Source organism: Pseudoxanthomonas winnipegensis (assembly GCF_030322905.1).
Lineage (GTDB): Bacteria > Pseudomonadota > Gammaproteobacteria > Xanthomonadales > Xanthomonadaceae > Pseudoxanthomonas_A > Pseudoxanthomonas_A winnipegensis.
The window spans coordinates 2,800,289-3,027,022 of sequence record NZ_CP095475.1 but is presented as its reverse complement, the minus strand read 5'-3'; the positions used below and the strand labels follow the sequence as shown (position 1 = coordinate 3,027,022).

The 226,734-nt window shown below is 69.3% G+C and carries 205 protein-coding genes, 2 tRNA genes and 2 pseudogenes (2 of these 209 only partly in view); 93 read left to right on the top strand and 116 right to left on the bottom strand.

Annotated features, from left to right (window positions below; genetic code table 11):
- Together MWN52_RS13375 and MWN52_RS13370 are read left to right on the top strand one after the other, a co-directional pair.
- Positions 1-660 carry the 3' portion of a polyketide cyclase gene (locus tag MWN52_RS13375; RefSeq protein ID WP_130517512.1) on the top strand. The gene continues 504 nt to the left of window position 1, outside the view, so only the last 660 of its 1,164 coding nucleotides appear in the window; its start codon lies off the left edge, out of view; it ends in the stop codon at positions 658-660.
- A gap of 115 nt (positions 661-775) precedes the next feature.
- Complete coding sequence (locus tag MWN52_RS13370; RefSeq protein ID WP_286574995.1) at positions 776-1,141, top strand: DUF423 domain-containing protein; 366 nt, start codon at positions 776-778, stop codon at positions 1,139-1,141.
- Positions 1,142-1,165: 24 nt separating this feature from the next.
- Here MWN52_RS13370 and MWN52_RS13365 read toward each other — a convergent pair whose 3' ends face one another.
- The 6 genes from MWN52_RS13365 to MWN52_RS13340 form a co-directional block, all read right to left on the bottom strand.
- Positions 1,166-1,978 (bottom strand): M15 family metallopeptidase, encoded by an 813-nt coding sequence (locus MWN52_RS13365; RefSeq protein ID WP_286574994.1) that lies wholly within the window; start codon positions 1,976-1,978, stop codon positions 1,166-1,168.
- 10 nt (positions 1,979-1,988) lie between these two features.
- Positions 1,989-2,591: a hypothetical protein gene (locus MWN52_RS13360; protein WP_286574993.1), complete on the bottom strand. Its 603-nt coding sequence runs from the start codon at positions 2,589-2,591 to the stop codon at positions 1,989-1,991.
- Positions 2,588-3,394, bottom strand: a complete 807-nt coding sequence (locus tag MWN52_RS13355) for a CPBP family intramembrane glutamic endopeptidase (RefSeq protein ID WP_286574992.1) — start codon at positions 3,392-3,394, stop codon at positions 2,588-2,590. The genes MWN52_RS13360 and MWN52_RS13355 overlap by 4 nt, the downstream gene beginning before the upstream one ends.
- On the bottom strand, positions 3,391-3,576 hold the full coding sequence (locus tag MWN52_RS13350) for a DUF4177 domain-containing protein (protein ID WP_130517522.1): 186 nt from the start codon (positions 3,574-3,576) through the stop codon (positions 3,391-3,393). The genes MWN52_RS13355 and MWN52_RS13350 overlap by 4 nt, the downstream gene beginning before the upstream one ends.
- Positions 3,573-3,758 carry a type II toxin-antitoxin system antitoxin gene (locus tag MWN52_RS13345; protein ID WP_130517524.1) on the bottom strand — a complete coding sequence of 62 codons (186 nt, stop codon included), beginning with the start codon at positions 3,756-3,758 and terminating at the stop codon, positions 3,573-3,575. The genes MWN52_RS13350 and MWN52_RS13345 overlap by 4 nt, the downstream gene beginning before the upstream one ends.
- 93 nt (positions 3,759-3,851) lie before the next feature.
- The gene (locus tag MWN52_RS13340; protein ID WP_286574991.1) at positions 3,852-4,736 is read right to left on the bottom strand and encodes an SPFH domain-containing protein; all 885 of its coding nucleotides are present in this window, start codon (positions 4,734-4,736) and stop codon (positions 3,852-3,854) included.
- Positions 4,737-4,884: 148 nt separating this feature from the next.
- Here MWN52_RS13340 and purT point away from each other — a divergent pair, with 148 nt between their 5' ends.
- The gene (purT, locus tag MWN52_RS13335) at positions 4,885-6,081 is read left to right on the top strand and encodes a formate-dependent phosphoribosylglycinamide formyltransferase (RefSeq protein WP_286574990.1); all 1,197 of its coding nucleotides are present in this window, start codon (positions 4,885-4,887) and stop codon (positions 6,079-6,081) included.
- 507 nt (positions 6,082-6,588) lie between these two features.
- Here the strand turns inward: purT and MWN52_RS13330 are convergent.
- Both MWN52_RS13330 and MWN52_RS13325 read right to left on the bottom strand, forming a co-directional pair.
- Positions 6,589-7,764: an endonuclease/exonuclease/phosphatase family protein gene (locus tag MWN52_RS13330; RefSeq protein WP_286577744.1), complete on the bottom strand. Its 1,176-nt coding sequence runs from the start codon at positions 7,762-7,764 to the stop codon at positions 6,589-6,591.
- A 180-nt stretch (positions 7,765-7,944) separates the two neighbouring features.
- On the bottom strand, positions 7,945-8,679 hold the full coding sequence (locus MWN52_RS13325) for an arginyltransferase (RefSeq protein WP_286577743.1): 735 nt from the start codon (positions 8,677-8,679) through the stop codon (positions 7,945-7,947).
- 312 nt (positions 8,680-8,991) lie between these two features.
- On the opposite strand from MWN52_RS13325, the gene MWN52_RS13320 reads away from it, so the two are divergent.
- Complete coding sequence (locus tag MWN52_RS13320) at positions 8,992-9,621, top strand: EF-hand domain-containing protein (protein WP_286574989.1); 630 nt, start codon at positions 8,992-8,994, stop codon at positions 9,619-9,621.
- A 109-nt stretch (positions 9,622-9,730) separates the two neighbouring features.
- Here the strand turns inward: MWN52_RS13320 and MWN52_RS19565 are convergent, their stop codons facing one another.
- The 3 genes from MWN52_RS19565 to MWN52_RS13305 form a co-directional block, all read right to left on the bottom strand.
- Complete coding sequence (locus tag MWN52_RS19565; RefSeq protein ID WP_130532584.1) at positions 9,731-10,879, bottom strand: RNA polymerase sigma factor; 1,149 nt, start codon at positions 10,877-10,879, stop codon at positions 9,731-9,733.
- 61 nt (positions 10,880-10,940) lie between these two features.
- Entirely contained in the window at positions 10,941-11,477 is a 537-nt protein-coding gene (locus MWN52_RS13310; protein WP_286574988.1) for a hypothetical protein, read from the bottom strand.
- 9 nt (positions 11,478-11,486) lie between these two features.
- Complete coding sequence (locus MWN52_RS13305; RefSeq protein ID WP_130517544.1) at positions 11,487-12,395, bottom strand: acyl-CoA thioesterase; 909 nt, start codon at positions 12,393-12,395, stop codon at positions 11,487-11,489.
- A 302-nt stretch (positions 12,396-12,697) separates the two neighbouring features.
- Here MWN52_RS13305 and thrS point away from each other — a divergent pair, with 302 nt between their 5' ends.
- The 20 genes from thrS (at position 12,698) to MWN52_RS13205 (ending at position 34,050) form a co-directional block, all read left to right on the top strand.
- Positions 12,698-14,602: a threonine--tRNA ligase gene (gene thrS, locus MWN52_RS13300; RefSeq protein ID WP_286574987.1), complete on the top strand. Its 1,905-nt coding sequence runs from the start codon at positions 12,698-12,700 to the stop codon at positions 14,600-14,602.
- A 59-nt stretch (positions 14,603-14,661) separates the two neighbouring features.
- Complete coding sequence (gene infC / locus MWN52_RS13295) at positions 14,662-15,189, top strand: translation initiation factor IF-3 (protein WP_224096549.1); 528 nt, start codon at positions 14,662-14,664, stop codon at positions 15,187-15,189.
- A gap of 283 nt (positions 15,190-15,472) precedes the next feature.
- Positions 15,473-15,670: a 50S ribosomal protein L35 gene (gene rpmI, locus MWN52_RS13290; protein ID WP_014160066.1), complete on the top strand. Its 198-nt coding sequence runs from the start codon at positions 15,473-15,475 to the stop codon at positions 15,668-15,670.
- 11 nt (positions 15,671-15,681) lie between these two features.
- A complete protein-coding gene (rplT, locus tag MWN52_RS13285; protein WP_130517550.1) occupies positions 15,682-16,041 on the top strand; it encodes a 50S ribosomal protein L20 in 360 nt (119 codons plus the stop codon).
- A gap of 159 nt (positions 16,042-16,200) precedes the next feature.
- Positions 16,201-17,196: a phenylalanine--tRNA ligase subunit alpha gene (gene pheS / locus MWN52_RS13280; RefSeq protein ID WP_286574986.1), complete on the top strand. Its 996-nt coding sequence runs from the start codon at positions 16,201-16,203 to the stop codon at positions 17,194-17,196.
- 124 nt (positions 17,197-17,320) lie between these two features.
- Complete coding sequence (pheT, locus tag MWN52_RS13275; RefSeq protein ID WP_286574985.1) at positions 17,321-19,696, top strand: phenylalanine--tRNA ligase subunit beta; 2,376 nt, start codon at positions 17,321-17,323, stop codon at positions 19,694-19,696.
- A 19-nt stretch (positions 19,697-19,715) separates the two neighbouring features.
- On the top strand, positions 19,716-20,021 hold the full coding sequence (locus MWN52_RS13270; RefSeq protein ID WP_093136318.1) for an integration host factor subunit alpha: 306 nt from the start codon (positions 19,716-19,718) through the stop codon (positions 20,019-20,021).
- The gene (locus MWN52_RS13265; RefSeq protein WP_093136322.1) at positions 20,014-20,370 is read left to right on the top strand and encodes a MerR family transcriptional regulator; all 357 of its coding nucleotides are present in this window, start codon (positions 20,014-20,016) and stop codon (positions 20,368-20,370) included. The genes MWN52_RS13270 and MWN52_RS13265 overlap by 8 nt, the downstream gene beginning before the upstream one ends.
- A 112-nt stretch (positions 20,371-20,482) precedes the next feature.
- Positions 20,483-20,559, top strand: a tRNA-Pro gene (locus MWN52_RS13260).
- A 500-nt stretch (positions 20,560-21,059) separates the two neighbouring features.
- Complete coding sequence (locus MWN52_RS13255; protein WP_130517554.1) at positions 21,060-21,764, top strand: polysaccharide biosynthesis/export family protein; 705 nt, start codon at positions 21,060-21,062, stop codon at positions 21,762-21,764.
- Complete coding sequence (locus tag MWN52_RS13250) at positions 21,761-23,179, top strand: GumC family protein (RefSeq protein WP_130531832.1); 1,419 nt, start codon at positions 21,761-21,763, stop codon at positions 23,177-23,179. Before MWN52_RS13255 ends, MWN52_RS13250 begins: the two co-directional genes overlap by 4 nt.
- A gap of 291 nt (positions 23,180-23,470) precedes the next feature.
- Entirely contained in the window at positions 23,471-24,937 is a 1,467-nt protein-coding gene (locus MWN52_RS13245) for an undecaprenyl-phosphate glucose phosphotransferase (protein ID WP_130517556.1), read from the top strand.
- Positions 24,938-24,940: 3 nt separating this feature from the next.
- A complete protein-coding gene (locus MWN52_RS13240) occupies positions 24,941-26,263 on the top strand; it encodes a polysaccharide biosynthesis protein GumE (RefSeq protein ID WP_286574984.1) in 1,323 nt (440 codons plus the stop codon).
- Positions 26,260-27,390 (top strand): glycosyltransferase family 4 protein, encoded by a 1,131-nt coding sequence (locus tag MWN52_RS13235; protein WP_286574983.1) that lies wholly within the window; start codon positions 26,260-26,262, stop codon positions 27,388-27,390. Before MWN52_RS13240 ends, MWN52_RS13235 begins: the two co-directional genes overlap by 4 nt.
- Positions 27,390-28,493: a glycosyltransferase family protein gene (locus MWN52_RS13230; protein WP_345783492.1), complete on the top strand. Its 1,104-nt coding sequence runs from the start codon at positions 27,390-27,392 to the stop codon at positions 28,491-28,493. Before MWN52_RS13235 ends, MWN52_RS13230 begins: the two co-directional genes overlap by 1 nt.
- Before the next feature lie 4 nt (positions 28,494-28,497).
- Entirely contained in the window at positions 28,498-29,994 is a 1,497-nt protein-coding gene (locus MWN52_RS13225; protein WP_425608035.1) for a lipopolysaccharide biosynthesis protein, read from the top strand.
- A gap of 263 nt (positions 29,995-30,257) precedes the next feature.
- On the top strand, positions 30,258-31,457 hold the full coding sequence (locus MWN52_RS13220) for a GumK N-terminal domain-containing glycosyltransferase (RefSeq protein WP_286574982.1): 1,200 nt from the start codon (positions 30,258-30,260) through the stop codon (positions 31,455-31,457).
- Between the two features lie 166 nt (positions 31,458-31,623).
- Positions 31,624-32,403 carry a WecB/TagA/CpsF family glycosyltransferase gene (locus MWN52_RS13215; RefSeq protein WP_286574981.1) on the top strand — a complete coding sequence of 260 codons (780 nt, stop codon included), beginning with the start codon at positions 31,624-31,626 and terminating at the stop codon, positions 32,401-32,403.
- A gap of 96 nt (positions 32,404-32,499) precedes the next feature.
- The gene (locus MWN52_RS13210; protein WP_286574980.1) at positions 32,500-32,964 is read left to right on the top strand and encodes a cupin domain-containing protein; all 465 of its coding nucleotides are present in this window, start codon (positions 32,500-32,502) and stop codon (positions 32,962-32,964) included.
- 66 nt (positions 32,965-33,030) lie between these two features.
- Positions 33,031-34,050 (top strand): TraB/GumN family protein, encoded by a 1,020-nt coding sequence (locus tag MWN52_RS13205; protein WP_286574979.1) that lies wholly within the window; start codon positions 33,031-33,033, stop codon positions 34,048-34,050.
- Positions 34,051-34,092: 42 nt separating this feature from the next.
- Here the strand turns inward: MWN52_RS13205 and dxs are convergent, their stop codons facing one another.
- The 8 genes from dxs to MWN52_RS13165 form a co-directional block, all read right to left on the bottom strand.
- Positions 34,093-36,000: a 1-deoxy-D-xylulose-5-phosphate synthase gene (gene dxs, locus MWN52_RS13200; RefSeq protein WP_286574978.1), complete on the bottom strand. Its 1,908-nt coding sequence runs from the start codon at positions 35,998-36,000 to the stop codon at positions 34,093-34,095.
- Positions 36,001-36,127: 127 nt separating this feature from the next.
- On the bottom strand, positions 36,128-36,703 hold the full coding sequence (locus MWN52_RS13195) for an HNH endonuclease (RefSeq protein ID WP_130517689.1): 576 nt from the start codon (positions 36,701-36,703) through the stop codon (positions 36,128-36,130).
- A 213-nt stretch (positions 36,704-36,916) separates the two neighbouring features.
- A complete protein-coding gene (locus tag MWN52_RS13190) occupies positions 36,917-38,707 on the bottom strand; it encodes an acyl-CoA dehydrogenase C-terminal domain-containing protein (protein WP_286574976.1) in 1,791 nt (596 codons plus the stop codon).
- 120 nt (positions 38,708-38,827) lie between these two features.
- Complete coding sequence (locus tag MWN52_RS13185; RefSeq protein WP_130517566.1) at positions 38,828-39,478, bottom strand: response regulator; 651 nt, start codon at positions 39,476-39,478, stop codon at positions 38,828-38,830.
- 102 nt (positions 39,479-39,580) lie between these two features.
- Positions 39,581-40,294: a sensor histidine kinase gene (locus tag MWN52_RS13180; RefSeq protein ID WP_130517568.1), complete on the bottom strand. Its 714-nt coding sequence runs from the start codon at positions 40,292-40,294 to the stop codon at positions 39,581-39,583.
- Positions 40,291-43,518, bottom strand: a complete 3,228-nt coding sequence (locus tag MWN52_RS13175) for a serine/threonine-protein kinase (protein ID WP_286574975.1) — start codon at positions 43,516-43,518, stop codon at positions 40,291-40,293. Before MWN52_RS13175 ends, MWN52_RS13180 begins: the two co-directional genes overlap by 4 nt.
- Positions 43,518-44,345, bottom strand: coding sequence for a GAF domain-containing protein (locus MWN52_RS13170; protein WP_286574974.1), 828 nt, complete (start codon positions 44,343-44,345; stop codon positions 43,518-43,520). The genes MWN52_RS13175 and MWN52_RS13170 overlap by 1 nt, the downstream gene beginning before the upstream one ends.
- Positions 44,346-44,653: 308 nt before the next feature.
- Positions 44,654-45,493 carry a DUF6689 family protein gene (locus MWN52_RS13165; protein ID WP_286574973.1) on the bottom strand — a complete coding sequence of 280 codons (840 nt, stop codon included), beginning with the start codon at positions 45,491-45,493 and terminating at the stop codon, positions 44,654-44,656.
- Between the two features lie 224 nt (positions 45,494-45,717).
- Between MWN52_RS13165 and MWN52_RS13160 the strand changes: the two genes are divergently transcribed.
- Complete coding sequence (locus MWN52_RS13160; RefSeq protein ID WP_286574972.1) at positions 45,718-48,204, top strand: S8 family peptidase; 2,487 nt, start codon at positions 45,718-45,720, stop codon at positions 48,202-48,204.
- Positions 48,205-48,788: 584 nt separating this feature from the next.
- Here MWN52_RS13160 and MWN52_RS13155 read toward each other — a convergent pair.
- Both MWN52_RS13155 and MWN52_RS13150 read right to left on the bottom strand, forming a co-directional pair.
- Complete coding sequence (locus MWN52_RS13155; protein WP_286574971.1) at positions 48,789-49,265, bottom strand: LEA type 2 family protein; 477 nt, start codon at positions 49,263-49,265, stop codon at positions 48,789-48,791.
- Between the two features lie 58 nt (positions 49,266-49,323).
- Positions 49,324-49,875 (bottom strand): lipocalin family protein, encoded by a 552-nt coding sequence (locus MWN52_RS13150; protein WP_286574970.1) that lies wholly within the window; start codon positions 49,873-49,875, stop codon positions 49,324-49,326.
- Positions 49,876-50,037: 162 nt separating this feature from the next.
- Here MWN52_RS13150 and MWN52_RS13145 point away from each other — a divergent pair, with 162 nt between their 5' ends.
- Positions 50,038-50,346, top strand: a complete 309-nt coding sequence (locus tag MWN52_RS13145) for a hypothetical protein (protein ID WP_286574969.1) — start codon at positions 50,038-50,040, stop codon at positions 50,344-50,346.
- A 34-nt stretch (positions 50,347-50,380) separates the two neighbouring features.
- Here MWN52_RS13145 and MWN52_RS13140 read toward each other — a convergent pair whose 3' ends face one another.
- From MWN52_RS13140 to MWN52_RS13115, 6 genes are all read right to left on the bottom strand, one after another.
- Complete coding sequence (locus tag MWN52_RS13140) at positions 50,381-50,608, bottom strand: hypothetical protein (RefSeq protein ID WP_130561582.1); 228 nt, start codon at positions 50,606-50,608, stop codon at positions 50,381-50,383.
- 157 nt (positions 50,609-50,765) lie between these two features.
- Positions 50,766-53,855, bottom strand: coding sequence for an efflux RND transporter permease subunit (locus MWN52_RS13135; protein ID WP_286574968.1), 3,090 nt, complete (start codon positions 53,853-53,855; stop codon positions 50,766-50,768).
- Positions 53,852-54,946, bottom strand: a complete 1,095-nt coding sequence (locus tag MWN52_RS13130; protein WP_286574967.1) for an efflux RND transporter periplasmic adaptor subunit — start codon at positions 54,944-54,946, stop codon at positions 53,852-53,854. The genes MWN52_RS13135 and MWN52_RS13130 overlap by 4 nt, the downstream gene beginning before the upstream one ends.
- Positions 54,947-55,053: 107 nt before the next feature.
- A complete protein-coding gene (locus tag MWN52_RS13125) occupies positions 55,054-55,605 on the bottom strand; it encodes a TetR/AcrR family transcriptional regulator C-terminal domain-containing protein (RefSeq protein WP_286574966.1) in 552 nt (183 codons plus the stop codon).
- Positions 55,606-56,045: 440 nt separating this feature from the next.
- Positions 56,046-56,612, bottom strand: coding sequence for a hypothetical protein (locus MWN52_RS13120; protein ID WP_286574965.1), 567 nt, complete (start codon positions 56,610-56,612; stop codon positions 56,046-56,048).
- An 866-nt stretch (positions 56,613-57,478) separates the two neighbouring features.
- Positions 57,479-57,554, bottom strand: a tRNA-Phe gene (locus MWN52_RS13115).
- 167 nt (positions 57,555-57,721) lie between these two features.
- Here MWN52_RS13115 and MWN52_RS13110 point away from each other — a divergent pair.
- Positions 57,722-58,201 (top strand): DUF6491 family protein, encoded by a 480-nt coding sequence (locus MWN52_RS13110; RefSeq protein ID WP_286574964.1) that lies wholly within the window; start codon positions 57,722-57,724, stop codon positions 58,199-58,201.
- An 80-nt stretch (positions 58,202-58,281) separates the two neighbouring features.
- The gene (locus MWN52_RS13105) at positions 58,282-58,746 is read left to right on the top strand and encodes a DUF6491 family protein (protein ID WP_286574963.1); all 465 of its coding nucleotides are present in this window, start codon (positions 58,282-58,284) and stop codon (positions 58,744-58,746) included.
- A gap of 3 nt (positions 58,747-58,749) precedes the next feature.
- Here MWN52_RS13105 and MWN52_RS13100 read toward each other — a convergent pair whose 3' ends face one another.
- From MWN52_RS13100 to htpG, 4 genes are all read right to left on the bottom strand, one after another.
- Entirely contained in the window at positions 58,750-59,028 is a 279-nt protein-coding gene (locus tag MWN52_RS13100) for an oxidative damage protection protein (protein ID WP_286574962.1), read from the bottom strand.
- Between the two features lies 1 nt (position 59,029).
- A complete protein-coding gene (gene mutY, locus MWN52_RS13095; protein WP_286574961.1) occupies positions 59,030-60,085 on the bottom strand; it encodes an A/G-specific adenine glycosylase in 1,056 nt (351 codons plus the stop codon).
- Positions 60,086-60,185: 100 nt separating this feature from the next.
- Positions 60,186-61,580: a signal recognition particle-docking protein FtsY gene (gene ftsY, locus MWN52_RS13090; protein ID WP_286574960.1), complete on the bottom strand. Its 1,395-nt coding sequence runs from the start codon at positions 61,578-61,580 to the stop codon at positions 60,186-60,188.
- 172 nt (positions 61,581-61,752) lie between these two features.
- The gene (gene htpG / locus MWN52_RS13085; RefSeq protein WP_286574959.1) at positions 61,753-63,675 is read right to left on the bottom strand and encodes a molecular chaperone HtpG; all 1,923 of its coding nucleotides are present in this window, start codon (positions 63,673-63,675) and stop codon (positions 61,753-61,755) included.
- A 393-nt stretch (positions 63,676-64,068) separates the two neighbouring features.
- On the opposite strand from htpG, the gene rsmD reads away from it, so the two are divergent.
- The 6 genes from rsmD (at position 64,069) to MWN52_RS13055 (ending at position 69,514) form a co-directional block, all read left to right on the top strand.
- Positions 64,069-64,656: a 16S rRNA (guanine(966)-N(2))-methyltransferase RsmD gene (rsmD, locus tag MWN52_RS13080; protein ID WP_286574958.1), complete on the top strand. Its 588-nt coding sequence runs from the start codon at positions 64,069-64,071 to the stop codon at positions 64,654-64,656.
- 48 nt (positions 64,657-64,704) lie between these two features.
- Positions 64,705-65,217 (top strand): pantetheine-phosphate adenylyltransferase, encoded by a 513-nt coding sequence (gene coaD, locus MWN52_RS13075; protein WP_130535592.1) that lies wholly within the window; start codon positions 64,705-64,707, stop codon positions 65,215-65,217.
- 28 nt (positions 65,218-65,245) lie between these two features.
- Positions 65,246-65,743 carry a hypothetical protein gene (locus tag MWN52_RS13070; RefSeq protein ID WP_130521157.1) on the top strand — a complete coding sequence of 166 codons (498 nt, stop codon included), beginning with the start codon at positions 65,246-65,248 and terminating at the stop codon, positions 65,741-65,743.
- Between the two features lie 771 nt (positions 65,744-66,514).
- Positions 66,515-66,763: a YfhL family 4Fe-4S dicluster ferredoxin gene (locus MWN52_RS13065; protein ID WP_130521133.1), complete on the top strand. Its 249-nt coding sequence runs from the start codon at positions 66,515-66,517 to the stop codon at positions 66,761-66,763.
- Positions 66,764-66,806: 43 nt separating this feature from the next.
- On the top strand, positions 66,807-68,516 hold the full coding sequence (ggt, locus tag MWN52_RS13060; protein WP_286577740.1) for a gamma-glutamyltransferase: 1,710 nt from the start codon (positions 66,807-66,809) through the stop codon (positions 68,514-68,516).
- Positions 68,517-68,620: 104 nt separating this feature from the next.
- Positions 68,621-69,514, top strand: a complete 894-nt coding sequence (locus MWN52_RS13055) for an MBL fold metallo-hydrolase (protein ID WP_286574957.1) — start codon at positions 68,621-68,623, stop codon at positions 69,512-69,514.
- Between the two features lie 416 nt (positions 69,515-69,930).
- Here MWN52_RS13055 and MWN52_RS13050 read toward each other — a convergent pair whose 3' ends face one another.
- Both MWN52_RS13050 and upp read right to left on the bottom strand, forming a co-directional pair.
- Positions 69,931-70,221 carry a PsiF family protein gene (locus tag MWN52_RS13050; RefSeq protein ID WP_286574956.1) on the bottom strand — a complete coding sequence of 97 codons (291 nt, stop codon included), beginning with the start codon at positions 70,219-70,221 and terminating at the stop codon, positions 69,931-69,933.
- Positions 70,222-70,838: 617 nt separating this feature from the next.
- The gene (gene upp, locus MWN52_RS13045; protein WP_130521125.1) at positions 70,839-71,471 is read right to left on the bottom strand and encodes a uracil phosphoribosyltransferase; all 633 of its coding nucleotides are present in this window, start codon (positions 71,469-71,471) and stop codon (positions 70,839-70,841) included.
- Between the two features lie 197 nt (positions 71,472-71,668).
- Here upp and MWN52_RS13040 point away from each other — a divergent pair, with 197 nt between their 5' ends.
- Together MWN52_RS13040 and MWN52_RS13035 are read left to right on the top strand one after the other, a co-directional pair.
- The gene (locus MWN52_RS13040; protein ID WP_425608034.1) at positions 71,669-74,221 is read left to right on the top strand and encodes a TonB-dependent receptor; all 2,553 of its coding nucleotides are present in this window, start codon (positions 71,669-71,671) and stop codon (positions 74,219-74,221) included.
- Positions 74,221-75,393: a phytase gene (locus MWN52_RS13035; RefSeq protein ID WP_425608033.1), complete on the top strand. Its 1,173-nt coding sequence runs from the start codon at positions 74,221-74,223 to the stop codon at positions 75,391-75,393. The genes MWN52_RS13040 and MWN52_RS13035 overlap by 1 nt, the downstream gene beginning before the upstream one ends.
- A gap of 145 nt (positions 75,394-75,538) precedes the next feature.
- Here MWN52_RS13035 and MWN52_RS13030 read toward each other — a convergent pair whose 3' ends face one another.
- Positions 75,539-77,038, bottom strand: a complete 1,500-nt coding sequence (locus tag MWN52_RS13030; RefSeq protein ID WP_286574954.1) for an aminotransferase class III-fold pyridoxal phosphate-dependent enzyme — start codon at positions 77,036-77,038, stop codon at positions 75,539-75,541.
- A 171-nt stretch (positions 77,039-77,209) separates the two neighbouring features.
- Here MWN52_RS13030 and MWN52_RS13025 point away from each other — a divergent pair, with 171 nt between their 5' ends.
- From MWN52_RS13025 to MWN52_RS12985, 9 genes are all read left to right on the top strand, one after another.
- Complete coding sequence (locus MWN52_RS13025) at positions 77,210-77,641, top strand: Lrp/AsnC family transcriptional regulator (protein WP_286574953.1); 432 nt, start codon at positions 77,210-77,212, stop codon at positions 77,639-77,641.
- Between the two features lie 183 nt (positions 77,642-77,824).
- Positions 77,825-78,499 carry a hypothetical protein gene (locus MWN52_RS13020; RefSeq protein WP_130531802.1) on the top strand — a complete coding sequence of 225 codons (675 nt, stop codon included), beginning with the start codon at positions 77,825-77,827 and terminating at the stop codon, positions 78,497-78,499.
- Positions 78,496-79,905, top strand: a complete 1,410-nt coding sequence (locus tag MWN52_RS13015) for an XVIPCD domain-containing protein (RefSeq protein WP_286574952.1) — start codon at positions 78,496-78,498, stop codon at positions 79,903-79,905. Before MWN52_RS13020 ends, MWN52_RS13015 begins: the two co-directional genes overlap by 4 nt.
- Positions 79,906-80,011: 106 nt before the next feature.
- Positions 80,012-81,055 carry a tRNA preQ1(34) S-adenosylmethionine ribosyltransferase-isomerase QueA gene (gene queA / locus MWN52_RS13010; RefSeq protein WP_286574951.1) on the top strand — a complete coding sequence of 348 codons (1,044 nt, stop codon included), beginning with the start codon at positions 80,012-80,014 and terminating at the stop codon, positions 81,053-81,055.
- Positions 81,052-82,194 carry a tRNA guanosine(34) transglycosylase Tgt gene (tgt, locus tag MWN52_RS13005; RefSeq protein ID WP_286574950.1) on the top strand — a complete coding sequence of 381 codons (1,143 nt, stop codon included), beginning with the start codon at positions 81,052-81,054 and terminating at the stop codon, positions 82,192-82,194. The genes queA and tgt overlap by 4 nt, the downstream gene beginning before the upstream one ends.
- Before the next feature lie 172 nt (positions 82,195-82,366).
- Positions 82,367-82,714, top strand: coding sequence for a preprotein translocase subunit YajC (yajC, locus tag MWN52_RS13000; RefSeq protein ID WP_130521110.1), 348 nt, complete (start codon positions 82,367-82,369; stop codon positions 82,712-82,714).
- Between the two features lie 139 nt (positions 82,715-82,853).
- Positions 82,854-84,740 carry a protein translocase subunit SecD gene (gene secD / locus MWN52_RS12995; protein WP_130535600.1) on the top strand — a complete coding sequence of 629 codons (1,887 nt, stop codon included), beginning with the start codon at positions 82,854-82,856 and terminating at the stop codon, positions 84,738-84,740.
- Between the two features lie 91 nt (positions 84,741-84,831).
- Positions 84,832-85,800 (top strand): protein translocase subunit SecF, encoded by a 969-nt coding sequence (gene secF / locus MWN52_RS12990; protein ID WP_286574949.1) that lies wholly within the window; start codon positions 84,832-84,834, stop codon positions 85,798-85,800.
- 802 nt (positions 85,801-86,602) lie between these two features.
- Positions 86,603-87,406 (top strand): dienelactone hydrolase family protein, encoded by an 804-nt coding sequence (locus tag MWN52_RS12985; RefSeq protein WP_425608032.1) that lies wholly within the window; start codon positions 86,603-86,605, stop codon positions 87,404-87,406.
- A 70-nt stretch (positions 87,407-87,476) separates the two neighbouring features.
- Here MWN52_RS12985 and MWN52_RS12980 read toward each other — a convergent pair whose 3' ends face one another.
- Positions 87,477-88,478, bottom strand: a complete 1,002-nt coding sequence (locus MWN52_RS12980; protein WP_286574948.1) for a polyprenyl synthetase family protein — start codon at positions 88,476-88,478, stop codon at positions 87,477-87,479.
- Between the two features lie 170 nt (positions 88,479-88,648).
- Between MWN52_RS12980 and MWN52_RS12975 the strand changes: the two genes are divergently transcribed.
- Complete coding sequence (locus MWN52_RS12975; RefSeq protein ID WP_286574947.1) at positions 88,649-89,203, top strand: single-stranded DNA-binding protein; 555 nt, start codon at positions 88,649-88,651, stop codon at positions 89,201-89,203.
- A 263-nt stretch (positions 89,204-89,466) separates the two neighbouring features.
- On the opposite strand, the gene MWN52_RS12970 is transcribed toward MWN52_RS12975, so the two are convergent.
- Positions 89,467-91,230: a peptide MFS transporter gene (locus tag MWN52_RS12970; protein WP_286574946.1), complete on the bottom strand. Its 1,764-nt coding sequence runs from the start codon at positions 91,228-91,230 to the stop codon at positions 89,467-89,469.
- 151 nt (positions 91,231-91,381) lie between these two features.
- Between MWN52_RS12970 and MWN52_RS12965 the strand changes: the two genes are divergently transcribed.
- From MWN52_RS12965 to MWN52_RS12950, 4 genes are all read left to right on the top strand, one after another.
- Complete coding sequence (locus MWN52_RS12965) at positions 91,382-93,352, top strand: OPT family oligopeptide transporter (RefSeq protein WP_286574945.1); 1,971 nt, start codon at positions 91,382-91,384, stop codon at positions 93,350-93,352.
- A 267-nt stretch (positions 93,353-93,619) separates the two neighbouring features.
- Positions 93,620-95,686 carry an alpha/beta hydrolase family protein gene (locus tag MWN52_RS12960; protein WP_286574944.1) on the top strand — a complete coding sequence of 689 codons (2,067 nt, stop codon included), beginning with the start codon at positions 93,620-93,622 and terminating at the stop codon, positions 95,684-95,686.
- Between the two features lie 114 nt (positions 95,687-95,800).
- The gene (locus tag MWN52_RS12955; RefSeq protein WP_286574943.1) at positions 95,801-96,769 is read left to right on the top strand and encodes a hypothetical protein; all 969 of its coding nucleotides are present in this window, start codon (positions 95,801-95,803) and stop codon (positions 96,767-96,769) included.
- 200 nt (positions 96,770-96,969) lie between these two features.
- On the top strand, positions 96,970-98,118 hold the full coding sequence (locus MWN52_RS12950) for a serine hydrolase domain-containing protein (protein WP_286574942.1): 1,149 nt from the start codon (positions 96,970-96,972) through the stop codon (positions 98,116-98,118).
- A 105-nt stretch (positions 98,119-98,223) separates the two neighbouring features.
- On the opposite strand, the gene MWN52_RS12945 is transcribed toward MWN52_RS12950, so the two are convergent.
- From MWN52_RS12945 to MWN52_RS12935, 3 genes are all read right to left on the bottom strand, one after another.
- On the bottom strand, positions 98,224-99,408 hold the full coding sequence (locus tag MWN52_RS12945) for a Tle-like phospholipase domain-containing protein (protein WP_286574941.1): 1,185 nt from the start codon (positions 99,406-99,408) through the stop codon (positions 98,224-98,226).
- A 68-nt stretch (positions 99,409-99,476) separates the two neighbouring features.
- Positions 99,477-100,235, bottom strand: a complete 759-nt coding sequence (locus MWN52_RS12940; RefSeq protein WP_286574940.1) for an ankyrin repeat domain-containing protein — start codon at positions 100,233-100,235, stop codon at positions 99,477-99,479.
- Positions 100,236-100,489: 254 nt separating this feature from the next.
- Positions 100,490-101,404, bottom strand: coding sequence for a LysR family transcriptional regulator (locus tag MWN52_RS12935; protein ID WP_286574939.1), 915 nt, complete (start codon positions 101,402-101,404; stop codon positions 100,490-100,492).
- A gap of 112 nt (positions 101,405-101,516) precedes the next feature.
- Here MWN52_RS12935 and MWN52_RS12930 point away from each other — a divergent pair, with 112 nt between their 5' ends.
- Positions 101,517-102,278: an SDR family NAD(P)-dependent oxidoreductase gene (locus MWN52_RS12930; RefSeq protein ID WP_286574938.1), complete on the top strand. Its 762-nt coding sequence runs from the start codon at positions 101,517-101,519 to the stop codon at positions 102,276-102,278.
- A 581-nt stretch (positions 102,279-102,859) separates the two neighbouring features.
- On the opposite strand, the gene MWN52_RS12925 is transcribed toward MWN52_RS12930, so the two are convergent.
- From MWN52_RS12925 to MWN52_RS12915, 3 genes are all read right to left on the bottom strand, one after another.
- On the bottom strand, positions 102,860-103,084 hold the full coding sequence (locus MWN52_RS12925) for a YbdD/YjiX family protein (protein ID WP_286574937.1): 225 nt from the start codon (positions 103,082-103,084) through the stop codon (positions 102,860-102,862).
- Complete coding sequence (locus MWN52_RS12920) at positions 103,084-105,156, bottom strand: carbon starvation CstA family protein (RefSeq protein ID WP_286574936.1); 2,073 nt, start codon at positions 105,154-105,156, stop codon at positions 103,084-103,086. Before MWN52_RS12920 ends, MWN52_RS12925 begins: the two co-directional genes overlap by 1 nt.
- 121 nt (positions 105,157-105,277) lie before the next feature.
- Positions 105,278-106,318, bottom strand: a complete 1,041-nt coding sequence (locus MWN52_RS12915) for a magnesium and cobalt transport protein CorA (protein ID WP_130535834.1) — start codon at positions 106,316-106,318, stop codon at positions 105,278-105,280.
- Between the two features lie 129 nt (positions 106,319-106,447).
- Here MWN52_RS12915 and MWN52_RS12910 point away from each other — a divergent pair, with 129 nt between their 5' ends.
- The 4 genes and pseudogenes from MWN52_RS12910 (at position 106,448) to MWN52_RS12900 (ending at position 108,502) form a co-directional block, all read left to right on the top strand.
- Positions 106,448-106,813, top strand: a complete 366-nt coding sequence (locus MWN52_RS12910; RefSeq protein WP_130521052.1) for a PadR family transcriptional regulator — start codon at positions 106,448-106,450, stop codon at positions 106,811-106,813.
- Positions 106,747-107,634: pseudogene (locus MWN52_RS12905) on the top strand (sensor domain-containing protein); the annotation flags it as partial. The gene MWN52_RS12910 and the pseudogene MWN52_RS12905, both read left to right, overlap by 67 nt.
- Positions 107,611-107,715: pseudogene (locus tag MWN52_RS19655) on the top strand (sensor domain-containing protein); the annotation flags it as partial. The pseudogenes MWN52_RS12905 and MWN52_RS19655, both read left to right, overlap by 24 nt.
- A 151-nt stretch (positions 107,716-107,866) precedes the next feature.
- A complete protein-coding gene (locus MWN52_RS12900) occupies positions 107,867-108,502 on the top strand; it encodes a DUF2306 domain-containing protein (RefSeq protein ID WP_286574934.1) in 636 nt (211 codons plus the stop codon).
- A gap of 48 nt (positions 108,503-108,550) precedes the next feature.
- On the opposite strand, the gene MWN52_RS12895 is transcribed toward MWN52_RS12900, so the two are convergent.
- A complete protein-coding gene (locus tag MWN52_RS12895) occupies positions 108,551-109,792 on the bottom strand; it encodes a polyhydroxyalkanoate depolymerase (protein ID WP_286577737.1) in 1,242 nt (413 codons plus the stop codon).
- 91 nt (positions 109,793-109,883) lie between these two features.
- On the bottom strand, positions 109,884-110,477 hold the full coding sequence (locus MWN52_RS12890) for a class I SAM-dependent DNA methyltransferase (RefSeq protein ID WP_130522993.1): 594 nt from the start codon (positions 110,475-110,477) through the stop codon (positions 109,884-109,886).
- A 72-nt stretch (positions 110,478-110,549) separates the two neighbouring features.
- On the opposite strand from MWN52_RS12890, the gene MWN52_RS12885 reads away from it, so the two are divergent.
- On the top strand, positions 110,550-111,002 hold the full coding sequence (locus MWN52_RS12885) for a HemJ family protein (RefSeq protein ID WP_286574933.1): 453 nt from the start codon (positions 110,550-110,552) through the stop codon (positions 111,000-111,002).
- Positions 111,003-111,105: 103 nt separating this feature from the next.
- Entirely contained in the window at positions 111,106-113,100 is a 1,995-nt protein-coding gene (locus tag MWN52_RS12880; protein WP_286574932.1) for a M1 family metallopeptidase, read from the top strand.
- Positions 113,101-113,159: 59 nt separating this feature from the next.
- On the opposite strand, the gene MWN52_RS12875 is transcribed toward MWN52_RS12880, so the two are convergent.
- The 4 genes from MWN52_RS12875 to MWN52_RS12860 form a co-directional block, all read right to left on the bottom strand.
- Positions 113,160-113,570, bottom strand: coding sequence for a DUF6326 family protein (locus tag MWN52_RS12875; protein WP_286574931.1), 411 nt, complete (start codon positions 113,568-113,570; stop codon positions 113,160-113,162).
- Positions 113,567-114,274 carry a DUF4386 domain-containing protein gene (locus MWN52_RS12870; RefSeq protein WP_286574930.1) on the bottom strand — a complete coding sequence of 236 codons (708 nt, stop codon included), beginning with the start codon at positions 114,272-114,274 and terminating at the stop codon, positions 113,567-113,569. Before MWN52_RS12870 ends, MWN52_RS12875 begins: the two co-directional genes overlap by 4 nt.
- Before the next feature lie 126 nt (positions 114,275-114,400).
- On the bottom strand, positions 114,401-115,036 hold the full coding sequence (locus MWN52_RS12865; protein ID WP_286574929.1) for a hypothetical protein: 636 nt from the start codon (positions 115,034-115,036) through the stop codon (positions 114,401-114,403).
- Positions 115,037-115,516: 480 nt separating this feature from the next.
- Positions 115,517-115,687: a hypothetical protein gene (locus tag MWN52_RS12860; protein WP_165394473.1), complete on the bottom strand. Its 171-nt coding sequence runs from the start codon at positions 115,685-115,687 to the stop codon at positions 115,517-115,519.
- A gap of 269 nt (positions 115,688-115,956) precedes the next feature.
- On the opposite strand from MWN52_RS12860, the gene mqo reads away from it, so the two are divergent.
- Together mqo and MWN52_RS12850 are read left to right on the top strand one after the other, a co-directional pair.
- Positions 115,957-117,666, top strand: a complete 1,710-nt coding sequence (gene mqo / locus MWN52_RS12855; RefSeq protein WP_286574928.1) for a malate dehydrogenase (quinone) — start codon at positions 115,957-115,959, stop codon at positions 117,664-117,666.
- 141 nt (positions 117,667-117,807) lie between these two features.
- On the top strand, positions 117,808-118,404 hold the full coding sequence (locus MWN52_RS12850) for a hypothetical protein (RefSeq protein WP_286574927.1): 597 nt from the start codon (positions 117,808-117,810) through the stop codon (positions 118,402-118,404).
- Between the two features lies 1 nt (position 118,405).
- Here the strand turns inward: MWN52_RS12850 and MWN52_RS12845 are convergent, their stop codons facing one another.
- From MWN52_RS12845 to MWN52_RS12745, 21 genes are all read right to left on the bottom strand, one after another.
- Positions 118,406-118,885: a low molecular weight protein-tyrosine-phosphatase gene (locus tag MWN52_RS12845; RefSeq protein WP_286574926.1), complete on the bottom strand. Its 480-nt coding sequence runs from the start codon at positions 118,883-118,885 to the stop codon at positions 118,406-118,408.
- 105 nt (positions 118,886-118,990) lie between these two features.
- Complete coding sequence (locus MWN52_RS12840) at positions 118,991-119,452, bottom strand: RES family NAD+ phosphorylase (protein ID WP_286574925.1); 462 nt, start codon at positions 119,450-119,452, stop codon at positions 118,991-118,993.
- Complete coding sequence (locus MWN52_RS12835) at positions 119,452-119,886, bottom strand: antitoxin Xre/MbcA/ParS toxin-binding domain-containing protein (protein WP_286574924.1); 435 nt, start codon at positions 119,884-119,886, stop codon at positions 119,452-119,454. The genes MWN52_RS12840 and MWN52_RS12835 overlap by 1 nt, the downstream gene beginning before the upstream one ends.
- Before the next feature lie 162 nt (positions 119,887-120,048).
- On the bottom strand, positions 120,049-123,069 hold the full coding sequence (locus tag MWN52_RS12830) for a ligand-binding sensor domain-containing diguanylate cyclase (protein ID WP_286574923.1): 3,021 nt from the start codon (positions 123,067-123,069) through the stop codon (positions 120,049-120,051).
- Positions 123,070-123,168: 99 nt separating this feature from the next.
- Positions 123,169-123,720, bottom strand: a complete 552-nt coding sequence (locus MWN52_RS12825) for a peroxiredoxin (RefSeq protein WP_205953632.1) — start codon at positions 123,718-123,720, stop codon at positions 123,169-123,171.
- 74 nt (positions 123,721-123,794) lie between these two features.
- Positions 123,795-124,523, bottom strand: a complete 729-nt coding sequence (locus MWN52_RS12820) for a tetratricopeptide repeat protein (RefSeq protein WP_286574922.1) — start codon at positions 124,521-124,523, stop codon at positions 123,795-123,797.
- A gap of 75 nt (positions 124,524-124,598) precedes the next feature.
- Entirely contained in the window at positions 124,599-125,381 is a 783-nt protein-coding gene (locus tag MWN52_RS12815; protein ID WP_286574921.1) for a carboxylesterase family protein, read from the bottom strand.
- A gap of 75 nt (positions 125,382-125,456) precedes the next feature.
- Positions 125,457-126,077, bottom strand: a complete 621-nt coding sequence (locus MWN52_RS12810) for a DUF1294 domain-containing protein (protein ID WP_286574920.1) — start codon at positions 126,075-126,077, stop codon at positions 125,457-125,459.
- Positions 126,078-126,089: 12 nt separating this feature from the next.
- The gene (gene mgtE / locus MWN52_RS12805) at positions 126,090-127,448 is read right to left on the bottom strand and encodes a magnesium transporter (RefSeq protein ID WP_130521010.1); all 1,359 of its coding nucleotides are present in this window, start codon (positions 127,446-127,448) and stop codon (positions 126,090-126,092) included.
- Positions 127,449-127,592: 144 nt separating this feature from the next.
- Entirely contained in the window at positions 127,593-129,323 is a 1,731-nt protein-coding gene (gene ptsP, locus MWN52_RS12800) for a phosphoenolpyruvate--protein phosphotransferase (protein ID WP_286574919.1), read from the bottom strand.
- Positions 129,323-129,592, bottom strand: a complete 270-nt coding sequence (locus MWN52_RS12795) for an HPr family phosphocarrier protein (protein ID WP_130521006.1) — start codon at positions 129,590-129,592, stop codon at positions 129,323-129,325. The genes ptsP and MWN52_RS12795 overlap by 1 nt, the downstream gene beginning before the upstream one ends.
- Complete coding sequence (locus MWN52_RS12790) at positions 129,585-129,977, bottom strand: PTS sugar transporter subunit IIA (RefSeq protein WP_130521004.1); 393 nt, start codon at positions 129,975-129,977, stop codon at positions 129,585-129,587. The genes MWN52_RS12795 and MWN52_RS12790 overlap by 8 nt, the downstream gene beginning before the upstream one ends.
- Before the next feature lie 102 nt (positions 129,978-130,079).
- The gene (gene rapZ / locus MWN52_RS12785) at positions 130,080-130,991 is read right to left on the bottom strand and encodes an RNase adapter RapZ (protein ID WP_286574918.1); all 912 of its coding nucleotides are present in this window, start codon (positions 130,989-130,991) and stop codon (positions 130,080-130,082) included.
- Entirely contained in the window at positions 130,988-131,938 is a 951-nt protein-coding gene (gene hprK / locus MWN52_RS12780) for an HPr(Ser) kinase/phosphatase (RefSeq protein WP_130521000.1), read from the bottom strand. The genes rapZ and hprK overlap by 4 nt, the downstream gene beginning before the upstream one ends.
- Positions 131,939-132,083: 145 nt before the next feature.
- A complete protein-coding gene (gene hpf, locus MWN52_RS12775; RefSeq protein ID WP_130520998.1) occupies positions 132,084-132,398 on the bottom strand; it encodes a ribosome hibernation-promoting factor, HPF/YfiA family in 315 nt (104 codons plus the stop codon).
- A gap of 166 nt (positions 132,399-132,564) precedes the next feature.
- Positions 132,565-134,007, bottom strand: coding sequence for an RNA polymerase factor sigma-54 (locus MWN52_RS12770; RefSeq protein WP_286574917.1), 1,443 nt, complete (start codon positions 134,005-134,007; stop codon positions 132,565-132,567).
- 54 nt (positions 134,008-134,061) lie between these two features.
- On the bottom strand, positions 134,062-134,781 hold the full coding sequence (gene lptB / locus MWN52_RS12765) for an LPS export ABC transporter ATP-binding protein (RefSeq protein WP_130522985.1): 720 nt from the start codon (positions 134,779-134,781) through the stop codon (positions 134,062-134,064).
- Positions 134,781-135,344 (bottom strand): lipopolysaccharide transport periplasmic protein LptA, encoded by a 564-nt coding sequence (gene lptA, locus MWN52_RS12760; RefSeq protein WP_130522984.1) that lies wholly within the window; start codon positions 135,342-135,344, stop codon positions 134,781-134,783. The genes lptB and lptA overlap by 1 nt, the downstream gene beginning before the upstream one ends.
- Positions 135,322-135,882, bottom strand: coding sequence for an LPS export ABC transporter periplasmic protein LptC (gene lptC, locus MWN52_RS12755; RefSeq protein ID WP_130531763.1), 561 nt, complete (start codon positions 135,880-135,882; stop codon positions 135,322-135,324). Before lptC ends, lptA begins: the two co-directional genes overlap by 23 nt.
- Positions 135,879-136,430, bottom strand: coding sequence for a KdsC family phosphatase (locus MWN52_RS12750; protein WP_286574916.1), 552 nt, complete (start codon positions 136,428-136,430; stop codon positions 135,879-135,881). The genes lptC and MWN52_RS12750 overlap by 4 nt, the downstream gene beginning before the upstream one ends.
- A gap of 42 nt (positions 136,431-136,472) precedes the next feature.
- A complete protein-coding gene (locus MWN52_RS12745; RefSeq protein ID WP_286574915.1) occupies positions 136,473-137,480 on the bottom strand; it encodes a KpsF/GutQ family sugar-phosphate isomerase in 1,008 nt (335 codons plus the stop codon).
- Positions 137,481-137,533: 53 nt separating this feature from the next.
- Here MWN52_RS12745 and MWN52_RS12740 point away from each other — a divergent pair, with 53 nt between their 5' ends.
- Genes MWN52_RS12740 through MWN52_RS12730 form a run of 3 tightly spaced genes read left to right on the top strand, consistent with a single transcriptional unit; the run spans position 137,534 to position 139,407 of the window.
- Entirely contained in the window at positions 137,534-137,764 is a 231-nt protein-coding gene (locus tag MWN52_RS12740; protein WP_130520984.1) for a BolA family protein, read from the top strand.
- Between the two features lie 36 nt (positions 137,765-137,800).
- Positions 137,801-139,072, top strand: coding sequence for a UDP-N-acetylglucosamine 1-carboxyvinyltransferase (gene murA / locus MWN52_RS12735; protein ID WP_286574914.1), 1,272 nt, complete (start codon positions 137,801-137,803; stop codon positions 139,070-139,072).
- Positions 139,069-139,407: a hypothetical protein gene (locus MWN52_RS12730; protein WP_130520979.1), complete on the top strand. Its 339-nt coding sequence runs from the start codon at positions 139,069-139,071 to the stop codon at positions 139,405-139,407. Before murA ends, MWN52_RS12730 begins: the two co-directional genes overlap by 4 nt.
- 245 nt (positions 139,408-139,652) lie before the next feature.
- Here MWN52_RS12730 and MWN52_RS12725 read toward each other — a convergent pair whose 3' ends face one another.
- The 4 genes from MWN52_RS12725 to purM are packed head-to-tail and all read right to left on the bottom strand — an operon-like array spanning position 139,653 to position 142,905.
- Positions 139,653-140,345 (bottom strand): DUF3108 domain-containing protein, encoded by a 693-nt coding sequence (locus tag MWN52_RS12725; protein WP_286574913.1) that lies wholly within the window; start codon positions 140,343-140,345, stop codon positions 139,653-139,655.
- Position 140,346: 1 nt separating this feature from the next.
- The gene (locus MWN52_RS12720) at positions 140,347-141,159 is read right to left on the bottom strand and encodes a DUF3108 domain-containing protein (RefSeq protein WP_286574912.1); all 813 of its coding nucleotides are present in this window, start codon (positions 141,157-141,159) and stop codon (positions 140,347-140,349) included.
- Positions 141,156-141,830: a phosphoribosylglycinamide formyltransferase gene (purN, locus tag MWN52_RS12715; protein WP_286574911.1), complete on the bottom strand. Its 675-nt coding sequence runs from the start codon at positions 141,828-141,830 to the stop codon at positions 141,156-141,158. Before purN ends, MWN52_RS12720 begins: the two co-directional genes overlap by 4 nt.
- 40 nt (positions 141,831-141,870) lie before the next feature.
- Positions 141,871-142,905 carry a phosphoribosylformylglycinamidine cyclo-ligase gene (gene purM, locus MWN52_RS12710; protein WP_130531859.1) on the bottom strand — a complete coding sequence of 345 codons (1,035 nt, stop codon included), beginning with the start codon at positions 142,903-142,905 and terminating at the stop codon, positions 141,871-141,873.
- 177 nt (positions 142,906-143,082) lie between these two features.
- Between purM and MWN52_RS12705 the strand changes: the two genes are divergently transcribed.
- From MWN52_RS12705 to hda, 3 genes are read left to right on the top strand one after another with little or no spacing between them, the layout of a single operon-like run.
- On the top strand, positions 143,083-144,156 hold the full coding sequence (locus tag MWN52_RS12705; RefSeq protein ID WP_130520972.1) for a DUF2066 domain-containing protein: 1,074 nt from the start codon (positions 143,083-143,085) through the stop codon (positions 144,154-144,156).
- A 33-nt stretch (positions 144,157-144,189) separates the two neighbouring features.
- A complete protein-coding gene (locus tag MWN52_RS12700; protein WP_425608129.1) occupies positions 144,190-145,350 on the top strand; it encodes an AI-2E family transporter in 1,161 nt (386 codons plus the stop codon).
- Positions 145,347-146,042, top strand: coding sequence for a DnaA regulatory inactivator Hda (gene hda / locus MWN52_RS12695; protein WP_130520968.1), 696 nt, complete (start codon positions 145,347-145,349; stop codon positions 146,040-146,042). Before MWN52_RS12700 ends, hda begins: the two co-directional genes overlap by 4 nt.
- A 212-nt stretch (positions 146,043-146,254) precedes the next feature.
- Here hda and murU read toward each other — a convergent pair whose 3' ends face one another.
- Both murU and MWN52_RS12685 read right to left on the bottom strand, forming a co-directional pair.
- Positions 146,255-147,013: an N-acetylmuramate alpha-1-phosphate uridylyltransferase MurU gene (gene murU / locus MWN52_RS12690; protein ID WP_286574909.1), complete on the bottom strand. Its 759-nt coding sequence runs from the start codon at positions 147,011-147,013 to the stop codon at positions 146,255-146,257.
- Positions 147,010-148,035: an aminoglycoside phosphotransferase family protein gene (locus MWN52_RS12685; RefSeq protein WP_286574908.1), complete on the bottom strand. Its 1,026-nt coding sequence runs from the start codon at positions 148,033-148,035 to the stop codon at positions 147,010-147,012. Before MWN52_RS12685 ends, murU begins: the two co-directional genes overlap by 4 nt.
- A 76-nt stretch (positions 148,036-148,111) precedes the next feature.
- Between MWN52_RS12685 and MWN52_RS12680 the strand changes: the two genes are divergently transcribed.
- Together MWN52_RS12680 and MWN52_RS12675 are read left to right on the top strand one after the other, a co-directional pair.
- Positions 148,112-149,515 carry a mannose-1-phosphate guanylyltransferase/mannose-6-phosphate isomerase gene (locus tag MWN52_RS12680; protein WP_130522973.1) on the top strand — a complete coding sequence of 468 codons (1,404 nt, stop codon included), beginning with the start codon at positions 148,112-148,114 and terminating at the stop codon, positions 149,513-149,515.
- 178 nt (positions 149,516-149,693) lie between these two features.
- Positions 149,694-151,058, top strand: coding sequence for an MFS transporter (locus MWN52_RS12675; RefSeq protein WP_345783491.1), 1,365 nt, complete (start codon positions 149,694-149,696; stop codon positions 151,056-151,058).
- Positions 151,059-151,139: 81 nt separating this feature from the next.
- On the opposite strand, the gene MWN52_RS12670 is transcribed toward MWN52_RS12675, so the two are convergent.
- Both MWN52_RS12670 and MWN52_RS12665 read right to left on the bottom strand, forming a co-directional pair.
- A complete protein-coding gene (locus MWN52_RS12670) occupies positions 151,140-151,406 on the bottom strand; it encodes a GlsB/YeaQ/YmgE family stress response membrane protein (RefSeq protein ID WP_286574907.1) in 267 nt (88 codons plus the stop codon).
- A 109-nt stretch (positions 151,407-151,515) separates the two neighbouring features.
- Positions 151,516-153,006, bottom strand: coding sequence for a M20 family metallopeptidase (locus MWN52_RS12665; RefSeq protein WP_286574906.1), 1,491 nt, complete (start codon positions 153,004-153,006; stop codon positions 151,516-151,518).
- A 229-nt stretch (positions 153,007-153,235) separates the two neighbouring features.
- On the opposite strand from MWN52_RS12665, the gene MWN52_RS12660 reads away from it, so the two are divergent.
- Complete coding sequence (locus tag MWN52_RS12660) at positions 153,236-153,574, top strand: ComEA family DNA-binding protein (protein WP_286574905.1); 339 nt, start codon at positions 153,236-153,238, stop codon at positions 153,572-153,574.
- Positions 153,575-153,860: 286 nt separating this feature from the next.
- Positions 153,861-154,466, top strand: a complete 606-nt coding sequence (locus MWN52_RS12655) for a HutD/Ves family protein (RefSeq protein ID WP_286574904.1) — start codon at positions 153,861-153,863, stop codon at positions 154,464-154,466.
- Here MWN52_RS12655 and MWN52_RS12650 read toward each other — a convergent pair.
- The 8 genes from MWN52_RS12650 to MWN52_RS12615 all read right to left on the bottom strand — a co-directional run bounded on the left by MWN52_RS12650 (position 154,460) and on the right by MWN52_RS12615 (position 163,653).
- On the bottom strand, positions 154,460-156,085 hold the full coding sequence (locus MWN52_RS12650) for a sulfite reductase subunit alpha (RefSeq protein WP_286574903.1): 1,626 nt from the start codon (positions 156,083-156,085) through the stop codon (positions 154,460-154,462). The genes MWN52_RS12655 and MWN52_RS12650 overlap by 7 nt on opposite strands.
- Positions 156,082-157,053: an FAD:protein FMN transferase gene (locus MWN52_RS12645; protein WP_286574902.1), complete on the bottom strand. Its 972-nt coding sequence runs from the start codon at positions 157,051-157,053 to the stop codon at positions 156,082-156,084. Before MWN52_RS12645 ends, MWN52_RS12650 begins: the two co-directional genes overlap by 4 nt.
- Positions 157,054-157,117: 64 nt before the next feature.
- Entirely contained in the window at positions 157,118-157,930 is an 813-nt protein-coding gene (locus MWN52_RS12640; protein ID WP_286574901.1) for a DUF4198 domain-containing protein, read from the bottom strand.
- A 48-nt stretch (positions 157,931-157,978) separates the two neighbouring features.
- The gene (locus MWN52_RS12635) at positions 157,979-158,506 is read right to left on the bottom strand and encodes a DUF2271 domain-containing protein (RefSeq protein ID WP_286574900.1); all 528 of its coding nucleotides are present in this window, start codon (positions 158,504-158,506) and stop codon (positions 157,979-157,981) included.
- A gap of 24 nt (positions 158,507-158,530) precedes the next feature.
- Entirely contained in the window at positions 158,531-159,166 is a 636-nt protein-coding gene (locus MWN52_RS12630) for a PepSY-associated TM helix domain-containing protein (RefSeq protein ID WP_286574899.1), read from the bottom strand.
- Positions 159,167-159,287: 121 nt separating this feature from the next.
- Entirely contained in the window at positions 159,288-159,977 is a 690-nt protein-coding gene (locus MWN52_RS12625) for a Fe2+-dependent dioxygenase (protein ID WP_286574898.1), read from the bottom strand.
- A 107-nt stretch (positions 159,978-160,084) separates the two neighbouring features.
- Positions 160,085-162,475 carry a catecholate siderophore receptor Fiu gene (locus MWN52_RS12620; RefSeq protein ID WP_286574897.1) on the bottom strand — a complete coding sequence of 797 codons (2,391 nt, stop codon included), beginning with the start codon at positions 162,473-162,475 and terminating at the stop codon, positions 160,085-160,087.
- Between the two features lie 269 nt (positions 162,476-162,744).
- A complete protein-coding gene (locus MWN52_RS12615) occupies positions 162,745-163,653 on the bottom strand; it encodes a LysR family transcriptional regulator (RefSeq protein WP_286574896.1) in 909 nt (302 codons plus the stop codon).
- Between the two features lie 118 nt (positions 163,654-163,771).
- On the opposite strand from MWN52_RS12615, the gene MWN52_RS12610 reads away from it, so the two are divergent.
- Positions 163,772-164,956: an MFS transporter gene (locus MWN52_RS12610; RefSeq protein ID WP_286574895.1), complete on the top strand. Its 1,185-nt coding sequence runs from the start codon at positions 163,772-163,774 to the stop codon at positions 164,954-164,956.
- 100 nt (positions 164,957-165,056) lie between these two features.
- Here the strand turns inward: MWN52_RS12610 and MWN52_RS12605 are convergent, their stop codons facing one another.
- From MWN52_RS12605 to MWN52_RS12575, 7 genes are all read right to left on the bottom strand, one after another.
- Positions 165,057-165,392: a non-heme iron oxygenase ferredoxin subunit gene (locus tag MWN52_RS12605; protein WP_130520933.1), complete on the bottom strand. Its 336-nt coding sequence runs from the start codon at positions 165,390-165,392 to the stop codon at positions 165,057-165,059.
- Positions 165,393-165,401: 9 nt separating this feature from the next.
- The gene (locus MWN52_RS12600) at positions 165,402-165,929 is read right to left on the bottom strand and encodes a GNAT family N-acetyltransferase (RefSeq protein ID WP_286574894.1); all 528 of its coding nucleotides are present in this window, start codon (positions 165,927-165,929) and stop codon (positions 165,402-165,404) included.
- 217 nt (positions 165,930-166,146) lie between these two features.
- A complete protein-coding gene (locus MWN52_RS12595) occupies positions 166,147-167,337 on the bottom strand; it encodes a cysteine desulfurase (RefSeq protein ID WP_286577735.1) in 1,191 nt (396 codons plus the stop codon).
- Between the two features lie 83 nt (positions 167,338-167,420).
- A complete protein-coding gene (sufD, locus tag MWN52_RS12590) occupies positions 167,421-168,728 on the bottom strand; it encodes a Fe-S cluster assembly protein SufD (RefSeq protein ID WP_286574893.1) in 1,308 nt (435 codons plus the stop codon).
- Positions 168,725-169,489, bottom strand: a complete 765-nt coding sequence (gene sufC, locus MWN52_RS12585) for a Fe-S cluster assembly ATPase SufC (protein WP_130520927.1) — start codon at positions 169,487-169,489, stop codon at positions 168,725-168,727. The genes sufD and sufC overlap by 4 nt, the downstream gene beginning before the upstream one ends.
- A 117-nt stretch (positions 169,490-169,606) precedes the next feature.
- On the bottom strand, positions 169,607-171,079 hold the full coding sequence (gene sufB / locus MWN52_RS12580; RefSeq protein ID WP_286574892.1) for a Fe-S cluster assembly protein SufB: 1,473 nt from the start codon (positions 171,077-171,079) through the stop codon (positions 169,607-169,609).
- 16 nt (positions 171,080-171,095) lie between these two features.
- Entirely contained in the window at positions 171,096-171,557 is a 462-nt protein-coding gene (locus tag MWN52_RS12575; protein ID WP_286574891.1) for an SUF system Fe-S cluster assembly regulator, read from the bottom strand.
- 631 nt (positions 171,558-172,188) lie between these two features.
- Here MWN52_RS12575 and MWN52_RS12570 point away from each other — a divergent pair.
- The 4 genes from MWN52_RS12570 (at position 172,189) to MWN52_RS12555 (ending at position 176,599) form a co-directional block, all read left to right on the top strand.
- On the top strand, positions 172,189-172,656 hold the full coding sequence (locus MWN52_RS12570) for an SET domain-containing protein (RefSeq protein ID WP_130520923.1): 468 nt from the start codon (positions 172,189-172,191) through the stop codon (positions 172,654-172,656).
- 185 nt (positions 172,657-172,841) lie between these two features.
- Positions 172,842-175,070 (top strand): DUF5916 domain-containing protein, encoded by a 2,229-nt coding sequence (locus tag MWN52_RS12565; RefSeq protein WP_286574890.1) that lies wholly within the window; start codon positions 172,842-172,844, stop codon positions 175,068-175,070.
- A 95-nt stretch (positions 175,071-175,165) separates the two neighbouring features.
- Positions 175,166-175,951 carry a 3-hydroxybutyrate dehydrogenase gene (locus tag MWN52_RS12560; RefSeq protein ID WP_286574889.1) on the top strand — a complete coding sequence of 262 codons (786 nt, stop codon included), beginning with the start codon at positions 175,166-175,168 and terminating at the stop codon, positions 175,949-175,951.
- Positions 175,952-176,059: 108 nt separating this feature from the next.
- Complete coding sequence (locus MWN52_RS12555; protein WP_130520916.1) at positions 176,060-176,599, top strand: type 1 glutamine amidotransferase domain-containing protein; 540 nt, start codon at positions 176,060-176,062, stop codon at positions 176,597-176,599.
- Positions 176,600-176,778: 179 nt separating this feature from the next.
- On the opposite strand, the gene MWN52_RS12550 is transcribed toward MWN52_RS12555, so the two are convergent.
- The 6 genes from MWN52_RS12550 to MWN52_RS12525 all read right to left on the bottom strand — a co-directional run bounded on the left by MWN52_RS12550 (position 176,779) and on the right by MWN52_RS12525 (position 180,142).
- Positions 176,779-177,414 (bottom strand): Cif family virulence factor, encoded by a 636-nt coding sequence (locus MWN52_RS12550; protein ID WP_286574888.1) that lies wholly within the window; start codon positions 177,412-177,414, stop codon positions 176,779-176,781.
- Positions 177,404-178,003, bottom strand: coding sequence for a DUF1439 domain-containing protein (locus tag MWN52_RS12545; RefSeq protein WP_286574887.1), 600 nt, complete (start codon positions 178,001-178,003; stop codon positions 177,404-177,406). The genes MWN52_RS12550 and MWN52_RS12545 overlap by 11 nt, the downstream gene beginning before the upstream one ends.
- 64 nt (positions 178,004-178,067) lie before the next feature.
- Positions 178,068-178,592: a hypothetical protein gene (locus MWN52_RS12540; protein ID WP_286574886.1), complete on the bottom strand. Its 525-nt coding sequence runs from the start codon at positions 178,590-178,592 to the stop codon at positions 178,068-178,070.
- 48 nt (positions 178,593-178,640) lie between these two features.
- Entirely contained in the window at positions 178,641-178,943 is a 303-nt protein-coding gene (locus MWN52_RS12535) for a DUF3861 family protein (RefSeq protein WP_228257949.1), read from the bottom strand.
- 74 nt (positions 178,944-179,017) lie between these two features.
- Entirely contained in the window at positions 179,018-179,596 is a 579-nt protein-coding gene (locus MWN52_RS12530) for a M23 family metallopeptidase (protein ID WP_286574885.1), read from the bottom strand.
- Positions 179,597-179,755: 159 nt separating this feature from the next.
- On the bottom strand, positions 179,756-180,142 hold the full coding sequence (locus MWN52_RS12525) for an HU family DNA-binding protein (protein ID WP_130520907.1): 387 nt from the start codon (positions 180,140-180,142) through the stop codon (positions 179,756-179,758).
- Positions 180,143-180,536: 394 nt separating this feature from the next.
- On the opposite strand from MWN52_RS12525, the gene MWN52_RS12520 reads away from it, so the two are divergent.
- Together MWN52_RS12520 and MWN52_RS12515 are read left to right on the top strand one after the other, a co-directional pair.
- Entirely contained in the window at positions 180,537-180,971 is a 435-nt protein-coding gene (locus MWN52_RS12520) for an OsmC family protein (protein ID WP_130522954.1), read from the top strand.
- 135 nt (positions 180,972-181,106) lie between these two features.
- A complete protein-coding gene (locus tag MWN52_RS12515) occupies positions 181,107-181,736 on the top strand; it encodes a glycine zipper 2TM domain-containing protein (RefSeq protein ID WP_286574884.1) in 630 nt (209 codons plus the stop codon).
- A gap of 753 nt (positions 181,737-182,489) precedes the next feature.
- On the opposite strand, the gene MWN52_RS12510 is transcribed toward MWN52_RS12515, so the two are convergent.
- From MWN52_RS12510 to MWN52_RS12495, 4 genes are all read right to left on the bottom strand, one after another.
- Entirely contained in the window at positions 182,490-184,085 is a 1,596-nt protein-coding gene (locus MWN52_RS12510; RefSeq protein ID WP_286574883.1) for an IclR family transcriptional regulator domain-containing protein, read from the bottom strand.
- Between the two features lie 147 nt (positions 184,086-184,232).
- Complete coding sequence (locus tag MWN52_RS12505) at positions 184,233-185,111, bottom strand: PhzF family phenazine biosynthesis protein (protein ID WP_286574882.1); 879 nt, start codon at positions 185,109-185,111, stop codon at positions 184,233-184,235.
- Positions 185,112-185,163: 52 nt separating this feature from the next.
- On the bottom strand, positions 185,164-186,045 hold the full coding sequence (locus tag MWN52_RS12500; RefSeq protein WP_286574881.1) for a PhzF family phenazine biosynthesis protein: 882 nt from the start codon (positions 186,043-186,045) through the stop codon (positions 185,164-185,166).
- A complete protein-coding gene (locus tag MWN52_RS12495) occupies positions 186,042-186,932 on the bottom strand; it encodes a PhzF family phenazine biosynthesis protein (protein WP_286574880.1) in 891 nt (296 codons plus the stop codon). The genes MWN52_RS12500 and MWN52_RS12495 overlap by 4 nt, the downstream gene beginning before the upstream one ends.
- Positions 186,933-187,040: 108 nt before the next feature.
- Here MWN52_RS12495 and MWN52_RS12490 point away from each other — a divergent pair, with 108 nt between their 5' ends.
- The 3 genes from MWN52_RS12490 to murD are packed head-to-tail and all read left to right on the top strand — an operon-like array spanning position 187,041 to position 192,364.
- Complete coding sequence (locus MWN52_RS12490; RefSeq protein WP_286574879.1) at positions 187,041-189,638, top strand: bifunctional aspartate kinase/diaminopimelate decarboxylase; 2,598 nt, start codon at positions 187,041-187,043, stop codon at positions 189,636-189,638.
- Positions 189,631-190,995, top strand: coding sequence for a UDP-N-acetyl-alpha-D-muramoyl-L-alanyl-L-glutamate epimerase (gene murL, locus MWN52_RS12485; protein ID WP_286574878.1), 1,365 nt, complete (start codon positions 189,631-189,633; stop codon positions 190,993-190,995). Before MWN52_RS12490 ends, murL begins: the two co-directional genes overlap by 8 nt.
- On the top strand, positions 190,976-192,364 hold the full coding sequence (gene murD, locus MWN52_RS12480; protein WP_286574877.1) for a UDP-N-acetylmuramoyl-L-alanine--D-glutamate ligase: 1,389 nt from the start codon (positions 190,976-190,978) through the stop codon (positions 192,362-192,364). Before murL ends, murD begins: the two co-directional genes overlap by 20 nt.
- A 709-nt stretch (positions 192,365-193,073) precedes the next feature.
- On the opposite strand, the gene MWN52_RS12475 is transcribed toward murD, so the two are convergent.
- Positions 193,074-193,901 (bottom strand): inositol monophosphatase family protein, encoded by an 828-nt coding sequence (locus tag MWN52_RS12475; RefSeq protein ID WP_130522947.1) that lies wholly within the window; start codon positions 193,899-193,901, stop codon positions 193,074-193,076.
- Positions 193,902-194,064: 163 nt separating this feature from the next.
- Between MWN52_RS12475 and MWN52_RS12470 the strand changes: the two genes are divergently transcribed.
- From MWN52_RS12470 to MWN52_RS12460, 3 genes are all read left to right on the top strand, one after another.
- Complete coding sequence (locus tag MWN52_RS12470; protein ID WP_286574876.1) at positions 194,065-194,847, top strand: RNA methyltransferase; 783 nt, start codon at positions 194,065-194,067, stop codon at positions 194,845-194,847.
- A 100-nt stretch (positions 194,848-194,947) separates the two neighbouring features.
- Positions 194,948-195,832 carry a phosphate/phosphite/phosphonate ABC transporter substrate-binding protein gene (locus MWN52_RS12465; RefSeq protein ID WP_130531726.1) on the top strand — a complete coding sequence of 295 codons (885 nt, stop codon included), beginning with the start codon at positions 194,948-194,950 and terminating at the stop codon, positions 195,830-195,832.
- Positions 195,833-195,882: 50 nt separating this feature from the next.
- Complete coding sequence (locus MWN52_RS12460) at positions 195,883-197,955, top strand: putative bifunctional diguanylate cyclase/phosphodiesterase (protein WP_286577734.1); 2,073 nt, start codon at positions 195,883-195,885, stop codon at positions 197,953-197,955.
- Between the two features lie 26 nt (positions 197,956-197,981).
- Here MWN52_RS12460 and MWN52_RS12455 read toward each other — a convergent pair whose 3' ends face one another.
- Both MWN52_RS12455 and MWN52_RS12450 read right to left on the bottom strand, forming a co-directional pair.
- Entirely contained in the window at positions 197,982-198,611 is a 630-nt protein-coding gene (locus MWN52_RS12455; RefSeq protein WP_286574875.1) for an exopolysaccharide biosynthesis protein, read from the bottom strand.
- Positions 198,592-199,908: a hemolysin family protein gene (locus MWN52_RS12450; protein ID WP_130522945.1), complete on the bottom strand. Its 1,317-nt coding sequence runs from the start codon at positions 199,906-199,908 to the stop codon at positions 198,592-198,594. Before MWN52_RS12450 ends, MWN52_RS12455 begins: the two co-directional genes overlap by 20 nt.
- A 274-nt stretch (positions 199,909-200,182) precedes the next feature.
- Between MWN52_RS12450 and MWN52_RS12445 the strand changes: the two genes are divergently transcribed.
- The 4 genes from MWN52_RS12445 (at position 200,183) to MWN52_RS12430 (ending at position 204,005) form a co-directional block, all read left to right on the top strand.
- On the top strand, positions 200,183-200,809 hold the full coding sequence (locus MWN52_RS12445; protein WP_130521232.1) for a DUF47 domain-containing protein: 627 nt from the start codon (positions 200,183-200,185) through the stop codon (positions 200,807-200,809).
- A gap of 108 nt (positions 200,810-200,917) precedes the next feature.
- Entirely contained in the window at positions 200,918-202,042 is a 1,125-nt protein-coding gene (locus MWN52_RS12440; protein ID WP_130521234.1) for an inorganic phosphate transporter, read from the top strand.
- A gap of 698 nt (positions 202,043-202,740) precedes the next feature.
- A complete protein-coding gene (locus MWN52_RS12435) occupies positions 202,741-203,088 on the top strand; it encodes an MGMT family protein (RefSeq protein ID WP_130521236.1) in 348 nt (115 codons plus the stop codon).
- 251 nt (positions 203,089-203,339) lie between these two features.
- Positions 203,340-204,005: a rhomboid family intramembrane serine protease gene (locus tag MWN52_RS12430; protein ID WP_286574874.1), complete on the top strand. Its 666-nt coding sequence runs from the start codon at positions 203,340-203,342 to the stop codon at positions 204,003-204,005.
- 72 nt (positions 204,006-204,077) lie between these two features.
- On the opposite strand, the gene MWN52_RS12425 is transcribed toward MWN52_RS12430, so the two are convergent.
- Positions 204,078-206,105, bottom strand: coding sequence for a M13 family metallopeptidase (locus tag MWN52_RS12425; protein WP_286574873.1), 2,028 nt, complete (start codon positions 206,103-206,105; stop codon positions 204,078-204,080).
- 168 nt (positions 206,106-206,273) lie between these two features.
- Here MWN52_RS12425 and MWN52_RS12420 point away from each other — a divergent pair, with 168 nt between their 5' ends.
- Positions 206,274-206,900: an alpha/beta fold hydrolase gene (locus MWN52_RS12420; protein WP_286574872.1), complete on the top strand. Its 627-nt coding sequence runs from the start codon at positions 206,274-206,276 to the stop codon at positions 206,898-206,900.
- A gap of 98 nt (positions 206,901-206,998) precedes the next feature.
- On the opposite strand, the gene MWN52_RS12415 is transcribed toward MWN52_RS12420, so the two are convergent.
- The 3 genes from MWN52_RS12415 to MWN52_RS12405 form a co-directional block, all read right to left on the bottom strand.
- The gene (locus MWN52_RS12415) at positions 206,999-209,125 is read right to left on the bottom strand and encodes a M13 family metallopeptidase (protein ID WP_425608031.1); all 2,127 of its coding nucleotides are present in this window, start codon (positions 209,123-209,125) and stop codon (positions 206,999-207,001) included.
- Positions 209,126-209,197: 72 nt separating this feature from the next.
- Positions 209,198-211,318 (bottom strand): M13 family metallopeptidase, encoded by a 2,121-nt coding sequence (locus tag MWN52_RS12410; RefSeq protein ID WP_425608128.1) that lies wholly within the window; start codon positions 211,316-211,318, stop codon positions 209,198-209,200.
- A gap of 126 nt (positions 211,319-211,444) precedes the next feature.
- Positions 211,445-213,085, bottom strand: coding sequence for a sensor domain-containing diguanylate cyclase (locus MWN52_RS12405; protein ID WP_286574869.1), 1,641 nt, complete (start codon positions 213,083-213,085; stop codon positions 211,445-211,447).
- A gap of 123 nt (positions 213,086-213,208) precedes the next feature.
- On the opposite strand from MWN52_RS12405, the gene MWN52_RS12400 reads away from it, so the two are divergent.
- The 4 genes from MWN52_RS12400 (at position 213,209) to MWN52_RS12385 (ending at position 216,133) form a co-directional block, all read left to right on the top strand.
- On the top strand, positions 213,209-214,804 hold the full coding sequence (locus tag MWN52_RS12400; RefSeq protein WP_425608030.1) for a phytoene desaturase family protein: 1,596 nt from the start codon (positions 213,209-213,211) through the stop codon (positions 214,802-214,804).
- A 107-nt stretch (positions 214,805-214,911) separates the two neighbouring features.
- Positions 214,912-215,364, top strand: coding sequence for a DUF2214 family protein (locus tag MWN52_RS12395; RefSeq protein ID WP_286574867.1), 453 nt, complete (start codon positions 214,912-214,914; stop codon positions 215,362-215,364).
- A 71-nt stretch (positions 215,365-215,435) separates the two neighbouring features.
- Entirely contained in the window at positions 215,436-215,999 is a 564-nt protein-coding gene (locus MWN52_RS12390; protein WP_286574866.1) for a hypothetical protein, read from the top strand.
- Entirely contained in the window at positions 215,999-216,133 is a 135-nt protein-coding gene (locus tag MWN52_RS12385; protein ID WP_286574865.1) for a hypothetical protein, read from the top strand. Before MWN52_RS12390 ends, MWN52_RS12385 begins: the two co-directional genes overlap by 1 nt.
- 45 nt (positions 216,134-216,178) lie before the next feature.
- On the opposite strand, the gene MWN52_RS12380 is transcribed toward MWN52_RS12385, so the two are convergent.
- The 7 genes from MWN52_RS12380 to trxA form a co-directional block, all read right to left on the bottom strand.
- On the bottom strand, positions 216,179-217,222 hold the full coding sequence (locus tag MWN52_RS12380) for a L,D-transpeptidase (RefSeq protein ID WP_286574864.1): 1,044 nt from the start codon (positions 217,220-217,222) through the stop codon (positions 216,179-216,181).
- A gap of 34 nt (positions 217,223-217,256) precedes the next feature.
- Complete coding sequence (locus MWN52_RS12375; protein WP_425608127.1) at positions 217,257-218,021, bottom strand: murein L,D-transpeptidase catalytic domain family protein; 765 nt, start codon at positions 218,019-218,021, stop codon at positions 217,257-217,259.
- A gap of 250 nt (positions 218,022-218,271) precedes the next feature.
- The gene (locus MWN52_RS12370; protein ID WP_286574862.1) at positions 218,272-221,355 is read right to left on the bottom strand and encodes a TonB-dependent receptor; all 3,084 of its coding nucleotides are present in this window, start codon (positions 221,353-221,355) and stop codon (positions 218,272-218,274) included.
- A 261-nt stretch (positions 221,356-221,616) separates the two neighbouring features.
- A complete protein-coding gene (locus tag MWN52_RS12365) occupies positions 221,617-222,396 on the bottom strand; it encodes a queuosine precursor transporter (RefSeq protein ID WP_286574861.1) in 780 nt (259 codons plus the stop codon).
- Entirely contained in the window at positions 222,393-223,064 is a 672-nt protein-coding gene (locus MWN52_RS12360) for a DUF502 domain-containing protein (protein WP_130522932.1), read from the bottom strand. The genes MWN52_RS12365 and MWN52_RS12360 overlap by 4 nt, the downstream gene beginning before the upstream one ends.
- A gap of 55 nt (positions 223,065-223,119) precedes the next feature.
- Positions 223,120-223,596 carry a DUF4442 domain-containing protein gene (locus MWN52_RS12355; protein WP_286574860.1) on the bottom strand — a complete coding sequence of 159 codons (477 nt, stop codon included), beginning with the start codon at positions 223,594-223,596 and terminating at the stop codon, positions 223,120-223,122.
- A gap of 280 nt (positions 223,597-223,876) precedes the next feature.
- Entirely contained in the window at positions 223,877-224,734 is an 858-nt protein-coding gene (gene trxA, locus MWN52_RS12350) for a thioredoxin (RefSeq protein ID WP_286574859.1), read from the bottom strand.
- 168 nt (positions 224,735-224,902) lie between these two features.
- On the opposite strand from trxA, the gene MWN52_RS12345 reads away from it, so the two are divergent.
- Complete coding sequence (locus tag MWN52_RS12345) at positions 224,903-225,535, top strand: DUF998 domain-containing protein (protein WP_286574858.1); 633 nt, start codon at positions 224,903-224,905, stop codon at positions 225,533-225,535.
- A gap of 94 nt (positions 225,536-225,629) precedes the next feature.
- A protein-coding gene (leuS, locus tag MWN52_RS12340) for a leucine--tRNA ligase (RefSeq protein ID WP_286574857.1) crosses the window boundary here: on the top strand, positions 225,630-226,734 show its beginning. It continues 1,547 nt past the right edge of the window; 1,105 of the gene's 2,652 nt are visible here — the first part of the coding sequence; it begins with the start codon at positions 225,630-225,632; the stop codon falls past the right edge of the window.

Genomic DNA, 226,734 nt, shown 5'->3' with positions numbered 1-226,734 from the left:
AAGAGCCAGATCGGCGACTCGCTCGATGCCGGCCTGGCCAAGCTCTCGTCCAACCTGGCGACCATCCCCAACTTCGACTATCGCGTTGAAGGGACCAAGCTGACCGACTTGAAGATCACCGAGGTGCCCGCCGAGAACCTGCTGGTGGTCAACGCCGGCAGCATCGAGCGCAGCAACGACGCGATCAAGAAGTCGATCCTGGCCAACCAGGAGTGGATCAAGCGCGTGATGGACGCCAACGACCTGGAGCCCGCCGGTCCGTTCCGCATCGTCACCACGGAACTGGCCACGCAGACCTACACCTTCGACGTGGTCCAGCCGGTCCGCAAGAAGGGTGGCGCGGCCAAGGCCGACGACGCCAAGACCGACGATGCCGCCGCGGCGACGCCGGCGCCGGCGGGCGATGCGGCGCAGCTGCAGGTCAAGACCGCCGGGACCCCGGTGACCTACGTGCACACCGATGCGCACCAGGCCGCCACCGCCAAGTACACCGGCTACATGTCCGAGCTGGACGCCGCCCGCAACGGCCTGCGTGCCTGGGCGCTGACCAACGGCCATGCCATGACCGACCGTCCGTACGAGACCTGGAACAGCGGCGTGGACAAGTCGTTCACCGACGAGAGCTCCACCTACGACATCTACTGGGCGATCAAGTACTGATCGCCGGCGCCTGACGGGCGCCCGCTTCGATGTCCACGCGCCGCGCCTTCGCATCCCGAAGGCGCGGCGTTTTCATTTGCGGCCGGCGTGGCCGCGCCTTGCACAGGGGTGTCGCATGATCCTGCTTCGTTCGCCCGTTCCCTCACCGCTGGCGGCCATCGGTGCGGTGCTGTGCGCGCTGTCCATCGGCCTGGCCGCCTACGCCGCCCACGGCGTGGCCGACGCCAAGGCGCAGGCCGCGCTGCAGAGCGCCTGCCTGTACGGTTTCGGCCATGGCATCGCGCTGGCAGCCCTGGCGCCGCGCGCCCGGCGCGCGCTGGGCCAGTGGGCGCTGCGCCTGCTGCTGGTCGGCACGCTGCTGTTCTCCGGCAGCATCGCCGCGCACCATCTGGCCGGGGTCAGCAGTGGGCTGGCACCGGTGGGCGGAGTGGCGATGATGCTGGCCTGGCTGCTCTGGGCGGTGGACGTGCTGCGGCGCTGAGGGCGTCGCGCCGGGTGCCGGGCCTCAGCCCTGGTGCCGCCAGTGCCAGGGCTCGTAGACGATGCCGTGCGGGTTGTCGCGCGGATAGCTCATGGCGAAGCCGAAGCGGCCGGCATGCGCGCCCAGCCAGGCGAAGGCGGGCGTGCGTTCGAAGGATTCCTCGGCCGGCGCCTCGCCGGGCGTGCCGATGTCCAGCGCGGTGCCGGCGTGGTGTTCGCTGTAGCCGGGGGCGGCGTTGACGGTGAGGATCTGCTCGACCGTCTGTCCGCGCGCGCGCTTGCGCTCGAAGATGCCCAGTTGGTAAGCGTGGCTGCGATAGCCGGAGATCGCGTCCAGCCGCACCTGGTCCTCCCATGCCGCGGCCTGCATGGCGCGCCAGGCGCGGCTGGCGGCGCGGGTCAGCCAGAGCGGACGGTCGTAGCGATCGCGCCCGGCCAGCCAGAGCGTGGCCGGTTCGGCGATCAGCGCCAGGCCGGTGCGCGCGGCATAGTCGTCGGCGTCCAGGCCCAGGCGGTCCAGGCGTCTGCGCAGGCCGGTGAGCGGCAGGTCCGCCTCGCCGGCGCCGGGCAGGGGGCGCGCGTGTTCGATAGCCTCCAGGCGGTCCAGCGCCTCGTCGATGCCCGGCGTGCGGCTCCAGCCGGGCAGCAGGCCGACCAGGCCCTCAGGTACCACGGCGGCAAGATAGCGGCCGTCGTCCTTGCGCCGCAGGACGCGCGAGGCGCGGGCCAGCACGCGCGCATCGGCGTTGGCGCGCGCGCGCAGCAGCGGCGCCGGCCATAGCTCCACCTCGGCGGTGTTGAGCAGCAGGCCGGTTTGGGGCAGGGGGTGAGCAGACATGCGCGCCACTCTAGCGTGCGTGCCCGCAGCGCTCGTGCAGCAGCGCCAGAAGCCCGTGCGGATCGCGCACGTCCAGCAGCAGCGCGTGGCCGGCCGCGGTGGGCAGCCACAGCACGTGGCGGCTGTCGGCGGTGGCGACGAAGGCCTTGCACTTGTTGCGCAGCCGGTACCAGCCGCTGCGCAGTCCGGGCAGGGAATAGCCGCGGGTCTTGAGCTGCGGGCGCAGTTCGAGGTGTTCGTCCAGGTCGATCACGCGCGCCTGCGCCAGCTGCAGCTGCGCCAGGGCCACGCGGCTGCGGAAGAAGGTGCTGCGCACGTCCAGTTCGCCGTGGTCGATGCGCAGCGCCTGCCGGCGCAGCGCCCAGTCCAGCGCGGCCCACAGCGGCACGGTCAACATCGCCACCGACGCCAGTTGGAGGGCGATGGCGCCGAGGACGCCACCGGCCGGCTGCGGGGTCGCCCGACCCGTCAGAGGCGCGATCGCCAGCGCTGCGGCGCTGAGCAGCAGCGGCAGGCCGACCACCAGCACGAACAGCCAGAGCCGCGCGCTGCCGGGCGGCGGCGTGAGGGCCGGCGCCGCGCCCGCCGCATGCGATCGTGCGTGCGATGTCATGGCCGCACCAGGCCGATGAGCGGCATGGCCACGTGCAGGACCAGGTCGGCGCAGAAGTGGCCGAGCATCGCCATCTCCAGTCCGCGCCGCCAGTACAGCCAGCCGAACACGATCCCACCCACGCCGTTGAGCAGCAGGGTGCGCGCCACCACGCCGGGCGTGAGACCCCAGACCTGGGCGGCCGTCGGCAGGTGCCCGGCGCCAAACAGCAGCGCCGCGACGAGGATCGCCGCCCAGTACACGCCGGCACCGGGCGGGTCGCGACGCAGGCGCGCCACGCCCCAGACCAGCAGGGTCATCAGGAACAGGCGCAGCTGCAGTTCCTCGGCGATTCCGCCATAGAACGACGCCAGCGCGCCGTTGATGGCCGAGGCCTGCGCGCCGACGTGCGCCGGGGGATGCGCCATCGGCGGCAGCCAGCGATCGGCCAGCGGCGAGAGCGCCACGATCGCCAGGCCCGCGCCCAGGCCCAGCAGGGCGCTGGTCGCCGGGCGCAGCCGCGTCCAGTCCAGCGGGGTGCGATCGACCAGCCAGGCGCGCAGCACCGGGCTGCCCAGGCCGACGCGGTGGCCCATGCGCAGGCCCAGCCAGGCCATCGCACCGATGAGGACCACGGTCTGCAGCGCCTGCAGCACCATGACCAGCCCCAGCGGCACCGGCAGCCTGGCGAAGCGCTCGGGCATGGTCTGCGCCAGATACGGCATCAGCGCCACCACCGCCAGCGCGGCGAGCACGCCCCAGACCGCGGCGAGCTTGAGATCGTCCACGCCGCGCGGCGCGGCCGGTGCGGGGACGGCGTTCATTGCGGACGCTTGAAGACCAGCACCACCGGCTGCGCCGGCGCCGGCACGATCAGGTTGACCAGCTCCCAGCCCTGGTTGCCCTGCCTGGTGAGTTCCTCCTGGACCAGCTCGGTCTTCAGGGCGCCCAGCAGGCTGGGTTTCACTTCCACGGTGAGATAGCTCCAGCGGCGGTCGGTGCTCATGCGTCGTCTTCCTGTGGATCGGGGATCGGGGGTCTGGGCAGGCGGCCGGCCTTGCGCAGCGCGTCGCGCAACAGGTACTCGATCTGCGCGTTGAGCGAACGCAGGTCGTCGTCGGCCCATTTCTGGGCCGCGGCGAGCACCTCGGCGCTGATCCGCAGCGGGTAGGCCTTCTTCTCTGCCATATGGGCTCAGCCGTCCGTGTTCCGGCGTCCACGCCGGACGGCGAGCACGACGAGCAGGACGGCAGCGGAGACGTGGGCAGGCACTGGCGTTGCTCAGTACAAGCTGCCGGCGTTGACGATGGGTTGGGTGGCCCGATCGCCGCACAGCACCACCAGCAGGTTGCTGACCATCGCGGCGCGACGCTCCTCGTCCAGCTGCACGGTGCCGCTCTTTTCCAACTCGGCCAGGGCCATTTCGACCATGCCCACCGCGCCGGCGACGATGCGCGTGCGCGCGGCGATGACTGCGTTGGCCTGCTGGCGCTGCAGCATGGCCTGGGCGATCTCAGGCGCGTAGGCCAGATGGCTGATGCGCGCCTCGATCACGTCCACGCCGGCCTGGGTCAGGCGCTCGTCCAGGTGGTGCTTGAGCTGCTCGCTGATCTCGGCCGGATGGCTGCGCAGGGAGACCTGGCCGTCCTCGTGCTGGTCGTAAGGATGGCTGGTGGCCATCGCGCGCAGCGCCGCCTCGGACTGGATGTGCACGAAGCTCTCGTAGTCGTCCACGTTGTAGACCGCCTCGGAGGCCACGCTGACCTGCCAGACGATGACCGCGGCGATCTCGATGGGCGAGCCGTCCAGCTCGTTGACCTTCAGCCGGCCGCTCTCGAAGTTGCGCACGCGCAGGGAGACCTTCTTCTTGGCGTAGAAGGGGTTGTTCCAGCGCAGGCCGGACTGCTTGTCGGTGCCCACGTACTTGCCGAACAGGCTGATCACCGCGGCCTGGTTGGGCTGCAGCGTGTACAGGCCGATCAGGCACAACAACAGCGCCGCGGCCAGCACGATGGCCACCACCACCCGCGCCGCCGAGGCCACGCCGGCGCCGTCCGGGTCGGGGCCCAGGCCGGTGGCGAACAGCCACACCGCGCCGGCCAGCAGCACCAGCAGCACCAGCAGGAAGGGAAGGCCGGGCAGGGAACGGACGGGTTGTTCTTTCATGGCGGTGTCCTCGGATTTGGAGATAAAGATATCAAATTGATATCTTCCTGCAAGCGCCGTCCGTCGGCGCAGGCGGGCCGGGTCGGTCCGGGGACGGAAGAGACGGGCTGGCTAGAATGGCCGCCCCTTCTGCCTGGATCCGCCGCCCATGACCACGCTCGGCACGCCGCGCTCGCCTTCCGCCACCCGCGTCCTGCTGCTCGGCTCGGGCGAACTGGGCAAGGAGGTGGCCATCGAGCTGCAGCGCTTCGGCGTGGAGGTCATCGCCGCCGACCGCTATGCCGACGCGCCGGCCATGCAGGTCGCCCACCGCAGCCATGTGCTGGACATGCTCGACCCGGCCGCGCTGCGCGCGCTGATCGCGCAGGAGCGGCCGCACCTGGTGGTACCGGAGATCGAGGCCATCCACACCCCGACCCTGGTCGAGCTGGAAGCCGATGGTCTGCACGTGATCCCGACCGCGCGCGCCGCGCGCCTGACCATGGACCGCGAAGGCATCCGCCGCCTGGCCGCCGAGACGCTGGGCCTGCCGACCTCGCCGTACCGCTTCGTCGACACGCGCGAGGACTATCTCGCCGCGGTCGCGGCCATCGGCCTGCCGTGCGTGGTCAAGCCGCTGATGTCCTCCTCGGGCAAGGGCCAGAGCACGCTGCGCAGCGAGGCCGACATCGCCCCGGCCTGGGACTACGCCCAGACCGGCGGCCGCGCCGGCGCCGGGCGCTGCATCGTCGAGGGCTTCATCGACTTCGATTACGAGATCACCCTGCTGACCGTGCGCCACGCCGGCGGCACCAGCTTCTGCGCGCCGATCGGCCACTGGCAGAAGGACGGCGACTACCGCGAGAGCTGGCAGCCGCAGCCGATGAGCGCGGCCGCGCTGGCGCGCGCCCAGCAGATCGCCCGCGCGGTGACCGACGACCTGGGCGGGCGCGGGCTGTTCGGCGTGGAGCTGTTCGTCAAGGGCGATGCGGTGTGGTTCTCCGAGGTGTCCCCGCGCCCGCACGACACCGGGCTGGTGACGCTGGTGTCGCAGGACCTGAGCGAGTTCGCCCTGCATGCGCGCGCCATCCTCGGCCTGCCGGTTGGCGCGGGCGATGGCGAGACGATCACGACCGTCGCGCCTTCGGCTTCGTGCGCGATGCTGGCTCAAGGGCATGGCGTGCCCGTGTTCGCCCACGTCGAGGCCGCCCTGGCCGCGCCCGACACCGCACTGCGCCTGTTCGGCAAGCCGCGCGTGGAAGGCCAGCGTCGCGTCGGCGTCACCCTGGCCCGCGGCGCCGATATCGATGCCGCCCGCGCCAAGGCGCGCGAGGCCGCGGCGGCGATCGAGATCACGCTGGAGTAGCTCGCGCCTCTCTGCGAACTCATGTGGGAGCCGCTTCAGCGGCGATGGGTTTTACCGGCTTCGCTGATCGCCGCGAAGCGGCTCCGACAATCTAGTTATTGAGGTCGAATTTCCGGTTCCTCAGGAGCGTGGGGGAGGTGTCGCAGTTCGTGAGATGCGGCGCAATCAGGCTGTATTACACAGCAGTTGCGCGGAACCGCCCGCCAACCTGAACGAGGATGCCACAGTGCCAAACTTTGTTCTCAACAGCAACGCCCAAGCCAACGGCGATCATGAGGTTCACAACGTCACTAACGGTTGTCTCTATATGCCGGCTGCCTCAAATCAAATCGACCTTGGATGGCATGCTGGCTGCCAGGGCGCGGTTGCGGAAGGCAAGCGCCGCTATCCATCAGACAGGATCAATGGTTGCTATTGGTGCGCCAACGCGTGTCACACCAGTTAGTCATAGGCTGGAAGGGTGACATTACCCGCTGACCTGCCAAGCGGGTCAGCGATACTTCGGGCTTACATCTGGAGATCCGCCCACACCAGATGATGGTCGCTGCCATCGGCGATGGCAGCGTGCGGATCGTCGCTGGCGGGCCAGAACACGCCGCCGCCCAGATACGAGAAGCCTACTGACGGCAGGACGTAGTCCAGCCGCATCGCGCCGGCCTTGGGGCCGAAGTCGCCGGTGACCTGGGCCGGGGCGCCGCGATGGGCGATGCCCTTGGCGGCATAGGCGCGCGCGGTCGCCTCGCCGCCGGCGCTGGTCGGCGTGGGATGGCGCAGCACGCGCGGATGTTCGAGCAGCTCGACGATGGCCTCATGGCGACCGTCGCCGTCGACCGGGTCGTTGTTGAGATCGCCGGCGATGACGAACCGCGCGCCCGCCTCCAGCCCGCCGCAGCGGCCGGCGTCGTCGCACAGCCAGGGCGCGCCAGGCGCGTTGTCCAGGTAATGGCGCCACAGCGCGATTTCCTGCGCATTGCGCGCGCCGTTACGGTCCTCCGGCCCGTCGAACACCGGCGGAGTCGGATGCGAGACCAGGAAGTGGACCACGCCGCCCGGCGTGCGCACCGGCACGTCCCAATGCGACTTGGACGACAGCCGCAGCTGCGGCCAGGCCACGGCCGAATACCAAGGCTTGCCATTGCGCGGATCGACCGGGTTGGCCGCGCCGGGCACCTGCGACCACTTCAGCAGGCGGAAGCTGCGCACCGCGTCCGCATCGATCGGATACTTGGACAGCACCAGCATCCCGTATTGCCCCGGATGCAGGCCATAGCCCCAGGCATCGTTGCCGCCCGCGCGTCCCGGTCCGCCGACCTGGCCATCGTTGTCCAGGTCCAGGCCGCTGGGCACCCCGGTGTTGACCTCGGCCAGATAGCAGTAGGGATAGCGCAGCGGCGCGCCGCCGCCGGGCTGGGCGACTTCGAGGAAACGATGCTGGAACAGATCGGCCGCGCGCTGCGCCGGGTCGTAGTCGAACTCGTTGAGCAGCACCAGATCGGGCCGCACGACCTGCAGCACCGCGGCGATCTTGCGCGCGTGTGCGCTATCGCCTTCCAGTTCGGCGATCAGCCCGCCGGCCTGGTCCGAATACAGCGAGGTGTTGTAGGTCGCCACCCGCAGCGGGGCAGAGGGGGCGGGCGGCACCGCGGCATCGTGCGCGCAGCCGGCAAGCGTGGACAGGGCCATCAGGCAGAGCAGGGAAGTCAGTCGCATCGCAGGATTCTATGCGCCGCAGATGACACCCGGCGCCTGGGCTGCCTTCAACGCCGGTCATTCCTGCGAATGCGGGATGCCGCGTCTTTCGCATGAAGCGTCAACGTCCTTGGGTTCCCGCTTTCGCGGGAACGACGATGAGTGGGTCAGCGACTAGCCCGCCACATCCTCGATGCGGTCCCAAGTGCGTCCGTCGAAGGCCTCCAGCGGCGCGAACCGGCGCTTGTAGGCCATCTTGCGATGACCATCGATCCAGTAGCCTAGGTACAGATGCGTGCGCAGGTCGCGTCGGGCCCAGTCGATCTGGCGCAGGATCGCCAGCGTGCCCAGGCTGCGTGCGGCCAGGTCCGGGTCGAAGAAGGTGTACACCGCCGACAGCGCGCCGGGCACCAGGTCGGTGACGGCCGCCGCGATCAGCCGGCCGTCCTCGCGCAGTTCCAGGAAGCGCGTCTGCGACCAGCGCCCGACCAGGAACTGTTCGAACTCGTTCGCGCCGTGATCGTCCATGCCCCCGCCGACATGGCGGCTGGTGAGGTAGCGCTGGTACAGGGCCAGATGCTCCTCGCTGCGCTGGGCGGGCACCACCCGCGCCTCCACCCCCGCATTGCGCGCCGCGCAGCGACGCTGGCTGCGGTCGGGCGTGAAATGCGCCACCGGGATGCGCACCGGCACGCATGCGCGGCAGCCATGGCAATGCGGGCGATAGACCAGATCGCCGGAGCGACGGAAGCCCCACGACAGCGCGGTCGGATAGAACATCGGCAGACGCGGATCGCGCGGGTCGAGCACCAGGTCGCGCGCCGTGCGCTCGGGCCAGTAGCCGCAGGCATGTTCGCCGGTATGGAACAGCCGCACGTCGTCGCGCGGCGGCAGGGCGCCGCTGCCCATCATGCCGCGCCTCTTTCTCCCCGCGCGCCGCACGCGCCCCGCGGCGGCGCGGCGGTGCAGAGCGGATGGGGCAGGGGCATCGGCATGGCCGCAGCATACTGTGCCCTTGCCGTCCCGCCATGTGAGATCGGGCCTGCGTCGTGGCGCGGGCAGACGACCTGCCGCCCGCCGCCGCCATCGCCGCCGATCAGCGTCTCGTCTTGACGCGGCTGTCCGCCGTCTTAATGCGCCCGTGCCTGGGGTCAACGCGGGCCGCGATGCGGCGTTCTCCTTGCCAGTGGCACGTTGCCACGACACTGGAAGGAAGCACGCATGCGCAAGACCCTGATCGCGTTTTCCATCGTCGCTGCGCTGGGCGCCGGTACGGCCTGGGCCGCTGGCCAGGACGCCGGCACACCGCCCCCGCCGCCGCCCCCGCCGCCCAAGGCCCTGGACACCAACCAGGACGGCAAGATCAGCCGTGCCGAAGCCGCCGCCAACCCCTGGCTGGCCAAGCAGTTCGACGCCCTGGACAAGAACAAGGACGGCTTCCTGAGCCGCGACGAGTTGCCGCGCCCGCCGCGCGGTGAACGCGGCCACGGCCCGGGTCCCGATGGCTGGCTGTCCAGGCTGGATACCAACCACGACGGCCGTATCAGCGCCGCCGAAGCCAAGGCCGATCCCAAGTTCGCCGCCCGCTTCGCGGAGATGGACGTCAACAAGGATGGGTTCGTCGACAAGGTCGACTTCGAACAGAAGATCAAGCAGCGTCGTGACGAATGGTTCGCCAAGGCCGACACCAACAAGGACGGCCTGTTGAGCAAGGCCGAGTTCGACGCGGCCAAGCCGGACCGCCCGATGCATGGTCCGGGCGACGAGCGCGGTCCGCGTGGGCATCGCGGTGGCCCGGACGGCATGCCGCCGCCCCCGCCGCCGCCGGCCGACGCACCGGCCAAGTCGTAACGGGTCGATTGCGGTTCAAGCAGCCCCGCGCCGATAACGGCGCGGGGTTTTGCTTTTCAGGACGACCACGCTTTGACGCATGGCGCGGTCCTTCCCCGGCGTTCCTGCCTCAGAACGGCAGGCGACCGCTGGCCATCATCCCCCAGACCAGGCCGCCGCCGCCCAGCGCCATGCCCAGCACGAAGCCGGCCCAGGCCATCCAGCGTTCGCGGCGGCGATCGCGCGCGGCCTTGACCGGATCGCGCTGCGCTTCCACCGCGTGGCGCCGCGCCTTGATGCGCGGCTCGACCACCAGCCCCAGGTAGCTGACGCCGCCGAACAGTCCCAGCGTCAGCAGCAGCGGCACCAGCCAGCCGTGGCCCCAGGACGCATAGGCGAGCATGCCCAGGACGAAGGCCAGCGAAAGCAGCGCGCTCAGCGCCGCGCTGCGCTTGAGCTGCGTGCGTTCGCGCTCATCCAGGGCGCCGCGCAGGTTGCGTTTGAGGCCCAGCCAGACGCCCAGGCCCGCGCCGGCCGCGCCGATCCCGATGCTGCCCAGGCCGCCCAGCAGCAGCTTGCCCACGGACTTGGCGCCGACCGACCCGGCCAGCCCCAGCGCGGTGGCCGCCGCGGCCGGCGGCGTGCCGACCGTCAGCGCGCTGGTCACGACCAGGGCGAAGGCCGCCGCCGGCGCCGAGCCGCGCGCGAATTCGCCGAAGCGCGCCAGCAGCTCGCTGCGCACCTGCTCGCGCGCCCGCGACAGGCGCTTGCGCACGGCCGCGTCCGACAGGCCCAGCAGCGCGGCGACCTGCTGCGAGCTCTGGCCCTCGCGGTAGTACAGCAGCAGCGTCTCGCGGCTCTCGGCGGGCAGGGCGTCGATGAGCGCCAGCGCGGCGGTCTCCTGTTCGGTGACCAGCAGCCGCTCGCCGGGTTCGGGCGCGGGGTCGGCGGCGATGGCGATGGCCAGTTCGGCGTCCTGCCCGGTCATGGCGGCGTGCTTGCGCGCCCGCAGGTGGTCGCGGGCCAGGTTGCGGGTGATCTGCCGCAGCCAGGGCAGGAAGCTGTCGTGGTTCTTCAGCCGGTCCAGCCGCTGCCAGGCGCGCAGGAAGGCCTCCTGGGCGATGTCCTCGCTGGCCGCCACATCGCGCGTGATCGACAGGGCGATGGCGGTGATCGTGTTCTGGCAGGCCGACACGATCCGGCCGTAGGCGGCCGTGTCGCCGCGCCGGGCGGCGGGCAGTTCGTGGTGCAGCGTGGCATCCAGGGTCAGGGCGTGCATGGCAAGGCTTCCGGTCGAAATCCTCGTTCCATGACGCGCCGGCCCGGCGGATGTGACCGGATCAGCGCGGCGGCGAAGCCGGCGGCAGCATCGGGATGCGCACGCGCTGCTCGTCGTCCTTCAGCCCATCGTCCTGCGGCGTGCGTGCCTGGCGGGCGGCCGCCTGCGCGGCGGCCGCCGCTTGCGCTTCTGCCTGCGCCTGCTGGCGCAGGGCGCGGTGGTGCAGGAAGGTGAAGGCCGCCGCGGCCACGATCAGCGCCAGCAGTACCAGGCGGATGCGCAGCGCCCAGCGACGCTTGTTGTGGACGTCCTGGTCCGGCTCGGCGAAGGCCAGCGGCTGCGCCACGCCGGGCCGGGTGGTCTCCAGCAGGCCCTGGGCGCGCAGCAGTTCGCGCGCGCGCAGCTGGTCGTCGGCATGGCGCACCCACACGGTGGGCTGCTTGGCCTTGGGCGTGGGGTCGGAATACTTGAACTGGCTGCCGCGCCGGCCGTGATAGGAGCGGCCGTTGCTGATGTAGGTGGCGATGCCGGCCTGCTCGAGCAGCTGGGCCACTCCCTCGACGGTTTCCACGCGCTGGCTGGTGAAGATCTGGCGCACGGGGCTGCCTTATTCCTTGGCCGGCACGTGGGCCGCATCGCCGGCGCTGGGGACCACGCGGATCAGGCCCTCCTGCGCGGTGCTGGCCACCAGCCGACCGGCGCGGTCGAAGATCAGCCCGCGCGCCATGCCGCGCGCGTTCTGCATGGTCGGGCTGTCGATGGCGTACAGCAGCCAGTCGTCGGCGCGGAACGGGCGATGGAACCAGATCGCATGGTCCAGCGAGGCCATCTGCACATTCGGCTGGTAGTAGCTGATGCCGTGCGGGAAGTTGGCCGTGCCCAGCAGCTGGTAGTCCGAGGCATAGGCCAGCAGCGTGCGGTGCAGCTCGGGCGAATCGCCGACCCGCTCGGACAGCCGGAACCAGAACTGCTGCCGCGGCGGCAGGCGCTGCGGGTCCAGCTCGTTGCGCGGCTGCACGTGGCGGAACTCGAACGGCCCCAGCCGGTTGAGCCAGCGCTGCACCTTGGGCGGCAGGGTGGCCATCACCTGCGGCGGCACCGAGGGCTGCTCGTCGATGTCCTCCGGCGCCGGCACCTGCGGCATCTCCGGCTGGTGCTCGACCCCGGGCTCGTCGCCCTGGAAGGACGCGGCGCAGAAGAAGATCACCTTGCCGTGCTGGATCGCCGTGACCCGGCGCACCGAGAAGCTGCCGCCGTCGCGGGTGCGGTCCACGTCGTAGACGATCGGCGCTTCCACGTCGCCTGCGCGCAGGAAGTAGGCGTGCAGCGAATGCGCACGGCGCTGGGCGGCCGGGTCGACCGTGGCCTGCGCCGCCGACAGGGCCTGGCCCAGCACCTGGCCGCCGAACACGTACTTGGTGCCGATGTCCCGGCTTTGGCCGCGGAAGAGATTCTCCTCCAGGCGCTCCAGGCTGAGCAGTTCGATCAGTTCGGCGACGACGGGTTCGGGGGACACGGGCGGGCGCCGGCGGGCAGGTGGGCCGGCAGTATAGCGGCGGCGTCCGCGGGCCTCGTTGCCCGTCGCGGCGGGCTTTGCGCTACCATGCAGGTCCGTTTCGACGATGAGTCAGGTGGCCCGCGCCCCGCGCCGGCCGAGCGTGCGACATGAGCACTACCACCGCCCACCGCTGATCCACGCACATGGTCACCTGCAAGGGCGCCCGTGTGGCGCCCTTTGTGTTTGCGCAGACCCGTCCCCAGATGTCCTCGCCCCCCGACGCCCGGTCGTGGGCGCGGCCCCAAGCCCCTGAAAAGCCCATGATCACGATCACGCTCCCCGATGGCAGCCGCCGTCAGTTCGATGCCCCCGTTTCCGTCATGCAGGTCGCCCAGTCGATCGGCGCGGGCCTGGCCAAGGCCACCGTCGCCGGCGCCGTGGACGGCGTGCTGGTCGATGCCAGCGACGTCATCGACCACGACGCGACCCTGCGCATCATCACGCCCAAGGACGAGGAGGGCGTGGAGATCATCCGCCACTCCGCCGCGCACCTGGTCGGGCATGCGGTCAAGCAGCTCTACCCGGACGTGAAGATGGTCATCGGCCCGGTGATCGCCGAGGGCTTCTACTACGACATCTATTCCGAGCGCCCCTTCACGCCCGAGGACATGGCCGCCATTGAGGCGCGCATGGCCGAGCTGATCGCGCAGGACTACGACGTGATCAAGCGCATGACCCCGCGCGCCGAGGTGATCGAAATCTTCAAGGCCCGCGGCGAGGACTACAAGCTGCGCCTGATCGAGGACATGCCGCAGGACATCCAGGCCATGGGCATGTACTACCACCAGGAATACGTGGACATGTGCCGCGGCCCGCACGTGCCCAACACGCGCTTCCTCAAGGCCTTCAAGCTGACCCGGATCTCCGGCGCCTACTGGCGCGGCGATGCCAAGAACGAACAGCTGCAGCGCATCTACGGCACGGCCTGGGCCGACAAGAAGCAGCTGGACGCCTACATCCAGCGCATCGAGGAAGCCGAGAAGCGCGACCACCGCCGCATCGGCAAGCAGCAGGACCTGTTCCACCTGCAGGAAGAGGGCCCGGGCCTGGTGTTCTGGCATCCCAAGGGCTGGGCCCTGTGGCAGGTGGTCGAGCAGTACATGCGCCGGGTCTACCGCGAGAGCGGCTACGGCGAGGTGCGCTGCCCGCAGATCCTGGACGTGTCGCTGTGGCAGAAGTCGGGCCACTGGGACAACTACAAGGAGAACATGTTCTTCACCGAGTCGGAGAAGCGCACCTACGCGGTCAAGCCGATGAACTGCCCGGGCCACGTCCAGGTGTTCAACCAGGGCCTGCACAGCTATCGCGACCTGCCGATCCGCTACGGCGAGTTCGGCGCCTGCCACCGCAACGAGCCCTCCGGCGCGCTGCACGGCATCCTGCGCGTGCGCGGCTTCACCCAGGACGACGGCCACATCTTCTGCACCGAGGCCCAGATCGAGGCCGAGGTCACCGCCTTCCACCAGCAGGCGCTGAAGGTGTACGCCGACTTCGGTTTCGAGGACATCCAGATCAAGATCGCCCTGCGCCCCGAATCGCGCCTGGGCGACGACGCCACCTGGGACAAGGCCGAGGACGCGCTGCGTTCGGCCCTGCGCAGCTGCGGGGTGGAATGGCAGGAGCTGCCGGGCGAGGGCGCCTTCTACGGCCCCAAGATCGAGTACCACCTGCGCGACGCCATCGGCCGCACCTGGCAGCTGGGCACGATGCAGGTCGATTTCATGATGCCCGGCCGCCTGGGCGCCGAGTACGTGGACGAAAACAGCCAGAAACGGCACCCGGTCATGCTGCACCGGGCCATCGTCGGCTCGATGGAGCGCTTCATCGGCATCCTGATCGAGCACCACGCCGGCGCTTTCCCGGCCTGGCTGGCCCCGGTCCAGGCGGTGGTCGCCAACATCACCGACGCCCAGGCGCCGTACGTCGAGCAGGTGGCGAAAACCCTTTCAAATCAAGGTTTCCGCGTGGTTTCGGATTTGCGGAACGAAAAGATCGGCTATAAGATCCGCGAACACACGCTGCAGCGGGTGCCGTATCTGCTGGTGGTCGGAGACCGCGAGAGGGACAATGGCGCCGTGGCCGTGCGCACGCGCGCAGGCGAGGATTTGGGCACAATGTCCATCCAGGCCTTCGCCGAGCGCCTTGCGGCCGAGCAAGCGACCTGATCTTTCAGGTACCGGCGCCGTCAGGGGTGCCGGCCCCATTCCATCACGGAGACTGCAACATCAGTACCCCCGATAACAAGCAAAACCGCAAGAACCAGGAGATCCGCGTCCCGCGCGTGCGCGTGATCGGCAGCGACGGCGAAATGATCGGCGTGCTCTCGCGCGACGAGGCGCTGTCCATGGCCGAGGACGAGGGTCTGGACCTGGTCGAGATCCAGCCGCAGGCCGATCCGCCGGTGTGCAAGATCATGGACTTCGGCAAGTTCAAGTTCGAAGCCCAGAAGAAGGCCAACGAGGCCAAGAAGAAGACCAAGCAGGTCGAGATCAAGGAACTCAAGTTCCGCCCCGTCACCGACGAGGGCGACTACCAGATCAAGCTGCGCAACATGCGCCGTTTCCTGGAAGAGGGCGACAAGGTCAAGGTCAACATCCGCTTCCGTGGCCGCGAAATGAGCCACCAGGAGCTAGGTCGCGAGATGGCCTCGCGCATCGAGCGCGACCTGGGCGAGGACATCATCATCGAGTCCCGTCCGCGCCTGGAAGGCCGGCAGATGGTCATGATGATCGCGCCGAAGAAGAAGCAGTAAGCCTGCCCTGGCGCCCCTTCGCGGGCGCCGTGCGGCGCAAGCCGCCTGACCGGGCCCGCGCCCGGTTCATCGTTGCCGGCCCTTTGCGAACCTGCTGATTTGCAAGGAAATCGCCGGCCATGTATGATGCGCGGCCCGGTTTATCGCCGGGCGGCCGAAAGGCCATAGGAACCTGTCGCCGATTCGTTCCGGATCAGCGACTTACCAGCCGGTTGGGGCAGGACGGAAAGCGTGGCGCAGGCCACCGCCCAGACCAGTTATCGAAACCCACAAGGATCTAGCAATGCCCAAGATCAAGACCCACCGGGCGGCGGCGAAGCGTTTCCGCAAGACCGCCTCCGGCAAGTTTAAGGCTGGCCACGCCAACCGTAGCCACATCCTCACCAAGAAGGCGACCAAGCGGAAGCGTGGTCTTCGTGCGACGAACATCATTCGCGCCGAAGATTCCGGCCGTCTGAACCGCATGCTGCCCTATCTCTGAGGAACTAGACCATGGCACGAGTCAAGCGTGGTGTGACCGCACGTCGCCGTCACAAGAAGATCATCAGCCAGGCCAAGGGCTACTACAACGCGCGCCGCAAGGTGTTCCGCGTCGCCAAGCAGGCCGTCATCAAGGCCCAGCAGTACGCCTACATCGGCCGCAAGCAGAAGAAGCGCAACTTCCGTTCGCTGTGGATCACCCGCATCAACGCGGCGGCCCGCATCAACGGTCTGAGCTACAGCCGTTTCATGAACGGCCTGCTGAAGGCTGGCATCACCCTGGACCGCAAGGTCCTGGCCGACATCGCCGTCCACGACGCCGCCGGTTTTGCGGCGCTGGCTGAAAAGGCCAAGGGCGCGCTCGCGGCATAAGTGTCGATCCATCGAAGCGCACCGCCTCCGCGCGGCGCTTCGGCGGAAACAGCATTGCATGCATGGGGAAGGGCGCGAGTCCTTCCCCATTTTGTTTTGGGCGACCCGAAGGCGTGAGCCGGGTCGCCGCCGGACTCTTACCAGGACCTCCAAGGACCGATGAGCCAAATCGAAACCCTCACCGCGCAGGCGCTGGCCGACATCGCCGCCGCCACCGCGCCCGATGCGGTCGAATCCCTGCGCGTGGCGCTGCTGGGCAAGAACGGCCAGGTCACCGCCCAGCTCAAGGCGCTCGGCACGCTGCCGGCCGACCAGCGCAAGGCCGCCGGCGAAGCCATCAACCGCGCGCGCGATGCCATCGCCCAGGCGCTGTCCGAACGCAAGACCGTGCTGGAGGACGCAGCGCTCGACGCGCGCCTGGCCGGCGAGGCGATCGATGTGACCCTGCCGGGCCGCGACGGCACGCGCGGTGGCCTGCATCCGATCAGCCGCACCATCGAGCGCATCGCTGAGATCTTCGGCCGGCTGGGCTACGAGCTGGCCGACGGCCCGGAGATCGAGGACGACTGGCACAACTTCGAGGCGCTGAACTTCCCGCCGCATCATCCGGCGCGCGCCATGCACGACACCTTCTACTTCGGCGATGGCCGCCTGCTGCGCACCCACACCTCCGGCGTGCAGGTGCGCTACATGGGCGAGCACGCCCCGCCGCTGCGCATGATCGCGCTGGGCAAGGTGTATCGCAGCGACAGCGACCAGACCCATTCGCCCATGTTCCACCAGTGCGAGGGCCTGCTGGTGGACGAGCATTCGACCTTCGCCGACCTCAAGGGCACTTTGAGCGAGTTCGTGCGGGCCTTCTTCGAGCGCGATTTCGAAATGCGCTTCCGTCCCAGCTACTTCCCCTTCGTCGAACCCGGCGCGGAAGTGGACATCGCCTGGCAGCAGCCCGACGGCAGCACGCGCTGGCTGGAGGTGCTGGGCTGCGGCATGGTCCACCCGAACGTGCTGCGCAGCGTGGGCATCGACCCGGAGCGCTACACCGGCTTCGCCTTCGGCATGGGCGTGGAGCGCTTCGCGATGCTGCGCTACGGCGTGAGCGATCTGCGCGCGTTCTTCGAGAACGACGTGCGGTTTTTGCGGCAGTTTGCTTGAGTGATGGGAGTGGGGATTCGGGATTCGGGATTCGTAAAAGCGGATTTCGGGCCCAGCCCCGACCTCGCATGAGTCCGCTTCTCACCCATCCCGAATCCCCAATCCCTAATCCCGGAATTTCAAAATGAAATTCAGCGAAAACTGGCTGCGCAGCCACGTCCCCACCGGTGCCACGCGCGAGGAACTGTCGGCGACGCTGACCGCCATCGGCCTGGAGGTCGAGGACGTCACCGCACTGGGCGAAGGCCTGGACAAGGTGGTGGTGGCGCGCATCGTCGATTGCGCCCGTCATCCGGAAGCCGACCGCCTGCAGGTCTGTCAGGTCGATGCCGGCACCGGCGAGCGCCTGCAGATCGTGTGCGGCGCGCCCAATGCGCGCCCCGGGCTGGTCGCGCCGCTGGCGATGGTCGGCGCCAGGCTCGGTGAGATCTCGATCAAGGCCGCCAAGCTGCGCGGCGTGGACTCCAACGGCATGCTCTGCTCGGCCAAGGAGCTGGGCGTGGATGCCGACGCCTCCGGCCTGCTCGAACTGCCGGACGATGCGCCGCTGGGGACGCCGATCGCCGACTACCTGGGCCTGCCCGATGCCAGCATCGAGATCAAGCTGACGCCCAACCGTGCCGACTGCTTCAGCGTGCGCGGCATCGCCTTCGACGTGGCCGCCGCCAGCGGCAGCGACGTGGTGCCCTTCGACGCCGCGCCGGTGCCCGCCGTGCACGAGCATGCGCTGCAGGTGACGCTGGACGCCGGCGCCGATGCGCCGCGCTACTGCGGCCGCGTCATCGAGGGCGTCGATCCGACCCGCGCCACGCCGATCTGGATGGCCGAGCGCCTGCGCCGCAGCGGCGTGCGCCCGGTATCGCTGCTGGTGGACATCACCCAGTACGTGATGCTGGAGCTGGGCCAGCCGATGCATGCCTTCGACCGCGATCTGCTGACCGGTCCGGTCGGCGTGCGCCACGGCCGCAGCGGCGAGTCGCTGCAGCTGCTCGATGGTCGCACCGCCGCGCTGGACGACGGCTTCCTGGTGATCACCGATGCCGATCGTCCGGTCGCGCTGGCCGGCATCATGGGCGGGCAGGACGCCAAGGTCTCCGGCGCCACGCGCAACGTGTTCCTGGAGTCGGCCTACTTCGCGCCGGCCGCCATCATCGGCCGCGGCCGGCGCCTGGGCCTGCATACCGATGCCTCGCATCGCTACGAGCGCGGCGTCGATCCGGCGCTGGCGCCGCAGGCCATCGAGGTCGCCACGCGCCTGATCGTCGAGCTAGCCGGTGGCCAGCCCGGCCCGGTCGTGCAGGCGGCGCTGGATCAGCATCTGCCCGCGCCGGCGCCGATCGCGCTGCGCCGCGCCCGCGTGGCGCGCGTGCTCGGTCTGGAGATCCCGGACGCCGAAATCGAGCGCATCCTGCGCGCGCTGGGCATGCGGGTCGACGCCACCGATGCGGGCTGGTCGGTGGTCGCGCCCAGCCGGCGCTTCGACATCGCCATCGAAGAAGACCTGATCGAGGAACTGGCCCGCATCCACGGCTACGACCGCATCCCGGCCACGCTGCCCGGCGGCGCCACCCGCATCGCCGCCGACAGCGAGACCCGGCTGGACCAGGCCACCGTGCGCCGCCAGCTGGCCGCGCGCGACCTGCTGGAGACGGTCAACTTCGCCTTCGTCGACGCCCAGCTGCTGGCGCGCTGGGAGCTGACCGAAGGCGCGGTGCCGCTGGCCAATCCGCTCAGCAGCGAGCTGGGCGTGATGCGCACCTCCCTGTTGCCCGGTCTGGTCGCCGCCCTGCAGCGCAATGCGGCGCGCCAGACCAGCCGGATCCGCCTGTTCGAGCTGGGCAACGTGTTCGCCGCGGCCGGGCAGGGCGAGGCGCCGCGCGAGACGCTGCGCATCGCCGCCGCGGTCTGCGGCGACGCGCATGCCGAGCAGTGGGGCGTGCCGGCGCGCGCGGTGGAGTTCCACGACCTCAAGGGCGACCTGGAGAGCCTGGCGGCGGCGTCGGGCGCGGCGCTGACGTTCGAGCCGGCGAGCGAGGGCTTCGGCCATCCGGGTCGCTCGGCGCGGGTGCTGCGCGAGGGGCGGGTCATCGGCTGGATCGGGCAGCTGCATCCGCGCCTGCTCAAGGCGCTGGACCTGGATCTGCCGGTGCTGGCGTTCGAACTGGACCTGGCGCCGCTGGTCCAGCGCCAGATCCCGCGTGCGGGCGAGCTCTCGCGCTTCCCGTCGGTGCGCCGCGACCTGGCCTTCACCGTGGCCGAGGCGGTGCCCTTCGCCGCCATTGAGCGGACGGTGTGGAAGGCGGCCGGCCCGCTGCTCAGGCAGGTGCTGCTGTTCGACCGCTACGTCGGCGCCGGGGTCGAAACCGGTCAAAAGAGCCTCGCTATGGGCTTGATTTTGCAGGACAACACGCGCACATTGAACGATCGCGATGTGGACGAGGTGGTCGCCGCAACGGTGGCCGCCCTGGCGCAGGAACACGGCGCCGGCATGCGCGGATGAGGCTCTCGGGGAAATACCAATGGCATTGACCAAAGCGGAGATGGCCGAACGCCTGTTCGACGAAGTCGGTCTGAACAAGCGCGAGGCCAAGGAGTTCGTCGACGCGTACTTCGACGTGCTGCGTGACGCCCTGGAACAGGGGCGCCAGGTCAAGCTGTCCGGCTTCGGCAATTTCGACCTGCGGCGCAAGAACCAGCGCCCAGGCCGCAACCCCAAGACCGGCGAGGAGATCCCGATCTCCGCCCGCACCGTGGTCACCTTCCGCCCGGGCCAGAAACTCAAGGAACGCGTCGAGGCGTACGCAGGAGGCAACCCGAATGCTTGATCCCGGCAGCAACAAGGAATTGCCGCCGATCCCGGCCAAGCGCTACTTCACCATCGGTGAGGTGTCCGAGCTGTGCGACGTCAAGCCGCACGTGCTGCGCTACTGGGAGACCGAGTTCCCCAGCCTGGAGCCGGTCAAGCGCCGCGGCAACCGGCGCTACTACCAGCGCCACGACGTGCTGATGGTCCGCCAGATCCGCGGCCTGCTCTACGAACAGGGCTATACGATCGGCGGCGCGCGCCTGCGCCTGGAAGGCGAGGGCGCCAAGCAGGAATCGGCCCTGAGCAACCAGATCGTGCGCCAGGTGCGCCTGGAGCTGGAAGAAGTCCTGCAGCTGCTGCGCCGCTGAAGGCGCGGCCGCGGCTTACGCCATCGAAGGAACGCGGTGGGGTGCCCGCCCGCGGATGAATCCGGTATGATGCGCGGCCCACCGCGACGGTGGGTGAAGTTCTTTGCGACGTCGGGGCGTAGCGCAGCCTGGTAGCGCATCTGCCTGGGGGGCAGAGGGTCGTCGGTTCAAATCCGGCCGTCCCGACCAATCGCAGTGGAGTTCCAGACAAACGCCCGGTCTTCCGGGCGTTTTGCGTTTCGGCGATCCGGCCACGCCGGTTCGATTTACTCGCCTCCAGCGCATGGCGTTAAACCGCCTTGAGCTAGCTGAGCATCGAGTAACTGCGACCTGAAGCCGCAGACGGGCGCTCTGTCACAAAAGTCTGTCCGGTGTCGCACACGACCCGCGTTATCCAATTTGTGCAAAGCAGCAGCAGCAAAGGGTTTTGCCGGGAAACGACAGGAAATGCGCCGGGGAGGCCGGCACGCGGTTCGTGACTGGGGGCATCGTTCGTTGGGATGTCAGTCTGGAGGCCGACGCATCGCTATGCGATAGTCGATCGCAGGCCGTATTCACATTCGGCTGGTGACCTTGAGTTCGACAGGTCACATCGTCGGACCACGTCACGAAACTCTCGCCACACCGGAACACCCGTCCGGTTGGGCACCCGCGGGCCTCCCCCCAACCCAAAGGTAGACGACCGTTTTATGGCCTCATCGCCCTCTGTTCGAAGTTTGTTGGCATGGCTCGCGCTGGCGTGCGTGCTGTTTCTGACCAGCTGCAATTCCGTGCCCAAGGAGGTCGCGACCTCGCTGCCGGCTCCCGATCCGCTGGGCGAGCTGAAGGAAACGCCGGAGTACCGCATCGGTGCCGGCGATCTGATCGAGATCAAGGTCTTCCAGATCGAGGATCTCGAGCGCCAGGTGCGCGTGGACAACGAGGGCATGATCTCGCTGCCGCTCATCGGCAACCTCAAGGCGGCCGGGCTGACGCGCAGCGAGCTGGAAGGCGAGATCACCCAGCGCTACGGCGCCCGCTTCCTGCAGGACCCGCAGGTCTCGGTGCTGATCCAGGAGTTCACCAGCCAGCGCATCACCGTGTCCGGCGCGGTGTCCAAGCCGGGCAACTATCCGCTCAACGGCGCCACGCAGCTGACCCTGCAGCAGGCCCTGGCCGAGGCGCAGGGCGTGAGCGATCTGGCCAGCCGCAAGAACGTGGTGGTGTTCCGCGAGATCGGCGGGCAGAAGATGATCGCGCGCTTCGATCTGACCGAGATCGAGAAGGGCGCCAACCCCGATCCGGAAATCTACGGAGGCGACATCGTCGTGGTCTATCGCTCCGACGCACGCCTGCTCCTGCGCACCGTGCTTGAGCTGACCCCCTTCGTCATGGTTTTCAGGGCTTATCGATGAGTACGGTCGACCACCACTCCGGTCATCTCAACGCAAGACACGCCGACGTCACCCTGCTGGAGTACTGGCACGCCATCACCACCCGCCGCTGGCTGATCGCGGGCGTGACGCTGGCCGTGGCCGCCCTGGTGCTGGTGGTCACGCTGCTGATGACGCCCAAGTACCAGGCCACCACCACGTTGCAGATCAATCGCGACGCGATGAACGTGGTCAACATCGAGAACCTGATGCCGGCCGAGTCGCCGATGGACCGCGACTTCTACGACACGCAGTACGAGCTGCTGCGCAGCCGTTCGCTGGCCCAGCAGGTCATCCGCACGACCCATCTGGCCGAGCATCCCGCCTACAAGGAACTGGCCGAGAAGGTCGCCGCGCAGGCCGCCGACGGCGCCGAGGGCGACAAGGCCACGGTGCGCAAGCGGCAGCAGGAGGCGGTCGAGCGTGCGCTGACCGACAACGTGCTGGCCGGGCTGGACGTGGAGCCGGTGCGCAACTCGCGTCTGGCCAAGGTCCACTTCAGCTCGCCCGACCCGGCGCTCTCGGCCCAGGTCGCCAACGCCTACGCCTCGACCTTCATCGCCGACAACCTGCAGCGCCAGCTCGATGCCTCGACCTTCGCGGTCAAGTATCTGTCCGACCGGCTGGAGCAGCTGCGCGGCAAGGTGGAGGAATCCGAGCGTGCGCTGGTGGACTATTCGGGCGATCAGCAGATCGTCTCGATCGGCGACAACCAGCCCTCGCTGCCCGCGCAGAATCTGAGCGAGCTCAACGGCATGCTGGCCACCGCGCAGGCGGCCAAGCTGCAGGCCGAGGCCGCCTGGAACGAGGCGCGCGCCGGCGACGGGATGAACCTGCCGCAGGTGGTCTCCAGCCCGCTGATCCAGAACCTGCGCGAAGCGCAGTCGGAGATGGAGACCGAGTACAACCAGAAGCTGGCCACCTACAAGCCCGACTATCCGGAGATGCAGCGTCTGAAGAGCCGCATCGATGCGGGCAACCAGCAGATCCGCCGCGAGGTGGCGGTCATCCGGGCCTCGTTGAAGTCGCAATACGATGCGGCGGCCCAGCAGGAGCAGCTCACCGAGCAGCGCATCAGTGCGCTCAAGCACGACCAGCTGGATCTGGAAGAGCGCAGCATCCGCTACAACATGCTCAAGCGCGATGTGGACACCAACCGTCAGCTGTACGACGCGCTGCTGCAGCGCTTCAAGGAGATCGGCGTCGCAGGTAACGTCGGGGCCAACAATATCTCGGTCATCGACAAGGCGGAGATTCCGAGCACGCCCAGCTCGCCGCGGCTGGTGGTGAACCTGGCGCTGGGCCTGGTGTTCGGTTTCTTCCTCGGCCTGGTGCTCGCGCTGCTGCTGCATCTGGCCGGTTCGCTGCGACGCTCGCAGCCCCACACGACGCATTAAAACTGAATAGACGAGGAGCCTGCATTCGAGCCCCGACCCGTGAGCTGGTGCACAGAACCTTCGCAGTCTTTCTGCGAGTGTTGCACCGCAGCAACTGGTTTGTTCGCCGGGACGTTTTCGGTGAACAGGGGGACATGCAGTGCTCCAGTGCGAGGTGGTGGCCGTCGGCCTGACGTCCGGGACGCTTTCAAGCGTTTCGCGCGTTAACCGGAAGGGTAACCACGTCGAACATCGTTTCCCGGCATGCGCGCCTAGGCGCCGTGCCAGTGAAGCACCAGATTGGAGAGCGCCATGCTTCTTGCTGACCTCAGTAGCGGTACCGATACAAGCACCTCGCCGCGTCTGCTTTCCAAGTATTCGGCGGCGGCGGATGTCTTGCTGCGGGTCTCGGACATCGTGGTGGTGGTCGCGGCGGCCCTGATCGCCTATCGGTTGCGATTCGACACCTGGTTGCCGGCGGTGGGCTATCGCGGCGTGATCGGCACCACGCTGCTCTATGCGGTGATCTGCTTCACCGCCTTCCCCCTGTATCGCAGCTGGCGCGGGCGCGGCCTGGGCCGCGAGGTGATGGTGCTGGGCGTGGCCTGGAGTGGCGTGTTCGCGCTGTTCGCGGTGCACGCGCTGGTGGTGCAGATGGGGCAGTTCGTCTCGCGCAGCTGGCTCGGCGCCTGGTATCTGTTGGGGTTCGTCGGCCTGGTGGCCTCGCGTACGGTCCTGCGCAACGTGCTCAGCGCGCTGCGCAGCAGCGGCCTGGATACCCAGCGCGTGGTCGTGATCGGCCTGCGCACGCCGGTGTTCAAGCTGCAGCACTACCTGTCGCGCAACAGCTGGGTGGGTCTGCAGCTGGTCGGCTATTTCCAGAGCCGCTACGACATGGTGCCCAGCGCCGCGTCCAGCCGTCTGCCGTGCCTAGGCATCTCCGCGCCGGAGGAGCTCGAGCGCTACCTGCAGGAGAACACCATCGAGCAGGTGTGGATCTCCATGCCGCTGGGCGACCGCGACCGCATCAAGGCGCTGCTGCAGGTGCTGGACCGTTATCCGATCACGGTCAAGCTGGTGCCCGACCTGTTCGACTTCGGCATGCTTAACCAGCAGGGCGAGCAGATCGGCAACGTGCCGGTGATCAACCTGCGCCAGGGCGGCGTGGACCGCAACAACTACTTCGTGGTGGCCAAGTCGCTGCAGGACAAGATCGTGGCCATCGGCGCGCTGCTGGTGCTGTGGCCGCTGTTGCTGGCCGTGGCGATCGGCGTCAAGCTCAGCTCGCCCGGCCCTGTGTTCTTCCGCCAGAAGCGCAACGGCCTGGGTGGCCGCGAGTTCTACATGCTCAAGTTCCGCTCGATGTATGTCGACCAGCCCGGCGCGGGCAAGGGCGAGGTGAAGCAGGCGACCAAGGGGGACGCGCGCATCACGCGCTTCGGCGGGTTCCTGCGCCGCACCAGCATCGACGAGCTGCCGCAGATCTTCAACGTGCTCGGCGGCAGCATGTCCATCGTCGGGCCGCGCCCGCATGCGGCCCAGCACAACAGCCATTACGAGAAGCTGATCAACCGCTACATGCAGCGCCACTACGTCAAGCCGGGGATCACCGGCTGGGCGCAGGTCAACGGCTTCCGCGGCGAGACGCCGGAGCTGCGCACCATGAAGAAGCGCGTGCAGTACGACCTGGACTACATCCGCCGCTGGTCGCTGTGGCTGGACTGCAAGATCATCGTGCTCACGGCCGTGCGTGTGCTTGGCCAGAAGACCGCGTACTGATCCATGGCCGCAGTTCCCCATGAGGCCGTGCCGGTGCGCGCTGCCACGCACGCGCGGGCCACGCACCGGCAACGCGATCTGCTGATCGAGCTGCTGCTGCTGTTCGCGGTCGGTTACAACTTCCTGCTCGCCTTCGTCAACGCGAAGGTCACGCCGGTCTCGCCGGCGCTGACCTATGTCGCCGAGCTGCTGATCTACGCCGGCTGCTTCGGCATCGGGATCTGGACCCTGGAGCGTTCCAAGATCGTCGCGCTCATCGCCGGGATCACCGTGATCGTGGCGGTGCTGCTGTTCCGCTATCTGATCGAGTGGCGGGTGGATGCGAAGTTCATCCGCGACGCGATCATTCCGTTCGCCTTCCTGGTGCTCGGATCGGCGTACGGTGGTTCGCTGCCGAAGTTGTTCGTGCGCATGGCCGTCATCATCAGCCTGGTGGCCGGTTTCGAACTGGCCGCGCCGGATCTGTATGGCGACTGGGTCAACCCGAAGAGCTATTACGTCAACACGCGCGGCCTGGACGAGGGCGGCTTCTGGAACGAGGACAGCAACCTGTTCGTCAGCGCGACGCGTCCGGGCGAGCGCAACTTCCTGCCGGGCAGCAACCTGCCGCGCGCGTCCTCGATCTTCGTCGAGCCGGTGACCGCCGGCAACTTCATCGTGTTCTTCGTGGCGATCCTGCTGACGTTCTGGCGCTCGATGCGCTTGGGGCAGGTGGCGCTGTCGGTGGGCCTGCTGCTGTTCCTGATCGTGGCCACCGACGGACGGCTTGCGGTGGGCACCAGTCTCCTGCTGATCCTGGGTGCTCCGTTCCTCAGACGCCTGGATCAACGGCTCTCGTTCCTGATCATGCCGCTGGTGCTGCTGGGGGCGGCGGCGGTCGTCTGGATCTCGGGCGTGAGCGCCTACCAGGACAACACGCTGGGCCGCGTCTACCTCACCGTGAATGCGATGCTGCAGATGCCGGCCGAGGCCTGGATGGGGCTGGATTTTGACGCGCCCTACAAGTACTTCGACAGCGGCATCGCCTACTTCATCGCCTCGCAGTCGATCATGGTAGTGGGCTTCTTCCTGCTCGCCTACGCCTTCGGACTGGACATGCCGACCGAGGATGGTCAGGCGTTCAAGAACTTCTTCATGCTGGCGTTCTCCGTCGGCCTGCTGGTGTCCAACAGCCTGTTCTCGGTCAAGTCCGCGGCGCTGTGGTGGTTCGTCTGCGGTGCGCTGTGGCAGCTCAAGGGCGTGCCCTGGCGCACGCCGACCGGTCTTGCGCAGGAGGCGCATGCGATGGGGCCCCCCTTGGCGCCATCGCCGGAGGTCGCGCGATGAAGGTCGTTCATGTGGTGCGCCAGTTCCACCCCTCTGTCGGCGGGCTGGAAGACGTGGTGCTGAACGTCGCCATGCATCATCGCGACAACAGCCAGGATCAGGTGGAGGTGGTGACGCTGGATCGCATCTTCAGCGAGCCCGAGGTGCGCCTGCCTGCGCAGGCCGCGCATCGCGAGATCCCGGTCAGGCGCCTGCCGTGGTCCGGGTCCAGCCGCTATCCGCTCACGCCGAGCGTGCTGGGCGCGATCAGGTCGGCGGACGTGGTCCATGTGCACGGCATCGATTTCTTCTTCGACTATCTCGCCGCGACCCGGCTGGTGCATCGCAAGCCGATGATCGTGTCCACGCACGGCGGCTTCTTCCACACCGGCTACGCCTCGCGGCTCAAGCAGCTGTGGTTTTCCAGCATCACGCGCGCCTCGGCTCATGCCTACCAGCGCGTGGTGGCGACCAGCGAGAACGACGGCAGCCTGTTCTCCCGCGTAGTGGGGCCCAAGCGCCTGCGCGTGATCGAGAACGGCGTGGACGTGCAGAAGTTCGCCGGTCGCGGCAGCCAGACGCCGGGTCGGACGCTGATCTATTTCGGGCGCTGGTCGGTCAACAAGGGGCTGCTGGAGACGCTGGCGCTGTTCGAAGCGCTGCGCGCGCTGGATCCGGACTGGAAGCTGATCATCGCCGGCCGCGAATACGACCTCACCGCCGACGGTCTGGCGCGCGACATCGCCGCGCGCGGGCTGACCGATCATGTGCAGGTGGTGGCCTCGCCCTCCGAGGCCGAGCTGGCCGCCTTGCTGGAACGTGCGCAGTACTTCGTCTGCCTGTCGCGGCACGAGGGCTTCGGCATCGCGCCAGTGGAGGCGATGAGCGCCGGACTGATCCCGGTGCTCAGCGATATCCCGCCGTTCCGGCGGCTGGTGGAGGAATCCGGCCTGGGCGTGCTGGTCGACCCGATGGACCCCAAGGCCGGTGCGCAGGCGGCGCAGGCGCTGACGGCCGTGCCGGAAGAGGCCTTCGCGACGCGCCGTCAGGCGGCCATGGACTTCGTCCAGCGCTACCACTGGCGCCACGTGGTGGGACGCTATGTGGACGAATATCACACCGCGCTGGGCACGGCGGGGCGCGCGTGATGGCGACGCACGACCAGGACGCGCAGGCGCCCGCCACCGGCAAGCCGCTGCTGACCGTGCTGCAGCAGTTCAACGTGCCGACGCCCAAGACCAACCCCTACCTGGTGCAGCTGCTGGCGGCCCTGTCGCCGCTGGTGCGCGTGCGCTTCTGGTCGCTGCGCACGGCGCTGCTCTCGCGCTACGACGTGGTGCATCTGCACTGGCCCGAATACACGATGCGACATGCCACCGCCCTGGGCCGCGGCCTGCGCCAGTGCGCCGTCGCGCTGCTGCTGCTGCGCTGGACCGTGCTGCGCACGCCGATCGTGCGCACGCTGCACAACCTGGCCCCGCACGAGCAGGGCGGCGCGGTCGAGCGTTGGCTGCTGCGGCGCATGGACCGCATGACCTCGCGCTGGATCCGCATCAACGAGACCACCGAGCCGCGCGCGCCGGGCACCGATACCGCGCTGCATGGCCATTACGTCGACTGGTTCGCGCCGCATCCGCAGGGCACGCCGGTGGCTGGGCGCCTGTTGCACTTCGGCCTGATCCGGCCCTACAAGGGCGTGGAAGGGCTGTTGACGTCCATGGCTGGCCTCGACGAGCCCGGCTGCAGCCTGCGCGTGGTGGGCAACCCGGCAAGCCCGCAGATGCGCACGCTGATGGAGGCGGCCTGCGCACGCGATCCACGGGTCAGCGCCCTGCTGCAGTATGTCGACGATCCGACGCTGGCCTTGGAGGTGTCCGAATCCGAGCTGGTCGTGCTGCCCTACAAGGAGATGCACAACTCCGGCACCCTGCTGCTGGCCCTGTCGCTGGGTCGCCCGGTGCTGGTGCCGCGCACGGCCAACAACGCGGCCGTCGCCGCCGAAGTGGGGCCTGGCTGGGTCTTCATGTACGAGGGCGAGCTGGATGCGCAGGTGATCCAGTGGGGCCTGGCGCAGGCGCGTAACACGCTCCGCGCGCCGACGCCCGATCTGTCGCGGCGCGACTGGTCGCAGGCCGGGCAGCTGCATTACCGCAGCTATCTCGCCGCGCTCCGCCAGCGCCGTGGCCGGACGCAGGCTGCCGACACCGACCCCGCGCGCGATCGGCGCGCCGCGGACAACCGCAGCCGGTGAGGGCGTGTCGGTGGCCGTGAAGTCGGACTCGGGCGCGTCGCATCCGGGCCTGGGCAGCCGGGCCGCGGCCGGCGCGGCCAAGACCATGGCCGGGCAGGGCGCGCGCATGGTCGTGCAGTTCGGCGGGATCATCCTGCTGGCGCGCCTGCTGAGCCCGGAAGACTACGGCGTCATGGCGATGGTGACCGCGCTGGTCGGCATCTGCGAGATCCTGCGCGACTTCGGCCTGTCCTCGGCCGCGATCCAGGCCAAGAGCCTGTCCAAGGCGCAGCGCGACAACCTGTTCTGGATGAACAGCGCCATCGGCCTGGTGCTGGGCCTGGCGGTGTTCGCGGGCGCCGGCTGGATCGCGCGCTTCTATCACGAGCCGCGCCTGGCCGCGGTCAGCCAGGTCATGTCGGTGACCTTCCTGCTCAGCGGCATGAACACCCAGTACCGCGCGCATCTGAGTCGCGAGCTGATGTTCGGTCGCCTGGCGCTGAGTGATGTCGGCGGGCAGTCGCTGGGACTGATCGCGGCGGTGATCGCCGCGCTGGCCGGCCTGGGCTATTGGGCGCTGGTGATCCAGCAGGTGGTCGGCGGCGCGGTCGGCCTGCTGGTCGCGATGGTCGCCGCGCGCTGGCTGCCCGGCCGCCCGCAGCGCGGCGTGGAGATGCGCCACTTCCTCAGCTTCGGCTGGAACCTGATGGCCGCCCAGGCGCTGGGCTACGCCAGCCAGAACATCGGTCAGGTGCTGATCGGCTATCGCCTCGGCGCCGAGGCGCTGGGCCTGTACAACCGCGCCTTCCAGCTGCTGATGATGCCGCTGAACCAGATCAACGCGCCGGCCACCACCGTGGCCCTGCCGGTGCTGTCCAAGCTGCAGGACGAGCGCGAACGCTATTCGACCTTCCTGCTGCGTGGGCAGACGGTGATGGTCCATCTGATCGTGGCCATCTTCGCCTTCGCCTGCGCGCAGGGCGAGCCGCTGATCCGGTTGTTCCTGGGCGAGCAGTGGCGCGGGGCGGTGCCGATCTTCCAGGTGCTGACGCTGGGCGGCGTGTTTCAGGTCGTGGCCTATGCGACGTACTGGGTATTCCTGTCGCTGGGTCTGATGCGCGCGCAGCTGATCTACTCGGTGATCGCACGCGCGCTGCTGATCGTGTGCATCCTGGTGGGCTCGCACTGGGGCGCGCTGGGCGTGGCGGTCGGCTATGCGCTGGGCCTGGCGCTGATGTGGCCGATGTCGGTGATCTGGGTCACCCGGGTCGGCCAGGCGCCGGGCAGGGCGATGTTCAACAACGGGCTGCGGGCGCTGGTCGGCTACGGCCTGTGCGGCGCGGCCTCGTGGGCGGCGGCGCGGCACTGGGCGCAGACGCCGGTGCTGGAGCTGGCGATCGGCTTCGTGGCGATCGTGCTGGCGTTCGGCTTGGTGTGCCTGCTGTGGCCCGCATTCCGGCGGGATGTGGCCACGATCTTGAGCAGTCGCGAGCTGCTGCGACGGCGCGGCTCGGCCGCGTGATGGAGTTCGCACTTCGCATCTCGCGCGTGATTTAAGGCCGCGGGGGTTCAGTTTCGGCGTCGATGACGCCTCCTGGCTCATGTTCGGTGAACGCGCCACAGGCCACCCTCGCTGGTGTGACCGGCCGATTCCAGGCCCCGGGCCGTGATTTTTGCGACGCAGCACCCGGACTTGGATGTGGCGGCCGACACATGCTTGCCGTCGCTGCAGGCCACGACGCTGTAGCGACCGTACCCGCTCTCCATCCCCCCACTGGAGTTGCCATGCCGGCCTTCGACGCTTCGCCCTCCGCCACCGCGCGCACGATCCCCGCTTCCGCCACCGCCAAGCCGCAGTCGGGCCAGGAGCAGACGCGCTATCTGGTGCTGTCCGCCCACGACTACCGCACCCCGCGACGCGCCAATATCCACTTCATCGCCGACGAGCTGGCCAAGCGCGGTCCCACGCGCTTCTTCTCCCTGCGCTACAGCCGCCTGTCCAAGTACAAGCACGACCTGCGCCTGCCGCTGGACGCGACCGCCAATCAGGTCGTCCTCCACAAGGGCGTGGAGTGCTATCTGTGGCGCACGCTGGTGCATCCGTTCAATACGCGGCGCGCGTGGCTGCGTCCGATCGAGAACCTGATGTTCCGCGCCTATGCGGCGCGCCCGCCGGCGCAGCTGGTGCAGTGGATCCGCGAGTCGGATGTCATCGTGCTGGAGAGCGGCACGGCTGTGGCCTTCATCCGCCTGTGCAAGCAGCTCAATCCGAACGCGCGCCTGGTGTATCGGGCCTCCGACGGGTTGAGCACGATCGAGGTGGCGCAGTACATCACGCGCGAGTTCGACAATGTGTGCGGCATGCTCGATGCGATCGCGCTGGTATCGCCGGTGATGGCCGAGGAGATCAACAGCCAGCACAACGTCTATCACGTCGGTCATGGCGTCGATCCCGGGCTGGACCAGCTGGGCGATCCCAATCCTTATCCGGACACCGGCATCCATGCGGTCTCGGTGGGCTCGATGCTGTTCGATCCGACCTTCATCGCCCAGGCCAGCCATGCCTTCCCGCAGGTGACCTTCCATGTGATCGGCTCGGGCCAGGGGCGCGATCCGGACTATGGCGACAACGTCATCGTCTACGGCGAGATGAAGCACACCGACGTGGTGCGCTACATGAAGCACGCGCGCTTCGGCATCGCGCCGTATGCCTCCGAACAGGTGCCGGCGTATCTGGCGGACAGTTCGATGAAGCTGCTGCAATACGATTTCTTCGGCTTGCCGGGGGTCTGCCCGTATGCGGTGGTCGGCGGCTACGCCTCGCGCTTCGGCTATACGCCGGGCGATGCGGGCTCGATCCGCGCGGCCATCGAACAGGCCCTGGCCGCCCCGCATGTGCGCCACCGCCAGTGCCTGGACTGGCCGCAGACCACCGATCGTCTGCTTGAGCCCGAGCGCTATCCGGAAATCCGCGTCACGGCCTGAACAGGGTGACCGGCGCCGTGAGGGGTTTGCGTTCATTGGGATGACCCTGGCGCCGGATCGGCCGTCCGGGGCCCTGTGCGCACACGGACGTCCTGCCCGGATCCCTGTTTCGATGCGGCCGCATCCGAGGTGCGCCACGCATCGCCCATTTTCCCCCGGTGATTGAATGCTTGTTTTTCCCAGCCATCCCAACGACCTCGATGCACAGGCCGAGCGCCTGCCTCTGGGCGGCTATCCGGTCATCAGCACGCGCCTGCCGGTGTTCACCGCCGCCTTGCTGCGCGCGCTGGAACTGGGCGATCGCCAGCGGGTGTTCTTCGCCAACACCAACTTCGTCGTCGAGTGCCAGGCGCTGCGCCCGCAGATGCATACGGCCGGGGTGACCATCGTCAATGACGGCATCGGCATGGATCTGGCGGCGATGCTGGTGCACCGCCGTCGTTTCGCCGAGAACCTCAACGGCACCGACCTGATCCCGCGCCTGTGCCAGTCCAGCAGCCGGCCGCTGCGCTTCTTCCTGCTCGGCGGCAAGCCGGGCGTCGGCGAGGCCGCCGCACGCGCGCTGGAGGGCGTCTACGGTCAGCAGATCGTCGGCGTCTGCGACGGCTATGCGCAGATGCGCGCCCAGGGTGAGGGCCTGGTGGACACCATCAACGCCGCGGCACCGGACGTGCTGCTGGTCGCGCTGGGCAATCCGATCCAGGAGCGGTGGATCCTCGAGCACAGCGCCGCGCTGCAGGTGCCGCTTGCCTTCGGCGTGGGGGCGCTGCTGGATTTTTTGTCCGGCAACGCCAAGCGCGCGCCGCAGTGGGTGCAGAAGCTGCACATGGAGTGGGCCTACCGCCTGCTGCACGAGCCGCGGCGCCTGATCAAGCGGTATTCGGTGGATCTGTTCACCTTCTTCGGCGTCTGCCTGCGCGCGGCGCGGGCAGACCGCGCGGACTGAAGTCCCCCTGGCCGATCGGTGAAAAGCGGTCGCGAGGTGTTTCGGCTTGCGCCGGGTGCAGGGGAGGCACATGCGCGCCGCTGCTAGCATGCCGCCATGACGCAGGACATCGATCGGCTCATCGCCGCGCTGCAGCTCGCGCCGCATCCCGAAGGCGGCTACTACCGGCGCATCCACGCCTCGCAGTCGGAAGTGCTGTACGCCGGGCGCCTGCGCCCGGCCATGACGGCCATCCACTTCCTGCTGCGCCGGGGCCAGCGCAGCCGCTGGCACCGGGTCGATGCGGACGAGGGCTGGCACTGGCGGCAGGGTGGGCCCCTGCAGCTGCAGATCTTCGATCCGGAGAACGATACGCTGCAGACGCTCGCATTGAGCGCTGAAGCTTCCGCGATGGCCGTCGTCCCGGCGGGGCACTGGCAGCGCGCGTGGACCGAGGCGGCTTACGCGCTGGTGGACTGCACCGTCGCGCCCGGCTTCGTCTGGGAAGGCTTCGCGCTGCTCGACGCCGCGCCGCAGATCGCTGAATGCTTGCACGCCCTGGGCGCGCCGGACCTGGATTGAAACGCGGGAACGCCCCGTAAGATCCGGCCATCGGCGCCGGCCGGCGTCCCTGCAGGAGGTCCTTGTATGCGCAAGCTGCGCCTGAGTCTGGTCGCGCCGCTGTTGCTGTTCGTGCTGTCTGCCTCCGCGCAGCAGGCGCCGCCGCCGCCGGCCAGCGAGCCTGCGATCACCGACCTGGCGCCGATGACGGTCTCGGGCGTGCAGCCGGGTCCGGGCCTGTGGAAGGTCAGCCGCGATGGCCACGTGCTGTGGGTGCTGGGCACCCTGACGCCGTTGCCCAAACGCATGGACTGGCGTTCGACGGAGGTGGAATCGGCCATCGCCGGCTCGCAGGAGCTGCTGCTGCCGCCGAGCATGTCGCTGGACACCGGGCGCGGCATGTTCGGCAACCTGTTCCTGCTGCCGTCGCTGTTCAAGGCGGCCAAGAATCCCGACGGCCAGACCCTGCAGGAAGTTGTTCCGGCGTCCGAGTACGCGCGCTGGAGCACGCTCAAGGCGCGCTACCTGGGACGCGACCGCAGCGTCGAGCAGCGCCGCCCGATCTTCGCCGCGCTGGAGCTGTACAAGGCGGCGATGAAGGACGCCGCGCTCAGCACCGACAACGTCGTGGCCGAGCGGGTGCAGACCCTGGCCAAGCGCGCCGGCCTGAAGGTCACCTCCGTGGTGGCGACCGCCAGGCTGGAGGATCCCAAGGCGGCGATCCGCGAATTCCAGCGCACCGGGCTCGACGACCGCAGCTGCTTCAGCCGTACGCTGGACGTGCTCGAGCACGAGATCGATGCGATGCGCGCCCAGGCCAACGCCTGGGCGGTCGGCGACATCGACACCTTGCGCATCGCCCCGCAGGCGACCCAGTACGGCGTGTGCCAGGCGGCGATCAGCGAGAGCGGCCTGGCGCGCAAGCTGGGCCTCAGCACGCTGCGCCAGCAGTCGCTGGACCTGTGGCTGGAGAAGGCCCAGGCCGCGCTGGCCCAGCATCAGGGCACCGTGGCGCTGCTGCCGATGGGCCTGATCCTGGGTCGCAACAATCTGATCGATGCGCTCAAGGCGCGCGGCTACACGGTCGAGGCGCCAGACGCGCAGTGAGGCCGCCGGGCGGGCGCCGATCGCGCGCCCGGCAGGGCGGCGTCAGCGCGCCGCGGTCAGCGGGGTCGCGGCGGCCTGCAGCTGCGGCCAGCGGGCCAGCACCGCGCGGCGGATGCCGGCCACGTCCAGCCCGGCTTCGGCCAGCAGCTGTTCGCGGCTGGCGTGGTGCTGGAAGGCGTCGGGCAGGCCCAGGTGCAGCATCGGCACGGCCAGGCCCTCGGCGTTGAGCAGTTCGGCCACGCCCGAGCCCGCGCCGCCGGCCACCACGTTGTCCTCCAGGGTCAACAGGCCGTCGTGGCTGCGTGCCAGTTCCAGCACCAGCTCGCGGTCCAGCGGCTTGATGAAGCGCATGTTGACCACGGTCAGGCCCAGCTCGCGCGCGACCTGCTCGGCGGCCGGCACGATGGCGCCGAAGGCCAGCAGCGCGACCTGCCGGCCGCGCTGGCGCAGCTGTGCCTTGCCGATCGGCAGCGTGTCCAGCGTAGGCTCGACCGCCACGCCGGGGCCGGTGCCGCGCGGGTAGCGCACCGCGGCCGGGCCGGGATGGCGGAAGCCGGTGGACAGCATCTGCCGGCACTCGTTCTCGTCGGCCGGCGCCATGATCACCATGTGCGGCACGCAGCGCAGGAAGCTCAGGTCCAGGTTGCCCGCATGCGTGGCGCCGTCCGGGCCGACCACGCCGCCGCGGTCGATGGCGAACAGCACGTCCAGCTGCTGGATCGCCACATCGTGCACCAGCTGGTCGTAGGCGCGCTGCAGGAAGGTCGAGTAGATCGCCACCACCGGCTTGGCGCCGTCGCAGGCCATGCCCGCGGCCAGCGTCACCGCGTGCTGTTCGGCGATGGCCACATCGAAATAGCGATCGGGGAATTCCTTGGAGAAGCGCACCAGCCCCGAGCCCTCGCGCATGGCCGGCGTGATGCCCAGCAGCAGCGGATCGGCGGCGGCCATGTCGCACAGCCAGTCGCTGAAGACGTCGGTGTAGGTGGACTTCTTGGCGGGCGCCACGGTGGGCAGGCCCTTGGTCGGGTCGAAGGGGCCGACCGCGTGATAGCCGATCTGGTCGCCCTCGGCGCGCTCGTAGCCCTTGCCCTTGGTGGTGATCACGTGCAGCAGCTGCGGCCCCTTGAGGCCCTTGAGCGTCTTCAGCGCGCCGACCAGCGCCGGCACGTCATGGCCGTCGATCGGGCCGGTGTAGTGGAAGCCCATCTGCTCGAACAGCGTGGACGGCACGAACATGCCCTTCCAGTGCTCCTCCCAGCGCCGCATGAAGCGCGCCGGCGGCTTGCGCTTGTCGCCGAGCAGCTTCTTGCCGCCCTCGCGCAGCGCGTTGAGCGTGCGCGAGGAGCTCATCCGCCCCAGCAGCTGGGTCAAGGCGCCGACGTTCTCGGAGATCGACATCTGGTTGTCGTTGAGGATCACCAGCAGGTCGGGCTCCTCCTCCATGCCGCCGGCATGGTTGAGCGCCTCGAAGGCCATGCCCGCGGTCATCGCGCCGTCGCCGATCACCGCCACCGTGCGGCGGCCGTTGCCGGCGCGCGCGTTGGCGATGGCCATGCCCAATGCGGCCGAGATCGAGGTCGACGAATGGCCGACGCCGAAGGTGTCGTACTCGGATTCCTCGCGCTTGGGGAACGGCGCCACGCCATCGGCCTGCTTGACCGTGTGTATCGCATCGCGGCGGCCGGTGAGGATCTTGTGCGGATAGGTCTGATGGCCGACGTCCCAGACCAGGCGGTCGTTGGGCGTCTCGTACAGATAGTGCACGGCGACGGTCAGCTCGATCACGCCCAGGCCGGCGGCGAAATGGCCGCCGCTCCGGCCGACCGACTCGATCAGGTAGGCGCGCAGCTCGTCGGCGATGGCGGTCAGCTCGGCCTCGTCGAAGCGGCGCAGGTCGGCGGGCGTCTCGATCCTTGACAGGCGGGGATAGCGGGTAGCGTCGATCATCGTGGCCGTCGGCAATGCAGTTGCGCATTTTCCTCCCCCGGGAAGGGAGGGGCAAGCAAGGCGGTCAGTCTGGGATTACCCAACGGCGCGGAATGTGAAGTATCGGCCGCAAGGCTGGCGTCGGCCTTCAGGCCGACAGGCGCGAGCGCTTGGGCAGGTGCGTCTTCAGGAAGGCCATCTGGTCGGCCAGGATGTTGCGGTTGGACAGGATCAGGTGCTCGATCCAGCTCGGCCGGTAGGGCACGGCCAGCAGCGGCATGTGCGCCTGCTGCGGGGTGCGGTTGGCCTTGCGCGAGTTGCAGTGGAAGCAGGCGCTGACCACGTTTTCCCAGACATCGCGCCCGCCCTTGGACACGGGCAGCACGTGGTCGCGGGTCAGCAGCTGGCGCGAGAAGGTCTGGCCGCAGTACAGGCACAGGTGGTCGTCGCGTGCGAACAGCGCCTGGTTGGTCAGCGCGGGCGTGGGCGAGAGCCCGGCCGCGCGCGCATGGCCGCGCGAGGCGACAATGGGATGCAGCTCGATATAGCTCTGCTGGCCGGTCAGGCGGTTGAGTCCGCCGCGCACGGTCAGGCAGGGATCGCCCAGGGTCCAGGCCACCGCATCGCGCGCGTACAGGCAGGTCGCGTCCTGCCAGTTGATCCAGTCCAGCACGCGACCATGCGCATCCAGCGACAGGAAACGCACGCTGGAAGGACGCGCCAGTGCGGAGAGAGAGGCGGGGAGGCCATCGGCCGGGGACGATGCTTCCGGCAGGGCGCCGTCGATCAGGACCGGGTTGCCGGAGTCGTCCGAATGAAGCTGAGCGGTGTCTGCTTCCATCGGGGAAACAGCTTATACCCGATGGATGACGAATTGTGTACTGGCCCCAATGCAGCGCGCTCCGGAGTTTCCCCGGAGCGCGCTGGCGCGATGCCCTCAGGCGTCGAAGCGTGACGCGTCCATGGCCATCAGCGAGTCGGCACCGGCGCGGATGGCGGCGGCGTGGGACAGCGTGCGCGGCAGGATGCGCGCGTAGTAGAAGCGCGCGGTCTCTAGCTTGGCCTGCTTGAAGGCCGCATCGTGCTGCGAGGCCTGCGCGGCCACCACGCTGCGCGCCCACCAGTAGGCCAGCACGACATAGCCCGAATAGAACAGGTAGTCGGTGCTGGCCGCGCCCAGTTCCTCCGGATTGGCCGCCGCGCGCTTGAGCACGTCCTGGGTCAGCGCGCCCCATTCGGCGGCCTTCTCGCGCAACGGGCCGAGGAACTCGGCCACCGCCGCATCGTCCTGGTAGGCGCTGGCGAACTGCTCGATCAGACCCAGGAACAGCTTCAGCCCGGCCGCGCCGCTGGCGGCGGTCTTGCGTCCGATCAGATCCAGCGACTGGATGCCGGTGGTGCCTTCGTAGAGGGTGGTGATGCGCGCATCGCGGGCCAGCTGCTCCATGCCGTGCTCGTGGATGTAGCCATGGCCACCGAAGCACTGCAGCGCGTTGTAGGTGTTCTCGATGCTCCACTCGGTCTGGCAGGCCTTGGAGATCGGGGTGAGGAAGCCGGCCAGGATGTCGGCCTGCTCGCGTTCGGCCGGGTCGGTGGCGTGATGGGCGATGTCGACCTGGGTGCCGGCGTGCAGGGCGAGCAGGCGCGCGCCTTCGGTCAGGGCCTTGATCGACAGCAGCATCCGGCGCACGTCGGGGTGGACGATGATCGGGTCGGCCGGCTTGTCGGGGAACTTGGGACCGGACAGCGAGCGGGTCTGCAGACGCTCGCGCGCATAGGTCAGGGCGTTCTGGTAGGCGCGCTCGGACAGGCCGATGCCCTGCAGGCCCACGCCCAGGCGCGCGGTGTTCATCATGGTGAACATGGCCTGCAGGCCCTTGTGCGGCTGGCCGACCAGATAGCCTTCGGCGCCGTCGAAGTTCATCACGCAGGTCACCGAGCCCTTGATGCCCATCTTGTGCTCGATCGAGCCGCAGCGCAGCGCGTTGCGCGCCCCGACCGTGCCGTCGCGGGCGACCTGGAACTTGGGCACCACGAACAGCGAGATGCCCTTGGCCCCGGCCGGCGCGTCGGGCAACTTGGCCAGCACCAGGTGGACGATGTTGTCGACCAGGTCGTGCTCGCCGGCGGTGATGAAGATCTTGGTGCCGGTGATGGCGTAGCGCTCATCGCCCAGCGGCTCGGCGCGGGTGCGCAGCAGGCCCAGATCGGTGCCGCAATGCGGTTCGGTCAGGCACATGGTGCCGGTCCAGCGCCCCTCGACCAGCGGCTTGAGGAACACCTCCTGCTGCCAGGGCTGGCCGTGGAACTTCAGCGCCTCGATCGCCCCGTGCGAGAGCAGCGGGAAGTTGCCCCAGGCCAGGTTGGCGGCGTTGATCATCTCGCCCAGCGGCACGCCCACGGTGTGCGGCAGGCCCTGGCCGCCGAACTCGGTGGCCGCGGTCAGGCCGGTCCAGCCTCCTTGCGCGAACTGGGCATAAGCCTCCTTGAAGCCGGTCGGCGTGGTGACCTCGCCGGTGGCGGCGTCCAGGGTGCAGCCTTCCTCGTCGCCGACGCGGTTGAGCGGGGCCAGCACGGTGGTGGTGAAGCGGCCGGCCTCCTCCAGCACCGCGTCGATCAGCTCGGCGTTGGCGTCCGCGAAGCCCAGCCGGGCGAACAGGGGCTCGACGTCCAGCACGTCGTAGAGGGCGAAACGGACGTCTTTCAACGGGGCGCGGTAGCTGCTCATGCGGATGCTCTTGGTGGCGGCGCGGGCCGCCTCCCGGCCCGCTTCGGCCGCCAAGCATACTACTGCGTATGGAGTGGCGCCGACCCCGCGGCTCCGGCGCGGTGCGGGGACGCGGCGCCGTCAGTCCAGCAGGCCGTGGCGGACCGCGTAGCGCACAAGTTCGGCCGTATTGCGCACCGACAGCTTGTTCAGCACGCGGAAGCGGTGGTTCTCGGCCGTCTTGGTGCTGATGTCCAGGCGCCGGGCGATTTCCTTGGTGGTCTGGCCCTCGACGATGAGGTGGAACACCTCGCGCTCGCGCGAGGTCAGCGCCTGGTAGGGGTCGTCCAGCTCGCGCCCGGGCTGCTGGATCTGCGCGGCCAGGGCGAGCGCGGCCTGCGGGCTGAAGTGGCCCTGGCCGGCGTGCAGGTTGCGCACGGCGGCGATCAGTTCGGCCGTGGCGGCTTCCTTGAGCAGATAGCCGGCGGCGCCGGCGCGCACGGCGTGCAGCACGTATTCGTGCTCCTCGTGCATGGTCAGCACCAGCACGCGCGCCTCGGGGACGTCGCTGCGCAGCCTGCGGATCACGTCGATCCCGTTGAGCCGGGGCATCGAGATGTCCACCACCACCACGTCGGGCTGGCAGGTCTGCGCGGCGGCGACCGCGGCGACGCCGTCGGCGGCCTGGGCCACGACCTGGATGCCGCCGGCTGCCTGCAACAGGCTGGCCAGACTCTCCCGGACCAGGGTGTGGTCGTCGGCCAGCAGGACGCGGATCGGAGCTGTTGGCATGCGGGACCGGTAGGGAGCGATGCCAAATCGTTCGGCGCACGTGACATCCGATGTCCTGCGTTTGTCGTATGCGGACGCGGATTTGTCAATTGGGCGATGGAGTCATTCGCCCGAGAGCGGCACGCGCACCTGCACGCAGGTGCCGGCGCCGGGCGAGGACACCAGCCGGAAACTGCCGCCGCCCAGGCGCAGGCGCTCGCGCAGGCCGCCCAATCCGCTGCCGCCGCTAGTCAGCGCCAGTGCCGGGTCGCAACCCACGCCGTCGTCGACGATCTGCATGTGCGCCCAGTCGTCGTGCGCGACCAGACGCAGCAGGATCGAACGCGAGCGTGCATGCTTGAGCGCGTTGTTGAGCGACTCCTGCGCGGCGCGGAACAGCAGGGTCTGGCGTGCGTCGTCCATCGCCGGCAGCGGGCCGATCTCCAGGCTGACCTGCGGCCCGCCGGCCTCGGACTGGCTGCGCGCCAGCCAGCGCAGCGCGGCCTCCAGGCCCAGGTCGTCCAGGATCGGCGGGCGCAGCAGGCGCGACAGATGCCGGGTGTCCTCCAGGGTCTGGGTGCACAGCGCGATGGCGCTTTCCACCTGCGCGCGCAGCGGCGCCTGCGCCGGCCCCAGCGCGGTGCCGAGCAGGGCCAGGCGATGCTTGAGCACGGTGAGGTTCTGGCCGACGCCGTCGTGCAGCTCGCGCGCCAGGCGCCGACGTTCGTCCTCCTGCACCTTGACCACCGCACGGCCCAGCCGGCGGAACTCGCGCTCGTTGGCTTCCAGCCGGTCGAGCAGGGCCTGGTACCGCGCGGCGTCGTCGGTGCCGCTCATCGCGCACCCGCCTGCGCCGGCAGCCCGGCCAGCAGCGTGCGCCGCGCGGCGTCGGCGGCGGCCTCGGCGCGCGCGGCGGCATCGGTCTGGCCGAGCCGCGCCAGGCGCTGCGCGGCCTGGGCATGCAGATCGGCGGCGAACAGCACATCGCCCCGGCGCAGCAGCTGCTGCGCCTCGCGATAGCGCGCCTGCACCTGCGCATCGGCGCCGTCGCGCAGCGCGCTCAGCAGGAACTGCAGGCGCAGGCCGACATGGCCGAGCCGGGCGATGTCGTCGTCGAGCGCGGCCAGGGCCGCCTCGTCGTGCGCGCCCTGCAGGCGCGCCTGCAGCTGCAGCAGGCGCACGCCGGAGGCATCGGCCAGGCGGGTGGCCTCGGCCAGCGCCTGATGCGCGCCGCGGGCATCGCCGCGCAGGCTGGCCAGCTGCGCCTGCACCAGGGCGCGGGCGGCCTGCTGCTCTTCGGAGACCTCGTCGAACAGCTTGGCGTCCTGTTCCAGCTCGGCCGTGGCCCGCGCCGGCTGCCCGGCCGCCAGCCACAGCTGCGCGCGCAGCACCGCCACATCGGCGCGGCCGCGCTGGTCGTCGCGCTGTTCGAACAGCGTCGCCGCCTGGTCGGCCTGGGCCAGGCCTTCGGCCAGATGCCCCTGCCAGTAGGCCAGCTCGGCCAGGTTGCGGCGGGTGACGGCGACCTCTTCGAACATCTGGTGCGCCTCGGCCGTGCGCAGCGCGGACTGCAGCCGGGTGGCCGCGTCCTGCCACTGGCCGCGCGCGGTGGCCAGCAGGCCGAGGTTCTGTTCGATGCGCACCTGGCCGGTGACATCGTCCAGCGCGCGGTAGGCCGAGGCGGCCTGCTGCCAAAAAGCAGCTGCACTGTCGTAGTCGCCGAGCTGGAAGTTGGCGAAGCCGATGTTGTTGTAGGTCTGCGCCGTGCCGCGCGCATTGCCGACCTGCTGCCAGGCCTGCAGGGCGTCGCGGAAGGCCTGCAGCGCCTGCGCGTAGTCGCCGCGCTCCTCGGCCAGCAGGCCGGCTTCGTTGTGGGTGGCGGCCAGGCCGCCGCGGTCGCCCAGCGCCTGATAGAGGGCGCGCGCCTGCTCGAGACGGGCCGCGGCGCCGGCGAAGTCGCCGCGCACGCTGGCGATGCCGGACAGGTTGCGCAGGCTGGTGGCCACGCCGCGGCGGTTGCCGACCTGGGTACGCAGGTCGACCGCGCGGGTGTACTGCTCCTCGGCGGCCTTGCTCTGGCCCAGGCGGCCATAGCCGACGCCAAGCGCGTTGACGGTCTCCGCCTCGCCGGCCAGGTCGCGGCCGCGGCGGAACAGCAGCTGGGCGCGCAGCAGATAGTCGTCCACGGCCTTGGCGGCGTCGCCGGCGAGGATGGACTGCTTGCCCAGCTCGAACCACACCCGCGGGTCGTTCGGGTCGCGCTTGCTCAGGGCCAGCAGCCGCGCGCGCGCCGCATCGCCCTTGCCTGCCGCGGCCTGGGCGCGCGCCAGGTCGAGCTGGGCCTGGGCATCGTCGGGCCTGGCGTCGGCGATGGCCTGCCATACCGTCAGCGCGGCCTCCGCATCGCCCTCGGCGCTGGCGCGCATGGCGCTGAGCATCTGCGCGCTGCGCGGCCAGGTCTTGGAGTCGAACGGCCGTGCCAGCAGGGCATCGGCCTGATCGTCCTCGCCGATCGCCTCGGCGGCGCGCACCTGTTCCAGGCGCAGCGGCAGCACGTCTGGCGCGGCGTCGGTCGCCTGGGTCAGGGCCGCAAGGCGCGGCGCGCCCTGGCTCTGCGCACGCGCGATGCCGGCCCGGCCCAGGGCCTGCAGCGCGGCGTCCGGCGGCGGGGCGGGCCAGGGTGCGGGATCGAGGCCGAGCGCCGCGCCCACCGTCGTCAGCCAGCCGGCCGCCGCGGCGCTGGCCGTGCCGGCGATCGGACCTTCCAGCGTACGCGTGCCGCCGTCCGCACCGTCCAGCATGGCGCTGAGACGCCAGCCCTGCGCGTCGTGTCGCATGCGCGGGGCGAGCACTTGGCGCGCGGCGGCCGCGCGGCGCAGCGCGGGCAGATCCGGTCTGGCCTGGCCGGTCGGGTCGACCGAGCGCAGCGCCTGCAACGTCCGACACGCATCGACCACGGCCGTGCGCGCTTCCAGCGCATCGCGCAGCCAGGCGCCGAGACCTTCGCGCAGGACCGGGTCGAGGTCGCCGGCCAGCGGCAGCACCAGCGTGCGCGCCAGCGGCGCGACGACCGGGGCCTCGGCCACGGCCGGCGCACGCGCGTGCTTCCACGACCAGCCGGCCCAGCCGATCAGCACCAAGACGACCACCGCGGCCGCCACCAGCGCGATGCGTCGCCAGCCCGGGGCCTCCCGTTCCACATGGCGCCGGTCGATGGCGGCGACCACCTGGGCTGCGTCCTGCAGGCGCGCACGCGGCTGCGAACGCAGCAGCCGGTCGACCAGCCGCACGACCCACGGCGGCGTCTCCGGGCGCGCGCGGCTGACTGGTTCGGGCGTGCGCAGCATGCGCTGGGCCAGCACCTCGGCCATGGTGCCGTTGGCGAAGGGCAGCTGCCCGGTCAGCATCTCGTGCAGGATCAGCCCCAGCGCGTACAGGTCGCTGCGCGGGTCGACCGTCTCGCCGCGCGCCTGCTCCGGCGAGAGGTAGTCCGGCGTGCCCACGATCGCGCCCGAATGCCGCGTCAACCCGCTGCTGGCCATCGAGCGGGCGACGCCGAAATCGTTGATCGAGGCATTGCCCTCCGCATCGAGCAGCACGTTGGCCGGCTTGAGATCGCGGTGGACCACGGCGCGCGCATGCGCGGCCTGCAGGCCCAGCGCGATCTGCCGCGCGATGGACAGGGCGCGTTCGACGGGCAGCGGGCCTTCGCGCGCGAGCAGGGACTCGAGCGATTCGCCCGCCACGTAGTCCATGCTGATCAGCCAGCGGCCCTGGTGTTCGGCCAGGTCGTGGATGCGTACCACGTGCGGGCTGGAGACCTGGCGCGCCAGCAGCAGCTCCTGGCGGAAGCGCTCGAAGACCTGCGGCCGCTCGGCCAGCTCCGGGCGCAGCACCTTGATGGCGACCGGGACTTCCAGGGTCAGGTCGTTGGCCAGGTAGACCATGCCCATGCCGCCCATGCCGAGCAGGCGCTCGACGCGGAAGCGGCCGGCCAGCACCTGCCCGCTCGCCAGGACGTCGTGCAGGTGCAGGCCGGTGGCGGTGGGCGCGTCGGACATCAGGCCGAGGCGTGGTCGGTGCGGTCGCGCGCGCCGCGTGCGACCAGCCACAGCGCGCAGCGCTCGCAGAAGGCCTGCAGCAGTTCCATGTCCAGGGCGGTGATGGCCGCGCCGGGGCGCGTGCTGTCAGCGTACAGCGCGCCGATCACACGCTCGCCGTCGCACAGCGGCAGGCAGGCCAGCGCGCTGATGCCGGAGGCCATCACCGATTCGCGCGTGGACAGCCAGGGCAGGTGGCCGATGTCGTGGGCCACGGTGCCCAGGCCCTGCTCGAGCGCGCGCTGCAGCGCGCCGGTGCTGCCGCCGAAGTCGCGCGGGCTGCGCGTGCCGCAGGCGGCGGCCACGCGCGGCGCCTCCGGCCCGGCCAGCACTAGATAGCCGCGGTCGCACTGGGCCAGTTCGGTCACGGCATGGACGCTGGCGCTGAGCATGTCGTCCAGATCCAGCGCCTGGCCGACGCCATGGGTGAGGGCGGTGGCGCGCGTGCGGCGAGCCTGGGCGCGGCCGGCCTCGCGCGCGGCGTCCTCGTCCCCCAGCGGGGTGAACTCGACGTAGATGTCGCCGAAGCGCAGCCAGGCCGCGCCGGCCAGCCGCGCCGGCGCTTCCACGCGCAGGCTGTCGCGGAAGCTGCCGTTCTTGCTGCCCAGATCGTTCAACTCCCAGCCCAGCCCGTCGCTGCAGAGCCGGGCGTGGCTGCGCGAGACCGAGGGGTGGGAGAGCTGCAGGCCGTTGCCCTCGGCGCGGCCGATGGTCAAGGCCGCGCCTTCCTGCAGCAGCAGCGAAGGCGCGGGCGCATCGGGCAGGTAGGCGATCAGGCGTGCGGGCATTGCGCGAGCGTAAAGCAATGCGGCGCTGCTAAAGCGCCCGAAGAGCGTGTCATGGGCTTTGAAGTGAGTGCGAAGCCGCCTGGGGCGCGTCGAGTCAAGGCGCGCGCCGCCGCCCAGGCTGGCCGCCTGGGCAAGGTGCGCAACACAGGATCGGCGCGCCCCAGGCGACTTCCCGGAGGGTTGGCCATCAGCGGCACGGAGCCGGCGCCGCGCGGCTTACCTTGGCGCTCAGCCAAGGCTGCGCCACGCGACACCGGCTCCGCACCGCTGATGGCCAACGCATCTCACGTCAAAGCCCATGACACGCTCTAAGGATCGTAAAGGCGCTGATAGTCGATCGAGAAGCGCAGGGTGGCCGCGCCCGCCAGCAGCGCGCCGGCCGGATTGCCGGCATGGTCGCCGGCGCTCCACACCTGCGGGATGCCGGTGCCGGCCTGCGCGGAGACGCGTTCGCGGAAGCTGTCCACCGCCACGGTCGCGGCGGTGAAGTCGCCGGCGGCCAGCGCGGCGGTGATCGTGTCCAGATAGCCGTCCAGTGGGCCCGCCTGCGGCGGCGGCAGGGCATCGACCAGCTCGCGCAGTTTGCCCAGCTTGTCGGCCACGACGGCGTGGGTGGGGCGCAGGTCGCTGACCAGCAGGAACTGCGAGAACCCGTCGGTGGTGCCGCGTGAGCGCACGCTGCCGGGGGAGATTTCGTCGGTGATGTCGCGGAACGCGCCCCCCAGCGGGGCCTTGAACAGGCGCAGCGTCGAGCCGGCGGTGTAGGGCAGCACGTGGGTGTGCAGCTCCACGCGCACCAGCTTCTTGAAGCTTAAGCCCCCGGCTACCGGCGGTTCGACCGTGATCAGCAGCGGCAGCGGCTGGATCGGCTGGACCCCGGTGCCGGGCAGCCGCGCGGTCAGCGCGCCGAGTTCCGGCCCGGTCAGCAGCCGCGCGCTGATGCCCAGGTTCTCGGCGCTGAGGTTGCTGGCCTGGTCGAAGTTGATGGTCAGGTCGGCCAGCGGTGCGTTCGGCGCTCCGATGGCGACGGTGGCGGTGTCGCCGGCGATGGCCACGTTGACCGGCACGGTCTGGGCGGCGGCGGCCCCCGAGAGCAGCAACCCGGCGACCAGCAGCAGGCGAGATGCGAACAGCGGGAATCGAGTCATGGCGCGAACCTTGTCGATGGCGTGCAGCCGGTCCTGCACCGGCTGCGGGCGGAAGGCCCCTCGGGGGCCAGTGGTCAGGATCATAACCAGCCAAGAACAGGGATGCGCATCACTGAGGGTTTTTACCCAGGTCCGCTGGGGGCAATACCGGATTGGCGGGCCCCGACCCGGGCGGGCAACGTGTGGTCACCCCGTTACGGGTCCCACTTTCCGGAGCCACGCACATGTCCCTGTCCCGCCCCGTTCTCTCCCTGAGCGTCTGTGCAGTCCTCGGCGCCATGGGCGCCTTCTCCACCGCCCACGCCGCCGCGCGCCTGGACGCGCAGCTGCAGTCCAAGATCGCCAGCGCCGCGGCCGACGCGCCGCTGCAGGTGGTCATCACCTACAAGCAGAGCACCGCGCCGACCGCCTCGCAGCTGGCCGACCTCAAGGCGCTGGGCATCACCGAGGGTGTGAGCATGCGCAAGCTGCCCATCGCCGGTGCCGTGGCCACGCCGGCCGAGATCAAGGCGCTGGCCGCGCGCGACGACGTGGCCTCGATCTACTACAACGCGCCGCTGAAGTACTACGACGCCGAGGCCAGGGAGATCACCGGCGTCGAGCGCGCCTACGACAACCCGGGCGACTTCGGCCGTGCCTTGCCCTACAGCGGCCGCGGCGTGGGCGTGATGATCAACGACTCGGGCATCGACGGCACCAACAGCGACGTGGCCTATGGCACGCATGTGGTGCAGAACGTGCTGGCCAACACCAACCTGGCCACCTTCGACTCGATGCTGCCGATCACCTACGTGGAGAACGTGCCCAACACCGATCTGGGCTCGGGCCATGGCACGCACTGCGCCGGCATCGTCGGCGGCACCGGTGGTCATTCCAATGGCGTGTACCGGGGTGCGGCGCCGGGCGCCAGCCTGGTCGGCTATGGCTCGGGCGCGGTGCTGCTGATCCTCGATGCGGTCGGCGGCCTGGACTACGCGCTGGTGAACCAGTTCAGCTTCAAGGACCCGATCCGCGTGGTCAGCAACTCCTGGGGCACCTCGGGCAAGTTCGATCCCACCGATCCGGTAACGGTCTCCACCTACGAGCTGTACAAGCACGGCATCGTCAGCGTGTTCGCCGCCGGCAACGACGGCCCCAGCGAGGACACCCACAACCCCTACGCGCAGGCGCCGTGGGTGATCTCGGTGGCGGCCGGCGAGAAGGACGGCGTGCTGACCAGTTTCTCCTCGCGCGGCAAGCGGGGCGAGAGCGGCACCTTCACCATGGCCGACGGCAAGCAGTGGACCTACTTCAACGAGCCGACCATCACTGCGCCGGGCGTGGACATCATCTCCACTCGCGCGCTGACCGGTGCGCTGCCGCCGCTGGCCGCGCAGGAGGATGTGGCCACGCTGTCTCCCGCGCAGCTGCCGTTCTACACGGTGATGAGCGGCACCTCGATGGCGACCCCGCACGTGGCCGGCATCATCGCGCTGATGCTGGAGGCCAATCCGGACCTGACGCCCGCCCAGGTCAAGGACATCCTGGAGCGCACCGCGACCAACATCCCGGGCCGCGCCTACTGGGAAGCCGGCGCCGGCTATGTCAACGCCTACGATGCGCTGCAGGAAGCCGCCAAGCTTCGCTCGGGCTATGGCAGCACGGTCAACTCGCTGAAGACCTTCAACAGCAACGCGCTGCTGTCGCCGGGCAGCTCGCAGCCGTTCGAGGTGCTGTTCACGCCGGTGGGCGAGCCGCAGTACCAGACCTTCGAGGTCGGCGACAACGTGGCCTGGGTCAGTGCCAGCGCGACCATGACCGGCCCGACCGCCGCCCTGGTGCTGACCGATCCGGACGGCGAGCGCTACGGTTCGTCCATCGCGCTGCCGGTGCTGGGCAGCACGGTCAAGGCGAGCGCGCCGGGCAAGAAGGGCACCTGGAAGATCAGCGTCAGCGGCATCGGCTCGATCGGCGGCGTGGCGGTCGATCCGCTGCGCGTCACCAATGGCGTGTCGGCGCCTGGTGTGGTGTCGGGCACGATCGAGTTCATCAACAGCGCCGGCTTCAGCGGCCTGAAGGATGTGCCGACCTCCAGCGCCTACCGCGGTGCGGTGGAGTACGCGGTCTCCAACCGTCTGATGGACGGTTCTTCCAACGGCAACTTCCGTCCCAGCGATGCGCTGACGCGTGCCGAGCTGGCGCAGTATCTGGTCATGGGGGCCGGTATTCGCCAGTCGCTGCCGGCGCCGGGCAAGGTCAGCTTCACCGGCCTGTCGACCAAGGACCCGAGCTATGCGGCGGCCGAGGCGGTGGTGGCCAAGGGGGCGGTGCTGCGTGATCTGTCGCAGAGTCAGGCCGGGGTGATGGGCCTGGTCAACGGCAACTTCAAGCCGGCCGACAAGGTCACCAAGCTGCAGCTGGCCTACTCGCTGGTGCAGTCGCTGGGCCTGCAGGACACGGCGGTGAACTTCAACGGCACGCTGTCGGTCACCTACAACGGCAAGCAGCTGCCGATCGAGGACGTGGGCAGCATCCCGGCCAGCCTGCGTGGCTATGTCCAGTCGGCGCTGGACAACGGCATCCTCAACGCGCGCTACACCGTGACCCAGGGGGCCACGGATCTGCAGCCGACGCTGCACGCCTACTTCGATCCGACCAGCCTGGTCACGCGCGGCGCCTACGCGGTCACTGCCGGGCGCTTCCTGGACGTCAATCGTCAGGCTGAGAACTGATTCGACCTGAGGCTTTGTGCTGCTGCGCCTTGGATGGCGCGAGAAACGCCCCGCCTAGCGCGGGGCGTTTTTTTGAGTTAAGCGACTATGGCGAGTAGCCCTCATCGGCTTCGGAAGGGGGCAGCGGTCCGGCGCCGGAGGCCGCTTGTCCCTCGATCGAGGATGGCCGGCGGCGGCGCTTGCATGCGAAGAATCCTCGCGGTTTGCCGACCCGATCCCGGTAGGAGCCGCCATGGCGGCGATGAGGCTCTACCGAGAAAGCCTCATCGCCGCCATTGGCCAAAAACGGCCACAAGGGCGGCTCCCCCCAGTAGAGCGGAGCTCGCTACGCTGGGGCCTTTCCCCATCAACCGAACGAAGAGCAGCGGAGTCCCCAAAAGGGGATCGCCACAAGCTCCGCTCTACAGGCAGGTCGCTGTGAGACTTGAGGAGACGGTTGCTCCCACCGAAGCAGGAGGCGCAGTCAGACTTTCCCAAGCGTCAGCCGTGAAGGATTCACCGAGCCATGAGCCGCGCCCGGCCGGACAAGCTGCTCGGTGAAATCCGCTTTACCGTCTCAAAACGTTCCAGCGAAGCACCGCTGCTCAGCGCAGCACGCCGGCCAAACCCGGCGCGGCGCTCAGGCTGCTGTGCATGTCCAGCTCGAAGCTGCGCAGGCTCTGGTCCTCGGGCGTTGCGCGCACCGTGCCCTTGAGGGTGTAGGGCAGCGGCTGGCCGCTGGCCAGGGCGCCGGCCACGGCCATGCGCGCGTTGGCCGAGGGGGTGAAGTTCACGCCGACCACGTCGGCCGCCTCGGGTCCGATGGTGTAGCCGGGGGTGGCGCGCAGCGGGCCGGCGTCCTGGCCGGCGACGGTCACCGCCAGGTCGATGTCCTCGAAGCGCATCGGGATGCTGCTGTAGTTCTGCACGCGCAGTTCGACCTGCCAGCGCCCGTCGGTGCCGACCGTCACCTGCTGCAGGCTGACGGCCGGTTCGGACACGCGTTTGACCAGGCCGCGGTGGCAGGCGGTCAGGGCGATGGCGCAGAGCAGGAGCAGCAGGAAACGATGGGCACGGGGCATGGGCAGGAACCGGCGTGGTCAGGACGCGGGCGAGGATACACGCGGCCGTGGCCGGCCTTCAGCGCAGGGGCGCGCTGACCATCAGGTCGGACAGGTCGTAGCCGAGCTGGCCGGCGCGCAGCTTGATCGCCTCGAACAGCGTGCGGTCCATGGTCGGCTCGCGCGAAAGGATCCAGAAGTAGTCTCGGCCCGGCTCGCCGACCACGGCCCAGGTGTAGTCCGGGTCCAGGTCGATCACCCAGTAGTCCGCCCACACCCACGGCAGCCAGGACAGCCAGCCGGGCGCGAAGCGCACCTGCAGCTGGCCCGGCTGGCCGGCGACCGGGCGTGCCTCGCCCTCGGCCACGATCTGCTGGCCGTCCTTGCCCTGGCAGGCGTTGCGCACTCCCAGGTGCCCGGCGGCGCGCAGGGTGTAGGTGGCGGTGATCTCGCCTGCGCAGTCTTCCTGGAAGCGGTTGGGCAGGTGGGCGATCTCGTGCCACTGCCCGGCGTAGCGGGAGATGTCGAGCGCGGGCACCGAGGAGAGCGCCGGCTCGGCGGCGGGCGACGAGCCGGGCAGCCACAGCGCCAGCAATGCCAGCCAGGACAGCGGGGTGGGAATGCGGAACATGCGGGCCTCCGTCGGGGACGCCCAGTGTGGCCCAGCGCGGCCTCGCCCGCGAGGCGCTCAGCGCGGCTGCACAGGGTCAGGACGCGGGTGCGCGGCGCGCTTTCGCCTGGCCCGTTCTTGCCGGATAACGGGGCGCGCTGCGGTCATCGAACGGGGAGCTCCATGGACCAGGACTTGGTCGCCATCGTTTTGCCCTGGTTCCACCAGAGCGACTACGACGGGTTTCGCGGACTGGTGCGCGACCGCCAGTGGCACCGCACGTACCAGGCCTGGACACGCGCCGCACCCGATGCGCGAGCCCGCCTGGAGCGTCAGGGGATGCGCGTGGTCCAGATGCCGGTGCGCCTGCACGACTTCAAGGGCTATTGCGAACGAAACGGGCGTCGCCCCAACAGCGAGGCCCTGGTGGACTACTGCAACGCCCTGGCACGGCATTCCCCGGACGCCCAAGTCCCCGCATCGGGCGGGTAGCGGAAGGAGTCGGAGAGCGGCATGCCGCCGACGATCAGCGGTAGCGCGGGGTGCCGTCCGGGGAGATGCTGTCGATGGACTCCAGCAGGCGGCGCATGCGCTCTTCCATGTCCGCGCGCGACACGGACGGGGCGGTGGCGGGAATCGTGCGCAGCAGCGCGCCGTCTGGCCCATAGACCATCAGCACGCCGCGCAGGCAGCGATTCGACGTGTCCACCAGAAACGAGGTCACCACCTCGTAGTCCCCGACCCTGCGTTCCAATCGTTCCCCCGTCGCAGTTGAGCCCAGGCTCCAGCGTAAGCCGGCTCATGCGAAAAACCCGTCACAGTTTGGTGGTGAGCGGGTGACGACGGACAGCGCGATCGCGGGAAGCGAAGTCCGGGCGACGGGGCATCCGGCGCGCTGCCGCCCGCCGCCATCAGGCGCCCGGCTGCGAGGCCGCGCTGGCGTCCGGATGCGACGAGCGCCGCCGCAGCTTGCGCGACAGCCATTCGCCGATGTCGTCGATCAGGGTAAAGGCCGCCGGGATCACGATCAGGCTCAGCAGGGTGGAGGTCACCAGGCCGCCGATCACGGCGATGGCCATCGGCGCGCGGAAGCTGGAATCGCCGGCGAAGCCCAGCGCGATCGGCATCATGCCCGCGCCCATGGCCAGGGTGGTCATGATGATCGGCTGGGCGCGCTTGCGGCAGGCATCGATCAGGGCGTCGTGCTGGCTGAGGCCGTGTTCGTCCTCGGCGATCACCGCGTAGTCCACCAGCAGGATCGAGTTCTTGGTGGCGATGCCGATCAGCATCAGCAGGCCGATCAGTGCCGGCAGCGAGAGCATGTTCTGAGTGAGCAGCAGCGCGCCGAACGCACCGCCCGCGCACAGCGGCACGGCGATCAGGATGGTCAGCGGCATCAGCGCGTGGTTGAACAGCAGCAACAGCACCATGTAGATGCACGCGATGCCGGCGGCCATGGCCAGCAGGAAGCCGACGAACAGTTCCACGAACACCTCCGCATCGCCGGTGTTGAGGAAGCTCACGCCCGGCGGCAGGTGCTGCACGCTGGGCAGCTTCTGCACCGTCTCCATGACATCACCCAGCGGCCGGCCGTTGAGCTCGGCGGTGAGGGTGACGTTGCGCTGGCGCTGGTAGCGCGAGATCTGCGAGGGGCCGCTGCCCAGCTCGATGTCGGCGACCGCCGCCAGCGGCACCGACCCATAGCGGCCGGGTACGCGCAGCTGGCCGATCAGCGCGGGGTTGGACAGCGTGGTCTGCGAGAAGCCGACGCGGATCGGCACCTGGCGATCGGGCAGGTTGAGCTTGGCCAGGCGCTGCTCGTAGTCGCCCGCCGTGGCGATGCGGGCCGCCTCGGCGATGTCGGCGGTGGACACGCCCAGGTCCGCCGCCCGCGCCGGGTTGGGCACGATCTGGATCTCCGGGCGCAGCAGCGAGGCGGTCGAGGTCACGCTGCCCAGCCCCGGGATGTCGCGCAGGTCGCGCTCCAGCGCCAGCGAGGCGTCCTGCAGGTGCTGCGGATCGTCGCCGGACAGCACCAGCTGCAGCAGGTTGCCCGGTTCGGAACTGACATAGCTCACGCGCACGCCGGGCAGATCGGCCAGCCGCGCCCGCGCGTCGCGCTCCAGCGCGCGCTGGTCGCGCTTGCGCGTATCGGCCGCGCCCCAGTCCAGCACCAGGGTCGCCTTGCGCGGATCGGCCACGCCGGTGGTGGAGGGGTCGCCCAGGTCCAGCACGCTGCCCACGGCGGTGTAGACCTGCTTGAGCTCGGGCATGTCCTTGAGCAGGGCGCGCGCGCGTTCGGCCACGGCCACGGTGTCCTCCAGCCGCGTGCCCGGCGGCAGCTCCAGGCTCAGGTTGCTGCGGCCCAGGTCGGACTGCGGGATGAAGGTCGCCGGGATCAGCGGCACCAGCGCCAGCGAGGCCACGAACAGCCCGGCCGCGATCCACAGCGTGCGCCCGCGATGGCGCAGCGCCGCGTCCACCCAGCCCAGGTACCAGGTCATCAGCCGCGACTCGCCCTTCTCCTCGCCATGCGGCTTGAGCAGGTAGGCGGCCATCATTGGCGTGAGCAGGCGCGCGACCAGCAGCGAGAACAGCACGGCGGTGGCCGCGGTCCAGCCGAACTCGCGGAAGAACTTGCCGGCGATGCCCGGCATGAAGGCTACCGGCACGAACACCGCCGCCAGCGTCAGCGAGGTGGCGATGACGGCGTTGCCGATCTCGCCGGCCGCCTCGCGCGCGGCCTCCAGCGGCGGCTTGCCCATGCGCAGGTGGCGCACGATGTTCTCGATCTCCACGATCGCATCGTCGACCAGGATGCCGACCACCACCGACAGCGCCAGCAGGGTGATGATGTTGAGCGTGAAGCCGAACCAGTGCATCACCGCGAAGGTCGGGATGATCGACAGCGGCAGGGCCAGCGCCGAGACCCAGGTCGCGCGCCAGTCGCGCAGGAAGGCCCACACCACCAGCAGCGCCAGCAGCGCGCCTTCGTAGAGCATGGTCATCGACGAATCGTAGGAGCGATGGGTCTCGTCGATGGCCGTGGTGACCAGGCGGAAGTCCACGCCGGGGTGGGACGCCTTGAGCGCGTCCAGCGCCTTGTGCACGCCGGCTTCGACCTTGACCTCGCTGGAGCCGCGTGTGCGCGACATCGAGAAGGCCACCACCTCCTTGCCATCCAGCAGCGCGGCCTGGGTGGGGTCGGCCGCCGCGTCGGTGACCGTGGCCAGCGCCGACAGGCGCACCGAGCGCCCGTCCGGCAGGCTGATCGAGTAGTCGCGCAGCGCCTGCGCGTCGGCGACCGTGCCCAGCGTGCGGATGGTCTGCTGCGCGCCGTCCAGCTCGGCCTTGCCGCCGGCGCGTTCGACCTGGATCTTGGCCAGCTGCTGGGAGACAGCGCCGGCGGTGATGCCGAAGGCGAGCAGGGCGTTGGGATCCAGGTCCACGCGCACCTGGCGCTCGACGCCGCCCACGCGCGTGACCCGCGCCACGCCGGGGACGCCATACATTGCGCGCGAGATCTCGCGGTCGACGAACCAGCTGGCTTCGTCCGGGCTCATCTGCGGGGCGACCAGCGCATAGGTCATCAGCGAGCCGCCGATGTCGACCTTGGAGATCACCGGCTCCTGGATGTCCTGCGGCAGGTCGGTGCGGATGCGGGTGACCGCATCGCGCGTGTCGTCCAGCGCGGTGCCGAGGTCGGCCTCCAGCTGGAACTCGATGCTGGTGGTGCTGACGCCCTCGCTGACCGTGGACATCACGCGCTTGACGTTGTTGATCGTGGCCACCGAGTCCTCGACCTTGCGCGTGACCTCGGCCTCCAGCTGGCTGGGCGAGGCGCCCGGCTGGGTCACCGTGACGGTGGTCATCGGGAAGGCGATGTCGGGGAAGCGCGCGACCGGCAGCGCGTGGAAGCCCCACAGGCCGGCCACGCACAGCACGAAGAACAGCATCAGCGCCGGCAGCGGCCGGCGGATGGCCCAGGCGGAGAAGTTCATGGCGCGCGCGCTCCCTTGCCGGCCTCGACCACGCGCACGCGGTCGCCGTCGCCGAGGAAGCCCGCGCCCTCGGACACGACCTGCTCGCCGTCCTTCAGGCCTTCGACGATCTCGGTGCGGGCCTGCACGGTCTGCCCGGTGCGCACGCGCCGGCGGGCCACGCTGCCCTTGTCCTTGAGCGTGAACACATAGCTGTGGCCGTCGCGCTGGACGATGGCCGCGCTGGGCACCATCAGCGCCTGGCCATCGCCGGTGAGGATGCGGCCTTCGACGAAGGTACCCGGCTTGAGCGGGCCGGGCGCGGGCAGGTCCGCGTACACGGTGCCGGTCCGCGTCTGCGCATCCACGCCAGGGGTCACGGCGCGCACGCGGCCGGCGATCGGCTGGCCGGCATAGGTCAGCGCGACCGGGTTGCCGACGGCCACGTCGGCCAGCTGCGCTTCGGGCAGTTCGGCGCGCCATTCCAGGCGGCCGTCGCGGATCAGGCGCAGCAGCTCGCTGCCGGCCGCGACGACCTGGCCGGGCTGGATCAGCCGCTTGGAGATCACGCCATCGGCGGGCGCACGCAGCTCGGCGAAATCGCGCTGCAGCCGCGCCGCGTCCAGCGCGGCGCGCGCGGTCGCCAGCTGCGCCCGGGCCTGGGTCGCGGTGGCGCGCAGTTCGTCCAGGTCGCTGGCGCTGATCAGCTGCGAGGCCGCGAGCTTCTCGCCACGCGTCTGCTTGGCCTGCGCCAGTTCCAGCGCGGCCTTGGCCTGCTGGGCGGCGGCATCGGCCTGGGCCACCTCGCTGTCGAGCGTGCGGTGGTCCAGCTCCAGCAGGACCTGGCCCCGCTTCACCGTCTGGCCGACATCAACGTTGAGACGGGTGATGCGCTGGCCGCTCAGTTCGACGCCGAGCTGCATTTCCTCATAGGCCGACACCGGGCCGGACACGATCACGCTGCGCGCCAGCGGATAGATGCGCGCCGGCGTCAGGGCAACGGCGAGTGCCGAGGAGCCCTCCACGGGCTTGTCCTTGGCACCGCCACCACAGGCGGCAAACAGGGGCAGGGCGGCGAACAGCAGGGACCAACGCAGGAGTGGCGCACGCATAGAGGAACCAGAGGCAAGAGTGTGGAGTGCTGGCTGGTGCTAGGCGCCGGTCGGCCCGCACATGGCTGATGGAAACAGCGCTGGTCCGGGACGCGTCCCGGGCGAAGTCAGGTTGAGGCGGCGGATTGCCGGCGGATCTGTTGCTCGACCCCGTCCAGGAGCAGGTCGATGCCGTTACGGAAGCGCGCGTCGAAGTTCGGCTCGGCCAGCACCTCGCGCGCCTCCCAGCAGTGCGGGAAGCGCGCCCTGGCCAGTTCGAAGAACGCCTGCTGCACGCCTTCCAGCGCGTCCGGGTCGGTCGGTAGCGACTGCTCCTCGATCACGAAGCCCATGACGTAGTAGACCGAATCCAGCGCCGTGCTCGCGGCGAACGCCACCGGCGCGCCGGCCTGCATCAGCGCCGCGATGGTCGCATCGCCCACGCGCAGCATGTTCTCGGTGGCCAGGAAGGTGCCCGCGAACACGCGCGCGCCATCGCGGTGCGCCTTGAACGCGGTGCGGAACTCGCTTGCGATCTGATGCATCGTGGTCCGCCAGTCCTGTCCTTGTGGGATGTCGCGCGCCACCTCGGCGATCAGCGCATCGGCCAGCGCATCGATCAGCGCCTGCTTGCTCTTGAAGTGCCAATACAGCGACGGCGCACGGACCCCAGATTGCACGCCAGCTTGCGCAGGCTGATGCCCTCCATGCCCGCCTCGTCGAGCTGGCGAAACGCCGCCTGGAGAATGTGGTCCTGCGTAAGCGGGCTGCGCATGGCGTGGCGTGGCATCTAACAGCGTTAGGTTGCGGACTCTAACGGTGTTAGGGCGGGTTGGCAAATGCTTTGCCGAACAGGAAACGTCGAAGAAGACGACGGTTATCGGCTGGCCGCGTGTCTCTCAGCGGTCCTGTGGAGTTCCTTGTGCTGCTGACCAACAGGGCCCTGCGAATTCACCGATCGTCATCGGGCCGTTGGACTAGCGAATGTGGGCCTCATCTTGCCAGCGGCTAGCGCAGTTCGAGATACAAGCACTGACCAACTCAATGGGCGTCGCGTGCCCGTTTCCCGGGGGAGGATTCGACTGGGCAGCAAGCTGCCCAGTCGTTCGGTGCTACGTGGTTAGAGGAACACGTAGCCCAGCACACCGTCCATTGCCGGATTAGGCACGTTCTCGCAGACGGAGCTCAGGGTGTCGAAATGGTCCGAACGCCAAACGCCGTTGATCTTCTTAATGCCGCCGCGCTGACAACGGTAGAGTGGAACTGTGCCGGGGATCTGACTTTCAGCGACGTAGCCGAGGATTGAATTCATCGAATCGCGCCCCTGGCCTTCGCAATTGGGGTCACTAGATGTGAAGCGATCAATCCCTCCGGGGATGAAGCAACTGTAAAGCGTTCTACTGCCAGAGAACGGGGTGAAAGAGATGAATCCATTCGTCCCATCCTGCCTCCAACCCAGATCGCTCCACCCTTGCGGCATTTCGCGGCCGGAGAAGTGATTGACTTCCTTTGCATTGTAGTAGCGATACAGCTGCACCAGCGTGGCTCCAGCGGGCGCGGTGGATTGTGCGTTCTCGATATGCGCACTTGCGGACCACGCCTTCAGGCCAACGTCTTGCGCGTTGACGGATCCAACAATTCCAACAGATGCCGCGAATGTAAGAGCGGCCATCTTCAACATCTTCATTCAATGCTCCGTAAATCTCCATGCGGACCTCTTGTCCGCCTAGAGAGGCTAGCATGTGAAATGGACGCTTGGTTCGCGCAGTGCCTACACAATACGCATCGTACTGGCCGTGCCGTGCTGTCCTATGGTGGTCACGGCTATTTTTGGTTGGCCGACTGATGTGCAGGTTGCACGAGAGCTGTGTCCAGGCTGCTTCTCGGGCAGCTACCGCTCAGCGACATCCAGCATGTAAAGTGCTAAATGCAGGTGGTCCTGGATCAGGCCTTCATGGGCGCAGCTGTCTCCAATCACCTTCGCGATTGCCCGGGCTGTGGGAGCCGTCAGACGTTGTCTGGAAGCGATGTACCTCGCATGTAGCAGAGAACTCTGATCGCAAGAGATTCGTAACCCAAGGGAGGAAATCTGGTGCCAAGTTTTCGTGGAGATCTTCCCTCAAGCTCGGTTCTACGGCCGTAGGAAAGATGGTGGCCTTACCAGTTCCAGCGCTTGATCGATGACTTTGGACAGAGTTGCAGGCGAAACACCATTCCGCAGACTTGCCTCAAGTTGGAGATGGCCGTCCGCAGGGAATGGAATTCGCGGTCATTGCCTTGATCGACATTGCCGCAAAGCGCAGATAGTCCTGGGCGGGACGGGCGGCATGGAAGCTGTAGGCCTCAAAGCCTTCCTCACTCCAGATCGTGGCTTCGATCAGACATGGCTGGCTATGAAGTCCAATGCCCTACTAGCGCTCATGGGGTGAGCCTCACGCCGGCGCAGTTCCCGGAGTAGACGTGTCGCGAAAGTTAGGGGGATCATGGAGAAGGTAAGAGGTAGGTGGTGTTCGACCTAAACCTTTGACGCTACTGGCTTTCGTGCCACCAAAGTGGTGGCCGGGGAGGGAATCGAACCCCCGACACAGGGATTTTCAATCCCTTGCTCTACCAACTGAGCTACCCGGCCAGTGCTGCACTTGCGGCCGAGCCGAAGCGAGGCGCGCATGATACGGATGGATTCCCGATCCGGCAAGACGCCTGATCACTGAACGTGTCGCCGCGCGGCCGTGCCGGCCCGGCGGGGCCGGGTGCATCATCGCTGTCCCCGACACGGTTCGCCACCGGAGACGCCGCATGCAACGTCCGCGATTCGCCCGCCTGCTCGCCGCCGGCCTGCTGGCCGCCCTCGGCGCGGGCTGCGCCACCACCGGGCTGACCGATGCGCAGGAACTGGCGCTGTACCGGGCCCACGCCGGCGAGCCGGTCAAGAGCTTCACCGTCTTCGGCCAGCTCAACGGCTGGTCGCCGCTGGGCGATGCCGCGCTGGCGGTGTGGGCCCGGCCCAGCGAGGCCTACCTGCTGGAGCTGACAGGGCGTTGCGTCGATCTGGATTCGGCGCCGGCCATCACCGTGACCAACCAGGGCGGCCGGGTCTACGCGAAGTTCGACGACGTGCTGGTGCTGGGCGGGCTGCAGAACAGCTTCCGCATGCCGTGCCGGATCGCCGAGATCCGGCCGCTGGACGTCAAGGCCCTGCGGCAGGCGCAGAAGCAGCTGCGCCAGGCCAACGCGGCCGAACGCCAGGCCGGCACGCCGCCGGCGGGCAACCAATGACCGGCGGCCGTCACGGCGCGCTTGCGCGTTCGGCGCTCTGATCGACCCTTGGCATCCGCCACGCAAGAAGGAGATCCGCCATGAGCCGATGGACATCCCTGCCGACGCTGGCGCTGGCGGCCGCGCTGCTGGTGGCCGGCTGCGCCACCACCGGGCTGAGCGACAGCCAGCGCCTGGCGCTGTACCGCGCCCACGCCGGCGCGCCGCAGAAGGACCTGAGCAATGCGGACCGCCTGATCGGCTGGACCGCGCTGGGGGATGAGGCCGTGGCGGTCTGGACCCGCCCCAACGAGGCCTATCTGCTGGATCTGGGCAACAGCTGCAACGGGCTGAACAACGCGACCACGATCCTGATCACCAACCTGCTCGGGCAGGTGTCGGCGGGCATGGATCGGGTGACGGTCATCGACCGCCCGGGCGGCTTCCACGTCAGCTGCCGGATCCAGAGCATCCGCAGGCTCGACACCCAGGCCATCCGCGCCTCGGAACAGGCGCTGCGCGAGGCGAGGCTGGCCGAACGCGAGGCCGCCGACGCCGGCAGCTGAGGCTCAGGCCTGCGGGTCGGGCGCGACGTAGCCGGCGGGCTTCTCGGCCTCGCCGCCGAACAGGAACTTGCGCAGCTCGGCTTCGAGAAAGGCGCGGTCCTTGGGCGTGCGCGGCGAGAGGCGGTTCTCGTTGATCAGCATGGTCTGGTGCGCCAGCCACGCGGCCCAGCCGGCCTTGCCGATATGGGCGAACACCTGCTGTCCCAGCTCGCCCGGGTAGGGGACGAAGTCCAGGCCTTCGGTATCTTTCTTCTCGTACTGGCAGAACACGGTGCGGGGCATGTCAGGCATCCAGGAGTTTGCGGATGGGCGCAGGCAGGCCCAGCGTGGTCAGTTCGGCCGGGGCAACCCAACGCAGGTCCGCATTGTCGCCCACCGCATCGCGCGGCGACAGGCGCTTCCAGCGCAGCGGCTGCATGTGCAGGCGGTAATGGGTGAAGGTGTGCGGGGTGTCGGGCAGTTCGTCGGCGGCGTCGAAGTCGCCGGCCAGGTGCGCGTCGAACCAGGCGCGCGCGGCGCCGGTGTCGTCGGCCTGCGGCAGCGACCACAGGCCGGACCAGATGCCCACCGGCGGCCTGCGCTGCAGCAGCACGCGGCCCTGCGCGTCGAAGGCCATCAGCATCACCGCACTGCGCTCGGGCAGCGGCTTGCCGGGCTTGGGCGTGGGCAGCGCCTCGGTGAGGCCATCGCGGAAGGCGACGCACTGCGGCGAGACCGGACACAACAGGCAGGCCGGATTGGCGCGCGTGCACAGCGTGGCGCCGAAGTCCATCTGCGCCTGGGTGTAATCGGCCAGCCGACCCTGCGGCACGTGCTGGACGTGTTCGACTGCCAGCGCCCACAGCCGCTTCTCGATGGCCGGCAGGCCCGGCCAGCCGGCGATGCCGTGCACGCGCGACAGCACGCGCTTGACGTTGCCGTCCATGATGGCGAAGCGGTCGTTCCAGGCCTGGCTGAGGATGGCGCCGGCGGTGCTGCGGCCGATGCCGGGCAGGGCGTGCAAGGCCTCGAAGTCGCGCGGCAGCTCGCCGCCGTGAAGTTCGACACAGCGCTTGGCGGCGGCATGCAGGTTGCGGGCGCGGGCGTAGTAGCCAAGTCCCGCCCACTGCGCCATCACCTCGTCCGAGCTTGCGGCGGCCAGATCCGGCAGCGTGGGAAACGCCTGCAGGAAGCGCTCGAAATACGGAATGACCACGCGCACCTGGGTCTGCTGCAGCATGATCTCCGACAGCCATACGCGGTACGGCGTGCGCGGATGCTGCCAGGGCAGATCGTGGCGGCCGTGCTGGTCGAACCAGGTCAGGAGCGGAGTGGCGAAGGTGTCGATGGGCTGGCTCATGCTGGCGCTCAGCGGCGGTTCGTAGAGCCGAGCTTGCTCGGCTGGGGTTCTACCGGACAGCCCCCAGCCGAGCGAGCTCGGCTCTACAAGTGCACTGCGATTAGGCGGCGCTGCCCAGGGCTTCAGGCAGCAGGGCGTCGACGAAGGCTTCGGCGTCGAACACGCGCAGGTCCTCCGGGCGTTCGCCGATGCCGGCGTAGCGGATCGGGATGTTGAACTCGCGGGCGAGGGCGAACACCACGCCGCCCTTGGCGGTGCCGTCGAGCTTGGTCACCACCAGGCCGGTCACGCCCACGGCCGCATGGAACTGGCGCAGCTGCGAGAGCGCGTTCTGGCCGGTGGTGCCGTCGATCACCATCAGCACCTCGTGCGGCGCGCTGGCATCGACCTTGCCGAGCACGCGGCGGATCTTGCCCAGCTCGTTCATCAGGCCGGTCTGGGTGTGCAGGCGGCCGGCGGTGTCGGCGATCAGCACCTGGGTGCCGCGCGCCTTGCCGGCCTGCAGCGCGTCGAAGGCCACCGAGGCCGCGTCGGCGTTCTGGCCCTGGGCCACGACCGTCACGCCGTTGCGTTCGCCCCAGGCCTGCAGTTGGGCCACGGCGGCGGCGCGGAAGGTGTCGCCGGCGGCCAGCATCAGGCTGAAGCCGTCGTCCTTGAAGCGCTTGGCCAGCTTGCCGATGGTGGTGGTCTTGCCGACGCCGTTGACGCCCACGGTCAGCACCACGAAGGGCTTGGCGTCGCGGTCGATCGCCAGCGGCACGGCGACCGGCCGGAGGATGGCGATCAGCTCGGCGCGCAGGGCGGCCAGCAGCGCGTTGGCATCGGCGAACTCGCGCGCCTTCATGCGCTTGCGCAGGGATTCGACCAGGGCGGTGGTGGCGGTCACGCCGACGTCGGCGGTGATCAGCGCGGTCTCGATTTCGTCGAGCAGGTCGTCGTCGAGCTTGGGGTTGCGCGAGAACAGGCCGCCGAAGCTGCGCGCGAAGGCGCTGCCACGCAGGCGTTCGCGCCAGCCGGTTTTGCCGGGGGCGGCGGCGGGCTTGTCGATGGAGGTGGGGCGGGGCGCGGCGTCGGGCGCGGGAACCGGCGCTTCGACGGGCGGCGGCGCGATCGGTGCCGCAGGTGTGGGAGCCGGCGCGGGCGCGGGCGGGGCGGCGACCGCGACGGGCGCGTCGGCCACCGGTGCGGCGGGAACCGGCGTATCGATCAGCTGCCGTGGCGATGGGCCGGGCACGACGACGTCGGGCAGGGCCGGCGCGGCGGGCGCGAAGCGCTGGGGCTCGGGTGCGGGCGCGGGCTCGGGCTCGGCGGCCTGCAGGGTGTCGGCGACTTCGCGCGCCTGTTCGAGCGCGGCAGCCGCGTCGGCGGCATCGGAGGTGGCCGGGCGCGCCTCGGGGAAGGCGGCGGCCAGCTCTTCCACGCTGTAGCGGCGGGTGCTGCCGTCCTGGGCGGACGCTGCGTCCTGCGGCTTCTTGCGGCGGAAGAAACTGACCATGTGCAGCCTTGGTAATGCGAAAAATGAGGGCGCAGATGCTAACACCGGGGTCTGGAAGGCCTGGTGTGCGGGGGATGTCGCGAGGAAGGTGCGGGCTTGCGCGGGCTGGTCGTGCCCTCACCCCAACCCCTCTCCCGGGGGGAGAGGGGCTCAAACGCTTGGGGCTTGTGGGTCAGCGGGACAGGTCGAGCAGGAGCTTGTTGAGGCGGCGCACGTAGCCGGCCGGGTCCTTGAGGCTGTCGCCCGCGGCCAGCGCGGCCTGGTCGAACAGCACGCGGCTCAGGTCGCCGAAGCGTTCCTCGTCGCTTTCCGCATCCAGGCGCTCGATCAGGGGATGGCCCGGGTTGAACTCGAACACCGGCTTGCCCTCGGGCACCTTCTGCCCGCTGGCTTCCAGGATCTGGCGCATCTGCAGGCCCAGGTCGCCCTCGCCGATGGCCAGGATCGCCGGCGAATCGGTCAGGCGATGCGACACGCGCACCTCGGACACGTCCTCGCCCAGCGCCTGCTTCAGGCGCGCGACCAGCTGCTCCTTGTCCTTGGCGATCTGCTCCTGGGCCTTCTTGTCTTCCTCGGACTCCAGCGCGCCCAGGTCCAGGTCGCCGCGGGCGACATCGACGAAGGACTTGCCGTCGAACTCGGTCAGGTAGCTCATCAGCCACTCGTCGATGCGGTCGGTCAGCAGCAGCACCTCGATGCCCTTCTTGCGGAACACCTCCAGGTGCGGGCTGTCCTTGACCGCGGCGAAGCTCTCGCCGGTCAGGTAGTACAGCTTGTCCTGGCCTTCGACCATGCGTGCCACGTAGTCGGCCAGCGCCACGTCCTGGGCGTCGGTGCCGGACTTGGTCGAGGCGAAGCGCAGCAGGCCGGCGATCTTCTCGCGGTTGGCGTAGTCCTCCGAGGGGCCCTCCTTCAGGACCTGGCCGAACTCCTTCCAGAACCTGGCGTAATCCTCGGGCTTGTCCTTGGACAGCTTCTCCAGCATGTCCAGCGCGCGCTTGGTCAGGGCCGACTTCATCGAGTCGATCACCGGGCCCTTCTGCAGGATCTCGCGCGAGACATTGAGCGGCAGGTCGGAGGAGTCCACCACGCCCTTGATGAAGCGCAGATACAGCGGCAGGAACTGGTCGGCCTGGTCCATGATGTAGACGCGCTGCACGTACAGCTTGAGGCCCTTGGCCGCGTCGCGGTGGTACAGGTCGTACGGCGCGCGCGAGGGCGTGTACAGCAGCGAGGTGTACTCGAGCTTGCCCTCCACCTTGTTGTGGCTCCAGGCCAGCGCGTCGGCGTGGTCGTGGGCGATGTGCTTGTAGAACTCCTGGTACTCGGCGTCGGTCACCTCCGACTTGGGCCGGGTCCACAGCGCGCTGGCGCGGTTGACCGCCTCCCACTCGGGCGCGGCCGGGGCCTCGCCTTCGGCCGGGGCGGGCTGCTCCTTGAGCAGTTCGACCGGCAGGGCGATGTGGTCGGAGTACTTCTTGACGATGCCGCGCAGGCGCCAGCCGTCGGCGAAGCCTTCCTCGCCTTCCTTCAGGTGCAGCACGATGGTGGTGCCGCGCTGCGGCTTGTCGATCGTGGCGACCTCGAAGTCGCCCTCGCCCCTGGACGACCAGTGCACGCCCTCGCTGGCCGGCAGGCCGGCGCGGCGGCTGTAGACGTCGACCTGGTCGGCCACGATGAAGGCCGAATAGAAGCCCACGCCGAACTGGCCGATCAGGTTGGCGTCCTTCTTCTGGTCGCCGGAGAGGTTCTTGAGGAAATCGGCCGTGCCGGACTTGGCGATGGTGCCCAGGTGCGCGATGGCCTCATCGCGGCTCATGCCGATGCCGTTGTCCTCGATGGTGACCGTGCGCGCGTCCTTGTCGAAGGAGATGCGGATGCGCAGGTCGCTGCCGTCGCCTTCCAGCAGGGAGGCATCGGTCAGCGCCTCGAAGCGCAGCTTGTCGGCCGCGTCGGCGGCGTTGGAGACCAGCTCGCGCAGGAAGATCTCCTTGTTGGAGTACAGCGAGTGGATCATCAGCTGCAGCAGCTGCTTGACCTCGGTCTGGAAGCCGCGGGTTTCCTTGTGGGTCTCCGGATGGGTGTCGGTGGTCATGGGTCGTCTTGCTCCGTGGTGGGACCGGCCTGATCGGCCGCCGATGGCTTCTTCGGGTGTGGGCGCGAGGGCGGATTTCAAGATGGGCAAGCCATTGCGGGTCCGGTTTTCGCAGGAGCAACTGTCCCTCAAATCTCGCAGCGGCCCGCCTGTAGAGCGGAGCTTGCTCCGCTGCCCTTCGTTCGGATGGTGGGAAAGGCCCCAGCGGAGCAAGCTCCGCTCTACAGGTGGTAGCCGCCCTTGTGGCCTTTTTGGCCAATGGCGGCGATGGGCTTCACCGGTAGAGCCCATCGCCGCCATGGCGGCTCCCACCAGGGGCACGGCCAATGGGCGAAATTGCACTCCGGCCCCGGTTTTCCCCATCATCGCCAGCCCCGTCGTCCGCGCCGCGCCATGTCCCGACCGCCCCCTCCCTCGTCCCGCAACGCCGGCGCCGGCCAGGTGCGCATCGTCGGTGGGCGCTGGCGCAACACGCGCCTGGCCGTGCCGGACGTGGCCGGCCTGCGGCCCAGCAGCGACCGGGTGCGCGAGACCCTGTTCAACTGGCTGACCGGCCAGCTGGCCGGGGCGCGGGTGCTGGACCTGTTCGCCGGCACCGGCGCGCTGGGGCTGGAGGCGCTCTCGCGCGGGGCGGCCGGCGCGGTGCTGGTCGAACGCGACCCGGCCGCGGCGCGCCAGCTGGCGCAGACGGTGACAAGACTGCAAGCCGACGGTATCGCCCAGGTGGTGCAGGGCGATGCCTTGGCCTGGCTGGAGGGGCAGCCGGACGGGGGCTTCCAGATCGCCTTCCTCGACCCGCCGTTCGCCGACGGGCTGCATGCGCGCGTGCTGGAACGCCTGCCACGGCTGCTCGCGCCCGGCGCCTGGCTGTACCTGGAGGCCCCGCTCGAGCAGGCGCCGGCGCTGCCGCCCGGCTTCGTCCTGCATCGCGAGGGCCAGACCCGCCAGGTGCGCTATGCGCTGGCGCGTGCGCCGGGCTGAAAGGAGCGCTGCTACACTCGGCCCGCGAATTTCCACGGGTTTTGCAGCATGAGCGTGTCGCCCATCCGGACGGCGGTCTATCCGGGCACCTTCGATCCGATCACCAACGGTCACCTGGACCTGATCGACCGCGCCGCGCCGTTGTTCGAGCGCCTGGTCATCGGCGTGGCCGCCAGCCAGAAGAAAGGGCCGGCGCTGCCGCTGGAGCAGCGCGTGGACCTGGCGCGCGCCGCCACGGCCCATCACCGGCACGTGGAGGTGATCGGCTTCGACAGCCTGCTGGCCGATTTCGTCGCCCAGGTCGGCGGCCGGGTGCTGCTGCGCGGGCTGCGCGCGGTGTCCGACTTCGAGTACGAGTTCCAGATGGCCAGCATGAACCGGCATCTGATTCCCGACGTGGAAACGCTGTTCATGACCCCGGCCGAGCAATACGGCTTCATTTCCTCGACCCTGGTGCGCGAAGTGGCGCGCCTGGGCGGCGACGTGTCCGGCTTCGTGCCGGCCTCGGTCGCCAAGGCGCTGCAGGACGTGCGCCGCGCTTCGCTTTCCCCCGCCCCTTGAACCGAACGATCCAACCGGAGGCTGCACCATGAAGTCCACCAACCGCCTGCTCCTGGCCGCCTGCCTGGGCATGAGCCTGACCCTGGCCGCGTGCAAGAAGGAAGACGCGCCCGCGCAGCCGGCCGAGGCCGCCGCGATGACCGCGCCGACCACCAGCGACGATGCCGCGTGGAAGAAGTACCTGCAGGACGTCGTGCCGCGCAACATGGGCAACATCTCCAACCCGCCGATCATGTACTACCTGCCGGCCGAGACCGACCCGGACTTCCAGGGCAAGTACGACCGCCTGGCCGAGCAGGTCAGCAATGCCGCCCAGCGCGGCGTGACCTCCGGCAACATGGTGGCCTTCGGCTCGCCGGTCAGCGCCAAGATGGCCGACCTGATCGTGGCCTCCTTCGGCAAGGCCGCGGCCGGCTCGTTCAAGGGCGCGCGCGTGCTGTTCGTCGGCGCCGCGGCCGACAACGACCGCGTCAAGGCGGCGGTTGCGCCGTCCGGCGCGGACTACGTGTTCGTCGAAGCGAAGTGACCTCATGGCGCGGCCGTGCCTGGCACGGCCGCGTTTTTCGGTAGCGGAGGAGGCGATGCCTCCTCTTTTGCTTTTGGCGGGGCATGGGTGCCGTCGTCGGCGCCAAAGCGTGGCGCCAGCGTTGCCTTTGCGGTTGTTCTGCGTGCTTGCGTTCGAGCGGGCCGCGATCTGAGCCAACCCCCTCCCAGCCTCCCCCTGCTTCGCAAGGGGAGGGGCGGAGCGTTGCGAGCTGAGGGTTGACCGGGCGGGCTGGCGGAGCGTGGCGGGCCGGCGTGCAAGTTCGTCACGACGGCGGGAACACCCATTTCGTCATTCCCGCGAAGGCGGGAATCCAGCTTTTGCCTTTGCGGTTGTTTTTCGTGCCTGCGCCGAAGCGGGCCGCGATTTGATCCAACCCCCTCCCAGCCTCCCCCTGCTGCGCAAGGGGAGGGGCGGAGCTTTGTGAGCTGAGGGTTGAAGGGGCGGGCTGGCGGTGCGTGGCGGGCCGGCGTGCAAGTCCGTCACGACGGCGGGAACACCCATTTCGTCATTCCCGCGAAGGCGGGAATCCAGCTTTTGCCTTTGCGGTTGTTTTTCGTGCCTGCGTCGAAGCGGGCCGCGATCTGATCCAACCCCCTCCCGGCCTCCCCCTGCTGCGCAAGGGGAGGGGCGGTGCGCCAGTGTGTCGTCAGCGGGATGGTGCACTGCGGTCCGCGGCGCGGCCTGGGGGCGGCCCTGGGCGATAATGCGGGTTCCCCATCGCTGCGTGCCCGCCGCGCCCCATCGCCTTCCATGTCGCTGAAGATCAACTCCCTGTGCGTCAACTGCGACGTCTGCGAGCCGGCCTGTCCCAATCAGGCCATCGCGATGGGCGAGGAGATCTATGTCATCGACCCGGCGCGCTGCACCGAATGCGTGGGCCATTTCGACGAGCCTCAGTGCGTGGTGGTGTGCCCGGTGGAGTGCATCGATCCCGACCCGGCGTATCCTGAAAGCCGGGAGGACCTGCTGGCCAAGCTCCAGCGCCTGCAGGGTGAATGATCCGATTCCTCAACCCTTTGGAGAGCGCGTGAAACGTTCGAGCCTGTTCGCCGTCGCCCTGACGGTCCTCTTGCCGGTCGCTGCCAGCGCGCAGCAGGTCACCCATCCTCCCGGCGCGGCGATCGCCTCGGGCCACAAGCTGGCCACCGAGGCCGGCCTGGAGATCATCCGCGAGGGCGGCAATGCCTTCGACGCGGCGGTGGCGGTGTCCTCCACGCTGGGCGTGGTCGAGCCGATCAGCTCGGGGCTGGGCGGCGGCGGCTTCTTCCTGCTGCACGATGCAGCCACCGGCCAGGACACGATGATCGACGCGCGCGAGACCGCGCCCGAGTCGGCCTCGCCGGACAAGTACCTGGACAAGGACGGCAAGCTCGACCAGTCCAAGTCGATCAACGGCCCCTGGTCGGCCGGCATCCCCGGCCTGCCGGCGGCGCTGGTGGAACTGGCCGAGAAGCACGGCAAGCTGCCGCTCAAGCAGTCGCTGGCGCCGGCCATCCGCATCGCCACCGAGGGCTTCCCGGTCTATGACCGCATGGCCCGCGGCTATGCCCAGCGCGCCAAGGAAATGGAGAAGTACCCCGGCACGCGCGAGGTCTATCTGCGCGGCGGCAAGCCGATCCAGACCGGGGACATCTTCAAGCAGCCCGAACTGGCCCACACCCTGACCCTGCTGGCCGAGAAGGGCCGCGACGGCTTCTACAAGGGCGAGACGGCCAAGAAGCTGCTGGCCGGGGTCAAGGCCGCCGGCGGGCAGTGGACGGCGCAGGAACTGGCCGGCTACCAGGTCAAGACGCGCGTGCCGATCCAGTTCGACTACAAGGGCTGGAAGATCACCACCGTGCCGCCGCCGTCCTCCGGCGGCATCGCGCTGGCCGAGATGCTGCAGATCGTCGAGGGCTACGACCTCAAGGCGATGGACCCGGCCCACCGCGCCCACCTGGTGGTCGAGGCCATGCGCCGCGCCTACCGCGACCGCACCTTCTTCCTGGGCGATCCGGACTTCACCACCATTCCGCAGAAGGTCCTGCTGAGCAAGGACTACGCGCTGGGGCTGCGTTCGACCATCAACCCGGACAAGGCCACGCCCAGCGACCTGCTCTCGGGCAACCCGACGCCGCTGGAAGACGACGAGACCACGCACTTCTCGATCATCGACGCCCAGGGCAACCGCGTCGGCGCGACCCAGACGGTCAACCTGCTGTACGGCTCGGGCCTAATCCCCAAGGGCACCGGCGTGCTGCTCAACGACGAGATGGACGACTTCGCGCTCAAGCCCGGCACGCCCAACGCCTTCGGCGTGATGGGCTACGAGGCCAACGCGCCCAAGCCGGGCAAGCGCCCGCTGAGCTCGATGACGCCGACCTTCATGGAGAACGCCGACAAGACCATCGTGCTCGGCACGCCGGGCGGCAGCCGCATCATCACCATGGTGATGTTGGGCATCCTGGGCTACGACGATGGGCTGAGCGCGCAGCAGGTCGCCGCGCTGCCGCGCTACCACCACCAGTGGCTGCCGGACGTCATCGACGCCGAGACCGGCACCTTCTCGCCGGAGACGATCAAGGCGCTGGAGGCGATGGGCCACAAGGTCGAACAGCCCGGCGACGAGGCCGCCGGCGGTCGCGGCTCCAGTCACGTCTGGGGCAACCTGCAGACGGTGGAATGGGATCGCAAGACCAACACCCTCAGCGGCGGCAGCGACCCGCGCAATCCGGTCGGCGCCGCGGAAATCCTGACCACGACCACGCCCTGAAGATCGGCAACGTCGTGCGATGAGGAAGGCGACGCGGCTGCGTCGCCTTCTTCGCTTCCGGCGCGCAAGGCGCCGCGCAACACAGCCTTCGGGAGGAGGCAGGCATGAAACTCTGGTCGATCCTTGGCAATTCGCAGAAGCTCGATGGCGGGGCGATGTTCGGCAACGCGCCGCGCGCGCTGTGGGCGCGCTGGGTGGAGCCCGATGCGGGCAATCGCATCGCCCTGGCCTGCCGCGCGCTGCTGGTCGAGGACCTCGACGGCAGGACGGTGCTGTTCGAGACCGGCATCGGCGCGTTCTTCGAACCGAAACTGCGCGAGCGCTACGGCGTGGTCGAGCCGGAGCATGTGCTGCTCGACTCCCTGGCGCGCGCCGGCTTCTCGCACGAGGACATCGACGTGGTGGTGCTGAGCCACCTGCACTTCGACCATGCCGGCGGCCTGCTGGCGCCATGGCAGGAAGGCCAGGCGCCGGCGCTGCTGTTTCCCAAGGCGACCTTCGTGGTCGGTGCGACGCACTGGCAGCGGGCGCGGGCGCCGCATCCGCGCGACCGGGCCAGTTTCATCCCCGAGCTGCCCGGGCTGCTGGAGGCCAGCGGCCGGCTGGAGCTGGTGGAGGGCCCGCATGCGCGGGCGCTGGGCGAGACAGTGCGCTTCACCTTCAGCGACGGCCACACGCCGGGGCTGATGCTGTCGGAGATCGTCGGGCCGCAGCGCGACGCGCAGGGGCAGGCGCACGGCGGGGTAACATTCTGCGCCGACCTGATCCCGGGGCGCTTCTGGGTGCACGTGCCGATCACGATGGGCTACGACCGCAATGCCGAACTGCTGATCGACGAGAAGCGCGCCTTCCTGGACGACGCGCTGGCGCGCGGGGTGCGGCTGTTCTTCACCCACGACACCGACTGCGCCCTGGCCCAGGTCACCCGCGACGCGCAGGGCCGCTTCGGCACGACGCACGAGGTGGCCGAACTCCACGCCAGGCCGCTGGCGGCCTGAGCTGCCAGCGGGCGCTCCCGGTGGGAGCCCCAGCTACATGGATGGGAGTTGTTTGGCCCCCACCTGTAGAGCGGAGCTCGCTCCGCTGGGGCCTTCCCCACGAGCCGAACGAAGAGCAGCGGAGTCCCCAAGAGGGGATTGCCACAAGCTGCGCTCTGCAGGCGGGGCTGGGGCCTCCCCACGAACCGAACGAAGAGCAGCGGAGCAAGCTCCGCTCTACAGGCGGGGCTGGGGCCTTTCCCACGAGCCGAACGAAGAGCAGCGGAGTCCCCGAGAGGGGATTGCCACAAGCTCCGCTCTACAGGCGGGCCGCTGCGAGATTTGAGGAGACAGTTGCTCCCACACTGACTTCGCATCGTCCCTGCGATTGCCGGGACGATGCGCCTGCGGTGTCCGCGCCGCTTGGGCGCGAGCGCTCAGCTCTTCTTGAGACAGCTGGACATGAAGGTCTTGCGCGCGTCGCCGGCGAGCTTCTTGGCCGAGGCGTCGGCGTTGCAGGACTTCATGCGCTCCTGCGGCGTGGCGGCGGCGGCCGGCTTGGCGCTCAGGCAGGCCTTCTGCGCCGCCTTGTACTCCTCGCCCTTCTTGCCCTTGTTCTGGGCCGAGCACTCGGCCATACGGGTCTGGGAACTGGACTGCGCGGCATGGGCGTTGGCGCTCACGGCGCCGGCCAGCAGCGCGCAGGCCAGCAGGATCGAACGGGTCATGGCGTGGCTCTCCGAAAAGGAAGATGGGTGACGCGGGCGGATCCTACGCCCGGCCCCCGTGCCGATGTGTGGCAACGCTGCGACATGGCGCCGCCTGGCTGAGCGGCGTTCAGCCCCACCTGTAGAGCGGAGCTTGCTCCGCTGGGGCTTTCCCCACGAACCGAACGAAGAGCAGCTGACTGTAGAGCGGAGCTTGCTCCGCTGTGGCTTTCCCCAGGAACCGAACGAAGAGCAGCGGACTGTAGAGCGGAGCTTGCTCCGCTGTGGCTTTCCCCACGAACCGAACAAAGAGCAGCGGACTGTAGAGCGGAGCTTGCTCCGCTGGGGCTTTCCCCACGAACCGAACAAAGAGCAGCGAACTGTAGAGCGGAGCTTGCTCCGCTGGGGCTTTCCCCACGAACCGAACGAAGAGCAGCGGACTGTAGAGCGGAGCTTGCTCCGCTGGGGCTTTCCCTAGGAACCGAACGAAGAGCAGCGGACTGTAGAGCGGAGCTTGCTCCGCTGGGGCTTTCCCCAGGAACCGAACGAAGAGCAGCGGAGCAAGCTCCGCTCTACAACGCGGTCGTGGCCTGATCGAGAGAGACAGTGACTCCCACAGACCGTTCCAGCCTTCCTGGTCAGCCTACCCGCGTGCCGAAGATGCGGTCGCCGGCGTCGCCCAGGCCGGGCAGGATGTAGCCCTTCTCGTTGAGATGGTCGTCGATGGCGGCGGTGTAGACCTCCACGTCCGGGTGCGCGGCCTCCAGGGCCTTGAGGCCCTCGGGCGCGGCGACCAGGAAGATGCCTTTGATGCGGCGCGCGCCGGCGCGCTTGAGCATGTCGATGGTGGCGATCAGGGTGCCGCCGGTGGCCAGCATCGGGTCCAGGATCAGCGCATCGCGCTCCTCCAGGCGGCCGGTGAGGCGTTCGAAGTAGGGCACCGGCTGCAGGGTCTCCTCGTCGCGCTGCAGGCCGACCACGCTCACGCGCGCGGCCGGGATCAGCGCCAGCACGCCGGGCAGCATGCCCAGCCCCGCGCGCAGGATCGGCACCAGGGTGATCTTGGCGCCGGCGATCTTCTGCACCTCCACCGGGCCGGCCCAGCCCTGCATGGTCTCGGTCTCGGTGTGCAGGTCGGCGGTGGCCTCGTAGGCCAGCAGCGTGCCCAGTTCGGTGACCAGCTCGCGGAACCCCTTGGTGCTCAAGGACGCATCGCGCAGCAGGCCGATCTTGTGGCGGACCAGGGGGTGACGGACTTCGACGGTTTTCATGTCTGGCAGTGAGCGAAGGCGGGCGGGCCAGTGTGCCGCATCGCCCGCGTGCCGGCCCAGTCGCGGGCGCGTCGGGGCCCCCAGGCGCTGGGTGCTGGAAGGTGACCGCTCCGTCACTTTGCCGCGTGTGTCACGGTGCGGAAATCTCGTCGCAATACCGTGCCGCCCCATCTTTGTTCGTTGGGGAACGACACACCGTGCTGACGCGCCATCGCCTTGCCTGCGCCATTTCGCTCACGCTGACCGCGCTGGCGGCCCCGCCCGTGCTGGCAGGTCCCGCCGCCGACGCACCGGCCGCGGCCGCGCCTGCGGCCGATGCCACCACGCTGGACCGGCTGGTGGTGCGCCCCCAACTGGAGGCGCAGGTCCGCGCGATCGACCTCAAGCGCGACAGCAACGCCATCCTCGACGCGGTCGCCGCGGACGACGTGGGCGACTATCCCGACCAGAACGTGGCCGAATCGGTCTCGCGCCTGCCCGGCGTCAGCGTGACCCGCGACCAGGGCGAGGGCCGCTACGTGGTCGTGCGCGGCCTGGACGCGGCGCTCAACAGCGTCACCATCGACGGCATCGCCATCGGCACGACCGAAAGCGACAACCGCGCCACGCCGCTGGACCTGATCCCGTCCGATTCGACCGAACGCCTGAAGGTGGTCAAGTCGCCGACACCGGATATGCCGGGCGATTCGATCGGCGGGGCGATCGAGGTCGAATCGGCCTCGGCCTTCGACCGCGACGGCCGCAGCCTGCGCGGCAGGATCGAAGCCGACCACCAGCAGCTCAGCGGGCACACCAGCCCGCGGGCCGCCTTCAACTACAGCGAGCGCTTCGCGGACGACACGTTCGGCGTGGCGCTGGGCCTGAACTACCAGGACCGCAAGTTCGAGTCGGACAACACCGAGGGCGAGTACGACGCGCTGGACAGCGGAGAACTGTTCATGGTCCAGCAGCAGCGGCGCAAGTACTTCATCGAGCGCAAGCGTTGGGGCGCCAACCTCAACCTGGACTGGCGCCCGGACGCGGACAACCGCTACTACCTGCGCACGCTCTACAGCGACTACCAGGATGCCGAGACCCGGCAGAACACCGTCATCGACTTCGACCCGGACACCGTCGTGGCCCGGGGCGACGGCACCTATCTGGCGCCGGTGGACGACCTGAGCAAGCGCGTGCGCTTTCGCACCAAGAAGGAGAACACCGCCGCCGCCAGCTTCGGCGGCGAGAACCGGCTGAGCGGCGCGGTGCTGGACTACCAGGTCGGCTACACCAGGACCGAGGAGCGCGTGCCCGACGAACAGGAGGCCCGCTTCAAGATCACCAAGGCCGCCAAGAAGGGGCTGACGGCCAGCATCGACCAGACCGACCGCTTGCCGGACATCGACTTCTCCAGCGAGCGCTGGGCCGACAACGCCAACTACGCCTTCAACAAGTGGGTGCTCTCGCCGGGCAGCACGGACGACAAGGAGGTCAGCGCCAAGATCAACGCGCGCTTCGACGGCGACCACGCCAGCTACAAGATGGGTCTGCTGGGCCGCTTCCGCGACCGCGACGTGGACAAGAACGAGCCCGAGCTATCGAAGGGCCCGGCCATCGACCCGACCACCTGGACGGTCGCCGCGCCGGAGCATCGCCACAACAGCCTGGGCCAGGCGCTGAGCTCCTCGGCCATGCGCGCCTACTGGGCGCAGAACGGCGCGCGCTACAGCGCCGCCGCCGGCGATGTGGCCAGCAACGCCGTCGCCGCGCTGGCCGAGGACTACACCTCCAGGGAAGACATCCTGGCCGCCTACGCCATGGGCACCTGGGACATCGGCGCGCTGCGCGCGATCGCCGGCGTGCGCGTGGAGAACACCAGCTTCACCGCCACCGGCAACAGTATCGAGATCCAGGACGACGGGACCTTCAGCGCCACGCCGCTGAAGGCCCACCGCAGCTACACCAACGTGCTGCCGGGGCTGCATCTGCGCTGGGACGGCGGGGAGGGCTGGACGCTGCGCGCGGCGTTGAACAAGACCGTCTCGCGGCCCGGGTTCGGCCAGATCGCGCCGCATGCGACCATCGACCGCGACGACGGGCGGGTCGAGCTGGGCAATCCCGACCTCGATCCTTACGAATCGACCAATCTGGACCTGTCCTTCGAGAAGTATCTGGGGCAGAGCGGCATCGTCTCATTGGGCCTGTTCCGCAAGTGGATCGACGGCTACATCGTCGACACGGTCAGCAACAACGATCCGGCCTATGCCGGCTTCGACGTCACCCGTGCCATCAACGGCGATGACGCCAAGGTGCTGGGCGCCGAGTTCACCTACCAGCAGCAGCTCGACTTCCTGCCCGAGGGCTGGAACGGCCTGCTGGTCGGCGCCAGCGGCACCTGGCTGGACACCGATTTCGATCCTGGCGTAGCTACGCGCCAGGGTGAGGACTTCACGCTCCCGCGCGCATCCCGGCACGTGTACAGCGGCTACCTGGGCTACGAGAAGTACGGCGTGTCCGCGCGCGTGTCGGCGGTGTACCGCAGCGCGTACCTGGACGAGCTCGGCGCCTCGGCGCCGTACGACATCTACGTGGCGCCCAATACGCAGCTGGACTTCGGCCTGGACGTGCAGCTGAGCGACAGCGTGCAGCTGTTCTTCGATGCGTCCAATCTGCTGGACAAGCCGCTGGAGCGCTACCAGGGCGATCGCGCCCATACCCAGCAGTTCGAGGAATACGGCCGCAGCTTCGCGGTCGGCCTGAAGGTGAAGCTGTGATGGCCGCCGTGCATCTCCCGCGAGGCGCGGCCGCGTTGGCGCTGGCGTGCGCGCTGTTGTCGGCCTGCGATCGAGCGCCGGTCGCAGCGCCCGCGGCGTCCGCGCCGCCAGCCACATCCGCGACCAGCGACCGCGAGCCCGACGAGGCCGGCACCGGCGATCCGCTGCTGGCCACGGCCAAGGTGCCGCACCAGGTGGTGGCCGAGGCCTTCGTCACCGCCGCCACGCCGCAGGACAATCTGGATTCGCCGGCGGTGTGGGCCGCCCCGGATGGCGCGCGCTGGGTCATCACCACCGCCAAAAAGACCGGCGAGCTGGTGGTGTTCGACGGCGACACCGGCAAGCGTCTGCGCACCGTCGCCGGCAAGGGCGCCGCGCCGGGCCAGCTGGATCGGCCCAATGGGGTGTCGGTGGTGGGCGATCTGGCGCTGGTGGTCGAACGCGACAACCACCGCGTGCAGGCGTTCTCGCTGCCGGACTTCAAGTCGGTGGCGGTGTTCGGCAGCGAGGAGCTCAAGAAACCCTACGGCCTGTGGGCGCACCCCAAGGACGAAGGCATCGAGGTCATCGTCAGCGACAACTACATGCTGGGCGCCGACGAGGACACCGTGCCGCCGCTGGCGCAGCTCGGACAGCGCTTCCGTCGCTACCAGCTCAGCCGCGAAGGCGGGCAGTGGCAGGCGACGCTGCGCCAGACCTTCGGCGACACCGCGCAGGAGGGCGCGATCCGCATCGCCGAGTCGGTCTATGGCGACGCGGACAACGACCGCCTGCTGCTGGCCGAGGAGGACGTACCTACCGGCACGCGCCTGCGCGAATACCGGCTCTCCGATGGCACCTACACCGGCCGCGACATCGGCGCCGGCCTGTACAAGGCCCAGGCCGAGGGCATCGCGCTGCTGGCCTGCGCGGACGGCAGCGGCTACTGGATCGGCACCGACCAGTTCAAGGACCGCAGCCTGTTCCATGTGTTCGATCGCAGGACGCTGCGGCATCTGGGCGCCTTCGCCGGGCAGGTCACGGCCAACACCGACGGGGTGTGGATGGACGCGCGCGGCGATGCGCGCTTCCCGCAGGGCGCGTTCTATGCGCTGCACGACGACCAGGCGGTGGCCGCGTTCGACTGGCGCGACATCGCCAAGGCCCTGGCGCTGCCGGGCTGCAAGGCCTAGCTCCTGTCGTATCGGCTTTCTTCGGAGGGCAGCGTCAGGTCTGGGGCTTCAGGTCAAAGTCGAAAGAAGTCCCGATCCATCCGGCGAAGTGCCAAACAAGAAGGCCCGCTCGCGCGGGCCTTCATGCTGCCTGGGGCCTGGCGGATCAGGCCGCCTGCGCCTGCTGCTGACGCGATCCTTCGCGCAGGGCCTGGCCGACCATCGACACCAGCAGGTCCAGTTCGTCGGCGTCGATGAGGAAGTGCGGGGTGAAGCGCAGCGAATTGGCGCCGCCGTGGATCACGTTGAGCCCGCGCATGCGCAGCGACTCCTCGATCGACCCGGCGCCATAGCACTTGAACTGCGGCGCCAGCTCGCATGAGAACAGCAGGCCGGTGCCCTGCACATTGGTGATCAGCCCGCCCAGCTCGGCCTTGAGCTGTTCCAGCTTGGCCACCGCCTGCGCGCCGCGGCTGCGGATGTTCTCGCGCACCTGCGGGGTGAGCAGGGCCAGCGTGGCGCAGGCGGTCTCCAGGGCGCGCGGATTGCTGGTCATGGTGTTGCCGTACACGCCCTTGCGATACAGCCGGGCGGCGTGCTCGGTCACCGCCAGCACAGACAGCGGGTACTGGGCGGCGTTGAGCGCTTTGGAATAGGTCTCCATGTCCGGCGCCTCCAGGCCCTCGAAGCCCGGGTAGTCCACCACCGACAGCACGCCATGCGCGCGCAGGCCGGCCTGGATCGAGTCGACCAGCAGCAGGCTGCCGTGGGCCCGGGTGAGCTCGCGCGCGGCGGCGTAGAAGGCCGGCGGCAGCGCGCGGCCCGGGTCGCCTTCGCCCATCACCGGCTCGAGGAACACCGCCTCGATGAACCAGCCGTTGGCCTCCGCGTCGGCGAACACCTTGCGCAGCGCCGCCTCGTCGTAGGGCGGCACGGCGATCACCGAGTCCTCGCCGCGGTAGCTGGCCAGGTGCTGGGTATAGGTCTTGCGGCTGGAATCCGAATACAGCCCGGGCCGGTCGGTGCGGCCATGGAAGCTGCCCTTGATCACCACCCGCTTGAGCGTGGCGCCGGCATGGCGCGCACCCGGGTCGGTCAGCAGCTTGGCGTTGATGTCGGCGATGCGCGCGGCCAGGCCGACCGATTCGGAGCCCGAGTTCAGGCACAGGAACTTCGCATACGGGCAGCCGTCGGCGCGGGTGTGGCCGATCTCGGCGCGCAGCGCCGCATCGAAGCGCAGCTGCGACAGGCTGGGCGTCATGATGTTGGCCATCGCCTGCGGCTGGGCCATGGCCGCCAGCACCGCATCGGGCGTGTGGCCGAAGCCGATCATGCCGTAGCCGCCGGCGTCGTAGAGCACCGCGCCCTTCAGCGTGACCACCCACGGCCCGCAGGCCGCCAGGGCGACGTAGGGGTTGACCGCATCGTCGGCGTAGAAGTTGACGTAACCCTCCTGCACGCGCGCGACCTGTTCGGCCTCGTCCAGGTCCAGCAGCGCATCGAAGCTGTCCTCCAGCGCGGCGAACTGCGCGGCGGCCGCGGCGATGGCGCGGCCCAGGTCCGGATGGCCGGAGGCCAGTCGCGACAGGGTGGCCTCGTCCAGGCCTTCGGTCAGGCGGGTGCCGGCGCGGGCGCGCAGCGGGGCGAGGGGAGCGGTCACGGACATCGGCAGGTCTCCTGGGGCGAACGGGCGGGCGTGGCGCAGCGCAGCAGGGCAAGGCGCCAGGGGAAACGCAGGTATGCCTGCATTATTGAAGCAACGACCGTCGATTCGACAGGTATGATCCTGGCGAATCCACCGGTTTTTTCGTCGTATCGACGAAGGGAGCTGTGCACAATGACGGTATCCGCCCCCGATCAGGCCCTGTTGGCCCTGTTGCGCGAGGATGCGCGCGCGCCGGTGGCCGAGCTGGCGCGCCGCCTGGGCGTGTCGCGCACCACCGCGCAGAGCCGGCTGGAACGGCTCGAGCGCCAGGGCCTGATCGCCGGCTACACCGTGCGCCTGCGCGACGATGTGGAACACGGCCATATCCGTGCCCACATCCTGATCACCGTGCGGCCCAAGCAGATGGTCGCCGTGACCAATGCCCTGCGCGCGATGGCGCAGGTGCGGGCGCTGCATTCGGTCAGCGGCCCGCACGATCTGATCGCCATTGGCATGGCGCCCACGGTGGGCGAGATGGACGAGCTCACCGACCGCATCGGCGCGATCGAGGGCGTCGAGCGCACCACCTCTTCGATCGTGCTGTCGACCAAGTTCGAGCGCTGAGGCCCTGGATTGCGGGCGCTTGCCGCGCGATTTTCGTTTCGTTGCGCCACCCGCAGCGAGGCGACTCGACCGGATTGCGTTCGATCGCCGCGCGGTTTCTTGCACTGCATCCCGATTTGACAGGCTCGCCTGCGCTGGGGACCATTCCGGCAAGGCTTGCCGATTCCCCCGTGGAAGGACCCCATGACGCGCACCCAGCCCCGCTTGTTTGCCGCGCCCGCGCTGTTGTTCGCCCTGGCGGCCTGTTCTCCTTCAGATTCAAGGACCGATATGAATGCTGTGACCTCTTCGACTGCCGAACACGGCGGAGCCGTCGCGTCCGCGCGCAACCCCGCGCCCAAGGATGCCTATCGCATCACCATGACCATCAAGGATGCGCCGGGTCCCTTCGCCTGGATGAAGGCGCTGGCGCAGTACGACGTGGTCAACAAGGAATGCCTGAGTCCGCCCAAGGACAACCCCGGCGGCCGCACCGCCCCGGTGCCCACCGACGACGTGGAGATCCCGCTGCAGAAGATCTCCGAGACCGAGTACGTGGGAACGGTCTACGCCGACCAGATGCTCGATCAGGACTACACGGGGCGCGGCGTCTGCCACTGGAAGCTGATCCAGTTCCGGGTGCATATGAAGGCCACCGGTGCGCACGCCGAGACGCTGTTCATTCCGAGTATTCCCGACGACAAGCTGTTGGCCGGCTCGCCCGAGAACGTGTACTTCAACAGGGTTACATACCCTGAAGCAGAGGGGGTCGAGGACTATCCTGATACGGGCGGCGGCCGATCGGACTATGGTCCGTCGGTTCAAGACCAGGATCTGTTCACGGTGACATTTACGCCAGTCAAGGATGACGCGAAATGAAGAGAATGCAGAGCCAGCAGTACGCCGATCTCGCGGATTTCAGCTACGGCCGAGACCAGAAGGGTAATGAGGAGATCGATATCGCCTCGCTGGTGGGTAAGTCGGTCACCATGCCGGATGGGACGAATTACAAGATTCTGGCCTACGTCGACAAGCCATCGGGCTATCAAGGCACCATCTTCCAGCGGGAAGATACGCACGAAATCATCGTGGCGCATCGCGGAACCGAGTTCACGCGGGAGCCGCTCAGAGATGGCTTGCTGACTGACGGCGGCATGGTCTTCGGCCGGGTGAACCAGCAGGCTGCCGACGCGATCGCATTGACGGGCAGGGCGCTCGACCTTGCCGAGGTGGATGCGAAGAAACGCCATGAAAAGGCGCCCGAAGTCACCGTCACGGGCCACTCCCTCGGCGGCACGCTCGCGCAGATCACCGCGCACCACTTCGATCTGCGCGGCGAGGCCTTCAACCCCTATGGCGCCGCAAGCCTGGGACTGCGGATTCCAGAGGAAGCCACGCCGAAGTTCATCAATCACGTCATGGCGGCCGACGTGGTCAGTTCTGCCAGTCCGCACTACGGGCAGGTCCGCGTCTATGCGAAGGCCTCGGAGATCACGCAGTTGCGCGTATCCGGCTATCGGGATGGCGTCATCGCCGATGCGCTGACGCCTGACAACCCGATCGCGGCGTCGGTGAATACCTCGCACATGATGCACAACTTCCTCAACGTCGATGGCAACTACAAGCCCGACGTGTCGGCGCTGAGCGATCCGGCGGCGCGGACGCGGGCGCGCGAACACGAGCACATGATCGAAAGCTACCGGAGCGATGTCCGGGCGATCCGCCGCGGTGCGAGCGCGTTGGGCGATGCTGGCGAGATGCTCCGAGGCCCCGGTCCGGCCGTCGACCGGATCCGCGAACTCATCGAGCCGTCCCTGCCCGCGGGCGAGCCCGCGCGCCGGGAGCAGCATCGACAGCACGGCGCCTCGCTCGCGCCTGGCGCGGTGCCGCTGCCCGACATGCGCGACCCGGGCCACCCGGCGAACGGCCGCTACCAGCAGGCCTACGCCGGGGTCGCGCGGATCGATCAGGGCATGGGCCGCGCGCCCGATGGCAGCAGCGAGCGCCTGGCCGCGGCGCTGACCGCCGCCAGCCCGCATCTGTCCTCGATCGATCGGGTGGGCCTGAGCCCGGACGGCAGCCGTGCCTTCGCCGTGGAGGCCTCCAACGGCCCGGCCGAGGCGCGGCAGCGGGCGCAGGTGGAGGTGGCCAGCGCCGTGCAGCGCCCGGTCGAGGCCAGCACCGCGCAGTGGCAGCTCGCTACCGACCAGCTCGCCCAGTCGCACGCGCGCCAGCAGGCACAGGAGCGCGCCAATCCGGTGGTCCAGGGCCCGGTGATGGGCTGAGCGCGCCGGCGCGGGCGCCCCTTCGCAGGGGCGAGCCTGCGCCACGGCGGGGCCGGCCGCGCCGGCCCGCTAGAATACGCGGCTGACCCGACACCGACTGCCCGCGTTGAAGAAGTCCGATTTCCACTACGACCTGCCGCCCGAGCTGATCGCCCAGGCGCCGCTGCCCGAGCGTTCCGCCAGCCGTCTGCTGATCGTCCCGCCAGGCGATGCGCCGCTGGCCGACCTGCACGTGCGCGACCTGCCGGAGCAGCTGCGCGCCGGCGACCTGCTGGTGTTCAACGACACGCGCGTCATCCCGGCGCGGCTGTTCGGCCAGAAGGACACCGGCGGACGGGTCGAGATCCTGATCGAGCGCCTGCTGCCGGACAACCGTGCCCATGCGCAGATCGGCGCCAGCAAATCGCCCAAGCCGGGCGGCCGCATCGCGCTGGACGCCGGCGGCCACTGCGAGGTGCTGGGCCGCGAGGGCGAGTTCTACGAGCTGCGCTTCGAGGTCGGCGATGCGCTGGACAGCTGGCTGCTCAAGGCCGGGCGCATGCCGCTGCCGCCGTACATCACCCGCGAGCCAGGCCAGGACGACGACGAGCGCTACCAGACCGTGTTCGCGCGCGAGCTGGGCGCGGTCGCCGCGCCGACCGCGGGCCTGCATTTCGACGAAGCGCTGCTGGAACGGCTGAAGGCCCAGGGCGTGCAGTTCGGCCACATCACCCTGCATGTGGGCGCCGGTACCTTCCAGGCCATGCGCGTGGACGACGTGCGCGAGCACCGCATGCACAGCGAATGGCTCAACGTCGGCGCCGAGCTGGTGCAGCAGATCCGCCGCACCCGCGCTGCCGGCGGCCGGGTGATCGCGGTCGGCACCACGGTTGTGCGCGCGCTGGAAAGCGCCACCCGCGAGGGCCAGCTGCAGCCCTTCGCCGGCGAGACGCGCATCTTCATTTTCCCCGGCTATCGCATCACCAGCGTCGATGCGCTGATCACCAACTTCCATCTGCCAGAGAGCACGCTGCTGATGCTGGTCTCGGCCTTCGCCGGCAAGGCGCGCATCCTGCAGGCTTACCGGCATGCGGTGGCGCAGGGCTACCGGTTCTTCTCCTACGGCGATGCGATGCTGCTGTTCCCGCAGGCGCAGGAGGCGTCGGCATGAGCCGCATGGACTTCACGCTCAAGGCCACCGACGGCAACGCCCGGCGCGGCCAGCTGAGCTTTCCGCGCGGCACGGTGCAGACCCCGGCGTTCATGCCGGTGGGCACCTATGGCTCGGTCAAGGGCGTGTTCCCCGAGCACATCAAGGAACTGGGCGCCGAGATCATCCTGGGCAACACCTTCCACCTGTACCTGCGCCCGGGCCTGGAGGTCATCGGCCAGCACGGTGGCCTGCATGGCTTCGCGCGCTGGGACAGGCCGATCCTGACCGACTCGGGCGGCTTCCAGGTGTTCTCGCTGGCGCACCGGCGCAAGATCACCGAGGCCGGGGTGACCTTCGCCTCGCCGACCGACGGCGCCAAGGTGTTCCTGGGCCCGGAGGAGAGCATGAAGATCCAGCGCGTGCTCGACTCGGACATCGTGATGATCTTCGACGAGTGCCCGCCGGTGAACGTGGACGGCAAGCCGGTCGACAAGCGGGTGGTGCACAAGTCGATGGAGCTGTCCCTGCGCTGGGCGCGGCGCTCGCGCGAGGCGCACGATGGGCTGGGCAACGACGCGGCGCTGTTCGGCATCGTCCAGGGCGGCGTGCACGGCGATCTGCGCTCGCAGTCGGCCCAGGGGCTGCAGGACATCGGCTTCGACGGCTATGCCATCGGCGGCCTGGCGGTGGGCGAGACCGAAGACGAGCGCAATGCCATGCTCGACCATCTGCACCCGCAGCTGCCGGGCGACAAGCCGCGCTATCTGATGGGCGTGGGCCGGCCCGAGGACCTGGTCGAGGGCGTGGCGCGCGGGGTGGACATGTTCGACTGCGTCATGCCGACCCGCAACGCGCGCAACGGTCACTACTTCACCCGCTTCGGCACGGTGCGCATCCGCAACAGCAAGTACGAGCACGACCTGGACGTGATCGAGCCGGGCTGCGGCTGCTACGCCTGCCGCAACGGCTTCACCCGCAGCTACCTGCGCCACCTGGACCGCTGCAACGAGATGCTCGGGCCGATGCTCGGCACCCTGCACAACCTGTGGTACTACCAGTGGCTCATGGCGCAGATGCGCCAGGCCATCGAGCAGGGGCGGTTCCAGGCCTTCCGCGCCGCGTTCTATGCGGAGCGCGGGATGGCCGTGCCGGGGTGACCGGATTGTCACCGCGCGCGCCGGGGAAACTTTTGCCCGCCGGCGCTGTCGGATAAGGGCACGATGCGGGGAATTGGGGTGAATCGCACGCACGCGGGCCTTGCGGCCACGCGCTGGCGGCCACATGGCATAATTCCCGGCTGCTTTCGGCCCAACCATGGACCTTGTTGACATGAATCTGCTCGATTTCCTGATCCCCGCCGCCCACGCCCAGGCCGCCGGCGCGCCCGCCCCGCAGGGCGGTGGCCTGTCGATGCTGGTGTTCCCGATCGTCCTGATCGCGGTGATGTACTTCGTGATGATCCGCCCGCAGATGAAGCGCCAGAAGGAGCACAAGGCCCTGCTGGACAAGCTCTCGCGCGGCGATGAGGTCATCACCTCCGGCGGTATCGCAGGCACCGTGGCCGAGATCGGCGACAACTTCGTCACCGTCGAAGTCGCCGACGGGGTCAAGGTGCGGGTGCAGAAGGGCGCGGTCGGCAACGTGCTGCCCAAGGGCACCCTGAAGTCAGCCGTCTGAACCACCCGCTTCACCCGACGGACCGCCTGGCGCGGTCCGTCTTGCCGTTCAACGCCGTGCCGGGGGCCCCGAGATCCGGGGCCGGTGGTCACAGGTTCGATCAACCAAATGCGCGCCTGCTCGGCGCGGGTGCCAAGCAATGCTCGAGTTTCCCCGCTGGAAATACGTCCTGATCCTGGTAGTGCTGGTGGTGAGCGCGATCTATGCGCTGCCCAACATCTATCCCCAGGACCCTTCGGTGCAGATCACCGCCAGCCGCGGCGCGGCCATCGACGATGCGCTGCGCGCCAAGGTCGATGAGACGCTCAAGGCGGCGGGCATCACGCCCAAGCAGATCGAGAAGCGCGACGGCGACCTGCTGGTGCGCCTGTCCACGCCCGACGCGCAGGCCAAGGCCAACGACGCGCTGCGCGAATCGCTGGGCGAGAACTACACCCCGGCGCTGAACCTGGCCTCGACCGTGCCGGCCTGGCTGTCCAGGCTGGGCGCCAAGCCGATGGTGCGCGGCCTGGACCTGCAGGGCGGCGTGCACTTCACCCTGCAGGTGGACCAGAAGGCCGCGCTGGACAAGCGCGTGGAGGCCTACGCCGAAGACGCCCGCGTCGCGCTGCGCGACGCCAAGATCCGCGTCGACTCGGTGCTGCGCGGCGCCAACAACACCATCGTGGTCAACGTGGCCGAGGGGCAGAGCGCCACCGCCGCGCGCGATGCGCTGATGAAGGTGCTGGCGCCGGCCAACGCCAGCGCCTCCGGCGCGCTGGTCGGCGCCTCGGCGCTGACCTACGACGTGCAGGGCCAGCGCATCGTCATCGGCCTGCCCGAGAGCGAGCTGACCCGCATCTCCGGCGATGCGATCCAGCAGAACATCGCCACCCTGCGCAACCGCGTCAACCAGCTCGGCGTGGCCGAGCCGGTGATCCAGCAGCAGGGCAGCGACCGCATCGTGGTCGAACTGCCGGGCGTGCAGGACACCGCCGCGGCCAAGCGCATGATCGGCGCCACGGCCACCATCGAGTTCCGCGCCGTGGTCGAAGGCGACGCGCTGGAGGCCATGCGCACCGGCAACGTGCCGCCGGAAGCCAAGCTCTACCAGCTGCGCGACAACCGCGGCCCGGTGCTGCTCAACAAGCGCGTGCTGGCCTCGGGCGACCAGATGGTCAACGCCGTCTCCAACGTCGACCAGAACGGCCAGCCGGCCGTGGACATCACGCTCAACAGCGTCGCCGGCCAGCGCATGTTCGACTTCACCAGCGTCAACGTCGGCAAGCGCATGGCGGTGGTCTACATCGAGCGCATCCCGGAAGTGAAGATGGTCGATGGCAAGGAGGTGCGCAGCGTGCGCGTGAGCGAGGAAGCGCTGCAGCCCTCGACCATCAACGGCGTCTTCAGCAACAAGTTCCAGACCACCGGCCTGACCAAGGATGAGGCCGACAACCTGGCCAAACTGCTGCGCGCAGGTTCCCTGGCCGCGCCGATGAGCTTCGTCGAGGAATACGTGATCGGCCCCAGCCTGGGCGCGGAGAACGTCGAGCGCGGCATCAAGGCGGTGGTGTACTCGTTCCTGTTCACCCTGGTGTTCTTCACCATCTACTACCGCGTGTTCGGCGCGATCACCTCGGTGGCGCTGCTGTTCAACCTGCTGATCGTGGTGGCGGTGATGTCCATCTTCGGCGCGACCATGACCCTGCCGGGCTTCGCCGGTCTGGCGTTGTCGGTCGGCCTGTCGGTGGACGCCAACGTGCTGATCAACGAGCGCATCCGCGAGGAGCTGCGCCTGGGCGTGCCGGCCAAGAAGGCCATCGCCGAGGGCTACGAGCGCGCCAGCGGCACCATCCTGGACGCCAACCTGACCGGCCTGATCGTGGGCATCGCGCTGTTCGCCTTCGGCACCGGTCCGCTCAAGGGCTTCGCGCTGACGATGATCATCGGCATCTTCGCCTCGATGTTCACCGCGATCACCGTCTCGCGCGCCCTGGCCACGCTGATCTACGGTCGCCGCAAGAAGCTCAACTCGGTCGCGATCTGACGCCAGGCCCTCGCAAGCGCCTGCGCCAGTACGCGCGTCCCGCGCAAAAGCCCGCACCTGCGTGTGCGGACTTCTCAAGGAAAAACGTGGCATGAAACTTTTCCCGCTGCACATCGTTCCCAACGACACCAAGATCGACTTCATGCGCCCGCGCAAGCCGGTGCTGGTGCTGATGGTGGTGCTCCTGATCGCCTCGCTGGCCATCATCGGCCTGAAGGGCTTCAACTACGCGCTGGAGTTCACCGGCGGCACCGTGGTGCGCGCGCACTTCGAGAAGCCGGTCGATGTGGACCACCTGCGCACGCTGCTGGACCAGAACGGCTTCGAGAACGCCCAGGTGCAGAACGTGGGCAGCGCCAACGATGTGATGGTGCGCCTGCAGCCGCATGGCGAGCACAACAACGACGAGAACGCCGGTCGCGCCGTGGCCGAGTCGGTGCGCAAGGTCGTCACCAGCGATGCCAATCCGGCCACGGTGCAGCCGGGTGAGTTCGTCGGTCCGCAGGTGGGCAAGGACCTGGCCAAGAACGGTCTGTACGCGACCATCTTCATGCTGGCCGGCTTCCTGATCTACATCGCGTTCCGCTTCGAGTGGAAGTTCGCGGTGGTCGCCTCGCTGACGGCGTTCTTCGACCTGATCCTGACGGTGGCCTACATGTCGCTGCTGGGCCGTGAGTTCGATCTGACGGTGCTGGCCGGTCTGCTGTCGGTGATGGGCTTTGCGATCAACGACATCATCGTGGTCTTCGACCGTGTGCGCGAGAACTTCCGCAGTCTGCGCGTGGAGCCGCTGGAAGTGCTCAACCGTTCGATCAACCAGACGCTCTCGCGTACGGTGATCACGGCGGTGATGTTCTTCCTGTCGGCGCTGGCGCTGTATCTGTACGGCGGCCGTTCGATGGAAGGGCTGGCCGAGACGCACATGGTCGGTGCGGTGATCGTGGTGGTGTCCTCGGTGATCGTGGCGGTGCCGCTGCTGAGCATCGGTCCGTTCAAGGTCACCAAGCAGGATCTGCTGCCCAAGGCCAAGGATGTGGAGGCGCTGGCGCGCCGTCCCTGAGCGCTGTCGCCGCTTTCGACTCTGGCAAAGGCCGCGCTTTCAGTGCGGCCTTTGTTTTTGGGTTCTTTGCGATCGCGGTGGGGGCGCTTTGGCTTCGGAGGGGCAGCGGTCCGGCGGGCGGTGGCCGCTTATCCCTCGATCAGGGCATCCTGCCCTGACTCGGGCGCTCGGCTTCCTGCCTCGCTGGGCGCGGCCACCGCCCGCCGGACCGCTGCCTCGCGCGTCATGTCACGAGGCTTCGATTTGCAGAGTCGTGCGAACCCCTCCTCGCGCACAACGCGGCCAGTGACGGGAGAGCGTCGACTTGAGGCCCCCTCCCTTGCGCGTAGCGCAGGGGAGGGATGGGGAGGGGTCGGGGCTTTCTCGGGCGAGCCACAGAAGCGAAGAGCAAAATCACCCCACCCCCTCAGTCGCTAGTTCGCGACTTCGAGCTCCCCTTCGCCTGCGGCGAAAGGGAGGGGGCAGAGCGTTTTGCCCAACGCCTTCTGATCGAAAGGAGCCTTGATCTCGTGATCGCTGCGCCTCGATCCGGTCGGGCGCGTAAGCGTCAGCCAGGCATGGCCTGCGGCGGCGAGTCGGCCAGGGATGGCGGACCGAGCCGAGGAGCCGCCTGGCTGGGTCAAGGCTGGCGGGGAAGTGCAATCTCCGCCCGAGCTCATGCGGTCTGCAGGTTCATCTATCCGCGTACCGGCGAGGAGCCCGGTTGGTGAGCCGGCTTGCGCGTGCGGGGGCGCCTTTGCATCGTCGATGCGGTCGCGGGCCTACACTCGCCGGCATCCGAAACGAACGGGAGGGGCAGGACATGGGCAGATTCTCGGCAATGCTGCTGGTCGCCACGACGCTGCTGGCGGCCGCGCTGCCGGCGGCGGCCAGGGAGGTGGCCAGGCCGGTGCAGTGGAAGGTCGGCGATCAGGCGTTCTCCGGCGTGCTGGTCTACGACGACGCTGGCAAGGCCAAGCGTCCGGGCCTGTTGATGGTGCCGGACTGGATGGGCGTGACCGATGCGGCGGTCGATCGGGCCCGCGAAGTGGCCGGCGACGACTATGTGGTGCTGGTGGCCGATGTCTACGGCACCGGCGTGCGGCCGAAGAACGCCGAGGAGGCGGGCAAGCTGGCGGGTGGCCTCAAGGGCGATCGGCCAGCGCTGCGCGCCCGCGTGCGCAAGGCGGTGGAGGTGCTCAAGGCGCAGGCCGGCGCCGCGCCGCTGGATGTGGCGCGGATCGGCGCCTTCGGCTTCTGCTTCGGCGGCACCACGGTGCTGGAACTGGTGCGCGGCGGCGATGCGCTGGCCGGCGTGGTCACCTTCCATGGCGGACTGGAGCCGGGCAGCACGCCGGCCAAGCCGGGTTCGGCGAAGACGCCGGTGCTGGTGCTCAACGGGGCGGACGACCGGGGCGTATCGGCGCAGAGCATCGCTGACTTCCGCAAGGAGATGGACGCGGCCGGCGCGGACTGGCAGTTCGTCGATTTCAGCGGCGCGGTGCACTGCTTCGCCATCCCTGGCGCGAACAGCCCGCCCGGCTGCGTCTACAACGCGCGTGCGGCCAAGCGCGCCTACCGGATGGCGCAGGACTTCTTCGAGGAAGTGTTTTCGAAGCGGGAGTGAGCGAAGAAGCATGAGGCGTGATCGAGCGCGGGCACGCGGCCGCTCTTGCTCACGCCTCGCTTCTTTAGCCTCAGTGGCGGCGCTCGACCGCGTAACGCGCCAGGCCGCGAAGGGCGGCGACGGCGTCGTTTTCCGGCAGGCCTTCCAGCGCGGCCTCGGCGGCGCTGGCGTACTCGGTGGCGCGGCGCTGGCTGTAGGCGATGCCGCCGGTGGCGTGGATCGCGGACAGCACTTCGGGCATGGCGTCGGTCTGGCCGTCGGCCACGATCTGGCGCAGGCGCGACTGGGTGGTCGCGTCGGAATGGGCGATGGCGTGGATCAGCGGCAGCGTGGCCTTGCCCTCGGCCAGGTCGTCGCCCAGATTCTTGCCCAGATCGCTTGCGTCGGCGGTGTAGTCCAGCACGTCGTCGGCGATCTGGAAGGCGTAGCCCAGCTGCATGCCGTAGTCGTACAGGCGCTGCTGCAGGGCGGCGTCGGCGCCGGAGGCCAGCGCGCCCAGCTGGGTGCCGGCGGCGAACAGCACCGCGGTCTTGCGCTCGATCACGCGCAGATAGGCGGCCTCGTCGGTGTCGGGGTTGTGCACGTGCAGCAGCTGCAGCACCTCGCCCTCGGCGATGCGGTTGGTGGTGTCGGCCAGGATGCGCATGACGGCCATGCGGTCCAGTTCGACCATCAGCTGGAAGCTGCGCGAGTACAGGAAGTCCCCGACCAGCACGCTGGGCGCGTTGCCCCACAGCGCGTTGGCGGTGCTGCGGCCGCGGCGCAGGTCCGATTCGTCCACCACGTCGTCGTGCAGCAGGGTCGAGGTGTGGATGAACTCGATGATCGCCGCCAGCTGGTGGTGTTCCGGGCCGGCGTCCACGCCGCAGGCGCGGCCGGCCAGGGCGACCAGCATAGGCCGCAGGCGCTTGCCGCCGGCGGAGATGATGTGGTCGGCGATCTGGTTGATCAGCACCACGTCCGAGGCCAGGCGACGGCGGATGAGGGCGTCGATGGCCGCCATGTCCGCCGCGGCGAGGGACTGGATCTGCGGCAGCGCCAGGGCGGCGGAGGGGAGCTGAACGGCGGACATGCGGCCTGGGAGTTCCAAGGAGAACGGCGATTATAGGTGGGCCGGGGTGAGTTCCGGTCGGCGATGTCCTACACGCCGGCGCGGGGTTTTCCGGTAGACCGGACGGGCCGGCTATAATCCACTGTCCGCAGCCCGCATTCGGCGGGCGCTTCGCAACCGGACGAATCCTCATGGCACGCGGCATCAACAAGGTCATCCTGGTGGGCAACCTGGGCAACGACCCGGACACCAAGTACACGCAGGGCGGCATGGCCGTCACCCGGATCAGCCTGGCGACCACCAGCGTGCGCAATGACCGTGAAGGCAACAAGCAGGAACGCACCGAGTGGCACCGTGTGGTGTTCTTCGGCAAGCTCGGCGAAATCGCCGGCGAGTACCTGCGCAAGGGCTCGCAGGTCTACGTCGAAGGCGAGATCCGCTACGACAAGTACACCGGCCAGGACGGCGTGGAGAAATACACCACCGACATCGTCGCCAACGAGATGCAGATGCTCGGCGGCCGCGGCGAGGGCGGTGGTGGCATGGGCGGCGGCGATCGTCCGCAGCGCGCGCCGCGCCAGGAGTACGGCGGTGGCGGCGGTGGTCAGCGCGGCGGCGGCGACAACTACGGTGGTGGTGGCGGCGGTGGTGGATACGGCGGCGGCCAGCAGCAGCCGCGTCGCCAGGCCCCGGCCCAGCAGCCTGCGCCGATGGACGACTTCGCCGACGACGACATTCCGTTCTGAGCCGACGGCATGGGTGTCGACTGGAAAGCCCCGCATCGCGGGGCTTTTTCTTTGCTGTTCTGGCGATCGATGCGGTACGGCACACGGATTGCTCCGGCTTCGGAGGACCGCCCCCGGCCGGGTCGAGGCGCTGCGGCGAAGTGCTGCTCCAGCATTCAGCGCGGCTCGGAAGGTTCATGCGCCCACGTTTTGGCGAACAAATCGAAAGACCCCGCCTGCTGCGGGGTTCCTTCCCTTCATGGAGCGCCTGCCGCCGGCCGCCTTCAGCGATGCGGACGCATCATCCACTTGAGCAGCGGGGCGGCGGCCAGTGCGATCACGCCGCAGCCCAGGCCGATCCACATCATCAGCCAGAACAGGTGCGCGTAGCGGGCCGAGGCCTCGACCAGGTCCATCGTCTGGCCCTGGGGCACGTCGATGGAGGCGAGCTTGCCGAACATGGCCGCCAGCATTTCCGAGAACGCGGTGGCCAGGAACCAGGTGCCCATCATCAGGCTGACTACGCGCGGCACGGCCAGCTGGGTGACCGCCGACAGGCCGACCGGTGAGAGGCACATCTCGCCCAGCTCCAGCACGAAGTAAGCGACCACGATCCACCACACGCTGGCCATCTGCCCGGTGCTGCCCACGTGCTGCGCGGCCAGCGCCAGGGGGATGAAGGAAGCGCCGGCCAGCAGCAGGCCCCAGGCCGACTTCACCGGCTTGGACGGGTCCAGCCCGCGCCGGTCCAGCCAGGCCCACAGCGCGGCGAAGATCGGCGCCAGCAGGACCAGGAACAGGGCGCCGAGGTAGGTCAGCGAGCCGGCGGTCTGCGGCAGCACCAGGCAGTCGCGCACCAGCAGCACCACGATGATCGCCGCGGCGATGGCGAACACCGTGCGCGGCGCCTTGGACTGCGGATGCCGGTCTGACAGCGAGGCCGCCGCCACGAACGCGATCGGCGCCAGCAGCAGCGAGACGATCGACCACGGCAGCGGCGTGCCGTCGCGGATCACCAGCGCCGGCACGATGTCCTTGGTCAGCAGACGGTCGTTGAAGGTCACCCACGAGCCGTAGGTCTGCTCGTACAGGGTGAAGAACACCAGGGCCATGAAGATCAGCGCCATCAGCGCCAGCATCTGGCGGCGCTGCTCGGGCGTGCATTGGGTGGCGAGGAACCAGGCGAACCACAGCAGCACCCCGCCCAGCACCACCAGCATCAGCAGCTGGGCCAGGGTGACCTCGCCGCCGAGCGCGAACGCGCCGTTGGCGGTGGCCCACATCAGCCAGGCGATCGGCAGCACGCCGACGACGGCCAGCAGATAGATCAGCCATTCGCGCGGCAGGCCGGCCACGCGCTCGCGCAGCGAGGCCGGGTTGGCCGGTTCGGCATGGCCGTGCAGGTATTTCTGGCCCCACAGGAACATCGCCAGCCCGGCCAGCATGCCGATGCCGGCCGCGCCGAAGCCGTAGCGCCAGCCGTAGGCCTCGCCCAGATAGCCGCACACCAGCGAGGCGAACAGCGAGCCCAGGTTGATGCCGGCATAGAACAGCGAGAAGCCCGAGTCCCGGCGCGGGTCGTCGTCCGCATAGAGCCTGCCGACGATGGTGGAGATGTTGGGCTTGAGGAAGCCCACGCCCATGATGATCAGCGCCAGCGACAGATAGGTGATGCGCAGGCTGCCCTCATCGCGCAGCACCTGGCCGCCGCTGACCGTGGCGGTGTGGCCCTCGAAGGCCATGCCGACGTGGCCGGCCACCAGCAGCAGGCCGCCGAAGATCACCGCCTTGCGCATGCCCAGCCAGCGGTCGGCGAGCAGGCCGCCGATCACCGGGATGCAGTACACCAGCCCGCCGTAGGCGCCCAGCAGGTCGTAGCCGGCGTCGTCGCCGAACAGGTGATGCTTGGTCAGATACAGCAGCAGCAGCGCCTTCATGCCGTAGAAGGAGAAGCGCTCCCACATCTCGGTGAAGAAGCACACGTACACGCCCTTGGGATGGCCCAGGAAGTCCTCGCGGGCGGGCAGGGCGGCGGAGGTGGCGGACACGGGCGACCTTGCGGCAATGACAGGCGCGCGAGTATGCCAGTGCGCCGCCAGGACGGGGCCGGCGGCGCCCGACCGTGGCAATCGTCACTTGGCCCGGCTCGCCGGCTTGGAGTAGCGTTGCCGCTTTACGTCTTCCGCAGGGCCCAAGACCATGCAGCAGCCCGTCGCCGCGCCGCGGCAGCTCACCTTCCGTGCCGTCGTGCTGGCCGTCGTGCTGGCCGTGGTGCTCTCCGCCGCCAATGCCTACCTGGGCCTGTTCGCCGGCCTGACCATCGCCACGGCCATCCCCGCCGCCGTGGTCTCGATGGGCGTGCTGCGCCTGCTCGGCGGCGGCACGATCCTGGAGAACAACATCGTCCAGACCGGCGCTTCGGCCGGTTCGTCGATCGCCGCCGGCGTCATCTTCACCATCCCCGCGCTGGTGATCATGGGCTACTGGCCGGACTTCAAGTACTGGTGGGTGCTGGGCATCGCCGGCCTGGGCGGCCTGCTGGGCGTGCTGTTCTCGGTGCCGCTGCGCCGCTCGATGATCGTCGAGGAGCCGCTGCCCTTTCCCGAGGGCAAGGCCGCGGCCGAGGTGCTCAAGGCCGGCGAGAATCCGGGCCCGGGCCTGAAGATCCTGGCCGTGTCCGCGGCCATCGGCGCGCTGGTGAAGCTGGCTGCCGCCAGCGGCCTGCGGCTGATCCCCGACACCTGGACCCAGTCGACCTACCTGGGCAGCGCCCGGGTCACCGCCTTCATCGGCACCAACCTCTCGCCGGCGCTGCTGGGCGTGGGCTACATCGTCGGCCTGAACGTGGGCATCGTGGTGGTGTCCGGCTCGATCCTGTCCTGGCACATCGCCATCCCGCTGTATCAGGCCTTCTTCGCCGGCTCCGACGCGGCGCTGGCGGCCAAGATCGCCGCGGCCTCCTCGGCCGATGCCGCCTATGCCATCTGGAGCGCCAAGATCCGCTACCTGGGTGTGGGCGCGATGCTGATCGGCGGCATCTGGACGCTGTTCTCGCTGCGCAAGTCGCTGCTGGGCGGGATCAAGTCCGGCTTCGCCGCCGCGCGCAAGGGCAGCGGCGGCGTGGCCCTGGCCGAGACCGAGCGCGACCTGCCGATGAAGTGGATGCTGGTGGCGCTGGTGGTGTTCACCCTGCCGCTGCTGGGGCTGTACCAGGCCATCGTCGACGCGTGGCACGTGTCGATCCCGATGGCGATCATCATGGTCGTGGCCGGCTTCCTGTTCGTTTCGGTATCCGGCTATCTGGCCGGGCTGATCGGGTCGTCCAACAATCCGGTCTCGGGCATCACCATTTCCACCATCCTGTTCGCCTCGGCGGTGCTGGCCCTGCTGATGGGCTCAAGCGGCCTGACCCCGGTCGGCACAGGCGGCGCGCCGCTGGGCGCGGTGGCCGCGATCATGATCGGCGCGGTGGTGTGCTGCGCCGCGGCGGTCGGCGGCGACAACCTGCAGGACCTCAAGGCCGGCTATCTGGTCGGCGCCACGCCGTGGAAGCAGCAGCTGATGCTGGGCATCGGCGCGTTCTCCTGCGCGCTGATCATGGCGCCGGTGCTGAGCCTGCTCTCGCAGGCCTACGGCATCGGCGCGCCCACGCCCGAGCATCCCAACGCACTGGCCGCGCCGCAGGCCAACCTGATGGCCTCGGTCGCGCGCGGGCTGTTCGGCGGCCAGCTGCCGTGGACCTTCATCGCGCTCGGTGCGGTGGTCGGCGCGCTGGTCATCGCCATCGACGAATGGCTGAAATCGAGCGGCAAGCGCTTCCGCGTGCCGGTGCTGGCCGCGGCCATCGGCATCTACCTGCCGCTTGAGCTGATGGTGCCGATCTTCCTCGGTGGCCTGATCGCGCACCTGGTCGAGCGTTTCCACAAGGTGCGCGCCGACGACGAGGACGCGCGCGACCGCGTGCATCGCCCCGGCGTGCTGTTCGCCGCCGGCCTGATCACCGGCGAGGCGCTGATGGGCATCGCGATCGCGGTGCCGATCGTGCTCAGCAGCCGCGCCGACGTGCTGTCGGTCGGCCTGGACCTGGGCCAGTGGATCGGCCTGGCGGTGCTGGCGCTGGTCGGCTGGCTGCTGTATCGCACCGGCAAGAAGGGCGAGCAGGCGGCCTGAGCCGTCCCGCTTCCGTGGGAGCAACAGTCTCCTCAAATCGCAGCGGCCTGCCTGTAGAGCGGAGCTTGTGGCAATCCCCTTTTGGGGACTCCGCTGCTTTTCGGCCGGATCATGGGGAAGCCCCAGCGGAGCAAGCTCCGCTCTACAGGTTGGAGCCGCCATGGCGGCTCCCACACCACACCACACCACCATCGCGCTCTCGCTTTGCGCCGCCGCGCCGCGGCGGCCTACCATCGGCCACTTTTTGAAGTTTTTGGAGTCCGCGCAATGACGCTTCGTCCCGCCTTGCTGTCCCTGGCCCTGATCGCCGCGCTGCCGGCCGCCGCCGCCGAGCGCGGCTTCGACGTGCACGACCTGGTCAAGCTGGATCGCGTGTCCTCGCCCACGCTCTCGCCCGATGGCGGGCGGGTGGTGTTCGCCAAGCGCGTGATGAATGCCGAGGCGACCAAGGCCAGCACCGCGCTGTACCAGCGCGACCTGCGCACGCGCGACCTGCGTCCGCCGAACCAGATCACGCCCGAAGGCTGGAACGTCAACTCGCCGGCGTTCTCGCCCGATGGCCAGACGCTGTACTTCCTGAGCGCCAAGTCCGGCAGCCAGCAGCTGTACGCCATCCCGGCCACCGGCGGAGAGCCGCGCCAGCTGACCGACTTCGCCGTGGACGTGGACGGCTACAAGCTCTCGCCCACCGGCGATCGCATCGTCTTCAGCGCCGGAGTCTTCCAGGACTGCGGCTCTGACTTGGCCTGCACCAAGGGCAAGCTCGAGGCGGCGGCCAAGTCCAAGGCGACCGGCAAGGTGTTCGATCAGCTGTTCGTGCGCCACTGGGATACCTGGAACGACGGTCGTCGCAACACCTTGTTCGTCGCGCCGCTGCCGGCGGCCGGCGCCAAGCCGGTGGTCGGGGCCTCGGCGATCAGCGCGACCATCGCCGGCGATGCGCCGTCCAAGCCGTTCGGCGGCATGGACGATATCGCCTGGTCGCCGGACGGCCGCTCGGTGGTGGCCAGCATCCGCGTGGCCGGACGCGAGGAGCCGTGGTCGACCAACTTCGATCTCTACCAGCTCGACGCCGCCGGCCGCGCCGCGCCGAAGAACCTGACGGTGGTCAACAAGGCCTGGGACGCCGGCCCGGTGTTCAGCGCCGACGGCAAGACCCTGTACTACCGCGCGATGAAGCGCCCGGGCTTCGAGGCCGACCGCTTCGGCCTGATGGCGATGGACGTGAAGTCCGGCAAGACCCATGAGATCGCCGCGGACTGGGACCGCTCGGCCGGCGAGATCGTGCTGACCGCCGATGGCAAGTCGATCTACACCAGCGCCGATGACCTGGGCCAGCACCCGCTGTTCAAGGTCGACATCGCCAGTGGAAAGGTCAGCCAGCTGGTGGGCGAGGGCAGCGTCGGTTCGGCCAGCGTGGCCGGCCCCACGCTGGCCTTCACCCGCAACTCGCTCAAGAGCGGCGACCAGATCTTCGTGGCCGATCTGGAAGGCCAGCATCCGCGCGCGATCACCCCCAGCGCCGGCGAGGTGCTGCCGGAGGTGAAATTCGGCGACTACGAGCAGTTCACCTTCAAGGGCTGGAACAACGACACCGTGCACGGCTACGTGGTCAAGCCGTGGAACTACCAGGAGGGCAAGCAGTATCCGGTGGCCTTCCTGATCCATGGCGGCCCGCAGGGCAGCTTCGGCAACGGCTGGAGCTATCGCTGGAATCCGCAGACCTACGCCGGCCAGGGCTATGCGGTGGTCATGATCGACTTCCACGGCTCCACCGGCTACGGCCAGGCCTTCACCGATGCGATCAGCCAGCACTGGGGCGATCGCCCGCTGGAGGACCTGCAGAAGGGCTGGGCCGCCGCGCAGCAGCAGTACGCCTTCCTCAACGGCGACAAGGCCTGCGCGCTGGGCGCCAGCTACGGCGGCTACATGACCTACTGGATCGCCGGCACCTGGAACCAGCCCTGGAAGTGCCTGGTCGACCACGACGGCGTGTTCGACAACCGCATGATGGGCTACAGCACCGAGGAGCTGTGGTTCTCCGAATGGGAGAACGGCGGCACGCCGTGGGACAACCCGGAGAAGTACGAGAAGTTCAACCCGATCAACCACGTCGCCAACTGGCGCGTGCCGATCCTGGTGATCCACGGCCAGCAGGACTTCCGCATTCCGGTCGAGCAGGGCCTGGCGGCGTTCACCGCGGCCCAGCGTCGCGGCATCGAGTCCAAGTTCCTGTATTTCCCCGACGAGAACCACTGGGTGCTCAAGCCGCAGAACTCGATCCTGTGGCACGACACGGTCAACGCCTGGCTCAAGCAGCACATCGGCGAGTAAAGTCGACGCGTGCGCAGTCGGAAAGGCCGCACGCCGTCTGCGCATGCGGCCTTTTCTTTGCAGGCACCATCAGCCGCGGCATCCCTCACGAACCTGCCCCCGCAGGAGTTGTCCATGCCCACCGCAACGCATCGGTTCACCGTGGCCTTCGCCGGCCTCGAGCCGCTGCCCGCCACGCGCCTGAAGGTCGCCAGCGCCCTGCTGCTGGCCGACCTGCTCGACATCAGGCTGGTGCCCTGGACGGGCGCGCAGGTCGATCTGCTGGTGGCCGACGGCGGCGCGCCCGAGGGCGTCCAGGCGATCCGTGCGGCGTGGGCCGCGCGCCTGCCGGTACTGACCTTCTCGCGTGAGGCCAGCGGCCGCCAGGGCGAGAGCGAGCTGCGCCCGGACGCCTCGGTGCGGCGCATCGCCGAGGCGCTCAAGGCCGGCCTGGCGGCCGGGCATGCGGGCCAGCCGGGCGTCAACCTGCGCTCGCTGCGCCTGATCGACTGCCTGCGCCTGGACCGGCGCGACCCGGGCGCGCGGCGGCTGCTGATGGAGCTGGGCCTGTTCCGTGTGGTGGTCGATCCGGCGCGCGGCCAGCTGCACATGCTGCGGCGCATGCCGCTGGACGAACTGCTCGACCACGTCGAAGACCCGCGCTGGCAGTCCACGGTGCTGGACGAGGCCGACTGGCAGCGCCTCTACCGCGACGATGTCACCACCAGCCACGCCATCGCCCCGCTGTGGTGGCGCCTGGCGGTGCGTCCGACGCTGGCCCTGCCGGTGCTGCCGCCGGCGCGCCTGCAGCTGGCCGCCTGGCCCACGCTGGATCTGGCCAACACGCCGCCGGACTGGCTCGCGGTGCTGGCCCGGCTGCGCGACGAGGACTACACCCTGGCCGAGCTGGTGATCCAGACCGGCGTGGCGCCGCACACGGTGCGGCGGGTGATGTCGGTCGTGCAGTTGAGCGGCCTGGCCCTGATCGATGCACAGCAGGGGCCGGCCACCCGTGCCCGCCGCGGCAATGTCGAGGCGCGCCAGCCGCGTGCGCTGCTGCGCCTGGTCCGCCGGCTGGGCAGGCGCCTGCTGGGACGCGGGTAGGTCTGAACGGGCGAGGCGGGTTCGCTTCTGCTGGGAGACTCGTGTTCTGAGGCAGCCGCTGGTGGGGCCAGGCCAGGTGTCGGCCCACGCCAGGTCCGCCGCGCCGCGTGACTTGCGGCATGGGCGCGCGGGCTGCGGTGCGCGCTAGCGTGGGGTGCACGCGGTGATTCCCGTTCGCCGCCGTCCGCGGAGGATGCGACATGAAGTCCGTCATCGGCTGTCTGCTGTGCACCACCCTGTGCCTCGCCGTCGCGCCCGCGCTCGCCCGCGCCCTGCCCAAGCCCGCGCAGATCGACGCGCAGGTCGCCACGCTGATGCAGCGCACCGGCGCCCAGGGCCTGGCCATCGCCATCATCGACCGCGGCCAGCCGGTCTATGTGCAGGCCTACGGCAAGCGCAACGCGCAGGGCGACCCGCTCACCGTCGACACGGTGATGTACGGCGCCTCGCTCACCAAGACGGTGTTCGCCTATACCGTGATGCGATGGGTGGGGCAGGAGCGCATCGCGCTGGATACCTCCATCGCCGACGACCTGCCGCAGCCGCTGCCGCAGTACACCGGCGAGGACCTGGTGACCCGCTATACCGACTGGAGCGCGCTGGACGAGCGCTGGCGCAAGCTCACGCCGCGCATCCTGCTGCAGCATGCCAGCGGATTCGCCAACTTCGGCTTCCTGGAGCCGGACGAGAAGCTGCATTTCCACTTCGATCCCGGCACGCGCTACGCCTATTCCGGCGATGGCCTGGCGACGCTGCAGTTCGTGCTCGAGCAGGGCCGCGGCCTGGATGTGGGGCAGGGCACCGATGCGGTGTTCGCCGAGCTCGGCATGACGCGCACCGCGTTGAAGTGGCGGCCGGACTTCGCCGGCAACCTGGCCGACGGCTGGGACGCGAACGGCAAGCCCGCGCCGCACGACGAGCGCTCGCGGGTGCGCGCGGCCGGCTCGATGGACACCACCATCCGCGATCTGGCCAGGTTCGCCGCCGCACTGGTGGCCGGCCGCGGCATCGGCGCGCGCGAGCAGGCCGAGATGCTGAGCCCGCAGCGGCCGATCACCACCCGCAGCCAGTTCCCCACGCTGCAGGTGGAGCTGCCGCCGGCGCAGCGGCGCAAGGATCTTTCCGCCGGGCTGGGCGTGGTGACGTTCGAAGGGCCGCAGGGCCCGGGTTTCTTCAAGGGCGGCCACAACGACACCACCGGCAACACGCTGGTCTGCCTGCGCCGGCAGCAGCGTTGCCTGCTGGTGCTGGGCAACGATGTGCGCGCGGAGAAGGGCTTCGCCGAGCTGGTGGAGTTCGTGCTCGGCAAGACCGGTGTGCCCTACGACTGGGAGTACGGAACGTCCTGAGCGTCGCGGCCGGCGGCGGCGTCAAGGCAAGGTTTTACGTCGTCTCATCACCGCGGCAGCGGCGAGGGATGCGGACCCGGCAACGATCGTCACCGCGAGCGCTCCTCAGGCCTGCAGTGCGCGCCTGTGCGGTTCGTGCTGCGCCGCCAGCTGCGGGGATTCCTGCTGGCGCAGCTGCGCGGCGCTGTCGCGTGCCGGTTCGGCGCTGGCCTGTGCCAGGTCCACCGCGCTGCGCCGTTGCGTCGGATCGGCCAGTCCGCCCTGGACCGCGAACACCGCCTCGCCCTGCCGCCCGGGCAGCACGTGGTCGATGCGCTGCAGGCCTTCGCGGCGGGCGTCGGCCGCCAGGCTGGCGGCGGTGTTGAGGAAGGCCTCGTCGTCCTGCAGCCCCAGGCGCTGACGCTGCGGCGCCAGGCCGCGCACCGCGTCGTCCAGCAGGCGGTTGGCGGTGGGCGCACTCGCGCCCTCGGCGGTGCTGGCGCGCGCGCCGAGGCCGGCTTGGTCCTGCGCCTGCATGACCGCGTCGATGTAGTGCAGATCCAACCGGTGCATGAGCATCCTGCCGGGGACCAGCCGCTCGAACACGCCCAGCGGCTCCGGATCGGGCAGGGTGATGCGGTGCCCCGGCGCGTCGGGCATGGCGTACTTGAGCGGGAAGCTGTCCTCCTGCAGATAGGTCAGCAGCTCGTTCTTGACGGCGTAGCTGCGGATCAGGCCTTCGGCCGCGTAGGCCTTGGCCTCCTTGGGATCCAGCCCTGCGCGCTCCAAGGTCTTGTTGTGCACGCCCGAGGCGTTGAAGGTCACCGCGGGCGTATCGGACGCCAGCGCCGCGGCCGCTGCAAGTCCGCCGCCCAGCGAATGCCCGGTGAGGATGAGGTCGTCGCCCAGCATGACCTTGGCCTTCTTGGCCAGTTCGATCGACTGCCGGTACTGCGGGTCGTCGAAGCCCAGGCCCTGGCCGACGTTGTGCTTCCAGTCCTTGCCCTCGTCGGTGCCCGCGAAGGCCAGGACCACGTGGCCCTGTGGATCGCGGTAGAACGAGGCGTCGAAGCCGCTCTTGGCGTTGTGCTGCAAGGCGGGGTCGATGCCCAGCGCGCGCAGATCGTCGTCGCCCATCCGCGCCCAGCCTCCGGGAAGCGTCGGCGCCGGCCCCGACACGCCGCGGCGCAGATCGGCCACGGCATAGTTGTCCTGGAGCAGGGTGGACAGGTCGCGGTCGATCGGCCGCGGCTGCATGCCCGACACCTGGGCCGCGAATCCCTCGTTCTGCGGTGTGTTGCGATCATCCATTCGCCAATCCTTGCGTCTTGGTCGGGCCAACGGCCCGCGTCATCGGCGACGGGCCGCCGCCGACCGGTCTACTCGCGGGCGACGCCGTGCTGGGTCAGCCAGGCTTCGACGGCCGCGCGCTCCTGCTTGCCCTGCGCGTTGAGCAGCCGCTCCCGTGTCATGAAGAAGTAGCACTGGAAGGTCACGCCCTGCGCGTTGACCGCGCGCGGGTCGACGCCGGCCTCGAGCAGGCGCAGCAGCGCCTTGCCGTTGTTCGCCGAGGCCGCTTCGTGCAGCAAGGTGTTGCCCATGCTGTCCTTGCGATTCAGATCCACCCCGGCCTCGATCAGCATCTCCAGCTGCGGGGCGCGGCCGGACTGCACCGCGGAGAACACCGGCGTGCGGCCGCCGCGCGGGCTGACGATGTCCACCGGCGCCTTGTGCGCGATCAGCACGCGCAGGTGCTCGGGCGGCTCGACCATGGCGGCCATGTGGGCGACGGTCTCCTGGTCCATGCCCAGCAGGCGCGCGTCGGCGCCGGACTCGAGCAGCGCCGCCAGCGCCTCGGGCTGTTCGGTCCAAATGGCCCATTCGAGCAGGGTGACGTTGTCCTCGCCGTGTGCGGCCAGGTCGGTCGAGCCGGCAAGCGCGCGGATGCGGGCGATGTCGCCGTGCTGGATGGCCTGCGCCATCGGCACGATCGCCGGATCGTGGAAGGGGATGCGAGAGCTGTCCTTCATCGTTGCTGACATGCCGGTCTTCTCCTTCGCGCCGACCGGTCCGGCGGCGCATGAAGCCATGAGCAAGGAAGTCGCGAGGGCCGCTAGGGCCGGGACGTGCCTGCGCATTGCGGGGTTCCTTTCCGTCTGCGGGTGCGTCGGCCCGCCCTCGTGCCGGGCCGCGTCCCGATACTAGCAAAGCGTTGCGTCACCCAGACAAGCATCGCGACCGTGCATCCGTCACGGCATCGAGAGACAGGGCGGGGGCTTCAAGGCCTCGCTGGCCTGGCACCGGCAACGTCGCGGCGGTCTACCGTGGCCGCGCCGGCGGAACAGACGGCAATGACGCCTGCGCGCCGCCAGGGCGGGGGCCGCGCCTCGTATCAGCCGCGGGGCAGCGGCGCCAGATGCGGCGTCAGCAGCCCGGCCAGCCAGTCCATGAAGACCCGCACGCGTCGCGGCAGATGCCTGCGCTGGGCGTAGAGCAGGGTCAGCGGCATCGGCTCGGCCACCAGCTGCGGCAACACTTCGACCAGCTCGCCGCGTGCCAGTGCGTCGCGCACGCTCAGCAGCGGCACCTGGATGATGCCCAGGCCGGCCAGCGCGGCGATGTGGTAGGCCTCCACGTTGTTGACCGTGACCGCGCCGCCCATCGGCAGCAGACGGTAGGCCTCGCCGTCGAAGTACTCGAAGCCCGACGGGCGCTGGCCGAGCACGCTGGCGTAGTGCACCAGTTCGTGCGTGGCCAGGTCCTCCAGGCCGTGCGGCGTGCCGCGACGGGCGAGGTAGGCCGGGCTGGCGCAGTTGACGATGTGCATCACGCCTAAGGGCCGCGCGACCAGGGCGCTGTCCTGCGGAGTGCCGCCGCGCAGCACGCAGTCGAAGCCCTCGCGGACCACGTCCACCAGCCGGTCGGTGGCGCTGAGCTCGATCTCCAGCTGCGGATGCTCGGCCAGGAACGCCGGAAGCTGCGGCAGCACCAGCAGGCGCGCCATGCCGCTGCTCATGTCCACGCGCAACCGGCCGCGCAGCTGCCGGCCCTCAGTGAGGAACATGCCCTGCAGTTCCTCCAGGTCGGCCAGCACGTCGCGGCTGCGCTGATAGAACGCGCGGCCATCGGCGGTGGGCTGCACGCGGCGGGTGGTGCGGTGGAGCAGCTGCGTGCCCACGCGCGCCTCCAGCTGCTGTACGGCGGTGGACACGCTGGCCTTGGGCAGGCCCAGCGATTCGGCGGCGCGGGTGAACCCGCCCAGCTCGACCACGCGCTGGAAGGTCCGCAGGGATTGGGCGAACTCCATGATTGTTCACCGATGTTGAACAGTAATGCCAGATTCGAGTGATTTATCGACTGCGTCAATCCCAATAAGGTGCGCTGCATCGGCGCACTCCGCGCCTGCCAGGAGCCTTCCCATGAGCACGTCCCCCCGCATCACCCTGATCACCGGCGCCAACCGTGGCCTGGGCCGCAACGGCGCGCTGGCGGTGGCCAAGGCCGGCAGCGATGTGATCCTGACCTACCGCAGCCATGCCGACGAGGCCCAGGCGGTGGTCGCACAGGTCCAGGCGCTGGGCCGCCGCGCCGCCGCGCTGCAGTTCGACGTGGCCGACGCCGCGGCGCTGCCCGGCTTCGTCGAGGCGCTGCGCGCGCAGCTTGGCCAGTGGCAGGCCACGCAGTTGCATGCGCTGGTGAACAACGCGGGCACCGCGCTGTACGCGCCGATCGCCGAGACCACGCCGGCGCAGTTCGAGGAAATGGTCGCCGTGCATCTGCGCGGGCCGTACTTCCTGACCCAGGCGCTGCTGCCGCTGATCGCCGATGGGGGGCGCATCCTCAACGTCTCCAGCGGCCTGGCGCGGTTCGCGCTGCCAGGCAGTTCGGCCTACGCGATGATGAAGGGCGGCATCGAGGTGTTCACCCGGTATCTGGCCAAGGAGTTGGGCGCGCGCGGCATCAGCGTCAACACGCTGGCCCCGGGCGCCATCGAGACCGACTTCGGCGGCGGCCGCGTGCGCGACGATGCGCAGGTCAACGCGATGGTGTCCTCGGTCACCGCGCTCGGCCGCCCGGGCAAGGCCGACGACATCGGCCCGGTCATCGCCGTGCTGCTCGACCCGGCCACGCAGTGGATCAACGCCCAGCGCGTGGAGGCCTCGGGCGGCATGCTGGTTTAAGCCTGGGTGCCGCTGGAATTTGGAGGCGAAGAGAGGTTTTTCGACTGAAGGGTTTTGGAGCGAGAGCGTTCCGGCTTCGGGTGGGCAGCGGTCCGGCGGCCGGTGTCCGCTTATCCCTCGATCAGGGCATCCTGTCCTGTCTTAAAGGCGCTCGACTTCCTGCCTCGCTAGGCGCGGCCACCGGCCGCCGACCCGCTGCCTCGCACGTCAGGTCGCAGGGCTTCGGCTTGTGGCGCGGGGGCCTTCGAACCCTTCGTCGCGCACAACGCGGTCGGTGACGGGACATCATCGACGTGAGAGGCCCCCTCCCTTGCGCGCAGCGCAGGGGAGGGCTGGGGAGGGGTCGGGGCTTTACCGGGAAAGCCAGCGAAGCAAGAGCAAAAGCACCCCACCCCGGCCCTCCCCTTCGCCTGCGGCGAAAGGGAGGGGAAAGAGCGCGCTGCAGAGCCGCGCCCGCCCGGGTCGAGGCTGGTTGGCGAAGTCAGCTCACCGGACCCGCGCGCAGGCTGCGGGCAGGTGCTGTCCTGGCAGTCCGGGAAGAGCTGAAAAGAAAGGGCGGCCCCGAGGCCGCCCTTTCAAGTTCAGCAGCAGCGGAAGCCGCGCCCCCCGCCGAAGCGCGCTTCCTGGCGCTCGCGGAAGAAGGTCTTGTAGTCCATCGGTGTGCGGTCCGGGTGCTTCTCCAGCACATGGCGCACGTAGTTGTCGTAGTCGGGGATGCCGCAGCACAGCCGCGCGGTCTGCACCAGGCGCCGCCACACGCGGCGGTGCATCTGGTACTGACCGACGGGAACCAGCGCGGTGCCCATCACAGGTCCGCCATCTGGGCCGGCGTCAGCGCCACGTACTCGGTCTCACGATCGCTGCGCTGCGGGTTGCGGCGCGCGACCAGGATCGCCTTGATCGAATACACCAGCACCATCGCCACCACCAGCAGGAACAGCGTGGTCAGCGCCGTGTTGACGTAGGCATTGACCACCACCTTGTGCATCTCGGCCATCGACTTGGCCGGCGCCAGCACCTCACCGCGGCCGATCGCGTCCTGGAACTTGTGCGCCTGCGCCAGGAAGCCCTGGCCCGGGTTGCTGTCGAACAGCTTGATCAGCCCGGCCGTGGTGGTGCACGCCAGCAGCCACAGCGCCGGGATGCCGCAGACCCAGGCATAGCGGTCGCGCTTGAGCTTGAACAGCACCACCGTGCCGAGCAGCAGCGCGATGCCGGCCAGCATCTGGTTGGAGATGCCGAACAGCGGCCACAGCGTCTTGATGCCGCCGAACGGATCGGTCACGCCCGAATGCAGCAGATAGCCCCACAGCGCCACGCAGCCGGCGGTGGCGATGATGTTGGCGGTCCACGACTCGGTGCGCTTCATCGCCGGGACGAAGTTGCCGATCAGGTCCTGCAGCATGAAGCGGCCTGAGCGCGTGCCCGCATCGACCGCGGTCAGGATGAACAACGCCTCGAACAGGATCGCGAAGTGGTACCAGAAGCCCATCGAGTCGCCGGTGGGCAGCACCGCGTGCAGGATCTGGGCGATGCCCACCGCCAGCGTCGGCGCGCCGCCGGCGCGGTTGAGGATGGTGCTCTCGCCGATGTCCTTGGCCGTGGCGGTGAGCACGTCGGGGGTGATGACGAAGCCCATCTCGCTGACCTTGGCGGCCACGGCCACCACGTCGGTGCCGACCACGGCCGGCGGCGCGTTCATGGCGAAGTACACGCCCGGGTCGATGATGCAGGCCGCCACCAGCGCCATGATCGCCACGAAGGACTCCATCAGCATGCCGCCGTAGCCGATGTAGGGCATGTGCGCCTCATTGGCCAGCAGCTTGGGCGTGGTGCCCGAGGAGATCAGCGCATGGAAGCCGGACACCGCGCCGCAGGCGATGGTGATGAACAGGAACGGGAACAGCCCGCCGGTCCAGACCGGACCCTTGCCGGTGTGCGCGTACTCGGTCAGCGCCGGCATCTTCAGATCGGGCATCACGATCAGGATGCCGATGGCCAGGGCGATGATGGTGCCGATCTTGAGGAAGGTGGACAGGTAGTCGCGCGGCGCCAGCAGCAGCCACACCGGCAGCACCGAGGCGACGAAACCGTAGCCGATCATCATCCAGGTGATCTGCACCTTGGTGAAGGTCAGTGCAGGGCCCCAGCTCGGGTCGGCGGCGACCTTGCCGCCCAGCCAGATCGCCGCCAGCAGCAGCACCAGGCCGACCACCGAGATCTCGCCGATCTTGCCCGGGCGGATGTAGCGCATGTACAGGCCCATCAGGATCGCGATGGGCATGGTGGCGAACACGGTGAAGGTGCCCCACGGGCTCTCGGCCAGGGCGTTGACCACCACCATGGCCAGCACGCCCAGGATGATGATCATGATCAGGAAGGCGCCGAACAGGGCGATGGTGCCGGGGATCTGGCCCATCTCCTCGCGCACCAGATCACCCAGCGAACGCGCGTCGCGCCGGCTGGAAATGAACAGCACCATGAAGTCCTGCACCGCGCCGGCGAAGACCACGCCCAGCACCAGCCAGAGCAGGCCGGGCAGGTAGCCCATCTGCGCGGCCAGCACCGGGCCGACCAGCGGGCCGGCGCCGGCGATGGCGGCGAAGTGGTGGCCGAACAGCACATGCTTGTTGGTCGGCACGTAGTCCAGACCATCGTTGCGCAGCACCGCCGGCGTGGCCCGCGTGGGATCCAGCCGCATCACCTTGCTGGCAATGAACAAGGCGTAGTAGCGGTAGGCGACCAGATACAGCGAGACAGCCGCCACCACGATCCACAACGCGTTGACGGTTTCCCCGCGCCGCAGCGCCACCGTCCCCAGACAGAACGCGCCCAGGAGCGCGAGCAGCGCCCAGGCGACCTTGGATAGCCCCTTCATGAAATGTCCCCGGCTGTAATGTGGCAGACAGGGTTCAACAAGCCCCGGCGGGGGTCAATCATCCATTGTGCTGGTGACGGCTCCTACTTTGGTCTAGTAGCCGCCCGCGCGGCGGCGCCGCTTACAGCCAGCGCGCCCGCTTGAACAGCACGTACAGCACGCCGCAGGTCACCGCGACCGCGCCGATCAGCACCCAGTAGCCGAAGCGCGCATGCAGCTCGGGCATGCCTTCGAAGTTCATGCCGTACCAGCTGGTCATCAGGGTCGGGGCCGCCAGCAGCGCGGCCCAGGCGCCCAGGCGCTTGACCGTCTCGCCCTGGCCCAGGGTCACCAGGGAGAGGTTGACGCTGAGCGCGGTGCCGAGCATCTCGCGCAGGGTGTCGATGCCGTCGTTGACGCGCAGCGCGTGGTCGTGGACATCGCGCATGTACAGGCGGATCTCCTCGGGCACCAGCGGGTTCTGGGTGCGCACCAGTTGGGCCAGGACGTCCTGCAGCGGCCCGACCGCCACACGCATCAGGGTCAGCTCGCGCTTGAGGTCGTACAGCCGGCGCACCACCGCGCCGCGGTAGGTCTCGGAGAAGATGTCGCGTTCCAGGGTGAACAGCGTGTCGCGCGACTCCTCGATGATCGGCAGGTAGTTGTCGACGATGAAGTCCAGCACGGTGTACAGGCAGTAGGCCGGGCCGAGCTTGAGCAGCTCCGGCTCGCGCTCGATGCGCTGGCGCGCCGGGGTGTAGGACAGCGAGGCGCCGTGGCGCACGGTGATCAGATAGCGCTGGCCGAGGAAGGCCTGGGTCTCGCCATAGCGGATGCGTTCGTCGATGACCTGCACGGTGTGCATGGCCATGAACAGCGAGTGGCCGTAAGTCTCCAGCTTGGGCCGCTGGTGCGCCTTGCCGGCGTCCTCGACGGCCAGCGGGTGCAGGCAGAACTCCTCCTGCAGCTTCAGCAGCACGTGTTCCTCGGGTTCGTACAGACCGACCCAGACGAACGAGCCGTCGTCGCGGGCCAGCACGTCGCTGATCTCGTCCAGGGTCAGGTTGGTGCGCGTGCCTTGCCGGTCGTAGGCGGCGCAGGTGATCACACAGGCCGGGTTGCCGGGGGCCGAAGGCGGTTGCGGGACGGGGGGCAGGGCGTCGGTATGCGGGAGCAGGGTCATGCGCGGCATCCTGCGCCCGGGCGGCTGAAGGCGGCAACACGATCCGCCGCGGGCATGACCACCGGCACATCCACTAGTCCCAAGTTCACACTAGTGTTGTGTTCAACCTAGTGCCCGCACGCCGTGTCCATGGTCGATGTCGACAGCCAATTGAAGAAGTTCCAGAAGGAGCTCAGCGCCGGCACCGTCTCGCTCGCGCTGCTGGCGGTGCTGGCCCAGGCCGAGGAGCCGCTGTACGGCTATCTGATCGCCAAGCGCATGGAGCAGCTGGGCCAGGGCGTGCTGGCCGGCAAGCAGAGCGCGCTGTATCCGGTGCTGCGCAATCTGGAGGCCGCCGGCCTGCTGGAGAGCGAGGTCGAGCCGTCGGCGTCCGGCCCGCCGCGCCGCTACTACCGCATCACCGCCGCGGGCCGACAGGTCCTGGCGCAATGGGCCGCCGCCTGGCGCGCCACCCGAGATTCCGTCGATCTTGTCCTCAAGGGGACCACCGCATGAACGCACAAGGTTTGCCCACCACCATTCCCGAGTACCTGGACCAGCTGCGTGCGGCGCTGAAGGGCGCCGACCCGGCCATGATCCAGGACGCGCTCTACGACGCCGAGGAGTATCTGCGCGCCGAGCTGGCCGAGCAGCCCGGCAAGAGCGAGGCCGAGGTGATCGCCTCGGTCGCCGGCAGCTATGGCGCGCCGGCGGAGGTGGCCGACATCTATCGCCAGACCGAGGTCACGGTGAGCCGCGCGCTGCGCCCGCCGCCGCCGCCGCCGCGTCGCTCCTGGCTGGGGCGCTTCTTCGGCGTGGCCGCCGATCCGCGCACCTACGGCGCGCTGTTCTACATGCTGCTGTCCATGGCCACCGGCGTCTTCTACTTCAGCTGGGTGGTGACCGGCGCCAGCCTGTCGGTCGGTCTGCTGATCCTGATCATCGGCATCCCGATCCTGCTGCTGTTCCTGATGTCGGTGCGCCTGCTGTCGCTGGTCGAGGGACGCATCGTCGAGGTCCTGCTCGGCGTGCGCATGCCGCGACGCCCGCTCTATACCCAGCGCGACAAGTCCTGGTTCAAGCGCCTGGGTGAGCTGTTCACCGATGCCGGCACCTGGACGGCGATGCTCTATCTGCTGTTGATGCTGCCGCTGGGCATCGCCTACTTCACGCTGATCGTCACGCTGGGATCCACCGCGATCGCCTGCCTGCTCTCGCCGCTGAGCCTGCTGGGCGGCAACCACTACGTGTTTTGGGCGAACGGCGAGAACCTGCTGGACACCAGCCCGTGGATCGCGATCGTGACGCCGGTGGCCGGGTTCCTGCTGCTGTTCCTGACCCTGCATCTGGCGCGCTGGATCGGACGCTTCCATGGCTGGCTCGCCAAGCACCTGCTGGTGCGCACGCCGGTGGTGTGAGAGGGGAGGAGTGAGCGAAGAGGAGTGAGGAGTGAGCAAAAGCAGCGCCGCTCCGCTTACTCCTCTCTCGTGCCCTCAACGCTCGGCAAGTGGGTCATCTGCACACGTCGGCGCTTGCAACGCGGAAATCCATCCAGGGAAACAGACCACCGTGGTCAAGACGATCGGCAACATCGCGCTCTATTTCCTCGCCTTGGCTGTCGCCGCTTACGCCATCCTGGCCTACGCGCTGCTGCCCTTGGGAATCGGCGTCCATCCCGCCATGCGGCTGACGTTTCATGCGCACCAGGTGGGTATCTACACCCATGTGTTCGCTTCATCGCTCGCGCTGCTGACGGGCCCGTTCCAGTTCTCCTCCAGGCTCCGGCGGCGGTATCGGCAGGTGCATCGCTGGATGGGGCGCATTTACCTCGGAATCGGCGTCGCGTTGGGCGGGCTGTCGGGCCTGTACATGGCCAAGCTCGCCTTCGGCGGGCTCACAGCCAAGCTCGGCTTCGCGTGCCTGGCGTTGGCCTGGCTCTACACCGGCCTGCGGGCATTCGGCGCCATCCGCGCCGGCGATGTGGCCGCGCATCGCAGGTGGATGGTGCGCAACTTCGCGCTGACCTTCGCGGCCGTGACCCTTCGGATCTATCTGCCCATCTCGGTCGCCAGCGGCATTCCGTTCGAGACCTGCTATCCGGTGATCGCCTGGCTGTGCTGGATCCCGAATCTGCTCGTGGCCGAGGCGCTGTTCAATCGCGCAAATGGACCGTCACCGATGCGAGAAGTGCGCGCAGAGAAGTGATGAGTGAGGAGGACCACAGCGCCTTCACTCACTCCACTCACTTCTGCCTCAGTTGTACTTGGCGATGAAGGCCTTGACGTCGGGATAGACCGATTCGCGCCAGCGGCGGCCGCTGAAGATGCCGTAATGGCCGGCGCCTTCGACGGTGATGTGCTTGCGTCGGGCCTTGGGAATGCTGGTGCACAGCCCGTGCGCGGCCTTGGTCTGGCCGAGGCCGGCGATGTCGTCCAGTTCGCCCTCGATGCTCAGCAGCGCGGTGCCGGTGATCGCCGAGGGATCGACCTTGACGCCATCGATCGTCCACAGCCCGCGCGGCAGCAGGAACTCCTGGAAGACCACGCGGATGGTGTCCAGATAGAACTCGGCCGGCATGTCCAGCACCGCGTTGTATTCGTCGTAGAAGCGGCGGTGGGCGTCGGCGTCCTCCAGGTCGCCCTTGACCAGGTCGGCGTAGAAGTCCCAGTGCGACTGGAAGTGGCGGCTGGGATTCATGGCGATGAAGCCGGCGTGCTGCAGGAAGCCCGGATAGACCGCGCGGCCGTGGCCGGGGTAGTTCACCGGCACGGTATGGATGACGTTGTGCTCGAACCAGGACAGCGGGTTGCGCGTGGCCAGGTCGTTGACCTGGGTCGGGCTGACGCGCGCGTCGATCGGCCCGCCCATCATCACCAGCGATCGCGGCGTGGTCTCGCCCGCGCTGGCCATCAGCGACACCGCGGCCAGCACCGGCACCGTGGGCTGGCACACGCTCATCACGTGCAGCTTGTCGGCGCCGATATGGCGGATGAATTCCTGGATGTAGGCGACATAGTCCTCCAGGCCGAAACCGCCTTGCTCGGCCGGCACCAGGCGCGCGTCGATCCATTCGGTCACATAGACCTTGTGGTCGCGCAGCAGGGTGCGCACGGTGTCGCGCAGCAGCGTGGCGTGGTGGCCGGACAGGGGCGCGACCACCAGCACGGCGGGCTGGGCCTTGAGCCCGGCGATCACCGCCTGATCGTCGGTGAAGCGCTTGAAGCGCAGCAGCCGGCAGAACGGCTTGGCGATGATCTCCTGCTCGATCACCGGCAGGGTGTGGCCGTCGACCTCGACCTCGCCGATGTCCCAGTCGGGCTTCTCGTAATCCTTGCCCAGCCGGTGCATCAGCTCGTTGTAGGCCGAGATGCGCTCGGCGCCCGGCAGGGCCGAGAGCCAGCTGTTGGGATCGGAAAAAATGCGCGAGCTGGCGTCGGCCAGGTGGACCCATGGGGCCATCCACTGACGGCCCATCTCATGCCACTGGTAAAGCATCATAGGAACAAAACCGTGCTGGATCAGGCGGTTGCCGCGGCGCAGGATAGCCCAACGGCGGGCGCGCCACATGAAAGCGCCGCGGACCGGCTCAGGGGCTGGCTTCCAGCGCCGCCGCCTCGGCGGCCAGGGCCGGGCCGAGCCAGCAGTGCGAGCCGGCCGCGCGCAGCCCGGCGCGCCTGAACTGGCGCCGGTACCACGCCGCTGGCCGCGCCTGGAAGCCGACGTGGTCGCCCTCGAACGCGTCCTCCGCGGCGAAGGTCTCCAGGAACGCCACCCCGCCGCACAGCTCGGCCAGGCCGGGCAGGCCGCGGCGCAGTTCGGCGTCGGGCAGGTAGTGCAGCACGTCCGAACACACCAGCAGGTCCACCGGCGCGCACGGGCGCAGCCACTGGAAATCGCCGAAGGCGGCCAAGTGCAGGTTGCGGCGCGCGCCGAAGCGGCGCACCGCGTAGTCGCTGCTGTCGAAGCCCAGGTACTGCGCCTTGGGCCGCAGCTTGCGCAGCGGCGCGCGCCAGGCGCCTTCGCCGCAGCCGATGTCCAGCACCGTGCGGATGGGGCGTTCGAGCCAGTACTCGGCGCAGCTGACCGCCAGGGCGACCTTGCGCGCCAGCCGCGCGCTGCCGCCGATGTCGCCGCCGCGATACCAGTGCTGGAAATAGGCGGCGTCGTAGCGCTTGTCCAAGATGCGGGCCTGGGAAGGGATGAGCGACAATGATCGCCTCTTCGCAGCTGCGCGCGCCACGGAGCCGATTCGATGCAGGCTTATTTCTGGGTCAAGACCCTCCATGTGGTGTTCGTGGTGGCCTGGATGGCGGCGGTGTTCTACCTGCCGCGCATCCTGGTCAACCTGGCCGAAAGCGCCGGCCAGCCCGAGGTGCAGGCGCGGCTGGTGCTGATGGGACGGCGGCTGTATCGCTTCGGGCACATGATGTTCGGCATCGCGCTGGTGCTGGGTCTGGTGCTGTGGCTGGGCTACCGCTTCATCCCGGACTTCCCGACCATGGTCGGTCCCGGCAGCGGCTGGATGCACGCCAAGCTGGTGCTGGTGGTGCTGGTGCTGGCGCACTACGTGGTGTCCGGGCGCTGGCTCAAGCGCGTGGCGCGCGGCGGCGCGCTGCCCTCGGGGCGGGCGCTGCGCTGGTTCAACGAGCTGCCCGTGCTGGGACTGGTGGTGATCGTCTACCTGGTGCTGGCCAAACCGTTCTAGGCCCCCCGCGGCGGGCCCGCGCCCAGGACCAATGGCCCATGACCTGACCGGACTGCAAGGTAGGATTCGAAGTCCCCCTCTTCCGCCCGGATCCCGCCACGCCATGACCGCGTCCCGTCGCCGTGGGCTGCACGCCCTGGTCCTGCTGTCCTCCCTGCTGGCCTGCGTGGCCGCGCAGGCCGCCGAGCCCGCCGCCCAGGACACCGGCTTCAAGCCGCTGGAGGCCTTCGCCCCGCTGCAGCTGCCCACGCCGGCCACGGCCGTGCGCGGCGGCGCCGGCAAGCCCGGCCCGCTGTTCTGGCAGAACCGCGCCGATTACGCGCTCAAGGCCAGCATCGACCCGGCCAGCCATACGCTGAGCGGCGAGGCGACCATCACCTACAGCAACCACAGCCCCGACGCGCTGGACGTGCTGTGGCTGCAGCTGGACCAGAACATCTACCGCGCCGACTCGCGCGCGGCCAGCACCCGCACCGCGCGCCCGGGGCGCACCTCGCCCGGCAGCGACGGCATGACCATCGCCAGCGTCGAGGTCGAGCAGGGCGGCAAGCGCGTGCCGGTGCGGTATCTGGTCGACGACACGCGCATGCGCGTGGATCTGCCGATCGACCTGGCCGCCAGGACCGGCGTGCTCAAGCTGCATATCGCCTACCGCTACGTGGTGCCGGGCGAGTGGGGCGGACGCACCGCGGTCACCCCGACCAAGAACGGCGACATCTTCGAGATCGCCCAGTGGTATCCGCGCATGGCCGTCTACGACGACCTGCGCGGCTGGGACACGCAGCCGTATCTGGGCTCGGAGTTCTACCTGGAGTACGGCGATTTCGACTACGCCGTGACCGTGCCGTGGAACTACATCGTCGCCGGCTCCGGCGCGCTGACCAATGCCGATGAGGTCCTCACCGCCACCCAGCGCGCGCGGCTCAAGCAGGCGCAGGCCAGCGATAAAACGGTGATGATCCGCACCCCCGAGGAGGTCACCGACCCGGCCAGCCGGCCCGTGCGCAGCGGCACCCAGACCTGGCGCTTCCACATGGACCACACCCGCGACGTGGCCTTCGCCGCCTCGCCGGCGTTCGTATGGGACGCCGCGCGCATCAACCTGCCGGCCGGCAAGCAGGCGCTGGCCATGTCGGTCTACCCGGTGGAAGGCGCGGCCAACTGGGTGCGTTCGACCGAGTACGTCAAGGGCGCCATCGAGCACTTCTCGGACAAGTGGTACGCCTATCCGTGGCCGGTCGCGGTCAACCTGGGCGGCCACGGCGCCGGCATGGAATACCCGGGCATCGTGTTCGACGGCTACGAGGACAAGGACGACAAGCTGTTCTGGATCACCGCGCACGAGCTGGGCCACGGCTGGTTCCCGATGATCGTCGGGTCCAACGAGCGCCGCCATGCCTTCATGGACGAAGGTTTCAACACCTTCATCGACGTCTACGCCTCCGACGCCTTCAACCACGGCGAGTACGCGCCCAAGCGCGACGGCGAGTACGCGCCCAAGGGCGGCAACCCGGTCGATGAGATCCTGCCGGTGCTGGCCGACAAGGACGCGCCCACGCTGATGGACCTGGCCGATGCGACCAGCGAGAAGTACCGCCATCCGGTGACCTACTTCAAGGGCGCGCTGGGCCTGGTGCTGCTGCGCGAGCAGATCCTGGGACCGGCGCGCTTCGATCCGGCGTTCCGCAAGTACATCGCCACCTGGGCCTACAAGCACCCCACGCCGTCGGACTTCTTCCGCTTCATGGAAAGCGAGGCCGGCGAGGACCTGTCGTGGTGGTGGCGCGGCTGGTACTTCAACAACTGGCAGCTGGACCTGGGCATCAGCGCGGCCAGGTACGTCGATGGCGACCCGGCCAAGGGCCTGGCGGTGACGCTGGAGAACCGGCAGAAGCTGGTGATGCCGGCGACGCTGCGCATCGACTACACCGATGGCACGCATGAGGATCGGCGCGTGCCGGTGGAGACCTGGATCCAGCGCGCCGCGCCGCAGCTGCTGCTGGCCACGCGCAAGCCGGTGTCCAAGGTGACGATCGACCCCGACCACGTGCTGCCCGACGCCGACCGCGCCAACAACAGCGCCGTCCCCGGCGCCTGAGGCCGCCTGCATCACGGACCGGCCCGGGCGACGCCCGCGCCGGTCCGTGCGGTTGTTCGTCAGGCCTTCGTGCGCGGCCAGCGCAAGGCGATGACGGCGATGCTCAGCGACAGGACGATCTCGATCCCGCCCAGCACGAGGTAGTACGGCCGCGCGCCGGGCAGGGTGAGCAGCATGATCGCGGTGTAGGCCATGCCCAGCAGCACGTTGAGCCAGCGGCACAGGCGCGCCGGCAGCAGCAGCGCGCCGAGCACCATCAGCGCCGGCACGGCCATCATCAGCGACACCCCGACCAGCGAGCCCTCGCTGTAGGCGCCGACCGGACCTTCGCCGGCGAGCATGCCCTTGAGCTTGTCCGGCGTGTACAGGCCGAAGTAGTCGCCATACAGATAGCAGAACATCAGCGCGCCCCAGGCCGCCGACAGGCGCTGGCGCACGGGGACGGGCGTGTCTTGCAGCGGGGTACTCATTCCAGTGTGTCCGTCAGGGTGGAGGCAACCGGTCGCATGCCGAACAGCAGCAGCCACAGGCACAGGCCGATCTCGCCGAACGCCGCCGGCAGGGCCGCGTAGTTCGACAAGGCGCCCTGGTCGTAGCCCGGTACCAGCAGCGCGCCGAACACGTTGCACACATAACCAAGACCACCCAGGATCAGTGCGGCGCCCAGCACGCGCGGCAATTGCCGCGAGCGATAGACCAGCAGCCCCAGCGGCAGCAGCCACAGGCCCCAGAACAGGGTCGCCATGAAGATCGCGTTCCGGTAGGCCGTCATCGACTGCAGGGCTAGCGCCTCGCGCAGGTTGCTCGACACCGCGTCCAGGCCCGGATCGGTCAGCGCGGTCAGCGCATCCAGTCGATGGGCGGCGGCGATCAGGGCGATCGGCACCGCGATCACCGCCAGCACCACCATCGCGGCGGCCAGGGTGCGCTGCACGTGGCGCAGCAGGCGGTAGAGCAGGAACGGCAGCGCCAGGAAGGCCAACTGCTCCAGTACGAAGGACGCGATGCCGGCCCGGAACAGCCGCTGCCGCGCCACGATATGTTCGAGCATGCCGGTGGGGTCGCCCACGGCGCGGAGCTGGCCCGGCACGTAGGCCAGGCTGAATATGCCGGTGAGTACCACGACCAGGTACACCGCCCCGGTCCAGCGCGCGATCGATCCTTGGGTTGCCACCGGCGGTCCCGCGCCTGCGCGCACATTGAGAGTGAGAGCAAGCTAACGCCCGTGTCCTGTCGGCAGTGACTGCCGGAAGTCATGCGCGGGCAGGCCGATGCCTTCCGCGGCGCGCGGCGGTGCGCTTCAGCGGTGTGCGCAGGTGCACTGGGCGAACATGCCGCTGGCGAAGTAGGCCAGCAGCTCGGCGTCCTGGCTGCCCGGGGTGGCGCTGTCGAGCATGGCGCGCGCGGCGTCGGCCAGCTGCGCCGCTTCGTCGGCGCCGACCTTCTCGATGGCGTCCCACAGCACGGCCTGCTGCTCGTCCACGGCCGCCGCGGCGCTGAGCAACTGCGGCGAGGCGTCATCGGGCAGCGGCTGGCGGGTCGGGTCGGGCAGCAGCGCGGTCAGTTCCAGCGCATAACGCAGGCTGCGCAGGGCGATGGCGGCCAGCGAGGCGTCGATCCACGGCGTCAGCCCGGCAGGCAGCGCGTGCAGCGGCGTCGGGGCGCGGCCTGCCATCAGCGCCAGGCGCACCGGATCGGGCGCGTCTTCGACGGTACCGGCCACGTGCAGCGGCCAGCCGCGCAGCGCGGCGCGCGCCAGGTTCACACGCTGCGCCTCGGTCAATGCGGCGACCGAGCCGGCCAGGCTAGCCAGATGGAGGTTGGCGCGCGCATGCGCCGCGGCATGCGTGTCGGCGGCGTCGCCCGGCGGCAGCAACTGCTGGGTCTCCCACAGGCTGCGCGCGTAGTGGAGGACGCAATGGGCGAGCTGATTCATCGAGGACTTCGAGCGGACGGCGAGCGCCGAGGAACGGCGCAAACGCCGGCAGGGGAGCGCATTCTAGGCGATGACGGCATGCCACTGGCTGAGTGGTCGAGCTTGGGGATCAGTTGTTGCTGGGGCAGCGCCGTAGGCGGGTAATTGATCGCCGTCGATTGCCCGCACAAGCAGTGACATCCGTGGGAGCCGCCATGGCGGCGATGAGGCTTTCCCGGCAGGGCCTCATCGCCGCCATGGCGCCCCTGTAGAGCGGAGCTTGCTCCGCTGCTCTTCGGTCGGTTCGTGGGGAGGGCTCCAGCGGAGCAAGCTCCGCTCTACATGCAGGCGGGGACAATTGCTCCCACCAAGGACGATGAGCTCAGCAGGCCTACAACACATAGCTCAGCAAGCCCATCAAGAGAGATGAGCACAGCTGGCTTATCGAAAGAGATCAGCTCAGCGGGGAAGAAGCGCTCGATGGTGGTGCGGCTTCGGCAATCAGCCGCGCTTGCGCAGCGGCGTGTTGCCGAGTTTTTCGACCCGGCCGCCGGCGCGTTCGAAGGCGTCCAGGCGGTCCTGCAGTTGGCGTTGCGCGGCGCGCTTGTCCTCGCGCGGGCGGGAGAATTCGATATCCGGCGGCATGGCCTTGGAACTACGCAGTGTCGTCATAAGCATCTCTTGGAGCGCGCTGCATCAATGCCAGTGCGGTTGTCAGCCGTCCGTGAAGGCCTCGCGCCGTCCGCATCGCAACCAGGCAGAGCCTGCCGGCCACCGCGTAAGCGCGGGTCAAGTTAGGAGCGCATCCCACCCAACGGGACAGGAACGCGTCTTGACGCAGTATCGTCCTGGGCGCTGTGGTTTGATGTCCGGACGGCACAAGCCATGCTGTGCTTTTCTCCCCCTCTGCCGAAAAATCGTCTTCTGGCGATCCCCACCTCATGAAAAAATTCCTCAAGTTCCTTCTGGGCGCCGTCCTGCTGTTGCTGGTGGTCGGCGTCGTCTTCCTGTTCTGGCCCATCAAGAACGTGGCCGGCCCCAAGCCCGACAGCGACCAGTCGGTCGATGTGGTCCTGGTCGGCGGCGGCATCATGAGCGTCACCCTGGCCACCTATCTGCAGGAGCTGGAGCCGGACTGGAACGTGCAGCTGTTCGAACGTCTGGACGGCGTGGCGCTGGAGAGCTCCAACGGCTGGAACAACGCCGGCACCGGACACTCGGCCTTCGCCGAGCTCAACTACACCCCGGAGCTGCCCGACGGCTCCATCGAGACCAAGCGCGCGGTCGGCATTGCCGAGCAGTTCGAGGTCTCGCGCGAGTTCTGGTCGCACCAGGTGCGCGAGGGTCGGCTGGGAACCCCGTCGGACTTCATCAATCCCACCCCGCACATGAGCTTCGTCTGGGGCGATGACCGCATCGAGTACCTGCGCAAGCGCCACGACGCGCTGGTCAAGAATCCGCTGTTCTACGGCATGCAGTACTCCACCGATCCGGCGCAGATCAAGGCCTGGGCACCGCTGGTGATGGAAGGCCGCGATCCGGCGCAGAAGGTGGCCGCCACCTACATGCCGCTGGGCACTGACGTGAACTTCGGCGTGATCACCAACCAGCTCACCGCGGCCCTGCAGAAGAATCCGCACTTCCACCTCAACCTGCAAAACGAGGTGCAGGGCCTGCACCAGAACCAGGACAAGACCTGGAACGTCACCGTGCGCGACCTCAAGACCGACCAGCTGCGCACGGTCCGCTCGCGCTTCGTGTTTATCGGTGCCGGCGGTGCGGCGCTGAAGCTGCTGCAGATGTCGGGCATCCCCGAGGCGAAGAACTATGCCGGCTTCCCGGTGGGCGGCCAGTTCCTGGCCTTCCAGGCGCCGGCCATCGCCGGCCGCCACGACGTCAAGGTCTATGGCATGGCCGATACCGGTTCGCCGCCGATGTCGGTGCCGCATATCGACGCGCGCAAGCTGGACGGCAAGCCGGTCGTGCTGTTCGGGCCGTTCGCGCTGTACAGCACCAAGTTCCTCAAGGCCGGTTCGCAGTGGGACCTGTATTCCTCGGTCAACCAGCACAACGTGGGCGGCATGCTCAAGGTCGGCGAGGAGAACCTGGACCTGGTCAAGTACCTGCTTCAGCAGGCCGAGCTGACCGACGCCGATCGCCAGGCCGAACTGGTCAAGTACTACCCCAACGCCAAGCGCGAGGACTGGAAGCTGATCACCGCCGGACAGCGCGTGCAGGTGATCAAGCGCGACCCGGCGACCGGCAAGACCAGCCTGCAGTTCGGCACCGAGATCGTCACCGACCAGGACGACACCATCGCCGCGCTGCTGGGCGCCTCGCCGGGCGCATCGACCTCGCCGCCGATCATGCTCAAGCTGATGGCTCAGGCCTTCCCCAAGCAGATGGAAGCCGGCTGGAAGCAGAAGCTGGAGCAGATCGTGCCCAGCTACGGCCAGGAGCTCAACAAGAGCGCGGCGCTGACCAACCGGATCCGGCGCATGACCAGCGAGACGCTGCACCTGCCCTACATCGAGGTGCCGGACAACGCCGGCCTGCAGCCCGCCCCGGCCGCCGAGCCCGCGGTGCAGCCGCAGCCCGAAGTGCCGGTCAAGACCGAGGACAAGACCAACAAGGCGATGCAGGCGTTGTAGTTCTCCAAGCCGTTCGATCGCTCGCCCCTGACGGACGCCCGCGGCGCTGAGCCGCGGGCGTTCTCGTCTGTGGGGCGTGGACCGACGACCTCGCCTATCGGTTAGAGTGCGACCGAGATGGGACAAGGAGAGGCTTGGGGAATGGAGATTGCTCAGAAGCGAAACTCGAACCGCATCCGCTATGTCTTCGAAGACGACAAGGTGCGCTACGCCATCGCCGACGGCTCGGGAAAGCGGGAATTCTCAGTGCGCTACGACCAGATCTCTCGAGAGAGGCAGTCTCTGGAGGAGCGCAGTACCTGGTTCCGGAACGCGGGGGCGCTCTGGCTGCTGCTCGGGATCGTGCTCACGATCTGGGACTGGTCCAGGCTGGGTAGGCTGGACATGTCCATCTGGGTGCCGATCGGCGTGGTCTGCCTGTCCCTCTACTGGCTGCGAGTCACGCGGTTTGTGATCTTCCCAAGCGAGCAGGGCAATCTGCTGGTGATCGATGACGCCGACGGCAAGCGCATCATTGAAGAGCTCTTCCGGCGGCGCGCGGACTACCTGCGCCGTGAGTACGACGTCGTGCGCGCTGGCGACACGCCCGACCACCTGCGCGGCAGGCTGCGCTGGTTGTACGAAGAAGGGGCATTGGACGAGCGGCAGCTGAGCGAACGGCTGGAAGCGGTCGAATTGATGGAAGCTCGGCTGCAATCGGTGACGCCGTTGCCTCCCGCTGGCGGTGTCCTGCACTGAGTCAGTTGCGCGCCAGCGTCCAGCTGCGCAGCAGGCCGTCCACGCCGGCCTCGATCATGTCGAAGGCCTTCACGAAGTCCTGCGGGCCGCCGTACCAGGGGTCGGGGACGTCGACCGGGCGCTGGCCTGGCGCGTACTCCATCAGCAGGCCGATCCGGGCGCGCGCATCGGGCGGGGCCAGGCGCTCGATGGCGCGGACATGCTGGGCGGTCATGCCCAGGATCAGGTCGAAATGGCGATAGTCGCGCGCCTCGATCAGCCGGGCCCGATGCGGCGGCATGGGCACGCCGCGTCGCTGCAGCTCCTGCAGGGCACGACGGTCGGGCGGATTGCCGACTTCCTCGTCGGTGACCGCCGCACTGTCGGTGTCCACCTCGATGCCCTGCGCGGCCGCCTTGCGCAGCAGCAGCGCCTGCGCGGTGGGCGAGCGGCAGATGTTGCCGGTGCAGACGAACAGCACCGAGGGGGTGGTCTGGGACATGGCGACGGATTGCCGGAAAGGGGACGACATCCTAGAGGGTGCGATGGGCTTTGCGATGCGACGCGTCGGCCGGCGAAGGCAAAGTCGCCCCACGACCCCTCCGGCTCAGAACAGCCGGATATCCAGGTCGAACGGCTCGATGGACAGGAGCCTGATCCGCGCCGTCTGCGGATGGCGATGGTTGATCAGCACGTTCCGGTCCGGCGCACCGTCCAGGGGCACGATCGCCGATGGGACACGCAGCAGCGGTGCCGTCCTGGCCTCATGCCAGCGATCGCCATGCTGCTGGGTCAGCGTTTCGTCCAGGCGCCATCCTGACGGCAGGGAGGTCACTTCGATCGTTTCCATCGCGAGGTCATCGGGAACCTCGTAGCGCACCATGACCTGCGGCGGCATCAGCTCGGGGTCCTGGATGTGGACCAGCTTCTCCAGCACGCACAGGGACGGAGAAGTGGCGCAGTAGGTGAGCGCATGCCCGACGGTATTCCAGCGGCCGTCGTACAGCAGCCCATAACCCCCATCGAAGACCTGGGCGAAGTCCTCGCCGGACAAACGCCACAGCAGCATCAGGCGGCGGCGCCCCAGGCGATCCTGGCCAGCACGGCTTCCACGAGCCGGGCGCCGGCCTCGGTCTGGGCGACATCGAGCGGGGTCTCATGGCTCAGCACCCCCAAGGGCTTGCGCAGCCAGAGATGCGCCTTCTGCGTGTCCTTGAAGGTGTCTTCGGCCAGGGTCTGGATGCGGAGCAGCCGCACCGCGCGGTCCGATTCTTCCACGGTCAGCGGCTGCGCCTTCTCTGCCCGGTGGCGTCGCGTGCGCTGCGGGATGACGAAGCGTTCGATTTCCTGCTCGCTGATCCCGGCCTGCGTCAGCCCGCGCAGCGCGAGCAAGGGCAAGCGATGGCGCACCAACAGCGCCAGGTCGGCCTGTGAGCGAATATCGCGCCCCAGCACCGGCCGGCCGCCGAGCTTTCGCGCGACTTCTTCGATGATGGTGGACAAGATGCACCTCCTGCGGCCTTGCGGCAACTTGCCGTCAATGTATGGGGCGGATTGCCGGGGGTCAAGGTGCCGCCTTTGCGGGCCTGGGCGTTTCGAACCCGGCGGCATGTCGACGACCACGCCGCGCCCCAGCGCATCGGAGGCGGGTTCCAAGACGCGTGCCTAACGCGGACGATGCAGCTGCACCCGGTCGCGGCCCTCGTGCTTGGCCTGGTACAGCGCCAGGTCGGCGTCGTTGAACAGCCGCAGCGTGTCCTCGCGGGTGCGGACCATGGCGATGGCCACGCCGGCGCTGATGGTGATGTGCCAGGGCGTGTCCTGGCCGGGCACGCGCAGCTCGCAGGCGGCCACGGCCTTGCGGATGCATTCGGCCACGTCCAGCGCGTGCTGGGCGTCGGTGGTCGGCAGCACGCAGGCGAACTCCTCGCCGCCGTGGCGGGCGACGGTGGCCTGCGCGCCGGCGCAGTCGCGCATGGCCGCGGCGACTTGGCGCAGGGCCTCGTCGCCGGCGGGGTGGCCGAAGCGGTCGTTGAAGCGCTTGAAGTGGTCCACGTCCAGCAGGATCAGCGCGCGCGGCAGGGGCCCGTCCGGCGAGGGCGAGACCACTTCCAGCAGGCGGCGGCGGTTGTCCAGGCCGGTGAGCTCGTCGCGGTAGGACAGGGTGCGCAGGCGTTCGTTGGCTTCGTGCAGTTCGGCGGTGCGCTCGCGCACGTGTTGTTCCAGCACGCGACGCTGTTCGCGCAGGCGGCGCGTGCGCCAGGCCGCCAGCCCGTAGCCGACCAGCAGCACGGCGAACCCCGCGGCCACCCGCGCGCCCGGCGTCTGCCACCACGCGGCCTGGATGTTGATCGGCACTTCCAATGGCGTGCTCGTGTTGCCGGCGTGGTCGCGCGCCTCCACGCGCAGGCGGTAGTGGCCCGGCGGCAGCGCGTTGAAGCTGCGGAAATTCTGTTCGGTCCAGTCGCCCGGCGCGGTGTCGTAGCCGAGCAGCTGGGTGCGGAAGCGCGAGTCGGCCTCGCGGAACCAGGACAGCAGCGCGTAGTCGATGCGCAGCTCGCGCTTGCCCGGCGGCACCTCCAGCGCGGGTCCGGCCACCGGGCGGCCGTCGATCCGCAGGCCGGTCACGCGCAGCGGCTTGGGCTGGGTGTCGTGCAGCTCACGCCTTGGGTCGTAGACGGCCAGCCCACCCAGCGTGCCGGTCCAGAAGCGGTCGTGCCGGTCCAGAAACTGCACGTAGTTGCATTCCTGGTGCAGCAGGCCGTCGTGGCGCCCGAAGATGCGGCTCTCGTAACCGCGCGCGGTCGGGGTGAGCAGCTGCACGCCGTTGTTGGTGCACAGGTAGACCCGGCCCTTGCTGTCGACCTGGGCGTTGTAGACGCTGGGGTCGGGTGGTGGTGGCAGCGGCTCGGGCAGTAACCGGGGCTGGCGCGGGTCGCTGATGTCCACGCGTGCCACGCCGGCGCTGCTGGTGCCCAGCCACAGGATCTGGCGGTGCCCGGCGTCGGGGATCAGGCTCAGGCCGATGACGTTGGTGTCGGTCAGGCCCAGGTCCGTGCCCAGCGTGTCCCAGCGTGTACCGTCGAAGCGCGCCAGGCCGTGGTTGGTGGCCGCCCACAGCCACGAGCGCCCCTGCGCATCGACCACGTCCAGCACCCGCAGCGCGCGCCAGGGGGCGTTGCTCACCGGCGGCGGGAAGCGCGTCCAGGCGCCGTCGCGCAGCCGGTACAGGCCGGTCTCGCGGGTGGCGAACCACTGCTCGCGCCGGCCCTCGTAGGTGCGCACCAGGGTGTCGTAGAGCAGTTCGCCCTCGGTGTGCTTCCAGGGCGTGGCGATCGGCGCGAAACGCGACTGGCCCGGCGACCTGCGCAGCACCACGCCGCCGCGCAGACTGACCCAGTAGGTGCTGCGTCCGGCCTCGTCGTGGGTGGCGATCACCGAGCCGATGTTGGCGTCCGGCGGCACGCCCTCGTCCTGGCCGAAGTGGTGCCACTGGCGGCCCTGGTAGAGCGACAGGCCTTCGCCCGAGGAACTCACCCACAGCCGCTCGCCGCCGTGGCCGTCGGGTTCGACCAGGAAGCCGAACACGCCCAGCCCGTCCGAGCCCATCAGCGAGGCGATCACCCAGGGGCTGGCGCCGAGCACGGTGCGGGTCACGCCCCAGTCGCTGGCCATCCACAGCACGTCCAGCCCGTCGGGGCTGCGCCAGGCGATCACGTCGCGGATCACGTCCGACCGCAGGCCGTGGCGGCGATTGAACACCTGCAGGGTGTCCTCGTGCAGGCGAAGCAGGCCGGCGCGGCTGGCCACCCAGATCGCGCGGTTGCCGTCCGGCAGCGCGGTATTGGCCACGTTGTAGATCACGTTGCTGGGCAGACCGTCGTGGTCGTGGCTCCAGTGGCGCAGGCCGTCGGCGCGCATGCGCCACAGGCCGCCGGTGTAGGTGGAGATCCACAGTTCCTCGCGGCCCTGCTGCATGACCGGCATCAGGTCCTCGACCTGGGCCACGTCGAACTGATGACCCTCCCAGCGCCGCCAGGCGACCTGGCCCGGATCGCGGTACCACAGGCCGCGCGCGTTGGTGCCCAGCCACTGCCGGCCGGGCACGCCCAACTGCCGGGTCTGAGCCATCGACCGCAGCGGGTCGGCTGGCAGCGAGGCATTGCCGGGATCCAGCTCCCAGCGCCCGTCGCGCAGGCGCATCAGGCCGTGGTCCCAGGTCAGCGCCCACAGCACCACCTCGCCGCTGGGGTCGGTGGTCTCGGCGAAATGCTTGATCTGGTTGGAGGGCAGGCCGGTGTCGGTGTTGGCCGCCTGCCAGCGCTTGCCGTCATAGACCGCCAGGCCCGTATTGCGGAAGGCCGCCCACACCCGCCCGCCGTGGTCGACGAACACATGCGTGGCCGAGTGTCGCAGCGCCGGCTCGTCCACCGCCATCCAGCGGCGCCCGTCGTAGCGGTAGACGCCGGCCGGCGTGGCGCCCCAGACGAAGCCATTCCTGTCCACGCAGGTCGAGGACACGCCGGCGTCCGGCAGCCCCTCGTCCTGGCCGAAGTTGGTGAAGGCCGGCGCCTCCAGATCGGTGAGATCGAGCGGACGCACGCTCGCCGCGGCGCCGGCCGCAGCCTGCGTGGCAGGTATGGCGCAGCACAGCAGCATCCACAGGATGGCCCTGGCCTTGGACATGCGACGGTTCTCCCCTTGGCCCGATTATGCAGACTCCCATGCAAGAAAAAGGCCCCGCGCGCGGGCGGGGCCTTCCGGGAACGTGATGCGTTGCAGCATTCAGTGCGCGCTGTGCTCCAGGGCCTTCACCGCATCCAGCGTTTCCTGCACATGCAGCTTGGGGCTGCGGTCGGAGTAGACGTGGGCGACCTTGCCCTGCGGCGTGATCACGTACGAGGTACGGTCCGACCAGCCGGGCTTCTCGGCCAGGGTGGCGTCGTATTGCGCGGCGATCTTGGCGCCCGCGTCGGCCGCCACCGGGAACTTGCCGCCGCAGGTCTCGGTGTTCTTGGAGAAGTCCGCCAGCTGGTCGGTGTTGCCGGCGGTCACGCCGATCACCGTGGCGCCATGCGCCTTGAACTGGTCCACCGCTTCGGAGAACAGGTGCGCCTCCAGGTTGCAGCCGGCGGTGTTGGCGGCGGGGAAGAAATAAACCACCACCGGGCCCTTCTTCAGCGCATCGGCCAGGGTGAAGGTGAAGGGCTTGCCGGCCAGATAGGCCGGCGCGCTGAAGGCGGGGGCCTCAGCGCCGGTCTTCAGCGCGGCCGAGGCGGTCGCCGCAACGCATAGCGAGACCGCCAGCGCCACGGCACGTGGCAGGAAATTCTTCATGGTCATGCTCCGATTGGGGTGCGGTCGTTATACGCCAGCTTTCGTATAGGAATGCGCCGGGCCGCCACGGGCGCCTATGGGGTAGCCTGCACGGGAGCAGGATGCTGTTGCTGGGCGATGTAGTCCAGCTCGTGCAACGCGGTCGAGTTGCCGGGTTCTAACTGCAGGGACTGTTCATAGGCCGCCCGGGCCCCGTCCAGATCTTTTAGTTCGGTTCTGGAGAACCCGATCCCACGCAGCGCCATTGGTTGGATGTAGGCCGCTTCGGTGTGGCTGCGGCCAAGTTCGAGCGCGGTGTTGTACGCGTCCAGGGCCTCGGCGGGCCGCCCTAATTGATTGAGCACAAACCCCTTTTCGGTCCAGGCACTGGGGTAGTAAGGTCCCACCGCGATGGCCGTGTCCAGCAGGCGCAACGCCTCCTCGAACCTGTGCAACTGCGCCAGTCCGTAGCCTGCCTGCTGGTAGGCCATCGCGCAGGCGATATCCAGCCACTCGGTGGGCTCGCCGTTGCCGGCGTCGGCCATGTATTGCGCGTATTCGCGGCGGCTGGAAAAGCTCATTGCCCTGCGTCCAGGCTGGCTGCGTTGCGCATCGCAGTATGCAAGGGCCGGCTGCAGCAGCGGCATGGCTGTGTCGACATCGCCCTGGAGCATCGTGGTGGTCGCCTCGCCGACGTCCTTGCGATAGGCATGACCGGTACCCGGCTCAGCGCTGTAGTAAAGACGGCTTTCCACAATCTCCGTTTGGGCCCAGGCCACGGCGGGGACCAGCGAAATCAGCAGCAGCGATCGGTTCCAGGACATGTGCAGGCTTCCTTGTTCCGGCAGTGGAGAAAGTGGGCCATCGCCGCGTTGTGCGGTGGGAAACTGCTGTGAGGCTTATTCCCGGCGCTGGGCGAACAGCCAGGCCCACAGCGCCGGGTCGGCGTAGGTGGCATCCCAGACGTTGTGATTGCCGTGCGGATACTCGGTATAGCGCACCGGATGGACGGCGGCCTCGAAGGCGGCCACCAGCCGGTGGTCGTCCTCAGGCAGGACGATATCGTCCTGCGCGCCATGGAACATCCAGATCGGCGTGCCGCCCAGCCGCGTGGCGATGGCGGCATAGGGATCGGCCAGGCCGTCGACCGGGGTGACGCGCAGGCTCGGCCGCTGCGGGCGCGGCGGATGCACCGCGCCGCACACCGGCGCCAGCGCGGCGAACCGCTCCGGCGCCAGCAGCGCGACTTCCCAGGTGCCGTAGCCGCCCATCGAGATGCCGGTGACGTAGACGCGCGCGGGATCGGCCTGGAACTCGGCCAGCGTCGCCGCCTGCGCGGCCAGGGCGACGCGTGCGTTGGTGCCGGTCCATTCCTCCTCGTCCGGCACTTGCGGCAGGACCACCAGCGCGGGGAAATCGCGCCGATGCCGCTTCAGATACGGCCCGAGGCCGGCGTCGAGCTGCTTGCGATTGTCGCGACCGCGCTCGCCCGAGCCATGCAGGAACAACACCAGCGCCGGCGCACCCTGATAGGCGGCGGGCGAGGGGACGAACACCTGGTAGCGATGCGTCGCACCATCGACCTGCACGCTGCGTTCGACGAAGCGTCCCGACACGGTCTCAGGCCTGGAAGCGCAGGCGGCGAGCAGGGAACAAAGCAACAACAGGGAGAACCTTTTCATGAAACGCATGATCCTGCGGACACAGCGCGCATCCTAGGTCCCTGGCTCGGCTTACGCATGGCGTGCTGCAGCAGATCATGCCCACGGACGCCAGTAGACCAGCAGCGCCAAGACCGCACAGTGCGTCGCCACCAGCGACCAGAACGCGATCTGATAGCTCCGCTTTCGGTTCTTGTGACGCAGACTGCGTTGCGCGATCAGCGCCCCGGGCCAGCCGCCAAGCAATTCCAGCAGATGCAGCGTCTGTTCCGGTGTGCGCCATGCGTTGGATCCGGCTGCACGTTTGTCCAGGGCGTACGCGGTCCAGGTCACGCCGCTCATCGCCAGCACGCCGATCACGCCCCAGTCGGGCACGCGATGTGACCAGGCCAGCCACGCAAGAACCAGCCCGTAGGCGACCAGGATGCACCAGCCCGGCCAGCCTCCATGCCAGGCCTGAGGCGCGTTAGCTGCCGCGCGTTGCCTGGCCGATGCGCTCGGGGGGACGACGCGGCGGACCCTTTTGGCCGCGGGTTGCCCATCGCGGCCCTGGCCCTGCGTATAGCGCAGCCATTCGCCCACTTCCGGCCTGCGCCCCTGCTGCCGGTAGTCGCGGATGTGGAAGAACAGCTTCGGCCCGTCCACTGGCTGGATGAAGCCGTAGCCGCGCGCGTCGTGCCACTCGGTCACCTTGCCCAGCCGCTCGCCGTCGCGCATCCGCCCGCTCCTTCAGAGCAGCACCAGGGTGGCCAGGCCAAGAAAGCTCATGAAGCCCATCACGTCGGTGAGGGTGGTCAGGATCACGCTGCCGGCCAGCGCCGGGTCGAAGCCCATGCGCTTGAGCGCCAGCGGCACGGCCACGCCGCCGGCCGCGGCGGTCAGCAGGTTCAGGGTCAGCGCGGTGCCGATCACCAGCGACAGGCCGGGCTGGCGGAACCACACCAGCACGATCAGGCCCAGCAGCGTGCCCAGCCCCAGCCCGTTGATCAGCGCCACGCCCAGCTCCTTGCGCAGCAGCACGTAGACGTTGGAGGCGCCGATCTGTCCCAGCGCCAGGCCGCGCACCATCAGCGCCAGCACCTGGGTGCCGGCGTTGCCGCCCATGCCGGCCACGATCGGCATCAGCGCGGCCAGCGCGACGATCTTGGCGATGGTGCCCTCGAACTGGCTGACCACCGAGGAGGCGATGAAGGCGGTGCCCAGGTTGATGCCCAGCCACAGCATGCGCCGGCGGAAGGCGCGCCGGATCGGCGAGAACAGGTCCTCGTCCTCGTCCAGGCCGGCCGCGCTCATGGCCTGGTGCTCGGCCTGGTCGCGGATGATGTCGACCACGTCGTCGATGGTGATGCGGCCCATCAGGATGTTGTTGTCGTCCACCACTGGCGCCGAGACCCAGTCGTGGTCGGAGAACTTGCGCGCGACTTCCTCCGAGCGCTCCTCCACGTCGATGGCCGGCTGCTCGTCGTCGATCAGGCGATTGATCGGCGTGGACGGCTCGTGGGTGACCAGCGCGGCCAGCGGCACGCGGCCCAGGTACTGGTGCTTCTTGCTGACCACGAACAGGTAGTCGGTGTGGTCGGGCAGCTCGCCGCGTAGGCGCAGATAGCGCAGCACCACCTCGATGTTGACGTCGGCCCGCACCGTGACCACGTCGGGATTCATCAGGCGGCCGGCGCTGTCCTCGGGGTAGGACAGCACCTGCTCCAGGCGCTCGCGGTTCTCGCGGTCCATCGACTTGAGGACCTCGTCGATGACCGTGTCGGGCAGGTCCTCGACCAGATCGGCCAGGTCGTCGATGTCCAGGTCCTCGACCGCCGCGACGATCTCGTCGGGGTCCATCTCGGCCAGCAGGCTTTCGCGCACTTCCTCGCCGACGTGGACCAGCACCTCGCCATCGTCCTCCGGATCGACCAGGCCCCAGACCACCTCGCGCTTGCCGGGCGGCAGCGATTCGAGCAGGTTGCCGATCTCGGCCGGCGAGAGCGTGTTGACCAGGCGCCGCACCGGCCCCAGACGACCGCTGTCCAGCGCATCGGAAAGCAGGCGCAGCTGACGTGCGGTCTTGTCGTGGCGGACGGCTTCTGCCATGCGCATGGCCCCTGTGCGGTCGGTGGAAGCACCGCCTCGCCGAAGGACGATGCGCTGCAGGTCAGGTGTTCATCGCGGCATTATCGCTTTTAAGCCATGAGTGCGTGAAGAGCATGGAGGCATAGGCGAAGCACCGGCCCGCCCTCACGTCTCGTTGTTCGCTCCCGCCTTCGCCAGCCAGCGCTCGATGCCGCTGCGGTCGCGCGCCTTGAGCAGGGCGGGGGCGGCCTTGAGCAGGGCGCCGCGGTCGTGGCCGCGGATGGTGCGGCGCAGTTCGAGCATGTGCGAGGGATGCAGGCTGAAGTGTTCCAGCCCCAGGGCCAGCAGGATCGGCGCCATCGCCGGGTCGCCGGCGATCTCGCCGCACACCGCGACCTGCTTGCCGTGGCGGCGGCCGGCGCGCAGCACGCCGTCGAGCAGATGCAGCAGCGCCGGGCGCAGCGGCGAGTACAGCTCGCCCAGGGCATCGTTGTTGCGGTCGGCCGCCAGCAGGTACTGCACCAGGTCGTTGGTGCCGATGGAGAGGAAATCGACCAGGTCGATGAAGTGCTCCACGCAGATCGCCGCCGACGGCACCTCGATCATCGCGCCGATCTGCACCTGCGCCGCGATTTCGTGGCCTTCCTTGACCAGCTGCCGGGCCAGGCGCTTGAGGCGCTTGCGCACGTCGAGCAGTTCCTCGCGGATGGCCACCATCGGCACCAGCACGCGCACCGGGCCGTAGCCCGAGGCGCGCAGGATGGCGCGCAGCTGGGTATCGAACACCTCGCCATGCGCGCGCGAGAGGCGCACGCCGCGCAGGCCCAGCGCCGGGTTGGCCTCGCCGCGCAGGGCCAGGCCGGTGCGGTCGGCCTTGTCCGCGCCCAGGTCCAGGGTGCGGATGGTCACCGGCCGCCCGCTCATGCCCAGCACCACGTCGCGATAGGTGTGGAACTGTTCTTCCTCGCTGGGCAGCTCGGCACGCTGCAGGAACAGGAACTCGGTGCGGTACAGCCCGATCCCGGCCGCGCCCAGCGCATGGGCCTGGGCCACGTCCTCGCGCGATTCGGCGTTGGCGTGCAGCGCGATGTCCACGCCGTCGCGCGTGCGGGTGGGCTTGCTGCGCAGGCGGCCGAGCTCGCGCTGCTCGCGCTTGAGATCCTTCAGGCGCTGGCGGAACTCGCGCAGGTCCGCGGCGGAGGGTTCGACCACCACCTCGCCGGTCTCGCCATCGACGATCAGCGCATCGCCGTCGTTGATCTTGGCCAACGCCGCGCTGCAGCCCACCACCAGCGGCATGTGCAGGCTGCGCGCCAGGATGGCGCTGTGCGAGAGCGGGCTACCGGTGGAGGTGACCACCGCCACCACGCCCTGGGCCTGCAGCTGCGCCAGTTCGGAAGGGGCCACCGTATCGCTGACCAGGATCTCGCCGGCCAGGCCTTCCGGATCGATGGCGCGGCTGTGCAGATGGGCATGGATGCGCCCGATCACATGGTCCAGATCGTCCATGCGGCTTTTCAGGTAGGCGTCGTCCATGTCGCGGAACACGGCCGCCAGGCGGTCGCGCTGCAGGCGCAGGGCGTAGTCGGCGCCGTAGCGGCCCTTGCGGATCAGGTCGTCCAGGCCCTGCAGCAGTTCCGGATCGTCCAGCAGCAGGGCGTGCAGGTCGAGGAATTCGCCGACCTCGCGCGCCAGCGCGCCGTGCAGGCGCGTGCGCAGCTCGCGCATTTCCGCCCGCGCCGCGTCGATGGCGCCGTGCAGGCGTGCCAGCTCTTCATCGACCTCGCGCGCGCGGATGCGCTGCTCGGCCACGTCCAGCGCGTGCGGCAGGCGCACGCGCGCGCGACCCAGGGCACTGCCGCGCGAAGCCCCGTGGCCCGGCAGCAGTTTCCTCATCAGGCGTCCTCGTCGAAGCGCCGTTCGAACAGGTCGACGATGGCCTGCATGCACGCGGCCTCGTCCTCGCCGTCGGTGCGCACGGTGACCTGGGTGCCCTTGCCGGCGGCCAGCAGCATCACGCCCATGATGCTCTTGGCGTTGACCTGGCGCCCCTTGGCGGCCAGGGTCACGTGGCTGCGGAAGGGCGAGACCACCTGGACCAGCTTGGCGGTGGCGCGCGCATGCAGCCCTAAGGCGTTGGAGACGGTGAGTTCGCGCTCAAGCATCGTCGAGGATGGCTCCATTTCGTGAGCCGGCCGCCGCGGTGGCCGGGAGTTCGTCCAGTCCCTGTTCGGGGTAGTTCATCACCCGTAGCAGCATCGGCAGGCTCAGCGCCGAGACGCGCCGTACCGGCGTGCCCAGGCGCGCCACGCGGGCGGCCAGGTTGCTGGGCGAGCCGCCGTAGACGTCGGTCAGCACCAGCACGCCTTCGCCGCCGTCCACGCGCCGCAGCGCGGCCGAGGCCTGCGGCAGCAGCGCGTCCAGGTCCGCGTCGAACGGCACCTCGAAGGCCTCGGCCTTCAACGGCAGGTTGCGCAGCATGCCGCCGGCCACCGCCAGGAGCGAGGGGCCGATGCCGGGATGGGTGATGAGCAGGACGCCACAGGTCATGGTGACAACATTAACAGGCTGATGCCGCGCGCATCGACATGGGATCACGGTTTTCTCCGTCCCGCGACGCGCCGCAGCACGCACTGGCGCGCGCTTGGCGCGTCAGTCCAGTTCGCGATGGAAGGTGGCGACCTGGTCCCAGCCCTGGGTGCGGGCGTGTTCGGCCAGTCGCTCGGTGAGGAAGACCGAGCGGTGCTTGCCGCCGGTGCAGCCGAAGGCCACGGTCACGTAGCTGCGGGTCTCACCGCGCAGGCGCGGCAGCCAGGTGTCCAGGAATTCGCTGACCTGCTGCACATAGCGCTGCACGTCGTCCTGCGCCTCGAGGTATTCGCGCACCGGGGCGTCGCGGCCGGTCAGCGGGCGCAGCTCGGGCTGCCAGTGCGGGTTGGGCAGCACGCGCGCGTCGAACACGAAGTCCGCATCGGCCGGCACGCCGCGGCGGTAGGCGAAGGATTCGAACAGCAGCGAGGGCGCGTCGCGGCTGTCGAAGGCGAACTCGCCGACCACGCGGCGGCGCAGCTGGTGCACGTTGAGCTGGCTGGTGTCGATGACCAGGTCCGCCTCCAGCCTCAGCGGCTGGGTGACCTGGCGCTCGCGCGCGATCGCCTCGGGCAGCGACAGGCCGGTATGGCTCAGCGGGTGGCGCCGGCGCGTGTCCGAGTAGCGGCGCAGCAGCACCGCGTCCTCCGAGTCGAAGAACACCAGCTTGGCGTCCAGCCCCAGCCGTCCCACCGCCGCGCGCCACAGCGAGAGTCTGGACAGATCGCTGTGGCGGTTGCGCACGTCGATGCCCACGGCGACCTTCTGCGGCAGCACGTCCTCGCGCATCAGGCTGCGGATGAAGTCCGGCAGCAGCTCGATGGGCAGGTTGTCCACGCAGTAGTAGTCCAGATCCTCCAGCGTCTTGAGCGCCACCGACTTGCCCGAGCCTGACAGGCCGCTGACGATCAGCACGAACGGTGCCTGCGTCGCCTCGGCGGGCTTGCCGCCCTCGTCGGTCGGGGCCTGACTCATGGCGTGCTGCGCTCCAGCAGGTTGCTGTGGCGGGCGATGAACATCGCCGCCGGGTCGATGCCCTTGGTGCGCAGGATATGCAGGCGCGTGGCCGCCTCGGTCAGCACCGCCAGGTTGCGGCCGGGCATCACCGGCAGGGTGATCAGCGGCACGTCCAGGTCCAGCACGTGGCGCGCGCCCGAGTCGCCGGTCAGGCGGTCGTAGCCGTGCACGCCGGGCTCGGTCATCGGCCGGGTCAGGTGCACGATCAGGCGCAGGTACTTGTTCTTCTTCACCGAGGTGTCGCCGAACATGTCGCGTACGTTGAGCACGCCCAGCCCGCGCACTTCCAGCAGGTCCTGCAGCAGCTCCGGGCAGGTGCCATCGAGCACGTCTGGGGCGATCTGGGTGAACTCGGGCGCGTCGTCGGCCACCAGGCGATGGCCGCGTGTCAGCAGTTCCAGCGCCAGCTCGCTTTTGCCCGAGCCGGCCTCGCCGGTGATCAGCACGCCGATGGAATAGATCTCCATGAACACGCCGTGCAGCGTCACCCGTGGCGCCAGCGTGCGCGCCATGTGGTAGGACAGGAAGTTGAGCAGCTCATGGCCGCGGCGCGGCGAGACCCACAGCGGGGTCTCGGTCTCCTCGGCGGTGGCGCGCAGGTCCTCGGGGCAGGACTGGTTCTTGCTGATCACCAGCGCCAGCGGCCGGTCGGCCATCATCTTCTCGATGGTCTCCCAGCGCTGGCGCGAATCCAGCCCGTCCAGCCAGGCCAGCTCCTCGGTGCCCAGGATCTGCACCTTGTTGGGATAGATCGCATTGAGGTAGCCGGCCAGCGAGGGCCGGCGCTTGACCTTGCCGGCGGTGTCGATCTGACGCTTACCGCCGGCCCGCCCGGCGATCCAGCGCAGGCCCAGCTTGTCCTTCATCTGCTCGAACAGCTCGCTGGCGGTGATGCTGGAATTCATGGCGTCGGGGAAAGCGGCATCGAAGCGCGATGATACGACGTGCCGGTGACACATCCACGCGCGCGGCCGCGCGGCGCGGCGCCATAACGCAGACGGCGGCCGAAGGGCCGCCGTCTGGTGAGGATGCATCGTGGCCGGGACAGGCTCAGTCGGCGTTCTCGCCGCGGCCGCGCTGGCGGTCGATCTGCTTGCGCTTGTGCTTGAGCACCAGCCGGTCCAGCTTGTCGGCCAGGATGTCGATGGCCGCGTACATGGTTTCGGCGCCGGCGTCGGCGTGCAGCGTGCGGCCGGAGAAGTTGATCGTGGCTTCGGCCACGTAGTCGGGCTTGGAGAACCCCAGTTGCGTGCGGCATTCGAGCGGCTGGTCGAAATGTCGTTCAAGGCGCTTGAGTTTCGTCTCGACGTAGTCACGCAGTGCGGGGGTGACTTCCATCGACTGGCCGTATGTCTCGATTCGCATCGCATTGTCTCCTGCAGTGGTTGTTGCGTCGGTTGTTGGGACAAACCGGGCGGGCGTGGGGTTCCTTGCTGCTCCTGTGGTTGGCGGGGTTGGGTTCAAGTTCGCACCGGTCGGCCCGGTGTTCAAGCTGGCAGGTGGCAGGTGAACCTGCCGCCAATCGCAAGGATCAGCCCATCCGCACGCGCTCGTGGGAGGACAGGATGTCCATGGCCTCACGATACTTGGCCACCGTGCGCCTGGCCACCGGCACGCCTGACGATTTCAACAGGTCGGCCAGCTTGGCGTCGGACAGCGGCTTGCGCGGGTTTTCGGACTCGATCAGCTTGCGGATCATCGACTGGATGGCGGTGCTGGAGGCCTCCCCGCCGCCCTCGGTGCTCACCCCAGAGGCGAAGAACGCGCGCAGGGGCAGGGTGCCGCGCGGGGTGCGTACGTACTTGCGGGCGATGGCGCGCGAGACGGTGGACTCGTGCAGGCCGACCTCGCCGGCGACCTCGCGCAGGGTCAGTGGGCGCAGGGCGGCCTCGCCGAATTCCAGGAAGCCGGCCTGCTGGTGGATCAGGCAGCGGGTGACCTTGAGCAGGGTGTCGCCGCGGGCCTCCAGGCTCTTGAGCAGCCAGCGCGCCTCCTGCAGGTGGCCGCGCAGGTAGCCGGCATCCGACTCGCTGCACTGGCGGATCATCGACTCGTAGCCGCGATGGATGGACACCCGCGGCAGATGCTGGCTGGCCAGGGCCGCGCGCCAGATGCCCTTCTGGCGCCAGACCACGCAGTCGGGCACCACATAGGTGTCCTGGCTGAGTTCGCCGATCTGCACCCCCGGCTTGGGATCCAGCGAGCGCAGCAGCGCCACGGCGTCCTCGACCTCGGCCTGGGGGCGCTTGAGCTCGCTGGCCAGGCCGGCCACGCCGCTGCGCGGCAGCTTCTCCAGCAGGGCGCCCTGGGCGATGGTCAGCGCCAGCGCGCGGCCGGGCGTGTCGGCCGAGAGCACGTCAAGCTGCAGGCACAGGCACTCGCCCAGCGAGCGCGCGCCGACCCCGACCGGATCGAAGCGCTGCAGCTGGCACAGCACGGCCTGGATCTCGTCCTCGCCGGCGACGACCTCCGGCCGCAGGGTCTGGGCGATCTCGGCCAGCTCTGTGCGCAGATAGCCGTCGTCATCGATGGCGTCGATCACTGCCGCGCCGATGCGCCGGTCGCGCAGGGACAGCTGCGACAGATGCAGCTGCCACAGCAGATGGTCCTGCAGGCTGTCGGTCTGGGCCACGCGCTCGGCCGCGCTGCCGGGGTTGTCGTCGTCGTCGAACGAGCCGCCGGACCCGCCGCCGCCCTCATTGCTCCAGGGATTCTCGTCGGCCTGCCAGTCCTCGCGCTCGGGCTGGCGCTCTTCGGGCGGCTCGTCGGCCGGGGCGTGGTCGGCGTGATCGACGCCGCCGGCCTGGGCATCGGGGCCGTCCTCGGCCCAGTCCAGCAGGGGGTTGGTCTCCACCGCCTCGGTGATCTCGGCCTCCAGTTCGGCCGCGGACATCTGCAACAGACGGATCGCCTGACGCAGCTGCGGCGTCATGACCAGTTGCTGGCCCAGCGATGTCTGGAGGCGTGGCTTCATTCGCGAACCGTCAGGATAGCGGACCGAACGCCTGCCGCGTTCGCCACGCTCGCCTTACAGCCGGAAGGTCTCTCCCAGGTAGACGCGACGGACGTCCGCGTTGGCCAGCAGTTCGTCCGGAGCCCCCTGCGCCAGCACGCTGCCTTCGGCGAGGATATACGCCCGGTCGCAGATTCCCAAGGTTTCGCGGACGTTGTGGTCGGTGATCAGCACGCCGATGCCGCGGTCCTTGAGGTGGGTGATGATGCGCTGGATCTCGCCGACCGAGATCGGGTCCACGCCGGCGAAGGGCTCGTCCAGCAGCATCAGACGCGGCTTGGCGGCCAGGGCGCGGGCGATTTCCACGCGGCGGCGCTCGCCGCCGGACAGGCTGGCGCCGAACTGGTCGGCGACATGGCTGATCTGCAGCTCTTCCAGCAGCGAGGCCAGCTCGCGCTCGGCGCCGTCGCTGTCCAGGTCCTCGCGCAGCTCCAGCACCAGGCGGATGTTGTCGGCCACGGTCAGCTTGCGGAACACGGAGGGTTCCTGCGGCAGATAGCCCACGCCGAGCTTGGCGCGGCGGTACATCGGCTCGCTGGTGATGTCCTGGCCGTCCAGCACGATGTTGCCGGCGTCGGCCGAGACCAGTCCCACGATCATGTAGAAGCAGGTCGTCTTGCCGGCGCCGTTGGGGCCGAGCAGGCCGACCACCTCGCCCTGGTCGAGGGTCAGGCCGAATTCGCGCACCACCTCGCGCTGCTTGTAGCGCTTGCGCAGTCCCTGGGCCGACAGCATTACTTGGTCCCCGGCTTGGCGGGAGCGGGCGCGGCGCCCGCGGCGGGGGCCTTGTTCTTGGGCTGGATCACGGTGCGCACGCGGTTGCCGTCGCCGCCGCTCTGCATGTTGCCGGTCACGGTGTTGTAGACCATCTTCTCGCCCGCGTTGGTGCCGCGGGGGGAGGTGATCTTGTAGTTGCCGGTCAGGGTGATGATGTTGTTGGTGATGTCGTAGTCGATCCGGTCGGCGGTGGCATCGATGGGCGTGCCGTCATCGTTGATCTGGTGCAGCGTGGGCTGCTTGGTCTTGGTGCCGGTGAACACGCCGCGCGAGACTTCGCCGGCCTTGCGGTAGATCAGGCCCTTGTCGGCATGCACTTCCAGGGTGCCCTGCACGATGACCACGTTGCCGGTCAGCGTGCTGACGCCGTCGTCGGCGAAGCTGATGTCGTTGGTGTCCGAGTCGATGGTCATCGGCTGGTCGCGGTCGGATTTCTTGGCCAGTGCGCCTCCCGCCACCACCAGCAGGCAGGCGGCCGCCAGCGCGGCCAGGCCAGTCTTATTGCGCGGATTTGGGCACATAGCGTGTTTTCACCTTGGACTTGAACTGGAATTGTTGGGTCTGTGAGTTGATGACGAAACCGGTGCCCTGCATGATCGCGCCGGGCTGGGTGAGCGTGGCCGGCTGGTCGGTGCTGGCGATGTGCTGATCGGGGAAGACATCGAGCCGGCTGGTGGTGAAGGTCGAGCGGGTCGCCGCCTCGGGCGGGCTGTTGCCGACCACATCGCCGGTCAGGACGGCCTTCTCGCCCTTGGCCGCCACCCAGGCGCTCTTGCTGCGCAGCTCCCAGTGGTGCCCGTCCTTGTCGGGCATCAGGAACAGCGGGGTGGTGATGCTGAAGGTCTCATCGCTGGCGGTGCGGTGCATTTCCGGGGCGCGCAGAGTCACGCCCTCGGTGCCGTCCTTGTTGAGGGTGACCATCTCGAAGTCGTGCATGATGTAGTCCGACTGCGCGGCCGGGCCACTGGTGTGCGGCTTCTTGCGATTGTTCCAGGCCGACCAGCCGAACAGCAGCAGCGCCACCAGCAGCGCCAGTCCCAGGCCCATGCGCCAATTCATGCGGCGCCCTCCTGCAGCAGGCGTTCGACATGCCCTTGCGCGGCCAGCACCAGGTCGCAGGCCTGGCGCGCGGCGCCATGGCCGCCGCCGGCCGGGGTCGTCCAGTGCGCCAGCGGCGCAACCCAGGGATGGGCGTTGGCCGGCGCCACCGCCAGCCCGACCCGGCGCAGCGTGGTCAGATCGGCCAGGTCGTCGCCCATGAACAGGACCTGCTCCATGGCCAGGCCGCGCTCGGCGCACAGCCGCTCGACCAGGCCCAGCTTGTCCTTGACACCCTGGTGCACGCCGATGCCCAGTTCGCGCGCGCGGTGCTCGACCACCTGGCCGCTGCGCGCGGTGACCAGCATCACCTCGATGCCATGCCGGCGCAGCAGCACCAGGCCCAGCCCATCCTGCACGTGGAAGGTCTTGCCTTCACGGCCCTCGGCATCCAGGAACAGCCCGCCGTCGGTCAGCGTGCCGTCGACGTCGAAGCAGGCCAGGCGCACGCGCGCGGCGCGTTGCAGCAGGGCGTCGGTGACGTCGGGCAGGTGGGCATGGGCGGTCAAAACGGGGCGGTCCTTCATGAATAGGCGCAGGTGGCGTGGTTCTTACACCACGCGTGCACGCAACAGGTCGTGAACATTGAGCGCGCCGATCACGCGCTGGTCGGCGTCGACCACGATCAGGCCGCTGCCGATGTTGCGGGTTTCCAGCAGGCGCGCGGCCTCGGTGGCCAGCGCCTGCGGCCCGATGGTGACCGGGTGACGGGTCATCAGGCTGGCGATGGGCGTGGTGTGGATGTCCAGCCCGGCATTGTCCAGGGCGCGGCGCAGGTCGCCGTCGGTGAAGATGCCGCGCAGCACGCGCTGGTCGTCCACTACGGCGGTCATGCCCAGCCGCTTGCGGCTCATCTCCACCAGCGCCTGGGCCAGGGTGGCGTCCTGGGACACGGTCGGCACGTCCTCGCCGGTGTGCATGACATCGCTGATGTGCACCAGCAGGCGCCGGCCCAGGCTGCCGGCCGGATGCGAGCGGGCGAAGTCCTCCGAGGTGAAGCCGCGCGCCTCCAGCAGGGCCACGGCCAGCGCGTCGCCCATGGCCAGGGTGGCGGTGGTGCTGGAGGTCGGCGCCAGGTGCAGCGGGCAAGCCTCGGCCGGGACGCTGACATCCAGGTGCAGGTCGGCCTGGCGGGCCAGGGTCGAGGCCGGGCGTCCGGTCATGGCGATCACCAGGTTGCCCTGGCGGCGCAGGACCGGCAGCAGCATCAGGATCTCGTCGGACTCGCCGGAGTAGGAAATGGCCAGCACGATGTCCGCGTCGGTGATCATCCCCAGGTCGCCGTGACCGGCCTCGCTGGGGTGGACGAAGAAGGCCGGCGTGCCGGTGGAGGCCAGGGTCGCGGCGATCTTGCGCGCGATATGCCCCGACTTGCCCATGCCCATGGCCACCACGCGCCCGGCGCCGGCCAGCACCATCCGGCAGGCGGCCGAGAACGGGCCGTCGATGCGCTGGGCCAGCGCGGTCAGCGCGTCGGCCTCGGTCTGCACCGCGCGACGGCCACTGGCGGCCAGGGCGGCATCGTCGACGGGAACGCTGTGCTGCGCGGTGGAAGGCATCGGGGGCGATGGCCTGGGCTTAGAATGGTCGGCCATTTTAGGAGGAAAGGCCGTTGGACGCCGAAACCATCCGTGAACTCATCCAGACGGGCCTGCCCGGCGCCCAGGCGCGCGTGCAGGGCGATGACGGCGTGCATTTCGAGGCCACCGTGGTCTGCGAGGCGTTTAAGGGCAAGCTTCCGCTGGCGCGCCACCGCATGGTCTACGCCACCCTGGGCGACCTGATGGGCGGCGCGATCCACGCCCTGCAACTCAAGACCGTCACCCCCGACGAAGCCGCCTGAGGCGGCTGCGTTCCCTTTCGGACATCCCCAAGCTCCATGCAGAAGATCATCGTCACCGGTGGCGCGCCGCTCAACGGCGAAGTCACCATCTCCGGCGCCAAGAACGCCGTGCTGCCCATCCTGTGCGCCACGCTGCTGGCCGACGCGCCGGTGGAGATCACCAACGTCCCCAACCTGCACGATGTGGCCACTACCGTGAAGCTGCTGAGTGGCATCGGCGCCGGGGTCGAGATCGACGAGGGCGGCGACGGCGCGGGGCGCCGCATCACCATCGACCCGTGCACCGTGGACCGCTTCGTGGCTCCCTACGAGCTGGTGCGCACCATGCGCGCCTCGATCCTGGTGCTCGGCCCGCTGGTGGCGCGCCACGGCGCGGCGGTGGTGTCGCTGCCGGGCGGCTGCGCCATCGGCTCGCGTCCGGTCGATCAGCACATCAAGGGCCTGCAGGCGCTCGGCGCGCATATCACCGTCGAGAACGGCTACATCAAGGCGCGCGCGGCGCGGCTGAAGGGCACGCGCTTCGTGTTCGACATGGTCACCGTCACCGGTACCGAGAACGTCATGGCCGCCGCCACGCTGGCCGAAGGCACCACGGTGCTGGAGAACGCGGCGATGGAGCCGGAGGTCACCGACCTGGCCGACTGCCTCAACGCGCTGGGCGCGCGGATCGAAGGCGCCGGCACCTCGCGCATCGTCATCCATGGCGTCGAGCGCCTCGGCGGCGGCCGCCACGCGGTGGTGCCGGACCGCATCGAGACCGGCACCTTCCTGGTGGCCGCGGCGATGACCGGTGGCAGGATCACCGCGCGCAGCGCGCGTCCGGACACGCTGGAGGCGGTGCTGGACAAGCTCACCGAGGCCGGGGCGCACATCGAGACCACGGCCGACACGATCACCCTGGACATGCAGGGCAAGCGACCCAAGGCGGTCGATCTGACCACCGCGCCGTACCCGGCGTTCCCGACCGACATGCAGGCCCAGTTCATGGCGCTCAACTGCGTGGCCGAGGGCGTGGGCGTGATCAACGAGACGATCTTCGAAAACCGCTTCATGCACGTCAACGAGCTGCTGCGCCTGGGCGCGGACATCCGCGTTGAGGGCCACACCGCCATCGTGCGCGGCGCCGCCCAGCTGTCCGGCGCCCCGGTGATGGCCACCGATCTGCGCGCCTCGGCCTCGCTGATCCTGGCCGGCCTGGTGGCCAGCGGCGAGACCACGATCGACCGCATCTACCACCTGGACCGCGGCTACGAGAACATCGAAGGCAAGCTCGGCGCGCTGGGCGCCACCATCAGGCGCGCGTCATGACGATGATCAAGCGCCGCACCGGAACGCCGGTGTTCTCGCGTCGGCGCCGCGCGCTGCTGACGCTGGTGGGGATCGCGCTGCTGGCGGTGGCGTGGATGGCCTGGATCGGCGCGGCCGGTCTGAGCGGCATCTCCAGCAAGGACATGGACTGGGACGGCAACGGCCAGGTCACCGGCCAGGAGATCGCCCAGTCCTATTACGCGGTCGTCGCGGAGAAGACCACCGAAGGCAATCGCACCTGCACCACCTACAAGTGGCGCAGCAGCGGCACGCAGATCCGCGTCGAATGCCGCACCGAGCTGCATCCGGCGCAAGCGGGCGAGGCGAAGAAGTAGGCGGCATGCGCGGCATCGCGCAGATGCCGCCGGCTTTAGTCGTTCCAAAAAAAATGTGGGCGCCGCCACAAGGGCGGCTCCCACTTGTAGAGCGGAGCTTGCTCCGCTGCCTTTCGGCCGGATCGTCGGGAAGCCCTAGCGGAGTCCCCCAAAGGGGATTGCCACAAGCTCCGCTCTACAAGGAGGCTGCGCTCGATCTGAGAGACAGCTGCTCCCACGGATTCGCTAGGAACTCCCACTTCGGATCAGTTGAACGAGGTCAGGGTCAGGTCGTAGGAGTCTTGACCGTTCTCCCGCTGCAGCATGCGCGCCGGCACCGGCATGTCCGGCACCACCCATACGATCATCTGCTTCTTGCCCTCGGTCTGGCTGACCTTGGTCGCGGTGACCTGCTTGCCGGCGATGGTGATGGTGTCCTTGCCGGAGACCTGGTAGCTCATCGGCGTGGCCTTGCCGTTCTCCAGCATGCGGTAGTTGAACGTCTGCTTGCCGGCGTGCACGTCGCGCACGATGGCCAGGTTCACCAGCAGCGCGTCCATGTCGCCGGGCTCCAGCGCGACCGGGCCGCGGCGGTTGTCCTTGATGTCGCCGCTCCAGGTGGCCTGCTTGCTGGCCCAGTCGTAGGCGGTCTTGACCTGCTTGCTCTTGACCAGCACCAGCGAGGCATCGCTGGAGGACAGCGGACGGAACTGGCCGTCCTTCTCCTCGAAGGTGGTGGACTGGGTCAGGTTGACCAGCTGGTTGCGCACGTTCAGGTCGTACTTCCACTTGCCGGCGCCCTGGGCGGCCAGGGTCATCTGGCCGTTGCCCTGCATGCCCATGGCACTTGCCTGGTAGGTGGCGTTGAACGGCTGCAGGGCTAGGGCCGGCGCCGCGGCCAGGGCGAGCACGGCGATGGCGGCCAGCGCCTTGAGCGGGCGGATCGGGTTGGATGTCATGTCATTGCACTCCCTGGTAATCGATGAGGCGCAGGTCGATGGCGTCCTCGCCATCGTCGCGTTGCAGCATGCGCACGGGGGTGGGCACGCCGGAGGCGACCCAGAAGATCTGTTCGCGGTCGCCGCCGTTGGTGCGGGCCACGCGCATGGCGTCGTAGCTGAGTTCGCCGACCTGCACGATCTCGGTCTGCGGGGCGACCGCGTACTGGTACTGGCGCGCGCGGCCGTTGTCGACCACGCGGTAGTCCAGCGCCGCGCCCGGCTTGGCGTCGCGCATGATCGCCAGGTCCAGCAGCAGCGAGCTCATGTCGCCGGCCTTCAGCGGCACCGGCGCGCGCCGGTCCTTGTCGACCTTGCCTTCCCATTGCGCGGTATTGCTGCGCCAGTCGTAGCTGCCGGTCTGCTGCTTGTCGCCGAACACGGCCTTGCGCACCGTGCTCTGGCTCAGCGGCCGCAGCAGGATGCCGGCACCGGTGTCGGTGACGTCGAACACCGTGCTCTGCTGGATGTTCAGGCGCAGCAGGCTGGCCACGCCGCGCTCGCCGCGGATCTCCAGGTCCAGCCGCCACTGGTTGCCCTCGCGGTGCACCACCTGCAGGGTGGCATCGCCGGCGCGCTTACCCTTGTACCAGGCCTCGTAGGTGGCGGTGAACGGCGCCAGCGTCCAGGGCTGGGGGGCGTCCGGCGCGGCGCTTTCGGCGGCCGCTGGCGCGGCGGGCGGGGTTGCGTTGGCCGTCGCCGGAGCCTGCTGGGCCTGGCTTGCGGGCACGGCACAGGCGAGCAGCAGGATGCCGGTCAGCAGGATGGTCTTCACGGGGTCGGTTCGGGGTGCGGCATGCGCCGTTCGAGGGAATCTAGTGTCAGCGGCGTAAATCGCGGCTGACCATCGACGTAGGTCGTGCCATCACGTTCAGACAGGCGACCGGCCGCCGCCAGGCGCAGCACCGCAGGCAGCAGGCGGTGTTCGAGTGCCAGCACGCGCGAGGCGAGGGTCTCGGGCGTGTCGCCGGCCTCGACGGGCAGGCGCGCCTGGGCGATCAGGCTGCCGGCATCCAGCTCGGGAATGACGAAATGCACGCTGCAGCCATGTTCTGTGTCGCCGGCAGCCAGCGCCGCGGCATGGGTGTGCAGGCCGCGGTGACGCGGCAGCAGGGAGGGGTGGATATTGAGCATGCGCCCGGCGAAGCGCGCGATCAGCGCCTCGCCCAGGATGCGCATATAGCCTGCGCACACGATCCAGTCGACGCCGGAGGCGGCCAGGGCGTCGCCCAGCGCCTGCTCGTAGGCCTGACGGCTCTCGAAACTGGACGGCCTGGCCGACCAGCGCAGCTCCGGCGGCACGCGCATCAGCGCGCCGGCCTGCGGGCGGTCGGAGAAGACGCCGACCAGGCGCGCGTCCAGCCGACCTTGCGCGATCGCGTCGAGGATCGCCTGCAGGTTGCTGCCGCGCCCGGAGGCCAGCACCGCGATGCGGGGCAGGGTCATGCGCGGCGCCCGGAGCGGGGGCAGGGCAAGCGCCGGGCCGTCAGCCGATCCGCACGCGCTCGCCGGCGCCGGCGGCCACCACCTGGCCGATGCGCCAGTGGCCGATGCCGGCCTGGTCCAGGCTGGTCTCCAGCGCCGCGGCGCTGGCCGGATCGGCGATCAGCACGAAGCCGATGCCGCAGTTGAAGGTGCGCCACATCTCCGCGTCGGCCACCGCGCCGGCCTGCTGCAGCCACTGGAACAGCGGCGGCAGCGGCCAGGCGCTCGCGTCGATGTCCAGGCCCAGGCCGTCGGGCACGACGCGGATGATGTTCTCGGTCAGGCCGCCGCCGGTGATGTGGGCCATGGCGTGGATGGGCTTGCCCGCGCCCGCGCCGTGGCTGCGCAGCAGCGCCAGCACCGGCTTGACGTACAGGGTGGTCGGCGCCATCAGCGCGTCGATCAGCGGCACGCCGCCGATGTCCAGCTCGGCCGGGCGACCGGCGCGGTCGTAGATGCGGCGGATCAGCGAATAGCCGTTGGAGTGCGCGCCCGAGGACGCCAGGCCGATCAGCACGTCGCCTTCGCCTACGGCGCTGCCGTCGAGCATCTCGGCCTTCTCGACCGCGCCGACGGTGAAGCCGGCCAGGTCGTATTCGCCCGGGGCGTACATGTCGGGCATCTCCGCGGTCTCACCGCCGATCAGCGCGCAGCCGGACAGTTCGCAGCCCTTGGCGATGCCGCCGACCACGGCCACGGTGGTGTCCACGTCCAGCTTGCCGGTGGCGAAGTAGTCCAGGAAGAACAGCGGCTCGGCGCCCTGTACCAGCACGTCGTTGACGCACATGCCGACCAGGTCGATGCCGATGGTGTCGTGGCGGCCCAGTTCCTGGGCCAGCTTGAGCTTGGTGCCGACGCCGTCGGTGCCCGAGACCAGCACCGGCTCGCGGTACTTGCCGGACAGGTCGAACAGGGCGCCGAAGCCGCCCAGGCCACCCATCACCTCGGGCCGGAAGCTGCGCTTGACCAGGGGCTTGATCCGTTCGACCACGGCGTTGCCGGCGTCGATGTCCACCCCCGCGTCGCGGTAGGTCATGGGCGTGGCGGCGGGCGGGTTGGGCTGGGTCACAAGGCGGCCGGATCTGAGGGAGGCGGGGGCGCATTTTAAGGGAAGTGCGTCCCTCGGCGTGCGCGGCGTGAACGGGGCGTGCTGGCGGTGGCGGGCCGTTCGGGCAACAATCCGCACGATTCGCTGTTGACTTTAGGACGCTCGATGCGCCGTTTGCACGCCCTGGCCGCTGCTGCCGCCCTTCTCCTTTTCTGCGCACTGCCCGCCGTGGCGCAGGACGCGCTGCGCACCGAGGGCGACGTCGCCAAGGCCCAGGGCCTGTACGAGGCCGAGGTCACGGTGCCCAGCCAGAGCGAGGGCGACCGCAACGGCGGTCTGGCGCGCGCGCTCGGGCAGGTGCTGGGCAAGGTCAGCGGCGATCGCAACGCCGCCACGCGCCCCGGCGTAGCCGCCGAGCTGCGCAACGCCAAGAATTATCTGGACAGCTACGACTACCGCCAGGACCAGGGCACCTCGGCCACTGGGGCGCCGTCCTTCCGCACCACCCTGATCGCCCGCTTCGACCCGCAGAAGGTCGACGTGCTGGCCAGCGTGCTCGGCCTGCCGGTCTGGCCGCAGCCGCGCGCCAAGCCGGTGCTGTGGCTGGCCATCGACGACGGCTCGGGCCCGCGCCTGGTCGGCGTGCAGCAGTCCGGCGCGGCGCGCTCGGTGCTGGACCGCGCTGTGGACCGCGGCTACCGCCTGGGTCTGCCGCAGGGCACAGCGGCCGAGGCCGCGCTGGCCGCGGCGATCTGGCGCGGCGACACGGCGGCGGTGGCCAGCGCCTCGGCCCGCTATGCCCCGCCGATGCAGCTGATCGGCAAGCTCTACCGCGGCAAGTCCGGCTGGGTCGCCGACTGGACCTTCGTGGACAGCGGCAAGGTGCTGGCGACCTCGTCCAGCGACAACGCCGACGCCCGCCAGGCCATGGCCACCGGCGCCGACGTGGCCGCCGATGCGCTGGTCAAGCGCTACGCCAAGCAGGCCGTGGGCGGCCAGCCGGGCACCTACCGGATCCTCGTCAGCGGCATCCGCAGCGCCGAGGACTACGTGCGCCTGTCGGCGGCGCTGCAGCAGACCGCCGTGGTGCGCCGGATCGCGCCGGTGCGCGCGCAGGGCGATGTGCTTGAGCTGGACCTGGATCTGCTCAGCGGCGTCGAAGGCCTGCAGCGCATGCTCGGCCAGGATGGCCCGCTGGTCGGCGGCGACGGCAATCCGCCGCAGTTCTACCTCAAGTGACCCCGCGCTGACGCCCAGGACGGTGCACCCATGATCATCGAGGACCCGCTGCAGGTCATCGCCCAGTTCCTGCGCCGCCTGCAATGGGCGGCGCTGGCGGCCGCCCTGGTGTGGCTGCTGTGGATTCTCTCGCCGGTGCTGACCCCGTTCGCCTGCGCGGCGATCCTGGGCTGGATGGGCGATCCGCTGGTGGATCGGCTGGAGGCGCGCGGCTGGTCGCGCGGGATCTCGGTCACGGTGGTGTTCTTCGTGATGCTGCTGGCCATCACCGTGGTGCTGTTGCTGCTGGTGCCGACGATCCAGGACCAGATCTCGATCCTGGTGCGGTCGCTGCCGCGCTATCAGCAGTGGTTCTACCAGGTGGCCCTGCCCTGGATCGAGGGCCGCTTCAACGTGCGCGTGGCCGAGTACCTGGACTTCACCCACATCTGGGGGCTGCTGCGCAGCAACTGGGAGCGGGCCGGCGGGGTGGCCTACACCCTGTGGGGCTATGTGTCGCGCTCGGGCTTCGCGCTGTTCGGCTGGATGGCCAACCTGGTGCTGATCCCGGTCATCGCCTTCTTCTTCCTGCGCGACTGGGACCTGATCGTCGGCCGCGTGGCGGCGATGGTGCCGCGCAACCAGATCGGCGTGGTCAGCCGGCTGGCGGGCGAGTCTAGCGATGTGCTGGGCGGCTTCCTCAAGGGCCAGCTGCTGGTGATGATCATCCTGGGCGTGCTCTACGGCGCCGGGCTGTGGGCGGTGGGCCTGGACCTTGGCATCCTGATCGGCCTGATCGCCGGCCTGCTGACCTTCGTGCCGTATCTGGGGCCGACCAGCGGCGTGGCGATGGGCCTGATCGCCGCGCTGATGCAGTACGGCGACGTCAAGCACCTGGTGCTGGTGTCGGTGGTATTCGCGGTGGGGCAGGTGATCGAGAGCTATGTGCTGACGCCCAAGCTGGTCGGCGATCGCATCGGCCTGCACCCGGTGGCGGTGATCTTCGCCGTGCTGGCCTGCGGCCAGCTGTTCGGCTTCCTGGGCATGCTGCTGGCGCTGCCGATCGCCGCGGTGGCCAATGTGCTGCTGCGCTATGCGCACGAGCGCTATACCCACAGCCAGCTCTATGCCGGCGGGCAGCCGACCATCCTGCTCGATCCACAGCGCACGCCGGCCGACGGCCTGCATCCGCCGCAGGATCCCTCCTCGCCATGAGCGTGCCGCAGTTGCCGCTGGCGCTGCGGACCCCGTCTGATCAGCGCTTCGAAAGCTTCATCGGCGCGCCGGCCGGCGCGCTGGCGCAGCTGCAGGCCCTGGCGCGCGCGCCGGAGGCCGACTGGCTGTACGTCGCGGCCGCGCACGGCGCCGGCAAGACCCACCTGGCCCTGGCGGCCTGCGCGGCGGCCGGCGAGAGCGGGCGCGAAGCCGCGTATCTGCCGCTGAAGGCGGCGGCCGGCCATCTGCAGCAGGCGCTCGACGGCTTGGAGCGCCATGCCCTGGTGGCGCTGGACGGGCTGGAGGCCATCGCCGGAGATCGCGCCGACGAGATCGCCCTGTTCGACTTCCACAACCGCGCGCGTGCGGCCGGCATCGGCCTGCTCTACACCGCCGCCGATGTGCCCGATGCGATCGGCCTGGTCCTGCCCGATCTGCGCTCGCGCCTGGCGCAGTGCGCGCGCATCGTGCTGCGCCCGCTGGACGATGCCGGGCGCGCGGCGCTGCTGCGCGATCGCGCGGCCCGGCGCGGGCTGGTGCTGGAGGACGCGGCGGTGGACTGGATGCTGACCCGCACCGTGCGCGAACCGGCGCAGTTGGTCGATCTGATCGAACGCTTGGATCGTGCCTCGCTGGCGGCCAAGCGGCGGGTGACCGTGCCCTTCCTGCGGCAGGTGCTGGCGGAGGAGTAGGGCCTGCGGTCGCGCTTGGCCTGCGCCACATCTGTGGGCGCAACTGTCTGCTCCGATCACGTCGCGGCCTCCTTGTAGAGCGGAGCTTGTGGCAATCCCTTTTGGGGACTCCGCTGGGCTTTCGCGATGGTCTGGACGAAACGCAGCGGAGCAAGCTCCGCTCTACAGGTGGGCCTGCCGTTGTGGCCATTGGCCAATGGCGGCGAGGGGCGCTACTTCGAAAGCTCCATCGCCGTTGTGGCGGCTCCCACGCCCCCGGCGCGCAGCTGCGCGTCCAGTTCGGCCAGGCGTTGCGGCGTGCCGACATCGGTCCAGCGTCCGGCATGGTGCTGGCCGGTGACCGCGTCGCGCGCCATCGCCGCGCGCAGCAGCGGCGCCAGCGGGAAGCGGGGCGGCTGTGCGTCCAGTCCGGGATTGGGGTCAGCCGCTTCGAACGCCGCGCGCCAGTCGCGCAGGATCTCGGGGCGATACACGCCGATGCCCGAATAGGTGAAGTTCTGCGCATCGTCGCGGCGCGGCTGCAGGCGATGCCCGTCGCTGAAACAGAAATCGCCGCGCGGATGGTGCGGCGGGTTGTCGATCATCACCAGATGCGCGTCGCCGGCAGGCGCGCGCGGCAGCGTGGCGAAGTCCAGGTCGGTCCACACATCGCCATTGACCGCCAGGAACGGCGCCTCGCCCAGCAGCGGCAGCGCGTGCAGCATGCCGCCGCCGGTCTCCAGCGGGACCGGGCCTTCGTGCGAGAAAGCGATCCGCACGCCGAAGGCGCTGCCGTCGCCCAGCGCGCGCGGGAACTGGTCGGCGAGCCAGCTGAGGTTGATGACGACGTCGGTCACGCCGATCGCGGCCAGCTTGCGCAGATGCCAGACGACCAGCGGCGCGCCGCACACCTCGAGCAGCGGTTTGGGCGTGTGGTCGGTCAGCGGCCGCATCCGCTCGCCCAGCCCGGCGCAGAAGATCAGCGCCTTCATGCGCTGCGCGCCGCCAGGGCCGGGCGGATGCGCTGGTCCAGCAGCTGCTGCAGCGGCTGCAGCTGCGGATGGCGCGGCAGCACCTGATCAAGATAGGTAATGAAGCGCGGCAGGTCCGGCAGGTACTGCGACTTGCCATCGCGATAGTGCAGGCGGCAGAAGATGCCGAGGATCTTGAGGTGGCGCTGGATGCCCATCCAGTCGGCATCGCGCAGGAAGGTCTGCGCCGGGGCCGGCACCGGCACGCCGGCCTGCAGCGCCCGTGCGTGGTAGCGCAGCAGCCAGCCGTCCACGCGTTCGAGCGGCCAGCTCAGGAAGGCGTCCTTGAACAGGCTCACCGCGTCGTAGGCGACCGGCCCGCGCACGCAGTCCTGGAAATCCAGCACCGCCGGGCCCGGCAGTACCGGCATCAGATTGCGCGGCATGAAGTCGCGATGGGTCAGCACCTTGTGCTGGCCCAAGGCGTTGTCCATCAGGCGGCGCTGGACCAGCTCCAGGCCGTCGCTGGCGTCGCAGTCCAGTTCGATCCCCAGATGCCGGCGCAGGAACCATTCCTCGAACAGCCCGGCATCGCGCTGCAGCAGCGCCTCGCCGAACACGCCCGTGCCTTCCGGCGGTGCGATCGCCTGCAGCATCAGCAGCTGGTCGAAGGCGGCGTCGAACCAGGCATCGGCCTGCGCCGGATCGCGCGACAGCAGCTGCGCCAGGGTCGGCTGGCCGAGGTCTTCCAGCAGCAGGAAGCCGGCGTCCACATCGCGCGCCAGGATCCTCGGCACGCGCACGCCGCCGTCTTCCAGTAGCGCGTGCCAGGAAAGCCATGGGCGCACGTCCTCCAGCCCGGGTGGGGAGTCCATCACGATCAGCGATTCGGCCGCGCCCTGGGTGCGCCAATAGCTGCGCTGGCCGGCGTCCACACTGGCCCGCTGCAGTGACAGAGCGGGCGCATTCAGTGTGATGCGCGCCCAGGAAAGTCGCTGGTCCGCGCGTGCGTGTGGGCTCGAAGGCGAGGACGCCTCGTTCATGGAACGTGCCGCATTCAGGTCGGGGTGCGCAGGGTACACTGAGCCCGATATCCCCCACGGAAGAGACTCTGACACCATGAGCAAACTGCAGCCCGTCCTGTTGTCGGGCGGCTCCGGCACACGCCTGTGGCCCCTGTCGCGCGAAGCCTATCCCAAGCAGTTCCTGCCGCTGGGAGACGAAAAGACGATGGTGCAGGCGACCTGGCTGCGGGTCGAACCGTTGACCTCGCTGCCGCCGCTGGTGGTGGCCAACGAAGGGCACCGGTTCCTGGTGGCCGAACAGCTGCGCGAGATCCGCGCGCCGCAGCCGCGCATCCTGCTCGAGCCGGTCGCGCGCAATACCGCGCCGGCCATCGCCGCCGCGGCGCTGTGCGCGCTGGAGGACGGGCAGGACCCGCTGCTGCTGGTGCTGCCCTCCGATCATGTGATCACCAACCCCGAAGCCTTCCGCAACGCGGTCGAGCAGGCCAGCCCGGCCGCCGAGGCCGGCGCGCTGGTGACCTTCGGCGTGGTGCCCAGCCATGCCGAGACCGGCTTCGGCTATATCCAGGCCGGCGGCGGTCAGGGCGTGCAGCCGGTGCTGCGCTTCGTCGAGAAGCCTGACGCGGACACGGCGGCCCAGTATCTGGCCGAGGGCGGCTACTACTGGAACAGCGGCATGTTCCTGTTCAAGGCCAGCCGCTATGTCGAAGAGCTGGAGAAGTTCAACCCGCAGATGGTCTCGGCGGTGCGCGAGTCGCTGGCCAAGGCCAAGCGCGACGGCGACTTCATCCGCCTGGACAAGGACGCCTTCACGGCCTCGCCGTCCGATTCGATCGACTACGCGGTGATGGAGAAGACCGCCGACGCCAAGGTGCTGCCGCTGGACGTGGGCTGGAACGACGTCGGCTCGTGGTCGGCGCTGTGGGACGTGACCGAGAAGGACGCCAACGGCAATGCGGTCGAGGGCGACGTGATCACCGTGGACACGCGCAACAGCTACGTCTACGCCGAAAGCCTGGTCGCGCTGGTCGGCCTGGATGATGTGGTGGTGGTGGAGACCGACGATTCGATCCTGGTGGCCAAGAAGGACCGCGTGCAGGACGTCAAGAAGGTCGTGGCCCAGCTCAAGCACGACGAGCGCAGCCAGGCGGTCCTGCATCGCAAGGTCTATCGGCCCTGGGGGGCGTACGACTCGATCGACATGGGCGCGCGCTTCCAGGTCAAGCGCATCACCGTCAACCCAGGCGCGACGCTGAGCCTGCAGATGCATCACCACCGCGCCGAGCACTGGATCGTGGTGAGCGGCACGGCCGAGGTCACGCGCGGGGACGAGGTGATCCTGCTCACCGAGAACCAGAGCACCTACATCCCGCTGGGCGTGACCCACCGGCTGAAGAATCCCGGCCGCCTGCCGCTGGAGCTGATCGAGGTCCAGTCCGGCAGCTACCTGGGCGAGGACGACATCGTCCGCTTCGAGGACCAGTACGGCCGCACCTGAGCCGCCGCTGCGGCATAGCCAATAAGTCGAAGGCCCGCCCCACAGGCGGGCCTTCGGCGTTTATAACGTTCGACTGCCCTCGCGCTGCGCTCACGGCCCAGGCCGTCAGCATGGCCCAAGCCGTCCGGCGCCAAGGCGCGAAGGCGATCCATTCCCCCCTCTTCACAGCGAGGCCCGCATGAGCGTACCGACCGCCACCACCGCCGATCCGATGGCGCAGAGCCACCACAGCCTCAAACGCTCGATCTCCAACACGCTCAAAGGCTCGGCCGGCAACCTGGTCGAGTGGTACGACGTCTACGTCTATTCGGTCTTCGCGACCTACTTCGAATCCAAGTTCTTCTCCGCCGGCGACAAGAACGCCACGCTGTACGTGTGGGCGATCTTCGCGGTGACCTTCCTGATGCGTCCGATCGGCGCCTGGTTCTTCGGCCGCTTCGCCGACCGCCACGGTCGCCGCGCCTCGCTGACGCTGTCGGTGACGCTGATGGCGATCTGTTCGTTCGGCATCGCCATCGTGCCGACCGCCGCGACCATCGGCGTGTGGGCGGCGGTGTTCCTGGTGCTGGCGCGCCTGCTGCAGGGCTTTGCCACCGGCGGTGAATACGGGGCCAGCGCCACCTACATGTCCGAGGCCGCCGTGCCGGGGCATCGCGGCCTGTTGTCCTCGTTCCACTACGTCACCCTGGTGGGCGGCCATGTGCTGGCCCAGCTGACGCTGTTCCTGCTGCTGACCTTCTTCACCCGCGAGCACGTGGTGGAGTGGGGCTGGCGCGTGGGCTTCGCCATCGGTGGCGTGTCGGCGATCGTGGTGTTCTGGCTGCGACGCACGATGGACGAGTCGCTGTCCAGCGCCGCTATCGAGGACGCCAAGTCCGGCGCGGCGCGCAAGTCCGGCTCGCTGCGCGAACTGTTCGTCAACCAGTGGCGCCCGCTGCTGCTGTGCTTCCTGATCACGGCGGGCGGCACGCTGGCCTTCTACACCTATTCGGTGACCGGCCCGAAGATGATCCAGACCGCCTTCGCCGGCGACGACATCATGAAGGGCACCACGCTCAACCTGGCGGCGCTGACGGTGCTGATGCTGCTGCAGCCGCTCGGCGGCTGGCTGTCCGACCGCATCGGCCGCAAGAGCCTGCTGGTGTTCTTCGGCGTGGGCAGCGTCTGCTACACCTGGTACCTGATCACCGCGCTGCCGCAGCAGACCACGTTCGGCGCGGCCTTCGCCATCCTGGTGATCGGCTTCGTGATCCTCACCGGCTATACCTCGATCAACGCGGTGGTCAAGGCCGAACTGTTCCCGACCTACATCCGCGCCCTGGGCGTGGGCCTGGGCTACGCGCTGGCCAACTCGGTCTTCGGCGGCACCGCGCCGATGCTGTACCAGTGGGCCAAGGGCGCCAAGCAGATGGACGCCTTCATCATCTACGCCACTGTGGTGATGTTCATCTCGCTGCTGGTGTACATCTGCTTCCTGAAGAACAAGGGCGAGAACTGGCTCGACCACGAGCACGCGATGCACGCGCGCCACGGCAAGCGCTGATCGCGACAGACTGAGAAGAAAAAAGGAAGGCCATCCGCGAGGATGGCCTTCCTGGTTTCCAGGGCCTGCTGCGCCGTGGACTCAGCGGCGGGTGAACAGGCTGGTCAGCCCCAGGATCACCACCGCGCCGAGCAGGGCGCCGAAGAAGCCGGCGGGTTCGCCGGCCGCATACCAGCCCATCCGCCGGCCGAACCAGCCGGCCAGTACCGCGCCGACGATGCCCAGGCCAATGGTCAGCAGGCAGCCCATGCGCGCGCTGTGGGGCGTGATCAGCCGTGCCAGCAGGCCGACCACGAAGCCGACCAGGATGATGTAGAGCCAGCTCTCGCTGCCGAACAGTCCGCTCATGCGCATGCCCTCGTGGATGATCGGCGCAGCCTAGCACCGCCAATTGGGGCGAAAAATGGCGGCGTAAGGCAGGCCGCCGACGCGCGTTCCTCCGCGTTCATGCCTCGCCTCAGCAGCAGCCGTGCTCGCCGTGCGCCTCGCCGCCGGCCACCGCCGCGGTGCCGCTGGTCAGGCCGGCCACGCTGGCGGCGTGGTGCGCGGCCAGCACATGCGACACGCAGGCCGTCACCCGCTTGCCCATCGGGATGTGCAGGAACTCGTTGGGCCCGTGCGCGTTGGAATGCGGTCCCAGCACGCCGGTGATCATGAACTGCGCGCCGGGGAACTTCTCGCCCAGCATGCCCATGAACGGGATGGTGCCGCCTTCGCCCATGTACATCGCCGGCTTACCGAAGGCCGCCTGCGAGGCGTCCTCGATGGCCTGGGTCAGCCACGGCGACTGCGGCGGCGCGTTCCAGCCGGTGGAAGACTTCTCCAGCTTCAGCTCGACATGGGCGCCGTTGGGCGGATCGCGCAGCAGCACCTCGTCCAGGATCTCGCCGGCGCGCTTGCCGTCCAGCGTAGGCGGCAGGCGCAGGGAGATCTTCACCGAGGTCTGCGGGCGCAGCACGTTGCCGGCCGAGGCCAGCGGCGGCAGGCCATCGGCGCCGGTGATCGACAGCGCCGGGCGCCAGGTGCGGTTGAGCACCAGCTCGGTCAGGTCGTCGGACATCGGCGTCATGCCGTCCAGGAACGGGAACTTGTCGTAGACCTCATCGCCCAGTACCTGGGCCACCTTGCCGGCCTGCTCCAGGCGCTCGGGCGGGATCTCCACGAACAGTTCCTCCACGCGGATCCTGCCGGTGGTCTCGTCCTCCAGGCGCGAGAGCAGCTGGCGCAGCAGGCGGAAGCTGGACGGCACGATGCCCGAGGCATCGCCCGAGTGCACGCCTTCGCTGAGCACCTCGACGGTGAAGTTGCCGCCGGCCATGCCGCGCAGCGAGGTCGTGCACCACAGCTGCTCGTAGTTGCCGCAGCCCGAATCCAGGCACACCACCAGCGAGGGCCGGCCGATCCGCTCGGCCAGGTGGTCGACGTAGGCGGGCAGGTCATAGCTGCCCGACTCCTCGCAGGCCTCGATCAGGATCACGCAGCGCGCATGCGGCAGGCCCTGTTCCTGCAGCGCCATGATCGCCGCCAGCGAGCCGTAGATCGCGTAGCCGTCGTCGGCGCCGCCGCGTCCGAAGAGCTTGTCGCCCTTGAGCACCGGCTTCCAGGGCCCCAGGTCCTCGTCCCAGCCGGTCATCTCCGGCTGCTTGTCCAGGTGGCCGTACAGCAGCACGCAGTCTTCGCCGGTCCCCGCGCCGCTGGCCGGGATGTCCAGGAAGATCAGCGGCGTGCGGCCTTCCAGCTGGATCACCTCCACCTGCAGGCCGGCGATGGGCTGCGCGCGCGCCCACGTCTCCATCAGCGTCACGGCCTTGGCCATGTGGCCGTTGGCGACCCAGTCGGCGTCGAACATCGGCGACTTGTTGGGGATGCGGATGTATTCGACCAGCTGCGGGACGATCTGTGCGTCCCACAGCTGCCCGACGAAACGGTCAAGGCGTGCGGTATCCATGGCGCTCAAACTTTGAAATGAGCGCCTATGGTACCCCCGCCGCTTCCGGTGCCCGATCGGACCGGCCTGTGGGTAGGACTTTTCCTACACGCGAACGGGGTGTTGCCCGGCAGCCGCGGAGGCGCTGCGCCGATATCGTGGCGGTGCGAGGAGGGAGGAGACTGGCTGCACCGGAAGGCGTAGGGAACCGCCCCGGCACAACCATCCTCATCGCACAAGGAGTGTCGCCATGAAACCCGTTTCGATCCTGATCAAATCGCTGATCCTGTCGCTGGCCTTGTCGGCCGGCGTCTTCGCCGCCGAAAGCCGCGTCAACATCAACACGGCCGATGCGGCCGCCCTGGACGCCACGCTGTTGAACGTGGGCGCCAGCAAGGCGCAGGCCATCGTCGACTACCGCAAGGCCAACGGCCCGTTCAAGAGCGCCGAGGAGCTGGCGATGGTCAAGGGCATCGGCCTGAAGACGGTGGAGAAGAATCGCGATCGGATCGAGGTGGGTCGCTCGGCGGCCGCACCGAAGAGGCCTTCCGCCGCGGCTGCACCGGCCAAGCCGGTCACCCGCCGCTAGAAGGCAAGCATGGTCACGGGGCGAAGCGGTGCCGGATGCATCGCTTCGGTCTGACGGGCAGGACGCTGCGTGACAGGCATGGACGCCGACAAGGACGTAGCCCGTTGACGAGGGCAGGGCAGGACGCCAGCAAGCTGGGCACGATGCCGACAGGGATGTACCGCCGCCCGGGTGCGCCGCACGCACCCGGGCGGTTTCCTTTTTGCGTGCCGAGAATGCCCAATGGCTGCGGCCCGAAGGCACCGCACGCTCTAGACTGGCGCCCCCGTCCACGCTCCCTGCGGCCATGCCGACCAGTCGCGTCATTCCCGCCAACGAGTACCGCCGCGAACGCTGGCGCAACCAGCTCGGCTGGACGCGCCAGATCGCCACCGGCGGGCGCGACGACCAGGACTGGGACTGGCGCCTGTCCATCGCCGAGATCGAGCGCGACGCGCCGTTCTCGCCGTTCCCGGGCATCGAGCGTGAGCTGGTGCTGCTGCGCGGTCAGGGCCTGCGGCTGTGCTTCGAGGACGGTGAGCAGGTCACCCTGCATCCGCCGCACGACCGGCTGCGCTTCAGCGGCGCACGCGGCGTGCGTGGCGAGTTGCTCGACGGGCCCACGCACGACTTCAATTTGATGTGGCGCCCGGAGGCGCTGCAGGCCGAGCTGCTGCTGCGGCCGCTGGTCGGGCCGATGCTGTTCTTCGCCGATGCGCGCACGCATTGGGCGATCCATCTGATCGGCGGGCAGGCGCGCTTCGATGCGGCCAGCGGCCTGCCGCCGCTGTGGAGCGGCGACAGCGCGCTGCTGTATGGCGGGCCGGGCCGCACGCGCTATGCGCTGGAGGGCGGCGGCGAGCTGATCGCGGTGAAGTTCACCACGCGCGACGCCTCCGACGATCCTCAGTAGACGTCGCGGCGATAGCGTCCCTGCAGGCGCAGCGACTCGACCGTCTCATCGCCGAGCACCTCCCGCAGCACCGCGTCCACGCCCGGGGCCATGCCGTCCAGGCTGCCGCAGACATAGAGCGCCGCGCCGTCGAGCACCCAGGCCTGCAGGGGCTCCCCCGCGGCCCGCAGCGCGTCCTGCACGTAATGGTGTCCACCCGGGTCGCGCGAGAACGCCAGGTCCACGCGCTCTAGCCAGCCGGTGTCCTGCCAGACAACCAGATCCTCGCGGTAATGCAGGTCGTGGTCGCCCTGGCGCTCGCCGAACAGCAGCCAGTTGCGGCGCGCGCCCCGCGCGATGCGGGCCTTGAGCAGCGCGCGCAGGCCGGCGATGCCCGTGCCGTTGCCGATCAGGATCAGCGGCACGTCCGCCGCGGGTGGATGGAAGTTGGGATTGGCGCGCAGCCGCAGCGCGATCGGTCCGCCGATCAGGGCGTGATCGCATAGCCAGCCGCTGGCCAGGCCCGGGCTGCCGTCGGGGCGCTGCATGCGGCGCAGCAGCAGGTGCAGCGCGCCGTCGGCGGGCAGCGAGGCGATGGAGTACTCGCGGTGCGGCAGCGGCGCCAGCGTCTCGATCAGCGCCTGCGGGCCGGTCCCGGCCTGCACGCTGTCGGGCAGCTGGCGCGAGGCGAGCACGTCGGCCAGGGCGGTATCCTGATCGTCCACGCGCACTTTCGTGCCGCCGTCCACGCCGTGCGTCTGCAGCCAGGCCGCGACCGTCGCCGGTGCATGGCGCGGGCCGATCTCGACCAGGTCGCCGGCCTGCCAGTCGGGCATCGCCTCCGGCGGCGTCAGGGCCAGGTGATAGACCGGTCCGCCGACGCTGCCGGGGTTGCACAGCGCGCGCTCGGCCAGGGTCCAGGCCTGGTAACGCGGCGCGCTCCAGTCGCGCAGGTCGGCATCGCCGGTCAGCAGCGAGAGGTGATGCTGCCAATGGCGCAGCGCCGCCTGGTCGGCGTTGTCGACCTCGACCCGGTCGAACAGCGGCCGCGCGCCATGCGTGCGCAGCCACGCATCCAGCTGCCGGCCGAAGGCGCAGAACTGCGCATAGGTCGCATCGCCCAACGCCAGCACGGCGTACTGCAGGTCCGCCAGGGCGGCCGGCCGCGCCAGCACGTCGCGCACGAAGCCCAGCGCCGGCTCCGGCGGATCGCCTTCGCCGGTGGTGCTGACCACGAACAGCGCGCGCCGATAGCAGGCCAGCCGCGTGCCATCCAAGGCGGCCAGATCGAGCAGGTGCACCGGCGTGCCGGCCTGCTCCAGCGACTGCGCGGTCCGTTGCGCCAGCTGCAGCGCGAAGCCTGTCTGACTCGCATATGCGACCAGCACCGTGTCGGTGCCGATGGCGCTGGCCGGCGCGGCCGGCGTGCGCCGCGTGCGCCACAGGATCCAGCCGGTGAAGCCGGCATACGCGGCCAGGCTGGCACCGGCCCAGAGCCAGCGCGACGGACGCGGCGCGCCCGGCCACCAGGTGCCCGGCTGCCAGGCGAACAGCGCCGCCGCCAGCGCCGCCAGCAGGGCGAGCACCAAGGCATTGCCCCAGGCGGCGCGCGGGATCGCAGGACGCGGCAGGGCGCTCATGCCGCCAGCGCGGCCTCGAACTGCGGCGTCATGTGCTCGCTGGCGCCCTGCGCGCCGCGCACCACGAAGCGCGCCGCCAACCCATGCGCACGCGCGAACGCCAGTCCTGCCTCCCATCCCATCACCGTCAGCGCGGTGGCCCAGGCGTCGGCCTCCATCGCCGTGGCGGCCAGCACGCTGACCGCGGCCGCGGCCTGTTCGACCGGGTGGCCGTGGCGCGGGTCGAGGGTGTGCGAATAGCGCGTGCCGTCCTGTTCGAAGCGGTGCCAGCGATCGCCCGAGGTCGCCACCGCGCAGGCCTTGAGCGCCAGCACGCGCGGCGGCAGGCCGCCGTCCTCGTCGGCGCCGGTCTCGACCAGCACGCGCCAGGGCGTGCCATCGGGCTTGCGACCGCGGCCGGCCAGCTCACCGCCGACTTCCACCAGCGCATCGCGCAGGCCGTACGCGTGCAGTGTGTCCAGCAGCAGATCGACCGCATAGCCCTTGGCGATGGCCGACAGGTCCAGCTGCGCGCCGCCGGGCTGCAGCAGCTGCGCCCCCTGCGCGCGCCATTCCAGGTCGCGCCAGCCGGGGCGCTGGCGCACCTGCCGCAGGGCGTGATCGGCGGGGCGGCCAGGCAGGCCCGCTCCGGCGCCGAACCCCCAGGCCTGGACCAGCGCGCCGCAGGCCGGATCGAAGGCGCCATCGCTGGCGCGCGCGATGCGCAGCGCCGCCTCCATCACCGTGGCGAAATCGGCCGGCAGCGTGTGCCAGGTCCCGGCCGCGGCGCGGTTGAAGCGGCTCAGGTCCGAGCCCGCCTCCCAGGTGCTCATCTGCGCGACCACGCGGTCCAGCTGCGCCTGCAGCGCATCGTGCAGGCGATGCAGGTCGGTGCCCGCCGCGACCACCACGCGCGCCGACCAGGTCGTGCCCATGGTCTGTCCACCCAGGCGGGCCAGTTCGAGGGGAGAGGCGACGGCGGCAACCATGCGAAGGCGGGAGCTCGGGACAGACAGGGCGCAGGCGCATCCGCGCCATGCGCCACATAGAGGCTTACTGCGGCATCACTTCCAGCGTGGCCACGTAGTTGAGACGGCGCTGCTTGGCCTGCGGCAGCGAGGTCTTGTCGTCCTCGCTGCTGGCGTTGAGCCAGTACATGCCCGCGTCCGGCCAGGTCACGGAGAAGACGCCCTGCGCGTCGGTCTTGGCCTTGATCTCCTCCTGCGCATTGCGATAGCGGGTGCCGCCGCGGATCACGGTGACCTCCACGTTCGGCGCCGGCTTGCCGTCCAGCACCAGCTTGAAGCTGGCCGCCTCGCCGGCGACCAGGTCGCTGGGCGCGGTCACCGGCACCAGTTCCAGGCCCTCGCCGCTGGGCTTGAGCGCGGTGGCGGTGGGGGCGCCATGGGTGACGAAGGTCTCCACCCGCGAGGCCATCTGCGAGACCTGCAGGTTCTTGGCGTTCTTCGGCACCTCGGCGGCGAACTTGGCCGCGTCGCCGCGCCAGCGCTTGCGCTCGCCATCGGCGGTCTCGTAGCTGGCGAACAGCCCGCTGCTGACCGAGGCGATGCGGTAGGTGCCCTCCTGCTTGAGCTCCACGTCGAACACGCTGCGGTACTTGCCGGTGGAGGCGTTCTCCGGCTTGACGGTCGAGCCGTCCGGCGCGGTGATCACCAGATCGTCCAGGCGCATCGGCACGTGTTCGAAATAGAACAGGTCGTTGGACACCGCCGCATCCACGCTCACCCACGGATCGTTGCCCGAGAAGGTCGTGCCCGAGGGCAGCAGCCACTGCTTGTGCGCGGCGGCGGAGAAGGAGGTGACGGCGGCGGCCAGGGCCAGCGCCAGGGTCAGGGAACGCTTCATGCGGGATGCTCCTGTTGCGTGTGCGAAGAACGACGGCGGATCGGGGGATCAGGGCTTGATCGTCAGCGACACCGCGCCCAGTTCGGAGGCGCCCTGCGCCTTGCCCGACTGCGCGGCGGTGGCCGGCCAGGTGAAGGGGATCTTGAGCAGCTCGCGGCCGCCGACCTCGCGCGCGGCCTCGACCACCAGCGTGTAGCTGCCCGGGGCGAGGCCGGACAGCTGCGGGCTGTTGCCGGCGAAGTCCAGCGTCTGCACGCCGGCCGGGCGGGTCGGGCCGGTCACGCCGTCGATCGGCAGGTCCAGGCTGCGGCCGGACTTGCGCCACCACTGGCGCAGGTCGGGCAGCCACTTGGTGCCGTGGCCTTCCTTGGTGTCGGTGTTCTGGTACCAGACCGCCAGGTTGGACGCGGCCTTGCCGTCGGCGCTTTCCACGTACACCGCCACGTAGGGGCGGTGGTACTCGGCGACGTTGAGCTTGGGGATCTCGACCTTGACCTGCATCGTGGCGGCGGACGCCGGCACGGTCAGCAGGCCGCTGAGCGCGAAGGTCAGGGTGATCGGGACGGTCTTGGTCATGGCACGCAAGTCCTGTGGGGAATGTCAGTGAATGAAGATCAGCGCCAGCAGCAGCGGCACCAGCAGCCCTAAGCCGACCATCGGCCAGGTCATGCGGCGCTGGCCGGCATGCAGCTGCAGCAACAGCAGGCCGGTGATGCAGAACACCAGGCAGGCCACCGCGAACAGATCCAGGAACCAGCTCCAGGCCGTGCCCGCGTTGCGGCCCTTGTGCAGGTCGTTGAACAGCGAGATCCAGCCGCGGCGCGTGGATTCGTATTCGATCGCGCCGCTGGCGCGGTCCAGGCTCAGCCAAGCGTCCCCGCCGGGGCGCGGCAGGGAGACATAGACCTCGTCGGCCGACCACTCGCCCTGGCGCCCGGACAGGCTGATGTCCAGCTCGCCTTCGATCCAGTCGCCGACCACGCGCGGCAGCGGCGCATTGCCGTCCTCGCGCGTGCCCAGGGCCTGGCGCAGCGCCGGCGGCAGGGTGGCGCTGCGATGCACGATCTGCGGCTTGGCCTCGATGCTGGCCGCGTGGTTGAGCGTGATGCCGGTGGCGGCGAATAGCAGCATGCCGATCAGGCAGATCGCCGAACTGATCCAGTGCCACTGATGCAGCGTGCGCAGCCAGAAGCCGCGGCGTTGCTGCGTGGAGAGCGGGTCGGCGGCCTGGGCCAAGTGGAGGTTTTCCGTTGCAGCGGGAGAGGCGAAATGCGCGCGGCATTACACCACGAATGAGAATCGGTCTCAATTAAATCCCGCGCCGCCTCGATGACCTTCCGGCCAGCGTGCAGGCCACTCAGACCTCGGCCCAGCCGCGCAGCAGGTTGTGATACACGCCGGTCAGCTGCACGATCGCCTGCGCATCGCCGCCGCTGGCGGTCAGCCGCTGGATGGCGGTGTCCATCTCCAGCAGCAGCCGGCGCCGGCCTTCGTCGCGCACCATGCTCTGCACCCAGAAGAACGAGGCCAGCCGCGCGCCGCGCGTGACCGGGGTGACCTTGTGCAGGCTGCTGGAGGGATACAGGATCAGGTCGCCGGCCGGCAGCTTGACCTCGTGCTCGCCGTAGGTGTCGCTGATGATCAGCTCGCCGCCGTCGTACTCGTCCGGCTCGCACAGGAACAGCGTGCACGACAGGTCCGAGCGCACCTGCTGGCGTGGCTGCCCCGGGCGGTCCATGGCCATCACCGAACCATCGACGTGGAAGCCGTACTCCCCGCCGCCGGTGTAGCGGTTGAAGCGCGGCGGCAGCGTGCGCAGGGGCAGGGCGGCGGCGAAGTACAGCGCATTGCGCTCCAGCGCGGCCAGCACCTGCTGGCCCAGCCGCTCGCGCAGCGGCGAGGCGTCGGGCAGCTGCTGGTTGCGCTTGACCCTCGCGCCCTGCGCGCCGACGGTTTCGCGGCCGTCGGTCCACTCGGCCGCTTCCAGGGCATGCCGCATGTGGCGGACCTGGTCGGCATCGAGAATCTGCGGGATATGCAGCAGCATGGAAGGATTCCCTACAACGACGCACGGGAAGGCGTGCCTTCCCGTGCTGGAGTGCCGGTCGCCCGGCGGTCCTGTGCCATCAGACCAGCGGCGTCAGGCCTGGCCCGTCAGAAGCGGAAGTCCGCGCTGAGCAGGAAGGTGCGCGGCGTGCCCGGAGTGTAGCGGTAGCCGCTCTTGTTGATCGCCGCCACGTAGTCCTTGTCGAACAGGTTGTAGCCGTTCAGGCGCAGGCTGAAGTTGCGCGAGACGTCGTAGGACACCACCGCGTCGTACACCGTGTAGGACTTGGCGTACTTGGGCGTGCCCACCGCGCCGTCGCTGCCGCGGTGCATCTGGCCCGAGTAGCGCACGCCGCCGCCGATGGTCAGGCCAAACGGGAAGCGATAGCTGGTCCAGCTGGTGAAGGCGTCGTCCGGGGTGTAGCTCAGGTTGGGCGTGCCGTCGGCGCTGATCGACGGGCCCTCGGTGACCTTGGTCGACATGGAGGTATAGCCGGCCGAGACGCTCCAGTTGTCGGTGATGTTGCCCACCGCCGAGAGCTCCACGCCCTTGACCCTCTTCTCGCCGGTCTGGGTCGGATGCCCGAACTCGTCCAGCACGTTGGCGTTGATCTCGTTGGTCACATCGGTCTGGAACAGCGCCAGGTTCAGCGCCAGGTTGTCCAGCACGGCCCACTTGGTGCCGACCTCGAAGGTCCTGGCCTTCTGCGGATCGGCATTGATGCTGTTGGCCGCGCCGTCGGCCGCGGCCAGGGCGAAGTTGGCCCCGCCCGGCGGCTGCTGCGACAGCGCCCAGTTGGCGTACAGGCTGACCGCATCGCCGGCCTTGTAGACCGCGCCCAGCTTCCAGTTGAACAGCGTGTCGCTGGTGTCGGTGTCCACCGTGGTCACGCCGCTGCCGACCGGCGCGCCGTTGCACGGCACCGCGTTGCGGCCGGTGCCGTTGTTGCAGATGGCGCTGGCCTGGTACTCGGTCCTGTAATGGTCCAAGCGCACGCCGCCGGTCAGCAGGAAGTTCTCGCCGAACTTGAGCGTGTCGAAGGCGTACACCGAGGCGGTGTCGGTCTTGCCGTAGCTGCCGGTGCCGTTGTGGTACCAGGCCAGCGTGCCGATGGCATTCCAGTCCGGGTCGTAGAGGTTGGCCGCCGGCAGGCTGCCGGTGGTGCCGAAGTTGCGGTTGAACTGCTCCTCGCGGGTCAGCTCCAGGCCGGTGCTCAGGTTGTGCACGACCGCGCCGGTGGCGAAGTCCGCGCGCAGGTTGAGCTGGTCGGTGATGATCTTGTTGCGCTGGTCCTTGAAGGTCGGCAGGCTGCGCGCGACCGTGTAGGTGGACAGGTCGCCCGGATTGGTCCACTTGATGTTGCCGGCCAGGGGATTGGCCGCCGTGCCGCCGGTGGTCATGAAGGCGCTGAGCAGGTAGTCCTGCGTCGTCTCGCCCCAGCGCGCGGTATTGGTCAGCTTGAGCGTGTCGGAGAAGTCGTGCTCGAGGATGAAGGTCGCCTGCTTGGCTTCCACATCGTCGTGGTCCAGGCGCGTGCCGTAGAAGTTCTCCGGATCGACCGGGTGGCCGGCCAGCTGCGCCAGGCCCGGCTGCGGCGTCCAGCCCGGCAGGCCGATGGTCGGCACAAAGCCGTCCGGCACGTTCTCCTGCTTGACGTAGTACAGGTTCAGCCATGCGCGCGTGGCGCCGTCCAGGTTGAAGCCCAGCGAGGGCGCCAGGCCCCAGCGCTTGTTCTCCACGTGGTCGCGGCCGGGCACATCGCTGTCCTGCCACATCGCGTTGAGGCGCAGCGCGAGGCCGCCGGCCAGCGTCTGGCTCCAGTCGGCCGTGCCGCGGCGCTGATCATCGGTGCCGCCGGAGAGCGTGCCGGAGACCGCGTCGTGCAGGGTGGCGCGCTTGCTGACCATGTTGATCGCGCCGGTCGGCGCGCTGCGGCCGTTGTCGGTGCCCGCCGGTCCCTTCTCGACCTCGATCTGATCGATGTTGAACACATCGCGCGAGATCGAACCCAGGTCGCGCACGCCGTCGACGAAGATGCTGCTGGAGCTGTCGAAGCCGCGCATGTAGATGGCGTCGCCGGTGTTGGTGCTGCCGTTTTCGCCGGCGTAGAACGCGCCCACGCCGGGCGAGTTGCGCAGCGCCTCGGTCAGGGTGGTGGCGCCCTGCTGGTTGAACAGGTCGCTGGTGATCACCTGGATGGTCTGCGGCGTGTCCTGCAGCGGCTGGGTGAACTTGGGCGAGGCCACGGCCTTGGCCTGGATGCGCGAGCCGTGCACGTCGATCTTGTCCAGGGTGCGCGCGTCGCCGCGGTGATGGCGCTGGCCATCGTGCTCGTCCCGGTCGTGGTCGCGCTGCTGGTCGGCGGACGCGCCCGGCGCGTCGATCCCGTCGGTCGCCAGGGCGGTGCCCGGCAGGGCCAGCGCCAGCGAGGTGGCCAGGGCGGCGGCGGTCAGCGGGCGGGCGCCCGGAAGGTGCTTGCGGGAACGGATGTGCGACATGTCAGCGGTGCTTCCAATGAAGTGAAGATTGGTTCCCCCATTGGCGACGGCTGACGGGAGTGCGGGGCCACACGCGACCAGGCCCCCAAGACCAACCGGGGAGCGACGGCATCGCGTGAGGCAGAAGGCGGCCCGGGCCAGGCCGGGCATGCATTCCTTAACGGGTCGTGATTGTAATGAGAACGATTTTTATTCACAACCGTTCAGCTCGGCTTGTCGTGTGTGTGAGCTGCATCCCCCGCGCGAAGCAGTCGAGACGCAGCGCGCGATTAGGCGATCCGCAGCTCCGAGGCGAGCAGGTCCAGGATGGTGTGGACCTTGGGCAGCAACTGCCGGCCGACGGGCCAGACCAGATTCAGCGGCAGGCCGTCGGTCGTGTAATCCTGCAGGATCGGCACCAGCGCGCCGGAGGCCAGGTCCTCGCGAACCAGCCAGGTCGCCAGCTGCGCGATGCCGCAGCCGGCCTTGACCGCGGCGACCTGGGCCTCGCCGCTGCCTACGACGATCCGGCCCTCCATGGTCCGTCGCTCGACGGCGCCGGCGTCGTGCGCGATCAGCCAGGGGCTGGTGGAGCCGTCGGCCTTGCCGTACAGCACCGCGTCGTGGCGGGACAGGTCCGCCAGCGACGCCGGCGTCCCGCTGCGCGCCAGGTACCCGGGCGAGGCGCAGAAGATCAGGCGTTCGCTGCCGAGGTAGCGGTGCCCCAGCGACGCCGGCCAGTGATCCGGACCGCCGATGCGGACGGCGACGTCGATGCCTTCCTCCAGCAGGTCGACGAAGCGGTCGGTCAACGAGACATGCGGGCGCAGGTGCGGGTGCTGCTGCGCGAACCGCAGCAGCAGCGGCCAGACTTGCAGCCGGCCGAACGCCGCCGGCGCGTCCAGCCGCAGCCTTCCCACCGGCTCATGGCGCTGGGCCGCCAGGACGGCTTCGGCTTCCTCCAGGTCGGCGAGCACGCGCACGCAGGTGCGATAGAAGGCCGTGCCGGCGTCCGTCAGCGCCAGCCGGCGCGTGGTGCGCTCGAACAGGCGGCTGCCCAGCCGGTCTTCCAGGCGCGCCACGCTCTTGCTGACGGCCGAATTGGTCAGACTCAGCCGCTCGGCGGCCGCCGTGAAGCTGCCTGCGTCGGCGGTCGCGACGAAGGCTTCGATGCCCTTGAGGCGCTCGGAAGGAATCATCCGCCGTGCCCGGATTATGGAAATTGAGTCCATATTAGGTTGAAGAATGATCCGGGATGGGAATCTGGTTCGCCAATAAGCTGACAGGCCCACGTCTGGTACCCGGAGCTTCATCTCCATGTCTTCCCTGTCCGCGCCGAACGCGGCCGTCCCGGCGGGTCGCGGCGGTCTGTCGATCGTCATCCTCGCGGTGGCCGCCTTCGTCATCGTCACCACCGAGTACCTGATGGTCGGGCTGCTGCCGGCGCTCGCCCGCGACCTGGAGATCTCGATTTCCGCCGCCGGTCAGCTCGTGACGCTGTTCGCCTTCACGGTGATGCTGTTCGGCCCGGTGCTGACCGCGCTGCTCTCGCATGTCGAACGCAAGCGGCTGTTCGTCGTCATCCTGCTGATCTTCGCGGCGTCCAACGCCCTGGCGGCGATCGCGCCCAATGTGTGGGTGCTGGCGGTGGCGCGGTTCATTCCGGCGCTGGCGCTGCCGGTGTTCTGGGGCACGGCCAGCGAGACGGCCGGACAGATCGTCGGGCCGCAACGCGCGGGCCGTGCCGTGTCGCAGGTGTATCTGGGCATCTCCGCCGCGCTGCTGTTCGGGATTCCGCTGGGCACGCTTGCCGCCGATGCGATTGGCTGGCGTGGCGCCTTCTGGATCCTGGCCGGGCTGTCGCTGCTGATGGCCTTGGCCCTGACCGTCTTCATGCCGAGGGTGGCCAGGCCCGAACGGCTGCGCCTGGCCGAACAGACCCGCATCCTCAAGGACCCGTTCTTCGTCGCCAACGTCGTGCTGTCGGTCGTCGTGTTCACGGCGATGTTCACCGCCTACACCTATCTGGCCGACCTGCTGGAGCGCATCGCCGGGGTGGCGCCGGCGCACGTGGGCTGGTGGCTGATGGGCTTCGGCGCGATCGGCCTGCTCGGCAACTGGCTGGGCGGGCGCCTGGTCGATCGCAGTCCGCTGGGCGCGACCGCGGCCTTCGCGCTGCTGCTCGGCGTAGGCATGGCGGCCAGCGTGCCGCTGGCGGGCTCCGCTGGGCTGCTGGCGGGCGCGCTCGCGCTGTGGGGCATCGCCTACACCGCGCTGTTCCCCATCTGCCAGGTGCGGGTGATGCAGTCCGCGTCGCATGCGCAGGCGCTGGCCGGCACCTTGAACGTCTCGGCCGCCAACGCCGGGACCGGGCTGGGCGCGGTCATCGGCGGCCTGGTGATCCCGCAATGGGGGCTGGGCAGCATCGGCTATGTCGCCACCGGCATCGCCGTCGTGGCGATCCTCATGGTGGCGGTGGTCGCGCGTTTGCGGGAGCGATGATCGGCTCCGGTACAGGCCGGCGAAACGCGGGGCCAGCATCGCGGTGCAATGAAAAGGCCGGCGCATGGCCGGCCCGGTACGGTGCAGAACCCTGGAGCGGTCAGTCGCGGTCGTCGCGCGACCACACGCCGCCGTGTTCCACCTTGACCGGGAACTTGGGCACCGGCGCATAGGCCGGGCCGCACAGCGGCACGCCTTCGCGGATATCGAAGCGCGCGCCGTGCAGCACGCACTCGATGCTGCCGGTCTCGGCGTCGAAGGTGCCCGCCGCCGAAAGCTCGAATTCGGCATGGCTGCAGCGGTCCTCCAGCGCGTAGAGGTCGCCGTCCAGGTTGAACACCACGATCGGCGTGCCGGTGACCTCGTCGAAGCCGCTGCGCATCTCGCCCGGCAGCAGCTCCTCGGTGGCGCAGACGAAGGTCCAGGTCTCGCTCACGGCCGGCTCCTAGACAAGGGCTTTCTCCAGCACTTCGAAGCGCAGGTCGTCGCGCAGCGGCGTGCCGAAGCGCGCATCGCCGTACGGGAAGGGCTTGAAGGTGCCGGTGCGCACGTAGCCGCGCCGCTCGTAGAAGGCGATCAGGCTCTGGCGCACATCGATCACGCTCATGCGCATCACCTCTACGCCCAGTTCCTGGCGGGCGATGCGCTCGGCCTCGACCATCACGTCCTTGCCGATGCCGGCGCCCTGCAGGGTGGGGCGCACCGAGAACATGCCGAAATAGCCGGCATCGCCCTCGCGCGCCACGTGCGCGCAGGCGACCAGCGCGTCGTCGCGATAGGCCAGCAGCACGCGGCTGTCGGCGCGGCTGAGGTCGTGGGCCAGCACTTCGCGATCGATGCGCTGGCCGTCGAGCAGGTCGGCCTCGGTGGTCCAGCCGGCGCGGCTGGCCTGCCCGCGATAGGCCGAGGTCACCAGCGCGGTGATCGCCTCGATGTCGTCCAGGGTGGCGTTGCGGAAGGTCAGTGTGGTCATCGGCCCATTGTAAAAGGCCGGCGGCTTCGTGGGAGCCGCCATGGCGGCGAGGGGGGCTCTACCGGTGAAGCCCTCGCCGCCGTGGCGGCTCCCACCTGTAGAGCGGAGCTTGCTCCGCCGCTCTTCGGTCGGTTCGTGGGAAGGCCCCAGCGGAGCAAGCTCCGCTCTACAGGCAGGCCGCTGCGGGACTTGAGAAGACAGTTGCTCCCACCCCCATTTATCCCAGCAGCGTGCGCGCCTTCTTCAGCGCGGCCACGAAGGCTTCGATCTCCTCGTGGGTGTTGTAGAAGGCCAGCGAGGCGCGCAGCGTGGCCGCGACGCCGAAGTACTGCAGCAGCGGATGGGCGCAGTGCTGGCCCGAGCGCACGGCGACGCCCTCCAGGTCGAGCAGCGTGGCCAGGTCGTGCGCGTGGGCGCCGTCGATCAGGAACGACACCACCGCGGCCTTGTCCGGCGCGGTGCCGAAGATGCGCAGCCCTTCGATGCGCTGCAGTTCCTCGGTCAGATGCGCCAGCAGCTGCGCCTCGCGCGCGCGGATCGCGGCCATGCCGACGCCGTCGAGATAGTCCAGCGCCGCGCCCAGGCCGACGAAGCCGGCGATATTGGGCGTGCCGGCCTCGAACTTGTGCGGCACCTCGTTGAAGGTGGTCTTCTCGAAGCTGACCTCCTTGATCATCTCGCCGCCGCCGATGAAGGGCGGCATGGCCTCCAGCAGCTCCCGGCGCGCCCACAGCGCGCCGGTGCCGGTAGGGCCGCAGATCTTGTGGCCGGTGACCGCGTAGAAGTCGCAGCCGATCGAGGCCACATCCAGCGGCATGTGCGGCGCGGCCTGCGAGCCGTCCACGACCGTGACGATCCCGGCCTTGCGCGCGGCCCTGCAGATCTCGCGCACCGGGTTGACCGTGCCCAGCACGTTGGACACGTGGGCCACCGCCAGCAGCTTCACCTGCGGGGTCATGGCCTTGTACAGCGCGTCCAGGTCCAGCTGTCCATCGGGCAGGATCTCGGCCACCTGGATCGTCGCGCCGGTGCGCTGGGCGATCAGCTGCCACGGCACGATGTTGGCGTGGTGCTCCATGCGCGAGACCAGGATCACATCGCCGGGCTTGAGCGTGGGCAACGCCCAGGAATACGCCACCAGGTTGAGCGCGAAGGTGGTACCGCTGCACAGGATCAGCTCGTCGCCACGCACGCCCAGGAAGCGCGCCAGCGTCTTGCGCGCGCCCTCGTAGGCGTCGGTCGCCTCGGTGCCCAGCGCGTGCACGGCGCGGCTGACGTTGGCGTTCTGGCGGCGGTAGAAGCCGTCCACCGCGGCGATCACTTCCACCGGCTTCTGCGCGGTGTTGGCGTTGTCGAAGTAGATCAGCGGCTTGTCGTTGACCGCCCGCGTCAGCAGCGGGAAGTCCATGCGGATGCGGTCCCAGTCCACGCCCTGGGCCTGGCCGGACTCTTCCGGACGCACTCCGGCGCTGCCGCTGTTCTCGTGCATGCTCATGCGGCGCCCGCCTGGCGCAACGCCAGGTCGACGATGGCGGTCAGCTGTCCGATCAGCGCGTCGTCCTCGAGCACGGCCAGCGGCTCGCGGCAGAAGGCGGCGGTCAGCAGGCGCTGCGCGTCGGCCTGCGGCAAGCCGCGCGAGCGCAGGTAGAACAGCGCATTGGCGTCGAGCCGGCCGACGGTGGCGCCGTGCGCGGCCTGCACTTCGTCGGCATGGATTTCCAGCACCGGCTGGGTGTCGATCTCGGCGGTGTCGGACAGCAGCAGATTCTTGTTGGACAGGCGCGCGTCGGTGCCGTCGGCGCCCTCGCGGATCAGGATGCCGCCATGGAACACGGCGCGGCCGCGGCCGGCGCCCAGCCCGCGCCAGGTCAGGCCGCAGCTGGTGTCGCGCGCGATATGGTCGATGCCCAGCCGCGTATCGACGTGGCGGCGCCCGCCGGCGAGCAGCACGCCGTTGGCGTCCAGGCGCGCGTTCTCGCCTTCCAGGCGCACGTTGAGCTCGTGCCGCGACAGCGCGGCGCCCAGCTCCAGGTCCACACGCGTGTAGCGCGCATCGCGCGCCAGCACCGCGTCGGTGCGCAGCAGGCTGGTGGCCTTGTCCGATTCGTGCTGGGCACGGGCGTGGACCAACTGCGCGCCCTGCGCCAGATGGACATGGGTCAGCGCATTGGCCAGGTGCGCGTGCTTGCCGGCGCCGAGGTGGTGTTCGACCACGCGCAGGCGCGCGCCGGCGCGCAGTTCGATCAGGTTGCGCAGGTGCCAGGCGCGGTCGACATGCGCGTCTCGCGCAGGCGCCCGCACATCCAGGTTCACACCGTCCGATTCCGCCGCGCCGATGAAGACCAGCTGCAGCGCCGTGTCCGCCTGCGCGCCGGCCTCGACGCGCAGCAGCACGCCTTCGCTGGCCAGCGCGGCGTTGAGCCGGGCGAAGACCTCGTCGTTGCGTTCGAAGCGGCGCGCCAGGAAGCGCGCGGCATCGCTGCCCTCGGCCAGCGCCTCGGACAGGCGCTGCACGCTGACGCCTTCGTCCAGACCCGCCAGGTCGGACAGCGCCTGGGCGTGGCGACCGTTGACGAACACCAGGCGCGGGGCGGGGATATGCGCCAGCAGCGCGGCATCGACCCGCGGCGCGGCGTCCACCGGCGCGAAGCGGCGGCGCTCCAGCGCCCGCAGCGAGGTGTACTTCCAGGCCTCGTCGCGCTGGCTCGGCAGGCCGGCGGCCAGGGCGTCGTCCAGCACCGCGCGGCGCGCGGCATCGCCCTCGAAGGCGGACGCCAGAGAGTCCAGCAGCGTGCTCATGCCGCCGCTTCCGGCGCCACGCGGTCCTTCAGCCAGGCGTAGCCATGGGCTTCCAGCTCCAGCGCCAGCTCCGGCCCGCCGGTCTGCACGATCCTGCCGTCGGCCAGCACGTGCACCACGTCCGGCTTGATGTAGTCCAGCAGGCGCTGGTAGTGGGTGATGACCAGGAACGAGCGCCCCGCGCTGCGCAGCGCGTTGACGCCCTCGGCCACGGCCTTGAGCGCGTCGATGTCCAGGCCCGAGTCGGTCTCGTCCAGGATCGCCAGCTTCGGCTCCAGTACGGCCAGCTGGAAGATCTCGTTGCGCTTCTTCTCACCGCCGGAGAAGCCCTCGTTGACGCCGCGATGCAGCAACTCGTCCTTCAGGTGCAGCACGGCCAGCTTCTCGCGCACCAGCTTGAGGAACTGCATCGAGTCCAGCTCGGATTCGCCGCGCGCCTTGCGCTGGGCGTTGAGCGCGGCGCGCAGGAAGTAGGTGTTGTTCACGCCCGGGATCTCGACCGGGTACTGGAAGGCCAGGAACACGCCAGCCGCGGCGCGCTCTTCCGGTTCCAGCGCCAGCAGGTCGGCGCCTTCGAACTGCACGCTGCCTTCGGTGACCTCATAGCCCTCGCGGCCGGCCAGGATGTTGCCCAGCGTGGACTTGCCCGCGCCGTTCGGGCCCATGATGGCGTGCACCTGGCCCGGCTTCACCTCCAGCGAGAGGCCTTTGAGGATGTCCTTGCCGGCTACGGCGGCGTGGAGGTTGTCGATCTTGAGCATGGGGATTGGGGATTCGGGATTGGGGATTTGTAAAAGCGGAAGGCAGGCGGGATGCGGGGGAGAGGGCGGCGATCGCCGATCCCGAATCTCCAATCCCGAATCCCGGCTCGACGGGCGTCAGCCCACCGAGCCTTCCAGCGACACTTCCAGCAGCTTCTTGGCTTCCACGGCGAATTCCATGGGCAGCTCGCGGAAGACCTGCTTGCAGAAGCCGTCGACGATCATCGACACGGCGTCTTCCTCACTGATGCCGCGGGCGCGGCAATAGAACAGCTGGTCGTCGCTGATCTTGGAGGTGGTGGCCTCGTGCTCGACAGTGGCGCCGGGGTTCTTCACCTCGATATAGGGGAAGGTGTGGGCGCCGCATTGCTTGCCGATCAGCAGGCTGTCGCACTGGGTGTAGTTGCGCGCGCCCTCGGCCGAGCGGTCCACGCGCACCAGGCCGCGATAGGTGTTCTGGCCGCGGCCGGCGCTGATGCCCTTGGAGACGATCTTGGACTTGGTGTTGCGGCCCACGTGGACCATCTTGGTGCCGGTGTCGGCCTGCTGGCGATGGTGGGTCAGCGCCACCGAGTGGAACTCGCCCACCGAGTCGTCGCCCAGCAGCACGCAGGAGGGGTACTTCCAGGTGATGGCCGAACCGGTCTCCACCTGGGTCCAGGTCACCTTGCTGCGCGCGCCCCGGCACTCGGCGCGCTTGGTCACGAAGTTGTAGATGCCGCCGCGGCCTTGTTCGTCGCCCGGGTACCAGTTCTGCACGGTCGAATACTTGATCTCGGCGTCTTCCAGCGCGACCAGCTCGACCACCGCGGCGTGCAGCTGGTTCTCATCGCGCATCGGCGCGGTGCAGCCTTCCAGGTAGGAGACGTAGGCCTTGTCCTCGCACACGATCAGGGTGCGCTCGAACTGGCCGGTGTGGCCGGCGTTGATGCGGAAATAGGTGCTCAGCTCCATCGGGCAGCGCACGCCCTTGGGGATGAACACGAAGCTGCCATCGGAGAACACCGCCGAGTTCAGCGCGGCGAAATAGTTGTCGCCGACCGGCACGACCGAGCCCAGGTACTGCTTGACCAGCGCCGGATGCTCCTTGATTGCCTCGGACATCGAACAGAAGATGATGCCCTTCTCGGCCAGCTCCTTGCGGAAGGTGGTGCCGACCGAGACCGAGTCGAACACCGCATCCACCGCCACGCCGGCCAGCTTGGCGCGCTCATGCAGCGGCACGCCCAGCTTGTCGTAGGTGTCCAGCAGCTCCTGGGGCACCTCGTCCAGCGACTTGTACTTGGGGCCCTTGGGCGCGGAGTAATAGCTCAGCGCCTGGAAATCGATCGGCGCGATCTTCAGCTTGGCCCAGTGCGGCACCGGCATGGTCAGCCAATGGCGATAGGCGGCCAGCCGCCAGTCGGTCATCCACTGCGGCTCGTCCTTCTTGGCCGACAGCGCGCGGACGATGTCCTCGCTCAGGCCGGGCGGCAGCGAGTCGGACTCGATCTCGGTGATGAAGCCGGCCTCGTAGCGGCGGCCGAGCTGTTCGACGATCTCGGCGTTGCGGACGGGGGCGGCGGGAACCTGGGTTGCTTCGGTGGCCATGGGGGCTGCCTACAGTTCAGTTGTCCACGCGCACGGCGATGGGGCGGCGGCGCGTATCGGGAGTGGGGGAGGGGGCGGCCGGCTGCAGCATCTGCGCCAGCGTCATGCCGCGCAGCGCGTCGGCCACCACGTCGTTGATCAGCCGCCAGTTGGCGCGCACGCCACAGCGCTGGGCGATGCCGCACTGGCTGTCGTGCTGGCTGCATTCGGTGATCGCCAGCGGCCCTTCCATGGCCTCGATGATCTGCACCAGGCTGATGTCACCGGCCGCATGGGCCAGCCGGTAGCCGCCGTGCACGCCGCGCAGGCCTTCGACCAGCCCGGCCTGGGCCAGCGGCTTGAGCACCTTGCTGACGGTGGTGGCTTCCAGGCCCGAGGTCTCGGCCAGTTCCGTGGCGCTGAGCACTTCGCCGCTGCGGTTGGCCAGGACGGTCAACAGGACGGTGGCGTAATCGGTGAGCTTGGTGACGCGCAACATGGTGGCGGGGCGCCCACGCAGGGGCGACGGATGAAATTGGACCGAAATTGTACGCTTTCCCGGTGCGCGACTCAAACCCCTTGGGTGCGTGGGCCAACGGGCTCGTACAGCTCGGCTGCACCACGGCGACCAAGGGGGCTGGGACCGCGGCACCGTCGACCCCCGCAAACCGAAGCCTTGTGACGTGACGCGCGCGGCAGCGGGCCGGCGGGCAGCGGCCGCGACTAGCGAGGCAGGACGCCGAGCGCCCGAATCAGGGCAGGATGCCCTGATTGAGGGAAAAGCGGCCGTTGCCCGCCGGACCGTTGCCCTTCCGAAGCAGGCGCACTCATCCCACCGCAGCAGGTGCACTTACACGCAGCAATCTGGAATCGGAAGAAGAGCCAAAACAACAGCTGCCCATTAGCGTGACGCACGGACCTCCGTGTCCTGTGCCGTCCGCGAGAAAGTCGCTGGGTTCCCGCGTTCGCTGGAACGACGAGCTTGGGCTCGGCGACGACGCTTGTAAGGGCCTCGCACCGACGGGTGAAGGCCATCCCGAGCAGCGCTGCTGCGCAGACGCTCGACATGCAGTGGCACGAACTGCGGCGCGAGGCGACAATGCGGGACGACCCTCTTCATGGATGCCTCGATGCCGCGCAAGATCGCCACCCGCAAGTCCGCCATCCATGGCAACGGCATGTTCGCCGTGGCCCCGATCAAGAAAGGGGAGCGGCTGATCGAGTACCGCGGCGAGCTGCGCACGCACGCGCAGGTGGATGCCGACGAAGGCGGCGATGTCGAGAGCGGCCATACCTTCCTGTTCACGCTCAATGATGAATACGTCATCGACGGCGCCCGCGGCGGCAACAGCGCCCGCTGGATCAACCACAGCTGCAATCCCAACTGCGAGGCCCTGATCGAAGAGGCCGAGGGCGACGACCGCACCAAGGACAAGGTGTTCATCGAGGCCATCCGCGCCATCAAGCCCGGCGAAGAGCTGACCTACAACTACGGCATCACCCTGGCCGAGCGGCACACGCCGCGGCTGAAGAAGATCTGGGCCTGCCGCTGCGGCTCGAAGAACTGCACCGGGACCATGCTCCAGCCCAAGCGCTGAGGCAGTCCGCGCGCGGGCCGCACGGCCGCGCGCGAAGCGGCGCATGCAGCGCGCCATGGCCGTGGATGCACGCGGCGGACAAAAGGTTGCAATGACCAATGCCAGTCGGCACGCGCTGACAAGCTTCCCAACATACGCACCCGAAGGCGGCCATCGGCCCCTCAGGCTCAGAAGGAAGCAGGACCATGCGTGGCTCGGTATTGGCGACAAGCGTGTCGATGGCGTTGGCGGTGCCCGCCGGCGCGGTGCAGATCGATGGCCGGATCGATCCGGCGGAATGGGCCGGCGCCCAGCACATCACCGACTTCCGCCAGGTGCAGCCGCTGACCGGCGCGCCCGGCAGCCAACCCACCGAGGCCTGGATCCTGGCCACCCCCGAGGGCCTGGCGGTGGCGGTGCGTGCGGCGCAGCCGCCCGGCGTGCCGCGCACCCTGCAGAAGGTGCGGCGCGACTTCAAGGACCAGGTCGACAGGGTCAACCTGATGGTGGACTTCGACGGCGACGGGCGCACCGGCTACAACTTCGTGGTGTCCTCCACCGACGGCATCAACGACGCGGTGGTCACCAACGAGAACCACTTCAACACCGACTGGGACGGCCACTGGCAGCACGCGGTCAGCGCGGACGAGCAGAGCTGGTCGGTGGAGATGCTGATCCCCTGGTACATCGCGCCGATGCACAAGGCCAGCGGCGGCAAGCGGCGGATGAAGCTCTACCTGGACCGCGTGATCGGCGCCACCGGCGAGCGCGCCGCCTGGCCGGTGGCCAGCTTCGAGCGGCCGCGCTTCCTGTCCGATTTCGCGGTCGTGGAGGTCACCGACTACCAGCAGTCGCTGCTGGCCGTGACGCCGTACATCTCGGGCCTGTACGACAACGTGCACGGCGGCACCGATGTACAGGGCGGGGTGGACGTGTTCTGGAAGCCCAGCGGCCAGTTCCAGATGACCGCCACCCTCAACCCGGACTTCGGCCAGGTCGAAAGCGACGACCTGGTGGTCAACTTCGACGCCACCGAGACCTATGTCAGCGACAAGCGCCCATTCTTCACCGAGAACCAGGGGCTGTTCGAGTTCACCACGCCGTCCGATTTCAGCCAGCTGCTGTATACCCGGCGCATCGGCGGGCCTTCAGACGACGGGCGCGGCGCGGCCGACATCAACGCCGCGGTCAAGGTCAACGGCAGCCTGGGCGCGACCAAGTACGGCGTGTTCGTGGCCGAGGAGGACGGCGAGGCCGGGCGCAGCTTCCGCGCGCTGCGGCTGGTGCGCGACTTCAGCACGCAGAACCTGGGCCTGATGCTGACCCAGGTCGAGCGCCCGTGGCTGGATCGCGAGGCGACCGTGCTGGGCGTGGACCACAACTGGCGCCCCAACGCGCGCTGGAACGTGCGCACGCGCCTGCTCGGCAGCCAGATCAGACAGGCCGGCCAGACCACGCGCGATGGCGGCGGCACGCTGTGGGCCGACTACGAGATGGACCACGGCTGGCGCCAGCAGTGGATCTTCATGCACTTCGGCAGCGATCTGCAGCTCAACGACGCCGGCTACCTGTCGCAGAACAGCCTCAACTACGGCCATTGGGAAGTACGCAAGCGCTTCCCCGAACAGCCGGCGCAGTCGCGCTATGCCTCCAAGGACTGGCGCTGGCGCATCAGCCAGGTCAACAACGACCACGGCGAGATGCTCGATCGGCAGCTGCGCATCAGCCGCCAGGGCGAGCTGCGCGATGGCAGCGAGGAGTTCATCCAGGTCAATTTCAACGATGCCGGCGTGGACGACCTGCTCACGCGCGGCCACGGCTCGGTGCAGCAGCCCTTCAACACTCAGCTGGTCTACGAATACAGCCGCCCGCGCAAGGGACGCTGGGCGCACGAGGTGGAGCTGTGGGTGCGGCGCGGCAGCATCACCGACGCGGGCGCGCTCAACTACAGCGCGGACTATACGGCGACATATTTCGTCAACGACGACCTCAGCCTCTACCTGGGCGGCTATGCGGATCATTCGCCGGCCTGGTCGATCTGGCAACGCGACAACCTGGTCGGCCTGTACAACGGCCGCGAATGGCATCTCAACGCCGGCCTGACCTGGAACCTGGCCAACCGCCAGGAGCTGCGCGTGAAGCTGCAGGCGCTGGCCATCGAGGCGCAGGCCAAGGGCGCTTACCGCGTGCTGGCCAACACCCAGCCGCTGCGCACCGATGAGGCCGTGCAGGACTTCAGCGTGCGCAACCTGGGCTTCCAGGTGCGCTATCGCTACGAGGTCGCCCCGATGTCGGACCTGTACGTCGTTTACGCGCGCGGCGGCTACCAGGAGACCGACCGCAGCGATCCGGTCGGCCGCCTGCTGGGCGATGCCCTGCGCCTGCGCGAGGACGAGCAGCTGCTGGTCAAGTTCAGCTACCGCTTCACGCTGTAGCCATGAGGCAGGCCCGGAGGCATTGCCCTTTCGACCAACGCTGAAGGGCCCGCGCCTGCGGCACACTGGCGGCCCGTTCCCTGCGAGGTTGCCCCGTGACCCAGTCCCTCCAAGGCCAGGTGGCCGTCATCACCGGCGCGGCCAGCGGCATCGGCAAGGCCCTGGCGCAGACCCTGGCCCGGGCCGGGGTGCGCGTGGCCATCGCCGATCTCAACCAGGCAGGTGCGCAGGCCACCGCCGCGCAGATCCAGGCCGAGGGAGGCCAGGCGCTGGGCGTGGCGATGGACGTCACCGACGAAGCGGCGGTCGATGCCGGCATCGACCGGGTCGTGCAGGAACTGGGTCCCGTGGACATCCTGGTCGCCAATGCCGGCGTGCAGATCGTGCATCCGATCCAGGACTTTCCCTTCGCCGACTGGAAGAAGCTGCTGGCCATCCATCTGGACGGCGCCTTCCTCACCACCAAGGCCGTGCTGCCGGGCATGTATGCGCGCAAGCGCGGCACGGTGATCTACATGGGCTCGGCCCATTCGCACGAGGCCTCGCCGCTGAAGTCGGCCTATGTGACCGCCAAGCATGGCCTGCTCGGCCTGTCGCGCACGCTGGCCAAGGAGGGCGGGCCGCATGGGGTGCGCAGCCATGTGATCTGCCCGGGCTTCGTGCGCACGCCGCTGGTGGAGAAGCAGATCCCGGAGCAGGCCGCCAGCCTCGGCATCAGCGAGGAAGAAGTGATCAAGCGCGTGATGCTGGGCAACACGGTCGATGCCACCTTCACCACGGTCGAGGACGTGGCCGCGATGGTGAAGTTCCTGTGCGAGTACCCGAGCAACGCGCTGACCGGGCAGAGCTTCCTGGTCAGCCATGGCTGGCATATGAACTGAATGCGGCGCGTGTTCGCGTCGCGTCGAGACATCGCCACCAGGAAACGACAGGCCTCGAATGGCGCGGCGCCGAAGATGGGGTTCCTTTCTTCAACGGAGCCTTCGCTCATGACCACGCTCACTGGCAAGACCATCGCCGTGCTCGCCACCGATGGATTCGAACAGTCCGAACTCACCGAGCCCAAGCGTCGCCTGGAGGAAATGGGCGCCAAGGTCGAGGTGATCTCACTCAAGGGCAAGGACAGCATCCGCGGCTGGGACCAGAAGGACTGGGGCGACTCGGTCAAGGTCGACAAGCAGCTCGACCAGGCCAAGCCGTCCGATTACGACGCGCTGGTGCTGCCGGGCGGTGTGATCAACCCCGACACGCTGCGCCGCGAGTCGTCCGCGCTGGACTTCATCAAGGCCGTGGCCGCCGACGACAAGCCGGTGGCGGCGATCTGCCATGGCCCCTGGCTGCTGGCGGAGACCGGGTTGGCCAAGGGGCGCAAGCTGACTTCGTGGAGTTCGCTCAAGACCGACCTGTCCAATGCGGGCAGCACCTGGGAAGACCGCGAGGTCGTGGTCGACGGCAACATCATCACCAGCCGCAATCCCGACGATATCCCGGCCTTCAGCAAGGCGATCGCGGAAGCGCTGGCGAACTAACAGCTCGAAATCGAGAAGAAAACGGGGCGCGGCCTTCGGGTCGCGCGCCCGTCTGTAGAGCGGAGCTCGCTCCGCTGGGGCTTTCACAAAATCCGGCCGAAATGCAGCGGAGCGAGCTCCGCTCTACAACGAGGTCGCGACGCAATTAAAGAAGATAGCTGGCTCGCACGATAAGGCGATCAGCGTTTGTCGCCCCGTGCCGAAGGCTCGTAGCCTTCCAGATCCGCCGAATCCAGATGCCAGGCCCGGTCCGTCGCCGGCGCGCCGTCCGCCATCACGGCACGCAGGGTAAAGCTGCCCCTGTAATGACGCGTACTGCCATCGGCCTGCAATGCGGCCAGGTCGACCGGTACCTGGATATAGCGCGAACCAGCCGCGCCCGCCGCATCGAAGGCCTGGCCGACACGCGCCTCGACGTGCCGGGTCTTGGCATAGCCTTTGGCGAAGACGTCGAAAGGCTGCCGGCTGGCCGCGCCGTCCCGGCTCCAGAGCGCATAGGCGGCTGCGTAGTCGCCCGCGTTGATCGCCGCGTAATAGCGGCGCACGGTGTCTTGCGCGCTTTCGGCGGTCGGTTCTGCAGGGATAGCGGCTTCCGCTGCCTGCATCGGCGGCGGTTCCGCCAGCGCGTCTTCGGTCTGCGAATCGCTCGGCGCCGACGCCGGTGGCGTGGCGGGCGTCGGCGCGCTGGTCGTGGGAGGGGCGTCGCCAGAACGCGCCTGCCGATCCTTGCCCGGATCGCAAGCGGCCAGCGTCGTGATTCCGGCCGCGAGCAGGCCGAGCATCAGCATGCGCAGACGTATCGGATCAGGGCGCATCGCTCAGATCCGGCATGCCCACGGGCTGGTCGAACTGCACCACGATGCGGCCATCGCGCACGCGCGCGGACTGCACACGCACGTCGCCCAGGCTGGCCAACAGCTTGGGATCCAGGCGGTACAGCGGTTCGCTGCGCGCGTAGTCCTGCAGGAACAGGCTGACCAGCTGCCGATCGCGCTCGTGCAGTTCGCCGCCGTTGCTGGCCGCGACGCGATCCACGGTGGGCGCGTCCAGGTACAGCGTCATCGCCTGCGGGTCGTAGCGCAGGCCGCTGCTCAGCCAGACCCGGCCCAGCGGATTGCCGCTGGCGCTGGCGTCGAACTGCATCTGGACCCGGTCGCTGCCCGGCGGAATGCGCAGCTGCGGATTGCTGGCGGTCATCGAGACCAGTCCGCCCAGCGCCTGGAAATCGCGCGGGAACTCATGCTCGAGAAAGCCCTGAACCTGTGTCGCGCTGACGGACAGCTCGTTGGAAGGCGCTTGGCTGGAGGACTGCGCCTGGGCCCACGACGCGGCGGTGATCGGTGCGATCACCAGGGCCGTGGCGACGAGGGCGGCGCGCATGCGGTGGGCGAGGAGAGCCTGCATGGAAACGTCCGAGAGAGGCGGCTGGAGGCCAGGCACACCTTAAGCACATCGGGTGAACCGGGCCTCAATCGAGCTGTGGGCGGATCGAGGCGCTGGAAAGCGTCCAGCCGTCGTTGCCGATCTTGCGACGCAGGCGGTACCAGCCATCCCAGTGCTGCACACGGCCCTGCGCATCGGCGACCTGCAGATGCACGGGGATTTCCAGACTGCGCGACGGGTACTGGTCCGGGTCCAGCGGCTTGGGCGCGTCGCTGTTGATGCGCATGGTGCGCGGGCCGAGCGCGCGCAGCGCGGCATCGTCGGGCACCGGCGCGGGCTTGCCGCCGGTCCATTGCGCATCGGCCTGGTCCAGCCGGCCCGAGGCGATGTCGGCCAGGTAGGCGTGGAGCACACCGGCGGCTTCGAGCAGGTGGGCCTGCTGCTGCGCGTCCAGGGCCTGGCGCTTGGCCAGCGCGGCCTGATCGTCCGTGCGCGCGCCCGCCTGCGGCAGCGGGGCGGTCGTGGCCAGCTCGGCCTGCGGCTCGGGCTTGCGGCTGCAGGAACAGTTGCCCAGCAGCAGACACAGCAGCAAGGTCAGCAGCAGGCGCATGGCGGAGTCGGGCAGTGGCGGTGGCGCGCAGTGTACGCGCGGCCTGCGCTAGCGGTTGGGGTCGATCCCGGCGATGAAGCGGTCCAGCGCCGGCTCCAGCGGCGCGAACGGGTCCTCCTGCGCATCGCGATGGCGATGGGCCAGATCGCGCAGCACGCGGCTGGCCACCAGGGTGGCGGCGCGCTCGTCCGCGCTGAGCTGACGGTGACGCTGCGACTGGTGCATCAGGCGCAGCCAGTCCTGACTGGCGCGATGTTCGAATTCGATGCTGCAGCGGTCGCGGCACGGGTAGCCGTCGTCTTCGACTGGCGTGATGGTGATGCGATAGCGGTGCGGGCGAGGGTCCTGCATGGCGGTCACGAGGCGAAGTGCGAGTGGCCAAGGTAGGTATCCGCGCGCCGTCGCGCGAGCCGGTGGGGCGCGACTCAGTGTTCCGGCGGGCGCCAGGCGCGCAATGCCGGCAGCGGATCGCGCGCGCCATCGGCGCCGTAGATGCCGTAGTGCAGGTGCGGCGGCGTGCCGCGCGCGTTGCCGGTGGTCCCGACGAAACCGAGCAGGTCGCCGGGCAGGACGCTGCGTCCTTCACGCAATCCGGGCGCCCAGTCGTCCAGGTGCGCGTAGTAGTAGCGCTCGCGTCCTGGTCCGAGCACCCACACCTGGCGCCCGCCCAGGCCGCCATCGCGAATCGAGACGATCACGCCCGGTGTGGCGCTGCGCACCGGCGTGCCGCGCGCGGCGAAGATGTCCACGCCGGCATGGGTGCGGTCGCGCCCGCGCGGCGCGCCGAAGGTGGCGGCGATGCGCGTGGCGCGCACGCCTTCGACCGGGACCGGCAGCGCCTGCGCCGGCGGCATGCGCGTCACGCGCCAGAGCATGCGCGGGGTCTGCATGAAGGGCTGGTTCCACGCCCAGCCCGCGGCCCAGGCCAGCAGGGCCAGCGCGACCAGCCAGAGCAGGGCGCGGCGCAGGCGGCGAGCGGGCGTGGTGGCGGACGGTGCTTGCATGTGCCTTAAGCGTGGCGTGCCGCCGATGAGCCTGCGGTCAAGGCGCGCGACGCGAGACGGTCGTTCCGGCTGCGCCTTGTCCGCGATGCGGGAAGCCCAGAAACGACTCGGGACGGCCAAGGCCGTCCCGAGCAGTGAAACCGGTGGCGCCTTCAGGAATCAGGCGGCCGCCGAATCCTTCAGCGTCTTCATGAAGGTGGCCTTGAGCTTGGTCGAAGCCGGCTTGGCGGCGAACCACTGCTCTTCCTTGGTGAAGGGGTTGATGCCCTTGCGCTTCGGCTTGGCCGGCACGCTGACGGTCTTGATCTTCAGCAGGCCCGGCAGGGTGAACGTGCCCGCGCCCTTCTTGCTCACCGAGCCCTGGATGGCCGACTGCAGCGCAGCCATGACAGCGCGCACGTCCTTCGGAGCCACGCCACTGGATTCGGCGATGTGGGCGACCAGACCGGACTTGGTCAGGGCTTCCTTGATCGGCTTGGGAGCAGCCGGTTTGGCGGCGGTCTTGGCGGCCTTCTTCGGCGCTACCTTCTTGGTGGTCTTTGCCATATGTGTCCTGTGTACCGTGTTGGTGGATGTACTGGCCGAACGGTCGGCCTGCGGAATGTAGGGCAAGGCGCGAGCCCAGCCAAGAGGAATTCGGCTTTTTTCGCGGTTTTTTCGTGTTTTCTCGACCAAAGGCGCGTGGGCGAGCTTCCGGTGACGCTTTTGAAGGTGTCGAACCCCAGTGTGGGAGCCGCCATGGCGGCGATGCGGCCTTGCCGATAAAGCCCTTCGCTGCCATGGCGGCTCCCACAAAAAAGCGATCGGAGGTCAGGGGGGGGAAACAACGTCTCGCGTGTTTTTGCCGCACTGCGCGATGGCCTACGCGCGGCCGGCACGGTGCGCTTACATCGTGGCGCTTAGGCTGCGGGTCCCTTTCAAGCACACAGGAGCACATCGCATGGGTATCTCGCGTCCGGCCACCGCACACTGGGAAGGCGACCTGAAGTCTGGCAAGGGCAAGCTGTCCACGCCGCAGAGCGGGCTGCTGTCCGACACGCCTTACGGTTTCAACAGCCGCTTCGGTGCCGAGAAGGGCACCAATCCCGAGGAACTGATCGCCGCCGCGCACGCCGGCTGCTTCACCATGGCCCTGTCCAATCTGCTGACCGAGGCCGGCTCGCCGCCGACCTCGCTGGACACGCGCGCCGAAGTGGACCTGTCCATGGAAGGCGGCCCCGCGCTCTCGCACATCCGCCTGAAGGTCAAGGGCGTGGTGCCGGGCATCGACGCGGCCAAGTTCAAGGAGATTGCCGAGAACGCCAAGGAGAACTGTCCGGTGTCCAAGGCGCTCAAGGCGGTGCCGGTGAGCCTGGAGACCGAGTTCGCCGGCTGAGTCTGTCTGGCGTTCCAGAAAAGGGCCTGTCGCGCGGTTGAACGCGCGACAGGCCGCCGGCCTGGTTCAGGACCGGCTCACCGGGGCGGCTCGACGATGCGCGCATGCGCCGATCCGGCGCCGGAGACCGCCCACATGATCCGCTCCACGCTCGGCCTGTTCCTGATCGGTGTGACCTGCATCGCGCCGGCGTCCGCCCAGTCGCGCTATGCGGATTACTACGCGCAGCGCTATGGCGATGGCTACGCGTCCAACAGCCGCGACTATTACGACGGCCGCGACAGCGGCAATTACGGCTATGCGCGCGTGGTGCGGGTCGATCCCATCATCGCTGCGCCGCCGCCTCCCCAGCAGCAGTGCTATTACCGCGATGCTGACGATGCGTATGCGCGCGGTGGCGATTACTACGATGGCAATGGCCAGCGCCAGTCCACGCCGGGCGGACGCATCGCGGCGACCATCGCCGGTGGTGTGCTCGGTGCCGTGGTCGGCAGCCGCTTCGGCGGCGGGACGGGCCGGGTGATCGGCACCGCGGTGGGCACCGCCGCCGGCACCGCGGCCGGTCAGTCGGTCTACGACAACTCGCACACCGAGCGCGGCACGGTGCGCGTCTGCGAGCCGGTCTCCGACCAGCGTTACGAAGGCGAGGTGGAGGGCTACAACGTCACCTACGAATATGCCGGCCGGACCTATCAGACCCGCACTGCCTATAACCCGGGCGATCGCATTCGCGTGCGTGTGGATGTGGTGGCCGCGCAGAACTGAAAACGCTGCATCGACATCTGCAAGCAAAAGGGGCCCCTGTGGCCCCTTTTGTTTTTTGGGTGGTCGCTGGACCAAGTAATTGAGGCGGTGTGTGCTTCGGCTTCGGAGGGGCATCGGTCCGGCGGGCGGTGTCCGCTTTTCCCTCGATCAGGGCATCCTGCCCTGACTCGGGCGCTCGGCTTCCTGCCTCGCTAGGCGCGGTCACCGCCCGCCGGCCCGCTGCTGCGCGCGTCAGGTCATAGCGCTTCGGTTTGCGCGGTCGTTCGAACTTTCTTCCTTGCGCCAAATGCGATCAGTCACGGGAAGGCATCGACTTGAGGCCCCCTCCCTTGCGCGCAGCGCAGGGGAGGGATGGGGAGGGGTCGGGCTTTACCGGTCAAGCCACAGAAGCAAGAGCAACAGCAAAAAGCACCCCACCCCCTCAGTCGCTAGTTCGCGACTTCGAGCTCCTCTTCGCCTGCGGCGAAAGGGAGGGGGCACAGCGCTTGCTCAATGCCTTCGTTGGAAGGAGTCCTGATCTGCACGCTCGAGGAGCCTCGACCCGGGCGGGCGCGCGGAGCGCGGGCCAGGGATGGCCAGCGGCGGCGAGTCTGCCAGGGATGGCGGACCGAGCCGAGAAGCCGCGCCCGGCCGGGTCGAGACTTGTCGGCGAAGTAGTGCTCACCACCACGCCACGCTCATCGCATCAGCAGGTCCGCATCCTCCGCACTCAGGCGAAGAGCACCGCTGCTGGGCGCGCCGCGCGGCGCGCGACTACTTCGGCGGAGCCGGCCGTTCGAGCAGGTAGAGCCCGGTTTCCGGGGCGTCGGCGTGCGGCTCGGTGGCATCGGGGCCGGCGGCGATCGTGATCGCCAGCTGGTGGCCATCGCTGCCGCCCACGGCAACGCTGGTCGGCCACGCCAGGGGCAGCCCGACCACCTCCTGCATCATCCCGCCTTCGGCCGAGACGCGCGCTACCGCCCAGCCGCCGTGCAGGGCGACCCAGACATCGCCCTGCGCGTCGGCCGCCAGGCTGCGCACCTCGCCCGAGGCCTTGGGCACCACGGCCAGGCGGCGGATGCGCGCATCGCCTGGGCGCATCTCATAGAGCGTGCCGGTGGTGGCGCTGGCGGCGAACAGGCGCGTGCCGGCCGGGTTCCAGCACAGCGCGTCGATGCGGTCGTCGATGCGCCAGCCCGGCACGGCGATGCCGGTGTGCAGCCAGGTGGCGATGCGATAGCCGCCGGCCGGGTCCGGCGTGACCTGCCACTCGCGACCGTCGGGCTGCACGCAGGCCGCGATCGGCGCGGGCTGGCCGCGCCGGTCGAGCTGTCGTGCCGCCGGCTGGCCGTCGAAATCCAGTCGCAGGATGCCCTCGGCGTGCACCACTTCCAGGCCCATCGGCGTGGCGTGCAGGCCGCGCGCGGCCACCGTCAGCGTGGCGATGCGCTGGTCCTGTTCCTGAGTGGCGCGGTGCAGGGTGGCCGTGGCGGTGTCGATCCAGTACCAGGCGTTGCGCGCGGCCGACCAGGTGGCGAAATCGCCGCCGGTGGCGGGCGGGCCGGGCACGCGTGCGACCTGGTCGTCATGGGTGACCTCGACGGCGCCGGCCAGGCGCTCGCCGATGCGCTGGGCCGCCTCGGTCAGCTCGGTGCCGAAGGCGGCCATGCGCTCGGGCGTGAAGCGCTCGGTGGCCCCGGACAGGCTCAGCGCGCCGCGCACCACGCCCTGCATGTCGCGGATCACCGCGGCCACGCAGCGCGCGCCCAGGCGGCTTTCCTCGTCGTCGATGGCGTAGCCGCGCTCCTTGACCGTGGCGATCATGGCGTTGACCTGCTCACGGCTGGTCGCGCTGTTGGGCGTGAACGGTGTCATCGGCAGCCTCGATAGCAGCGGATTGCGCTCCCCGGTGCGCATGGCCGCCAGCAGCGCTTTGCCGGCCGCGGTGACGTGCAGCAGACGACCCTGTCCGACGTGGGTGTCGCCCTGCGAGCGGTGCGCGCCGCGCGCGCGTTCCAGTGCGATGACTTCCAGGCCGTCGCGCACCCACAGGCTGGTGGTCTCGCCGGTGATGGCGCGCAGATAGTTCAGCTCGATGTTGGCGGCCACGACCAGCTGCGGCGCCGGATGCGATTCGCGGCTCAGCTGCAGCGCGCCGAAGCCCAGCCGGTAGGCGCGGCGGGTGGACTCGCGCCGGACCAGGTTGCGCTCGATCAGGCCGCTGAGCATGCGGTAGGCGGTGGTGCGCGGCAGCTGCACCTGCTGGGCGATCTCGGCGAAGGTCACGCCCTTGGGCGAGGTACCGATCGCCTCGAGGACATCCAGCGCGCGTTCGATGGTGCCGGTCGCCTTGCGCGTGTTCTCACTCATGTCGCCGGTCATCCTGGCCCGCTGGCCGATGTGGGGCAGTGAAGATGCCGCGGCCGGGGCGGGCCGCGCGCGGCGCATTGTCCGGCAAACCGGGCCGGGGCGGGGAGTGCGCCGGTGGATCGGTCCGTCCGCTGCGCACGGTGGGGCTCACCAGTCCAGCGTGCCGCGCACCACGGTCTGCACCTGGCCGCCGGACCACACCTCGCCGGCGGCGTCGATGGACAGCTCCAGCAGGGCGTCGAAGCCGACCTCCCGGCCCTGGCTTGCGACATAGCGCCCGCCGCTGCCGGGCAGGGCGCCGCGCTGGTCCAGCCAGGCCGCCAGCACCGCGGCGGCCGCGCCGGAGGCCGCGTCCTCGAACCGCCGGCCGTTGCCGACGAAAGCGCGCACCGCCAGCTGGTAGTCGGGCTGGCCGGTCGCGCGGGCATAGGCGAACACGCCCATCGCGCCGGAGCCTTCCGCCAGGGTGGCGATCGCGTCCCAGTCCGGCGTCAGGCCGCGCAATGCGGCCTCGTCGGCCAGTTCCACCACCCACCACTTGCGGCCGCCGTCCATCAGCGCCGGCGGCAGCGCTCCCAGCGGCCAGCCGGCGATGGCCGGCGCCAGGCGCGCATCGGCCGGGTCGACCACCTCGGCCAGCGAGGCGCGAGGCACGCGGATGGCGATGCGCTGGCGTCCGTCGAGGCTCTCCACCCGCAGCGGCAGGCGCCCGGCGATGCCGTCCTGGATCAACACGCCGTCGCGCGGCACGGCCAGGCCCGCGGCCAGCACCGCGTGCGCGGTGCCCACGCTGGGATGGCCGGCGAAGGGCACCTCCTTCTGCGGGGCGAACATGCGCAGCCGGTAGCTGGCGCGCTCGTCCTGGGCCGGGAAGACGAAGGTCGTCTCCGGCAGCTTGGTCCAGCGCGCGATGGCCTGCATGGCGGCCTCGTCCAGCCCCTGCGCATCCAGGACCACCGCCAGCGGATTGCCATTGCCCGCGCGCGCGGAGAAGACATCGACCTGCAGGAAACGACGCGATTGCATGGGCACAGGAGCAGCTGGGAAGGGGCGTGCAGGGTAGCAGCGCGCCGTGGCCTCACCAGTGCAGCGTGCCCTCGACCACGCCCTGGACCTGCCCGCCGATCCAGACCTCGCCGTCGGCGTCCACCTCGAGGTACACACGGCCGTCGCGGCCGCCCTCGCGGCCCTGGCTGGCGACGCAGGCCCCGCCGATGCCCGGCAGCCGGCCCTGTGCGTGCAGCCACGCCGCGATGCAGGCGTTGGCGCTGCCGGTGACCGGGTCTTCGGGCGCGTTGGGCGCATCGGCGGGGCAGAACGCGCGCACGACCAGGTCGTGGCCGTCGGCGGCTTCCGCGGCGAAGAGCGCGACGCCGAGGCTGGCCGTGGCACGGGCCAGCGCGGCGATCGCGCCGAAGTCCGGGTGCGCGCGGCGCACCGCCTGGGCGTCGGCCAGTTCCAGCAGCCACCAGCCCGGGCCGTTGTTCCACAGCGCCGGCGCCGCAGCCAAGGCCCAGCCGCGGTGCGCGGCGTCCAGCAGGGCCTGGGCGTGGGGCGGGGTGGGCAGCGCCCGCGCGCGCGGCGCGCGGATCCGGGCCTGCAGCACGCCATCGACCTGCCGCACCTGGGCGGGCAGCAGGCCGGCCGCGCATTGCTGGATCAGGCGGCCATCGCGCGGGCTCGCCAGGCCCCAGGCGACGGCGGCCCAGGCCGCGCCCACGCTGGGATGGCCGGCGAAGGGCGGCTCGCAGTCGGGTGTGAAGATGCGCACGTGGAAGTCGGCGCCTTCGGCGGCAGGCACGAAGAACACCGTCTCGGGCAGCCCCAGCCAGGCGGCCAGCGCCTGCATCGCGTCGCTGTCCAGGCCGTCGCTGTCGAGGATCACGCCGAGCGGATTGCCGCAGCCTGGACGCGCGGCGAACACGTCCAGCTGCAGGTAGCGCCGGCCCGGCGCGCTCACCAGGTGATCTGGCCCTGGATGACCGGCTGCACCAGGCCGCCGATCCAGACCTCGCCCTCGGCATCCACTTCCACCTCGATCAGGCCGTCGCGGCCCAGTTCGCGGCCCTGGCTGACCCGGTAACGGCCGCCGCGGCCGGGCAGTGCCTGGCGCGCGTGCAGCCAGGCGGCGATCAGGCCGTTGGCGCTGCCGGTGACCGGGTCCTCCGGGACGCCGCTGGCCGGGGCGAAGGCGCGCACCACCAGCTCATGCGTACCGCCATGGCTGCGGGCGAAGGCGGCCAGCTTGCCCTTCCCCGGCAGCAGGGCGATCTGCCCCAGATCCGGCTGCCAGGCGCGCAGCGCGGCCTCGTCGGCCAGTTCCAGCAGCCACCAGTCCGGGCCGTTGTTGTACAGCGCCGGCGGCAGGGGACCGCGGGCCGCGCCGAACACCTGCGGCGCCAGCAGCCAGGCCGGCGGGGGCACGTCGAAGCGGTGCACCGCGCGCGGGGTGCGCACCGAGATCCGGCGCGCGCCGTCGGCCTGGCGCACCCGCACCGGCAGCATCCCGGCGGCGCACTGCTGGATCAGATCGACCTCGCCCGCGGCCTGCGCGTGCAGGTGCTCGGACCGCACCAGGCCCAGCGACAGCGCGGCCCAGGCGGCGCCCACGCTGGGGTGGCCGGCGAAGGGCAGCTCGGTTCTCGGCGAGAAGATGCGCACGTGGTAGTCGGCGCCGTAGCCGCCCAGCGGCTGGAAGAAGACCGTCTCGGACAGGTTCAGCCAGGCGGCCAGCGCCTGCATGGCCGCGGTGTCCAGCGCATGGGCATCGACCACCACGCCCAGCGGGTTGCCCGCGCCGGGGCGGTCGGCGAAGACGTCGAGCTGCAGGTAGCGGCGCTGGATCATGGTCGGGTCCTGGGGCCGCGGGGGCTTGGCTGGGCGTGTTCCATTAGAATTGCAGGTTCCGCCCGCGTGATCGGGTTTTTCCTCCCCATCGTAGACCGCAAAGTCCCCATGTCCGCTTCCCCCCCGAACGATCGCTGGATCGTGCTCAAGTTCGGCGGCACCTCGGTGTCGCGTCGTCATCGCTGGGACACCATCGGGAAGCTGGCCAAAAAACGCGCCGAGGAACACGACGCGCGCGTGCTGGTGGTGGTCTCGGCGCTGTCGGGCGTCACCAACGAGCTGACCGCGATCGCCGACGGCGCCCAGGACGCCGAGGCCCGTGTGGCCGCGCTGGAGCTGCGCCACCGCGAGTTCGTGGCCGAGCTGGAGCTGGACGCGCAGGCCGTGCTCGGCCAGCGCCTGGCCGCGCTGCGCGCGCTGGCCACCGACCCACGCGCGGCCACTCGCGCGCTGGACTGGCAGGCCGAGGTGCTGGGCCAGGGCGAGCTGCTGTCCTCGACCATCGGCGCGGCCTACCTGGCCGCGAACGGCCTGGACATCGGCTGGTGCGATGCGCGCGAGTGGCTCGATGCGATGACCATCCCCAACCAGAGCGCCTGGGCGCAGCGCCTGTCGGTGTCGTGCGATCCGCGCGGCAGCGACGACTGGCGCGCGCGCTTCCGCACCCAGCCCACGCGCGTGCTGATCAGCCAGGGCTTCATCGCCCGCCACGGCGACGGCGGCACGGCGATCCTGGGCCGCGGCGGCTCGGACACCTCGGCGGCGTACTTCGGCGCCCTGCTCAAGGCCCAGCGCGTGGAGATCTGGACCGACGTGCCCGGCATGTTCAGCGCCAACCCGAAGGAAGTGCCGGACGCGCGGCTGCTCACGCGCCTGGACTACTTCGAGGCGCAGGAAATCGCTACCACCGGCGCCAAGGTGCTGCATCCGCGTTCGATCAAGCCGTGCCGCGACGCCGGCGTGCCGATGGCGATCCTGGACACCGAGCGCCCCGAGCTGCCGGGCACCAGCATCGACGGCAACGCGGTCACCATCCCCGGGGTCAAGGCGATCAGCCGCCGCAACGGCATCGTGCTGGTGTCGATGGAAGGCATCGGCATGTGGCAGCAGGTCGGCTTCCTGGCCGATGTGTTCGCGCGCTTCAAGAAGCACGGCCTGTCGGTGGACCTGATCGGTTCGTCGGAGACCAACGTCACCGTGTCGCTGGATCCTTCCGAGAACCTGGTCAGCACCGACGTGCTGGCCGCGCTGTCCTCGGACCTGGCCGAGATCTGCCGGGTCAAGGTGATCGCGCCGTGCGCGGCCATCACCCTGGTCGGCCGCGGCATGCGCTCGCTGCTGCACAAGCTGTCGGATGTGTGGGCGACCTTCGGCAAGGAGCGCGTGCACCTGATCTCGCAGTCGTCCAACGACCTGAACCTGACCTTCGTCATCGACGAGGCCGATGCCGACGGCCTGCTGCCGATCCTGCACGGCGAGCTGATCGACTCGGGCGCCATGCCGGTGGAAGAAACCAGCGTGTTCGGCCCGCGCTGGCGCGAACTCAACGGCGCGCTGCGCCCGCGCCCCACGCCGTGGTGGCAGGCCAGGCGCGCGCAGCTGCTGGACCTGGCCCAGGCCGGCACGCCGGTCTACGCCTATCACCTGCCGACCGTGCGCGAGCGCGCCCGCGCGTTGGCTGCGATCAAGCAGATCGACCAGCGCTTCTACGCGATCAAGGCCAACTCGCATCCGGCCATCCTGCGCACGCTGGCGGAGGAGGGCTTCGGCCTGGAATGCGTGTCGCTGGGCGAGCTGGAGCACGTCTTCGCCACGCTGCCGCAGCTGGAGCCGCGCCGCGTGCTGTTCACCCCGAGCTTCGCGCCCCGGCACGAGTACGAGGCGGCGCTGGCGCTCGGCGTCAACGTCACCATCGACAGCGTCGAGGCGCTGCAACGCTGGCCCGAGGTCTTCAAGGGCCGCACCCTGTGGCTGCGCGTGGACCTGGGCCATGGCGATGGCCATCACGAGAAGGTCAACACCGGCGGCAAGGCGTCCAAGTTCGGGCTGTCGGCCGCGCGCGTGGACGAGTTCGTCGCGCTGGCGCGCAGCCTCAACATCACCCTGACCGGGCTGCACGCGCACCTGGGCAGCGGCGTGGAGGCCGAGGGCCACTGGCGCCTGATGTGCGACGAGCTGGCCGGCTTCGCCCGCCGCATCGGCACCATCGAGGTGATCGACATCGGCGGCGGCCTGCCCATTCCCTATCACGCCGATGACGAGCCCTTCGACCTGGACGCCTGGTCGCGCGGGCTGGAGGAGGTCAAGGCCGTGCATCCCGCCTTCCGCCTGGCCATCGAGCCGGGCCGCTACCTGGTGGCCGAGGCCGGCGTGCTGCTGGCCCACGCCACCCAGATGATCGAGAAGGACGGCGTGCTGCGCGTGGGCCTGGATGCGGGCATGAACACCCTGATCCGCCCGGCGCTGTACGACGCCTGGCACGACATCGCCAACCTCAGCCGCCTGGACGACGCGGACACGGCCAGCTTCGACGTGGTCGGCCCGATCTGCGAATCCTCCGACGTGTTCGGCCGCCGCCGCGCGCTGCCGGCGGCGAGCGCGCCGGGCGACGTCATGCTGATCGCCGACGCCGGCGCCTATGGCTACAGCATGGCCAGCACCTACAACCAGCGTGCGCTGCCCAAGGAGACGACCCTCGATGTCTGACTGGACGTTCCAGCGCGAGACGGTCAAGCAGTTCCGTTTCAGCGGCTGCGACTTCGACCCGGCCACCGGCGTGGCGCGTCTGCGCTATGCCTTCGACCAGGGCCCGGAGCTGGTGGAGACGGTGAGCTTCCCCGGCGCGCCGTTCGCACTGGACCCCGCGCGCGAACACGCGCTGCGGCGCGCGCTGCGCCTGCTGCACCTGATCGCCGGCGTGAGTTACTACAAGGCCGCCGTGCCGCCCGAACTTGTGATCGAGGGCGAGCCCATCGATGCGGACACCGCCGCGCTGATGGAGGATCTCTACACCCACGGTCTGGGCGAGTTCGCCTATCGCAACGGCCTGGACCTGCACGGGCGCATCCGCTTCCCCGCCAGCGAGGCGGCCGATGCCGCGCTGGCGCCGACGCTGGGCCTGGCGCCGCACGCGCTGGTGGCCATCGGCGGCGGCAAGGATTCGCTGGTGTCCATCGAGGCGCTGCGCCAGGCCGGCGTGGCGCAGACGGTGAGCTGGATCGGCGGCTCGCAGCTGATCGCCGCCTGCGCGGCGCGCACCGGCCTGCCCACGCTCAATATCGGCCGCGCGCTGGCGCCGGCGCTGTTCGAGCTCAACCGCCAGGGCGCCTATAACGGTCATATCCCGGTGACCGCGATCAACTCGGCCATCCTGGTGGTGGCCGCGCTGCTGCGCGGGGTGGACCAGGTGGTGTTCTCCAACGAGCGCTCGGCCAGCTACGGCAGCCTGATCCCCGGCACCGGCGAGGTGAACCACCAGTGGTCCAAGGGCTGGGCGTTCGAGTCGCTGTTCGGCGCGCACGTGCAGCGCTTGGTCGCCGCCGACCTGCACTACTACTCGCTGCTGCGGCCGCTGTCCGAGCTGGCGGTGGCGCGGCAGTTCGCCAAGACCGACCACTACGACGCGCACTTTTCCAGCTGCAACCGCAACTTCCACATCCTGGGCGAGCGTCCGGTCAACCGCTGGTGCGGGCAGTGCCCCAAGTGCCATTTCGTGTTCCTGGCGCTGAGCAACTTCATGCCCAAGCCGCGCCTGCTGAACATCTTCGGCCGCAACCTGCTGGACGATGCCGCGCAGACCGCCGGCTTCGATGCGCTGCTGGAGTACCAGGACCACAAGCCGTTCGAATGCGTGGGCGAGGGACGCGAGTCGCGCGCGGCGATGGCCGCGCTGGGCCAGCGGCCGGAGTGGCGCGAGGACGCGCTGGTGGCGCGCTTCAACCGCGAGATCGCCCCGCAGCTGGATGCGACCGACCTGCAGATCGCCCCGCTGCTGCAGCCCGAGGGCGAGCACCGCATCCCGCCCGCTCTGTGGGAGCAGCTGCGTGCGAATTTCGCAGCTTGAGGGCCGGCGCGTCGCGCTGTGGGGCTGGGGGCGCGAGGGGCGCGCCGCCCACGCCCTGCTGCGCAGCCGGCTGCCGGGACAGGCGCTGACCCTGTTCTGCAGCCCGGCCGAGGCGGCGCAGGCCGCGACGCTGGGCGATCCGCTGCTGTTGCCGCAGGTCGAGGTCACCGGCGCGGCGCTGGGCCGCTTCGAGGTGGTGATCAAGTCGCCGGGCATCAGCCCGTATTCGCCCGAGGCGCTGGAAGCGCAGGCCGCCGGCGCGCGTCTGCTCGGTGGCACGGCGCTGTGGTTCGCCGAGCATCCCGACGCGCGCACCGTGTGCGTGACCGGCACCAAGGGCAAGAGCACCACCACCGCGCTGTTGGCCCACCTGCTGCGCGCCGGCGGCCATCGCACCGCGCTGGCCGGCAATATCGGCCTGCCGCTGCTGGAGGTGATGGACCCGCGGCCCGCGCCGGAGCTGTGGGCGATCGAGCTGTCCAGCTACCAGACCGGCGCGGTCGCCGACAGCGGCGTGCGCCCCGAGGTGGCGGTGGTGCTGAATCTGTTCCCCGAGCACCTGGACTGGCACGGCAGCGAGCAGCGCTACATCGAGGACAAGCTCGCGCTGGTCACGCGCGCCGCGCCGCGCACCGCCGTGCTCAACGCGCGCGATCCGGTGCTCTCGCAGCTGGTGCTGCCCGACAGCCGCATTGTCTGGTTCAACCGCGAGGACGGCTGGCATCTGCGCGGCGAGCTGCTGTATCGCGGCGACGCGCAGGTGTTCGACACGCGCGCGGTGCCGCTGCCCGGCCGCCACAACCGCGGCAACCTGTGCGCGGTGCTGGCGGCGATCGAGGCGCTGGGCCTGGATGCCGCGCCGCTGGCGCCGGCCGCGCTGGACTTCCGCCCGCTGCCCAACCGCCTGCAGACGCTTGGCACGCGCGGCGGCCTGACCTACGTCAACGATTCGATCGCCACCACCCCGCACGCCACGCTGGCGGCGCTGGACTGCTTCGCCGGTCAGCGCATCGCGCTGCTGGTGGGCGGGCATGACCGTGGCCTGGACTGGCACGACTTCGCCCAGGCCATGCGCCAGCACGCGCCGCTGGGCATCGTGACCCTGGGGGCCAACGGCCCGCGCATCCATGCGCTGCTGGAGGCGGTGGCGGGCGAGGGCGGTTTCCTGTTGGCCGCCGCGGCTGACCTGTCTTCCGCGGTGCACCAGGCCGAGGCGATGCTGGAGGGGCAGGGCCTCGTGCTGCTGTCGCCGGGCGCGCCGAGTTTCGGCATGTACCGCGACTACGTCGAACGCGGCAAGGATTTCGCGCGGATCGCGGGGTTCGATCCCGAGGCGATTGTGGCGATACCGGGTTTAGGGGTGGCTTGAGGGCTTGCGCGCGGTGTGCGCGTGAGTTGAGGCGAGATCGCCAGGGCTTTTATGCTGTAAGCCGAGCGCTTTCGTGGCGCTCCGCGGACAGATCTACTTTCTTGCTTGTACAAGGGCGCTTGCGCGCCCGAAGGTTTGTCAGGGCTGGCTTTACGGTAGCGGCTCCTGCCTCTCCGCTTTGCTTTACAACGTGATTGAGAGCAACCGCAACCGCAACCGCAAAGAGCAAAGTCCCTGGATTCCCGCTTTCGCGGGAATGACGATCTGAGAGAGCTGCTTCGGCCGTTGCCGTTATCGTTGCTACTGCTACTGCTACTGCTACTGCTACTGCTACTGCTACTGCTACTGCTGTTGCCGTGGTCGTTGTTGTTGCCGTTGCTTTACCTGTCTGAGCCGTAAAGCGAGCCGAGCATCGCAGGAAGTCAGGGCCGAAGAGTCGCCCTGTTTGAGCGAAGCGAGTTTGGGCGACGTCCCTAAAAGGGGATAAATGCCCTGACTTCCGAGAAGCGCAGGGGACCGCCGCGCAGCGGCGGCTCGCGTCCCGGCGAGAAGCGGTTTTGGCTACTTTTGACAAGACAAAAGTAGCTCGCGCCCGCAGGCGCGAAAGCTTTGCTCCTGCTTCAGAGCCTTGGCTTCAAAGCCTTGGATTTAGAGCTCTTGCTTCAAAGCGCCTGCTTGAAGCCTTGAAGCGCCAAGGCCGCACACCCCATCAAGCAAACGCCGCCGCATACCCCGACTGCGCCACCACCTTCTGCACCGCATCGGCCACCCGCAGGTTGCCGGCGATGACCTGGCGGCCTTCGGCCTTGGCGCCGTCGTCCATGCGCGCCAGCGCGGCGCCCTTGAAGTCGCTGGCCTTGCCGCCGGCCTCGCGCACCAGCAGCACACCGGCGGCGATGTCCCAGGCCTTCACGCCGGCCTCGAAGTAGGCGTCGGCGCGGCCGCAGGCCACATAGGCCAGGTCCAGCGCGGCCGAGCCGGTGCGCCGGATGTCCTCGGCGTGGTTGAGCAGCTCGCGCACGCATTCGAGCTGGGCGCCGACGCGGGCGCGCTCGCGCGGCGGGAAGCCGGTGTGCAGCATCGCGCCGGCCAGCTCCTTGCGGTCCGACACGCGGATCTTGCGCTCGTTGAGCTGCGCGCCGGCGCCGCGGCTGGCGGTGAACAGCTCGTTGCGCAGCGGGTCGAAGATCACCGCATCGCTCGGTTCGCCGTTGTCCACCAGCGCGATGGAAACGCAGAAATGCGGAAAGCCGTGCAGGTAGTTGCTGGTGCCGTCCAGCGGATCGATGACCCAGTGGTAGCGCGGGTTCTTGCCGGGCAGCACGCCGCCTTCCTCGCCGATCACGCCGTACTCGGGGTAGGCGCGGCGCAGTTCCTTGATGATCGCCTTCTCGGCGTCGGCATCGACTTCGCTGGCGTAGTCCATGCGGTCCTTCTGGACCACGTTGAGGCTCTCGAGCTTGTTCATGCTCCGCAGCAGCACATTGCCCCCGACGCGCGCGGCCTTGGTCATGACGGTGACGACGGGATTGAGCATGCGAAGCGACCTCGGTCAGGCGGGGCGTGTGGTACGCGGCAGATGGAAAGAGCAGGCCGGCGCGGCGGCCGGACCGCGCATTCTAGCACCGCCCTCGGCCGCGGGCCCTGTCCTGGGGTGTGCGGGGAGGACGGATGAGGGCGCGAACACCTAAAATCGCGGCATGGACACCATCGATTCCAGCGCCGCCGCGCGCATCCGCTTCGTGCTGGTCGGCACCCAGCATCCCGGCAACATCGGCGCCGCCGCGCGCGCGCTCAAGACCATGGGCCTGGCCCAGCTGGTCCTGGTGCAGCCGGAGAAGTACCCACACGAGGAGGCCTTCCGCCGCGCCGCCGGCGCGGACGACCTGTTGGCCGATGCGCTGGTCACCGACGACCTGGCCGCCGCGCTCGCCGACTGTCAGCTGGTGCTGGGCTGCACCGCGCGCAGCCGCCGGGTGCAGCTGGAGGAGCACAGCCCGCGCCAGGCGGCCGCACAGCTGGCGCGGGTCGCGCGGCAGGCGCCGGTGGCGCTGCTGTTCGGCCGCGAGCGCACGGGGCTGACCAACGAGGAGCTGCAGCTGTGCCACGCGGCCGTGCATATCGATGCCAACCCCGATTACAGCTCGCTCAACCTGGCCGCCGCGGTGCAGGTGCTGGCCTACGAGACGCGCCTGGCGCTGCGCGAAGCCCAGGACGCCAGCCCGCCGGCGGAAGCGGACCAGACCGATCCCGGCGCGGCCCCGGCCACGCACGCCCAGCTCGAAGGCTTCTTCGCCCAGCTGGCGGACACGCTGGACCAGGTCGACTTCCACAAGGGCCGCGCGCCCGAATCGGCCATGCGCAAGCTGCGCCGCCTGTACCTGCGCGCGGGCCTGGACGAAAAGGAAGTGCGCCTGCTGCGCGGCATCCTGGCCGACTGCCAGCGCATGGCGCGCCTGGCCGGCCAGGCAGGAGCCGCGTGATTGTCCGGTGATGTCAAAGTCAGCTAGGCTGGCGCGTCTCCATTGCGGAAGTCCCCGTTTGCGCTACTGGCTCCTTGGCGTGCTGCTGGTGTGTGCGGCGATGGCGATGCCCCTGCGGGCCGCCCCGGCACCGGGTGAGGACGATCCGCACGTGCTGGTGCTGGGACGCATCAGCGACAATCCCAAGGCCCATTACGCCCAGCTCAAACCGCTGCTGGACTACGTGGTGGCGCGCATGGGCGATGTCGGCATCACCGGCGGCCGCATCCTGATGGCGCGCGACGCGCGGCAGATGAGCAGCTACCTGCGCCGCGGCCGGGTGGACTGGGTCACCGAGACCTCGGGCACCGGCGTGGAGCTGCAGCGCCGCACCGGCGCGCAGCCGCTGCTGCTGACCGAGCGCGGCGGCGCCAGCCTCTATCACACGCTGATCTTCGCCCGGGCCGACTCGGGCCTGACCTCGCTGGCCGATCTGCGCGGCAAGTCGATCGCGCTGCAGGGCGTGGGCTCGACCAGCTCCTACATCGTGCCGGCCTCGATGCTGCTCGACGCGCATCTGCCGCTGGAAATCCTGCTCTCCCCGCGCGACCGGCCCGACGCGCAGTCGGTCGGCTACGTGTTCGCGCGCTCGGAGTTCAACATCGCCGCCTGGGTCGACAAGGGCATGGTCGAGGCCGGGGCGCTGAACGATCTGGACTGGAAGGACGAGCGGCGCATGCCGCTGGCCTTCCGCCGCAACATGCGCGTGCTGGCGCAGTCGCCCGACTTCCCGCGCGCGCTGGAGATGGTCCGGCCGGGCCTGTCGCCGGCGGTGCGCGAGCGCCTGCGCCAGGTGCTGCTGCAGGCCGCGCAGGATCCGCAGGCGCGCGATGCGCTGAAGCGCTTCTTCGGCACCACGCGCTTCCTTGAACTGGATGCTCCGGCGCTCAAGGCGCTCGAGCATGTGCGCCAGGCCGGCGCCCGCGTGCGCGAGCAGGTCGAGTGAACCTGAGCCGGCGCACCCGCTTCGGCCTGCAGACCCAGCTTTCGCTGGCGATGGGCGTGACGCTGCTGATGATCGTGCTGCTGCTGGCGGTCCTGCTGCAGCGCCAGCACGCGATGCAGCAGGAGGTCGATGCGCTGGGCCGCCAGGCGGTGCAGTCGATGGCCGCCGAAGGCCTGACCCGCCGCGGCAGCGCGATGGCCGAGCAGCTGGCCGATTCGCTGGCCAACCCGATGTACTACTCGGACCTGGACGCCATCGGCGTGCTGGTGCGCGAGGCCACCCTGCAGCCGGACGTGGCCTATGTGCTGGTGTTCGACGAGGCCGGCAACGTGGTCAACGACGGCTCCTGGGACATGGCCTCCTACGGCCAGCCGATGCGCGACCCGCTGGCCGCGCGCGCCCTGGCCAGCCGCGCGCCGCTGACCCAGTGGACCGAAAAGGTGGTGGAGATCTCCCGGGTCGTCGAGCTGGGCGATTCGCGCCTGGGCGGCGTGCGCATCGGCTACTCGCTCGATTCGGTGCGCGCCAGCGAGGAGCGCGCCTCCGCACTGCTGCGCGATCGCCTGGAGGCGCTGGGCCGGCGTCATGCCGGCTGGATCGTGATGCTGCTCGGCGCGCTGCTGCTGGTCGGGGTGGGCATGGCCTGGTATGTGCAGCGCACCCTGGTGCGGCCGATCCGCGCCCTGGCGCAGTCGGCGCGCGCGATCGGCGTGGGCGACTACGACGTGCCGCGCCCGGTTAGTGCGCGCGAGGACGAGGTCGGCGAACTGGTGCGCGCGTTCTCGGAGATGAGCGACAGCATCTCCCGGCACGACAAGGACGTGCGGCGCATGGCCTATACCGATGCGCTGACCGGGCTGGCCAACCGGCTGGCGTTCCGCGAGAGCCTGGATCACCGCATGCTGCTGGTGCGCGGCGGTGGCCGCCAGCTGGCGCTGCTGTTCGCCGACATCGACGACTTCAAGCGGGTCAACGATTCACTCGGCCACGAGGCGGGCGACGAGGTGCTGGTGTATTTCGCCACGCGCATCCGCGAGGTGGTCGAGCGCCTGGGCGGCGACGAGGCGATGGTGGCGCGCTTCGGCGGCGACGAGTTCGTGATCCTGATCCAGCACGGCGATGTGCGCGCGGTGGCCGCCGCGCTGGCCGAGGCGATGGTGCAGTCGCTGGGCGAGCCGCTGATGGTGCAGGGCCGGCAGGTGTTCCTGGGCACCTCGGTGGGCATCACCCTGTTCCCCGAGGACGCCGCCGGCGCCACGGCGCTGATGAAGAACGGCGATGTGGCCATGTACCAGGCCAAGATGGCCGGCAAGAACTGCTACCGCTTCTACAGCCGCGCCATGGACCAGGCGGTGGAGCGGCGCGTGCGCATGGAATCCGAGCTGCGTGGCGCCTGGGACCGCGACGAGCTGAGCCTGGTCTACCAGCCGATCTACCGCCTGGCCGACAATCGCATCGTCGGCGCCGAAGCGCTGCTGCGCTGGCACCACCCCGAGTTGGGCGCGGTCTCGCCGATGGTCTTCATCGACGTGGCCGAGCAGAGCGGGCTGATCGAACAGATCGGTCCGCGCGTGCTGCGCGCGGCCTGCGCGGCGGCGGCGCGCTGGAACGGCATCGCCAGCGGCGAAGCGCCGTTCGTGTCGGTCAACGTCTCCCCGCGCCAGCTGCGCAGCGGCGACCTGCCCGAACTGGTGGCCGAGGTGCTGCGCGAGACCGGTCTGGCCGCCGGCCGCCTGCACCTGGAGCTGACCGAGACCGCGGTGATCGGCGACGAGGCCCATGCCAGCAAAATGCTGGCCAAGCTGCATCGCGCCGGGGTCAAGGTATGGCTGGACGACTTCGGCACCGGATTCTCGGGCCTGAGCCACCTGCGCCGCGTGCCGGTGGACGGGGTCAAGATCGACCGCAGCTTCGTGGCCGACCTGCAGCGCAACCACGACGATCTGGCGCTGACCAGCGCGATCATCGCCATGGCCCATTCGCTGGGCATCGCGGTGGTGGCCGAGGGCGTGGAGAAGCAGGGCCAGTTCGACCTGCTGCGCGAGCGCGGCTGCGACCTGGCGCAGGGCTACTGGCTGGGTTATCCGCTCAACGAAAGCGAGTTCGTGCAGCTGCTGGCCTGAGCGTTCCGGGATCCCGCTCAGCGGGGCTAGAACAGCCGCTGCACCTGATGGATCACCATGTGCGCCAGATTGCCCGAGGCCACGCCGAACACCGCGATGGCCACCGCGCCCAGCACCCAGGCCGCCAGCAGCAGCATGCCGTCGCGCTCGAGCAGGGCGAAGACATAGAGCAGCAGGAGCAGGCCGAACAGGTAGTTGGTGAACGGGATCGGCAGCGCCAGCAGCACGCCCAGCAGCAACAGCAGCAGGCCGGTGAAGGCACTGGCCAGGCGGCTGTCGAGCATGCCGGGCCAGCGTGGGCGGACGACCTTCTCCAGCCAGCGCAGCGGCTTGGCCAGCGCGTCGCGGAAGCGCACCACCGAGTGCCGCATCGGGCCGCGGATGGCGATGAAGCGCGGCAGCCACGGCTTGCGCAGGCATAGCAGCAGCTGCGCGCCGACCAGCATCACCAGCGGACCGCTCAGGCCCCCGGCCACGCCGGGGATAGGAATGAAGGAGGGCAGCACGCCGATGAACAGCAGCATGCCGAACGCGCTCTGCTGGAGATCGGCCAGCAGGTCCACCAGGCGCAGGCGTTCGTTCGGATCGCCGCTGGCCATCTCGTCCAGCAGACTGCGCGTGGTGGCGGCCCCCGGCTCAGCCGACGATGTCGTCATCGTCGGCGTCGTCCAGCTTCTGCAGCAGCAGCTTGTCCACACGCGCGCCGTCCAGGTCCACCACCTCGATGCGCCAGCCGGCCCATTCGAAGTGCTCGCCCACGTGCGGGATGCGGCCGAAGTGCTCGATCACCATGCCTGCGGCGGTGTAGTAGTCCTCTTCCTGCTCGTCGGGCAGGGCCACGCCGCCGAGCAGCTCGCGCAGATCGTCGGTGGACAGCGAGCCGTCGATCAGCAGCGAGCCATCGTCGCGGGTGGTGACCAGGGCCTTGGGATCGGGATTCTCGGCCATCTGGTGGTGGCGGCCGACCACCGCGTTCATCAGGTCGCTCAGGGTCACCATGCCCTGGATCTCGCCGTACTCGTCCACCACCAGCGCCAGGGACTGCTGCTCCTCGCGCAGGATCTCCAGCAGCTTCATGGCATGCGTGGACTCGGACACGAACAGCGCCTTGCGCAGGTCCGTGAACAGTTCCGGCGAGTGGTCGGCGATGCGGTCCAGCAGCGACTTGACCTCCAGCACGCCGACCACGTCCTGGTCGTTGTGGCGGTAGACCGGGAAGCGCGAGTATTGCGATTCGCGCATGGTCTGCAGGTTCTGCTCGTAGGGCGCGGCGATGTCCAGCCAGACGATGCGCTTGCGCGGCGTCATCAGGCTGTCGGCGGTGCGGTCGCCCAGGCGCAGCACGCGGTTGACCATGTTGCGTTCGTCGTCGTCGATCACGCCCTGCTCGTGGCTCTCGCTCACCAGCATGCGGATCTCCTCTTCGGTGACCGCCTGACGCGCGTCGTCCTTGATGCCCAGCAGGCGCAGCACGGCGCGGTTGATCGCGCCGAGCAGGGCCACGATCGGCTTGGAGATGCGCAGCAGCCCGGTCAGCGGCAGGGCCACCACCGCGGCGATCTTCTCGGGGTTGGTCAGCGCCAGGCGCTTGGGAATCAGCTCACCGAAGATCACATAGCCGGCGGTGATCAGGGTGACCGCGGTGGCCACGCCGATGCGGGCGTTGTACTGCGCCAGGCCCGGGAACCAGCCGTCCAGCCAGCCGGCGATGATCGCGCCGATGGCATCGCCACCGAACACGCCGCCCAGGATGCCGATCAGGTTGATGCCGATCTGCACGGTGGACAGCAGGTTGTCGGGATGCTCGGCCAGGGCCAGCGCCGCGCGCGCGCCGCGGCTTTCGATGGCCTGCTGCTTGAGGCGCAGCTTGCGCGAGGTCATCAGCGCCATCTCCGACAGGGCGAAGAAGGCGTTGAGGGCGATCAGGAACAGGACGGTCAGCAGCTCGAGCACGGCTTGCCCTCCACATTAGGTGACAGGGCGGAACGTGTCCGGCGGATGGCCGCGCGGGCGGCGGGGGGATAAGGGTCGTCGTCCATAAGATGCGCCCCGTACAGGGCGCCGGCGCAGTTTAGCAAACCCGACGTGAGTGCCAATAACGCCGGTAAGGCAATCGGATCAACGACTTGCGCCCAGCTGACAAGCTTGTTGCTGCCCGGCCGAAACGAAATTGTCATAATCGCGCCCTGATGGCCGTCCCTCCCGCGACGGTGGGTGCGAGCGACGCATGTTTTCCCTGCAGACGATTTTCGGTTCCGGCCAGCAGTTCTATACCCTGCTCGACGAGGCGGCCGACGCGGCCCACGAAAGCACCCAGGCGCTGCACGCGATGATGAAGAGCAGCGACCGCCAGCCGGCGCTCAACGCTTTCAAGCTCGCCCGCCAGCGCGAGCGCGCGGCCTCGGACAAGATCGGCCAGGCGCTGGTGGACAGCTTCATCACCCCGATCGAGCGCGAGGACATCGAGGCGCTCGGTTCGGCGCTGCACAAGATCCCCAAGCAGGTGGAGAAGTTCGCCGACCGCTATTCGCTGGCGATCAAGCACTTGGAGCAGATCGATTTCGCCCCGCGCGCGGCCATGCTCGAGCAGGCCGCCGGCGTGGTGAAGGACATGGTCGACGTGCTGCCCAAGATGAACCTGGATCGCACCACGGCGCTGTACGAGAAGCTGCGCGCGCTGGAGAACGAGGCCGACCGGCTGATGCTGGAGCTGTACCGGGACATCTACTCCGGCCGCCTGGACTACCTGCAGATGTTCCTGCTCAAGGAGTTCTTCGAGATCCTGGAGAAGGCCATCGACCGCTGCCAGGAAGCCGGCGCGGTGGTCTATCAGATCGTGCTGAAGAACTCCTGATCCCATGCGCTCGAACGCCATGCCGCCCGGCTCCGGGACTTCGCACGCCGGCCTTGCCGGCTTGTGCCTGCACCGCCCATTGCGTGCCCCGGCAGGGGAGCGCGCGCCATGCTGACCCTGGTGTTGGTGGTGATCCTGGCCGCGCTGATCTTCGAGTTCATCAACGGCTTCCACGACACGGCTAATTCCATCGCCACGGTGGTTTCCACCAAGGTGCTGGCGCCGGGCTGGGCCGTGGCCCTGGCGGCGGTGACCAACCTGATCGGCGCGCTGACCGGCACCGCGGTGGCGGCCACCATCGCCACTGGCCTGATCGACACCAACGTGGTCGCCGCGTCCTCGCAGGTGATCCTGTGCGCGCTGCTGGGCGGCATCGTCTGGAACCTGATCACCTGGTGGAAGGGCCTGCCGTCCTCGTCCTCGCATGCGCTGATCGGCGGGCTGTGCGGCGCGGCCCTGGCCGCCGCGCACAACAACTGGGACGCGCTGATCTGGTCGGAGAGCGCCGGCACCTGGGTCAAGAACAAGGGCCTGCTGTGGAAGGTGTTCGTGCCGATGGTGACCTCGCCGATCGCCGGCTTCGTGCTGGGCGTGCTGGTGATGCTGCTGCTGTGGGCGATCATCGCCGGCATGGCGCGCGCCGGCGGCACGCTGCGCCGCCTGGCGCGCCCGCGCTGGGTCAATGCGTTCTTCGGCAAGGCGCAGATCGCCTCGGCCGCCTACATGGGCTATGCGCACGGCCACAACGACGCGCAGAAGACCATGGGCATCATCGCCCTGACCCTGATGGGCGCCCAGCAGACCGGCGCGCTGGACGATCTGCCGCCGTGGCTGGCCTTCCTGCATCCGCAGGCGGGCGCAGGCAGCGCCGATGTGGCGCTGTGGATCGTGCTGACCTGCGCGGTGGTGATGGCCGCCGGCACGGCCTCGGGCGGCTGGAAGATCATCAAGACCCTCGGCCACAAGATGGTCAAGCTGCACCCGATCCACGGTTTCGCGGCCGAGACCAGCTCGGCCACGATCCTGACCGTGGCGGCGCATTTCGGCATGCCGGTATCGACCACGCACAGCATCTCCACTGCGATCATGGGCGTGGGCTTCGCCAAGAATCCGAAGGCGCTGAAGATCGGGGTGATCGAGCGCATCGTGTGGGCCTGGATCCTGACCATCCCGGCCGCCGGGGCGATCGCCTATGGGTTGCTGTGGGGATTGCAGCGGGTGGGGTGGGCGTAAGCCTGTTGGCCGCTTGTGATTGGAACGGGAAGCCTTGGGGCTTCCCGTTTTTGTTTGAGCGACGGCAAAGGCTTTCGTGCGGCTTCGCCGCCCGACCTACCTTTCTTTGCTTGTGCAAAGAAAGGTAGGCCAAAGAAAGCACACCCCGGCGGTCGGCTTTTCGCTACGCGAAAAGTCCGCTCCGGCCGCCGGGAATTTTTGGAAGGGACATCCATGTCCCTTCCAAAAACGACGCGCGTCCTGCGCGTCGCCCTTCGGGTTTGACCCGTCGTCCTCCGCCCGACCTCAAGGGGGGGGTAGGGCAACAGCAGAAGCAAGAACCAAAGCCAAAGCCAAAGCACGACGGCTTCGGCTGTTGCGGTTGCTTCTGCTTTGGACTTTCAGATCCCCGTGAGGCACAGCGGAGGGGCGAGGACAAGACCCGCAGGGCGCCGCACAGGGATGTGCGGCGTTTTCCGAGGGGACAGGATGTCCCCTTGGAAAATCCCTCGCCCCGGAGCGGACCTGCGCGCAGCGCAGGCGTGCCGCCTCGGGGCGTGTTGACCAGACATGCGTCTGTGGAAAAGCGCTTCTTTGCCTACTTTCTTTGCACGAGCAAAGAAAGTAGGTCGGGCCGCGAAGCGGCACGAAAGCCTTTGCTTCGATAACGCGACTTCCGCGATCAAACCAATCGAGGGGGCAGGGCTAAACTCCAGCCCATGCCCCCCGACCTCTCCACCCCTGAAGCGCGCGCCACCGCCATCCTCAAGGCCATCCGCGCCGTGCCGGCAGGCCAGGTGGCGGGCTACGGCGAGATTGCGCGGCGGGCCGGGCTGCCGGGCCGGGCGCGGCTGGTCGCGCAGGTGCTGCGCAAGCACGGCGCGCCGGACCTGCCCTGGCATCGCATCCTGCGCTCGGACGGCTCCATCGCCTTCGAGGAAGGCAGCCGCGGCTGGCGCGAGCAGAGCCAGCGGCTGCGCGCCGAGGGCGTGCGCGTGGTCAAGGGCAAGGTGGTCGGCCAGCAGGCCGCGGCCAGCGTGGACGAGCAGATCTGGGGCATCGGCTGAGTCCAGGGGCCGCGCCTTCTTCCCGGCCACCCGGCGGTCCCGGCCGACCTTGTCGTAAGTGGGGCTGGCCGTCGCGTGCAAAGGACACACCGCGCGCCTCAAGCCGCCGTTGTGAAGGGCGCCGACCACCGGCGCGACACGTGCCCAACCGATGGTTCGGCCCAGCCCTGGCACCAGAAAGGCTTGCGCGAGCGCTCAGCCGGCCGCACGTATCATGCGTCCCGCTTCCCACTCCCGCTTCGAGGCCTTCGATGTTTCCGCGACTGCAGCCTGCGACCCAGGCGCTCCTGATCGCCAATGTGGCGATGTTCCTGCTGCAGATGGTGATGCCCGAGGCGCTCACCGCGCGGCTGCTGCTGTGGCCGATCGGGGCGGGCCAGTTCTACGACGGGGCCGGCTTCATGCCCTGGCAGCTGGTCACCGCCGGCTTCATGCATGCCGGGCTGACGCATCTGTTCTTCAACATGCTGGCGCTGTGGATGTTCGGCTCGGCGCTGGAGATGGTGTGGGGGCAGAAGCGCTTCTACACCTACTACCTGGTCAGCCTGGTCGGCGCCAACGTGCTGCAGGTGATCGTCGGCACGCTGCTGCTGATGCAGGGCCAGCCGCCGGTGCCGGTGCTGGGCGCGTCGGGCGCGGTCTTCGCGCTGCTGCTGGGCTACGGGATGCTGTTCCCCAACCAGCGCATGATCGTGTTTCCCATCCCGATGGAGATCAAGGCGCGCACGCTGGTGATCATCTACGGCGCGGCGGAGCTGTTCTTCGCCTACACCGGGCGCCAGCCGGGCGTGGCGCATTTCGTGCACCTGGGCGGCATGCTGTTCGGCTGGCTGCTGATCCGCTACTGGCGCGGGCAGCCGCCGTTCAAGCGTGGCGGTGGGCGCGGCGGCAACTCGCGCTTCCGCGTGGTGCGATAGCGCCAGGCGTAGATGCAAAAGAAAAACGCGGCCCGGGGGCCGCGTTTTTCTTTGCTCAGGAAGCGAAGCCGCTCAGCGCCAGATGCCGATCTGCTCGGCCGCCGGGCGCACCATCGGATTGCCCGCCTTGCACTCGAAGGTCGCACTGAACTCCGGCTGGTTCTGCAGCGTGGCATCGCTGCGCACGGGGCCGGGGGCATGGGTGTCGCTGGCCTGGCGCAGCGTGGCCTCCTGCGGGGCGACCTGCTGGGCCCACAGCTGCGACCAGCTGCGGAAGAAGGTCTGCTTGGCGCCCGGGTTGGCGGCCGGCTGGGCGGCGCTGAAGGCGTCCCAGGCCAGCTCCACGCCGGACAGGTCGGCCAGGTCCTCGTCGCGGGTCAGCGTGCCGTTGACCTTGGTGGCGGTCAGGCCCGGGTAGGCATAGCCGTTGTACTGGCTGGTCACCCGCGCGCCCAGGGCGGTCCAGGCGGTCACATCGGCCGGAGTCCACCAGTCGCGCAGCTGGCCGCTGGCGTCGATCATGCGGCCCTTGGCGTCGAAGCCACGGGTCATCTCGTGCCCGACCAGCGAACCGAAGGCGCCGTACAGCGCCGACACATCGCGCTTGGCGTCGAACACCGGCGGCTGCAGCACCGCGGCGGTGACGATCAGGCGGTTCTGGGCCAGGTCGTAGGCCAGGGCCGGCTGCTGCGGCAGCACGTTCCAGCGGCGCTCGGCGTTACCGCGGCCGATGCGCTTCATCTCCTCGCGGTGGCGCCAGGTGCTGGCGATGAGCATGTTGCCGCCGAAGCTGCCGCGGCCCATCGGCTGCACGGTGTAGTCCAGATCGCGCTTGGGCGCGCCGATCTCGATATCCAGCTTGGCCAGCTTGGCCTTGGCCTCGGTCTTGGCCTGCGGGCTCATCCAGGCGTTGCGGTCCAGGGCGCGATCCAGCGCGTCGCGCACGCCCTTGGCGATGGCATCGGCCTGCTCGCGGGTGGTCTGCGGCAGGTAGCGCGCGGTGTATTCGCGGCCCAGCATCGGGCCGGCGGCGGTGTTGATCGCCTCCAGGACCGACACCCAGCGCGCGTCGGGCTGGGTCTTTCCTTCCAGCACGCGGCCGCGGAAGTTGTAGGACGCATCGCGCCAGGACTTGGCCAGGTACGGCGCCATGGCATCGCCCACGCGCCAGCGCAGGTAGGCCTTCCACTGCTCCGGCGGCAGGCTCTTGACCAGCGTGTCCAGCTGCGCGAACAGGTTGGGGTCGGCCAGCGAGACGGTGTCGTCCTTCACGCCCTGGGCCTGCAGGAAGTCGGCCAGCTGCAGCGCCTTGTACTGCTTCTTCAGGTCGGCGACCGGGACCGGCGCGTAGTTGTTGAACGGGTTGGCCAGCTGCTCCAGCGGACGCGAGGCGGTGGCCAGGCGGGTCTCCAGGTCGATGACCTGGGCCGACTGCGCGTCGAGCTGGTCGGCCGGGGTGCCGGTCAGGGCCAGGATCTGCTTGACGTAGGCGCGGTAGCGGCCCAGCAGCTCGCGCGTGGGCGCGTCGCCGCGGGTGTAGTAGGCCGGGTCGGGCAGGCCCAGGCCGCCCTGCATGAAGTAGCCGATGTGGCGGTCCAGCGCCTTCAGATCCACGTCCGGGCTGAAGTTGAACGCCACCGGGATGCCGACCTGGTGCAGGGCCGCGATGGCGGCCGGCACGTCCTTGTTCTTCTTGATGCCGTTGATGCGGTCCAGCAGCGGCGCGATGGGCTTGGCGCCGTCGGCCTCGACGGCCGCCTCGTCCAGGCCGCTGGCCCAGAAGTCGCCCAGCAGCTTCTGCACGTTGCCCTGCGGGGACTGCATGGCGCCGTCCAGCAGCGCCTTCTGCTGCTGCAGGCTGTAGTCGCGCATGTTGCCCAGCGCGGAGATGGCGCCCACGCCGGCCGGCAGCGGGTTGGCCTTGAGCCAGTCGGCGTTGGCGGCGGCGTAGAAATCGGTGCACTCGGCGCTGACCGCCGGTGCCTTCTTGGCGGGCGCCTTCTTCGATTTCTTCTGGGCGAAGGCATCGCCGCTGCCCAGCGCGACGAGCAGGGCCAGGGCGAGCAGGGAGGGCGTACGGGCGTGGCGCAAAGACGTCATCTTGAGACTTCTAGGTGGTCGAAGGCGCGGATTCTAGCAATGCGACGCCCGGCGCTACGGTGAAAGATGCGGTTGGATTTATGGAGCCCTCCATTTCAGCGCTCGGCGACCCGATCCCACCGGCATGGGGCTCGGATAATCTGTCGGCAGCGCCAGGCGAGCATGTTCATGCAGCAGTCGGTCTTCACCTCCAGCACGTCCGCGATGCAGGCCTTGGTCTGGGTGCCGTCCTCCGGATCGACGCCCACGCGGACGCTGCTTTATCTGCACGGGGCCGGCGGCTTCGGCAGTGGGCTGGCCGGGCTGTTCGAGCATCCCGATCTGCCGAGCCTGCTGCGCGATGGGCTCGAGATCGATGCCCGCGTCGTGATCCCGAGTTGCCATCTGGGCACGCAGTGGGAACTCGCTTTGCTGTGCCGTTTCCTGGAAGACCTGGAGGCCGCGCACGGCCGGCCATCGCAAGGGTATGACGTGGTGGGATACAGCCGCGGCGGGCGCGGGGCGCTGGCCTTCGCCGCGGCCCATCCAGAGCGCGTCCGCAGCGTCGCCAGCATTGCCGGACCGGAGGTCACAGAGCTGCTCGCTCGCCTGACCCACCGGCCGCTCCTGTTCTGTCACGGGCTTTCGGATTCCAAGACACCTGCCGCGCAGGTGCGGCGGATGCATGAAGCGGTGCTCGCCCAGGGCGGCGACAGCCATCTGATGCTGGTGGAGGGCGACCATTTCATCGTGGCGGACCTGTTCCGCGCCGGCCGCATCTTCCACTGGCACAGGAGCCTCGAAGAAGCACGGTGATGCGTCCCGGCTGGGGCGCCTGGAGAAGCGCGGGCCCACCAAAGCGAAGGCCCGGACGAGCCGGGCCTTCGGTACAGCGTTGAAGCGGTGACGCAGGCTTACCAGATCACCACGCGCTTGTCGTCCGGGCGGACCATCGCATCGCCGGCCTTGCACTGGAAGGCGCTGGCGAAGGCCGGCATGTTGGACGGGGCGGCGATGGCGCGCAGGGACATCGGCGCATGCGGATCGGCGTTGAGGTAGACGATCGCCTGCTTCTCGCGCACCGCGCCGCGCCACACGCGGGCCCAGTTGAGGAAGAAGCGCTGGTCCGGGGTGTAGCCGTCGATCTGCTTGCCGGCCTCTTCCGGGTGCTGCTTCAGCGCGGTCTGCAGCGCGTCGTAGGCCACGTTCACGCCGCCCAGGTCGGCGATGTTCTCGCCCAGGGTCAGCTGGCCGTTGACGTGCAGGTCCGGCTTGCCCTCGATCGGGGAGTAGGCGTTGAACTGGTCCACCAGCTTCTTGGTGCGCTCCTCGAACTTGCTGCGGTCTTCCTTGGTCCACCAGTTGACGTTGTTGCCGGCGCCGTCGAACTGGCTGCCTTCGTCGTCGAAGCCGTGGCTGGCCTCGTGGCCGATGACCGCACCGATGCCGCCGTAGTTGAGCGCGTCGTCGGCCTTGGCGTCGAAGAACGGCGGCTGCAGGATAGCGGCCGGGAAGTTGATCGTGTTGTCGGTCGGGTTGTAGTACGCGTTGACCGTCTGCGGGGTCATGCCCCATTCCTTGCGGTCGGTCGGCTTGCCGATCTTGGCGATGTCGTACTGGTAGTTGAACTTCTGCGCGGCCTGCAGGTCGCCGTAGTAATCACCGCCCTTGATCTGCAGCCCGGCCCAGTCGCGCCAGGTGTCCGGATAGCCGATCTTGGGCAGGAAGGTATCCCACTTGGCGATCGCCTTGGCCTTGGTCTCGGCGCTCATCCAGTCCAGGTTCTCGATGCGCGCCTTGAGCGCGTTGCGCACGTTGTCCACCAGCTCGGTGGCGCGGGCCTTGGCTTCCGGGGTGAACACCTTGGCCACGTACAGCTGGCCCAGGCCCTCGCCCATGGCGTGGTTGACCGAGCCCAGCACACGCTTCCAGCGCGGCTTCTGCTGCGGCTGGCCGGACAGGGTCTTGCCCCAGAAGTCGAAGCTGGCGTCGGCGAACGGCTTGCTCAGCGCGTTGGCGGCGCCGTCGATGGCGTGGAAGCGCAGGTAGGCCTGCCACTGCGCGGTCGGCGCGCTGACCAGCAGCTTGTCGAACTGGGCGAAGAACTTGGGCTGGGACAGCGAGAAGCCCTGGTCGATGCTCACGCCCTGGGCGTTGAAGAAGTTCTCCCAGGAGAAGTGCGGGGTGACCTTGTCGGCCTGCGCCACGGTGACGAAGTGGTACTGGTTCTTCGGGTCGCGCGCTTCCACCGGCGAGAGCGTGGCGGCGGCCAGCGACTTCTCCAGGTCGAACACCTGCTGGGCCTGCGCCTTGGCCGCATCGGCCGGCGTGCCGGTCAGCTCGAAGGACTTGGCGATATAGGCCTGGTAGGCCTCGCGGATATCGGCGTACTTGGGATCGGTGTAGTAGTCCTTGGTCGGCAGGCCCAGGCCGCCCTCGTTGGCGTAGGCGATCTGCTTGTCGGCGTGCTGGAAGTCGGCACCGGCGCCGAACTCGAACACCTGGCCGTCGCCCTGCGCGTAGCGCTCGACGATGTACTTGGCCACGTCCTGGTTGGTCTTCAGCCCGGCGATGGCGTCCAGGGTCGGCTGGATCGGCGTGTAGCCCAGCTTGTCGATGGTGGCCTCGTCCATGCCCGCCGCGTACAGCGCGCCGATCTTGTGCTCGACGCTGTCGCTGGCCGCGCTGGTGTTCTTGGCCGCGGCCTCGACCAGCTCGTGCTGGGTGTTGAGGCTGGTCTCGGCCAGCGCGTTGAACGCGCCCCAGCTGGTGCGATCGTCGGGGATTGGGTTGGCCTTGACCCACTTGGCGTTGACGAAGCCGTTGAAGTCGTTGCAGGCGTCGATGTTCTTGTCCAGCTCGGACACGTCGAAGGACGGGGTGGCCGGCGCGGCGGCGGCCGTGGCCGGCGGCGGCGCGGAGGCGGCCGGCTCGGCGGGCTTGTCCTGCTTGCAGGCGGACAGGGCCGTGGCGACGGCCAGGGACAGGGCGATCAGTTTCGGTGCGTTCACGTCGTTGGACTCACAGCCCGCAAGGGGCATTGGAAGGTGCCGCTTGGGCACGAAGAGGGCGAAGAAGCGAGGCGCCTGGGCGCCTGGCCGTGAGGGAAGGGGCTACCAGATCACCACGCGGTGCGCATCGTCGCGGACCATCGCATCGCCGGGCTTGCAGGCGAAGGCGGCGGCATAGGCCGGCATGTTCGACGGCGCGCCGATGGCGCGGAACTGGGCCGGGGCGTGCGGGTCGGTCTTCAGGCGCACGGCCAGCTCCTCCGGCTTGAAGTTGCGACGCCACACCGTGGCCCAGTTGAGGAAGAAGCGCTGGTCCTGGGTCAGGCCATCGATCTTGGGATCTTCCTTGCCGGCGTTGGCCGCCTGCATCGCGTCGAAGGCGGTGTTCAGGCCGCCCAGGTCGGCGATGTTCTCGCCCAGGGTCAGCTGGCCGCTGACCTTGCCCTGCGGCGTGGTGTAGCCGTCGAACTGGGCGATCAGCGCAGCGGCGCGCGCCTTGAAGGCCTGGAAATCCTGCTGCGTCCACCAGCCCGGATCGTCGATGAAGTTGCCCGACGGCCCGAAGCGGCTGCCCTGGTCGTCGTAGCCGTGGGTCATCTCGTGACCGATCACCGCGCCGATGCCGCCGTAGTTGAGCGCCGCGTCGGCCTTGGGATCGAAGAACGGCGGCTGCAGGATCGCGGCCGGGAACACGATCTCGTTCTGCTGCGGGTTGTAGTAGGCGTTGATCGTCTGCGGCGTCATGCCCCACTCGGTGCGGTCCACCGGCTTGCCGATCTTGGACAGCTCGTAGCGGTAGTTGAACGTCTGCGCGGCCAGCACGTTGCCGATGTAGCTGTCGCGGCTGGTATGCAGGCCGGACCAGTCGCGCCACTTGTCCGGGTAGCCGATTTTGGGCGTGAAGGTGTTCCACTTCTCGATGGCCTTGGCCTTGGTCGCCTCGCTCATCCAGTCGAGCTTCTCGATGCGCGCCTTCAGCGCGGTGCGCAGGTTGCCCACCAGCGTTTCCATCTGCGCCTTGGCCTCGGCCGGGAAGGCGGCCTTGACGTACAGCTGGCCCAGGGTCTCGCCGGCCTGGCGGTTGAGCGTGGCCAGCACGCGCTTGGGCAGCGGACGGATCTGCTGCTGGCCGCGCAGGGTCTTGTTCCAGAAAGCGAAGTGCTCATCGACGAAGGGCTGGCTCAGGTATGGGCTCGCGTCGTCGATGGCGTGGAAGCGCAGATAGGCCTGCCAGGTCGCCGGGGTGGTATCGCCCAGCATCGCCGAGACCTCCTGGTGGAAGGCCGGGATGGCCAGCGAGAACTGCTTCGGCGCGGCCACGCCCTGGGACTTGAAGAACGCGCTCCAGGACCAGTTGGGGGTGAGCTTGTCGGCCTGCTCCAGCGTGACCGGGTTGTAGGACAGCTTGGCGTCGCGCGAGAGTTCGGTGCTGGTCTTGGAGACCTTGGCCAGGCGCGTCTCGAAGGCGATGACCTCGCCGGCCTGCGTGGCCGCGGCCTGCGCCGGGACGCCGGCCAGCTCCAGCGTGCGGGCGATATGCGCCTGATAGGCCTGCAGCTTGGCCTTGTTGTCGGCCTTGGTGTAGTACTCCGGATCGGGCAGGCCCAGGCCGCCCTGGAAGGCGTAGGCGATGTTGACGCCGGAGTCCTTGAAATCCGGGCTGGCGCCGAAGCCGAACAGCGGGTTGCGCCCGGCCGCCGCTTCGCTGCGCAGGTAGTCGGTGATGCGTGCGGTGTCGCTCAGCCCGTCGATGGCGGCCAGCGTGCCCTTGAGCGGGTCCAGGCCCTGCGCATCGATCTTGGCCCGGTCCATACCGGTGGCCCAGAAGTCGCCGACGATCTTGGTCACGCCCGTGGCGTCGGTGCCGGCGGCGGCCTGTTCGGCCAGCTGCTGCTGTACCGCTTCCGAGCGCTCGCTCAGCACCTCGAAGCTGCCCCAGCTGGTGCGGTCGGCCGGCACCGGGTTGGCGGCCAGCCACTTGGCGTTGGCGTAGGCGTTGAGGTCCTTGCACGCCGCATCGGCCGGGCCCAGGTCGGTGGGCAGGAAGGCGTTGAACGCCGGCAGTTTGGAGACATCCACGGCCAGGGCCGGCGGGGCGGCTGGCGCCGCTGCGGCGGCGGGCGCGGCGGCCTCGGTGGCGGGTGCGGCGGGCGGCGCCTTGTTGCAGCCGGCCAGGGCGGCGGCGATGGACAGGGACAGCAGGAGCGGGGTCTTCTGGGGCAGGTTCACTGGGGCTTCCGTTCGGGACTGACGATGCCGGTGGCCCCCACGGGGGCGGGCAAGGGGGCGACTGTAGCTCGCCGGTCGGGGAGGCGCGGGGTGTCGAAGGTCATGGCCCGCGCCGTCGCTTCAGCGTGCGAAGGGCTCGCGCACGGCCACCAGGTCGCGGGTGGCGCGCAGCAGCAGGTCGGCGCCCTGCAGGTCCTCGGCCTGCAGGCTGGCCAGGCCCATGCGCAGGGGCTGACCGGCGGTGGCCGGGCCGGCGCGGCCCGGGCGGCCCTCCAGGTCGGCCTGCAACGCGGTGGCGACCAGCGCGGCCACATGCGCCTGCGCGCCGCCCAGCAGCGCGGCGAAGCGCCCGGCGTCCAGGCGCGCGGCCAGGTCGTGCGGTCCCTGCGCGCGCAGGCGCAGGGCGCCGGCCACGGCGGCGGCCAGTTCGCCGCTGTCCTGGGCCGAGGACGCGCCGGGACGGATCTCGACCAGCAACAGCGACAGGGGGGTACGCCGGCGGCGGGCGCGGCGCACCGCCTGCTCCAGGCGCAGGTCGAAGCCGGCGCGGTTGGCCAGGCCGGTCTGCGGATCGGTCAGGCCGCGCTGGCGCACGCGACGCCAGGCGCGCACGCCGCCCGCGGCCAGGCCGACGGCCAGCACCAGCAGCGCCGGCATCGGCGGGAACCACGCCCCGGCCAGCAGCAGCGCCCAGCACAGCAGCGCGGTCACGCCCACGGCCACGACCATGGGGGCCCACAGCCGCCGCAGGCCGGGCAGGCCCAGCAGCAGCAAGGGCAGGGTGACCAGCATGATCGACAGCAGTGCCTGCGCGCCGACCGGCATCGGCCAGATGGCGTTGCCTTCCAGCAAGCGGGCCAGCGCATTGGCCTGGACGTCGAGCGCGGGCAGGGTGCGCCCGCCGGGCGCGCGCAGGCGCTCGGTGGGCGCGTCGGGCCGGCCGACCAGCGCCACGCGTCCGGCCAGCACGTCGGCGCCCACCCGGCCGTCCAGCACGCCGGCCGCCGAGACGTGGGCGATCCGCGTCTGCGCATCGGGATAGGGCAGCAGCACGGTCTGGCTGCGCACCCAGTGCGCCTGTGCTGGCGAAGCGGCAGGCGGTACGGCGGGCGATGGGCTGGATGCGGCCGGCATGCGGGGATCGCGCCCGGCCAAGGCCGCGAGCGCGCTGGCGAAGGCGGGCCAGCGCGCGCTGCCCAGGCCGGCGCGCAGCGGCAGGCGCCGGGCGATGCCGTCCCGGTCGACCTCGACGTCCACGTGGCCCAGCCCGGCGGCGGCCTGGATCAGTTCGCCGGCCGGCAGCAGCGCGGTCGCCGGCTGCGGCGCCGGCGGTAGGTCCGGCACCACCGGCAGCACGACCGCGCCGTTGCGGGCGATCGCCTCGGCCAGCAGCGCATCGCCCTGCGGATCGAACAGGCTCGGCTGGGCCAGCAGCAGCTGCAGCCCGACCGCGCGGGTGCCGGCGGCCGAGAGCCGGTCCACCAGCGCGGCCAGTTCGCGCCTCGGCCAGGGCCACGGGCCGAGCTGGCGCTCGCTGTCCGCATCGATGGCGATCACCACCACCCGCGCATCGGCCGGCCGCACGCGCCCGGCCGCCAGGGCGTCGAACAGTGCGGCATCCAGCGGTGCGGTGATCTGCGAGACGGTCAGCAGGACCACCAGCGCGGCGGCGCCCAGCGCCGTGAGCAGGCGCGCGCCGACCCCGGCGCGACCGGCCAGCCACCGCCGCGCGCCACGGCTTGGGACCGAGCGCGTGTTCACGCTACGCTGGATCTTCCGTTGGGGATCGGCATGTCCGGAGCCTCGCGCGGGGTGTCCCACGATCGGCACGAGTGTATGCAGGCCAGCCACAAACCGTACAAGCCGTCACGAAAATCGCGGCGCGTGAGCCTGCCGCCCTGCGACGTGCTGCTGGTCGGCGGCGGCCACAACGGCCTGACCTGTGCGGCCTATCTGGCCCGCGCAGGGCTGCGGGTCACCGTGCTGGAGCGCCGCGGCGTGGTCGGCGGCGCGGCGGTGACCGAGGAATTCCATCCGGGCTTCCGCAACTCGGTGGCGTCCTACACCGTCTCGCTGCTGCAGCCGCGCGTGATCGAGGACCTCGACCTGCGCGGTCACGGCCTGCGCATCGTCCCGCGCCGGCGCGGCAACTTCCTGCCGCTGCCCGATGGCCAGTACCTGCTCACCGGCGCCGGCCAGACCCAGGCGCAGGTGGCCAAGTTCTCCGCGCGCGACGCGCAGGCCCTGCCGGCCTACGAGGCACGGCTGGAGGCCATCGCCGACGTGCTGCGCGCGCTGGCGCTGCAGCCGCCGCCCAACGTCACCGACGCGGGCTGGTGGAAGGCGCTGCCCGAACTGCTGCGCGGCGCCCGGCTCGGGCGCCGGCTGATGACGCTGGATGCGGCGCTGCGCCAGGAGCTGCTGGACCTGTTCACGCTCTCGGCGGCCGAGTACCTGGACCGCTGGTTCGAGAGCGCGCCGATCAAGGCGCTGTTCGGCTTCGACGGCGTGGTCGGCCACTACGCCAGCCCGTACACGCCGGGCACGGCCTATGTGCTGCTGCATCACGTGTTCGGCGAGGTCGAGGGCGTCAAGGGCGCCTGGGGCCATGCCATCGGCGGCATGGGCGCGATCACCCAGGCCATGGCCGCCGCCGCGCGCGCGGCCGGCGCCACGATCCGTACCGACGCCGGCGCCGAGGAGGTCCTGGTCGAAGGCGGCCGCGCGGTCGGCGTGCGGCTGCACACCGGTGAGGCGCTGCGCGCGCGCTGCGTGGTGGCCAACGTCAACCCGAAGCTGCTCTACCAGCGCCTGCTGCGCGCCGAGCACGTGCCGCCGGCCACCGCCGAGCGCATGGCGCACTGGCGCTGCGGCTCGGGCACCTTCCGCATGAATGTGGCCCTGGCGCGGCTGCCTTCCTTCAGCGCGCTGCCCGGCGAGGGCGATCACCTCACCGCCGGCATCATCCTGGCGCCGTCGCTGGACTACATGGACCGCGCCTACCTCGACGCGCGGGCGCACGGCTGGGCGCGCGCGCCGATCGTCGAACTGCTGATTCCCTCGACCCTGGACGAGGCGCTGGCACCGCCCGGCCAGCACGTGGCCAGCCTGTTCTGCCAGCACGTCGCCCCGCAGCTGCCCGACGGCCGCAGCTGGGACGACCATCGCGAGGAAGTGGCCGACCTGATGATTGCCACGGTCGAGCGCTATGCGCCGGGCTTCGCCGCCTCGGTCCTGGGCCGGCAGATCAAGAGCCCGCTGGATCTGGAGCGCGACTTCGGCCTGATCGGCGGCGACATCTTCCATGGCGCGCTGACGCTCAACCAGCTGTTCGCCGCGCGCCCGGCGCTGGGGCAGGCGGACTATCGCGGCGCGATCCCAGGTCTTTATCTCTGCGGTGCCGGCACCCATCCCGGCGGCGGGGTCACCGGCGCGCCCGGCCACAATGCCGCCCAGGTGGTCATCGGCGACCTGCGCTGACCTGCCGCGAGCGCCGCGATGCGTGCATTTGGTGACAACCGGCACTGCCTGGGATGGCCGGCGGCGTCCAGTATCGGCCGACTCCGCCGGAAGCTGCCGCTATGTGGATGGACTTCGCGCTCGCCGCCCTGCATCACCTGCTGCGGTTCGGCCTGATCGCCATGCTCGTGGCCGAATCGGTGCTGCTGTCGCGGCCGCTGGACGCGGCCGGCGTCGGCCGGCTGCTGCGGCTGGATCGGGGCTATGGGCTGACGGCCGCGCTGCTGCTGGGCGTCGGCCTGTGGCGGGTGTTCGGCGGCATCAAGGGCGCCGACTTCTATCTGCACAACGCCTGGTTCCACGCCAAGCTGGGCTGCTTCGTCCTGGCCGCGCTGGTGTCGCTGTGGCCGACGCTGCGCTTCCTGCGCTGGCGACGCGCGCTGACCGGCGATACCGCCTTCCTGCCGTCGCCGGCCGAGACCGCCCGGGTGCGCGGGGCGATCCGTTTCCAGCTGGGTCTGATCGCGCTGATCTTCGTGCTGGCCGCCGGCATGGCGCGCTACGGCGGGCTGCGGGTCTGATCGCGCGCGCTGGCCTGGCCTGACGGTCCCGCGCGTTGTCGTGGGAGACCTTTGATGAGACGAGGCAGCGCATGCGAGTGACAGGCATCGGCGCCGCGCTGGCTGTCTGGCTGGCGGTGAGTATGCCGGCCACGGCCGCCGCGCCAACCCCCATGGCGCATCCCATGCCGCCGCAGGGCTGCCGGCCCGTGGCCGAGCGCACCGGTGAGGTCGGGTGCTGGATCATCGGCGAGCAACCGGTCGACTCCCTGCCGCAGCCGCCGTACTGGCAGATCGACCGCTTCCCCGACCGCGCCAGCGCCGAGGCGGCACGCTCGCCCAACGGTCTGGTGCTCGAATCGCTGGGCAAGGTCTGGCTGATGACCATCGCCGGCAAGGACTGGACGCCGCCGGCCGGGGCGGCGCATCGCGCCAGCATCGGGCCGCTGCCGGTCGATCCGCGCCACGCCTATGCGGCGCAGTACATGGAGGCGGTGTTCACGCCCGGCATGGTCTCGCGCACCCATGTGCACTCCGGGCCGGAAGCCTGGTTCACGCTCAGCGGCGAGACCTGCCTGGAAACGCCACAGGGCATCGTCCTGGACCGTCCCGGCGACACCGGCCGGATCTCCCTGGCGGCCCGCCGATGGCGTTGATGGCCACCGGCCATCAGCTGCGCCGCGGCCTGGTGCTGATCCTGCACGACGCCACGCAGCCGGCCACGACCGTGGTCCAGGACTGGACGCCCAAGGGGCTGTGCGATGCGCGGCTCAAGCCCGCATCGCATTAGTGCCTGGCGTGGGCCTTGCGTTCGACACGAAGCCCGTCGCCCGCATCAGCGCTCCGGCGGATCGGCGTCGATCACCTGCAGATGCACGCCCGTGGTCCGCGGCAGCACGCTGGCATCGGTGGCCACCAGCACGGTGCCCGGCTGCACCAGCGGCAGCACCTGGGCCTTGAACGCCTCGGGGATCACCACCTGTCGCGCCAGGTCCTCGGGCAGTGGCGCACCGGCGTCGTCCTCGCTGCCGGGCACGCCGATCCCGATCCATTCGGGCATCGGCGTCGTCGGCGTCACGCTGCCGGCGGCCGGCGGCACGTAGCCGGCCTTGACCACATAGGCGTGCGTGCCGCTGCGCAGGTCCGGGCCGCCCAGCTTGATGCGCGTGCGTCCGATCTCCACCCCGTCGCGGTAGACGAACAGGATCCGGTCGGTGCGGCTGAGCACCACCGACAGCGGGCCCTTGCTCGCCCGCGACGGGTCCCAGCGCCAGGGCTGGCCGTCCTCCAGCAGGGGCATGTCCACGTCCTTGCCGGTGGACGGGTCGATCGGGCTGAGCGCGCCGGGGTGGACCAGATCGGCGGCCGAATGTCCCGCTTCGGCCACGACCACGACCATGCCCATGGTCGAGGCATCGAACAGCTTCTGCGCGAAGCCGGTCGGCAGGTGCACGCAGCCGTGCGATTCGGGATAGCCGGGCAGGCCACCGGCGTGCAGCGCCACCCCGTCCCAGGTCAGCCGCTGCTGATAGGGCATGGGGGCGCTGTTGTACTTGTTGGAGCGGTGGTCCTTGTCCTTCTGCAGGATGGTGAACACGCCGGTCGGCGTCTCGTAGCCGGCCTTGCCGGTGCTCACCGTGCTCCAGGCCATCAGGATGCCGTTGCGATACACATAGGCGCGCTGTTCGGTCAGGCTGACGATTACCGCCATCGGCCCGGCGCCCTTGTCATCGCCGGCCCACACCCATTGTCCCGGCTTGAGATCGGCCGCGGCCGTATCGATCGGACGCGACTGTCTGTCTCCCCAGAACGGCACCGCCGCCAGCGCCAGCAGCGGCACCAGCGCGATCAGACCCAACACCTTGGCATAGCGCCGCATCGTGGCCTCCTGGCCATCCGAAGTGGCGATCAGCCTAGCGCGCGGCGATCGCGGTGCCGTGATCGGCCTTGGGCGCGCGCTGCAGGCGCGCCATCGCGCACTGGGCCAGCGACGAGCGGGTCAGCCAGGCCTGCTGCGGGTAGTAGGAGAACACGAACTGGCCGTCCTTCATCACATCGATGATCGGCTTGGCCATCGCCGCGCGCACCGCCGGGCAGCCCCAGCTGCGGCCCAGGCGGCCCAGCTTCCTGCCGGCCTCGGCGCTGACGTAGGGCGCGCCGTGCATCACGATCGCGCGGCTCATGGCCGCGTCATTGAAGCCCGCGTCCAGGCCCTGCATGCGCAGGGAATAACCGTTCTTGCCCTGGTAGGTGTCGCGCGTGACGAACAGCCCCAGGCTGGAGGCATGCGTGCCGTCGGCGTTGGAGAAGGTGGTCGGCACATCGCCGCCGGAACCCTGGCCGTGCGCCACCAACTCCTTGTACAGCAGCTTGTGCCTGACCAGATCGAACACCCACAGCCGCGGCGTCAGCGACGAGCGGCTGTAGTCGATCACTGCCAGGCGCTGCGCATTCACCCCGGTGCCGTGGGCCTGGGCGCACTGCATCGCCGACAGGCCCAGCGCCAGCACCTGCGGATCGGCATCCGGCGCCAGCGCAGCCAGCGAGGGCGGCGCGTCGGGGGCGGCAGGCAGGGCGGGTGCCGGCAGGGCCGATGAGGCCCCGCGGGGCGAGGCGATGGTGGGCGAATGCGCGGCACCGGGCAGCGCAGTGACCAGCGCCACCAGCGCCGGAATCAGGACAGGCTTCATGGCGGGCATTCTAGCCAGACGCGGCGGCGCCTTCCTGACTGGGGGGCGCGGGCTCCGGATCCAGTCGCGCGATGCGCCTGGCGGTGGCATGGGGCTCGGGGCGTTTGGGTTATTCAACAGGCTCACCGTCAGGTGCCGCCGGCGTGCAGATAGCCACCTTGTGAACTAAAGAGCCAAAAAAAAGACCGGCCCCTTGCGGGGCCGGTCCGTTACGTAACGCTCTGTTGCCTGCCAGTGATCAGAAATCGTAGCGGGCGGTGAGGCGAACGGCGCGCGGGCTGGTGTAGTACAGCACGCGGCCGTACTGCGGGTGCGCGGTCGTGCGGCTGCTTGCCGAGCGCTCGTAGTACGCGGAGGCATCCTGCGTGTTGAACAGATTGAGCACATCAGCCTGCAGGGTCAGGCCTTCCAGCCAGCGCGGCGTGTAGGCCACGTTGACGTTAAAGCTCGACGTCCAGGGCGTCTCGCCAGCCGCGCCACGCGGCGAGAAGTAGTAGCTGTCGCTCATCGGTGCCGCATTGGCGGGATTGTTCGACGCGGAGGTGGTACCCGGGACGCCGCAATAAGCGTAGTAGGCACCGTTGTACAGACCGGTCTTCGCATAGGGCCAGTAGCTGGTGCAGCTCTTCGGGCGACCACTCTGGATCACGATGGAACCACCCGCGCTCCACTCGTCGTTGAAGCTGTACGAGCCGATCACCTTCAGCTGGTGGGTGCGGTTGTTCGGCAGGCTGCCGTTCTTGCCGACCATCAGCTCCGGCAGGTCCCAGTCCTGGGTCACCGACACGTCCGCCTGGCCGCCGTTGCCGGTGTCGGTGGACGAGTTCAGCTGTCCTTCCGCGTTGCCCCAGTTGTGCGACAGGGTGTAGGTCAGGCGGGCGAAGTAGTTGTCACCCTGCCACTGGACGTAGGAATCCAGCGCGCCGTACTTGCGCTTGAGCTTCGGGAACGGCGTGCCGAACACCTCGACGAAGTCGGTCTTCTGCTTGACCAGATTGCCCGTGCCGTCGTCCACGTAGAACGTGGCCGAGTTGTCGCCGGCGTTGAAGATGTAGCAGGCATCCGGGCAGATGTCGTCGATGGCGCTCTTCAGCTCGCGGTAGGTGCCCTTCAGGCCCCAGGAGAAGGTCTCGTCTTCCTGGCGATCGAAGCCGAGGATGTACTCGTCCTGGTAGTGCGCCTTCAGGCCCACTGCCGCGATGGTCCGCGGATCCTTCTTCTCGCCGCATTCGACGTTGGAAGAGAAGCTGCCATCCGGGCAGTTGTACGGGCTGTTGGCGCGGGTATACGGGATGGCCCGCAGACCCGTCGGGGTGCCATCGGCCGCGATCCCGGTGTAGGTGTAGTACTGGGTCGAGCTCAGCGAGGGGTTGGAGCCGCGCACCGAGACGTTGTTCGGCACGGCCAGGTGGTAGCGGCCAGCGTTGCCGTAGATCTTGAACGTGGAGTCCCCGTTGACGTCCCAGCTGAAGCCGATGCGCGGAGCCCAGTTGTTCTCCTGCTTCAGGTAGGGCTCGCCATCGCCGTTGTAGTTGGTGAAGCCGTCGTTGCGCAGGCCCAGCGACAGCAGCAGGTTCTCGGTGACGTGCCAGCGGTCTTCCAGGTAGTAGGCCTTCTGCTTGACCGTCGTCTCGCCGCCGTGAGCGTAGTAGCTCTTGCCGACGTAGTAGCCGGTGGTGCCGAAACCGCCGCCGGAAGCAGGCGAGCCCACGTAGTGGCTGGCGTCGATGGCGGCAGCCGGGTTGTTGGACCGGCTGTAGGTCCAGTAGTAGCCGCTCGGGCCCACCACGTTGTCGCCACGGAAGGAGACGGCTTCGAAGTAATCGTAGCCCGCGCGCAGTTCGTGGTCGCCCAGCGTGTAGTTCACGTCGAAGCGATAGGCCTTGGTGTCGTCCGCACCGACATAGTCGTAGGTCGGACCGTACTTCTGCGGGTTGGAGATCGAGGCGTACTGCGCGGGCACAACCGAGGACGACAGATCGGCGTAGATCACGCTCGGATCGTAGCCGGCCATCGGATTGGGATAGATGTCGATGTGCTGCTCGCCATACATCGCCGACACGCTCAGGGCATCGGTCAGGTAGCCGGTGTACTTGCCGACATACAGCCGGGTCTTGGTCTCGGGCTTGCTGGTGGCGTACAGCACATCATCGTGCTGCAGCTTGTCGTAGTCATACCCGTAGTAGCTGGCGTCGGTCTTGCTGTTGTCCTGGACACCGGTCAACTCGAGGATGTGGTTGTCCGTGATGTTCCAGTCGATCTTGGTCACCCAGCGCGGGTAGGTGTACTCGTACTCTCCCCAGCCCTGGGCGCGATTGGACGCAGAGATGGCCGAGGCACCCGACGCGGTCTTGCCCTGCAGGTTGCCGGTGATGCGGGAAGACGCACTGTCGATCTCGGTGCGTTCGGCATCGGCATAGATGAACAGCCGATCCTTGATCAGCGGGCCGCCTGCCCAGATGCCGTAGGTGAAGTTGTTCGACGTGTTCTTGCTGTTGAGCTTGTAGAGCTTGCCGTCGGTCCAGTTCTGCGGCGTGGTGTTGTACGCCGGGTAGTGGTTCTCGGCGCTCCAGTAGCCCGTGTCCGGGTAGTAGATGTCCTTGGCCTTGGCGCGCAGGGACTGCGGCGTGTAGATGGCATAGACACCGCCATGCCATTCATTGGTGCCGCGCTTGGTGATGATGCTGATCACGCCGCCGGTGCTGCGACCATATTCCGCACCGTAGCCGCCGGTCAGCACCTGCTGCTGCGCGATGGCGTCAAACGGAAGCTGCGTCGAACCGATCGCGGTCAGCGGGTTGGTGACCGGAAAACCGTTGATGTAGTACGCGTTCTCCGAGGCCGCGGCGCCGCCGAAGCTGCCCACGTTGGACGACGTGCTGTTGTAGGAGGTCGAGTTGATGACGCCGGGGGCGAGCAGCGCGACGCTGTTGATGTCGCGGCCCACCGAGATGCGCTGCAGCTCCTGTGCCGTGAACACGGTGCGTGTGTCGGTCTGGGACACGTCGATTTCGTTGATCGGGGCGCGCCCGACCACAGTCACCTTGTCCAGGTTCTGCGCTGCGGTGAAATCCACCTGTGCGCCGGAGTTGACCTTGACAAGGACGTCGCGGGTCTGGCCGCCCGAGGTGACCTTGTAGGCGCCCGCGGGAAGGGAGGCGATGGAGAAGCTGCCGTTCGCTTCGGCAGTGACGGTCCGGGTCAGACCGGTGTCGCTGACGATGGTGATGGTCTGGCCGCTGTCGGCCTTGCCATAGATGCTGCCGCTGGTGCTCTGCGCCTGGACCCCGCCGGCGACGCACATGCCCAGTGCAATGCTCAACGCGCTGCGCTTGATCGTCCGCGAAAGCGGGCGAATTCCCCTTATGTTGCTCATCTGGCTCTCTCTCAAGATTGTCTGAAGGAATGGCCGGCGAGTGTTCCCCCACGCGCGGCCAAGCTGAACAGCTGCTTTCTGACGCAACTGTTAACTGAGATTAACCGAAATTTCATGAAAGTGTGCGGCGCCTGCAACAAATGTCAGGCGTCGCAATAATCGTTAGCTTTCAAACATTTACCGCTGAAGCGGGAGCCGAGCGAGCGGCTAGTTGCTGGCGGCCTCCAGCCGCAGGCGCTCTTCCAGGGCGTGGCCCAGGTAGGCCCGGATGGCGTGGCGCATCAGGTACAGCAGCGGGATCATCGCCACGGCGGCGAGCATCTTGTAGCCGTAGTTGACGGTGCTGATGGCCAGGAAGCGGGACATGGGCCAATGCTGGGGGCCCAGCACGAAGGCGATGTAGAGCACCACGAAGCTGTCGACCAGCTGCGAGACGGCGGTCGAGCCGGTGGCGCGAAGCCAGACGTATTTTTCGCCGGTACGGCGGCGGATGTGGTGGAACACCGCCACGTCGATCACCTGGCCCAGCAGGAAGGCCACGATCGAGCCGCCGATCGACCACAGCCCCTGGCCGAAGATCGCGGCGAAGGCCGCCTGATAGTCCGGCACGCCCTGGCTCTGCGCGGCGCCCACCCACCAGCCGGCGGGCGCGACCTGGATGGCGGCGTAGGCGAACAGGAAGCCGTACACGATCAGCGCCACCGCCACCCACGAGACAAAGCGCACGCCACGGGTGCCGAAGAACTCGTTGATGGTATCGGTCAGCACGAACACGAACGGCCACAGCAGCGTGCCGACGGTGAAACTCAGCGAGCCGGTCTGCCCGAACAGATTCCACTGCAGCGGCGCGATGCCGAGCGTGTCCTCCAGCGCGAAGATCTTGACCCCGATGAACTCGGCCAGCACCACGTTGACGCACAGGAAGGCCGCCAGCCCGATGAACAGCCGCACCGCGCGGTCATCCAGCGTGCGCGGCGGCGCACTCACGCCAGGCGATCGCCGCGCCGGGTGAACGGCATCGAGTCCGGCGCGATCGCGCCGCCGGAGATGATGAAGCTCATCGCCTGGTCGACTGTCCAGTCGGTGGGAGTGAGCTGGTCCACCGGGACGATCTCCAGATAGCCACCGGTGGGATTGGGCGTGGTCGGAACATAGACGGCCGCCAGTTCGCGGCCGGTGCCTTCCTCGCGCATGACCCGCGTCACCAGCCCGACGGTCTTCATGTCCCGGTGCGGGAAGTCGATCAGCACCACGCGCTGGGTGCTGCCCGGCTTGGTCTGCAGCATGTCCAGCAGCTGGCGCGCGCCGGTGTAGATGGTGCTGGCCAGCGGCACGCGCCGGATCAGCGCCTCGAACCACTGCAGCAGCTTCTGCCCGATCACGCGGCGGGTCAGTACGCCGACCAGCAGGATCAGCAGCACGGTGGCGACCAGGGCGATCACGGCCTGGACCCAGGCGCCGGTGAACCAGGGCGCGGCCACCGGGAAGTCGCGGGCGATCTGCTGGGCCAGGGGCTCGATCAGCGGCCGGCTGGCATCGGACAACAGCACGAAGACGAACTTGATCACCACCCAGGTCAGCCAGATTGGCAGCAGGGTGAGCAGGCCGGTCAGGAACAGGCTCTGCAGGGAAGGGCGGGGGGCGGGGGTCGACATGCGCGCATTGTAACGGTGCAGCGCCGCTTACCCCCCGCCCGGCCGGGCGTTCGCGTCAGTCGGCAGCAGGGGCGGCGGGCGGGCGTGCCGCCGGCTTGAGCCGCACATAGAGCTGCTTGCGCACGCGCGCCACGACCTCGCCGTCCGCATCGGTCACATCGACCTCGAACCAGGGCAGCGACTTCTGCCCACCCGCGGTGGCCGCGCGCACCTGGGCCAGCGCCTCATCGGTGATGCGGAACTGCGCCGTGACCTTGCCGCGCCCCGGTTTGACGAACTCGATCTCCCCGGCCTTGTCCCACACGTAATAGTCGCGCCCCAGCGCATGCATCATCAGCAGCATCCAGAACGGGTCGGTCATCGCGAACAGGCTGCCGCCGAAATGGGAGCCGACGTAGTTGCGGTTCCACGGCCGCATGCGCAGCTCGACCCGCGCCTGGCGCCAGTCCGGCGCGATCGCGGCAACGTGGATGCCGGTGAACAGGAACGGCGGCCACAGATTCAGGCCATGGCGCAGCGTGGACGGTTTCATGACAGCCGGGCAGCGGGATCGGAGCGGGAGGCGAGGCTAACATACGGATGGGTATGGAGCGCGAGCCGACGCAAGGCGAAGTGAAAACCGAGGTGGGAGCAACTGTCTCCTCAAGTCTTAGCACCTGCCTGTAGAGCGGAGCTTGCTCCGCTGGGGCCTTCCCCACGATCCGAACGAAAAGCAGCGGAGCAAGCTCCGCTCTACAGGTGGGCCGCCATGGCGCCTCCCACCCCGACTCTTCAGAGTCCGGCCTTGGCCACTCAGACCAGGCCGCTGCCGATCAGAACAGCAGCGCCGACATCTTGCGGCGGTAGCGGCCGACCAGGTCCTCGTCCTCGATCACGCGGAAGGCATCGATCAGCGACTTCTTCGCCAGCCCGTCCTCCCAGGCGCGGTCGCGGCGCAGCAGTTCGATGAACTGCTCCAGCGCGCCCTCGGCATCGCCGGCCACCAGCTTGTGCACGCCCAGCAGGTGGCGCGCGCGCAGGTCGCCCTCGTCCTGGGCCAGGGCCGCTTCGAGCGCCTGCGGGGCCGGCGCGTCCTTGAGCTGGGCGGCGAAGCCCAGCCGCGCCCGCGCCTTGACCGCGCGCTCGTCGGTGGACAGGTTGGCCGGCAGCGCATCGAGCAGGGTCTCGGCCTCGGCCGCCTCGCCGGTGCTCAGCAGGGCCAGCGCCAGATCCAGCTTGAGCTCGTCCTTGTCGGGCTCGGCGGCGATCGCCTCACGCAGTGCGGCGACCTGTTCGGCCGGCGACAGCGGCGCGGCTTCGGCCTGCTCGGCCTCTTCGTTGGCGGCCGGCTGCACGCCGATCTGCTCGAGCACCTTGCGCAGCTCGCCCTCGGGCAGCGCGCCGGGGATGGCGCCCAGCACCTGGCCTTCCTTGAACACGACCATGGTCGGCACCGAGCGCACCTGGAACATCGCGGCCAGCTGCTGCTCCTGGTCGACATCGACCTTGGCCACCTTGAAGGCGCCGTTGTACTCGGCGGCGAGCTTTTCCAGGATCGGCCCCAGCGTCTTGCACGGGCCGCACCAGGTCGCCCAGAAGTCGACGATGATCGGCACCTGCAGCGATTGCTGCAGGACGTCGGCCTCGAAGGTGTCGGTGGTAGCGTCGAAAACGTGCGGCTGGGCGGACATGGAGATTCCTTGCGACGGCAATGGGGGCACAGATGGAGCCGGGGCGGGGAGGATACAAGGCGCGGCCGGCCGCCATTGACAGGGGCGGAGCGGCCGCTAGCCTTGCCGGCGCATGTGTGCACCTTCCTGCCTTCCTGCCGCCTTCGACGCGGCCAAGTGCGCCGCCGCGTGATCGCCCGGGTCCGGCGACGCTGGTGGCGCGGGTGCGTGCCGGCCGCGGCCGCGCTGTGGGTCGGCGCACTGCTGGGCTTCGGCGCGGCGCTGCCGGGCTATGTGCAGTCGGTCCATCCGGTGGCGCTGCTGGGCGCGCAGGGGATTCCCGGCGCGGTGGCGTTCAACCTGTTCGGGTTCGTGTTGCCCGGCGCCTTGTGCGCGGTGGCCGCCGTGGCGCTGCGCCTGCGCCTGCCGCTGCATACCGGCTGGAGGCAGCGCATCGGCGCGCAGCTGATGTTCCTGTCCACGCTGGGCTTCGTGGCGATGGGCGTGTTCCGGCTCGACCCGGTGCGGCTGGAGGGCACGCAGACCCTGCTGCATGCCACCGCCTGGGGCCTGTGGTGGTCCACGGCGCTGGCCTCGGCGCTGCTGCTGGCCGGCGGATTGCGCGCAGATCCGGCCTGGCGCGGGCTGGTGCGGGGCGGGCCGCCGCTGGCCGGGCTTGCGGTGCTGTTCGCGCTGGTGCTGCCGGCGGTGCTGCCCGATGGCCTGTCCCAGCGCGTGGCGATCCTGGCCTGGCTGGGCTGGTGCGGCCTGGCGGCCGCCAGCGGCCCGGATCGGCCGCTGACCGCGACACTGCGCGGCTGAGCGCCGCGCCGCCGGCGTACCGTGCGGGTGCGCCCGGTGGTGCGCTGCGGTAGGCTTTGCGGCTTTGCAGCCGCTCGCCGCCACGTCCCCGACCATGTCCGCCGTTCCCGAAACCCACGCCTACGACCCCAAGCGGGTCGAAACCTCCGCGCAACAGTTCTGGAATGCGACCAGGGCGTTCGAGGTCGACGAGACGTCCGACAAGCCCAAGTACTACTGCCTGTCCATGCTGCCGTATCCGTCCGGCGCGCTGCACATGGGCCACGTGCGCAACTACACCATCTCCGACGTCATCAGCCGCTACAAGCGCATGACCGGGCACAACGTGCTGCAGCCGATGGGCTGGGACGCGTTCGGCCTGCCGGCCGAGAACGCCGCGATCAAGAACAAGACCGCGCCGGCCAAGTGGACCTACGCCAACATCGCGCACATGCGCGAGCAGCTCAAGTCGCTGGGCTATGCCATCGACTGGACGCGCGAATTCGCCACCTGCGCGCCGGAGTACTACGTGCACGAGCAGCGCATGTTCACTCGCCTGCTGCGCAAGGGCCTGGCCTATCGCAAGGCCTCGGTGGTGAACTGGGACCCGGTGGACCAGACCGTGCTGGCCAACGAGCAGGTCATCGACGGCCGCGGCTGGCGCTCCGGCGCGCTGGTGGAGAAGCGCGAGATCCCGCAGTGGTTCCTGCGCATCACCGACTACGCCCAGGAGCTGCTGGACGGCCTGGACACGCTGGAAGGCTGGCCCGAGTCGGTCAAGACCATGCAGCGCAACTGGATCGGGCGCTCGGAAGGCCTGGAGATCCAGTTCAACGTCGAGGGCGGCCATGAGCCGCTGACGGTGTTCACCACGCGTCCGGACACGCTGATGGGCGTGACCTTCGTGTCCATCGCCGGCGAGCATCCGCTGGCGCTCAAGGCCGCGGCGGACAACCCTGAGCTGGCCGCGTTCCTGGAGCAGCTCAAGCTGGGCGGCGTGTCCGAGGCCGAGCTGGAGACGCAGGAAAAGCGCGGCATGGACACCGGCCTGAAGGCGGTCCATCCGATCACCGGCCAGACCGTGCCGGTGTGGGTGGCCAACTTCGTGCTGATGGGCTACGGCACCGGCGCGGTGATGGCCGTGCCCGGCCACGACCAGCGCGACTTCGAGTTCGCCACCAAGTACGGCCTGCCGATCGTGCAGGTGATCGAGCTGAAGG

Coding starts and splice junctions, on each gene's coding strand:
- MWN52_RS13370 (WP_286574995.1), top strand. CDS start 776: ATGATCCTGCTTCGTTCGCCCGTTCCCTCACCGCTGGCGGCCATCGGT.
- MWN52_RS13365 (WP_286574994.1), bottom strand. CDS start 1,978: ATGTCTGCTCACCCCCTGCCCCAAACCGGCCTGCTGCTCAACACCGCC.
- MWN52_RS13360 (WP_286574993.1), bottom strand. CDS start 2,591: ATGACATCGCACGCACGATCGCATGCGGCGGGCGCGGCGCCGGCCCTC.
- MWN52_RS13355 (WP_286574992.1), bottom strand. CDS start 3,394: ATGAACGCCGTCCCCGCACCGGCCGCGCCGCGCGGCGTGGACGATCTC.
- MWN52_RS13350 (WP_130517522.1), bottom strand. CDS start 3,576: ATGAGCACCGACCGCCGCTGGAGCTATCTCACCGTGGAAGTGAAACCC.
- MWN52_RS13345 (WP_130517524.1), bottom strand. CDS start 3,758: ATGGCAGAGAAGAAGGCCTACCCGCTGCGGATCAGCGCCGAGGTGCTC.
- MWN52_RS13340 (WP_286574991.1), bottom strand. CDS start 4,736: ATGAAAGAACAACCCGTCCGTTCCCTGCCCGGCCTTCCCTTCCTGCTG.
- purT (WP_286574990.1), top strand. CDS start 4,885: ATGACCACGCTCGGCACGCCGCGCTCGCCTTCCGCCACCCGCGTCCTG.
- MWN52_RS13330 (WP_286577744.1), bottom strand. CDS start 7,764: ATGGCCCTGTCCACGCTTGCCGGCTGCGCGCACGATGCCGCGGTGCCG.
- MWN52_RS13325 (WP_286577743.1), bottom strand. CDS start 8,679: ATGGGCAGCGGCGCCCTGCCGCCGCGCGACGACGTGCGGCTGTTCCAT.
- MWN52_RS13320 (WP_286574989.1), top strand. CDS start 8,992: ATGCGCAAGACCCTGATCGCGTTTTCCATCGTCGCTGCGCTGGGCGCC.
- MWN52_RS19565 (WP_130532584.1), bottom strand. CDS start 10,879: ATGCACGCCCTGACCCTGGATGCCACGCTGCACCACGAACTGCCCGCC.
- thrS (WP_286574987.1), top strand. CDS start 12,698: ATGATCACGATCACGCTCCCCGATGGCAGCCGCCGTCAGTTCGATGCC.
- rpmI (WP_014160066.1), top strand. CDS start 15,473: ATGCCCAAGATCAAGACCCACCGGGCGGCGGCGAAGCGTTTCCGCAAG.
- rplT (WP_130517550.1), top strand. CDS start 15,682: ATGGCACGAGTCAAGCGTGGTGTGACCGCACGTCGCCGTCACAAGAAG.
- pheS (WP_286574986.1), top strand. CDS start 16,201: ATGAGCCAAATCGAAACCCTCACCGCGCAGGCGCTGGCCGACATCGCC.
- pheT (WP_286574985.1), top strand. CDS start 17,321: ATGAAATTCAGCGAAAACTGGCTGCGCAGCCACGTCCCCACCGGTGCC.
- MWN52_RS13270 (WP_093136318.1), top strand. CDS start 19,716: ATGGCATTGACCAAAGCGGAGATGGCCGAACGCCTGTTCGACGAAGTC.
- MWN52_RS13265 (WP_093136322.1), top strand. CDS start 20,014: ATGCTTGATCCCGGCAGCAACAAGGAATTGCCGCCGATCCCGGCCAAG.
- MWN52_RS13255 (WP_130517554.1), top strand. CDS start 21,060: ATGGCCTCATCGCCCTCTGTTCGAAGTTTGTTGGCATGGCTCGCGCTG.
- MWN52_RS13250 (WP_130531832.1), top strand. CDS start 21,761: ATGAGTACGGTCGACCACCACTCCGGTCATCTCAACGCAAGACACGCC.
- MWN52_RS13245 (WP_130517556.1), top strand. CDS start 23,471: ATGCTTCTTGCTGACCTCAGTAGCGGTACCGATACAAGCACCTCGCCG.
- MWN52_RS13240 (WP_286574984.1), top strand. CDS start 24,941: ATGGCCGCAGTTCCCCATGAGGCCGTGCCGGTGCGCGCTGCCACGCAC.
- MWN52_RS13235 (WP_286574983.1), top strand. CDS start 26,260: ATGAAGGTCGTTCATGTGGTGCGCCAGTTCCACCCCTCTGTCGGCGGG.
- MWN52_RS13230 (WP_345783492.1), top strand. CDS start 27,390: ATGGCGACGCACGACCAGGACGCGCAGGCGCCCGCCACCGGCAAGCCG.
- MWN52_RS13220 (WP_286574982.1), top strand. CDS start 30,258: ATGCCGGCCTTCGACGCTTCGCCCTCCGCCACCGCGCGCACGATCCCC.
- MWN52_RS13215 (WP_286574981.1), top strand. CDS start 31,624: ATGCTTGTTTTTCCCAGCCATCCCAACGACCTCGATGCACAGGCCGAG.
- MWN52_RS13210 (WP_286574980.1), top strand. CDS start 32,500: ATGACGCAGGACATCGATCGGCTCATCGCCGCGCTGCAGCTCGCGCCG.
- MWN52_RS13205 (WP_286574979.1), top strand. CDS start 33,031: ATGCGCAAGCTGCGCCTGAGTCTGGTCGCGCCGCTGTTGCTGTTCGTG.
- dxs (WP_286574978.1), bottom strand. CDS start 36,000: ATGATCGACGCTACCCGCTATCCCCGCCTGTCAAGGATCGAGACGCCC.
- MWN52_RS13190 (WP_286574976.1), bottom strand. CDS start 38,707: ATGAGCAGCTACCGCGCCCCGTTGAAAGACGTCCGTTTCGCCCTCTAC.
- MWN52_RS13185 (WP_130517566.1), bottom strand. CDS start 39,478: ATGCCAACAGCTCCGATCCGCGTCCTGCTGGCCGACGACCACACCCTG.
- MWN52_RS13180 (WP_130517568.1), bottom strand. CDS start 40,294: ATGAGCGGCACCGACGACGCCGCGCGGTACCAGGCCCTGCTCGACCGG.
- MWN52_RS13175 (WP_286574975.1), bottom strand. CDS start 43,518: ATGTCCGACGCGCCCACCGCCACCGGCCTGCACCTGCACGACGTCCTG.
- MWN52_RS13170 (WP_286574974.1), bottom strand. CDS start 44,345: ATGCCCGCACGCCTGATCGCCTACCTGCCCGATGCGCCCGCGCCTTCG.
- MWN52_RS13165 (WP_286574973.1), bottom strand. CDS start 45,493: ATGACTCGATTCCCGCTGTTCGCATCTCGCCTGCTGCTGGTCGCCGGG.
- MWN52_RS13160 (WP_286574972.1), top strand. CDS start 45,718: ATGTCCCTGTCCCGCCCCGTTCTCTCCCTGAGCGTCTGTGCAGTCCTC.
- MWN52_RS13155 (WP_286574971.1), bottom strand. CDS start 49,265: ATGCCCCGTGCCCATCGTTTCCTGCTGCTCCTGCTCTGCGCCATCGCC.
- MWN52_RS13150 (WP_286574970.1), bottom strand. CDS start 49,875: ATGTTCCGCATTCCCACCCCGCTGTCCTGGCTGGCATTGCTGGCGCTG.
- MWN52_RS13145 (WP_286574969.1), top strand. CDS start 50,038: ATGGACCAGGACTTGGTCGCCATCGTTTTGCCCTGGTTCCACCAGAGC.
- MWN52_RS13135 (WP_286574968.1), bottom strand. CDS start 53,855: ATGAACTTCTCCGCCTGGGCCATCCGCCGGCCGCTGCCGGCGCTGATG.
- MWN52_RS13130 (WP_286574967.1), bottom strand. CDS start 54,946: ATGCGTGCGCCACTCCTGCGTTGGTCCCTGCTGTTCGCCGCCCTGCCC.
- MWN52_RS13120 (WP_286574965.1), bottom strand. CDS start 56,612: ATGAAGATGTTGAAGATGGCCGCTCTTACATTCGCGGCATCTGTTGGA.
- MWN52_RS13110 (WP_286574964.1), top strand. CDS start 57,722: ATGCAACGTCCGCGATTCGCCCGCCTGCTCGCCGCCGGCCTGCTGGCC.
- MWN52_RS13105 (WP_286574963.1), top strand. CDS start 58,282: ATGAGCCGATGGACATCCCTGCCGACGCTGGCGCTGGCGGCCGCGCTG.
- MWN52_RS13100 (WP_286574962.1), bottom strand. CDS start 59,028: ATGCCCCGCACCGTGTTCTGCCAGTACGAGAAGAAAGATACCGAAGGC.
- mutY (WP_286574961.1), bottom strand. CDS start 60,085: ATGAGCCAGCCCATCGACACCTTCGCCACTCCGCTCCTGACCTGGTTC.
- ftsY (WP_286574960.1), bottom strand. CDS start 61,580: ATGGTCAGTTTCTTCCGCCGCAAGAAGCCGCAGGACGCAGCGTCCGCC.
- htpG (WP_286574959.1), bottom strand. CDS start 63,675: ATGACCACCGACACCCATCCGGAGACCCACAAGGAAACCCGCGGCTTC.
- rsmD (WP_286574958.1), top strand. CDS start 64,069: ATGTCCCGACCGCCCCCTCCCTCGTCCCGCAACGCCGGCGCCGGCCAG.
- coaD (WP_130535592.1), top strand. CDS start 64,705: ATGAGCGTGTCGCCCATCCGGACGGCGGTCTATCCGGGCACCTTCGAT.
- MWN52_RS13070 (WP_130521157.1), top strand. CDS start 65,246: ATGAAGTCCACCAACCGCCTGCTCCTGGCCGCCTGCCTGGGCATGAGC.
- MWN52_RS13065 (WP_130521133.1), top strand. CDS start 66,515: ATGTCGCTGAAGATCAACTCCCTGTGCGTCAACTGCGACGTCTGCGAG.
- MWN52_RS13055 (WP_286574957.1), top strand. CDS start 68,621: ATGAAACTCTGGTCGATCCTTGGCAATTCGCAGAAGCTCGATGGCGGG.
- MWN52_RS13050 (WP_286574956.1), bottom strand. CDS start 70,221: ATGACCCGTTCGATCCTGCTGGCCTGCGCGCTGCTGGCCGGCGCCGTG.
- upp (WP_130521125.1), bottom strand. CDS start 71,471: ATGAAAACCGTCGAAGTCCGTCACCCCCTGGTCCGCCACAAGATCGGC.
- MWN52_RS13035 (WP_425608033.1), top strand. CDS start 74,221: ATGGCCGCCGTGCATCTCCCGCGAGGCGCGGCCGCGTTGGCGCTGGCG.
- MWN52_RS13030 (WP_286574954.1), bottom strand. CDS start 77,038: ATGTCCGTGACCGCTCCCCTCGCCCCGCTGCGCGCCCGCGCCGGCACC.
- MWN52_RS13025 (WP_286574953.1), top strand. CDS start 77,210: ATGACGGTATCCGCCCCCGATCAGGCCCTGTTGGCCCTGTTGCGCGAG.
- MWN52_RS13020 (WP_130531802.1), top strand. CDS start 77,825: ATGACGCGCACCCAGCCCCGCTTGTTTGCCGCGCCCGCGCTGTTGTTC.
- MWN52_RS13015 (WP_286574952.1), top strand. CDS start 78,496: ATGAAGAGAATGCAGAGCCAGCAGTACGCCGATCTCGCGGATTTCAGC.
- tgt (WP_286574950.1), top strand. CDS start 81,052: ATGAGCCGCATGGACTTCACGCTCAAGGCCACCGACGGCAACGCCCGG.
- yajC (WP_130521110.1), top strand. CDS start 82,367: ATGAATCTGCTCGATTTCCTGATCCCCGCCGCCCACGCCCAGGCCGCC.
- secD (WP_130535600.1), top strand. CDS start 82,854: ATGCTCGAGTTTCCCCGCTGGAAATACGTCCTGATCCTGGTAGTGCTG.
- secF (WP_286574949.1), top strand. CDS start 84,832: ATGAAACTTTTCCCGCTGCACATCGTTCCCAACGACACCAAGATCGAC.
- MWN52_RS12985 (WP_425608032.1), top strand. CDS start 86,603: ATGGGCAGATTCTCGGCAATGCTGCTGGTCGCCACGACGCTGCTGGCG.
- MWN52_RS12980 (WP_286574948.1), bottom strand. CDS start 88,478: ATGTCCGCCGTTCAGCTCCCCTCCGCCGCCCTGGCGCTGCCGCAGATC.
- MWN52_RS12975 (WP_286574947.1), top strand. CDS start 88,649: ATGGCACGCGGCATCAACAAGGTCATCCTGGTGGGCAACCTGGGCAAC.
- MWN52_RS12965 (WP_286574945.1), top strand. CDS start 91,382: ATGCAGCAGCCCGTCGCCGCGCCGCGGCAGCTCACCTTCCGTGCCGTC.
- MWN52_RS12960 (WP_286574944.1), top strand. CDS start 93,620: ATGACGCTTCGTCCCGCCTTGCTGTCCCTGGCCCTGATCGCCGCGCTG.
- MWN52_RS12955 (WP_286574943.1), top strand. CDS start 95,801: ATGCCCACCGCAACGCATCGGTTCACCGTGGCCTTCGCCGGCCTCGAG.
- MWN52_RS12950 (WP_286574942.1), top strand. CDS start 96,970: ATGAAGTCCGTCATCGGCTGTCTGCTGTGCACCACCCTGTGCCTCGCC.
- MWN52_RS12945 (WP_286574941.1), bottom strand. CDS start 99,408: ATGGATGATCGCAACACACCGCAGAACGAGGGATTCGCGGCCCAGGTG.
- MWN52_RS12940 (WP_286574940.1), bottom strand. CDS start 100,235: ATGCGCAGGCACGTCCCGGCCCTAGCGGCCCTCGCGACTTCCTTGCTC.
- MWN52_RS12935 (WP_286574939.1), bottom strand. CDS start 101,404: ATGGAGTTCGCCCAATCCCTGCGGACCTTCCAGCGCGTGGTCGAGCTG.
- MWN52_RS12930 (WP_286574938.1), top strand. CDS start 101,517: ATGAGCACGTCCCCCCGCATCACCCTGATCACCGGCGCCAACCGTGGC.
- MWN52_RS12925 (WP_286574937.1), bottom strand. CDS start 103,084: ATGGGCACCGCGCTGGTTCCCGTCGGTCAGTACCAGATGCACCGCCGC.
- MWN52_RS12920 (WP_286574936.1), bottom strand. CDS start 105,156: ATGAAGGGGCTATCCAAGGTCGCCTGGGCGCTGCTCGCGCTCCTGGGC.
- MWN52_RS12915 (WP_130535834.1), bottom strand. CDS start 106,318: ATGACCCTGCTCCCGCATACCGACGCCCTGCCCCCCGTCCCGCAACCG.
- MWN52_RS12910 (WP_130521052.1), top strand. CDS start 106,448: ATGGTCGATGTCGACAGCCAATTGAAGAAGTTCCAGAAGGAGCTCAGC.
- MWN52_RS12895 (WP_286577737.1), bottom strand. CDS start 109,792: ATGCTTTACCAGTGGCATGAGATGGGCCGTCAGTGGATGGCCCCATGG.
- MWN52_RS12885 (WP_286574933.1), top strand. CDS start 110,550: ATGCAGGCTTATTTCTGGGTCAAGACCCTCCATGTGGTGTTCGTGGTG.
- MWN52_RS12880 (WP_286574932.1), top strand. CDS start 111,106: ATGACCGCGTCCCGTCGCCGTGGGCTGCACGCCCTGGTCCTGCTGTCC.
- MWN52_RS12875 (WP_286574931.1), bottom strand. CDS start 113,570: ATGAGTACCCCGCTGCAAGACACGCCCGTCCCCGTGCGCCAGCGCCTG.
- MWN52_RS12865 (WP_286574929.1), bottom strand. CDS start 115,036: ATGAATCAGCTCGCCCATTGCGTCCTCCACTACGCGCGCAGCCTGTGG.
- MWN52_RS12860 (WP_165394473.1), bottom strand. CDS start 115,687: ATGACGACACTGCGTAGTTCCAAGGCCATGCCGCCGGATATCGAATTC.
- mqo (WP_286574928.1), top strand. CDS start 115,957: ATGAAAAAATTCCTCAAGTTCCTTCTGGGCGCCGTCCTGCTGTTGCTG.
- MWN52_RS12850 (WP_286574927.1), top strand. CDS start 117,808: ATGGAGATTGCTCAGAAGCGAAACTCGAACCGCATCCGCTATGTCTTC.
- MWN52_RS12845 (WP_286574926.1), bottom strand. CDS start 118,885: ATGTCCCAGACCACCCCCTCGGTGCTGTTCGTCTGCACCGGCAACATC.
- MWN52_RS12840 (WP_286574925.1), bottom strand. CDS start 119,452: ATGCTGCTGTGGCGTTTGTCCGGCGAGGACTTCGCCCAGGTCTTCGAT.
- MWN52_RS12830 (WP_286574923.1), bottom strand. CDS start 123,069: ATGTCCAAGGCCAGGGCCATCCTGTGGATGCTGCTGTGCTGCGCCATA.
- MWN52_RS12825 (WP_205953632.1), bottom strand. CDS start 123,720: ATGAAGAATTTCCTGCCACGTGCCGTGGCGCTGGCGGTCTCGCTATGC.
- MWN52_RS12820 (WP_286574922.1), bottom strand. CDS start 124,523: ATGTCCTGGAACCGATCGCTGCTGCTGATTTCGCTGGTCCCCGCCGTG.
- MWN52_RS12815 (WP_286574921.1), bottom strand. CDS start 125,381: ATGAAAAGGTTCTCCCTGTTGTTGCTTTGTTCCCTGCTCGCCGCCTGC.
- MWN52_RS12810 (WP_286574920.1), bottom strand. CDS start 126,077: ATGCGCGACGGCGAGCGGCTGGGCAAGGTGACCGAGTGGCACGACGCG.
- mgtE (WP_130521010.1), bottom strand. CDS start 127,448: ATGGCAGAAGCCGTCCGCCACGACAAGACCGCACGTCAGCTGCGCCTG.
- ptsP (WP_286574919.1), bottom strand. CDS start 129,323: ATGAGGAAACTGCTGCCGGGCCACGGGGCTTCGCGCGGCAGTGCCCTG.
- MWN52_RS12795 (WP_130521006.1), bottom strand. CDS start 129,592: ATGCTTGAGCGCGAACTCACCGTCTCCAACGCCTTAGGGCTGCATGCG.
- MWN52_RS12790 (WP_130521004.1), bottom strand. CDS start 129,977: ATGACCTGTGGCGTCCTGCTCATCACCCATCCCGGCATCGGCCCCTCG.
- rapZ (WP_286574918.1), bottom strand. CDS start 130,991: ATGAGTCAGGCCCCGACCGACGAGGGCGGCAAGCCCGCCGAGGCGACG.
- hprK (WP_130521000.1), bottom strand. CDS start 131,938: ATGAATTCCAGCATCACCGCCAGCGAGCTGTTCGAGCAGATGAAGGAC.
- hpf (WP_130520998.1), bottom strand. CDS start 132,398: ATGCGAATCGAGACATACGGCCAGTCGATGGAAGTCACCCCCGCACTG.
- MWN52_RS12770 (WP_286574917.1), bottom strand. CDS start 134,007: ATGAAGCCACGCCTCCAGACATCGCTGGGCCAGCAACTGGTCATGACG.
- lptB (WP_130522985.1), bottom strand. CDS start 134,781: ATGCTGTCGGCCCAGGGACTGCGCAAGCGCTACAAGCAGCGCGAGGTG.
- lptA (WP_130522984.1), bottom strand. CDS start 135,344: ATGTGCCCAAATCCGCGCAATAAGACTGGCCTGGCCGCGCTGGCGGCC.
- lptC (WP_130531763.1), bottom strand. CDS start 135,882: ATGAATTGGCGCATGGGCCTGGGACTGGCGCTGCTGGTGGCGCTGCTG.
- MWN52_RS12745 (WP_286574915.1), bottom strand. CDS start 137,480: ATGCCTTCCACCGCGCAGCACAGCGTTCCCGTCGACGATGCCGCCCTG.
- murA (WP_286574914.1), top strand. CDS start 137,801: ATGCAGAAGATCATCGTCACCGGTGGCGCGCCGCTCAACGGCGAAGTC.
- MWN52_RS12730 (WP_130520979.1), top strand. CDS start 139,069: ATGACGATGATCAAGCGCCGCACCGGAACGCCGGTGTTCTCGCGTCGG.
- MWN52_RS12725 (WP_286574913.1), bottom strand. CDS start 140,345: ATGACATCCAACCCGATCCGCCCGCTCAAGGCGCTGGCCGCCATCGCC.
- purN (WP_286574911.1), bottom strand. CDS start 141,830: ATGACCCTGCCCCGCATCGCGGTGCTGGCCTCCGGGCGCGGCAGCAAC.
- purM (WP_130531859.1), bottom strand. CDS start 142,905: ATGACCTACCGCGACGCGGGGGTGGACATCGACGCCGGCAACGCCGTG.
- MWN52_RS12705 (WP_130520972.1), top strand. CDS start 143,083: ATGCGCCGTTTGCACGCCCTGGCCGCTGCTGCCGCCCTTCTCCTTTTC.
- hda (WP_130520968.1), top strand. CDS start 145,347: ATGAGCGTGCCGCAGTTGCCGCTGGCGCTGCGGACCCCGTCTGATCAG.
- murU (WP_286574909.1), bottom strand. CDS start 147,013: ATGAAGGCGCTGATCTTCTGCGCCGGGCTGGGCGAGCGGATGCGGCCG.
- MWN52_RS12685 (WP_286574908.1), bottom strand. CDS start 148,035: ATGAACGAGGCGTCCTCGCCTTCGAGCCCACACGCACGCGCGGACCAG.
- MWN52_RS12680 (WP_130522973.1), top strand. CDS start 148,112: ATGAGCAAACTGCAGCCCGTCCTGTTGTCGGGCGGCTCCGGCACACGC.
- MWN52_RS12675 (WP_345783491.1), top strand. CDS start 149,694: ATGAGCGTACCGACCGCCACCACCGCCGATCCGATGGCGCAGAGCCAC.
- MWN52_RS12670 (WP_286574907.1), bottom strand. CDS start 151,406: ATGAGCGGACTGTTCGGCAGCGAGAGCTGGCTCTACATCATCCTGGTC.
- MWN52_RS12665 (WP_286574906.1), bottom strand. CDS start 153,006: ATGGATACCGCACGCCTTGACCGTTTCGTCGGGCAGCTGTGGGACGCA.
- MWN52_RS12660 (WP_286574905.1), top strand. CDS start 153,236: ATGAAACCCGTTTCGATCCTGATCAAATCGCTGATCCTGTCGCTGGCC.
- MWN52_RS12655 (WP_286574904.1), top strand. CDS start 153,861: ATGCCGACCAGTCGCGTCATTCCCGCCAACGAGTACCGCCGCGAACGC.
- MWN52_RS12650 (WP_286574903.1), bottom strand. CDS start 156,085: ATGAGCGCCCTGCCGCGTCCTGCGATCCCGCGCGCCGCCTGGGGCAAT.
- MWN52_RS12645 (WP_286574902.1), bottom strand. CDS start 157,053: ATGGTTGCCGCCGTCGCCTCTCCCCTCGAACTGGCCCGCCTGGGTGGA.
- MWN52_RS12640 (WP_286574901.1), bottom strand. CDS start 157,930: ATGAAGCGTTCCCTGACCCTGGCGCTGGCCCTGGCCGCCGCCGTCACC.
- MWN52_RS12635 (WP_286574900.1), bottom strand. CDS start 158,506: ATGACCAAGACCGTCCCGATCACCCTGACCTTCGCGCTCAGCGGCCTG.
- MWN52_RS12625 (WP_286574898.1), bottom strand. CDS start 159,977: ATGCTGCTGCATATCCCGCAGATTCTCGATGCCGACCAGGTCCGCCAC.
- MWN52_RS12620 (WP_286574897.1), bottom strand. CDS start 162,475: ATGTCGCACATCCGTTCCCGCAAGCACCTTCCGGGCGCCCGCCCGCTG.
- MWN52_RS12615 (WP_286574896.1), bottom strand. CDS start 163,653: ATGATTCCTTCCGAGCGCCTCAAGGGCATCGAAGCCTTCGTCGCGACC.
- MWN52_RS12610 (WP_286574895.1), top strand. CDS start 163,772: ATGTCTTCCCTGTCCGCGCCGAACGCGGCCGTCCCGGCGGGTCGCGGC.
- MWN52_RS12600 (WP_286574894.1), bottom strand. CDS start 165,929: ATGACCACACTGACCTTCCGCAACGCCACCCTGGACGACATCGAGGCG.
- MWN52_RS12595 (WP_286577735.1), bottom strand. CDS start 167,337: ATGGACTTCCCGCTGCTGACGCGGGCGGTCAACGACAAGCCGCTGATC.
- sufD (WP_286574893.1), bottom strand. CDS start 168,728: ATGAGCACGCTGCTGGACTCTCTGGCGTCCGCCTTCGAGGGCGATGCC.
- sufC (WP_130520927.1), bottom strand. CDS start 169,489: ATGCTCAAGATCGACAACCTCCACGCCGCCGTAGCCGGCAAGGACATC.
- sufB (WP_286574892.1), bottom strand. CDS start 171,079: ATGGCCACCGAAGCAACCCAGGTTCCCGCCGCCCCCGTCCGCAACGCC.
- MWN52_RS12575 (WP_286574891.1), bottom strand. CDS start 171,557: ATGTTGCGCGTCACCAAGCTCACCGATTACGCCACCGTCCTGTTGACC.
- MWN52_RS12570 (WP_130520923.1), top strand. CDS start 172,189: ATGCCGCGCAAGATCGCCACCCGCAAGTCCGCCATCCATGGCAACGGC.
- MWN52_RS12565 (WP_286574890.1), top strand. CDS start 172,842: ATGCGTGGCTCGGTATTGGCGACAAGCGTGTCGATGGCGTTGGCGGTG.
- MWN52_RS12555 (WP_130520916.1), top strand. CDS start 176,060: ATGACCACGCTCACTGGCAAGACCATCGCCGTGCTCGCCACCGATGGA.
- MWN52_RS12550 (WP_286574888.1), bottom strand. CDS start 177,414: ATGCGCCCTGATCCGATACGTCTGCGCATGCTGATGCTCGGCCTGCTC.
- MWN52_RS12545 (WP_286574887.1), bottom strand. CDS start 178,003: ATGCAGGCTCTCCTCGCCCACCGCATGCGCGCCGCCCTCGTCGCCACG.
- MWN52_RS12540 (WP_286574886.1), bottom strand. CDS start 178,592: ATGCGCCTGCTGCTGACCTTGCTGCTGTGTCTGCTGCTGGGCAACTGT.
- MWN52_RS12535 (WP_228257949.1), bottom strand. CDS start 178,943: ATGCAGGACCCTCGCCCGCACCGCTATCGCATCACCATCACGCCAGTC.
- MWN52_RS12530 (WP_286574885.1), bottom strand. CDS start 179,596: ATGCAAGCACCGTCCGCCACCACGCCCGCTCGCCGCCTGCGCCGCGCC.
- MWN52_RS12525 (WP_130520907.1), bottom strand. CDS start 180,142: ATGGCAAAGACCACCAAGAAGGTAGCGCCGAAGAAGGCCGCCAAGACC.
- MWN52_RS12520 (WP_130522954.1), top strand. CDS start 180,537: ATGGGTATCTCGCGTCCGGCCACCGCACACTGGGAAGGCGACCTGAAG.
- MWN52_RS12515 (WP_286574884.1), top strand. CDS start 181,107: ATGATCCGCTCCACGCTCGGCCTGTTCCTGATCGGTGTGACCTGCATC.
- MWN52_RS12510 (WP_286574883.1), bottom strand. CDS start 184,085: ATGAGTGAGAACACGCGCAAGGCGACCGGCACCATCGAACGCGCGCTG.
- MWN52_RS12505 (WP_286574882.1), bottom strand. CDS start 185,111: ATGCAATCGCGTCGTTTCCTGCAGGTCGATGTCTTCTCCGCGCGCGCG.
- MWN52_RS12495 (WP_286574880.1), bottom strand. CDS start 186,932: ATGATCCAGCGCCGCTACCTGCAGCTCGACGTCTTCGCCGACCGCCCC.
- MWN52_RS12490 (WP_286574879.1), top strand. CDS start 187,041: ATGTCCGCTTCCCCCCCGAACGATCGCTGGATCGTGCTCAAGTTCGGC.
- murL (WP_286574878.1), top strand. CDS start 189,631: ATGTCTGACTGGACGTTCCAGCGCGAGACGGTCAAGCAGTTCCGTTTC.
- MWN52_RS12475 (WP_130522947.1), bottom strand. CDS start 193,901: ATGCTCAATCCCGTCGTCACCGTCATGACCAAGGCCGCGCGCGTCGGG.
- MWN52_RS12470 (WP_286574876.1), top strand. CDS start 194,065: ATGGACACCATCGATTCCAGCGCCGCCGCGCGCATCCGCTTCGTGCTG.
- MWN52_RS12465 (WP_130531726.1), top strand. CDS start 194,948: ATGGCGATGCCCCTGCGGGCCGCCCCGGCACCGGGTGAGGACGATCCG.
- MWN52_RS12460 (WP_286577734.1), top strand. CDS start 195,883: ATGGGCGTGACGCTGCTGATGATCGTGCTGCTGCTGGCGGTCCTGCTG.
- MWN52_RS12455 (WP_286574875.1), bottom strand. CDS start 198,611: ATGACGACATCGTCGGCTGAGCCGGGGGCCGCCACCACGCGCAGTCTG.
- MWN52_RS12445 (WP_130521232.1), top strand. CDS start 200,183: ATGTTTTCCCTGCAGACGATTTTCGGTTCCGGCCAGCAGTTCTATACC.
- MWN52_RS12440 (WP_130521234.1), top strand. CDS start 200,918: ATGCTGACCCTGGTGTTGGTGGTGATCCTGGCCGCGCTGATCTTCGAG.
- MWN52_RS12435 (WP_130521236.1), top strand. CDS start 202,741: ATGCCCCCCGACCTCTCCACCCCTGAAGCGCGCGCCACCGCCATCCTC.
- MWN52_RS12430 (WP_286574874.1), top strand. CDS start 203,340: ATGTTTCCGCGACTGCAGCCTGCGACCCAGGCGCTCCTGATCGCCAAT.
- MWN52_RS12425 (WP_286574873.1), bottom strand. CDS start 206,105: ATGACGTCTTTGCGCCACGCCCGTACGCCCTCCCTGCTCGCCCTGGCC.
- MWN52_RS12420 (WP_286574872.1), top strand. CDS start 206,274: ATGCAGCAGTCGGTCTTCACCTCCAGCACGTCCGCGATGCAGGCCTTG.
- MWN52_RS12415 (WP_425608031.1), bottom strand. CDS start 209,125: ATGCCCCTTGCGGGCTGTGAGTCCAACGACGTGAACGCACCGAAACTG.
- MWN52_RS12395 (WP_286574867.1), top strand. CDS start 214,912: ATGGACTTCGCGCTCGCCGCCCTGCATCACCTGCTGCGGTTCGGCCTG.
- MWN52_RS12390 (WP_286574866.1), top strand. CDS start 215,436: ATGCGAGTGACAGGCATCGGCGCCGCGCTGGCTGTCTGGCTGGCGGTG.
- MWN52_RS12385 (WP_286574865.1), top strand. CDS start 215,999: ATGGCCACCGGCCATCAGCTGCGCCGCGGCCTGGTGCTGATCCTGCAC.
- MWN52_RS12380 (WP_286574864.1), bottom strand. CDS start 217,222: ATGCGGCGCTATGCCAAGGTGTTGGGTCTGATCGCGCTGGTGCCGCTG.
- MWN52_RS12360 (WP_130522932.1), bottom strand. CDS start 223,064: ATGTCGACCCCCGCCCCCCGCCCTTCCCTGCAGAGCCTGTTCCTGACC.
- MWN52_RS12355 (WP_286574860.1), bottom strand. CDS start 223,596: ATGAAACCGTCCACGCTGCGCCATGGCCTGAATCTGTGGCCGCCGTTC.
- trxA (WP_286574859.1), bottom strand. CDS start 224,734: ATGTCCGCCCAGCCGCACGTTTTCGACGCTACCACCGACACCTTCGAG.